Genomic DNA, 230,686 nt, shown 5'->3' on the forward strand with positions numbered 1-230,686 from the left:
CGTACAGGTGGGGCACCGGGTTCGCGGGGAGCCTCCGACGGAGGTCGGGGGTGGTCAGGAGCAGGCGCGGGCGGGAGTCTTCGAGCATGTAGGAGAGGCGGTCGGCCGGGTAGTCGGGGTCGAGCGGTACGTACGCCGCCCCCGCCTTGAGGACGCCGAGGAGGCCGACGAGGAGGTCGTGGGTGCGGGGCAGTGCGACCGCCACCCGGTCCTCGGGGCCGATGCCGAGGGCGGTGAGCCGGTGGGCGAGGGCGTCGGCGCGGGCGTCGAGGGCGGCGTACGTGAGGGTGGTACGGGCGTCACGGACGGCGGGCGCGTCCGGGGTGCGCCGGGCCCACTCCTCGTAGAGCGCGGGGACGGTGGAGCCGGGCAGGTCGTCCGCGGGGCCGGTGCCCCAGGCGGTGAGGCGGGTGCGCTCCGGGGCGGTGAGCAACTCGTACGTGCTCATCGGGCGGTCCGGGTCGGCGGTGACGGCGTCGAGCAGCAGGACGAGCCGTCCGGTGAGGCCGCGCACGGTCGCCGCGTCGAAGAGTTCCGTCGCGTAGTCGACGGTGGCCCGCATGCCGTCGGGTGTCCCGTCGGCGTCGTGGGTCTCGGTGAAGGTGAAGGAGAGGTCGAACTTGCTCACGGCCGTGTCGACGGCCATGGGGGTGACGGTGAGGCCGGGCAGGTCGACAGGGGCGGCGGGGGTGTGGTTCTGGAGGACGAGCATGGTCTGGAAGAGGGGGTGGTGGTTCTGCGAGCGGGCGGGGTTGAGGAGTTCGACCAGACGCTCGAAGGGGACGTCCTGGTGCGCGTAGGCGGAGAGGTCGAACTCCTTGACCCTGTGGAGGAGTTCGAGGAACGTCGGGTCGCCGGAGAGGTCCGTGCGCAGTACGAGGGTGTTGACGAAGAAGCCGACCAGGTCGGTGGCCGCCTCGTCGGTGCGGCCGGCGACGGCCGTACCGAGCGGTACGTCGTCCCCGGCGCCGTGACGGGACAGCGCGAGCGAGAGAGCCGCCTGGAGCACCATGAAGGCGGTGCTGCCGGTGGCGCGGGCGAGTTCGGTGACCCGCCGGGCGGTGGCGGGGGCGAGGGCGAAGGCGTGGGTGGCGCCGGAGTGCCGGGCGACGGCGGGGCGCGGACGGTCCCAGGGCAGCTCGACGACCTCCGGAAGACCCTTCAACGCCTGTTCCCAGTGCTTGAGCTGACGGCCCAGCACATTTTCGGCGCCGCCACTTCCGTCGCCGCCGCTCTCGTCGCCGTTGCCGCTCCCGCACCCGTCGCTCTCGTCGCCGAGCAGGCGGCGCTGCCAGAGGGCGTGGTCCGCGTAGTCCACGCGGAGCTCCGTCCAGGCGGGGGCCTCGGCGCGCAGGCGTGCCCGGTAGGCGGCTGAGAGGTCGCGGGCGAAGGGCGCCAGGGAGGAACCGTCGGCCGCGATGTGGTGGATCACCAGGGCCAGGACGTGGGCTTCGTCGGCGATTCGCAGCAGGGTGGCCCGGATAGGGAGACGGTGTTCGATGTCGATCGGTTCGGTCGCGCACGCGCGGACGCGGTCGGCGAGCTTCTCCTCGTCGACGGCCTCCACGACGAGCGGGAGCCGCAGGTCACCGGGGTCGGTGATGTGCTGGCAGGGGCCGCCGTCACGTTCCGGGAAGACGGTGCGCAGGGAGGCGTGCCGGGTGACGACGTCGCGCAGCGCGTGGCGCAGGGCTTCGGTGTCGAGCGGCCCGTCGAGGCGTACGGCGAAGGGGATGTTGTACGTGGCGGACGGGCCTTCGAGCCGGTGGAGGAACCACAGGCGCTGCTGGGCGTAGGAGAGGGGGAGCGTCGCGGGACGCTCCTGCGGGACGAGGGCCGGGCGCGCGGGGCGGGCGGCGTGCTCCAGGGCGGTGGCGAGCGTGGCGACGGTGGGGTTCTCGAAGAGGGTGCGGATGTCCGCCTCGGTCTCCAGCGCGGTGCGGACCCGGCCGACGAGCCGGGTGGCGAGCAGCGAATGGCCGCCCAGCGAGAAGAAGTTGTCGTCGGCGGCGACGCGGTCCACGCCCAGCACGTCGGCGAAGAGCCCGGCGAGGATCTCCTCGTGGGCGCCGTGCGGCGGCCGTCCGGCCGGTGCGGTGGGCCGGGCGGGCGCGGGCAGGGCCTGCCGGTCGAGTTTGCCGTTGGGGGTGAGCGGAAGCGCGTCGAGGGCCTGGATGGCGGCCGGCACCATGAAGGCGGGCAGCCGGCGGCCGACGTGCGCGGCCAGCAGGCCGGGGTCCGGGGTGCGGCCGGGGGCGGGAACGACGTAGGCGGTGAGGGTGCGGTCGCCGGGCAGGTCCTCGCGGACCAGGACGCAGGCGGCGCGTACGGACGGATCGGCGCGGAGCACCGCCTCGATCTCGCCGGGTTCGATGCGGTGGCCGCGCAGCTTGATCTGCTGGTCCGCCCGCGCCAGGTGGTGCACGGCACCGTACTGGTCGCGGCGTACGAGGTCGCCGGTGCGGTACATACGGGCTCCGTCCCCGGCGAAGGGGTCGGCGACGAACCGGGTGGCGGTGAGGCCGGGGCGGCCGAGGTAGCCGCGTGCAACGCCTGGTCCCGAGAGGTACAACTCCCCTTCGGCGCCCAGCGGTACGGGGCGAAGGGCCGGGTCCAGGACGTGGGCGCGCATACCGTCGAGCGGCCGGCCGATGGGGGGCGCCCCGTCGGGTGCGTCGCCGGGCCGGACGTGGTGCCGGGTGGCGAAGGTGGTGGTCTCGGTCGGCCCGTAGATGTTGAGCACGGTGGTGCCGGGGTGGGCGGCGGCCAGCCGCTGGAAGACGCCGGGTGCGGCGGCCTCGCCGCCGGCGGCGACCAGCCGCAGCAGGCCGAGGGCACCGGGGTCGGTCTCTGCGACGACGTTGAACAGCGCGGTCGTCAGGAACGCCGCCGTCACGCCGTGGCGGGCCACCAGGTCACGGATCACGGCGGGCTGGAGGGCTCCGTCGGGGGCGAGGACGACGCGGCCCCCGGTGAGGAGGGGCACCCAGATCTCGAACGTGGAGGCGTCGAAGGCGTATGCCGAGTGCATGAGGACGGCGTCGGTGGCGCCGTCGCGCCAGGTCCCATCGGCGGCGAGGGCGGTGATGTCGGCGTGCGTGACACCGACGGCCTTGGGCAGTCCGGTGGAGCCGGAGGTGAACATCACGTAGGCGAGGCGGGCTCCGCCGCCGCGGGAGAGGAGCGCGTCGGAGGGGAGCGTGCCGGGGGCGTCCGGGCCCCCGCGCACCGTCCGCCCGGCCGGGTCCACGGTCACCATCGCCGTGCCGGGAGGGAGCCCGCGTACCCAGGGGTGCGTGCGGGTGGTCCTGTCGACGACGAGGACGCCGAGGCCGGCCACCTCCGCGACGCGGGCGAGGCGTTCGGCGGGCCAGCGCGGGTCGAGGGGTACGTAGGCGGCGCCCGCGCGCAGGGTCGCGAGGGAGGCGGTGACCTGGGCGGTCGAGCGGCCCACGAGGATGCCGACGCCCCTCTCCCTGCCGGCTCCGAGTCCGGTGAGCGCCCCGGCCAGTCCGTCGGACAGGCGGAGGAGTTCGCCGTACGTGAGCTCCTCGCCGGCGCCGGTGACGGCGACCTTGTCCGGCTGCCGGGCGGCGACGCGCGCCACGGCCTCCGGGACGCTCGTCCCCGTCGCGCCGGGCGGGAGTCCGGCGCCCCGCCCCTGCGCCAGCAGGGTCTCCCGCTCGCCGTCCAGGAGGACGGGCACGGCGTCGGCGCGCAGGTCGAGCCCGTGGGCCATCACGGTCAGCAGCCGGCGCATGCGGGCGGCGGTGCGGGCCACCTCGTCGTGACCGAGGACGGCGGCGCGGTGGCCGAAGGTGATGCGCAGGGTGTCGCCCGGGGCGATGGTGAGGGTGAGCGGGTAGTGGGCGGCGTCCGTGCCGCTGAAGCCGGTCACGGCGAGGCCGGACAGCCCCCGCTGGGCGGTGCGCAGGGCATCCGCGTCCAGCGGATAGTTCTCGAACACCGTGAGGGTGTCGAAGAGTTCGTCCAGGCCGGTGATCTCGCGGATCTCGGTAAGCCCCACGAACTGGGCCCCGAGGAGCCGCCCTTGGTCCTCCTGGAGGCGGGTCAGGAGGGTGGCCAGGGTGTCGTCGGCCGCCGGCCGCAGCCGTACCGGCACGGTGTTGATGAACAGTCCGACCATCGACTCCACGCCGGGGATCTCCGGCGGACGGCCCGAGACGGTGGTGCCGAACACGATGTCGGCGCGGCCGGTGAGCCGGGTGAGCAGCAGCCCCCAGGCGCCCTGGACCAGGGTGTTGAGGGTGAGCCGGTGGGCGCGGGCCGTCTCGCGCAGCCGGGTGGTGGTGGCCTCGTCCAGGTCGAGGACGAGCGTTTCGGGCAGTTCGGCGGAGGACGGCTCGTCGGAGAGCTGGTCGGCGGAGGGCTGCTCGGCGGAGGACTGGTCGGCGGAGGACTGGTCGGCGGTGGCGGGTCCGCCGCGACCGCCGGGACGGCCGCGTCCGGCGAGCAGGGTCGGCGCCTCGATCCCGGCCAGCGCGGTGCGCCAGGCGTCGAGGGCCTCGGCGCGGTCCTGCTGGGCCAGCCATGCGAGGTAGGTGCGGTACGGGGCGACCCGGGGCAGCGCGGAGTCGTCGCCCCCGGTCGCGTACAGCTCGAACAACTCCCTTACCAGCAGCGGCATCGACCAGCCGTCGAGCAGGATGTGATGAGCCGTCATGACGAGCCGGTGGCGGCTCGGGGCGGTGCGCAGCAGGGTGAAGCGCATCAGGGGCGGGGTGGCGAGGTCGAAGCGCCGGGTTCGGTCGGCGGCGAGGAACGCGGTGAGGCGCGCCTCGGTCGCCGCCGGGCCGTCGGGTCCGGTCAGGTCCACCTCCTCCAGTGGTACCGGCACCCGGGCGGCGACGGCCTGCACGGGCTCGGGCAGGTCCTCGTGGAGGAAGCCGACCCGGAGATTGGCGTGCCGCCGCAGCAGGCCGCCGACGGCGGCGCGCAGCGCGGAGGTGTCGGGGGTGCCTTCGAGGTCGAAGACGAACTGCGCGGTGTAGACGTCCACGGCGTGGGAGTCGTACAGCGCGTGGAAGAGCATGCCTGCCTGCAACGGCGTCAGCGGCAGTACGTCCTCCAGCTGGAACCCGTTCACTTGCGTCCACCCCACTTGTTCTGCAGTCGGTCGATCTGGGCCTGGTCCAGGGAGACCAGGGGAAGGTCGGAAGGTGTCCAGCCGCCCGCGTCGGGCCGCTCGGCGTGTTCGGCGAGCGCGCCGAGGGCGCGGGTGAACGCGTCGGACAGGGCATCCACGCCGTCCTCGGTGAGGAGGTCGGCGGGCCAGGTCCAGCGGGTCACCAGGGTCGGGCCGTCCGGGCCGTCCTCGGTGTGCGCGTTGATGTCGAGCACGTGGTGGACGGGCATCGCGGGGTCCTGGGCCCGGGGCCCGCCCCCGTCGAGCAGCACCTCCCAGTCGGCGGCTCCGGCCGGGCCGGGCGAAACCGCGTACCTGCCCAGGTAGTTGAAGCCGATCTGGGGATCGGGCGCGGCGGCGAGCCGGGGGCCGGTGGTCGCGTTGAGCCGGCGGAGCATGCCGTAGCCGACTCCGTGGTCGGGGACGGTGCGCAACTGCTCCTTGACGCGTTTGAGGGCGCGTTCGGCGAGGGCGGCGTCGAAGCGCCCGGGGGCGCGCGGGTCGAGGGGGCCCGGATCGAGGCGGACCGGGTAGAGGCTGGTGAACCAGCCGACGGTACGGGACAGGTCGAGGCGCTCGTCGATCTGCTCCCGGCCGTGGCCCTCCAGGTCGACCAGGACGCCCGTTCCTTCCGGGCCGGCAGCGCCGGAGGCGCGTTCGGCGCGCCATGCGTTCACGGCGAGGGCCAGTCCGGTGAGCAGCACGTCGTCCACTCCGGCGTGGAAGGCGGCGGGGACGGCGGTGAGGAGCGGCTCGGTGCGGGCGGCGGGCAGCCGGGTGACGAGGGTGCGCGTGCGGCCCGCGGTGTCCCGGGCGGGGTCGAGCGGGCGGTGCCCCAGCTGCGGATCGGGGGTGCTCGACATGGCTTCCCAGAGCGCGAGTTCGGCCTCGCGTGCGGGGTCGTGCGCCTGGGCGGCGAGGAGGTGCGCCCAGTGCCGGTAGGAGGTGGTGGCGGGGAGCTCCGCCCCCGGCTCTCCGGAGCTGCCGGGGCCTCCGGGCCCTCCGGAGCTGCCGGGGCCTCCGGTGACGGCCCGCCAGGCGGTGGCCAGGTCGGCGGCGAGGATGCGCCAGGAGACGGCGTCGACGGCCAGGTGGTGGACGACGAGGAGCAGCCGTCCCCGCGCACCGGGTCCGGCGTCGCACCAGACGGCCTCCACGACGTTGCCGTCCGCGGGGCTGAGCCGTCCGCGGGCCTCCTCGCCCGCCTCGGTGACGGCGGATCGTACGGCGTCGGCGCCGAGGCCGGCGATGTCGATCCGGGTGAACCGGTCGCGGGCGGGGACGGAGCCCGCGGGGAGCGCTTCGAGGACGGGCTCTCCTCCGGCTGGGCGGCCGACCTGGAGGCGGAGCATGTCGTGGTGGTCGATGAGGAGTTGGAGGGCGGCGGTCAGCGTGTCGGTACCGGCTCCCCGCGGTGTGCGCAGGACCCCGGACTGGTTGTAGCCGTCCGTCGTTCCGGGGCGCTCCAGGAACCAGGCGACGATGGGGGTCGCCGGCATCGTGCCGGTCCCCCGCTCGGTGGGCGCGTGGGTGTCCCGGCCGGATGCGGCGCCCCGGTCGAGCGCGGTGGACGCCGCGGCGATGGCCTCGGGGGTGCGGTGGACGAAGACGTCCCGGGGGGTGACCCTCAGGCCGGCCTCGCGGACCCGGCTGACGAGCTGGATGGAGAGGATGCTGTCGCCGCCGAGGGCGAAGAAGTCGTCGTCGGTGCGCACGGCCGGTGCGTGCAGGACGGAGGCGAACACCTCGCAGAGCACCTGTTCCTCCGCGGTGCGCGGCCGGCCGCCCGGGCGTTCGGCCGCGGGCCGGGCGGGGGCGGGCAGGGCGCGCCGGTCGGTCTTGCCGTTGGGCAGCAGCGGCAGCGCGTCCAGGGGCACGAAGACGGCGGGCACCATGTACGGCGGCAGCGACTCGGCGAGGCGGGCGCGGAGTTCGCGCTCCGCCGGGGCCGGGGAGCCGCCGCGCGGGCCGGGGACGGTGTAGGCGACCAGCCGGCGCTCGCCGGGCCGGTCCTCGCGGACGAGGACGCAGGCGGTGGCGACGCCGTCGAGCGCGGTGAGGGCGGCCTCGATCTCTCCCGGTTCGATGCGGAATCCGTTGACCTTGACCTGGTCGTCGGCGCGCCCGACGTGGGTGAGCAGACCGTCGGCGTCCCGCCGGACGAGGTCGCCGGTGCGGTACATCCGGCTTCCGGCGGGGCCGTAGGGGTCGGCGACGAACCGTGCGGCGGTCAGGCCGGGGAGTCCCAGGTAGCCGCGGGCGAGTCCGTCGCCCGCGAGGTGGAGCTCCCCGGTGACGCCGGTGGGTACCGGTCGCAGACCGGCGTCGAGCACGTAGGCGCGGGTGTTGTCGACCGGGTGGCCGAGCGGCACGCTCCCCTCCCCCTCCGGTCCGTCCGCCCCGGCAGGCGTGTGGTGGTGGGCGGTGGCGTCGATGGTGGCCTCGGTGGGCCCGTACAGGTTGTGCACCTCCGCCCGCCACTCCCGCCCGACGCGTTCCGCCAGGGCCCGGGGCAGCGGTTCGCCGCCGCACAGGACGGCCCGCAGTGATTCGGGCGCCGCGTCCGGGCCGGTCTCGGCGAGGACGACGGAGAGGTGCGAGGGCACGAACTGGGCGAGGGTCACGCCCTCGTCACGCATCCGGGACAGCAGCCCGGCGGGGTCGTGGTTGAGGGCGGGCGGCACGGGGCAGGTGGAGCCGCCGTGCAGGAGCGGCAGCCAGGTCTCCCAGACCGAGGCGTCGAAGCTCGGCGAGGTGCGGGCGAGGACCCGGTCGTCGGCACCGAGACCGAGGTGGTCCGCCATCCACGCCATGTGGTTGGTGAGCGAGGCGTGGGTGACGACCACGCCCTTGGGGCGGCCGGTGGAGCCCGAGGTGTAGATGACGTACGCGGCGTCGCGCGGGTCGGGCCCGGCACCGGCCGGTGCGGGGCGCCCGGTGGACCAGGCGGCCCGGTCGTCGAGTGCGAGCCGGGGCAGGGTGGGGCCGGGGCGTCCGGCGCGGTCGCCGCGTCCCGCGCGGTCGCCACGGGTGTCTTCGGTGTCGTGCGATTCGTGGTCGTGCGATTCGTGGGTGAGAAGCAGCGCGGGGCGGGCGTCGTCCAGCATGTGGGCGATCCGCGCGTCGGGGTACTCCAGGTCGACGGGCAGATAGGCGGCCCCGGCCTTGGTGACCGCCAGCATCGCGAGGACCTGGTCGGCGGTGCCTTCCAGCGCCAGCGCGACCAGATCGCCGCGGCCGATGCCCCGGTCGCTCAGGTGGTGGGCCAAGTCGTCCGACAGCAGGTCGAGTTCGGCGAAGGTCATCCCTGCGCCGCCGTCGCGCACGGCGATCGCCCCGGGGGTGCGGGAGGCCTGCGCGCGGAACGCCTCGGGGGCGGTACGGGCGGCCGAGAGGCGGGTGGGGCCGTGGGCGACGCAGTCCAGGCTCCGCCGCTCGTCCGGGTCCAGCACCTCGACGGTGTGGACGCGCCGGCCGGGGTGGGCGGCGAGCGTGGCGAGGAGGCGGGTCAGGCGGGCGGCCAGGGTGTGGGCGGTGGCGGGGACGAAGAGTTCGGTGGAGAACTCCAGGACGCCCCGCAGGCCGGCGGGCCGGCCGGACGCGTCGTAGGTCTCGGTGAAGGTGAAGGTCAGGTCGAACTTGCTGATGCCGGTGTGCACGGGTTGTTCCGTCACCGTCAGGCCGGGCAGGTCGATCGCGGCGTCGCCCTGGTTCTGGAGGACGAGCATGGTCTGGAAGAGCGGGTGGTGGTTCTGGGCGCGGACGGGGCTGAGGGCGTCCACCAGCCTCTCGAAGGGCAGGTCCTGGTGGGCGTAGGCGGCCAGGTCGAAGTCGCGTACGCGGTCCACCACTTCACCGAAGGTCGGGTCGCCGCTCAGGTCGGCCCGCAGCACCAGGGTGTTGACGAAGAACCCGACCAGGTCGTCGAGTGCTTCATCGGTGCGGCCGGCGACCGCGGTGCCCAGCGGGATGTCCTCACCGGCGCCGTGGCGGGAGAGGAGGACCGACAGGGCGGCCTGGAGGACCATGAAGAGGCTGCTGCTCCGGGCCCGGGCGAGGTCGGCGAGCGCCCGGTGGGTACCGGGGCCGACGGTGAAGGGGTGCGCGTCGCCGCAGTGGGCGGGTACGGCGGGTCGCGGCCGGTCGCAGGGCAGTTCCAGCAGATCGGGGGCGCCGGCCAGGGCGGTTCGCCAGAAGGCGAGTTGGCGGGCGGCCTGGCTGGAGGGGTCGTCCTCCTCGCCGAGCAGGGCGCGCTGCCAGAGGGTGTAGTCGGCGTACTGGACGGCGAGTTCGCTCCAGCCAGGGTCTTCGCCCTCGACCCGCGCCCGGTACGCGTCGCCCAGGTCGCGGGCGAGCGGGGCGAGGGACCAGCCGTCGCCGGCGATGTGGTGCACCACCAGCACCAGCACGTGGGATTCGGCAGCGATCCTCATCAGCCTTGCCCGCACGGGTAGTTCGGCACTGACGTCGAACGGCCGCGTCACCTCGGCGGTGAGCACGTCGCCGAGGCGGGCGGGGTCGGTGTCACGGGGCGTCAGGTCGAGGTCGGCGCCGGTGGCGTCGAGCACCAGCTGCCGGGCGATGCCGTCGGTCTCGGGGAAGACGGTGCGCAGGCTCTCGTGGCGCTCGACCACGTCCGCGAGGGCGCGCTCCAGGGCTCCCGTGTCGAGCGGGCCGTCCAGGCGGAGCACCAGCGGCACGTTGTACGTGGCGCTGGGGCCCTCCAGCCGGCCGAGGAACCAGAGGCGCTGCTGCGCGAAGGAGAGCGGCAGCGGGTCGGGACGTTTCCCGGTTCTCTCCAGGGGTCTTCTGGCCTGCTCGGCGCCGTCCAGTGCGGCGGCGAGGGCGGCCGGGGTGGAGTGCTCGAAGAGCGCCTTGACGGGGACCTCCACGCCGAGCACGGTACGGATGCGGGCGGCGAGGCGGGTGGCGAGCAGGGAGTGGCCGCCGAGGTCGAAGAAGTCACCTTCGGCGTCGAGTCCGTCGAGTCCGAGCACGTCGGCGAAGAGTCCGCAGAGGATCTCCGCGCGGGCGCTGCGGGCCGTACCGCCGCCGGTCCTGCGGTGCCGCTCCCCGTGGACGGGCGCGGGCAGCGCGCGCCGGTCGACCTTGCCGTTGACGGTCAGTGGCAGCGCGTCGAGCAGTACGAACGCGGAGGGCACCGCGTACGCGGGCAGGGACCGGCCGAGCGCGCGGGCGAGATCGGCGGGCGCGGGGAGCGCCCGGGCGGTGGGTACCACATAGGCGACGAGGCGCCGGTCGCCCGGGGTGTCCTCACGGACGACGGCGAAGGAGTCGGCGACCCCCTCGCAGCGGGCCAGGACGGATTCGATCTCGCCGAGTTCGATGCGGTAGCCGCGCAGCTTCACCTGGCCGTCCGCGCGGTCGACGTAGGAGATGTGCCCGTCCCGGGTCCAGCGGACGAGGTCGCCGGTGCGGTACATCCGGCTTCCGGCGGGGCCGAAGGGGTCCGCGACGAAGCGGGCTGCGGTCAGGGCGGGCTGCCCGGTGTAGCCGCGGGACACTCCGCGCCCGGCGAGGTACAGCTCGCCCACGACGCCGGGGACGACCTGGCCGAGGGAGCCGTCGAGCACGTACAGCCGCATGCCGTCCAGCGGTCGGCCGATGGGCGGCGGTCCGGCCGGGTGGCCGGCGGTCACGTGGTGGCGGGTGGCGAAGGTGGTGGTCTCGGTCGGCCCGTAGACGTGGAGGACCCGCAGGCCCGGCGTGGCGTCCGCGACGCGCTGCATGGCGTCGGGAGAGGCGAGCTCGCCTCCGGCGCACAGGAGGCGGAGCCCCCGGAAGGCTGTCGGAGCGGTCTCGGCGATCACGTTGAAGAGCGCCGTCGTCAGGAAGACCGCGGTCACGCCGTGTTCGCGGACGGCGTCGCCGAGGGCGCGGGCCTCCAGGACGCCGTCCGGTGCGACGACGACCTTGCCGCCGTGCAGCAGCGGGGCCCAGATCTCGAAGGTGGAGGCGTCGAAGACGTACGCCGAGTGCATCAGCACCGCGTCGGCGGCGCCCTCGCGCCAGGCGGAGTCGTCGGTGAGCGCGGCCACGTCGGCGTGGGTGACGCCGACCCCCTTGGGCAGGCCGGTGGAGCCGGAGGTGAACATGGTGTACGCGAGGGCGTGCGGTCCCGGTACGGCGGCCGGTCGGCCCGGCCGTTCGGGGCCGCCGCGCAGGACCCGGCCGAGCCGGTCCACGACCAGGACCGGCAGCCGGCCTGCGGTGGCGGTCACCCAGGCGGAGGCGAGAGCGGCCTCGTCGACGACGAGGACCCGCAACGACGCGACCCCGGCGGCCTGTTCGAGCCGCTCCTCGGGCCAGCGCGCGTCCATGGGGACGTAGGCGGCCGCGGCGCGGACCGCGCCGAGGGAGGCGGTCACCACGGCGGGTGACCGGGTGAGCAGCACGCCGACACCGGACTCGGGTCCGGCGCCGAGTCCGGCGAGCGCGCCGGCGAGGTCTGCGGAGAGCGTGTCGAGCGCCGCGTAGCTGAGGGTGGTGGTGCCGTCGGTGACGGCGGTGGCGTCGGGAGTACGGAGCGCCTGGGCCGCGAAGAGGGCGGGCAGAGTGGTGTCCGGTGCGGGCTCGCCGAGCGGGTGGCCGGTGCCCCAGCGGGTGACCCGGGCGTGTTCGCCGGCCGTCAGCAGGTCGTAGTCGCGGAGCGAGCGTCCGGGGTCGGCGGTGACCTGCTCCAGCAGGCGGACGAGCCGGGCGGCGAGGGTTTCGACGGTGTCCCGGTCGAAGAGGGCGGTGGCGTACTCGATCCCGGCCGAGAGGCCGCCGCCGTCGCGCTCCTCGGTGAACGCGAAGGTGAGGTCGAACTTGCTCAGCCCGTTGTGGACGATCCGGTCCTCCACGGTGAGGCCGGGGAGTTCGGGACGGACGGTCTCCTGGTTCTGGAGGACCAGCATGGTCTGGAAGAGCGGGTGGTGGTCGCGGGCCCGGACGGGGTTGAGGCTCTCCACCAGCCGTTCGAAGGGAACGTCCTGATTTCCGTACGCGGCGAGGTCGAACTCCCGCACTCGGATCAGGAGTTCCCGGAAGCTCGGGCTGCCCGACAGGTCCGTGCGCAGGACCAGCGTGTTGACGAAGAACCCGACCAGCTCCTCCAGCGCCTCGTCGGTGCGTCCGGCGACGGGGGTGCCGAGCGAGATGTCGTCGCCCGCGCCGTGCCGGTGCAGCAGGGCGGCCACCGCCGCCTGGAGCACCATGAAGAGGCTGCTTCCCGACTCTCGGGCCAGGAGCACGAGTTGCGCGTGGAGCTCGGGTGGTACGTCGAAGGCGTGGACGTCCCCGCGCAGGTCGGCGGTGACCGGGCGGGGCCGGTCCAGCGGCAGGTCGATCAGGCCGGGCAGCTCCGAGAGGGCGGTGCGCCAGTGCTCCAGCTGCCGCCCGAGCGCGCTCCCGGGTGCGGTGTCGTCGCCCAGGGCGGCGTGCTGCCAGAGGGTGTAGTCGGCGTACTGGAGCACGGGGCCCGTCGCCCACGCGGGCTCCCGGCCGGCGAGCCGTTCCCGGTACGCCTCGCCCAGGTGGCGGGCGAGCGGGGCGAGGGACCAGCCGTCGCCCGCGATGTGGTGCACCACCAGCACCAGGACATGGCGGGTGGGGGCGGCGCGCAGCAGCAGGGCGCGCAGCGGCAGGTCGGCGGTGACGTCGAACGGCAGGCGTACGACGTCGAAGACGGCCTCCTCCAGGTCGGCGGCGGCCACGTCCACGACCGGCAGCGCGGGGGTGGCCTCCTGCGTTCCGACGATCAACTGGTGGGGTGTGCCCTGATGTTCGGGGAAGAGGGTGCGGAGCGACTCGTGCCGCGCGACGACGTCCCCGAGGGCGGCGCGGAGCGCGTCCGTGTGCGGGGTGCCGTGGAGTTCGAGGACGAGCGGGATGTTGTAGGTGGAGCTGGGTCCTTCGAGCCGGTTGAGGAACCACAGCCGCCGCTGGGCGAAGGAGAGCGGCAGCGGGTCGGGCCGCCGCTCGGCCGGTACCACGGGAGGCCGGGTCCGGGCCGCCGGATCGAGGGCGCGGGCCAGGCCCGCGACGGTCGGGTGCTCGAAGAGGGTGCGTACGGCGATCTCCGCGCCCAGCACCGCGCGGACGCGGCTCACCACGCGCATGGCGAGGAGCGAGTGTCCGCCGAGGTCGAAGAAGCCGCTGTGCGGGCCGACCCGGGGCCGGTCCAGCACGTCGGCGAAGATCCCGGCGAGCAGCTCCTCCCGGAGACCGAGCCGTCCCGGTTCGGCCGGGCCGCCGGCCTCCGGATCGGGTGCGGGCAGGGCGCGCCGGTCCACCTTGCCGTTGGGCAGCAGGGGCAGGGCGTCCAGTACCACGACGGCGGAGGGCACCATGTGGTGCGGGAGTGCCTCGGCGAGCCCGTCGCGCAGGGCGAGGGGGCGTACGGCGGGGTCGTCGGTCACCGCGTAGGCGACGAGGCGGCGCCGGCCGGGGGCGTCCTCGCGGATCACCGCGCAGGCTCCGGTGACGCCGGGGTTCGCCAGGAGCGCGGCTTCCACCTCACCCAACTCAATGCGGAATCCTCGGAGTTTGACCTGGTCGTCGGCGCGCGACTGGTAGTCGAGCAGCCCGTTTCCGTTCCACCGCACGAGGTCGCCGGTCCGGTACATGCGGGTTCCGTCGGCGGTGAACGGGTCGGCGACGAAGCGTTCGGCGGTCGGACCGGGGCGGTGCAGGTAGCCCCGGGCGAGGTTCGGCCCGGACAGGTACAACTCCCCCGTGACGCCCGGCGGTGCGGGGCGGAGCCGGCCGTCGAGGACGTACGCGCGCATGGTGTCCACGGGCCGGCCGATCGGGACGGTCTCGGCCGGGCAGGCGGTCCGGGTGCGGTCCTCGCGGTGCGCGGTCGCGTCGATGGTCGCCTCGGTGGGGCCGTACAGGTTGTGCGCTTCGGCACCCCAGCGGGTGGCGATCTCGTCGACGAGGGCGCGCGGCAGGGGTTCGCCGCCGCAGAGCACGGCGCGCAGCCGGGGCAGCGGTGCCCCGTGGGCCGCCTCGGCGAGGACGTGGGTCAGGTGCGAGGGCACGAACTGGGCGACGGTGACGCCGAACCGGCCCATCCAGTAGATGAGTTCGTCGGGTTCGCGGTTGGCCCGGGGTGGCAGCACGCAGACTTTGGCGCCGTTCATCAGCGGGAGCCACAGCTCCCACACGGAGGCGTCGAAGCTGGTGGAGGTGCGGGCGAGGACCCGGTCCTCGCCGGTGAGGTCCAGGTGGTCCGCCAGCCACGCCATGTGGTTGGCGAGCGCGCCGTGGGTCACGACCACCCCCTTGGGGCGGCCGGTGGAGCCGGAGGTGTGGATGACGTACGCCGGGTCGTCCGGGTGGGGTGTGTGCGGGGTGGGTGGGGCGGTCCGGTCCGCCGGGGCGTCGAGGGCGAGCCAGGGCAGGTCGACCGGGGGCAGCTCCGCACGGGTGCCGGCGGTGGTGAGCAGCAGGACGGGCCGGGCGTCGTCGAGCATGTGGCGGATGCGGGCCGCCGGGTACCCCGGGTCGACGGGTACGTAGGCGGCGCCGGCCCGCAGTACGGCCAGCATGGCGACGACGGTGTGGACGGAGGACGGGGCGGCGATGGCCACCCGGGTCTCACGGCCCGCGCCCCGCTCGCGCAGGGTGTGGGCGAGGGCGTCGGCGCGGGCGTCGAGCTCCGCGTAGGTGAGGCTGGTCAGCTCGTCGCGGACGGCGACGGCTCCTGGGGTGCGCGTGGCCTGCTCGCGGACCGCCTCAGGGGCGGTGAGGGCGGGCAACGGCCGCTGTGCGCCCCGGCCTTGGGCGAGCATCCGGTCGCGCTCGGCCGGCCCGAGCGGGTCGAGTTCCCCGACAGGGCGGTCGGGATCGGCGACGGCGAGGGTGAGCACGCGGGCGAACCGGGCGCTCAGGCCGTGGGCGGTGGCGGCGTCGAAGAGGTCGGTGGCGTACTCCAGATAGCCCCCGATTCCGGCGAACTCGCCCTCTGGACAGTCGAGTTCGGCGAGCGAGAACGTGAGGTCGAACTTGCTGATCCCGGTGTGCCGGGACCGGTCCAGGGTGGTGATGCCCGGCAGTTCGAGGTCCGTCCGCTCCTGGTTCTGGAGGACCAGCATGGTCTGGAAGAGCGGGTGGTGACCGCCGGAGCGCTCGGGGTTGACGGCCTCCACGATCCGTTCGAAGGGAAGGTCGCCGTGACCGAAGGCGGCGATGTCGAACTCCCGCACACGTTGCAGGAGTTCGCGGAAGCTCGGGTTGCCGGAGAGGTCGGTGCGCAGCACGACGGTGTTGACGAAGAACCCGACGAGGTCGCCGAGGGCCTCGTCGGAGCGGCCCGCGGCGGCCGTGCCCAGGGGGATGTCGGTGCCGGCGCCGTGGGCGTGCAGCGTCACCGCAAGCGCCGCTTGGAGCACCATGAAGGGGGTGCACCCCGCCGCGCGGGCGAGCCGGACGAGGGCGGCGTGCTCGGGTGCGGGCAACGCGAACGGGACGGCGTCGCCCCGGTGGCCGGGTACGGCGGGGCGCGGCCGGTCGAGGGGCAGGTCGAGCAGGTCGGGTGCGCCGCGCAGGGCTTCTCGCCAGTGGGCGAGCTGGATCGCGGCGAGGCTCTCCGGGTCGGTGTCGTCGCCGAGCAGCCGGCGCTGCCAGAGCGTGTAGTCGGCGTACTGCACCGGCAGCGCGGGCCAGTCGGGGGTGCCGGTGCCCTCGGTCCTGGCACGGTAGGCGGCGCCGAGGTCGCGGACGAGGGGGGCGAGGGACCAGCCGTCGGCGACGACGTGGTGGAGGACGAGGACCAGGAGGTGGTGATCCGGGGCATCCTGGAGCAGGTGGGCGCGGACGGCGAGGTCGCCGGTGAGGTCGAAGGGCTCGGCGATCAGGTGGCGGACCGTTTCCTCCGCCCAGGCTCCGGCCGCTCTGGAGGCTCCTGAGGCTCCGGCCGGTCCCGCATCGGGTCCCCCGGCCGGGGGCCGCCGGACGACGAGCGGGACCAGCTCCGCCGCGACGGCCGCGTCCAGGACTTCCTGACGGGGTACCCCGTCGTGCTCGGCGAAGACGGTGCGCAGGCTCTCGTGCCGGGCGACCACGTCGGTCAGCGCGCCCCGCAGGGCGCCCGTGTCGAGCGGGCCGTCGAGCTCCAGGACGAGCGGGACGGTGTACGTGTCGCCGGGGCCCTCCGCCCGGTTGAGGAACCAGAGGCGCTGCTGCGCGTAGGAGAGCGGTACCACCTCCGGCCGCCGTTGCGGCGTGAGGGCGGGCCGGGTGGAGCCGGCGGTGTCGAGGACGGCGGCGAGCGAGGCGACGGTCGGGTGGTCGAAGAGGGTACGCAGGCCGAGTTCGGTGCCCAGCGCGGCGCGCACCCTGCCGGTGAGGCGGGTGGCGAGGAGCGAGTGGCCGCCCAGGGAGAAGAAGTTGTCGTCGGCGCCGACGGCCGCGACGCCCAGCACGTCGGCGAACAGGCCGGCCAGCACCTCTTCGTACGCGGTGCGCGGGGCACGCCCCGCGGTGGCCGCGGCGGGAGGGGCGGGCAGGGCGCGGCGGTCGACCTTGCCGTTGGGGTTGAGCGGCAGCGCGTCGAGCGTCACGAACACGGAGGGCACCATGTACGCGGGCAGGGCGCGGCCCACCCGGCGGGCGAGCACGGTGTCGTCCAGGCGGGTGCCGGCGGCAGGCACGACGTACGCGACGAGCCTGCGGTCGCCGGGTATGTCCTCGCGGACCAGGACGCTGACAGCGACCACGCCGGGGTCGGCGAGCAGGGTGCCCTCGATCTCGGCGGGTTCGATGCGGTATCCGCGCAGCTTGACCTGCCCGTCCACGCGTCCGACGTACTCGATCTCGCCGCGCGCGGTCCAGCGGACGAGGTCCCCGGTGCGGTACATGCGGGCCCCGTGCGGACCGTGCGGGTCGGCGACGAACCGGCCCGCGGTCAGCGCGGGGCGGCCTCGGTAGCCGCGGGCGACGCCGCGCCCCGACACGTACAGTTCCCCCACCACACCGGGCGGCACCAGGGCGAGGTCCGCGTCGAGGACGTGCAGCCGCATCCCGTCGAGCGGACGGCCGATGGGCGGTACCCCGCCCGCGTCGGCGGCGACCCGGTGGCGGGCGGCGAAGGTGGTGGTCTCGGTGGGCCCGTACACGTGGAGGACCCGGGTGGAGGGCGCGGCGGCGGCCACCCGCTGCATGAGCTCCGGCGTGGCGGCCTCGCCGCCCGCGGCGACCAGCCGCAGCCCGGCGAAGGCCGCCGGATCCACCTCGGCCACCACGTTGAACAGGGCGGTGGTGAGGAAGAGCGCGGTGACCGCGTACCGGTCGACCAGGCCGGTGAGGACGGGTGCCTCCAGGACGCCCGGGGGTGCGACGACCACCCTGCCGCCGTGCAGGAGCGGGACCCAGATCTCGAAGGTGGAGGCGTCGAAGACGTACGCCGAGTGCAGCAGCACCGCGTCGCATGCCCCGTCCCGCCAGGCGGAGTCGGCGGTCAGCGCGAGCACGTCCGCGTGGGTGACGCCGACGCCCTTGGGCAGGCCGGTGGAGCCGGAGGTGAACATCACGTAGGCGAGCCGGTCGGCGTGCGTCACGTCCGGCAGCCGTCCGGGACGCGACGGGGCGCCGCGCAGTACCCGGCCGAGGGCGTCGACGACAACGACCGGCATGGCGGCCGCCGTCACCTTCACCCAGTTCTGTCCGGCGGCGGCCTCGTCGACCACCAGGGCGCGGACCCCGGCGACGCCCGCGACGCGCCCGAGGCGCTCCTCCGGCCAGGTGGCGTCCATCGGTACGTACGCGGCGCCCGCGCCGGCCACGCCGAGGGTGGCGGCCACCACCGCGGCGGAGCGGTCCACCAGGACACCGACCCCGTCCTCCGCGACGAGCCCCCAGCCCGCCAGCGCTCGGGAGATCTCCGCCGCGTGGTGCGCCAGCTCCCGGTAGGTCTGCGTGACGACACCGTCCACCACCGCGGTGGCGTCCGGGGTGCGGCGCACCTGCGCTTCGAACGCCCGCGGCAGGCTCGTGGCCGGTTCCATGACCTCCAGGCCCGCGCCCCGGCCGTGGGCCAGGAGCTCGGCGGCGGCCTCGGAGTCGGTCAACGGCAGCTCACGCAGGGGCGTTTCGGGATCCGCTCCGGCGAGTGCCGTGAGGAAGGAGATGACGGCCCGCTGGCTCAGCCGCACGTCCTCGGGTCGGTAGAGCTCCGGGTTGGCGTCGAATCCGATCAACGGCCCGGTTCCCTCGGAGCGTTCGGAGACGAAGAGCGACACGTCGTCGACCGGTCCGATGGAGAGGAGGCGGGAGGTGGCGGGGCTCCCGCCGAAGTCGAGGTCGTACGCGTAGCCCATGATGTTGACGACCACGTCCGTCAGGCGTGCCGCGTCGTCGGCCATGTTGAGTTCGCGGGCGAGCTGTTCGCGGGAGAAGCGCCGGTGGCGCAGGGCGCCGCGCATCTCGGCGGCGACGGTGCGGACGAGCGCTCCGACCGTCATGTCGGTGGTGATCTCCAGCCCCAGCGGCAGGATGTTGGCGGTCATGCCGACGATGTGCCGCAGTCCGCCGTGGCGGCCGTTGGAGGCGAGGCCCACGACGACGTCCCGGGTGCCGGTGACCCGGCCGACGTAGGCGGCGACCGCGCTCACCAGCACGGCGGACCAGGTGGTGCGGTTGGCGGCGGCGAGCCGGCGCAGGCCGTCGAGGACGGTGACGGGCAGGGTCTCCCCGGTGTGCAGGTTCACGCCGTCCCCGTCGGTGCCGGCGGCGGGCGCCGGGACGTCGGTACGGCGGCGGATGAGCGGCGTACCACCCCGCGCGCCGGCCCCGCCGTCGGAGCCCGCGGCGTCCGCCGCACGGTCGGCGAACCTGGCGGTCCAGTGGGCCCGGTCCGCTTCGTACCGGTCGGAGCCGAGGTAGGCCGCCTCGTCGGCGAGGAGATCGGCGAGCGGGGCCGGGGGCAGTTCGGCCTCGGCGATGTTCTCGCCGCGCAGGGCGCGTGCGTAGAGGTCGGCCACCATGCGGGCGAAGACGGCGCCGCCGAGTCCGTCGACGGCGATGTGATGGAAGCGGATGTACCAGTAGTGTCGGCGGGGCCCGAGGCGCAGCAGCGCCAGGGTGTGGCGCGGGGCGTCGATCCGGTCGACGGTGGCCATGTCGTCGGCCAGGTAGCTCTCGGCCGCGGCGGCGGGGTCGTCGGCGCCGGAGAGGTCGACCAGGCGGAGCCGGTCGGCGGTGGCCCGGGGCGGCGGCGCGACCCGCTGGCGTACGGCACCGTCGTGGACGACGAACTCGACGTTGAGGCTGTCGCAGAGGGCGACCGTGCGGGCGACGGCGGCGGCGAACGTCCCCGCGTCGAGATCGCCCCGGATCTCGAAGCACTCGGCGATGTTGAACTTCGGGCTCTCCGGTTCGACGAGTTGGCCGTACCACACGCCCTGTTGAGCAACAGTCAGTTCGAAAGACTCTGCGGGAATCGAACGAGACGGGATCGAGTCGTTTTCATGCATGCCGGTCGACACCTTTGGGGAGAGATTTCGGGGACGACGGAGAAGGCACGGAGGAACCCGCCGCACCGGTGCGCACGTCGTCGGCAAAGAGGACCGCCGAAGCGGAAAGAAGGTTCGGCGCACCCCGTGGAGAAAGGAATCACCGGGGTCTCGCGCCGGGTGCATCCGTCCGGCGCACACCCCGTGTCACCCCTCTTTCACCGAAAGGGACCACGACGAATCGCCGGAACCATCTGAATGACTCGGAGAATCCGCACGGCGGCACAGGAAGGATTTCAGCCGCGCACGGATCGAATACCGGCCACACCATGGCCGATTCTATTCGAACAGGCCTGTCGAGGCCCCTCTGATCCGTCACTATGAGTCGTCACTGCGACTTCTACGGACCTCGGCGGACCTCAACGGACTTCATTCGGTCCGAATAAGACAAGAATCGATCAGGATGACGGACCGGACCACGCGCCGGAGCTCCATCCACCCCGACGGGACGGGGGTGCGCTCCCGCGCATCCGCGACTGGACCGGGGAGTGCCCCGCGATCCCTTCCGCACCCGCCGGGGTGCGGAAGTACGGGACAGCCCTACTCGGCCGCCGCTTCCATCGCCCTCACCAGACCGGCGGGCCTCATGTCGGTCCAGGCGGCCTCGATCGCGTCCAGACACTCCTGACGCGATCCCTCCGGGCCGACGGCACGCCAGCCGCCCGGGATCTCGATCTGCGCGGGCCACAGCGAGTACTGACCCTCGTCGTTGACCAGCGCCACGAACCGTCCCGACTCGTCATCGAAAGGATTGGTCACGGCCGTCCCCCACCTGTTCTCGCGCTTTCTGCGACATGTTCATCAGACATTCCCGGGCACCTCGCGTCGGACCATTCCCGCCGCGACACCGCCGGCCCCCGACCCTTTGCCCCGGGCTCCGGCCCCGCAGAGATCGGCGACGTATCGCACTCTCTTTCGATGGACCTTCGCTACCGGGGCTGGGCCACACCCCGACTTCACCCGTTCATGCCAATCACATTAGAGGATGCGCGGCCGCCAAAGCCCCTATTCGCTTCATTGCCCCGCGCACCCTGAATCCGACGCGGCGACACATCTCGCCCTGGACATATGCCAAGTGATCACCAGTGAAACTGTTCGGTCGCCCCATGTCCCTCTTGCGCGGGTATCACTGAATTTGATCCCCGACGTTTTCCGGAAGCGCCCGCGCGCGCCCGCAGACGCCGTAGCACCGAATGATCCGATCGAGCTACCGTGCGCCGGGCACGCGCCCCGTCCGCCGCGCGATTGCCCGTGCCCCGGCATCCGAAAAGCGTCCCCTTGGGCCATGTCCGACGGCGAGCCCGGAGACGGAGACGACCTCGCCTTGCCGGTTGGGGAGATCCCCGGGTCGCTGAGTCTGCCGGCCGGAAGGGGACCAGCCCTCACCGGACGACGAGGCGTGGGGTTCCTCCGCGGCCTCGTTCCTGTCGGACATATCGCTCCTCGCCCACTGATGCCGATCTGCGGGACCGGGCGGTCCGACGGCCGGGGAAGGGCGACTGCCTGGACGTGGGGTGCAGGGGCTGGGGCTGGGGTGCCAAGTGCCGGGTGCCAGGTGCCGGATGCCGGGTGCCAGGTGCCGGGTGCTGGGCAGCGCGAGGACACTCGTTCTCCGCACCCGGGCCGGGACCGGACGCACGTAGGATCCCGGTGTGGCGATTACGTACGAGTGGCGGGGCGACTTCGGCAACGCGGTCCTCGACGCACTGCACGCGGAAGGGTTCGGCGGTCCGGCCACCGGGACCGACTGGCGGGCACGCCTGGAACGCCACAGCCTTGGCTGGGTCTGCGCGCGGGAGGGCGGCGCACTGATCGGGTTCGTCAACGTCCTCTGGGACGGCGGTGCCCACGCCTTCCTGCTGGACACGGTGGTGGCCCGCCACCACCGGTCACGCGGGGTCGGTGCGGCCCTGGTCGCCGCCGCGGCCGAGGAGGCCCGCGCGGCGGGGTGCACCTGGCTGCACGTCGACTTCGAGGAGCATCTGCGTACGTTCTACATCGACGTCTGCGGCTTCCGGACGACCCCGGCGGGGCTGATCGCTCTCTGACGCAGGGCAGGGTTCGCCCTCGGACTCGTCGCCGGATTCGTTGGCGGCTTCGGCGGCCGTCCGCGACTCCGAGTCCTGATCGCTCCTCATGGCGCGAGTGCTCGTTGGTCCGCGCGCGACGGGTCGGGTTGCGCGTTGATGCCGGATGAGTTGGGGGTGTCGTTCCGGCGGGTGGTGCCACCCACAGGGGTGGGCCGTCCGCGGGGTGGGGGTCGGCGCGGGGCCGGCGATCGTGCCGTCCTGGCCGCGATCGTCTTCGTCGGCACAGCGGCAACCCCCTTCTGCCACCGACGCCTGGTAGGTCATCAGGCAGGTCAGCGGCAAACCGCTGCAAGCAAGGCAGGAATGAGGGAGACCGCGGCAGCGGCCGCTGAGAGATCGGCGGCCAACGACCGGATGAGGCGCCGTTGAAGGCCGGAAGACGCCTCAGCCTGCACGCTCGTCGCCGCGGCCCGCGTATGACACCGTATGGCATCAGCGCATACGGCGGAGAAGTCATGCAGCGAGTCCCGGAAAGATGTGTCGAACCAGAGGAAGTCGGCCTCCTCCCCGGCGTGAGTCCGCAGGACCAGGCCACCCCGCCACGAGTTGCGGCGGACATCCTTCACATCAGAACAAGGCACCCCCACACGCCGCCACACGCCATGACGAGCAATCGCTCCTGGCCGGAGTACCACTCTGATCAGCGAGCAACGCCGCAGCGACGCCAAAGCCGGCACCGGGGCGCACACCAGGGCGCGCTCCACTCCGTCGGCCCACGGATCCACCGCGATCACGATGCCGGCACTGAGCGCGGCACAGCACCGCCCCCTCAGGGGCCCTGCACGCCACCAGCGTGCCGACGTGATCCGGCCTCGCCGGTCCGGCCGGTAACCCGCACCCGCCGCACTACCCGGGTGCCGGGCCCGTACCGGTCATCCTGCCCTGATTGCCACAGCCCCCTCGCCATGAGCGTGTCTCTGTCGCCACCGGAGGAGACGGCTTCCGAGTGGCGACAGCGAATGGACGGCGTCGGAGGCGCCCACGGGCTGGGAAGGCAGCCCGGTCGGGCCGGTCCGAACCAACGGCCCTCGGCCGACCGAACGGCATGACAGCCGGCCCGCCGACCGGTCGGCCGTCAAGCGCGTCGGCCGGTCAGCCGGTCGAGCGGACGGCGCGCAGGATCAGGTCGGTCACGGGTCCGGGGTCGCTCACGGAGACCGCGTGCGGTGCGCTGACCCCGACCGTGTGGGCGCCGGCGCGCTCGGCCATCCATTCCTCGGCGGCCGGCGGGATGTTGCGGTCCTCGGTGGCCACGAGGTACCAGCTGGGTATCTCCTTCCACGCAGCCGCGGTGGCCTTGCCCTGGAGCGCGGCAAGGGCGATCGGGCGCTGGCCCACGGCCATCACCCGGGCGGTCCCGGCGGGCACTCCTGCCGCGAACTGCCCCTCGAAGAGGTGCTGTTCGATGATCAGCTCCTCGCCCTGCCCGCCTCCGGGAAGCGGGTAGTGCTGGGTGGTGGTCGCCTCGCCCAGGGTGCTGCCGGGGAACTTCCCGGTGAGTTCCAGCGCGCTCTCGCCGATGTCCGGCACGAAGGCCGCGATGTAGACGAGGGCCTTCACCTGCGGGGCGCCGGAGGCGGCGATGCTGATGACCGAGCCGCCGTACGAGTGGCCCACGAGTACGACGGGTCCCTGGACGCTGTCCAGCACGCTGCGGATGTAGGCGGCGTCGCTCTCCAGTCCGCGCAGCGGCAGTGCGGGCGCCAGGACGGAAAGGCCCTCCTGCTGGAGGCGCTCGATCACCGAACTCCAGCTGGAGGCGTCGGCGAAGGCGCCGTGGATCAGGACGACGGTGGGGCCGGTCGAGGGGGACATGGGGCAACTCCTGGTGAACCGTGGTGAGGACAGGGGTGACCGGCCGGCCGTGGTACGGCCGGGCGTTCGCAAAGGGGGAAGCGGCGGGGCTCCGGCGAAGGCCTCGTCCAAGAGGCCGCTCGACGGGGCAGCGTCAGGCGCGGACCAGCGGGGTGTCGACCAGATGCTCCGCCAGGAACCACGCCTGCAGTTCCCCGGTCCGGACGACCTGCGAGACCAGCAGGTCGTTGGTGCCGTCGTCGCCGAGTTCGATGGTCCGGGCCGCCGCGTCGTGGGCGTCCACGAGGATCGACTCGTGCGCCTCCAGCAGCCGGGAGAGCATCGCCGGCACCTCCTCGACCCCGTCCGGAGGCCGCGGGATCGAGGTGATCTCGGCTACGTGCCGGGGGTCGCCCACGGCGACCCCGCCCAGGGACTGGACGCGTTCGGCGATGGTGTCGACGAGTTCGAGCTGCTCACCCGCGTGCTTGTCGAGTACCAGGTGCAGTTGGTAGAAGGTCGCGCCGCGCATCAGCCAGTGATGCTTCTTGTAGAGGCCGTAGAGGATCTGCGTGTCGGCCAGCACCTTGTTGAGTCGCTGGCAGGAGTACATCCGCGCCTCGTAGGTGAGGCCGATCGGGAACTGCTTGACCGTGCCGAACTCCTGGATCACTTCGCCCTTCTGGTGCAGCCACGGCTGGCTGCCGCTCGCGGACGGGGACGGGTGGGTCATGGGTTCCTCCTGCGGTGCCGTGCTGTGCGTCGTGGGGTGCGTGCGGTGCTGTGCCGCGCCCGCACTCCGGCGACGTTAGGTGCCCGAGCCGGCAGCACGAGTCCCGCAGTGCATGCGGTGATGCCCGTCAGCGCACAGGGCGTGACCGGCACGAAAGCGGTGCACTCTCGGAACGCATCGGGTGCGCTGCCGGAACACGCGTACGCACCGAATTCTCCTAATCTCCTGACGGAGCGATCGGGGGCCACCTGTTCCACGAACGCCGCTGACACGGCGAAGAGTTGTCCTCTTCCTCTTTCCCTCTCCCTCTCCCTCTCCGTCGCCGTCGTCCCGAACGCATGCGACAGGCAAGCCGGGCCGGGCCGAATTCGTGACCGGCCGTCGAGCGCACGCCGGTACGGACACCGGCACGCACGGAAAACAACACATTTCCCACTGCAGGAGGTTGTCCAAAGGTGTCCACGATGCCGGTCGGAGGGCTGGTCCCCAGCGCCACCGAAAACGCTGCGGACCTCATCGTCCGCAATGCGAAGATCCACACCGGCGACCCGGGTCGCCCGCAGGCCGGGGCCCTCGCGATCCGCGACGGCGTCATCACGGTCGTCGGAGACGACAACGACGTGGCGCCTTTCGTCGGCCCGGCCACACGGGTGGTCGACGCACTCGGCCGCCGGATGATCCCCGGCCTCAACGACTCCCACCTGCACGTGATCCGGGGCGGGCTCAACTACGTGCTGGAACTCCGCTGGGACGGCGTCCGTACCCTGCGCGAGGGCCTGGCGATGCTCCGGGAGCAGGCGGCCCGGACCCCGAAGGGCCAGTGGGTGCGGGTGGTCGGCGGCTGGTCGGCCGAGCAGTTCGCCGAACGACGGCTGCCGACCGTCGCGGAGCTGAACGCCGCCGCACCGGACACCCCGGTGTTCGTGCTGCACCTGTACCAGTCGGCGGTGCTCAACCGGGCGGCGCTCAAAGCGGCCGGGCACACCAGGGACACCCCCGATCCGAAGGGCGGGCAGATCGTCCGGGGCCGGAACGGCGAGCCCACGGGCATGCTGCTGGCCGCGCCGAGCGCGCTGATCCTCTACTCGACGCTGGCCAAGGCGCCGGTGCTGGAGGGTGAGGACAAGAAGATCTCCACCCTTCACTTCCTGCGGGAGCTGAACAGGTTCGGCCTGACGTCGGCGATCGATGCCGCGGGCGGTTTCCAGAATTTCCCCGAGAACTACAGCACCGTCGCCGAACTGGCCGAGGAAGGCCGGTTGTCGCTGCGGATCGCCTACCACCTCTTCCCGCAGACCGCGGGCCAGGAAATCGACGACCTCACGCGCTGGATCGAGATGACGCGCGCCGAGGACGGGGACGAATGGCTGCGTCTCAACGGCGCGGGCGAGAATCTCACCTGGGCGGCGGCGGATTTCGAGAACTTCGCCCAGCCGCGTCCGGAACATTCCCCGGACTACGAGGTCGAGTTCGAGAAGGCCGTGCGTCTCCTCATGGAGAACGGCTGGGGCTTCCGGCTGCACGCCACGTACGACGAGACGATCCGCCGGGACCTCGCGGTGTTCGAGAAGCTGGCCGCCGAGGGCCTCTTCCCTGCCGGGAACCGGTGGCTCTTCGACCACGCGGAGACCGTCTCGACGGACAGCCTCGACCGGGTCGCCGCGCTGGGCGGCGCCATGTCCGTACAGAACCGCCTGTCGTTCCAGGGCGAGGCGTTCCTGCGCCGTTACGGACCCGGCGTCGCCGCGGACGCCCCTCCGGTACGGGCCATGCTGGAGCGCGGGCTGACCGTCGGTGGCGGCACGGACGCCACCCGGGTCTCCACGTACAACCCGTGGATCGCCCTGCACTGGCTGGTCACCGGGCGCACCGTCGGCGACGTGGTGCTGCGTCCGCCGCTGAACCGCGTCGACCGGGCGACGGCGCTGGCCATGTTCACCCGGGCGGGTGCGGAGCTGACGGGCGAGCAGGACGTCAAGGGCGTGCTGCGGCCGGGCTGCTTCGGTGACCTCGCGGTCCTCTCCGAGGACTACTTCGACGTCCCCGACCAGGACATCGCGCACATCGAGTCGCTGCTGACCGTCGTCGGCGGCCGGATCGTCTGGGCCACCGGCGAGTACGAGGGTCTGGACGAGGAGTTGCCGCCGGTCAGCCCGGTGTGGAGCCCGGTCACCCGTTTCGGCGGCTACCAGGCCGCCCCGCGCACGGGCCCGTCGGGCGCCCGCCAGGCCGAGCTGCTCGGTCAGGCCGTCGCCGAGTCCGAGCAGCACCGCCAGTGGCGCGCCCGGCGCGGCCTGGCTCCGGAGACGGACAGCCCGGTCTTCGACCCCTGCTTCTCCCTCTGACCTCCCCTTGTTCTCCCGGGAGGGGACCGGTCACGAGCCGCCCCTCCCGGGGCACCACCGCACCACCTCGTCCCCGCGCCGGGCGGCCGTCCGCGCGCGTCCCACTCCTGGAAAGGTTCTCCCATGGCCGACATCTCCGAGGTCACCGCAGTCCCGAGCGACGCCCTGCTGACCCCCGACAACTGCGCGGTCCTCTTCGTGGACCACCAGCCGCAGATGTTCTTCGGTACGGGCAGCGGCGACCGCACCGCGATCATCAACGCGACGGTGGGCCTGGCGAAGGCCGCCAAGGTCTTCGACGTCCCGGTGGTGCTGAGTACGGTGGCCGCCGAGTCCTTCTCCGGCCCGCTCATGCCGCAGCTGGCCGACGTCTTCCCGGAGCAGAAGATCATCGACCGCTCCACGATGAACGCATGGGAGGACGTCGCGTTCGTGGAGGCCGTCAAGGCCACCGGCCGCAAGAAGATCGTGATCGCCGGTCTGTGGACCGAGGTCTGCGTCGTCCTGCCCACGCTGTCCGCGCTCGCGCAGGGGTACGAGGTCTACGTCGTCGCCGACGCGTCCGGCGGCGTGACCCCCCAGGCCCACGAGCACGCCGTCCAGCGGATGGTCCAGGCCGGCGCCGTCCCGGTCACCTGGGTGCAGGTGCTGCTCGAGCTCCAGCGCGACTGGGCGCGTACGGAGACGTACCTGCCGGTCATGGACGTGGTGAAGGAGCACGGCGGCACCTACGGTCTCGGGGTCGTCTACGCGCAGGCCGTCATCGGCGAGCACGCGGCCGGCTGATCCGCTCCACCCGGACATCGACGAAACGTCAGGAACAGGCATGAACGCAATGGACACCGGGCTCCTGGTCCTCCGTCTGGTGGTGGGACTCCTCATCGCCGGACACGGGGTGCAGAAGGTCAGCTTCCGGCTGGGCGGCAACGGGTTCGCGGGCGGGACCGAGGAATTCCGCCACGACGGCTTCCGCGGCGGCCGTCTCACCGCGCTCGCCGCGGGCGGCAGCCAGATCGGCGCCGGCCTGTTCCTGGCGGCCGGTGCGCTCACTCCTCTGGCGGCGATGGCCGCCATGGGTGTGATGACGGTCGCCGGGACCGTCAAATGGCACAAGGGGCTGTGGGTCCAGAACGACGGATACGAGTACCCGATGGTCCTCGTCGTCGCCTCGGGTGCGCTCGCGCTCACCGGGCCGGGCCGCTGGTCGGCCGACCGTCTGCTCGGACTGGCCCCCTGGCCGCTGTGGGTCGTGGTCGCGGCCCTCGTGGCCGGCCCGGCGAGCGGCCTGCTCACCCGGGCGGTGCTGCACCGCCCCTCCGTACCTCACCCCGCCGCCCCGGAAGGAGCGACTCCTCATGCGCACCCTGCTCGTTGACGCGGCTCGCACACTGGTTCCCCCGAAAGGGGACCGGCACGGCCCGCTGCCGCCCCTCATGCTGACGCTGACGGTCGTCACCGGCCTGATCGACGCCGTGAGCTATCTGTCGCTCGGGCACGTCTTCGTCGCCAACATGACCGGCAACGTGGTGTTCCTGGGGTTCGCCCTGGCCGGTGCCGACGGTCTGTCCGTGCTCGCCTCCCTGGTGTCGATGGCCGCGTTCCTCACCGGCGCGCTGGCCGGAGGCCGGTTCGGCTCGCGGTTCGCGGCGCACCGGGGGCGGCTGCTGGCCTTCACCACGGCGCTCCAGGCGGTGCTCGTCCTCGGAGCACTCGTCGCGGTCACGGTCTCCGACGGCGAGGTCACCACCTGGGCCCGCTACACCCTGATCGTCCTGCTCGGTCTGGCCATGGGCATGCAGAACGCGGTCGCCCGCCGCCTCGGCGTCCCCGACCTGACGACGACCGTGCTGACCCTGACGCTGACGGGGCTGGCCGCGGACTCCGGCCCGGCCGGTGGCGCCGCGCCCCGGCCGGGACGGCGCGTCCTGTCCGTACTGGCCATGTTCCTCGGCGCTCTCGTCGGCGCCGCGCTGCGCACCGAGCTCCCCGTCACTCTGGGCCTGGCTCTGGTGTTCCTCGTGGTGACGTCGGTGGTCACCCGCCGCCTCTCGGCCCCGGACGCGGCCTGGGCCAAGCCGGCATGACAGAGGCGCGGGCCCGGACACCGCTGAGGTGTCCGGGCCCGCGCCCGAGCCGGGTACGCGCTCCGCTCCCGAGGGCGGGGGCCAGGAGCCGCCGGCACGCTACGCGGAGAGGCCCCGCTGCTCTCCTGCCGGCCGGCTCCGGTTCCCGGCGGGGGGCCCGGTCCGGCCGGAAAGGGCCCGGTCCGCGAAGGACCGGCCGGGAAGCGCCTGCTCCGAAGCCGCCGAGGACTGCCACTCACTGGGCGACATGCCGTAGGCATCCCGGAAGGCCCGGCTGAAGTGCGACGGGCTGACGAAGCCCCAGCGTTGTGCCACGGCGGCCACGGTGAGCCTGCGGTGCGGCGACCTGCCGAGTTCGCGCCGGCACGCCTCCAGTCTGCGGCGGCGGATCAGCCGGCTCACCGTGGTGCCCTCCTCCTGGAAGAGCTTGTGCAGATAGCGGACGGAGATGTGATGGGCGCGGGCGATCGAGCCGGGCGACAGATCGGGTTCGGCCAGGTGCAGTTCGATGTGGTCCTGGATGCGGGCCGCCAGCCGTGTGCCGGGGTCCGAGGGAGCCGGGTGCTCCTTCGCGGCGCGTTCCGCGACGAGCGCGGCGAGGAACTCCACCGCGTTGGCGACGAGGAGGTCACCCCTCGGGGACCGGTGGGCCACCCCCTCCTCGACCAGCGCCGACAAGAGGTGCGACACCAGCGCCCCCACCCCCTCCGTGCAGCGCAGCGGCGTCCCGAGGATCCGGCGCAGATCGGGTTCGGTGATCGCCAGCAGGTGCCGCGGCACGTGGAAGACCGTCATGCGGTACGCGTCGCCGGGATGCGGGAAGGCCCGGGTGCCGGGCCCGCAGAACACGATGTCGCCCGGTTCCAGGGGTACCTCGGTCCCGTTGTGGGGGACCGCTGTCGCACCGTGGACGTGCTGGGCCACGTACACCGTCTCCCCGTTTCCGGAGTCCGACAGCCACGGCGGGACGGAGACCTGTCCGAGGCCGGGGTGGACGGAGTCCCCCGGACACTGGGAGTCGGCGGGATCGTGGGAGTCGTACGAGCCGCCGGACTCCAGGACCGAGATCCGCAGGCGCTCGATCACGGCACCGGACGCGCGTCGGCCCAGCAGCGTCAGGTGCGGGCGTCCCTGGGAGGAGACCGATGGGCCCGGGAGGGAGGGGGCCACGACGTGGGCCGGCGTTCCGGCCGGTCCGTCCCCGGCCACGGAACGGCAGCACCGGTCGGCCGGTCTGTCCGCTCCCGCCCTCCCTCCCCCTCTCCCGGTGCCGCGGCCTGCCTCGGCCTCGGCGTTCGGCTGGGTGTGCACTGCGTTCCTCACGCTTGATCTCTCCGTCTTCACTGTGATCGTCGACACCTCCGCAGAGCGACCCGGGGCGCCCGCACGGCCTCCGGAGGCGGGCGGCGCGCAGGGGCGACGCGCATCCGTGCGTTCGTCCGTCGGGCGTCTCGGGGCCACGCGCGGGGCGTCGTGTCCGGGTACTTCGGATGCTGTCAGGGGGACGGGGCGCGGCGCTTCTGTCATGTGACCAGTCATGTGCCGGCAAGCTGCCGCGACGGGACTCCGCCGGTCGCTCCACGCCGCCGGCCTGGCAGGATGCCTCCAAGCGGCCTGTACGTGCGTCGCTCCGCGCCCCTCGGGGCGGGTGGTCCGCGGAGAAGGGAAGAGCACCATGGATCTCGGTACCGAGACGGTCGCCGAGCCGGAGATCCTGAGCAGGGAACACGAGCTGTCCCGGATCTTCGAGCTGGTCGACACCGCGGACGGCACCGGTTCGAAGGTGCTGGTACTGACCGGCGAGCCCGGAGCGGGCAAGAGCACCCTGGTGGACCGGGCTGCTTCCTACGCCGCCTCCCGTGGCCGGCTGGTGCTCCGGGTACGGGGCGCCGAGGGTGAGCGGGAGCTCGGCTTCGCGGGGATCCATCAGCTGCTCCGCCCCCTCCTCGGGGCCGTCGGACGGCTGCCCGCCCCTCAGGCCGAGGCGCTGCGCCTCGCGTTCGGGACGGCGGAAGCGGAACCCTCGCAGCGGCTCGACCCGATGCTGACCCGGCTCGGCGTCCTGAACCTGCTCTCGGACGCGGCCGCGGAGCGGCCACTGCTGCTCGTCGTCGACGATGCCCAGTGGCTGGATCTCGGCTCCCTGGAGGTACTCGCCTTCGTGGCCCGGCGGCTGGAGGGCGAACCCGCCGCCCTGCTGCTCGCCGCCCGGGACGAGGCGGTTCCGGAGCGGTTCGACCGTGTCTTCCCCCACCTGACGGCCGGTCCGCTGGACCGGGCCGCCTCCGTGCTGCTGCTGAACGCCCAGCCGCACCCGCCCCGGGGCCGGGCCCGGTCCCAGATCCTCCAGCAGGCGTCCGGGAACCCGCTGGCCCTCATCGAGCTCGCCCGCGCCTTCGCGAAGGACCCGAGCCGCCGTGACCGGGGGGCGATCGACTCACTCCCCCTCACCGCCCGGCTGGAGCGGATATTCGCCGCCGAACTCCCCACCCTCCCCGAGCCGACCAGGCGGGCCCTGCTCCTCGCCGCGGCGTCCGGCACCGCTCAGCTCTCGGACGTCCTGCACACGGTTCCCGGCATGGACGGCCCCGAGGTGTGGCTGCCCGCCGAACGGACGGGACTGATACGCGTCGAGAGCGGCGAGGTGCGGCTGCGCCATCCGCTCGTACGCTCCGCGATCTACCAGGCCGCCACCTTCACCGAGCGCCGCGAGGCCCATCTGGTGCTCGCCTCCGCCCTCACCGACGAACCCGACCGCCGCGCCTGGCACCTCGCTGCGGCAGCGCTCGGCCCGGACGCGGAGGTCGCGGACGCCCTGGCCGAAAGCGCGGAGCGCTCCCGCCACCGGGGCGGCTACGCGGCCGCGGCGGCCGCGCTGGAACGCGCCGCGGAACTCTCCCCGGACCGGGAGCAGCGTGCCCGCCGCCTGCTCGCGGCGGCCCTCTCGGCCACGCACGGGGGACATCCGCAGTGGGTGAACGAGATCACCTCCCGGGTGGCCACGCTCACCGACGACGTGCGGCTCCTCGCCGAGGCGTCCATCCTCGCGGGCTGGTCCCTGGCCGTGACGCTCCGGTACGACGACTCCATCGCCTACCTGCTGCCGGTGGCCGAGTCCATGGCCATCGAGTCCCCCGCCCTCGCCCTGGACGCCGCCGGAACGGCCGCGACCCCCGCGTACCGGTCGGGCAATCCCTTCCACCGGACCGAACTCCTGCGGATCACGGATCTCGTCGTGGGGGAACCGTACAAGGTCGACCGCGTCTGGGTGCTGGCCTCGTGCGCTCCCTTCACCGCCCGTGACCAGGCCATGGAGCTCTTCGGCCACGTGCTGGAGGCGCTGCCGGAGGGCGGGCTGAACGACACCATCGTGCTCGGCGGCGCGGCCTGGGCCCTGGACGAGACGGATCAGGCCGTACGCCTGCTCGGGCGGGCCATGGACCATCTGCGCCGGGCCGCGACGGCCGGTGCCAACGCGACCGTCGCCTTCTCGCTCGCCAGCTCCCTGTTCGAGAGCGGCGCGTGGACCGCGGCCCAGTCCACCGCCGAGGAGGCGTTCTGGATGGCGACGGAGGCGGGCGCGGACTACATGACCGTGGGTTCGCCTCTCCTCCAGGCCACGCTGCGCGCGGCACGCGGGGACCACGCGGGTGCCCGCGCCCGGGCCGACCGGGCCGTACGCACCGTCGACCTGCGCAAGTCGCCGGGCCTGTACGTGCTCCATCGGCGTGCGCTCGCCATGGCGGCCCTCGCCGAGGGCGACCACGGGACGGCGTACGCGCAGTTCCGGCGCACCTTCACCCGGGACTTCCACCCGGTGCCGCTGCATTACCACGCGTCCCTGTACTCCGTCGCGGATCTCGCCGCCGCGGCCGTCCGTGCCGGACAGGCCGACGACGCGCGTGCCGTGCTCCGGGCAGCCGAAGGAACTCTGCGCGGGTCACGCTCCGTCCGGCTGGACGCGATCCTGCACCGGGCCAGGGCCCTGCTCGCCGAATCCGGCGACGCTGAGGTCCATTTCCGGGCGGCGCTCGCCGACCCGTCCGCCGCTCAGTGGCCCTTCGAACACGCCCTGACGCACCTGGACTTCGGCGAGTGGCTGCGGCGCCACCGGCGGAGCGCCGAGGCGCGCCCGCTGCTCGGCATCGCCCTGGAAATTTTCGAGCGCCTCGATGCGCGCCCCTGGATCGAACGCGCCTCCGCCGAACTCCGCGCGGCGGGCGTGGCCGTGACGGCCATGGCCGCTCCGGACGCGGCGGCCGACCTGACGCCCCAGGAACTGCAGATCGCCCAACTGGCCGCGGAGGGGCTCACCAACCGGGACATCGGCGCCCGGCTCTACCTGTCGCCCCGCACCATCGGCTTCCACCTGCACAAGATCTTCCCGAAGCTCGGGGTGACCGCGCGCGGTCAGCTCCGCGACGTGCTGGGACGTGACTGACCGCTCTCTCAGGGGTCACACGGGCAGGCGCGGCACGCTGTCGATGAGACGGCGGGTGTACGGGTGCGCCGGAGCGCCGAGCACCTGGGCGGTGGCGCCCTGCTCGACGATCTGCCCGCGCTCCAGCACGGCGGTGCGCTCGCAGAGGGTGGCCACCACGGACAGGTCGTGGGAGACCATCACCATCGTGAGCCCCCGCTCCTCCTTCAGCTCGGCCAGCAGGTCGACGACCTTCACCCGGGTGGTGACGTCCAGCGCGCTGACCGGCTCGTCGGCGAGCAGGACGCGCGGGTCGCAGACGGTGGCGCGGGCGATGGCGATGCGCTGGCGCTGGCCGCCGGAGAACTCGTGCGGGTAGCGGTCGACGGCGTCCGCCTGGAGGCCGACCCGCTCCAGCGCCGCGGCGACCTTGGGCGCGGCGGTCGTACGGCTGTCGAGGCCGAGGGAGCGCAGCGGTTCCGCGACGATCGCGCCGACCTGCCGGCTGGGGTCGAGCGAGGAGTAGGGGTCCTGGAAGACGCACTGCACACTGCGCCGGAAGCGGCGCATCTGTGCGCGGTCGCGCGGGTTCAGGTCGGCCCCGTCGAAGCGGACGGCGCCGGCCGTGGGCCGTGCGAGGCCCAGCAGCAGGCGGAGCAGGGTCGTCTTGCCGGCGCCGGACTCGCCCACCAGCGCGAGGCTCTCGCCCGCGTCGACGGCGAGGGAGACGTCCCGCACCACGTCGGCGGCGGACCCCCGATAGCGTACGGCGGCGTCCTTCAGCTCGAGTACGGGCGTCATCGCGCGCTCCTCAGGTCCAGGGCGGATTCCAGCTTCCGGGCGCTGGCGACCAGGGTGCGGGTGTACTCCTCGCGCGGTGCGTGCACGACATCGTGGACCGCGCCCTGCTCGACGGCCCGGCCGTCCTTCATGACGAGGACCCGGTCGGTGACCTTGGCGACGACGGCGAGGTCGTGGCTGACGAAGAGCACGGCCATCTCCCGTTCCCGCACCAGGCCGTCGATCAGTTCCAGCATCTCCGCCTGGACGGAGACGTCCAGCGCGGTGGTGGGTTCGTCGGCGATGAGCAGTTTGGGTTCGCAGGCGAGCGCCATCGCGAGGGCGACGCGCTGGCGCTGTCCGCCGGAGATCTCGTGCGCGAAGGCGCGTGAGATCCGCTCGGGTTCGGGCAGCCGGACCTGTTCCAGGGCCTCGATCACGGCGGCGCGCAGGGGCTTGCCCTTGAGGCCGGTGCGCCGGGCGAGCGGTTCGGCGATCTGGCGGCCCAGCCGCATCAGCGGGTCGAGCGCGGTCAGCGGCTCCTGGAAGACGATGGCCGCGTCGCGTCCCCGCACTTCGGTGAGGCGCTTCTCGGGGGCGCCCACCGTCTGGGTGCCGGCGAGCACGACGCTGCCGGCCGGGGTCATGCCCTCGGGGAGCAGTCCGAGCACCGCGAGGGTGGTCAGGGATTTTCCGGAGCCGGACTCGCCGATGAGGCCGAGCCGTTCACCGCCGGCCACCGTGAAGGACAGGTCGTCGACGAGGGTCCGGCCGTCGTCGGTCCGGACGGTCAGTCCCGTCACGTCGAGGAGAGTCACGCGCGCCTCCGCCGGGTGGCCGGGTCGAGGGTGTCCCGCAGGCCGTCGGCGATGAGGTTGACGCCGATGACGAGGAGGACGAGGAGGATGCCGGGCACCAGCGCGCCGACGGGTGCCGTGGTGAAGGTGGCCTGGGCCTCCTGGAGCATGCGGCCCCACGAGGCGTTGGGCGGCGGTGCCCCGAGGCCGAGGTAGGACAGTCCTGCCTCGGCGAGGACCGCGAGCCCGAACTGGAGGGCCAGGTTGACCACCAGGGTGGGCCAGATGTTGGGCAGCACGTGGGAGAGGACCGTGCGCGGCCAGGAGGTGCCGGAGGTGCGGGCGGCGGTGATGTAGTCGCGTGCCAGGACCCGCTTGACGAGGACGCGTACCAGGCGTGCCACGACCGCGCTCTGCGCCAGACCGATCGCGAGGACCGCCGAGCCGAGCGTCGCCGAGCGCGCGGCGACGATGAGCATCGCCAGCAGCAGCGTCGGGAAGGCGATGAGGATGTCCAGCAGCGCCGAGAACGTGTCGTCGAGCCAGCCCTGCGCGAACGCGGCGAGCACCCCCAGGGTGATGCCGATGAGCGCGGCGATGGCCACCGAGCCGAGTCCGGCCTCGACGGCGATGCGGGAGCCGGTCATCACCTGGGTGAAGAGGTCGCGGCCGAGCTTGTCGGTGCCGAGCAGGTGGCCGCCGCCGGGTCCGTCGAGCCGTCCGCCGGAGGTGTCCTGGGAGTCGAACGGCAGCCAGAAGAGCGACACGACGGCCAGCACCACGATCAGTCCGGCGAGTACGCAGCCGACGATCAGGTTGGCGGAGCGGCGGGAGCGCCGCTTGACCGGGGTGGCCGCGACGGCCGCCCGGGTGGTCAGGTCGGTCCCGGTCATCGGGTGCCTCCCGAGAGTCGGCCGCGCAGCCGCGGGTCGATGATCCGCTGGACCAGGTCGGCCACGAAGCCGATCAGGAGCACCGCGAGGGTGGAGACGAACAGCACGCCCTGGATGACCGGGTAGTCGTGCTGGGAGATGCCGTTGGCGAGCTGAGAGCCGAGGCCCGGCAGCGCGTACACCGACTCCACGACGACGGCGCCGAGCAGCGTCGAGGCGAGTTCGATGCCGAGGATGGAGATCACCGGGACCGAGGCGTTGCGCAGGCCGTGCCGCCACATGGCGCGGCCGAAGGACGAGCCGAGCGCCCGCGAGGTGCGCAGGTAGTCGCTGCCGAGCACGTCGAGGGTGGCGGAGCGTACGTAGCGGATCAGGGAGGCGCTCATCACCAGGGCGATGGTCACGACCGGCAGGACGAGGGCGCGGACCGCCTCGGCGGGGTCGGCCCAGCCGTCCGGCGGGAAGCCGCCGGACGGCAGCCAGCCCGCGTTCAGCGCGAACACCGCGATGAGGATCATGCCGAGCCAGAACACGGGGACCGCGATGCCCAGCTGGGACACGCCGCTGAGCAGCGCTCCGTACCAGGTGCGCCGCTTGTACGCGGCGACGAACCCGGCCGGTACGGCGACCAGGACGGCGAGGACGAACGCGGCCAGCGTGAGCGGGACGGTGACATTGAGCCGGGCACTGATCTCGGGGCCCACCGGCAGCGAGCTGACGAACGAGGTGCCGAGGTCGCCGCTCGCCATCTGCGCGATCCAGTGGGTGAACTGCTCGGGCAGCGGGCGGTCGGAGCCGATGGAGTGGCGGGCCGCGGCGATCTGCTCGGGGCTGGCGCCGACCGAGGTGAGCGCGTTGGCCGGGTCGCCGGGGAGCAGGCGCAGCAGCGCGAAGAGCACCACGCTCGCCAGGGCCAGCGACACCAGGAGGAAGGCGAACCGGCGCAGGAGGTAGCGCGCCATCAGCCCGTCTTCTTGATGTCGTAGGCGAAGAACTGGGAGTTCAGACCGTTGAGCGGGTAGCCGGAGAGCTTGGTGCTCGCGACGACGATCTGCGGGTAGAGGTAGAGCCAGTCGCTGGCGGCGTCCTTGGCGGTCTGCTCGTTGACCTTCTTCAGCAGTGCGGTCTGCGCGGCCGTGTCGGGCGCCTCTTCGGCTTCCTTGACCCACTGGGTGACCTGCGGGTTGTCGTAGCCCCAGTAGAAGTCGGGGTTGCCGTACCAGACCAGGTCGCGGTCGTTGACGTGCTCCTGGAGGGTGGCCGAGAAGTCGTGGTTCTTGTAGACCTTCGTGTACCACTCGTCGGGGGTGATCGTGTTGATCTTGACGGTGACGCCGACCTTGGCGAGCTGCGACTTGATGAAGGTCGCGGCGGTCGGGTGCGGGTCGTAGTTGGGGGTGTCGAGGGTGAAGCTGAAGCCCTTGGCGTAGCCGGCCTCGGCGAGCAGCTTCTTGGCCTTCGTCACGTCGTAGGCGTTGACGGAAGTGAGGTCCTCGTACCAGGGGTCGGTGGGCGGGACCATCGAGCCGATCTGCTTGCCGTAGCCGCCCCAGACGGACTCCAGGAGCTTCTTGTCGTCGATGGCCGCGGACACGGCCTGGCGCACCTTGACGTCGGTGAAGGGCTTGGCCTTGTCGTTGAACGCCAGCAGCAGCTTGGTGGTGGAGTTCCCGTCGTTGACCTTGTAGGAGCCGTTGCTCTTGAACTGCTCCAGGGCGTCGGGCGACTGCTCGCTGGTGACCACGTCGACCGCGTTGGTCAGCAGCGCGTTGTTCAGCGCGGTGGCGTCCTTGTAGTAGTGGAAGACCACCTGCTTGTTGGCGGCGGCGTCGCCCCAGTAGCCGGCGAAGCGGTTCAGGCTCAGCGCGGAACCGCGGGTCCACTTGTTCAGGGTGTACGGCCCGGTACCGTCCTCGGTCGTCTTCAGGTTCTTCGCCTGGGCGTTGATGATCCAGACGTAGGAGAGGTTGTAGACGAAGGAGACCGACTTCTGGGACAGCGTGATCTTCACGGTCCGCGCGTCGGGGGTGGCGATGTCCTTGACGACTTCCAGGTTGCTCTTGCGGGCGGACTGGGAGTCGTCCGCGAGCACCTTCTCCAGGCTGTACTTGACGTCCGCGCTGGTGAGGGCTGTGCCGCTGTGGAACTTCACGCCGTCGCGCAGGGTGAAGGTGTAGGTGAGGCCGTCGGCGCTGGTCGTGTAGTCCTCGGCGAGGAGCTTGTCGACCTTGCCGTCGTCGGTGAGCCGGAAGAGGCCCTCGTAGACGTTGCCGTTGAGCACCTCGGTGACGCCCTGGCCGCCGCCGGCGGTGTTGTCGAGGTTCTGCGGCTCGTAGAGGGAGCCGATGTTGACGACCGCGTCCTTGTTCCAGGTGCCGCCGCCGGAGGCGCTGGTGCCGCCGTTGCCGCCGCAGGCGGTCAGGGCCACGGCGAGGGCGGCGACGGTCGCGGTGGAGAACACGACGTTCTTCTTGGTGCTCATGGGGTGGGGGCTCTTTCGGTGCGTGGAGCTGCGGGGTGGTGGGTACCGGCGATCAGTGCTGCGCGTCGAAGCCGTCGCGGAAGACGGGGAGCTTCTCGCCGGCCTCGATGGGCAGGTGGAAGCGGTTCTGCCGCGGCGGCATCGGACAGTTGTACTGATCGGAGAACCCGCAGGGCGGCACGAAGGCCTGGTTGAAGTCGAGGACGACCCGGCTCTCGTCCTCCGTGCGCCGCACGAAGAGGAAGCGTCCGGCGCCGTAGGTGGAGTCGCCGTTGGTCGGGTCGCCGAAGACGAGCAGCAGGGTGCCGTCGTCGTCGAAGGCGCTCAGCGTGTAGTCGCGGCCGTCGAAGGTGAGCGCGATGTCGCCCGGGACGACCAGGTCGCGGCTGCCGCCGTTGTCCCGGATGTGCTCGAAGGCGACGCGCCGGGCGCCGGGGACGGGCGTGTACGTGGCCTCCAGCACCAGGGCGGGGTCGTACGCGAAGGTGTCGACCCGGTCGAAGTCGCGGATGGCGGGCGCGTCGGCGTCCCAGAACCGCAGGCCCCGCTCGGGCTCGCCGCTGACCAGGTCGGAGCGCTGGACCTCGGTGACGGTCACGGTGTCCGGCGCCTCCGCGCGTGCGGCCTCCGCGTCCGGGGTCTCCCCCGTCGGCGCCCAGCGGGTCTCGACCAGGGCGAGGTTGCCCATCGGGGAGGTGAGCGCGCGGTGACGCTCGGCGCGCCAGGCGTCCCACTCCTCCGCCGGGTCGACGGTGGCGCGGGCGGGGGTGGAGTCGGACACGGCAGTACTCATTCGTCTAGGCGGGGCAGCCCTCACCGTCCACTACTACAGAAGGTGAATGCATGGCCAAAGCATCACCTTTATTGGTCATAAGTCCCCCTAATGTCAAACCTCGGCGCCACATAGTGAGACGACATCTCATCCCGCTCAGAGGTCGACCGACGACAGTACGGCCGACCGTGCCCCCAAGTCGCGGTGTGGAAAGGGCACTTACGGGAACCCGTGCTTCAGGCCGGTCCGTCCCCGGACCGACACTCAGGGTGATCGTCCCAAGGAGCGAGAGATGACGACGCAGTACGACAACCAGCCGACCGGTCAGCACTCCGGCGCGCCGGAACGTACCGGGACGGGCAACGTGCTGAGCATCATCGCGATGGTGCTGGGCGTGATCGCACTCCTCTTCTTCCCGATCGTCTTCGGGGTGATCGCGGTGGTCCTCGCGATCATCGCCAAGACCGTCCGCCACGAGCGGCTCGCCGGGATCGCCATCGCGGTCAGCGCGGTCGGCCTGGTGGGCGGAATGATCCTGGGCGCCGTCGTCGCGAACGCCTGATCACACCCCGGGGAGACCGCGCACCGCGACCGGGCCGCCCAGCGATTCGCGGCGAACCGGTGACGGGCGGGAGACGAGATGACCGTCTCCCACCCGTCACCGGTTGCGGGACGGACCGAACCAGTGCCCCCACCGCGCGCAAGACCCGGGGCGACCGCGGACGTCACGCCCGGGGGCCGCTTCTTCCACATCTCCGCTGACGCACCGGCAGCCCCGGCGTAAGCTGCGCTCGGCATGAACACGGCGGGGGTGCGGAGCACATGACGGCTGGATCGACGCAGAGCTGGGAATCGACCCTCGACTCGGTCGTGGTGTACGCGCAGGGCGCGGTCTGCCGTCGCCTGACGCGGGGCCGGATACCGCCCGACGGCCGGGTACGGGTGACCGGGCTGCCCCGCACGATCGACCCTGGTTCGCTGAGGGCGCGGGTGCTGGGCGCTTCCGGACCGCGCGTCACCGAGGCCAGGGTGGAGACCGGGGCCGGACGGCTCGGCCCGGACGCACCCCGGGGCCTGCGGGACGAGGTCGAGCGGCTCAAGGACGCGTGCGAGGCGGCGCGGGGGCGCCGGGACCGCATGGCGAGCCGGATCGCGGAGGTCGCGGCACTGCGCCCCGTACCGCCCCCGCGCAAGCGCGACGACCCGCAGCACCGCCGTACCCCGGTCGACGCGTGGCTGGAGCTGGCCGGCTTCGTCGACGAACGCCTGACGGGGCTCCACCACCGCCTGGCCGGACTGGAGGAAGCCCTGAGCGTGGCGGAGCACGAGGTGGAAATCGCCTTCGACCGGCTCCACCGCGCTTCCACCGACGCGCCCTCGGCGCACGTCGAGACCACGGTCAGCGCGGTCCTGACCCTCGACGGCACCGGCGAGGCGGAGCTGGAGCTGGAGTACGGCGTGCCCGGCGCCGTCTGGGTGCCGGCCTACCGTCTCGCGTACCGGCAGGGCGACGGCAGCGGCCGTCTGGTGCTGCGCGCCTCGGTCGCCCAGCGGACCGGCGAGGACTGGACCGGCGTCCGGATCGCCCTGGCCACCGCCGATCTCCGGCGCCGGACCGACCTTCCGAAGCTCCGCTCGATCCGGATCGGGCGCAGTCAGCCCGCCCCCGCGCCGGCCGGGTGGCGTGAGCCTCCGGCCGGACTCGCCGGCCTCTTCTCGGGGTACGACGCGGCGGGCCCCCGCCCGGCCGCGGCCTCGCCGATGGCCGGCGGCGCCCCGGCCGAGTCCCTCTCCGCCCCGCCGCCGCCCCCGCCGTCCGCGCCGACGCGGTCCCGGGCGAAGCACGGCGGTCCCCCGGCCCCGGGAAGCATGTCCTACGGGGCGGCGCCCGCCGCTCCGGCCGCCGCCGCTCCCGGTGGACCTGCCCACATGGCCCGCGGCGCCCAGGCTCCGGCCGCGGCACCTCCCCCGCCCCCGTCACCGCCCGCAGGTCCCCCCAAGCCGAGCAGCGCCGAGCTCGACTACGAGAGCCTCGTCCTCTCCGGGCCCGAGGAGCAGGGCGGTCGCCGGGGCCGGCTCTTCGCCGACGCGCCGTTCGACCCGGTGGTGGCCGAACACCGCCGCCGCGCCGAGGCGGTGGCCTCGCTGCCCCTGCCCGGACAGGCCGTACGGCCCCGGGAGTCGGCGGGCTCCTTCGACCACCGCTTCGACGCCGCCGCCCGGGCCGACGTCCCGTCCGACGGCACCTGGCACACCGTCACCGTCGGCGAGATCCCGGTCGGTCTGCGCGCCGAGTACCTCTGTGTGCCGTCCGTGGAGCAGACGGTCTACGCGACGCTGGTGGTTTCCAACGCAACCGGGCAAGCGCTGCTGGCCGGACCGGTGGAGGTCACCGTCGACGACGAGTTCCTGCTGACCGCCGCGCTGCCCACGCTCGCCCCCGGTGGTGTCCGCCGGGTGGGACTCGGCCCGGCCGAGGGCGTCCGTGTCACCCGTCGTACGAACCTGCACGAGTCGACCTCCGGCCTGCGCGGCAACACCACCGTGCTCAACCACGGTGTCCGCGTGGAACTGGTCAACGGGCTCGCGCGCCCCGTCCGCGTGGAGGTCCACGAGCGGGTACCCGTCACCTCCGATCCGGACGTCCGGATCGAGGAGCGGGCCGGCTGGACGGTGCCGGCGGAAAGCGCGGGGCCCGACCCGTACGCGCCGGGCACCCGTATCTGGCGACTGGACCTGCCCGCAGGGGCCACCACCGCCCTCGACGGCGGCTACGAGATCCGCATCCCGACCGGCAAGGCCCTGGTCGGCGGCAACCGCAGGAGCTGACACCCGCCATGTCCACGGCCCCGAAGCCTTTTCCCCTCCCTGTCACCGCCGTCACGTGCCTCGAAGACCGGGCCCACGTCGAGCGCACCGCCGCCCTCGACCTGCGAGCCGGGGTCCAGCGGCTCCGTCTCGGCCCGGTCGGCGCACTGGCCGTCGACCGGAGCCTGCACGCCGAACTGACCGCCCCGCACCCCGCGCACGTCCTCGACGTGCGGATCGTCCGTACGTGGACACCCCGGGGGCCGCAGCCGCTCACCGGGGAGGACTCCCCCCTTCGCCACCGGGTGCGCGCCCTCGAAGAGGAGCGGCCGGTCCTGGAGCGGCGGCGCGACCGTCTGGTCACCCGGCTCGACCTCCTCGGCCGTCTCGCCGCCGATCTGCTGCGGGAGATCGGCGAGGGCGCAGGCCACGGCGAGACCGAACACTCCCGCTGGGCCCGAGAACTGGACCGGGTGGACGAGGAACGCGACACGCACGAGGAGCAACTCCGCTCCGTCCGGGCCGAACTGGCCGCACTCGACGAGGAACTCCGCGAAGCCGAGCGGGTCATGGCCCTCGCCGAGGAGGAACCCGCCGAGCTCGTCGGCCACATCGAGCTGACCGTGGAGGCCGCGGCGGCAGGACCTGCCCGGCTGCGCCTGACCCACCTCACCCCGTGTGCACTGTGGCGGCCCGCCTACCGGGCCGTGCTCGACGGGGGCTCCCTGACCCTGGAGACGGACGCGGTGGTCTGGCAGCGGACCGGCGAGGACTGGTCGGACGTACCGCTTACCCTGTCGACGGCCCGTTCGGCGTCGGCGGGCGTGCCGCCCCGGCTGGCCGAGGACCGGCTGACACTGAGGGACCGCCCGGCGGCGGAACGCCGTACGGTCGAGGTCGACTTCCGCGAGGAGGAGATCGCCGCGCTCGGCCCGGTCCCGGTGCTCGGCCTCCCGGGCGTGGACGACGGCGGCGAGGCGCGGGTACTGAAGGCGCCGGCGCCGGTCTCCGTACGAGGTGACGGCCGCGCCCACCGCGTACCGCTCTCCGCTTTCACCGCCGCCGCGCGCGACGAGTACGCCTGCGCACCGGAGTTGTCCCCGCTCGTCACCCAGGTGGTGCGGTTCGACAACCGCTCCGGCCACGCGCTGCTCGCCGGCCCCGTGGACCTGGTCCGCGGGAGCGGGTTCAGCGGCCGCGGCACGCTGGACTTCACCGCCCCCGGCGGCCCGGTGGAGCTGGCCTTCGGCAGCCGCGACGACTTCCACGTGGTCCGCGAGGTTGAGGAGTCCCGCGACACCACCGGCCTCGCCCAGCGAACCGTGGTCACCCGCACGGTACGGCTGCATCTGTCGCGGTTCTCCGCCCCCGGGGACAGCGACGAGCGGGTGGTCGCCCTCCGGGAGCGCGTCCCGGTCTCCGAGGTCTCCGCCGTCGAGGTGCACCTGCGCAAGGACGCGTGCTCCCCCGCCCCGGACGTAATCGACGCCGAGGGCATCGCTCGCTGGGACCTCTCCCTCCCGCCCGGCGGCCGGCGCACAGTGACCCTGGTCTACGAGGTGTCGGCGAGCGCCAAGGTCACCGGGGTCTGAACGGGGGGGACGCGGGGCATGGGCTGTGCGTGAGCGGCGCGGAAGCCGGGTGGAAGCAGAACGGAACCGAGCCGTCCGCGGGTTGACGGGACCATGCCCGAGCAGCAAAGATCATCGGGCTCGACTCTGACAACGTTGTCGTACGAGAGGAATGCGATGAAAGCGCTGAAAAAGCGCGTGTTCGGCGTCCTGTTGATCGCCACCACGATGGTCGCGGCTTCCGCCACCTCCGGTGTCGCGAACTCCCGGCCCCAGGAGCCGAAGTTCGCCGCCGATCCCACCACGCTGGTCGACACGTCGATCGGCAACAACGGCGACGGGACCACCTTCCCCGGGGCCTCCGCACCGTTCGGCATGGTGCAGCTGAGCCCCGACACGCAGCTGAACAAGTACGCCTCGTACGACTACGCCCAGGACACCATCCTCGGTTTCAGCCACACGCACCTCTCGGGCGTGGGTTGTCAGACGATGGGCAACTTCCGGTTCATGCCGACCACCGGCGCGGTCACCTCGTCCGACCCGGCGCAGTACGGTGCCAAGTTCAGCCACGACAACGAGACCCGCTCGCCGGGCTACTACGGCGTGAAGCTCGACAACGGCATCGAGGCCGAACTCACCGCGACCGAGCGGACCGGCCAGCACCGCTACACGTTCCCGGCCGGGTCGGACTCGGAGAACGTGCTGATCGAGACCGGCCAGAGCAACGGCAGCACCTACGCCGGTGACATCGAGGTGGTCGGCGACGACACCGTCGAGGGCTGGCTCCAGGGCGGCAACTTCTGCGGCGAGACCGGCAAGGAGCGCTACCGGATCTTCTTCAGCGCCAAGTTCGACCGCAAGTTCTCGACGTTCGGCACCTGGACCGACGACGCCCTCACCCCGGGCGCCCGCGAAGCGACGCGCGGCACCAGGCGCGCCGGAGCCTGGCTCTCCTTCGACCCGTCCAAGGGTGACCAGGTCGGCACGTCGGTGGGCCTCTCCTACACCTCGGTCGACGGTGCCCGCCTCAACCGCGGGGCCGAGCAGCCGAAGTCGTTCGACAAGGCCCGGGCCGGCGTGCACGACGCCTGGAAGGACGAGCTGAACCGGATGCGCGTGGCCGGTGGCACCACCGCCGACCAGCGCACGTACTACAGCGCGCTCTACCACTCGCTGCTGCACCCGTCGATCGGTTCCGACGTCGACAACCGCTACCGCGGCTTCGACGACCAGGTGCACCGCGCGGACTCGACGTACTACCAGATGTTCTCGCTCTGGGACACCTACCGTTCGCAGAACCAGCTGGTGGCCCTGGTGAACCCGGAGAAGGCCACCGACATGGCCAAGTCCGTGCTGCACATCTACCAGGACGGCGGCTGGCTGCCGCGCTGGGGTCTCGGCGGCGGCGAGACCAACGTGATGAGCGGCGACCCCATCACCCCCTGGGTCGTCGACCTCTACAACCGCGGTCTGCTCGACAAGGACACCTCGCGCCGGCTCTTCGACGCGCTCTGGAAGAACGCCAACGAGGTCCCCGCGGACCAGTCGCTCTTCCGCGGCCGCGACGGCAACCCGACCTACGTCCAGAACGGCTGGGTCGCCTACCAGAACCTGCCCGGCTACACGTACGGCGACAGCCGCCAGGCCGGTTCCGCCACGCTGGAGTACGCGCTCGCCGACTGCGCGCTGTCCACCATGGCCAAGGGCCTCGGCTACCGGGACAAGGCCACGGTCCTCGCCTCGCGCTGCGACAACTTCACCACCCTCTGGGACACCGACGTGACCTCGCAGGGGTTCACCGGCTTCCCGGTCACCCGCAACGCGGACGGCACCGTCGCCGGCGACCCCGACCCCACCCAGTCCGGCGCCTTCCACGAGGGCACCGCCTGGCAGTACCAGTGGCTCGCCCAGCAGGACCCGCAGACCCTGTACGGCCTGATGGGCGGCGAGGACAAGGCCGAACAGCGGCTCGACACCTTCTTCGACCTGCCGGCCGTGCTCGCCGACCCGGCGAAGGCAGCCAAGGAGAGCTGGGTGACGGGGGCGTACGACTACCACAACAACTTCGCCTTCAACCCCAACAACGAGCCCGACTTCCACACCCCGTGGATGTACACGTGGACCGACTCGCCGTGGAAGACCTCGTCCGTGCTGCGCGCGATGCGGACCCTCTTCACCGATGACGCGTACGGCATGCCCGGCAACGACGACCTCGGCGCCACCTCGTCGCTGCTCGTCTTCGCCATGGCCGGCATCTTCGAGGCGCAGCCCGGCTCCGCCGATTACATCGTCACCGCGCCGATGTTCGAGAAGGTCGAGATCCGGCCGGAGCACGGCCGCACGATCAGCATCGAAGCCCCCGGCGCGAGCGCGTCGAAGCTCCAGTACGTGTCCTCCGTGACCACCGGCAAGGGCAAGCTGCGCCAGAGCTGGCTCTCCCACGAGGACCTGCTCCACGCCGGCACGATCCGGATCAGCCTCTCCGGCAAGCCCACCACCTGGGGCGTCAACGCCGCCCCGCCCGCCATGGGCACAACGGCCGCCAAGCACTGACGGCCCGGGGTGCGGTTCCTCCCGGGAAGCCCGGGAGGAACCGCACCCCACACCCCGTTACCGGACCGGCCGCGAAGCAGACCCGGCGTCGGCGTGTGCGCGGGCGCGTTCGATGTCCGGGACGTGGCTCTCGGCCCATTCCCGGACGGCGCGCAGAGGTGTCAGCAGTGACCGGCCGAGGTCGGTGAGAGCGTATTCGACATGCGGCGGATGTGCGGGAATCTCCGTGCGGGAGATCAGACCGTCGTACTCCATCGCGCGAAGCGTCTCGGTGAGCGCCTTCGGTGTGATCCCCCGGATGTGCGCTTTGAGCCCGGTGAAGCGCATCGGCCCGTCGTCCAGCGCGTTGACGACGAACACCGTCCAGCGTGCCCCGATCCGGTGCAGAACGGTGCGACTGGGACAGGTCGCGGCCATGACGTTGTAGGCCTTGCCCATGCACGACTCCCGGTAGCGTTGTGTATACCGGTATAGAATCTATACCTTCCGCGTTGTGGCCCATCCCGATTGCACAATCCAGCCCCCGACGGCTCGACACCGCCGTTTCGTCGCGGCGATCGTCATCGACTCGCTCGGCACAGGTGTGTTCATCCCCGTTTCGATGCTGTACTTCCTGGCCACGACGTCGCTGACGCTGGTGCAGGTGGGCGCGGCACTGACGACGGCCGGGCTACTGGCGCTCCCGGCGGGTCCTCTGGCCGGAGGACTGGTCGACCGGTACGGCGCCAAGCCGGTGGTGCAGGCGGCGAACCTGGTCCAGGCGCTCGGCTTCGCCGGCTATCTCTTCGTGGGCCAGACATGGCAGATCGCCCTCTGCGCCTGGTTGAACAGTGCCGGGCGGGCGGTGTTCTCCAGCTGCTACGGCGTGACCGTCACGGCACTGGCCGCGCCCGGCCGGCGCGAGCGGTGGTTCGGCTTTCTGGGGTCGGTACGCAACCTCGGCTACGCACTCGGCGGGCTCCTCTCCGCTGTCGCCGTCGGCATCGGAACCCAGGGTGCCTACGCCACGATCGTGGTCGTCGACGCCCTGTCCTACGTCGCCGCCTTCGTGCTGATGCGAGCCGTGCCGAACGTCCGCCCCGCAGCGGGCCAGGACGCCGCCGGAGGCTGGGGGCACGTGCTCCGGGACCGCCGGTACCTGTCACTGGTCGCGCACCAACTGTGCTTCGCGATCTCCTTGTTCGCCCTCAACGTCGCGATACCGGTCTACGCCGTGGACGTGCTGGGACTGCCCGGCTGGACCGCCGGCGCGGTCTTCACGCTCAACACCCTGATGGTCGGCTTCGGCCAGGGCATCGTCGTCGGCCGGCTCGGCGGGCGGATCCGCAGTCGCGTCCTCGTCGCCGGACACGCCTGCTTCGCGGCGGGCTACCTCCTGTTCCTCGCCGCGGACCACGTGGCCGCGCTCGCCCTGGCGGTCGGCGTCGTACTGCTCGGTGCGGGCAGCTACACCCTCGGTGAAATCCTCGGCGGCCCCATCACCTCGACCGTCGCCGCGGAGAGCGCCCCGGACGCCCTCCGCGGCAGGTACCTGGCCCTCAACCAGCTCGCCGTGACGGTCGCGGGAGCGGTCGCTCCGGCCGCACTCTCCGGCCTGCTGGCCACCGGGGCAGCCTCGATCTGGCTGACCCTGGTGGGCGTCAGCGCCCTCGGGGCCACGCTCGCCGCCACGATCGGCACAGTGGTGCCGGCCGCGCGGAGCCGTATCGGAGGGGTCCAACCGGCTGACTCCCCTGCGTAGTTCGCGTCCGCGGCAGACCTCTCGCCCCATGGGACGACGGGTCCCGCCCCCGCAGAGGCTCCGGCATGCTCGACGGCGACTCACGCCCCGGCCAGCTCCAAGCGGTCCAGCAGCCCGGCCGCCGTGAAGGCGTCGACCAGGTGGGGGCGGCCCTCGGTGAAGTGACCCCAGCTGTCGAAGTGGACCGGGACCACACGGCGGGCCGCGAGGATGGTGGCGGCTTCGGCGGCCTGGGCACTGTCGAGAGTCAGCAGCGCGCCGTCGAACAGAGCGGTACGAGCGGCGCCGGCGAAGAGGACAGCGGTGTCCACGGGGGCGAAGCGGTCGGCGACCCGCCGGACCAGGTCCAGTGAGGCGTTGTCGCCGCTGACATAGACGGTGGGCAGGTCGGGGGCGGTCAGGACGAACCCGATCACCTCGCCGGTGACCGGTTCGCAGCCCTCGGGCCCGTGCTGGGCGGGGGCGGCGGTCACGGTCAGGGTGCCGCCGTCAGGGCGGGGCAGTTCGACGGTGTCCCACGGGGCCAGGCCACGTGCGGTGCCGCCGAGGCGGTCCGCGCCGCCGCGCGTGGTCAGGACCAGCGGGATGCCGGCCAGCAGGGCACGGCCGGAGTGGTCGAGGTTGTCGGGGTGCTCGTCGTGAGAGAGCAGGACCACGTCGACCGGGGCGAGTTCGACGGGGTCGACGGCGGCGGGTGCGGTCTTGGTGAGGACGTGGCCGTTGCCCCGAGGGTACTCACCGGGGGCGTCGAAGGCGGGGTCGGTGAGGAACCGCAGCCCGCCGTACTCGATGAGGGCGGTCGGACCGCCGAAGACGCTGACGGGGGTCGGTTCGGCATGCTTACTGGTCATCATATCCTCACGGATAGAAGAAAGATTTACCGTGAAGTGAAGCTAGTCGAGCCTCACGGAGAAACGCAAGACTTAACATGAGAACCATGAAGGAGACCGCAACCAGCGAGCCCGCCCACTCCGCTCCGCCGCCCGCACCGGGCGCGGAGCGGTACCCCGCGCTCGACTTCGCCAACACCACGCTCGCCCTGCCGGGCGGTCAGTTCCTGGAGCTGCTCGGCTCGCCCGAGGCAGCGACGCGGTGGCTGGTGGAACGTGACCTCGCGCCGACCGGCACCACGCTGTACGAGGTGTGCGCGGCCCGGCTGCGTGCCCTGCGGGACCAGGTGCGCGCACTGCTTGCGTCCCGGATCGACGCGCTCCCCGCGCCGGACGGGGCCCTGCATGCCGTCAACGACGCACTGACCCGCGCTCCCGCGGCCGCGCTCCTGCGCTGGGACCCCGCGCAGGGCCTGCACCGGGTCCAGGCCCATCCCACCGACCGGATCGTCGACCACGCCCTGGCCGTTCTGGCAGCCGACGCCGCCGACCTGCTCACCGGTCCGGACGCGGAACGGCTCGCCGCCTGCGACTCGGCTCCCTGCCGCCGCTACCTGCTGCGCACCCACGCCCGCCGCCACTGGTGCTCGGTGCGCTGCGGGGACCGCGCCCGTGCGGCCCGCGCCTACGCACGCCGCACACAGTCCGGCAGGTGAGGAAGCGCGTACCCGTCGACAACCGACCAGCGCCCGCCCATCAGCACCCCTGCTCAGGTTGCGGAGCGCCGCCGGCAGAGCTCATGAAGCCTCAGCGGGTCCTCCAGCCGCAGATCCTCATGTGCCCTGGCCCCGGGGGAGGGCCCGGCGATGCGCGAGCCGAAGCGGCAGCAGGCCGACGACGCCCCGGCGCTCCCGGCGCTCCGCCCCACCACCACGATCCGCCGAACTGCCCCACTCCCATCCGTACTTCGCGGGAGTTGGACGAAACTATTGCGCGCCTCGCCCCCTCGGTTTAGCGTCTGTGCCACCCAAGCGACCTCTCCCCCCACTCGACGTCACGTCAGAATTGTTAGCGCTAACAATTTCTCTCGCTGGCCTGACCTGCAATAACGCAAGGATCCACTTCCTCCCGCCGCTCGATTTCCTCGTGCGGCGCGGCCACCTCGTCGTACCCGCGCACCCCCGCACCGCCGGACGGCCCAGCCCTGTCCGGCGGCCGACCCCGCACGCTCCCGGCCCGGATCCGCGCCTCGGCAAACCCCCCACCCGTCACACACAGGGCCTGCTGCCGGCCTCCCCGCGCACCGCCCCTCCCCGCACCCCCGCAGAACGCCGCGCCACGGCGCGTCCCCGCATGCCCTCACCTCCGCATGCGTGTCTCCCGAAGCCCACCACCGAATCGAGGACAGCGATGAAAGGAACGAAAGGAATGAAAGGACTCCGCTCCGCACTCCGACGCCGCGCCGCCGCGCTGACGGGGGCCTTGGCCGCCGTGCTCGTCGCGGGGGCCCTGACGGGCACCACTGCCTCCCAGGCCGCGACGTCACAGCCCTGCGACCTGTACGCCGCCGGCGGCACGCCGTGCGTCGCCGCGCACAGCACCACCCGCGCCCTGTACGGCTCCTACAACGGGGCGCTGTACCAGGTGCGCCGCGCCTCGGACAACACCACGCGTGACATCGGGGTCCTCAGCGCCGGCGGGTACGCCAACGCCGCCGCGCAGGACTCGTTCTGCGCCGGGACCAGCTGCGTCATCACGGTCATCTACGACCAGACGGGCCGCAACAACCGCCTCACCCAGGCCCCTCCGGGCGGGTTCAGCGGCCCGGCGTCGGGCGGCTACGACAAGCTCGCGAACGCCACGATGGCGCCGGTCAACCTCAACGGCAACCGCGCCTACGGGGTCTTCGTCTCGCCGGGAACCGGCTACCGCAACAACGCGACGAACGGGATCGCGACCGGCGACAAGCCCGAGGGCATGTACGCGATCCTCGACGGCACGCACTACAACGACGGCTGCTGCTTCGACTACGGCAACGCGGAGACCAACAGCCTCGACAACGGCAACGGCACCATGGAGGCCATCTACTTCGGCAACAGCCGGGGCTGGGGCTCGGGTGCGGGCAATGGTCCCTGGGTGATGGCGGACCTGGAGAACGGGCTGTTCTCCGGCGTGAACACCGGCAACAACGCGGGCGACCCGACGGTGAACCACCGCTTCCTCACCGCGATCGTCAAGGGCGAGCCGAACCACTGGTCCATCCGCGCGGGCAACGCCCAGTCCGGCTCGCTCTCCACCTACTACAACGGGGTCCGGCCGAACGCCTCCGGCTACAACCCGATGAAGAAGGAGGGCGCGATCATCCTCGGCATCGGCGGCGACAACAGCGTCAGCGCCGCCGGCACCTTCTACGAGGGCGTCATGACCTCCGGCTATCCCACCGACGCGACCGAGAACGCCGTCCAGGCCAACATCGTCGCGGCCGGGTACACGCAGGGTTCGAGTGGCGGGACCGCCCTCAACTCCGGCTCGTCCGTCTCGCTCCGGGCGACCACGTCCTGCTGCACCACCAGCTACCTCAGCCACTCCGGCGCGAACGTCAACACCGCGGTGGTCTCCTCCGCCAGCTCCGCGACCGACAAGGCGAACGCCTCCTGGGTCGTGCGGCCGGGCCTGGCCAACAGCTCCTGCCGCTCCTTCGAGTCGAAGAACACGCCGGGCAGCTATCTGCGGCACCAGAACTACCAGCTCTATCTGCACGCCAACGACTCCACCGCGCTGTTCGCCAACGACGCCACCTTCTGCTCGCAGGCCGGCGTGAACGGCCAGGGCAACTCGCTGGTCTCGTACAACTTCGCCGACCGCTACGTCCGCCACTTCTCCAACGTCGGATACGTCGCCTCCAACGGCGGCTCCAACACCTTCGACGCGACGGCGCTCTGGCCCGACGACGTCAGCTGGGCGGTCGTCACCGCCTGGACTCCCTGATCCCGGGAAGTGCGCGGGCGGCCACCCCCGAGGGCGGCCGCCCGCGCTCCTCCGTGTCTCACTCGAAGAACTTGAGGCTCCAGCCGGTGTCCGAGGTCGCTCCGGGAACGTTCGCGCGGCTGTAGGTCGTACCGCCCCACCAGCAGAAGGTCCCGGTGTACCAGTACCGGTTGCCCCACGAGTAGGCCGTCCCCTTCGGCACCGCGTGGAACATCAGCGGGAACCGCGGTCCCGCCGGCGGGCTGGTGTTGATGTCACCGTCCAGCAGTACGAAGCTGTGGTGCCCGGGCCCGTTCACCTGCTGGGTGGGATCCCATCCGGCCATCATCGTCGCGCCGGCGGATCCGAACAGGCACCCGTTCGACTTGTACCAGTCCCATACGTACGTCGGGTCGCCACCGGCCCGCAGCCGCAGTTCGCCCAGGCAGTACTGGTCGCTCCAGCTGCCGTTGGCGGAGTAGACGATGTGCAGCTGACCGTTCGGGTCCTTGATCGCCTCGGGTGCCTCGTTGATGAACGGGTTGCCGACGACCCGCTCCCAGCTCTCCCGGGGCTGCGAGATGACGTAGCGCGCGCCGGTCGGCGTGGTGGGGCCGCTCATCCTGGCGATGTAGAGGTTCTGCTCGACGTTGGTGTCGCCGGCCCAGCCGGACCAGACGAACCAGCGCTGCCCGTTGAAGGTGAACATGGTGCCGTCGATGGCCCATTTGTTGTCGGGCAGCGCGAGTTGGGTCTCGGCGGTGTACCCGCTGTCGGGGGCCGCCGAGCTGATCACGTACATCCGGTGCGCGGCGCCGGTTCCGGCCGTGAAGTAGATGTAGTACCGGCCGCCGTCCCGTACGAGCTCCGGGGCCCAGACCTCACCGAGGCCCCGGGTGTCGGACCAGACCTGCCGTGCGGGTGCGGACGCCAGGGCGGCCGTCGACGACGCCTGGCGCACGGCGACGCCACCGCCGGTCGACTGCACGGAGACATAGGTGGAGTCGACCCGGATCACACTCGGGTCGGCGGCCCGCATGGTCGTCTGGGAAGCCCGGGCGGGCTGTGCCGACGACACGGACATCACGGCCGTGAGCACCCCTGCGAGAACAAGGGCGGCAAGGCCGTACATTCGGCGGATTGGATTCATGGTCCCGTTCCACGGTTCGCCTCCGTTTCGACACCGCCGGGGACCGGCCGGGGAACGCCGGACCGCGCGCGGCATCCGGCCGGGACCGCTTCGGAGGACGCCGCAGGGGCGGTACCGGCCGTCGAACTCCCCCACCACCGAGCTCCCCCACTCACCGGTCCCCGGCTGAGAGCGCTCTCACAGCATCAAGAATGGTTCTGCACATGTCAATAAGTACGACCGGGGGCTCGGCCGCTTGGTCCCACGGGCCATCAGCTGTCGGGTCGTCGGACACCGGTCGCAGGCACGTCGCCCGCCCGTTCAACCACCGGGACCCGGCACCGGCCCCTCTTAGCCCGTTCGCCGTCCGGGGGCAGCCGCCTCGCTCGCCCTTCCTGGGAAGAGGATGACCTGCGCAAACGGACACGCCGAGCCGGAATGCCGGGCCTGACCGGGTGACAGGCGGGGCCGATCTCCGTGTTGCGGGCGTGACGGAGTGTCGGTTGCCTCGGACGCGGAGCACAGCGGAGGAGCCGCGCAGTCCGGCCGGGCCACGCTGTCGATGGAGGAACCTCATGCGCAACACACGCACCGGCGCGGGTATCTGTCTGGCCGTAGGCCTGCTGGCCCTCGCTTCCCCCGCCGCCGTGGCCGCGGACCCCGCCGGTGAGCAGACCATTCGTATCAGCCCGCGGAGCGCCTCCCCCGGTTCGCTGGTCACCGTCTCCACCCGGGCCTGCGGCAAGGAGACCTACGGCAAGGGGACCTCGGAGGCCGCGGGCGCGTTCCACCTCTTCGAGGGCGAGCGCAAGGGGGTGCTCGTCGGCGAGTTCGAGGTGCCGGACGACGCCAGGCCGGGTACCGACACGGTCACCGTGAAGTGCCCCCCGCGCATCCAGATGACGGACACGTACCGGATCGCCGACCGTACGCCCAGCGGCGGGGTGGCCGCCGGATTCAGCGTCCCGGTGAACCACGGCGCGCAGCTCGCCGCGGGTTCCCTGCTGCTCGCCGGAGCGGCGGCCGGGGCCGTGTACAGGATGCGCCGCCGGGCGGCGTCGGCCCGCGGCTGACCGTACGCCGCTCGTCCGCGCGCCCCGTATCCCGCCGTGCTCCGGGGCGCGCGGCCGTACCACCCCACCCGCCGCGAGCAAAGGACACGCGATGGAAACCGGGCGCAGTACCAGTACGTCGCCCCAGTCGTTCCCGGCGTCCAAACACCTGGTCTGGGCCGTGGTGGCGGGTACCGTACTGGTGGTCAGCGGACTGCGGGACGACCGGCCGCCGCAGCCGCCCGACCCGCCGGCCGTGGCCGCACCCCCGCTGCCCTCCGCGGCCCGGTCCGCCGTCCCGTCCTCCGCCCCGCCGCCCGCCGCCGCGCCCCCGGTCTCCGCCCCCGCGGGCCCGGTGTACATGGCCTCGCGGTATCCGGTGCGCCTGCCGCCCTCCCTCGTACGCCGCCCCTCCGCGCCGCCGGTGCTCCTCCCCCGGCCGCCGGTCCGGCCGGCGCCCCTGCGGCCCCCGCCGGCGAGTCCCGCCCCGGCCCGTGCGGCGGGGCCCGCCCCCGCTTCCGGACGTCCGCTGCCCGGCCTCACGCCCCCGGCGGCCCCCGCCGTACCGCCGCTCTCTCCGTCCCCGCCGGTACGCCTGCGGATTCCCGTGCTCAAGGTGGACTCGCCCATGATGAAACTGGGCCTCGACGCGTCAGGCGCTCTGACACCGCCGCCCGACAACAACCCGGTGCTCAGCGGCTGGTACGCCGACGGGACGGTGCCGGGCTCGGTGGGCACCGCCATCACGACCGGGCATGTGGACACCAGGCTCGGGCCCGGCGTCTTCTTCCTGCTGGGGTCCTTGCGCAAGGGCGCCACCGTCGAGATCGTCCGGGCCGACCGGAGCACCGCCGTGTTCACGGTGTACGCCGTGGAGGCCTACAGCAAGAAGGACTTCCCGGACGAGAAGGTCTACGGCCCCTCGGACCGGCCCGAGCTGCGGGTGATCACCTGCGGCGGCGAGTACGACAAGGGGTCCGGCTACCAGGAGAACGTCGTGGTCTTCGCCGCGCTGACCGGTTCGCGCTGACGGCCGCGCAGGAAGAAGACATGGGGCGGCAACGCACTGATCCCCGGCGGCCCGAGGGCCCGCCGGGGATCGTTGTTCGGTGTGTGCGGTGTTCGTGGATCAGGTCCGGTGGAGCAGAGCCGTCATGACCCCGTGCAGCGCCGTCTCCGGGTCCGGCGCCGCGTTCGGTGTGCGCCAGGCGACGAATCCGTCGGGGCGTACCAGTACGGCGCCTTCGGCGGACGTGCCGTGGACGGCTGCCCAGTCGGCACCGTCCTCGGACCGCAGATCCGCCTCCGTGCCGGACCCGACGGTGAAGGCGTCCAGCCGGATGCCCAGTCGCTTCGCCACGTGGCGGGCCGCGCCGCGCCACTCCGGGCTGTTCTCGTCGCAGAGCAGGACGAACGCCTGCTCGTAGAGGTCCAGCGTCGACACCCGCTCACCGTCGCGGCCGAGCCACATGTGCGGGGCGCGGGTGCCGGGCTCGCCCGTCAGACCGACGCCCTCGGGCACGACCGGGAGGTCCGGGTCGGCCCCCAGGACCGCTCCGCGCACGTAGCGGTAGCCGAGGGCGACGGAGAGCATCCCGCCCTGCCGGCCACCACCGGGGCCGCCCTGGCCACCGGGACCGCCCTGCCCGCCGGGGCCACCGGGTCGGCCGGCACCCCCGGGTCCCCCCGGACCGCCCTGGCCCGCGGGCGGCCCGGCGTACCCCGGGTGGCTGTGCTCGCCCGAGCGGGCCGAGGCGCGCGCGCTGGTGGCCCTGGCCACCGGGAGCCGCTCCGCCTCGTACGTGTCCAGGAGTTCCGGGCCCGCCGCTCCGCCGACCACGGCGGCGAGCTTCCACGCCAGGTTGTGGGCGTCCTGGATGCCGGTGTTCGAGCCGAACGCCCCGGTGGGGGACATCTCGTGGGCGGAGTCGCCGGCCAGGAAGACCCGGCCGGAGGCGTACCGTTCGGCGACCCGCTCGGCCGCGTGCCAGGGGGCCTTGCCGGTGATCTCGACGTCGAGTTCCGGGTCCCCGACCGCCCGGCGGATGTGCTCGGCGCACCGTTCGTCGGTGAAGTCCTCCAGCGTTTCGCCCCGGTCGGGCTGCCACGGCGCGTGGAAGACCCACCGCTCCTCGTTGTCGACCGGCAGCAACGCCCCGTCCGCCGCCGGGTCGGTGAGGTAGCAGACGATGAAGCGCCGGTCCCCCACCACGGAGGCGAGGCGGCGGGAGCGGAAGGTGATGCTGACGTTGTGGAAGAGGTCTCCCGGGCCCGTCTGGCCGATGCCCAGCTGCTCGCGGATCGGGCTGCGGGGGCCGTCGGCGGCGACCAGGTAGTCGGCGCGCACCGTGGCGTGCTCCCCGGTCTCCCGGTCCTTCACGACGGCGGTGACCCCGTCCGCGTCCTGCTCGAAGGTGAGCAGTTCGGTGGAGAACCGCAGTTCGCTGCCCTGGTCGCGGGCGTGGTCGACGAGGACGGGTTCCAGGTCGTTCTGGCTGCACAGACACCAGCCGCTCGGGCTGAACCGGGCGAGGCCATTGCCCGGGTCGATCTCCTTGAAGAGCCATTCCTGGTCGTCACCGGTGAGTGAACCGGCCTGCAGGATGCCGTGGTTGTCGGCGAGGACGGAGGCCGCGTCGCGGATCAGCTGCTCGGCGCCGGCGGCGCGGAACACCTCCATCGTGCGGACGTTGTTGCCCCGGCCGCGGGGGTGGGTCGAGGTGCTGCGGTGTTTCTCCACCAAGAGGTGGTCGACGCCGAGCCGGCTCAGGAAGAGAGAGGTGGACAACCCCACCAGGGAGCCGCCCACGATGAGGACCGGCACGCGGTGGTCGACGCTTTCGTTCATTCGATCGCTCCAGCTCGGACGCAGGGGGACGCACTGTCCATGCCCTGGTCGGAGGGGTTGGGCGGGGCTTGTGCCGCCGCCTCACCTGAACGGTTCATAAATCTGGCGCCGCCCGTACCAGCGTTCCACGATCGGTCGCGGGGAGCAGTGCGCGCGCCGCACGGGGCGGCACGCCACCCACCGGCAGGCAGGGACCTGCGCGACTTCACCGAAACCGGCCCACGACGGGCGGGAACGGGACAGGAGAACAGAAGCGATGACAATCCTCTCGGAACGGGTATCCCAGTCCGCCTTCGACGGTTCGAGGCTCCGGGTCATACTGCTCCTTGACCTGCACGACGGCGCCCAGAACCAGTTCCTGGAGGCGTACGAGCACATGCGCAACCAGGTCGCCTCGATCCCGGGACACATCAGCGACCAGCTGTGCCAGTCCATCGAGAACCCCTCCCAGTGGCTCATCACCAGTGAGTGGGAGAGCGCGCCCCCCTTCCTCGCCTGGGTGAACAGCGAGGAGCACGTGGCGACGGTGCAGCCGCTGCACAGCTGCGTGCGCGACACCCGTTCGCTGCGCTTCAGCGTGCTGCGGGAGACCGGGGCCGCGTTCGAGTCCACCCCCGAGCCGCTCCGGGGCCGCCTCCAGGCCGCGCCGCGCCTGGGCGACGGCGTCGTGCGCCACGCGCTCACCTTCACGGTGAAGCCGGGCACCGAGGAGATGGTCGCGAAGATCCTCGCCGACTACGACTCGCCGCAGGCCCGCGTCAACGAGAACACCCGGCTGCGCCGTACCTCGCTCTTCATGCACGGGAACCGCGTCGTGCGGGCCGTCGAGATCGAGGGCGACCTGATGGCGGCCCTGCGTCACGTCTCCCGCCAGCCCGAGGTCAGGGCCGTCGAGGAGGCCATCAACCCGTACCTGGAGCAGGACCGGGACCTGAGCGACCCCGACTCCGCCCGGATGTTCTTCACCCGGGCGGCGCTGCCGACCGTCCACCACGTGACGGCGGGCCGCCACAGTGCCGCGGACGTCCAGCGGCACGCGCTGTTCTACCAGGCCAAGGAGGGCTGCGGGATGGCGCTGGCCCGGCTGCTCGCCGGCCAGGACGAGGAGAACGCGGACGACGTCGCGAGCCCCATCGAGAGCAGCACGATCTTCCAGCGCGACGACGTCGTGGTGCGGCTCGTCGAAGTGATCGGCCCGCTCGACGCGCAGCCCACGCAGGCGCTGGGCATCGGTGGCGACCGCAAGGCGGCCGTGCTCGACCGGCTGCTCGACGGCGGTGTGCAGACAGTGCCGACGAACGACCAGGAGGCCGTGCGCTTCCTCGCCCAGGCCGAGATGAGCCTGATCACCGACCGCCGGTCCGCCGAGTCCTGACGCGTCACCGGCAACGGGGGCCGGCCCCGGCCTGCCGTCACACCTCCCAACGTGCCTGGAGAAAAGCAGCCATGACCATCCACCGGCATCGCATCGTGGATCTCAGCGAGACCCAGCCCAACCGCCGGCGCGGCGGTGACCTGCGCGCCCTGCTCACCCCGACCGCGGTCGGCGCCACCAGCGGCTTCATGGGGCTGGCCCTCGTCGAACCGGGTGACCGGATCGGCGAGCACTACCACCCCTACTCCGAGGAGTTCGTGTACGTCGTGGCGGGACACCTCGAGGTGGACCTGGACGGCGAGACGTATCCCATGCGGCCCGACCAGGGCCTGCTGATCCCGCCGCACGTCCGCCACCGCTTCCGCAACGTGGGGGACGTGGAGGCGCGCATGGTCTTCCACCTGGGGCCGCTCGCCCCACGTCCGGAACTCGGCCACGTGGACACCGAGGTCACCGAGGCCGCCGCCGCCCCGGAGACGGCCGAGCGCGGAGCGCCGCCAGAACGAACGGGGGCGGCCTCATGACCCGCCGCGTGGCCGTCACCGGGGTCGGTGTCGTCGCACCCGGTGGGATCGGCGCCCCGGCGTTCTGGGACCTGCTCGCCAACGGGCGTACGGCGACGCGCGGCATCACCCTGTTCGACCCGTCGCAGTTCCGTTCGCGGATCGCCGCCGAATGCGACTTCGACCCCGTCGCCCACGGCCTGGACGCGGAGCTGATCGCCCGTTCCGACCGGTACGTCCAGTTCGCGCTGGTGGCCGCCAGGGAGGCGCTGGGCGACGCCGGGCTCGACCTGGAGAAGGAGGATCCCTGGCGTATCGGGGTCTCCCTCGGGACGGCGGTCGGCGGCACCACGCGCCTGGAGCACGACTACGTCGCGGTCAGCGAGAGCGGCGCGCGGTGGGACGTCGACCACCGGTCGGCGGGCGCCCACCTGGAACGGGCGTTCGCGCCGAGCACCCTGGCCTCCGCGGTCGCGGAGGAAGTCGGTGCGCACGGGCCCGTACAGACCGTCTCCACCGGCTGCACCTCCGGCCTCGACGCGATCGGCTACGCCTTCCACTCCGTGGAGGAGGGCCGGGTGGACGTCTGCATCGCGGGGGCGTCCGACACCCCGATCACCCCCATCACGGTGGCCTGCTTCGACGCGATCAAGGCGACCTCGGCGAACAACGACGATCCGGAGCACGCCTCCAGGCCGTTCGACGCGCGCCGGGACGGGTTCGTGATGGGCGAGGGCGGTGCCGTCCTCGTCCTGGAGGAGCTGGAACACGCACGGGCCCGCGGGGCGACCGTCTACTGCGAGATCTCGGGGTACGCCACCTTCGGCAACGCGTACCACATGACCGGGCTGACCACCGAGGGGCTGGAGATGGCCGAGGCCATCAACAGCGCCCTGGCGCACGCCCGGATCGACGGATCGCAGGTCGACTACGTCAACGCGCACGGGTCGGGCACCAAGCAGAACGACCGGCACGAGACGGCCGCGGTGAAGCGGGCCCTGGGCTCGCACGCGTACAAGGTGCCGATGAGTTCGATCAAGTCCATGGTCGGCCACTCGCTCGGCGCCATCGGAGCCATCGAGATCGCCGCGTGCGTCCTGGCCCTCAAGCACCAGACGGTGCCGCCGACGGCCAACTACGAGACCGCGGACCCCGAGTGCGATCTCGACTACGTACCGCGTACCGCACGCTCCCTGAAACTGCGCAGCGTGCTCTCGGTCGGCAGCGGATTCGGGGGATTCCAGTCCGCCGTCGCCATGACCCGCTCGGGTGGGAGGACCACATGAGCACTCGGGCAGCCGACGCGCGTCGCACCTCCGTCATCACGGGTATCGGGGTCGTCGCCCCCAACGGGACCGGCGCCAACGCCTTCTGGAAGCAGACCCAGGAAGGCGTCAGCGTCCTCGACCTGGTCTCCCGCGAGGGCTGCGAGAACCTTCCGCTCAAGGTCGCCGGCGAGGTCAGGGACTTCGACCCGGTCGCGTTCATCGAGGAGCGCTTCCTCGTCCAGACCGACCGCTTCACGCATTACGCCATGGCCGCCGCCGATCTCGCCCTGAGCGACGCGCGGCTCGGGCGCGCCGACTACGAGGGCGCGCCGTTCAAGGTGGGCGTGGTCACCGCCGCCGGTTCGGGAGGCGGTGAGTTCGGCCAGCGCGAGCTCCAGCGGCTGTGGGGGCAGGGCTCGCGCTACGTCGGGCCGTACCAGTCCATCGCCTGGTTCTACGCGGCCAGTACCGGTCAGATCTCGATCCGCGGCGGCTTCAAGGGGCCGTGCGCCGTCGTGGCGAGCGACGAGGCCGGCGGCCTGGACGCGCTGATGCACGCGGCGCGTTCCATCCGGCGCGGCACGGACGCCGTGGTGGTCGGTGCGGCCGAGGCTCCGCTCGCGCCGTACTCGGTCGTCTGCCAGCTCGGCTACGACGACCTCAGCCTCAGCGACGAACCCACCCGCGCCTACCGGCCGTTCACCGCGGACGCCTGCGGATTCGTCCCGGCCGAGGGCGGCGGCATGCTGGTCGTCGAGGAGGAGGCGGTGGCCCTCGAACGCGGTGCCAGGGTGCGGGCCGAACTGGCCGGTCACGCCGCCACCTTCACCGGCGCGTCGCGGTGGGAGGAGTCCCGTGCGGGGCTGGCCCGCGCGATCGAAGGGGCGCTGCGGGAGGCCGGCTGCGCGCCGGAGGAGATCGACGTGGTCTTCGCGGACGCGCTCGGTGTGCCCTCGGCGGACCGGGCCGAGGCGCTGGCGATCGCCGACGCGCTCGGCGCGCACGGACGCCGGGTGCCGGTGACGGCGCCCAAGACCGGGATCGGGCGCGCCTACTGCGGTGCGCCGGTGCTGGACACGGCGGCCGCCGTGCTCGCCATGGAACACGGTCTGATCCCGCCGACGCCCAACGTCTTCGACGTGTGCCACGACCTGGACGTGGTCACCGGGCGCGCGCGCCCCGCCGAACTGCGCACGGCGCTCGTGCTGAGCCGTGGCCTGATGGGGTCGAACTCGGCCCTGGTGCTGCGCCGCCCCACCGACACCCCGCTGTGAGAAGGAGTAGTCCCCGATGACCGCATCGCTGACGTACGAAGAACTGTCCGCCCTGATGAAGAGCGGCGCAGGCCTGACCGCCGACCCGTCGGAGATGGCGAGCCGCCCCGACTCCGCCTTCGAGGAGTACGGCCTGGACTCGCTCGGTCTGCTCGGCATCGTGGCCGTGCTGGAGAACCGCTACGGCCACGCGCTGCCGGCCGACGCCGACCAGTGCAAGACGCCCGCCGAGTTCCTCGACCTGGTCAACAACACCCTCGTGACAGGAGCCTGACGTGTCCGGACACACCGAGAACGAGATCATCATCGCCGCTCCGCTGGACCTGGTCTGGGAGACGACGAACGATCTGGAGAACTGGCCGCAGCTGTTCAGCGAGTACGCGGCGGTCGAGGTGATCGAGCGGGAGGGGCAGAAGACGACGTTCCGCCTCACCATGCACCCCGACGACAACGGCAAGATCTGGAGCTGGGTCTCGGAGCGCACCACCGACCGCCCGGGGCGCAACGTTCAGGCCCGGCGGGTCGAGCCCGGCCCGTTCCAGCACATGGACATCCGGTGGGAGTACACGGAGGTCCAGGGCGGTACGCGGATGCTGTGGCGGCAGGACTTCGCGATGCGCCCGGACGCCCCGGTCGACGACGCGTGGATGACGGACAACATCAACCGCAACTCCCGCGTCCAGATGGAGCTCATCCGCGACAAGATCGAGCAGCGTGACCGCGAGCGCCGCTCCGCCTCGGTACCCGCCAGCTAGCCACTCGGCCGGGAGAGTTCGCCGCGATCCGGTGAGCCTTCCCGGCCGCGGTGCTGTCACCGCCTCGGCCGCTCACCTCCCTGAAGCACCTCACACCCCGCCCCGAAAGGCAGCCAGATGCACCACGCTCTGATCGTCGCCCGGATGGCTCCGGGTTCGGCTCCGGACATCGCGAAGCTGTTCGAGGCCTCGGACGGCACGGACCTCCCCCACCTCGTCGGAGTGCACCGCCGCACGCTGTTCCAGTTCGGCGACGTGTACCTGCACCTGATCGAGTCCGACCGCCCGCCGGGCCCGGAGATCGCCAAGGTGACGGAGCACCCGGAGTTCAAGGCCATCAGCGACCGGCTCACCGCGTTCGTGAGCCCGTACGACCCGCAGACCTGGCGCGGTCCGAAGGACGCGATGGCCCAGCCGTTCTACACGTGGCAGCGGTAGGGTTCCGGCGCCGCACGGCGAATCGCCCCGGGTCCGGCACTTCGGTGCCGGACCCGGGGCGATTCGCGCTGGTACCCCCGGCCTACGGCACGGTGCACTCGAAGGCGTGGAGGTAGGCGTTGACCGGGTGGACCTCGCCCACCTGGAGGCCGGCCTCGGCCATGCGCCCGAGCAGGCTCTCCCGGGTGTGCTTCGCTCCCCCGACGTTGAGCAGGAGCAGCAGGTCCATGGCGGTGGTGAACCGCATGGACGGGGTGTCGTCGACGAGGTTCTCGATGATCACCACGCGGGCGCCCGGGCGGGCCGCGGCGACCACGTTGCGCAGGGTCCTGCGGGTGCTCTCGTCGTCCCATTCGAGGATGTTCTTGATGATGTAGAGATCCACCTCGAAGGGGATGTCCTCGCGGCAGTCGCCGGGCACGATCCGGACGCGTCCGGCCAGCGGGCCGCCGTCGCGCAGCCGCTCGTCCGCACGGGCCACGACGCCCGGCAGGTCCATGAGGGTTCCCTGGACCGAGGGGTGCTTCTCCAGCAGGCTGGCGAGCACGTGGCCCTGGCCGCCGCCGATGTCGGCGACCGAGGAGACGCCCGTCAGGTCGAGGAGTTCGGCGACGTCGCGTGCGGACTGCACGCTGGACGTGGTCATCGCACGGTTGAACACGTGGGCGGACTCGCCGGCGTCCTGGTGGAGGTAGTCGAAGAAGCCCTTGCCGAACGTCTCGGGGAAGACGCTGGTACCGGAGCGCACCGCGTCGTCGAGGCGCGGCCAGACGTCCCAGGTCCAGGGCTCCGTGCACCACAGGGAGATGTAGCGCAGGCTGTGCGGGTCGTCCTCGCGCAGCAGTCGGGACGTGTCCGTGTGGACGAACCTGCCGTCCTCCGTCTCGGCGAAGACGCCGTAGCAGGTCAGCGCCCGCAGCAGGCGCTGGAGCGGTACGGGCTCCGCGTCGACCACGAGGGCGAGCTCCGCGGCGGAGGCCGGGGTCTCGCCGAGGGCGTCGGCGACGCCCAGCCGGGCCGCCGCTCGTACGGCCGCGGCGCAGGCCGCTCCGAAGGCGAGCTCGCGCAGACGCATGGAGGGCGGCGTGGCCGGGGCGCCGGCGTGGGTCTGGGGCCCGGCGAGGGTGGCGGTGAGGGTGGCCTTCTCGGGGCTGGTCTCGGGGGTGGGGCTCACGGTGGTCATGCCGTCTCGTTCCTCCTGGTGCGGCGGTGGGTGGTCATTCGGCGCACATCCCGGCCGGCTCGGAGGTGGCGCAGGTGTTGCCGGTGAAGGTGTTGCCGGTGCCCGAGGTGTCACGGTTGGCGAGGTCGGCGGGGCTGTTGCCGCTGACGAGGTTGTCCTGGACGGTGTTGTCGGTGTTGAGCGCGCCCACGAAGCTCTTGAACAGCAGGATGCCGCCGGAGAAGTCGGTGGTGCCGACGTTGTCCTGAATGAGGTTGGAGCGCACGACGGTGCTCTCGCTGCCGGTCAGGACGATGCCGGACCCCTGGATGGCGGAGAGGCGCGGGGTGGCCGCGCAGAGCTTGTTGTTCTTCACGATCCGGTTGCCGCTGATCGTCATCGCGCCGGCCGCGGGCTTGGACTCGTCGCCCACGACGAAGATCCCGCTGCAGTTGCCTGTGACGGTGTTGTCGTCGATCCGGAGGTTGCGGACCCGGCGCACGGTGACGCCGATGCGGTTTCCGCTCACGGAGTTGTCCGCGATGGCCGTCCCGTCCGTGTCGGTCGCCCCGCCCTCCTCGCTGACCGAGTTCGCGACGAAGATGCCCGCGTCGCCGTTGCCGGTGGCGGTGTTGTGCCGGAGGTCGGCGCGGGTCGAGCGCTCCTGGGCGATGCCCCAGGTCCCGTTGTCACGCGCGGTCACCCGGCGGACGGAGAGCCCGTCGGTCCAGGACGCCCAGACGCCGGTCTTCGTGAAGCCGGAGACGGTCAGCGCGCGGATCCTGACGCCGTCGACCGGGTTCGCCTCGGTGCCCACGACGCAGATGCCGTTGCCGCCCGCGGCGCAGGCGTTGACCGCCCTCGGCCCCTTGGCGGCGGCGGGGCCCGCGGCGGTCTTGGCGGGCTTCGTCCCGGCCGCCTCCGTCGTCCCTGTCGTCCCGGCCGTCTCCGCCGCCTGCGGGGCGATGACCGTGCGCTCGCCCGTACCGCGCAGCGTCAGGCCCGGCGTGGTGATCAGCACACTCTCGCGGTAGGTGCCGGGCAGGACGACGACGGTGTCGCCGGGGTGTGCGGCGTCCACCGCCTCCTGGATCGATTCTCCTGGGTGCACCACGTGTTCGTGGTGTCCGGACGCTGCCGTGGGGCCGGCCGAGAACCCCAGAACGGTGGCCGTGACAGCGGTGACGCCCGCCAGGCATTTCATGTGTTTTGTTCTCATGAGCCGAAGCTATGGGCGATCAACCACCGCCGCCACGCAGGGTGAGCGAGTGGATACAACGCGCCCCTGAATGGCTTACGCGGGCGTCCACTCCTCCCGGCCGGGCCGCCCCGCGGCACGCGATCCGCCCCGCGCACGTCTCCCGCCGTGGACGATCAGTGGGCGTCTCCCGTCGTGGACGAGGTGATGATGTCTCCGTGCGCGAAGTCCCCCGGCGGAATCCCCGGGTGGTGGCTCTCGGGGCGCGGACGGGGGGCGGAGCTCCCGAGGGACAGCCGGGAGACGATGCGGTAGCGGTCGCCCCGGTAGAGGGAGTGGACGTACTCGACGGGCCGGCCCGCCGTGTCGGTGGTGAGGCGCTCGATCAGCAGGGCGGGCGAGAGGACGGGGATGTCCAGGACCGCCGCCTCGGCCTCGTTGATGACGGTCGGCTCGATCGACTGGACCGCCTGGTCGACGTGGACGTGGTGGTGCTCGCGCAGATGGTCGTAGAGGTCCCCCGCCTCCAGTTCCTGCGGGGTGAGGGAGGGGACGAGCTCCGCCGGGATGTGCAGGTGCTCGATCGCCATCGGTGAGCCGTCGACCAGACGCAGCCGGGCGATGTAGACCACCTCGGCCGCGGGCGAGACCCGCAGCTTGCGGCCGATGCGCGCGCCCGCACGGATCGTGTCGAGCCGCAGGAGCCTGCTGGACCAGGTGCCGGCCGCCTGCGGCACCACGAAGGCCGCGTCGTCCGGGGCCAGCTCCTGGGTGATCTTGGCCGGGGCCACGAACATCCCTCGTCCGTGTTCGCGTACGAGCTGCCCGGTGGCGACGAGTTCGTCCACCGCCGCGCGCAGGGTGGGCCGGGAGACGCCGAGTTCGGCGCTGAGCGTGCGCTCCGAGGGGATCGCGTCGCCGGGCCGGCGCACCTCGATCAGGCCGAGGAGGTGCTCGCGGACCCGCTCGCGTTTGAGTACGCCGCCCGAGCCCGAGGAGCTGTTCTGCATGGATCCGGCCTCTCCGCCTCTTCATCGGCAACTGGTTCGGTGGTAAACGATGGTTGGGGCTCCCGGAAGTGTACAACGCACTCAACTGGCCTTATTAAATCGAGGGTTGACGCCATCACTGGTCTATGCCACCTTCTACCCACGCCGTTGTCCAGTTGACCAATTGGTCAACTCCTTTTCGAGGTGAATCCAGTGAAGATCCGCTTCATCCCGGCCGCGGTGGCCCTGGCGGCCATCTGTGCGCTCACCGCGTGCGACAACTCCTCATCCGGGTCCGGCCAGTCGGACGGGCCCACCGATCTCACCGTGTGGATCATGAAGGACAGCGTCTCCGACGCCTATCTCCAGCGGTTCGAGAAGGACTTCGAGGCCCAGCACGGCAAGATCCGGCTGGACATCCAGATACAGGAGTGGGACGGGATCGGCGAGAAGATCACCGCCGCACTCGCCAGCAAGGACGCCCCGGACGTGATCGAGGTGGGAAACACCCAGGTCGCGCAGTACGCGCAGAGCGGCGGGGTGCTCGATCTCAGCGACAAGGTGACGGAGTTGCGGGGGGCGGACTGGCTGCCCGGCCTCGCGGAGCCGGGGAAGGTCGACGGGAAGCAGTACGGCGTGCCCTGGTACGCGGCGAACCGCGTGGTGATCTACAACAAGGACCTCTTCGCGAAGGCAGGCATCACCGCGCCGCCCACGACCCGGGAGGAGTGGCTGGAGATCACCGGGAAGCTCGACAAGGGCGGGACACAGGGCATCTACCTCCCCGGGCAGAACTGGTACACCCTGGCCGGCTTCGTCTGGGAGGAGGGCGGCGAACTCGCCGTGAAGGACGGCGGCACGTGGCGGGGCGCGCTCGACAGCCCCGAGGCGCTGCGGGGCATGGAGTTCTACCGCCGGCTCCAGGCCCTGGGCCAGGGCCCCAAGGACTCCGACGAGGCCAAACCGCCCCAGGCGGACGTCTTCGCCAAGGGCGACGTCGCCCAGATCATCGCCGTACCCGGCGGCGCCAGGATAGTGGAGCAGGCCAACCCCGCCCTCGCGGGCAAGCTCGGCTTCTTCCCGATCCCCGGCAAGGAGGCGGGCAAACCGGGAGCGACCTTCACCGGCGGCTCCGACCTCATCGTCCCGGTCGCCTCGGCCCATCAGGAAGCGGCTTACGAGGTGGTCGCGGCGCTCGCCGGCGAGAAGGAGGAGACCGAGCTGGCCCGGACCATGAGCTACGTCCCCAACCGGACCTCGCTCGCCGGTGTGCTGGGGGGCGACGAGGGCAACGCGGCGATGGCCGCCGCCGCGGCGCAGGGGCGCGCCACGCCCAACTCCCCCGAGTGGGCCGCCGTCGAGGCGACCAACCCGATCAAGGAGTACATGACGGCCGTGCTCACCGGGTCCGACCCGGCGAAGGCGGCGAAGGCCGCGTCCGACGCCATCAGCAAGACCCTCAACCCGTGAGCCCGGCGACGCCCGAGGGAGGCCGCGCGTGACCCGGACCGCGGACCGGCCCGGCCCGGCGGCGGCCGGAACGGCCGCCCCGGCCGCCGCCCCGGAGGCCGCTCCCCCGGCCCGGGGGCCGGGCAGACCCCGCCGTACCGTGCCGGGCACCCTCTGGCCGTATCTGCTGATCGCCCCCACCGTGATCGGGTTCGCCTTCCTGCTGGCCTACCCCCTCGCCCGTAACCTGCTGATCTCCTTCCAGCACTACGGCATGGCGGAACTGATCCGCGGAAAAGCGGACTTCGCGGGTCCGGAGAACTACTCCGCGATCCTGCGGGACGGCGAGTTCTGGCAGGTGGTCCGGCGCACCCTCTGGTGGACCGCGGTCAACGTCACGCTCATCATGGTGATCGGCACCGGCGTCGCGCTGATGCTGCAACGGCTCGGCAAGCGGATGCGGACCCTGGTCCTCGTGGGGCTGGTGCTCGCCTGGGCCAGTCCGGTGATCGCCACCACCACGGTCTTCCAGTGGCTCTTCGCCTCCCGGCTCGGGGTGGTCAACTGGCTTCTGGTCCGGCTGGGGTTCGACTCCTTCGAGAACTACTCCTGGTTCGCGCACGGCCCGGCCGCCTTTACCGTGCTGGTGCTGCTGGTGGTGTGGCAGTCGGTGCCGTTCGTCGCCGTCACCCTGCACTCCGCGCTGACCACGGTCCCGGCCGAGCTCTTCGAGTCCGCCCGGATCGACGGGGCCGGCGGCTGGCGGATCTTCCGCTCCGTCACACTGCCGATCCTGCGGCCGATCTTCGGGCTGGTACTGAGCCTCGAAGTCATCTGGGTCTTCCGGTGCTTCGCCCAGATCTGGGCCGTCACCAAGGGCGGGCCCGGCGGAGCGACCACCACCCTGCCCGTCTACTCCTACCAGGTCGCCCAGTCGCTGCACCGCTACGACCTCGGGGCGGCGGCGGCCACCCTCACGGTGCTCGTCCTGGTCGGCGCGCTGATCCTCTACTTCCGCCAGATGTTCCGACAGGAGGCCGAGCTGTGAGCGCCCGACCCGCCCGCGTGGCCCTGCGCGGACTGCCCCTGAACGCCGGGGCGCTGACCGTCTTCGCGCTCAGTGTCTTCCCCGTCTACTGGATGATCCTCACCGCCTTCAAGCCGACCCCGGACATCCAGGCGGAGACTCCGGTGTTCCTGCCCACCTCGCTGACGCTGGAGCACTTCTCCGACGCGGTGTCGGCCGACGGATTCTGGTCGTTCTGGCGCAACAGCCTCCTCGTCACGGGCGGCTGTGTGCTGCTGGCTCTCGTCGTCGCCCTCGGTGCGGCGTTCGCCGTGGCCCGGATGCGATGGAAGGGCCGGCGGGGGTTCGTCCTCATGGTGTTCGTCGCACAGGTCGCGCCGTGGGAGGCGCTGCTGATCCCGATGTACGTCATCGCCCGGGACACCGACATGCTCGACAGGCTCGCGACCCTGACCCTCGTCTACTTCATGATCACGCTGCCGTTCACCATCGTGACCCTGAGGAGCTTCCTGTCCGCCATCCCCGCCGAACTGGAGGAGGCGGCCCAGGTCGACGGCTGTACCCGCGCCGCCGCCTTCCGCCGGGTCACCTTCCCGCTGCTGGCACCGGGGCTGCTCGCCACCTCCCTGTTCGGTTTCATCACCGCCTGGAACGAGTTCGCCTTCGCCAACATGCTGATCATCAAGAACCAGGACGACCGGACGCTGCCCGTCTGGCTCTCCTCGTTCTCGAACGTCTTCGGCACCGACTGGGGCGCCACCATGGCCGCCTCCACCCTCTTCGCGCTGCCCGTCCTCGTACTCTTCCTCGTTCTCCAGCGACGGGTCGCCACCGGTATGACCGGTGGCGCGGTCAAGGGATAGGAGAAACCGTGTCCATGCCCCCCACCGGTCTCGGCCTCGTACCGGGCCCCTTACGGCTCCACCTGCGACGGGGCCGGTTCACCTTCGACACCGCCACGGCGATCCGTGCGACCGCGGGCACCGAGCCCGCCGCCCTGCTGCTGCGCACCCTGCTCGCCCCGGCGACCGGACTGCCGCTGCCCCTCGCGGACGACGGCCGGGTGGTCCTCGCTCTCGATCGCGGTCTCACCGGCCTCGGGGACCAGGGGTACGGGCTCACCGTCGGCGAGGACACCGTCCTGCTGCGGGCGGCCCGGCCGGAGGGTCTGCTGCACGGCGTCCAGACCCTCCGTCAGCTCCTGCCGCCCGTCGCGCTCTCCGCCGAACCGGTGCACGGCACAGCGTGGTCGATCCCCTGCCTGGAGACGACGGACGTGCCGCGCTACGCCTGGCGCGGGGCGATGCTCGACGTGGCCCGTCACTTCCAGCCCGTCTCGTTCCTGCGGCGCTTCACGGACCTGCTGGCCCTGCACAAGCTGAACGTGCTGCACCTGCACCTCACCGACGACCAGGGCTGGCGGATGCCGGTCGGCGCCTACCCCCGGCTCACCGAGGTGGGCGGGGTGCCGCACGGGGGCGCGTACACCCGCCAGGAGCTGACCGACCTGGTCGCGTACGCCGCCGACCGGGGGGTCACCGTCGTCCCCGAGATCGAGATGCCCGGCCACGTCCGCGCCGCCCTCGCCGCCTACCCGCACCTCGGCAACTTCCCCGACCGGCGGCTGGAGGTCTGGGACCGCCAAGGCGTGTGCGACACCGTCCTCGGGGTCCACGACGAGGCGCTCGACTTCTGCCGGACCGTGCTCGACGAGGTCATGGAGGTCTTCCCCTCGCCGTACATCCACGTCGGCGGCGACGAGTGCCCGACCGACGAGTGGCACGCCTCGCCCTCCGCGCTGGCGCGCGTCGCTGACGAGGGGCTGAGCAGCCCGAAAGCGCTCCGCGGCTGGCTGATGGGGCAGGTCGGGGCGTTCCTCACCGAGCACGGCCGACGCCCGCTGGGGTGGACCGAATCCGGGGACGACCTGCCGGGCTCGTTCACCGTACTGGCCTGGCTGGACCAGGAGCACGGCCTCGCGGCGGCGCGCAACGGCCATCCGGTCATCATGACCCCGCACCGCTCCACCTACCTCGACTACCCGCAGTCCACGCGCCCCGAGGAGCCGCCCGGCCAGCCCGGTTTCTCGGTGGACCTGCCGACCGTCTACGCCACCGACCCCGCACCCGCCCACTGGGACGCGGCGGACGCCGCCCACGTGCTGGGCACGCAGGCGCAGTTGTGGACCGAGTACGTGCCCACCGCGGCGCACGCCGAGTACCTCGTCTTCCCCCGGCTGTGCGCCCTGGCCGACACCGCCTGGTCCGGCGGCCACGACTGGGACGGATTCCGGACCCGGCTGGACCACCACAGAACCCGGCTCGACGCCCTCGGAGTGCCGAGCCGTCCCTCCACGCTCCACCATCCCGAGAGGACCCCCAGGTGATGAGCACCAGCACGAACAAGAGAGAGCGCACCCCCCGACCCGGCGTCTCCCGCGTCCGCGTCGCCCTGGCCGCCGCCGCACTGGCCGGACTCGGCTGCGCCACCCTGGCGGCCGTACCCGCCACCGCGGCCGGCGAGGCGCTGACGGTCCAGTACCGGCAGAGCTCCACCGGCTCCGACCAGGCGGAACCCTGGTTCAAGGCCGTCAACACCGGCAGCACGTCCGTCTCGCTCGCCCAGGTCAAGATCCGCTACTACTTCAAGGCGGACTCCGGAGCCTCGTACACCTACGCCTGTTCCTGGGCGGTCAAGGGGTGCGCCAACATCACGGGCACCTTCGGCACCCTCGCCAGCCCCACCGCGACGGCCGACCGCTACCTGGAGATCGGCTTCACCGCCGGGGCCGGTTCGCTCGCCCCCGGCTCGGACACGGGGGACATGCAGCTGCGGTTCTACCGCTCGAACTGGCAGCCGCTGAACCAGGCGGACGACTATTCCTTCGGTTCCGGGCAGACCTCGTACGCCAACTGGTCCAAGGTCACCGCGACCGTGGCCGGGACCCAGGTGTGGGGCACCGCGCCCACCGGCAACAACCCGACCGACCCCACCGGCCCGACGAACCCTCCGACCGACCCGCCCGCCGGCGGCACCAGGCTCTTCGACGACTTCAACTACACCTCGTACAGCGACCCGTCCATCGGCGCGCACGGCTGGAACGTGCGCTCCAACTCGGGCGGTCCCGGGGTGCCGGGCGCGAGCTGGCCGGCCGAGAACGTCACCTTCGCCAAGGAGGGGACCAACTCGATCATGAACCTGGAGACCTCCACCGCAGGGACACCGGAGAGCACCAAGCAGGCCGAAGTCCTCACCAAGGCGACGAAGTTCCGCAACGGCACCTACGCGGCCCGGGTGCGGTTCGCCGACGCGCCGAAGTACGGCCCCGACGGGGACCACCTCGTGTCCACGTTCTTCACCATCAACGACCTCAAGGCCCCGATGGCCGACGACTACGCCGAGTACGACTTCGAGTACCTGCCCAACGGCGGCTGGGGCGAGCCCTCGAACATCCTCTACACCACGTCCTGGGAGACCTACCGCCCCGATCCGTGGGAGGCGGTCAACCAGCACTCCGAATCGCGTATCAGCTATGCGGGCTGGCACGACCTCGTCCTCACCATCGACGACACTTCCATCGTGTACTACATCGACGGCGTCGAGTTCGGGCGCCACGACTCCCGCTACCTGCCGGAACGCCCCATGTCCATCAACTTCAACCAGTGGCTGATCGACCTCGCGGGCCAGACCAGCACCACCCCGCGCGCCTACGACCAGAAGGTCGACTGGGTGCTGCACGCCAAGGACCAGGTGCTGACCCCGGCCCAGGTCACCGCTGCGGTAGCCGCCTACCGGGCGGCGGGCAAGGCATTCGAGGACACCGTGCCGGCCTCCTGACCGCTCCGCCCTCCCGGACCGGGGGACGGACGCCGCTCGCGCGGGCGCCCGTCCCCCGGTTCGCGGTCAGACCGTACGGGACAGTGCCAGGCGGACCAGGGCGTCGTTGTCCGCCACGGCGCCGCCGTCCGGGTCCACGAGGGTGTCCTCCAGACCGATACGGGTCTCCAGCCCCAGAGCGAGGGCCCTGTCGAGGACCGGCCAGGTGGAAACACCCTCCCCGTGCAGCAGGACCGGCGTCGTGCAATCCGCCCGCCGCAGCAGGTCCATGATCCGGTCGGCACGGATCAGCGCCTGCTCGGGCGGCAGGTCGATCAGCTCCACGAGCACCCGCGTGCAGGAGTCGGCGCGGGTGCCGCCCAGCAGCGCGAGAGCGTCGCGCTCCGACCAGACCCCCGCCTCGACGCCCACGCCCATCTCCGCCAGGATCTCGGCCAGTTCCTCGAACCCTGCCTCGCTGAGGTTGACGGAGGCGAAGTCCGGACGGTCCTCCGCCGCAGCCCATTTCAGCACCGTGTCCCTGCGGACCGCGGCGTCGCCGCCGCACATCCACAGGCCGGTCGACACCCCGACCGGCAGTCCGGGACAGACGCGGCGCACCGCCCGGACCGCCGGCTCCACCCAGAGGACGTCCAGGCTCTCCTCGCCCTCCCCGTCCCGGGGATGCATGTGCACGCTGCCCGCTCCGGCCGCCATCGCGGAGCGTGCGGCGGTGGCCAGCTGATCCGGCGTGAGCGGCACCGCACGGTGGTCCGTAGCGTCGCGCCGGCCGTTCAGACAGGCCTGGATGGGTTCACGGTGGTGCCGCATCGGGTGTTCCGCCTCAGGAGGTGTGGACGTTGTCGGACGCCGGAGGAGCAGCCGGTTCGTGCCCGGCGGGCCGCTGCGCGATCCAGCCCTGGGCGACGGCTTCGACCCCGGCCTGGAAGCGGCTGTTGGCGCCCAGACGCCGCGTCAGGCTGCTGATGATGCGCCGGGTGGTACGGACCGAAAGGCCGACCTGCCGGGATATGGCCTCGTCCAGCTGACCGGCGGCCATCATACGGAGAATGGCCTGCTCGGTACTGCTGAGCTGATGCTCGTGTCGCGGGGCGTCCGGGACGGTCTGCCCCCAGTAGAGGTCGAAGAGGTGGGCGAGGAGGGCGACCAGGGGAGGGTCGTGGACGACGACGGCCCCCCGCGCGGTGTCGCGCGCGTCCAGCGGGATGACGGCGGTCCTCCGGTCGTAGAGCACCAGGCGGGTGGGCAGCAGACAGGTCGTGCGGACCTCCGCCCCGGCCTCGCGCAGTTCGTTCAGATACCGCTGAGTACCGGGGTGCGAACGCGCCGAGTCGAGGAACAGGCACCGCAGGGCGATGCCCCGGTCCAGCTGGGCCCTGTCCAGCGGAAGAGCCGCCTGGACGGCCCGGTCGCTCTGCGCACCGCCGGGGACCATGGAGTCCACCGAGGTGGTGCACAGGGCGGCGAGCTCGGTCAGAGCGGCTCGTACCGTCTCCAGGCCGTGCAGGGTCTCGACGTGGGCGGCGCTGGAGCGCAGGCTCCGGGCCTCCAGGTACTCCGCCGTCAGCGCCGTGAGGTCCTCCCTGCGCCGCGCGAGCTTCATCCGCCGCTCTTCGAGCTCCCTCTCCTCGTCGCCGAGTAAGGCGTCGGCCGCCGCGTGCGGGCTGACGGCCACCCAGGTGTCCTCGTCCACCCGTCTCAACAGCCGCAGATCCGCGAGGTGTTGTCTCCGGCGTCTCACCTCGGCGGGGTCCAGCCCCAGCCCGCGTGCCAGTTCCTCGTCGGTGTACCGGGGTTTCTGCAGTTCAGCCCGGTAGAGCTCGACGTCCAGCGGGTCATAGTCCGCACTCACGCGTTCACTCTCCCCTGTCCAGTAGTGGTCCGGCCACTTGCTGTCACACAGGGGTGCGCATGCCCTTGGCACACCCGGATAACCGTCGGTTGGTCAGACGCCGATCATCTGGAGGAAGTTGATGGAACGCATACGGACGACGGGTGGCGCCACAGTGGCCGCGGCGGCCCTGCCGGCCACCGCCGTGTTCGACGGTGTACCTGCGGCGGCGAAGGCTCACGCCGAGGACGAGGGCAACATCTGGGACCTCGTCCCGCGGGACGAGGGCTGAGACGTGCGCACCGACATCGTCGTCCAGAACGTCGCCTCGTTCCGCATCGATCCCGCGGTGCTGGTGCGTCCGCACCGGCGCACCTGGCTGATCGCCAGTCCCGCACAGCACCAGAAGCTGGTCAAGCGCCATCGCGAGGACGCCTTCTCCCGCATCGCGGTGCTGGAGGAGTTCACCGCCGACGCGCTCACCGCGTGCGTCGAGTCCCTGCGGGAGACCCTGCCCGCCGCCGACCGGGACGACGTGGCTCTGCTCTGCCACGACGAGTACTCCCTGGGAGCGGTCGCCGAGGTGCGCAGGCGACTGGGGCTGGCAGGTGACCTGCCGGGCCAGTTGGCGCCGTTCATCGACAAGATCGCCATGAAGCGGGCCCTGGAGGGGGCCGGTGTCCGCCTGCCGCGCCACCAGGAATGGGACGCCGGCGCCTACGCCGCCGACGCCGGCCGCTACGTGGCCGGGCTGGAGGACGCGCTGGGCTGGCCGATGTTCGTCAAGCCGCTGGACGAGTCCGGCAGCGTCGGGGCCAGGCAGCTGGCAGACGCGGGCGAACTCCGCGACTGGGCGGCGACGGCCGGCGACCGCAGGTACGAGGTGGACGAGTTCCTCCGGGGCACCCTCTACCACGTGGACACCGCCGTCAGCGGCGGAGCGGTCGTGCACGTGGAGGCCAACGCCTACCTCCACCCCTGCTACGACTACGTCCACGGGAAGGTGTGCGCGAGCCACACCCTCCCCGAGGACCATCCCGTCCGCGCGTCGCTCCTCGCGTTCAACCACCGTGTTCTGGAGGCCCTCCCGGACAAGCCGTCCCACGGCGTCTACCACCACGAGATCTACCGGCGCCCCGACGGCGAACTGGTGTTCCTGGAGATCGCAGCCCGGGCGCCGGCCGCCCTCGTGCCCTCCACGAGCCGCATCCGCCGGGGGCTCGACATCGAGGAGGCGCACTTCCGCCTCCAGCGCGGCGAGGAACTGCCCGGCAGCGAGGGCGTCGGTCCGCACGCCGCCTGGGTCTACTTCCCCAAGGTCGAAGGGCGGATACGCGAACTGCACCGGGCCACGCTGCTCAGCGACCACCACTGGCAGTGGAACGTGGAGACCGGGCAGACCACCGAGGCTCCCGAGGACATCCGCGACTTCGCCGCCAGTGTGCTGCTGTGGAACGAGGACTTCGACGTCCTCCTCCAGGATCTGTCGGCCCTGGATTCCCATACGGCCGTCGTGACCGACTGAGCCTCCCGGCGCCGCTCCCGGCGACGCCGTCCCATGCCGTCGGCTCCCCCGGCCGTGCCGGGGGCGTCCGACCGCTCCCGTGGCACCCCGTCCGGCGTGCCACCCCTCCTGTTCCGCCCGTGCCACGGCACCGGCATGCCCCGATGGAAGGACGTTCCATGCGACAGATCGACTACGACTTCGTCTTCACCGACGCCGAGCGCGACGCCCTGCGCGAGGTCCTCCTGGAGATCGCCACCAACCCCTACAGCGACTTCGAGAGCTACATGGCCGACATGTCCCGGCTCCGGGGCGACCAGCGGCTCGGCTCGCGCTTCACCGACTTCTGCGAGATGTCGATGCTCCGCGACTTCTCGAAGGCGCCGCTGGTGGTCATCGGCAACGCGCCCATCGACCTCGACCTGCCCCGGTTCGGCTCGGCGGACCCGGTGCACGAGAAGTACCGCCTGAAGAAGACCTTCGTCGCCGAGGGCTTCCTCGCGGCCTACGGAGTCCTGACCGGCACGGAGATCATCGGGCACCTCAGCGTCAACGAGGGCGACTTCTTCCACGACATCTATCCCAAGGAGTCGATGTTCGACTCCCAGTCGCAGAAGACGCTGGGGACCCTCAAGTTCCACCGGGACTTCGCCAACCACTTCGTCAGCCCCGACTTCGTCAACACGCTGACCTTGCGGGACACGCCCACGAACGAGGTGTACTCGACCTTCACCGTGACCGTCCACGCGCTGGACGAACTCAGCGACGGCGACCGCGAGATCCTGTCCCAGCCCCGGTTCCACACCCCCTTCGACGACGTCTCCACCCGGCAGGGCGACGTCCTGGGCAACCGCCGCGCCCAGAACCACGCCGTCATCAACCAGGACGAGGGTGCCCGCGTCTTCGAGGACCGCACCCGCGGCCTGGACGAGGAGGCGCAAGCGGTCCTGGACCGTTTCGTGGCCGCCCTGCACAGCCGCAAGCAGATGCGGGTGTCCAGGCCCGGCGACTCGGTCACCTTCTCCAACCGGGACGTCGTCCACGGCCGGGAGGTGAACGCCATCCACGACATCGAGGGCCTCAAGCAGCGCTGGCTCATGAAGACGCACAACGTCTACACCCGCAAGGCGTTCGAGGAGTTCTTCCTCGGCGACCGCTACGGCGTGGTCAACGGCTGATTCCCATGATCATCATTACGGGTGCCGGCCAGGGCATCGGGGCCGCGATCGCCCGTCGGGCCGCGGCGCTGGACCGGCCGGTGTGCGTCAACTACCGGTCCAGCGCCGCGGGCGCCGAAGAGGTCGTCCGCGACCTCAGGGAGGCGGGCGTCGAAGCGCTGGCCGTGGAAGCCGACGTCACCGAGGAGGACGAGGTCGAACGCCTCTTCGCCACCGCGGTGGAGAAGCTCGGCCCGCTCACCGCCGTCGTCAACAACGCGGGCGTCACCGGTGGTCTGGGCCGGGTCGTCGACCTGGACATCCGGCAGCTGGACATCGCCTACCGGGCCGTCCTGCGCAGCGTCGTGCTGTGCACCCGTCAGGGCCTGCGGCACATGTCCCGCAGCCGCGGCGGCTCGGGAGGCTGCGTCCTCAACATCTCGTCCACCGGTGCCCGCACCGGGGGCGGCCACGAGTGGGTGCACTACGCCGCTCTCAAAGCCGCCGTCAACACCCACACCTGGGGCGCCGCCCAGGAGGTGGCCGCCGAGGGCGTCCGTGTCAACGCGGTGGCCCCCGGTCTGATCCAGACCGGCCTCCACCTGGCCAACGGAGTCCCCGGCCGCCCCGAGCGCCTCAGGGCGTCCGTACCCATGGGCCGTATCGGCACCCCCGAGGAGGTCGCCGAGGCCGCCGTCTTCCTGCTCTCCCCGAGCGCCTCGTACATCACCGGTTCCGTCCTGGAGGTGGGCGGCGGCCGCTGAGCCCCGCCCCCTCGCCCCGCCCCTTCGCCCCGTCCACGGAAGAAGTCCCCTTCATGCCTGAAGCGATCTCGCACATGCTCGAACCGCACAGCGCCCTCTACCTCGACACCCGGCCGCACGTGATCACCGAGGGATCCGGCATCGAGGTACGCGACGAGGACGGGCAGTCGTTCATCGACGGCGTGGCCGGCCTGTGGAGCGTCACCCTCGGCTACAGCGAGCCGCGCCTGGTCGAGGCGGCCACCCGGCAGATGAACAAACTCCCCTTCTACGGTTCGTTCAACCACCGCACCAACGACGTCGCGCTCGCGCTGGCCTCCGACATCGTGGACATCGCGCCCATCCCCATGGGCAAGGTGTTCTTCGGCAACTCCGGCTCGGACGCCAACGACAGCGCGATGAAGTTCGCCCGCTACTACCACTGGTCCCAGGGCCGGCCGGAACGCCGCAGGATCATCTCGCACAACTGCGGCTACCACGGCACCACCCTCGCCGCCGGTTCGGCCACCGGACTCCCGCACATCCACCACGGCTTCGGCCTGGACACGGGCGACTTCCTCTCGGCCCACTGCCCCAACCCCCTGCACCCGTCCTCGCGGGGCCTCACCGACGCCGAGCAGGTCGACTGGCTGATGGAGGACCTCGAGAACCTCATCGAGGAGGCCGGACCGGAGACGGTGGCGGCCTTCATCTCCGAACCCATTCTGGGAGCGGGCGGCCTGATCATCCCGCCGGCGGGGTACTTCGCCCGCCTCCAGGAGGTCCTGGACCGGCACGGCATCCTGTTCATCGCCGACGAGGTCATCACCGGCTACGGCCGCACCGGATCGATGTTCGCCACCACGGAGTTCGGCCTGACCCCGGACATCATCACCACCGCCAAGGGGCTGTCCTCCTCCTACCTGCCGATCTCCGCCACGCTCGTCGGTGAGCGCGTCAGCGCCGCCCTCGCCAAGGGAAGCAAGCAGATCGGCACCTTCGGCCACGGCTTCACCTACTCCGGCCATCCCGTCCCGGCCGCCGTCGCCCGCGAAACCCTCGCCATCGTGCGCGAGCGCGACATCCCGGGCCACGTGCGGGAGGTCGCTCCCCGCCTCGCCCGCGGGCTGGAGAAGTTCCGCGGCGACGAGGCGGTCCGCGACGTGCGGGGCCACGGACTGCTGGGCGGCATCGAGTTCGACCCGGCGGCCGCCGGACTGGAGCCCGGGCAGTTCGGACAGGCCGTTCTGCGGGCGGCGAAGGAGCGCGGGCTCCTCCTGCGCGCCATGGGGGACACCGTGGTCTTCGCACCCCCGCTGATCATCACCGGTGAGCAGATCGACGACCTGATGGAGCGCTTCACCGCCGCGTACCACGACGTAGTCGACTCGCCCCGCCTCCAGCAGGCGGCCTGACTCCAAGGAGCGCCCGATGGCCATCGGAATCGTCGCCACCGGCTCGTACCTGCCCGACCACATCGTCACCAACGAAGACCTCGCCCGGACCGTGGAGACCTCGGACGCCTGGATCACCTCCAGGACGGGCATCCGCGAGCGCCGCAGAGCGCACGAGGACCAGAGCACCTCGGACCTCGGCCGTCTGGCCGCCCTGGCCGCACTGCGGGACCACGACATCGCGGCGGAGCAGTTGGACGCCCTGGTCGTGGCCACCAGCTCGCCGGACCGCATCCAGCCCTCCACCGCCTGCAACCTGCACGCCGGAATGGGCCTGCACCAGATACCCGCGTTCGATGTCGGAGCCGTGTGCAGCGGCTTCGTCTACGCCACCGCCGCGGCGGCGGGACTGATGAACACCTTTTCCCAGTACAGCCACGTGATGGTCGTCGGGTGCGAGGCGTACAGCCGCATACTCGACTACGAGGACCGCGGCACCTGCGTCTTCTTCGGAGACGGGGCCGGAGCCGCCGTCCTCGGCGAGGTCCCCGAGGGTTACGGCATCCTCGGCTGCGAGCTGATGGCCGACAGCACCCAGCTCGACGTGGTCGGCATCCCGGCCGGCGGCACCCTCGAACCGGCCGACGAGCGCACCGTCGCGGAACGCCGCCACTACTTCCGCATGGACGGCCGCCGGGTGTGGGACTTCGCCACCCAGGCCGTCCCGCAGGTGGTCAAGGGGGCCCTCGCCGCCGCCCGGCTGGACGTCGACGACGTCGACCTCCTCATCACCCACCAGGCCAACGCCCGCCTCATCGAGGAGTGCGCCGACCGCTGCGGTGTGCCGATGGACCGGGTCCCGATGACGGTGGACCGCTACGGCAACACCGCCGCCGCCTCCGTGCCCATCACCCTGGACGAGGCCGCCGCGGCCGGGAGACTGCACCGCGGCGACGTCGTCGTCCTGGCCGCCGTCGGCGGCGGGATGACCGCGGGCGCCCTCGTCATGCGCTGGTACTGACCCACCCACCCCCTCACTCTGGAGACCACCTCACATGACCGCCCCCGCCATGGCCCACGCAGGCCTGGTCACCCCGCAGCACGACGGCGCACCCGCGGCGCTCCCGCACGACGACTCGTTCGCGGAATTCGCCCGGACCCATGTCGCCCGCAGGGCCGACGCCGCCTACGAGGCCGAGATCCTGGACCGCCTGTCCTGGCAGCGCCTCGCCGACCTCGGCCTGTGGCGCATAGGCGTCCCCGAACGGCTGGGCGGCATCGGAGGGACCTGGGCCGACCTGGCCGAACACGTCGCCGACATCGCCCGCACGGGCGGGGACCTGGGCTTCGTGCTCTCCCTCATCGCTCACGCCGGCCTCGTACGGGCCCTGGTGGAGCACGGCAACGACTTCCACCACCGTTCGGTACTCCCCCAGCTGATGAAGGGGGCCGTCGGAGCGACCGCCCTGACCGAACCCCACGGCGGTTCCGACGTCGCCCGTACCCGCACCGTCGCGACCCGCACCGCCGACGGCTGGACGCTGAACGGCACGAAGGACCACATCACCAACGCCCCCGTCGCCGACCGGGCCCTCATCCTCGGCCGCGTCCCCGACCTCGGGCGGCGCGACATCACCCTGTTCCTGGTCAACCTCCACAGCCCCGGGGTCCGGCGCGGCCCCGCCGAGGAACTCCTCGGCCTGCGGTCCAGCCCCACCGGCGCCATCGAACTCCACGACGTCGCCCTGCCCGAGCCCGCGGTACTCGGCGTACCCGGCGAAGGCCTGCGGACCCTCTACGACATCATCGGCTTCGACCGCGCCCTCTACGGCCTGGTCATCGCGGCCTTCCTCGAACCCCAGCTCGACGAGGCCGTCGACTTCACCCGACGGCGCGAGGCGTTCGGCACGCCGATCCTCGACCACCAGTACGTCCAGGGACGCATCACCGACATCCGGATCACCATCGAGATCGCCAGGGCCACCGCCCGGGCCGGCATCGACGCTCTGGTGGCCGGCGACCCCCAGGCCTCCCTGCGGTGCTCCGTCGCCAAGCTCGTGGGATCGGAGGGGCTGGTCGAGGCGGCCCAGAACCTGATGCGTCTGCAAGGGCACGCGGGGTACATGCGTGGCGCCCGGACACGCGTGGTCCAGGACGCGCTCGGCACCCTCATCGCCGGGGGCACCAGCGAGATGCAGCGCAAGAACATCCTCAACCAGATGCTGGCCAACCACCCGGGATGACCCGGCGGTCCGCTCCCCGCGGACGTTTCTCCGAGTGAGGAAGACATGACCGCAACCCCGACGGCACCCGCCGTTCCGTCCTCGCCCCGGCTCGGGCGGCCCTTCCTCTGGTTGTGGAACGCCTGCGCGGGATCGAACCTGGCGGACGGCATCTACCAGGTGGCGCTGCCGGTCACCGCCGTCCATCTGGGCGGCGGTGCCGGCGGCGTGGCCGTGGTGGCCGTGATGGCGCGCCTCCCCTGGCTGCTGTTCGCCCTCTTCTCCGGGGTCCTCGTCGACCGCTTCGACGAACGGCGGCTGATGCGGATCGTCAACTCCGCGCGTGTCGTCGTTCTCGGCGCCACCGCGCTGACGCTGATGCTGGACCGGGCGGACATCGCGCTGCTCGCGGCGGCGGCCTTCCTCCTCGGCATCGGCGAGACCGTCTTCGACACCGCTTTCCACACCACCACCCCCACCCTCGTGCCGCCCGCCCTGCTGGAACGCGCCAACTCCCGCCTCCAGGCCGCGGAGATCACCACCAACCAGATGGCAGGCCCCTCCGTCGGCGGGCTCCTGCTGGGACTGTCGGCGAGCCTCGCCTTCGGCACCACGGCCGCCCTCTACCTCGCCACCGTCCTGCTCCTCATGGCCCTGCCGGCCGTGCCGGGCCATGAGGAGCAGGACGGGCCGGACGCCGCCGCACCCGTGGAGAAGGGCAGCGTCCTGTCCGACATCCGGACCGGGCTGCGGTTCCTCTTCGGCGACACCACCCTGACCGTCTACGCCGTCGGCGTGGGCGCGCTGAACATCGCGTGGGCCGCCGTCTACGCCGCGCTCCCCCTGCTGGCACTGCGGCCGGGCCCGCTGGGACTCGGCAGCACCGCCTACGGGGCCCTCCTGATGGTGGCCGGCGTCAGCGGTCTCGTCGTGGGGCTGCTGGCTCCCCTCGCCACCTCCCGGCTCGGAAACCCCGTCTGCATGGCTCTGGGACTGACGGGGATGAGTATCGGCTTCGCCCTGCCGGGCATCCGCCCCACCCCGCTCGTCCTCGGCGTCGGCCTCGGCTGCACGGGTCTGCTCATCCTCATCAACGTGATCACGGTGTCCTACCGGCAGCGTGCCGTCCCCCACGAACTCCTCGGCCGGGTCACCTCCGCGTACCGGCTGATCGCCTTCGGCTGCCTCCCCCTGGGTTCCGCACTCGCCGGCGTGGTCGGTTCCCACTACGGGCCCCGGGCCGTCCTCGTCCTCGCCGGCGGCATCGTGCTCGCGGCCGCCGTCCCCATGACCCTGTCCGCACGCTCCTTCGCACCCCCTGCTCCGGAGACCACGTGACCCTCACCGAAGAACCCGCCGTCCTCACCGGCACCCGCATCACCCCGCGGCCGACGGCCCGCACCCTCGACCACCCGCTGGTGCGCGAGTGCCCCCACCTGTACGGCAGCCCACCGTGGCTCCTGGTGGAGGACCAGGCCCACCCCGGTCCGTCCTTCCACACCTGGGTCCACGGCGAGGACCTGGCAGCGTACGCCCCCTCCTACGGTTTCGACGCCACGAGCAACCCCTGGCCCTTCGCCCGGCCCGACCTGTTCCTGGCGGACGGCGCGGAGGGGGAGCACCCCGGCCCGCTGCTGCCCGCGTTCACCATCGGCGGCCGACGCCCCGGACACAGCAGGTTCCACACGGCCGGCGCCACCTGGACGCGCCCGCAGGCCCTGACCCGGCTCCTGGGCGCCGCGGCGGAACACGCGGCGGAGCGGGGCGCCTCCTGCCTCGCCGCCCTCTACTGCTCGCCCGAGGACGCCGACCTCAGAGCGGCGTTCCTGGCCCACGGCGGTGTCCGGTTCCCTTCCCACGGAACGAACGTGCTCGGACTGCCCGGTGCCGGTTTCGAGGACTGGATGGCGTCGCTGCCCCGCAAGCAGCGGGCGAAGGAGAAGGCGGACCTGCGCAAACTGCGGGAATCCGGGGTGGAGTTCGAGGTATCCCCCCTCCGCGAGGACGACCTCGAATGGATCGTCCCCCTGGAACTGGGCCTGTACAGCAAGCACGGCCACGCATACGCCGTCGAGGAGGCCACCGGCCTGCACCGTGCCTACCTCGACCACCTCGGCGACGACGCCCTGCTCGTACGGGCCCGTCGCGACGGCGCGTACGTCGGCTTCACCTCCCTGGTGCGCCGCGGCACGCACGCGTACGTCCGCCAGGCAGGTTTCGACCCCGAAGGCTGTGCCGACGCCCCGGTGTACTTCGGCGCCGCCCTGCACGAGCCCATCCGGTGGGCCTACGCGCACGGCGTACGCCGTCTCGACCTCTCGATCACCGCGGACGCCACCAAACAGCGGCGCGGTGCACGGACCCAGCCGCGCGAGGCCTGGTTCGTCCCTCTCGACGACGCCGCCCGACAGCACCTGCACGACCTCCGGGAACGACGTGACCGGAACCCGTCCACCCCTTCGCACACCTGAGGACCCCACATGACCGCGCCTTCCGCACCCGAACCCCTCCTCTCCGGCATCGACGCCCTCGTGGGCACGAGCGCGCAGCTCGTCCACCGGGTCACCGTCCGGGACGCCGCCACCAACTGGGGCAACGACCTGCCGGTGCTCGCCACCCCGGTCCTGCTCTGGCTCAGCGAGATCGCCGCGATGAAGGTCGTCGAAAACGCTGTCCCGGAAGGGGACATGACGGTCGGGCTGGCCCACGATTCGGCGCACCTCGCGCCGACGACCGTCGGTGACGACGTCACCGTCCGCGCCACCCTGACCCGGGCCGACGGCCGCAAGCTCACCTTCGACGTGGAGGCCCACGACTCCCACGGATCCGTCCTGCGCGGGCACCACACCCGGGCCTTGATCGACAGGGCACGGTTCACCGACAAACTCGGCCGGCGCACGGCCTGAACGACCGCCCCGAGCCCCTCCCGAGCCCGCCGTCCGGCGTCGGGAGGGGCTCCGGCGTCAGCGGACGGCGACCAGGACGCTGTCGTCGCCGCACTGCCAGACGGTGGCCGCGGTGGAGAACCCGGCGTCGCGCAGGAGGCCGATGTGGTCGGCGGCCGTCAGACCGTGGGGTTCGTTGAAGGTGCGGTGGGCGATCGGGGAACGGGCCCGGGCTTCGGCGAGGGGGGCGAGTTCGGGGGCGGCCAGGAAGATCTTCCACCAGTCCGCCCACTCCTCGCTGCCCCGACGGCCGGTCCGCTGCCCCCGGCGGGCGCGGATGTGGTGGCCGAGTTCGACCATGAACGGGTCGGCGGCGGGGGGACGGATGTCCGCGTCGACGAAGACCCCGCCGGGGCGCAGCCGTTCGGCCAGGGTGCGGTAGAGCGTGACGAGTTCGTCCGGGGCGAGCCAGTGGAGGGCGGTGGAGGAAACGGCTGCATGCCAGGAACCGGCCGGGCCGATCTCGTCGGCCCAGCCTGGCACGGTGAGGTCGCGCTCCAGGAGGCGTACCGGTGTACCGCTGACGGCCTCCTCGCCGAGGCCGAGGAGGAGCGGGTCGCCGTCGACCCCGGCCGTGTCGGCGCCGGGAAAGGCATCCGCCAGGCGGATGGCGAGTGAGCCGGTGCCGCACCCCAGGTCGACCAGGCGGGGCCGGGAGGCGGTCCCGGCCCGTTCGAGGGACAGGGCGACGATGTCGATGACGACCTGAAAGCGTTCTTCCCGGTCCGGGCTGTAGCGCTCCTGCTGCTCGTCCCATCGTCGCAGCCAGGTACGGGCGGTCTCGCCGAGCATGTTCGCCTCTTCCGGTCGGTGGGGCGGGGCTGTGGTACGGGTGCGGTGGGGCCGTGGCGCGGTCGCGGGGTCAGCCGCGTCCGACGAAGGGCATCGTGGTGGGCAGCACGGTGAGGGACTGCACGTTGGTGGTGACGGGCAGGGAGGCCATCAGCAGGAGCGCGTCGGTGAAGTGGGAGACCGGCAGGGTCGCCTCCACCGCCGTGCTGCCGTCCGCCTGACGTGCCGCCGGCTGGGGGGCGCCGTCGGTGGGGGCCACGTTGCCGACGTCGATCTGCCCGACGGCGATGTTGTGGGCGCGGCCGTCGAGGGAGAGCGCGCGGGTCAGGCCGAGCACCGCGTGCTTGGCCGCGGTGTAGGCGACGGAGTGGGGGCGGGGCGCGTGCGCGGAGGGGGCGCCGTTGTTGATGATCCTGCCGCCCCCGGGGTCCTGCTCGGACATGACGCGGAAGGCTTCGCGCGAGCAGAGGAACGTGCCGGTGACGATCGTGCCGATGACCCGGTTCCAGTCGTCGAACTCCACTTCGGTGACGGGGACACGGGGCGCGGGTGCGCCGGCGTTGTTGAAGAGGAGGTCCACCCTGCCGTACCGGTCGGTCGTGGCGCGGAACAGGGCCGCCACCTCGTCGGGGCGGGTGATGTCGGTGGGCACGGCGAGGGTGCGGCCGGGGCCGGCCGGTGACAGCGCGGCGGTTCCTTCCAGCGCGTCGGGGCGCCGGCCCGCCAGGACGACGGTCCAGCCGTCGCCGAGCAGCGCCAGGGAAGCTGCGCGGCCGAGCCCGCTTCCGGCACCGGTGACGACGGCGACGCCGCTCACGCCGTCTCCTCGTCGAGCCACAGGCGGAGCACCCGCCGGTGCAGGGGTTCGGGGGCGTCGGTGAACGGTGAACGCCCGTGCATGACCCGGCTGTTGCGGATGATCAGCAGGTCTCCGGAGGCCAGCATGACCGGATGTGCCGTCTCCGGGCGGTTGAGGACCTCGTCGAGGACGTCCAGCGCCTCGACGCGGGCGGCGTCGAGCGGCGGCCGCCCGCCGTGTCCGGCGGAGGCCCTGACCGTACGGGACTGGTAGTAGCAGGTGACCGGTCCGTCCGGTGCGGTGGCGAGGATCGGGGTGTGGATGAGTGGGTTGCCCGCGCGGCCGGTCCGGTCGAAGTACCACTTCTCGCCGAGGAGGGCGAGCACGTCGGGGCGTTCGGCGGCGAGCGCGTCGTGGATGTGCTGAGCGCCCGCCACGCGGGTGGCGCCTCCCTCGGCGGCGGGACGCAGGCAGAGCAGCACGAGGTAGTCGCAGGTGTCGCAGTGGAAGCCGATCTCGTCCGGGTCCCCCGGGCGGCGCCGGAGCACCTGGGTGAGGTCGCCGTCGCCGTTCTGCGGCACGACCGCGCCGAAGTCGCGGACGAGACGCGCGGCCCGCTCGGTGACCTCCTTCTCCTGGACGAGGTCCGCGGCGGGTTCGGCGGGGAAGAACCGGCGTACGTGGGCGAAGCCGAAGGCGTCGAGGCCGGTACGCACCCGGGAGCGCAGGCCCTCCCAGACCGGATCGGGCTCTTCGCCCGGTCGTCCGGCGGCCGCCCAGAGGCGGTCGCGGTCCTGGTCGCCCGGGGTGAGGCACCACAGGTCACGTCCGGCCCGGAGACGGTCCGTGTCCCAGGAGAGCGAGGACGGAAGCGGGAGCGGGGGCGAGTCGTCGCGCGGGGCGGTGTCCATCGGGGTCCCTTCTCATTGCTGTACGGAGTACGAGCCGGTCGTGCCCGTGTACCGGTGCGGCTGCCGGTCGTGCCCGCCAACCGGTGCGGCTGCCGGTCGCGCCCGCCAACCGGTGCGGCTGCCGGTCGCGCCCGCGTACCGATGCGGCTCGTACCGGTACGGGCGGCGGGCGGGCTCAGTCGTGCACGGCGGTGGCGACGGCCTTCGACCAGAGGGTGAGGGCCTCGTCGATCTGGTCGGCGGTGACGGTGAGGGCGGGGATCATGCGGACCGTGTTGCCCCAGACCCCGCAGGTCAGCAGTAGCAGGCCGAGTTCGGCGGCGGTCTGCTGGGCGAGGCGTGCGGTGTCGGGGTCGGGCGAGCCGTCGGGGCGGCGGAACTCGCTGCCCAGCATCAGCCCGCGCCCCCGGACGTCGGCGACGGCTGAGTTCTGAGCAGCGACCTCGCGCAGGCCTTCGGCGAGCCTGAGGCCCTGCTCGGCGGCGTTGGCGACCAGCCCCTCGTCACGGATCACGTCGAGGGTCGCCAGAGCGGCGGCGCAGGCCACGGCGTTCCCGCCGTAGGTGCCGCCCTGTGAGCCGGGTCGGGCGCGGCCCATCACCTCGGCCCGCGCGGCGATCGCCGAGAGGGGGAAGCCGCTGGCCAGGCCTTTGGCCGTCACCAGGATGTCGGGGGTCGCGGCCCCGGTCTCGTACTCGTGCGCCCAGAACCGGCCGGTCCGGCCGAATCCGCTCTGCACCTCGTCGAGGACGAAGAGGATGCCGTGCCGGTCGGCGCGTTCGCGCAGCCCGGCGAGGAAGCCGTCGGGCGCGGGGACGTAACCGCCCTCGCCCAGCACCGGTTCCACGACGAAGGCGGCGGTCTCCTCCGGGGCGCTGGTCGTGGCCAGTACCCGGTCGAGGCCGCGCAGGGCGTACTCCACCGCGGCCGGCTCGTCCATGCCGAGTTCGAAGGCGTGCGGGAAGGGCGCGACCGCGACGCCCGGGATCAGCGGGCCGGAACAGGCCCGGAAGCGGCTGCCGGCCGTGGTCAGCGCGGCGGCGCCCATGGTGCGGCCGTGGAAGCCCCCGTCGAAGACGACGGCGTTGGGGCGGCCGGTGGCCTGGCGTGCGAGGCGCAGCGCCGCTTCGACGGCCTCGCTGCCGGAGTTGACGTAGAAGAGGCTGTCCAGCCCCTCGGGCAGAACCTCGCCCAGGCGTTCGGTGAGGGTGAGCAGCGGTTCGTGCAGGACGGTCGTGTACTGACCGTGGATCAGACGTCCGGCCTGTTCACGGACGGCCTCGACGACGCGCGGGTGGCAGTGGCCGGTGCTGGTGACGCCGACGCCCGCGGTGAAGTCGAGATGGCGGCGCCCCTCCGCGTCGAAGAGGTACAGCCCTTCTCCTCGGACTGCGGTGACGGGGGTGGCCTGCTTCAGTACGGGCGACAGCAGGGACATGGTTCACCTCGTGGGTTCGGGGGTGGCGGTGGGCCGGGCCTTGAGGGGGTGGTGGTCCGTGACGGGCGGGTGCCGATGGTCAGCGGACGGAGGGCGGCGGGCAGGTCTGCTCGGCCGGCCGGAGCAGGCCGGCCGGGGTCGCCCGGTCCGAGGGCGCGCCCCCGCGGTCCGTGGTCCCTTCGACGGGCACGGGCCGTGCGACCCCGGACGTGGTGAGGGCCGTCACGCGGCCTCTCCCGCGCCGCGGGGCGCGGCGCCGTCACGCGACCGGCCGGGGAAGCCGGCGAGGAAGACCTCCACGGACGCCTCGCGGGTCAGTCTCCCCGCCACCTCCCACCCGAGCATGCGGTGCAGACCGTCGAGATGGATCAGCCCCTCCCGGATACGGAGACCGGCATAGTCCACATGGTCGACCGGCCGGGTACTCAGATAGACGGGCGTCATGGGCGTGCGGGCGAACCGGTCGAGTTTCGCGGCGCATACGGGATTGGCTCTGGCATATGCATCCGGATCGGCACGGATGATTCCCGCGGCCTGACCGACCGTCAAACCCGTGCGGGGCACGAGTTCCCGTTGTCCCGATTCACCGAGGTGCCATGGAAGGACGACGTCGAGAATATCGGCGCGGCCGAGTTCGACCCGGTACCAGGAACCGAGCAGGGTGTGGGCCCGGTGCAGGTTCTTCTCGCCGTCCTCATTGGTGTTGGACGGGTGCGACCGGTCGGCGGGATGGTCCTTCCCGTACACGTCCAACACCTCGGAGAACGCGACTGATTCCAGAGTGCGCACGAGAGAACTCCTTTCCGCCGTCATCGTCCCACCGCCTCCTGGAATTCGGTGAAATGCCGCTCGGAGAAAAGCTCGGGCCACTGCCCGCGGCCGAGGCCGAGCTCTTCGGCCCGGGCGAGCATGTACCGCCAGTACGGCTTCACGGGCCGCCACCGGGCGCCGGTCCGGCAGTAGGAGGCGTCGACGAAGTACCGGTCCTGTCCGGCCACGGGGGACGGGGCGGGGCGCCGGGCGTGGAAGACGGCCGAGTTGATCAGGACCGTGGACCCGCGCGGCAGGCGGTCGATCACCTCCTCCCCCGGCAGCTCGGCCGTGCCGAGTGCGGCACGGAAGTCCTTGGCCGCGTCCTCGTGGTGCGATCCGGGCAGCACCGCGAGACTGCCCATCGTCTCGTTCAGTCCGCCCAGGTAGTGCAGTGCGTGGACCATCACCAGCGACCTGTCGCCGAGGTCGTTGGGCTCTTTGTCGTGGTGCCACGGCTTGCCGGTGTCGCCGGCCCCCTGCCGCTGGCTGTGCATGTGGTGGTGGACGAACGGGCCGCCCAGGACGTCGGCCAGCAGGCTCATCAGCGGCGGGTGGACGAGCAGTTCGCCGTGGGCGGGCAGTTCCAGTTCCAGCACGGGCGGGTGGGCGCCCGGCGCCGCACCCGTGCTGCAGGCGATGGACCGGGCGCGCAGCCCCTCGTCCATCCACCGGTCCGTCTCGGGCACCAGGCGGTCCACGAGAGCGGGGGGCAGGAAGCCGGGAAGCACGAGGTAGCCGAGCTCCTCGAAGGTCTTCCGCGCCACGATGACCTCGCCGTATTCCACCGATTCGGGGTTCACCTCCCCGGCGGATTCCGCTTCGTCGATCCCGGAGGATGATCGCAAGATGTACCGTCCCCTCACTCCAGAGGTTGAGTGCATTTCTCTTCGATTTCTCACTGTGGATCACTCGAAATGGCACCGGATCACGGGCCGGACGACACCTTCCTCCACCGGCAGAACAGCATCCTTCCGAGCATGGGCGACCGAGTTCGAACTCCCACCGGATCATCGGCGGGCGGAACGAAACGGGAGGCTATCTTGAGGCCATCGGGGCCGCAAGGAACGTCTTTCGGCCACGGAGCACCCGTCCGGGCCGCCGGTCGGCCGCATCGGCGGACAGCGGTGAAAGCGGTCGGAATTCACCGCCCGCGGAAGCGGAAATGATCCCTGCTCGTGCCAGGGGAATATCCGGAAACCGAAAAGGACGAGCAGCGCGTGACGGACGGGACCCCTGCGACGGTGGGGCTGGGGCGTGCCCTACGGACTGTCCCTCAGTCCCGGCGGTGGCGCTCCTGCTCCAGCAGCGCGTCGAGATCGGTGAGCCGGTCCAGCCCCCGCACCGCGCGGCTCATCCGCGCGTTGTGCTCGAACCGGTCGCGGTGGCGGTGCAGCAGGTTCCAGTACCCGGCGGTGAAGGGGCAGGCGTCCTCGCCGACCCTTACGGAGGGTTTGTAGCGGCAGGTCCCGCAGAGGTCGCTCATGCGGTCGATGTAGGCGCCCCCGGAGGTGTACGGCTTGGTGGTCATGCGGCCCCCGTCGGCGTACTGCGACATGCCCACCACGTTCGGGACCATGACCCAGTCGTAGCCGTCCACGAAGCTGCGGTGGAACCAGTCCGTGACGGCCCGGGGGTCCCAGCCGCGTTGCAGGGCGAGGCTGCCCAGGATCATCAATCGCGGAATGTGGTGGGTCCAGCCGGTCTCCCTGACCTGGTCGAGGACGTGGCCGACGCAGTTCGCGCCGGTCCCCTCCGAGGACAACTCGGTGAACCACCCGGGCAGTGGGCCGCGGTGGTGCAGGGCGTTGCTCTCCCGGTAGCCCGGGCCGAAGTACCAGTAGACGTGCCAGACGAACTCGCGCCATCCGGCGATCTGCCGGACGAAGCCCTCGGCGCTGTTGAGCGGCACGTCGCCCGACCGCCACCGCGCCTCGGCCCGTTCGACGCACTCCGCGGGGTCCAGCAGGCCGAGATTGAGCGACGAGGAGAGCAGACTGTGGCTCATCGCCGCGTCACCGGCGAGGATCGCGTCCTCGTACGCGCCGAACGTGGCGAGCCGGTGCTCGACGAAGCGGCGGAGGGCCGCGAGGGCTTCGCGGCGGGTGGCCGGAAACCTGCGGGGCGCGTCCTCGCCGACGAACGCGACGTCCCCGTCGCGCGCCCAGCGGTCGAGGTCGGAGCGCACCTCGGCGTCGATGTCGCTCTCCCGGGGCCGGTAGGGCGCCGGAACGCCCAGTCCGCTCGCGCCGCGCGGTGGGGGCTGCCGGTTGTCGTGGTCCAGGTTCCACCGGCCGCCGGCCGGCCCGTCACCCTCCATCAGCAGCTCGTGCGTACGGCGGACCCACCGGTAGAAGTCCTCCTGGCGCAGACGCTCCGTCCCCCGGCCGACCGCCCACTTCCTGAACTCGTCGTGCCCCACGAGGAATCCGCGCGCCGGCAGCACGCGGACGGAGGGCAGCCCGTCCACGAAGGCGCGGGCGGTGTGGGAGGTGGGGTGGTGCACGGTCACCGGGCCGTCCCCCACGGCCTCGCGCAAGCCCTGGCGATAGGTGTCCGCCTTGACGTACCGCACCCGGTCCCCGAGCTCGGCGGCCCGGTGGCGCATCGCCGAGAGGATCAGATGGGCCTTGGCGCGATGGAAACGTCTGCGACGGAAGACGCTCCGGGCCTCGATCATCACCAGCGGCACGCCCCGGTCCGGTCCGCCCCGCGCCGGGTCGGCGAAGTGGGGGCCGAGCTGATCGCCGAACAGCCAGTGGGCGGCGGTGGGTTCTTCCTCAGTCATGCCGGGCGCTCCATCGACGATTCCCGTCCTGCCTCGTCGAGACTGCCCCGCAGCCTCTGATCCACCGATCAAAGCGCACCACGGCCCGGGAGGTGTCCCGCACACGCCGAGCGCACCCCCGGGGAGAGAACGGGTGCCGATGTGCGGGCGGGGAGGCGGCGAAGGTTCAGGCGGGGCGCCCCGCCCGGTGGTGCGCCTGTTCACCTCGCCGGTCCGACCCGCTCCACGCGGGCGGGCGAGGGGCCGCCGCTCGCCGCCCGGCGCGGCGACGCTCATCCTTCCAACCGCGCCCGGGCGAAGCGGTGGTGCTCACGGATCAGGCCCGTACCGTCGCGGAGCGGGAAGTCCACGCTCTCGGCTCCCCGGTCGTCGCGCCATCGGCAGCGGGGGCGTCGTGCTGCGCGGAGGCGTTCCCGCCAGGAGGCCGCGCGTCGCCGTCGCCGAGCGCTGCGGCGATGGCGTCCGGGCCTTCGTGCACGCCGTCGCCGTCGACGAGTCGGGCGCCGGGCAGGTAGAGCCCGGCCACGTCCTCCTCCCGGCGACCGGATGCGGCGGCGGTCACCGTCAGGTGGCGCCCGGCCTGCCCGACGAGGGCGGTCGCGCCACGGCCCCTCGCGGACGAAACGGCTCTGCGCCCGCGCAAACATCCTGCGGCCCGCGATCATCGTATCGAGTTAATGTCGGCGCCTTCCCTTGGTCCGGAAGAGGGAGCGGCCGTTAGTGTCCTCGGCGTCTGGACGGGTTTCCGTTCACCTACCCCTTTTCCCTCCTGTTGCCCGGTGACGTCCGTATGCCCGCGTCACCGCCCTGACCACGGAGAGCGTGCACGATGACTGTTGACTCGAGCCCGGACGAGCAACTGGAGCTGCCCCGGCAGTCCAGCCTGGGCACGGCGGCCGCCCGCAACCTCGCCCACACGACCAAGTCCGCCCCGCAGATGCAGGAGATCACCTCCCGCTGGCTGCTGCGCATGCTCCCCTGGGTGGAGACCCAGGGCGGGGCGTACCGGGTGAACCGCCGTCTGTCCTACACCGTCGGCGACGGGACCATCGAGTTCGTCCAGGACGGCGCCGTCGTCCGGGTGATTCCCCGGGAACTCGGTGAACTCGCCCTGCTGCGCGGCTTCGACGACGTGGAAGTGCTGACCGCCCTCGCCGACCGCTGCGTGCAGCGCGACTTCCGCGCCGGCGAGACGCTGGTCGAGCGCGGGGCGCCGGCGGACCGGATCCATCTGATCGCCCACGGCCGCGTCAGCCAGACGTCCGTGGGCAGTTACGGCGACGAGGTGGATCTGGACGTCCTCGCCGACGGCGACCGGTTCGGCGAGGACGCCCTGCTGGACGAGGACGCCCGGTGGGAGCAGACGGCCACCGCCGAGACCTCGGGCACGCTGCTCACCCTGTCGCGCGCCGACTTCGCGACCGTGGCCTCGGGGGCGCCGGGCCTCCGCGCCCACGTCGAGGCGTTCTCGTCGCTCTCGGGCAGGCAGCAGAACCATCGTGGCGAGGCGGAGATCGCGATGTCCGCCGGTCACGTCGGCGAGCAGGAGCTGCCCGGCGCCTTCGTGGACTACGAGTTGAAACCGCGCGAGTACGAACTCTCGGTCGCCCAGACCATTCTGCGGGTCCACACGAGGGTGGCCGACCTCTACAACGGCCCGATGAACCAGACCAAGGAGCAACTCCGGCTCACCATCGAGGCACTGAGGGAGCGACAGGAGCACGAGCTGGTCAACAACCGGGAGTTCGGCCTGCTCCACAACGCCGACTTCAAGCAGCGCCTCCAGCCGCACGCAGGCCCGCCGACCCCGGACGACCTGGACGAGCTGCTCTGCCGGCGCCGCGGTTCCAAGTTCTTCCTCGCGCATCCCCGGACGATCGCGGCGATCGGGCGCGGGTTCAACGCGCGGGGGATCTATCCGGACCACGTCGATCTCGGCGGCCAGCAGGTGCCGGCTTGGCGCGGAGTCCCGATCCTGCCCTGCAACAAGATCCCGGTCACCCCGGAGAAGACCAGCTCGATCCTCTGCATGCGTACCGGCGAGGCGAACCAGGGCGTCATCGGCCTGCACCAGACCGGCCTGCCGGACGAGTACGAACCGGGTCTGTCGGTCCGCTTCATGGGTCTCGACGAGAAGGCGATCACCTCCTACCTCGTCAGTACGTACTACTCCGCCGCGATCCTCGTGCCGGACGCGGTCGGCGTGCTGGAGAACGTGCAGATCGCCCACTGGCCCAGGTAGGGGCTGTCCCGTGGCGGGCCCTGCCCGAAGAACAGGGGGCGGCCCGGCACGGCACGCCCTGTGACCCTCCAGGGCTCTCCGCGTGCCCCGGAGGGCTTCCGGAGAGCCCGCCCATCCCACCAAGGAGCCATGGATGCCAGCGCCCGAGCTGCCACCACCACGGTCGAGCCTGCCAGAGGCCGCCGCCCGTTTCGGGGCGCACGTACTCGCCGCCGCCGCGGCCCGCGCCCACGACATCACGGCCGCCACCGGCGGCCGGTCCGACGCGGTTCCCGTACCCGAACCGCCTGCGGTCCCCGTACCCGCCCCGGCTGTGGTTCCCGCACCTGCCCCGGCTGCCGCCCCCGGCACCCTGGCGGCCGGAGCGCCCGCACCGGACGCGGGGCTGGAGCGCCTCCTGCGCGGCCCCAGCGGTCTGGGCACGGCCGGCCTCCGCCTGGTCCTGCGGAAAGCACCGCCAACGCCTCCGCCACTCTCCTCGTCCTGGCCGGCGTCCCCGCATTCTCCTCTGCCCTCATCTGCAGAAACGTTGGCGGAGGCGCCCGTGGACACCGCGGAGGGCACGCCCGTACCGGGGCTCTACTACCACCCCGTGCCCGAGCCCGATCCGGTACGGGTGGAGGAGGTCAGCCGACGGATCAAGGACTGGGCGGTCGACGAGGTCAGCCTGTTCCCCGACGACTGGGAGGAGGAGTTCGACGGCTTCTCCGTGGGCCGCTACATGGTCGCCTGCCATCCGGACGCGCCCACCGTCGACCATCTGATGCTCGCCACCCGTCTGATGGTGGCCGAGAACGCCGTGGACGACTGCTACTGCGAGGACCACGGGGGCTCGCCGATCGGCCTCGGTGAACGCCTCCTGCTGGCGCACACCGCCCTCGATCCCCTGTACACCACGGCGGAGTACCAGCCGCGGTGGGCCGAGTCGCTCGATGCGGACGCGCCCCGGCGCGCGTACCGCTCCGCCATGGAGTACTTCGTACGGGCGGCCGGCGCCTCCCAGGCGGACCGGCTCCGGCACGACATGGCCCGGCTGCACCTGGGGTACCTCGCCGAAGCGGCCTGGTCGCAGGAGGGCCGCGTACCGGAGGTGTGGGAGTACCTGGCGATGCGCCAGTTCAACAACTTCCGCCCCTGCCCGACGATCACCGACACCGTCGGCGGCTACGAACTGCCGGCGGACCTGCACGCCCGGGCCGACATGCAGAAGGTCATCGCGCTCGCCGGGAACGCGACGACCATCGTGAACGACCTGTACTCCTACCTGAAGGAACTCGACTCCCCCGGACAGCACTTGAACCTGCCGGTGGTGATCGCCGAACGCGAGGGCCTCTCCGAGCGGGACGCCTATCTGAAGGCGGTCGAGGTCCACAACGACCTCATGCACGACTTCGAGGCGGAAGCCGCGGCCCTGGTCGAGGCGTGTCCCGCTCCCCAAGTGCAGCGCTTCCTGCGCGGCGTGGCCGCGTGGGTCGACGGCAACCACTACTGGCACCGGTCCAACACCTTCCGCTACCGCCTGCCCGATTTCTGGTAAAGAACGGATTCATCTGTGACCCACACCGAACTCACCGCCGCCCCCGCCTCCGTGCGCATCCCCCGGCCGGCGACGGCCGGTCCGGCGACGCCCTACCAGGGGGACATCGCCCGCTACTGGGACGGGGAAGCCAGGCCCGTGAACCTGCGCCTCGGCGATGTCGACGGCCTGTACCACCACCACTACGGCATCGGCGACGTGGACCACGCGGCCCTCGGCACCCCCGAGGACAGCGAGAGCGAGAAGAAGCTCGTCACCGAACTCCACCGCCTGGAGTCGGCGCAGGCCGAGTACCTCCTGGGGCACCTCGGCGACATCGGACGGGACGACACCCTGGTGGACGCGGGCTGTGGGCGGGGCGGCTCGATGGTGATGGCACACCAGCGTTTCGGCTGTACGGTCGAGGGCGTCACGCTCTCGGCGAAACAGGCGGAGTTCGCCAACGGCCGGGCCGGTGAACTCGGTATCCAGGACCATGTCCGCGCCCGTGTCTGCAACATGCTCGCCACCCCCTTCGAAACCGGGTCCGCCGCCGGCTCGTGGAACAACGAGTCGAGCATGTACGTCGACCTCGGGGACCTCTTCGCCGAGCACTCACGCGTCCTCAGGGTCGGCGGTCGTTACGTGACCATCACCGGCTGCTGGAACCCGCGGTACGGCCAGCCCTCGAAGTGGGTCTCGCAGATCAACGCGCACTTCGAGTGCAACATCCACTCGCGCCGGGAGTACCTGCGCGCCATGGCCGACAACCGCCTCGTGCCCACGGCCGTCGTCGATCTCACCCCCGACACGCTGCCCTACTGGGAGCTGCGGGCCACCTCCTCGCTGGTCACGGGTATCGAGGACGCGTTCATCAACTCGTACAAGGACGGTTCGTTCCAGTATCTGCTGATCGCCGCGGACCGCGTCTGACCGCCTTCAACCGCGCGACCGGGAGGGCCCGTTCCGAGGAACGGGCCCTCCCTCACCGGTGCCGATCGGCGCGTTGCGCCCGGCCGCTGTCGCGGTTCGCCCGGTACCGGTGCCGCAGCGGGCCCACGCCCAGCCAGACGACGGTCACGAGGGCGAACTGCGCGACCAGGTTCCACAGTCCCGATGCCCGGGCGCCGGGGGCCGCGACGACCGACATCAGCAGAGTGAGCGCGGCGGCCACCGTGCACGCCGAGACGCAGCGCAGCCACAACCGCCATTCGTACTGGACCCGTTCGGGCCCGGACGCCGGCGGCCTGGCGGGGGCCGGGGCACCGGTGACCCGGTGGGCCGACCAGGCGTCCGCACGGCGCACGATCTCGGGGCCGAAGCCGGCCGAGACCCCGAGGTAGACGGCGGCCAGCCCATGCGTGGCGCCGGCGGTACCGCCGGCGCGCAGGTCCGCGACGGAGAAGGCGACGAGCGCGAGGTCGGTGAGCGGTACGCACAGCAGCAGCACCGCGCCGAGCCGGCGGGCCCGCAGGGCGTACCGGGCGAGGAGGCCCAGCACCAGGAAGGCCCAGAAGGCGATCTCGCAGACGACGATCGCGCCGATCACCACCCCGTCGCCGGCCAGGGTCTCGTAGGGGACGGAACGGGCGGCAGCGCTCATGCGGGTGCTCCGGCCGTCGGGAGCGGCAGCACCGTGGTGCTCCGCCGGGAGGGGAAGAACGCGCGAACGGTCATCGTCCGGCTCCGTGGGAAGACCCCGGTGACCTGCACCGGCTCCCCTTCGACCAGGCCCATGCTCTTTCCCCCTCGAATATGCGGCGCGTCTTGAGGGTGTCCATGTCCGGCCACTGTCGCGAAGAAGGCGCCCCGGGAACCCCGGAACGCCGTTACGCTGCACGCGAGAACACTAGTTCAGCGGCTGCCGCACGGGGAAGAGGAACGGAATCGATGCTGTGGATCCTTGATATCGGCGGTGCGCTCATGCTTCTCCAGGGGATCGCCCCGATCGTCCAGAGGATGAACGGCACGGACCCGGAGGAGAGTTTCTTCATCGTGAACGCGTTTCCGGAGAATCAGGGCCTGGCCAGCACGGTTCTCATCCTCGGTGGCGTCATTCTGCTCGGCGCGGCCGTCCGCGTCCGGCGCGGCCGCAGGGGCTGAACCGGGGGCCGGGTCCAGGCGAAACGACCGGACCCGGGACTTCGTACCGGCGCCTTCGAAGCGATTCGCCGCACCCTTTCGCATTCCCGGTCGTTCCCGACCGGGCAGCGCTCCTCTTCCCTTCGGATTCCTTTCGCGTCGCGGCGCAACACGGCTCTCCCCGAGGACCTACTCGCCCGGCGGAACCCGCACGAAGCCCTCGGCCCAATCGTCCTTGTCGAGCTCGCAGGGGTCGAAGGAGAAGCACTCCGGTTCATCACGGAAGCCCGGTAGCAGTCGAGCCCGACGCACGCGCTCCTCGACCCGTTCAAGGGACGAGTAGATGCCGAGCAGCTTCAGGTCGTCGCCGTCCGACTCGTCGCAGAACACGCCGCCTCCGTCGACATGCACGGTCGAGCCGTCAACACCGGCTTCGTTCTGGTGGCCGACATGCCACAGCGGATATACGATCACGGGCGCAAAGCTACAGGCCGCCCGCAATTCCTGGCAGGGCAGCCTTTGCCGGCACTCGAGTCCGTGGACGTCCGGCGCCCCTCACCTTCTGGGCCCCCGCGCTCACCACCCGGGCATCGCACGGGTTCGCCGAGGCCCTGGCCGAGTGACGACGGTTCGCACCGGATCGGGGTCCGTGACCCGTGTGATCCGGTCCGGCGCGCTCAGCCGATGAGGCCACCTGCGTGTCCGACCAGGGCACATGACGATCCACGGCACGAGTACTGACGGGCAGCGCACACGTCCTCACAGACTCGGCTCCGCAAGCCGTCCCGCCCGGGTCACCCCGCGACGTCGACGCCATAACCCCGGGCCAGATCGGCCAGGCCGTGGTCGTACCCCTGCCCGACGGCCCGTAGTCGCCAGCCCTCGCCCCGTCGGTACAACTCAACCAGAATCATGGTGCGTTCGGTGGTGGCGGCGTCGAGAGTGGCCCGGGCGGCCGGGGCTGCGCCGACCGCGCGGGTAGCGGTGATCTCGATGGCCCCGACCTCGGAGAACGTCGCGGTGCCGTCGATCGCGGCGGCCACGACGACTCGGTGGACCTCCAGCGGCAGACGCTCCAGTTCGACCGAGACGGCCTGTCCCGTCGGGCCGTCCGTGGCCAGTCTCACCGTCCCGTCCGGGTGCTCGGGTGCACCGTGGAAAACGAAGTCCTCGTCCCCCATCGCCTTTTCGTGTGCGTCGAGCGCGAAGGCGACGACGTCGACGTCACACGCGGTGTGCTGCCCCCAGGTCGCTGTCACCGTCCAGGCGGCGCCGGTGTCCGGTACGTCGATGACAGCACCTCGGACCAGGACCTCCGCACCGTCCCGCGCGTTCTGGCCATCGCTCCGCGGCGGCGCGGCCGACGGGACGGACTCGGCGGCGAGGAGCCAGTCGGCGTCGTGAACGGGCAGGCCGAGGAGGGCGACACGGCTCCGTCGCTTGTCGGCCTCACCCCCGGGAAGAGCCACGACGTCGGTCACACTGGCCGAGAGGTTCACCGCTGCGGAGGCCCCGCGAGCGACAGCGCGGACGCGGATGTCGGCGGCTTCCGCATGAGTGCCGCCCAGCACCAGGACTCTGCGGCCGGCCAGGGGGCGGTTCCCCGTGGCCGTGGGGGAGGCAGAGGGTGCCGGGGGTCCCGTCGACACGGGGACGCGCGGTGCCGGAACGCTCGATGCGGGAAGGGCCGGTACGAGCGTCGGCGGTGCCGTCCCCGTGCTCTCGGACTCCTTGAGTGAGCGGGGCTGTCGGGCGGCGCCCTTGGCCCGGCCGGGCCGCACGTCCTCCAGCAGCCGCTGATACGTCGGCTCGTCCACGAGGAGGACGCCCTCGTCCGTGGCACGGCGGAGCTTCTCCGACGCGGCACCCGTGTCATTGGTGACGAGAACACTGGTCTGACCGCTGACCGAGGCCATCATGTTCAGTCCGGCTGCCACCGATCGGGACACGAGTTCCTCCCGGGGGACCCGAGTGTCTCCGCTGATGGCGACCTTCATGCCCTGGACCAGCGGCATTCCGCGCTCCAGACGGCCCGGATTCCGGTAGGCGCAGGAGACCTTGGGAGCACGAGGCCCGAAATCCTGGCGGGGCGGGCAGTTCAGGAGCGGCAGGGAGAGACCCAGTCGTTCGGCGGCGTCCAGCGAGCCGCGCAGGATTCCGGAGAGTACCCGTACGTCGTCCTGGGCGTCGTGCGCCCGTTCCTGACGCACCCCGTAGTGCGCGGCGAGCGTGCCCAGCTTGAGGTCGGCCGTCGGGGGCCCGACCAGACGGTTGAGGGCCAGTGTGCACAGGCGTCTGCTGACGGGGAGCGCGGAACCGGAACGGGCGAACTCGTGAAACAGGAAGTTGTAGTCGAACTGCGCGTTGTGGGCGACCATGACACGGCCGTCGAGGAAGTCGCTCACCTTCGGTGCGACGTCGTCGAAGGTGGGAGCACCCGCGAGACGGGCGCGGGTGAGGCCGTGGATGTGCACCGGGCCGGGGTCGCAGCCCGGGTCGAGAAGGGTGAAGAACTCCCCCGTCGGCCGGCCCTGTGCGTCCAGGGTGAGGATCGCCAGGGACAGAACGCGGTCCCGGCCGGGCCTCAGCCCGGACGTCTCCACGTCCACCAGCGCCCACTCGTGGACGTAGTCGGGCGCTGTGGGCCACTTCGGGCCCGACGACAGCAGGGCCATGCGAGGCTCCCTCCCCCGGGTGCGGCAGGCGGTACGCCCTCGCCGCGGTGATCCATCGAACTGAGGGGATTTTCGCACGTACGCACCGCCGTTCCCGATGCGGCGCCTCCCACCCGGATCCGCTGCCGCCCGACCACCCCGGCACGGAGGGGAGTTGACGGGCCTCAGCGCTCCCCGCTATTGGTTCCGTTGACGGCACGGCCGTGTTGCGTCGAAGGGGGGAACACGTGAGCGTCCTGTGGTGGGTGGTCGCGCCGGTGGCTCTGGTCGTGGGCTGGACGGCTTGGCGGCTCGTTCGGTACCCGGGCCGGTGGGTGCACGCGTTTCACGAGGCGTACCGGAAGGACCGGCGGGCTCTGGACGACGCCCGCGGCGCCGTACGGAAGTTGCGGAACGCCGCTCGTCGTGAGACGTGGCGGGCGTGGGGCAAGGTGAAGCGTGCGGAGTCCGCCCATCGGCGCCAGGTGCGTCAGGCCGAGGCCGAACTGGAACGGCGGCGCGCGCCGGACCGGGGCGACCGGATCCATCAGCTGGGTGCGATCACGCTGTACGAGCACGCTGTCGTCGTCTCCGAGGACGAGTTGCCGCTGGCCGGCCTGCATGTCCGGTTCGAGCTCGCGCGCGCCGAGCACGTGTCCTACGTCTACCTCACCCACCCGGACGGGCAGGAGCGCATGCAGAGCTACGAGGGCGAGGAGTTCCCGGAGGACACGGTGCGCAAGTTCAGCGTGCAGCTCCACAACGCCGCCGTGGCGGCGCACCGTTCACGGGAGGCTCGCGAGGGCGACATCGCCGCGCTCGAAGCCGCGCTGCGCGAGGCCCAGGAGGCGACCGCTCCGGTGGAGGCGGCGCGGGAGCGGCTGACGGAGACGCGGGCCCGCCACAGCGCCGATCCCAGGCTCCCGCGCGCACGGGCGGCGCTCGACGACGCCCGCACGCAGTGGCAGGACCTCACCGGCCGACGCCCGTTGTGAGCGCTGCCCGGACCGCTCCTGTCCGTCGAGCCGCTCGTGCCGCCACTCAGGACGCGGGGCCAGGCTGGTCGCGTGACCGCCGTGCCGGGGGCCGAGCCCGGTGATCTTCGCTGTTGCGACCGGCCAACTTCGCCGCGTCGCGCGTACCGATCCGCGGGACGGGCGGGCACGGCCATCCCACCGTGGGGTGTCGCACCGCGTCCAGCCCTGACGAGCCGGGGCGAAGGCTCCATGTCGGCACCCTTCTCAAGGTCAGCCACCCGGTCGGAGCCGGCGTCGGGGCGCGCGGGGAGGGCCGGCCGCGCGGCTCCCGCCGCGTCGAACGGGCCACCCCTTTCGGGCCGCATCCCACCGCCTTCGCGACCGCGAACAAGGCCACTCCCTCTCACCGTCGGCTCCCGGTGCCCCTGGTGCCCGCGAGCCCCGTGATGCGGTGACGGCCTTTTCTCCGACCCATCCCAGCTTTTGGTGAATCTGCAGAAAGTTCAGCAGATTCGTACCGAACCTCTGGACAGTCTTCCGCGCCGCGTCCTAGTCTCTCGGCCCATCGAACAGGTTTCGTCCCTGTAACGCCGCAGCCAGTCGGCGTCTCCGCGAAGCCGGTCATCCCACTCATGAGCCGTTCCACGTCTCTCTCCCCATGGCCGGGCCACCGCCCGCACGAGGCACCGCGCCGCGCGACCACTGCCCCGGCAGTCGTTCACGCACCGTTTCAGCACACCGTCGAAGCACGGCACACCGGCCGGGTCACCGACTCTGCCGTGAACGCAGCGGAAGGGAAGCGACATGAAGATTCGTACGTTCATCGCCACGGCCTCTCTGGTGGCATCCGGGAGCCTGGTGGCTTTCGCCGGCTCCGCCCAGGCGGCGCTCTACACCACGTGTGTCGGTGACGGCGGGGCCGTGACCGTCACCAACGACCTGGTCGTTCCGGCCGGAAAGTCCTGCACCCTCACCGGCACGAAGGTCAGGGGGACCGTGACGGTCGAGGCCGGGGCCGACCTCGTGGCCGCAGGCGCCACCTTCAACAGCACGGTCACCGTGGGGGAGAACGCGTATCTCGACCTCACGAACACCACTGTCAAGGGTGCGCTGACCACCAGCTCCGCCTTCGGCACGCACCTGGAGAACGCCAACGTCAAAGCGGTGACCGCCACTGGGGGATTCGTGTACGCGGTGGACTCCGCCCTCGGCGGAAACGTCTCCACCAGCGCCGGCGAGCTGTACGTGTCCGGCAGCACCCTGTCCGCCGCGCTGTCCGGTGACGGCAACCAGTACACCGATGTGTACGACTCCACCGTCAAGGGCGCGCTCACCGTGGACGGGAACACCCTCGGTGGCGTGTTCTGCGCGAGCGAGGTGTACGGCGCCGCGAAGTACACGGGCAACGCCGACTCCCTTCAGCTCGGGGGTGAGGGGCTCCTCGGATCGTGCGCCGGAGCCTCGTACTTCGGCGGCGACCTGGCGGTCACCGACAACACCGCGACCACGGTCCTCGACAACGCGATCGTGCGCGGCAGCCTCACCGCGACGGGCAACAGCCCGGTCCTCGCCGTGGGCGGGCTGGCGCGCGTCCGCGGCACTGTCACCGGAGAGACCGCAGCCGCGGCCCCGTCCTTCTCCCGCTCGGCCAGGGAGGCCGCACCCGACGACCGGGCCGCCTCTCTCTCCGAGAAGGCCGCCGCCCGTGCCGCGGCCGCGCGGGCGGACGCCCACGAAGCGGGCAAGTCCTCCCTCTGACGCCCACGAAGCGGGCAGATCCTCCCTCTGACGCCGAGGAACACCGCCGACGGCTCGCCCACCGACGCCCCGCCATGACGGCGGACCCGTCCCCGCCGCCGAATTCCCCCTCACGCGGCGGCTCCCGCCGTGTACGGCGGTCCCCTCCGGAGCGCGTCCCGCCGGTTCCGGAGTCCGCGGACCAGCCGTCGTGGTGCGCGCCGCCACCCTGCTGCCCGGCCGTGCACCCCGATCCGTCTTCTCCTCTCCTCTTCCACAGGAGTGACCGTGAGTCATCTTCACAAGTCCTTCGACCGCAGGGACTTCCTGCGCGCCACCGTCGGCACCACCGTGGCCCTCGCCGCCGCCTCCGTCACCGGGGCCGCCACCACCGCCTCCGCCGCCGCCGCGGCGAGCACGCTGCCCATCCCCAAGGACCGCATCGGGGTCCAGCTCTACAGCGTCCGCGACAAGGTGAACTCACTCGGCTTCGCCGTCGTCCTCGCCGAGCTGGCCCGGATCGGCTACAAGGAGATCGAGTTCGCCGGGTACACCCAGTCCACCTCCATCCTGGGCAGACAGATCACCCTCCCGGAGATCCGGACCATCCTCGACGACCACGGACTGCGCGCCGTCGGCAGCCATGTCGGCATCGGCAACCTGCGCTCCAGCCTCCAGGCGGAGCTGGACGCCGCGGAGATCCTCGGCATGCCGCACGTGGGCACCGCCAACGCGCCCTCGAACACCAACACCGTCGCGGCCTACCGCGCGGCCGCCGACGAGTTCAACGTCTGGGGTGCCGCGGCGACCGCGCGGGGCCTGAAGCTGTACCAGCACAACCACTCGGGCGAGTTCGCGTTCGCCACCGACCAGCCGTCGGTCCGGCTGTACGACGTGTTCCTGAAGAACACCGACCCGCGCCACGTCTATCTGGAGCTGGACATCTACTGGGCGTACGTCGGCCAGTACCGCTGGCCCGGCTTCGACCCCGCCGCCTACGTGCGCGACCAGCCCTACCGCTACCCGCTGTTCCACATGAAGGACGGCGACGCGAACGCGTCGAGCGCCAACGGCTACGACATCGTCGAGTTCGGCGCCGGTGACCTCCCGTACCAGAAGTTCGTCCGCGCCATCGGGGCGCGCACCACGCACCTCGGTATCTGGGAGCAGGACACCGCCCCCAACACCGTTCCCGCGACGCCGGGTTCGTTCGGTGCGGCGGAGCGCAGCTTCTCGGCGCTCAGGACGCTCCTCGGCTGACAGGCGCCACACGAAGGAGGCGCTCCGCGCGCGGGGCGCCTCCTTGCCCGCTCCTTACCGCCAGCGATCAAGGAGACATCACCGTGCACCGCACCCTGAGGCGCCTGATCACGGGGGCCCTGCTCGTCGCCATGCCCGCGCTGGGCACTGTGGCTCTGGCCCCCGCCGCCGAGGCCCACCCGGACCACGAACACGCCCTGGACTGGTCGAACTACGAGAAGGCCACCCTGACCAAGGAGGTCGGCGAGCCGATCGACCTCGCCGTGCTCCCCGACAGCCGCGTCCTGCACACCGCCCGCAACGGCGACCTGCGGCTCACCGACCCCGGCACCGGTGTCACGAAGGTCGTCAACCACGTCGACGTGTACCAGAACTCCGAGATGGGGTTGCAGACGGTCACCCTCGACCCGGACTTCGCCACCAACAAGTGGGTGTACCTGTACTACTCGCCGCCGCTGAACACTCCGGCCGGCTCCGCTCCGCTCCAACTGGCCGCCGGGCAGGACGACTCGTACTGGAATCAGTGGGAGGGGTACGACACCCTGACCCGCTTCAAGTGGACCGGCGGCAGTCTCGACCTCTCCACCGCTCAGGAGATCATCCGGGTCGGCACCAACCGCGGCCAGTGCTGCCACGTCGCCGGTGACGTGGACTTCGACGGCGACGGGAACCTCTACCTCTCGACCGGCGGCAACACTCCGGCGTCGGGCCCGAACGTCAACGGCTACAACCCGATCAACGACGCCGCAGGCGCGAACCCAGGACTCGACGAGCGCCGCGGCTCGGGCAACACCGACGACCTGCGGGGCAAGATTCTGCGCATCCACGTCCAGGAGGACGGGAGTTACACCGTTCCGGAGGGGAACCTGTTCCCGCCGGGCACGGCGAAGACCCGTCCCGAGATCTTCGTGATGGGCCTGCGCAACCCCTACCGCCTGGCGGTGGACCCCGAGACGAACGCCGTGATGTGGGGCGACTACGGCCCCGACGCCGGAACCGCCGACCCGAACCGCGGGCCGATGGGCTACGTCGAGTGGCAGACCACGACCAAGGCGATGAACAGCGGCTGGCCGTACTGCACGGGTGACAACACCAAGCCGTACCGGGACTTCGACTACGCCACCCTCACGCCCGGTGCCGCCTTCGACTGCTCGGCGCCGGTCAACGACTCCCGCTGGAACACCGGTCTGACCACGCTGCCCGCCGCCACCCCGGCCACGCTCTGGTACGGCGACAAGGACACCGACCAGCCGTGGCCCGAGCTGACCGCCTTCCGCGGTCCCGGCGGTCCCGGCGGGCAGGCCCCGATGGGCGGTCCGGTCTACCACTACGACGCGGACAATCCCGCGCCGGGCAAGTTCCCCGAGTACTGGGACGGCAAGGCGTTCTTCGGCGAGTTCTCCCAGGACTACGTCGCCGCCCTCACGCTCGACGGACCGGACGGCCCCGTGAGCGCTCTGGAGAACGTCCTGCCCAACAGCGAGCGCGCGCAGAACGGCATCCCGCCGTGGGACAACCCGATGGACCTGGAGTTCGGCCCGGACGGCGCCCTCTACGTCCTCGACTACGGCGACGGCTTCTTCCGGCAGAATCCGGACGCGGGCCTCTACCGGATCGACTACGCCGAGGGCAACAAGGCGCCCACCGCGGTCATCGAGGCAGACAGGACGTCCGGTCAGGCGCCGCTGGCGGTCACCTTCGACGCCACCGGCTCCACCGACCCGGAGAACGGCGGGCTCACCTACCAGTGGGACCTCGACGGCGACGGCACCTTCGACGCCACCGGGCCCACCGCGACCCGCACCTATTCCGGCAACGGGCAGTTCGAGGCCCGGCTGAGGGTCACCGACCCGCAAGGCAAAACTGGCCTGACGAGCCGTCAGATCACTGTGGGCAACACGGCTCCGACCCTGCGGATCACCTCCCCGGCCAACGGCGGGTTCTTCAACTGGGGCGACTCCGTGCCGTACGGCATCGCCGTAGAGGACCCGGAGGACGGGTCCACGCCGGACTGCGCCCGGGTCGCGTGGACCTTCGGTCTCGGGCACAACCAGCACGGCCACCCGGTCAACAGCGGCACCGGCTGCTCGGGCGGTGTCGTGACCCCGACCGACGCGGGGCACGGTGACACCGAGAACGTGTTCGGCGTCCTCGGGATCACCTACACCGACAGGGGCGCGGGCGGCGTTCCGGCTGCCACGACCGACGCCCAGGTGGTGCTCAACCCGGCCCTCATGCAGGCCGAGCACTACGACTCGGCGGAGGGCGTCACGGTCACGGACGACACCACGGCGTCCGGGCAGCGCAAGCTGACCTCCTTCGACGCGGGTGACTGGATCGCCTACGACCCGGTGTCGTTCGCCGGAATCACCGGGGTGCAGACCCGTACCAGTGGCGCCGGCACCCTTGCGCTGCGCTGGGGAGCGCCCGGCGCCGAACCGTTCGCCACCGTCTCCGTACCGGCGGGACAGGGCTGGCAGACCGTCACCACCGCGCTCAGCCAAGCACCTTCGGGGTCCGGCGAGGTCTTCGTCACCAGCTCCGGCGGCATCGAACTGGACGCGCTGACCTTCCAGGGCTCCGGTGTCGCGGACAAGACCGCCCCCGCGGTCACCGCCGCGCTCAACCCGCCCCGCCCCAACGGTGACGACGGCTGGTACACCGGCAACGTGTCGCTGACGGTCTCGGCGACCGACAACGGAACGGTCGCGAGCCGCCAGTACTCGATCGACGGCGGAACGACGTGGGCGGCGGCGAACTCGGCCGTCACCCTGTCCACCGAGGGCGTCACCACCGTCCGCTACCGGGCGACCGACAACGGCGGCAACGTGTCGGCGGTGGGCTCGCTCACCGTACGGATCGACCGCACCGGACCGACAGTGGTGGTGACCGGTGTCAACGCCAACCGCACCTACGGGGACTCCGGTCGCCCGGCACCGGCCTTCTCGGCAACGGACACGGTGTCCGGCGGGGCGACCACGACGGCAACCCTGGACGGTGCGCCCGTCGCCTCCGGGCAGGCCCTGGACCTGTGGCGGCTGCCGCTCGGCAGCCACGACCTGACGGTCAGGGGCCGCGACCGGGCCGGCAACACCACCACGAGGACGGTGTCGTTCACGACGCGCACCTCCTACGCGGACGTCCGCTCGCTCATCACCCGGCTGCGGGCCGACGGTCTGATCACGGCGCGGGGTGAGCAGCGGCTGTCCGTACGGCTCACCCAGGCCGAGGCACACGCCGGCGCGGGCCGCACCGCACAGGCCGCGGCCGTGCTGGATTCGTTCGCGGACACCGCGTCGGACACCTCCCTGGTGCCGGACGGCGCCGCGGGCGCGGCCCTGGCGCGGGACGCCCGGGCGCTGAAGGCAGGCGCCACCGGCTGAGGCCGGACTTGAGGACCGGAGCTGCCCCGCCGCTGTGCTGCCGGCGGGGCAGTTCCGTTTCTTCGTACGGGAGTTGAACCGGAGGGACGCTGCCGAGGGCCGGCCGTGGCGGGGTTCCGCATCCGGCCCGGCACCGTGCCCGTTCCGTCGCGGAGGTTCCGTCGTGGAGGTTCCTTCATGGAGATCCCGCCCCAGAAGTTCCGTCAACACTGCGACAACTTTCGGCTCTCTGTGAAAAAGTTGCCGGAAGCCGACTGTGCCCCTGGGCTCCGCACACGGGAGTCCCGCCGGGCGATACGGTGTCCGGCCCGTGAGTCCCCCGCGGCAACTCCCCGAGCTGTCCAGGGCGTCCAGAGGAAGTGAATCCGTGACCATCCAGTACCGCGTGCTGAGTCTCCTGCGTGACAACGGCCCGCTGTCCCGCGCCCAACTCGCGGACCGGCTGGAGGTTCCCCGCCCGCGGCTGCTCGGCGAACTCGACCGCATGGTCGCCGCCGGGCGGGTCCGCGAGGCGGGCCCGGCCGCGTCGCGCGGCGGGCGCCGCTCCACCCTCGTCCAGCTCGACCCCGGCGTACGGTTCGCCGCCGTCGACCTCGGCGCCAGCTCCATCGACATCGAGATCACCGACGGCGCGCTCGCCCCGGTGGCCTCCTGCTCGGAGCCGGCGGACATCCGGTCGGGACCGGAGAACGTGCTCGGGCGTGTCAGCGAACTCCTGTACGCGCTGGCCGACCAGGGGCACTGCACCCGGCTCGACGCCATCGGCATCGGCCTGCCGGGACCGGTCAGTTTCCGCGAGGGGGTACCCGTCTCGCCACCGATCATGGTGGGCTGGAACCGCTTTCCGGTGCGCGACACCCTCGCCCGTGCGCACTCCTGCCCCGTCGTCGTCGACAACGACGTGAACGTGATGTCCCTCGGGGAGCAGCACAGCGGGGTCGCGAGGACCGTCGAGCATCTGCTCTTCGTGAAGATCGGCAGCGGTATCGGCTCGGGGATGCATCACCACGGCCGGATCTACCGGGGCGCGGAGGGGTGCGCCGGCGACATCGGACACGTCCAGCTCGAAGCGGACGGGCCTCTCTGCTCCTGCGGCAACACCGGTTGCCTGGAGGCGTACTTCGGTGGCGTGGCGCTGAGCAGGGACGCCACCGACGCCGCGAAGTCCGGCAGGTCGCCCGCCCTCGCCGAACGCCTCGCCGAACGCGGCGTCCTGACCCCGGTGGACGTCGGGGAGTGCGCGAACGGCGGGGACGGTACGAGCGTCGCCCTGATCCGGGCCGGCGGCCACCGCGTCGGGCAGGTACTCGCCACCCTGGTCAGCTTCATGAACCCGTCGATGATCGTGATCGGCGGCGGTCTGGCCGGCCTCGGCTATCCCCTGCTCGCCGAGATCCGCAGCGTCGTGTACAAACGCTCGCTTCCCCTCGCCACGGGCAATCTGCCGATCGTCATGTCCGGACTCGGCCCCCGCGCGGGCGTCGTGGGTGCGGCGCTGCTGGCGAGCGAACTCGCCTACGGTGAGGCGTCGGTGACCGGGGATACGGAGTCGCCGGTCCGGTAGCGGCCCGGGGATGCGGAGTCGCCGGTCCGGTAGCGGCCCGGGGATGCGGAGTCGCCGGTCCGGTAGCGGCCCGGGGTCGTTCCGACGACTCCGGTGAACGCGGCGATGAAACTGCTCGGGTTCGCCCACCCGCAGGCGTGGGCGGTCCGGACGGTGTCGTGGCCCTCGGCGAGGAGCACGAGCGCGTGCTGGATGCGGAGTTGTGTGCGCCACTCGTAGAAGGTCATGCCGAGTTCGCCGCGGAAGAGCCGGCTGAGGGTACGGCTGCCGGCGCCGACCGTCCTCCCGAGTTCGGCCAGCGTGGCGTTGCTCGCCGGCGACTCGTACAGCAACCGGGCGACGGCTCGCAGCCGGTCGTCCTGCGGCTCCGGCAGGTGGAGGGGCTGTTCGCGCGCTTCGCGGAGATCGTCCAGGAGGACGCGGAGGAGGTGGGAGCGCACGGAAGGGCTGTGGTCGGGCGCGGCATGGTCGTGGGAGTCGTCGTGGTCGCGGGGGCCGGTCAGGGCGAGGAGGACCTCCCGGGCGAGGCGGGTGACCAGGAACACGGCGGGACCGTCCGGCAGGCCCCGGGCGAGGGACGGTGCGAGGAAGACGATCCGCATGTCGGTGTCGCCGTGGGCGCGGTGGTGGTGCGTGAATCCTGCGGGGGTCCAGGCGACCCGGTTGGCGGGCACGATCGAGGTGCCGCGCCCGGTGTGGACCGACAGGACGCCGCCGGCCGCGTACACCAGATGTCCTCGCGCGTGTGCCCGCGCCGCGCTCGTCGCGCCGGACGGCCAGAAGTGACGCCCGCCGGACGGCCACACATGTGACGTGGCACCGGCGGCTGTCCGGGGTTGGCGGCGAAGGGGCATCGGTTGGCATCGTAGCGGTGGCACGCCATGCCGTGCCCCGGTGAGACTTTCCGGTACGGAGCCCGGCCTGCCCTGCGGGGAGAGCCCGGTCGCACCACCTGGCGTCGGGACGGCGTACCTCGGCGCGGCGGCCCGAAGGGCCGGATGGACCGGAAGAAGGAGAAGAGCATGGCGACGTTCGTCCTGGTGCCCGGTGGCTGGCACGGCTCCTGGTCGTTCGAGGCGGTGGTTCCGCTGCTGGAGCGTGCCGGTCACACCGTTCACGCCCTGACCCTGACCGGGCTGCGCCCGGACGACGGTTTGGCGACGGTCGCTGCCGCCAACCTCGACACGCACGCCGAGGACGTGCTGGGGCTCCTCGACCGGACCCACGCACGCGAAGCGACGCTGGTCGGCCACAGCTACGGCGGGATGGTGATCGCCGCCGCCGCGGACCGCGCCGGCGGCCGGGTCTCGCGTCTCGTGCATCTCGACGCCTACGTACCGCGCGCGGGAGACTCATGCTGGTCCGCGACGACCGGGCGCTACCGGGAGGCGTTCGCCGCAGGCGCCGCGACCACCGGGTACGCCGTCCGGCCGCCGGACGGGGGTGATCCCCGCCGCCGCCCCCACCCCCTGGCCTCCTTCCTGCAGGCGTTCCGGCCCCTCGCCGGGCCGCCGGCCCGGGTGCCACGGCGGGAGTTCGTCTACTGCTCGGGATGGGAGGACCGGACGCCGTTCGCCGGACTCCGCGCCCGGCTCCTGGCCGATCCCGAGTGGCGGGTCCACACCCTCGCGACCGGCCACGACGCGATGCACGAGGCCCCGGAGGCAGTCGCCGCGCTGCTGCTCGACGACCGTGCCGACGACCGCACCGGCGTACTGCACGGTCGCCCGCGGGGCGGACGGGGGGAAGGGTGAGGCGGTGAAGGGTGAGGCGGTGAAGGGTGAGGCGGTGAAGGGTGAGGCGGTGAACGGTGAGGGAGTGAGCCGCGGACACCGGACCGGGGCTGCGGTGCGGACGCGGTCCGCTGTCCGCGTCGACCGTGGGCGCCCGGCGTGACCCGCCCCCGGATCAGCCCACCAGATCCGGCGCGCGGAGCATCTCGGACGGGATTCCCCAGGCGTCGACGAGGTCGGCCGCGAGGGGGCGGACCCTGCGGCACAGTTCGTTCACCTCGCGGCTGATCGCCTTGGAGCGCTGGACCGTCAGCCGGCCGTGCTCCATGAACCAGGCGCGGTCCGCCTCGATGGTGGACAGGGCGAACAGGTCGCACAGGAGCCCCAGCGCGGCCTTGTTGCCGCTCTCGGGCAGCGTGCGCACCCGGTCGACGAACGCCTCCAGCACGAGGCGTTCGACATGGGCGCGGGCGAGTGCGATCACGTGGTCCTGCACCCGCGAGAAGACGGCGCCGGGGTTGCCTTCCTGGTCGATGCCGCGCTTGAGCCGGCGCGCCACACCGGCGAGCATGTGCTCCTCGCGGTAGCGGAGCATGGCGAGTTGGTACTCCGGGTCGAGGAGGCCGGCCTCCTGGTCCCACTCGTCCCCACCGGGCAGCAGGTCGCGTACGCGTTCGAGCAGCTTGTGGGCGGACGTCTTCTCCAGCACCGTCTCGACGGCGAGACCGGTCACGTGGCGGACCATGCCGAGCTGGTCCAGGTCCTCGAACTCGCTGGCGTAATGGGTGAGCAGGCCCTTGGCCACGAGCTGGAGCAGGACGTGGTTGTCGCCCTCGAACGTGGTGAAGACGTCGCTGTCGCTCTTGAGTGCGGCGAACCGGTTGACGGCGAGGTACCCGGCGCCGCCGCACGCCTCGCGGCACTCCTGGATGACCCGGGTGGCGTGCCAGGTGCCGAGTGCCTTGGTCCCGGCGGCGCGGGATTCGAGCAGGCGCCGTGCGTGGGGGTCGCCCTCGATGCCGGAGAACACCTCGTGCAGCTGTGTCCGTACGACGTCCTGCGCGAAGTGCAGCGCGTACGTGCGCGCGAGGAGCGGCAGCAGGCGGCGCTGGTGCAGTCCGTAGTCGAGGAGGAGCTGCTCCTCCCCCGGGCCGGCCTCCGGAGCCGTGTCCGAGGACGCCTCGAACTGCCGTCGCCGCTCGGCGTACTTGACGGCGATCGCGAGGGCGACCTTGGCGGCGTTGACGCCGGCGCCGCCGACGCAGACGCGGCCCTGCACCAGGGTGCCGAGCATGGTGAAGAAGCGCCGGCCTGGGCTCTCGATCGCGCTCTCGTAGACGCCGTCGGCGGTGACGTCGGCGAACCGGTTGAGCAGCGCCTCGCGCGGTACCCGTACACCGTCGAACCGGATGCGGCCGTTGTCGACGCCGTTGAGGCCCATCTTGCGGCCGTCGTCCTCGATCCGGACGCCGGGCGCGACTTCGCCGCCGCGCCGGATCGGTACGACGAACGCGTGCACACCCTCGGACTCTCCATCCACCTCCAGCTGGGCGAAGACGACGGCCAGTTCGGCATGGCGGGCAGCGTTGCCGATGTAGTCCTTGCGCGCCCCGTCGCCCTGAGTGGTGATGACGAACTCCTGACCGGCGGGGTCGTACCTCGCGAGGGTGCCGAGCGCCTGGACGTTGGAGCCGTGGCCGCTCTCGGTCATCGCGAAGCAGCCCATCAGCCGACCGGTGATGAGGTCGGGGAGATACGCGTCGTGGTGGCGCGCGGTGCCCAGTTGCAGGATCGCGCCTCCGAAGAGCCCGAACTGCACGCCGACCTTCACCAGCACCGACAGGTCGCCGTAGGCGAGCGTCTCGAACGCGGCGATCGAGGCTCCGATGTCGCCGCCCCCGCCGTACTCGCTCGGGAAGCCCATGCCGGTCTGGCCGGTCGAGGCCATGTCGACGACGCGTTCACGCACCCGCTCGCGGAACGCGTCGATGCCGAGCTCCTCGGCCTCGTCGAGGACGGAGGCGTGGGTCACCAGATTGGCCCTGACGAGGTCGCGGATCTCGTGGTACTCGCCGTCGAGCAGCCCCTTCAGCGCCTGGATGTCGATCTCGGGCCTCGTGTGACCGGTGGCGGGGGTGGATGCGTTGTCGGTGGTCATGGCATTTCGCTACCCCGGCTTCGGACGATCAAGCGGTCGCTCCCGGCAGAACGACGGCACTTCGACGACGCCCTGTGACCAGCGGCTCCCACCACGTGCGGGCGGGTTGACGCGGTGCGGCACCTCCCACCGGGTCAGCCGACGGCGATCAGGTCCCCCGCCGCGGCCCGGACCGCCGTGTACGCCTGCTCCAGCACCTCGGGCGAGGTGGTCACCCGGGGAACGTCGTCCGGGGTGTGGAACTGGCGGAAATTCCCGGCGAGGGAGAGCAGCGGGACCGTGGGGCCGAGGAGCCGGTTCCAGACCGCGCCCTCACCGGGGAACGCGGCGAGGCGGCCGAACCGTGCGGCGGCGAGATCGGTGGCGAGGCCGGGAACCGTGTCGAATCCGGGGTTGGCCGCCGCGCCCCGGGGCGTGAGTACGAGGCGCCCGTCGGCACCGGGAGCGGCAGCCGCGAGGGCGGAGCCCAGGTGGAAGACCGCTCGGGGCCGGAGGTCGAACTCGCCTGTCAGGTAGGCGCGTACACCGTAGTTGCTCAGCTCGTGGCCGGTGTTGCCGAGGAAGAGGACCGGGTGCTCGCGCGAGAGCTCGACGGCGAGGGCCACGGCGAGCGCGAGGCCGGTGCCGCGCTCGGCGGCGCAGGTGAACCATCCGCTGAGGGGCGTGGTGACGACGATCGGGTCGGCTACCGGCTTCCGGGTGCCGAACCAGCCGGTCAGGCAGTACGTACGACCCGCGGCGGTCCGGGCCCGGAAGTCGACGTCGGCTCCGTACCGCTGGATCCGGTCGGCGAACCGTCCGGGGACGAGGAGCGTCGGGACGCCCGTCTTCGGGGCGTCGGGGTCGCTGTTGTAGGCCACCAGCCCGTCGTACGCCGGGTAGTTGGCCGTGGTGCTGGTCGTGGGCAGGACCGCCACCGAGGCTCCGGCCGCGGCAGCGGCGGCCACCGCAGCGAGCACGGCGGGGTCGTTGCCGTCCTTGCTGGTGGTCACGGGCCGTACGAAGTCGGCGCGGCCCTTCCGCCGGCCGACGCCCTCGTAATACAGCGGAACGGTGGGGACGTTGACGCCTCCGGACCGGACCTGCGCCTTCCACTCGTAGTGCGGGTAGTCGTAGTACCAGCGGCCGGTGGCCGCGCCCAGATCCCGCAGCCGGCCCTCCAGCCACCGGAGGGCGGCGGCCTCGTCGCTGCTTCCGGTGCGGTGCTGCCACCTGCTGTAGGCCTCGACCAGGGAGTAGAGCGAGGCGCCCGATCCGAGGGCGTGACGGCCGGCTCCGGCCGTTGCGCGGGCGGACTGGGCGTGGGCGGACTGGGCGTGGGCGGGGGCCGCGCCGAAAGCGGCGAGACCGGCCGCGACGGCGCCGGCGGCTCCGGTGGAGAGCACGGCGCGGCGGGACGGGCCGCCAGGGAAGTTCGGTCGGGCGACGGTCATTTCGGCTCCAGGGAGGGATGCGAGGTCGCGCACCCCGTCCGGGACGGAGGGGGCACGGAGCGGAGAAGAGCTGCCCGGTACGCGGGAGATCGCGGCCGGATACCGGCCCGGGCGGCCCGCACCGGGGGCCGTCGGACCTGTCATCGCCGCGGCGGCACGGCCGGACGGACGCGTCCGGCGTGTCACGGACGCGCGCGGCGGAGATTCCGGGGAGGGAGACGGAGGGTACCCGCGTTCCCCGGGGCCGTGCCCGACTCAGGTCACTGGCAGCGGGCCACGCCGCAACGGCCCGCACGGCACGCGCGCAGGGGCCGGGACGGGACGAGTGACGGGAGGCGGCCGGGGTGCGCGATCAGCATGTTCGTCATTCGATCATGCAAGTGACACACGTTCCATGGAACGGAGACACGTGAAACGTGACTGACACACTGCCGCGATCACCGCTGATCACCGCTGATCACCGCTGATCACCGTTCGGCCAGGGCCGGCCTGGGGACGGCCCACCAGGCGCGCCGAGGGACGAGCGGGCACGCCCGACGCGGGAAGGCACCGGCCGATACGGGAAGGCACCGGGTCCGGGCCGCCGGGGACGGCGGGGTCAGCAGAACCAGCCGTTCTGGACCCAGCCCCGGCGGTTGATGTCGCCGTAGGCGAAGCCGTGGACCCACGTTCCGCCGGCTTCCTCCACGAGGAAGGTCTGCCCTCGGTACAGGGTGCCCATCCAGGCCCCGTTGGGGGCCGTGACCCGGACGAAGAGGTCGTCGGCGCAGACGGTTTCGCGCTGCCCGGCGGTGCCGTTGGCGGCTGCGGCGGGGCCTGCGGCCAGTGCCGCCACGGTGGCGGCGACGGCCAGGACGAGGGCGGTGCGCCTGCTGGTACGGGTCATGGGTCGCCCTCCTGGGGTAGTACTGGGCATGTCGTCGAACCGCCTTCTGCCGGGCGACGCCCGGCGCGCCCTGGTTGCGTCCGTCACCATGATCCGTAACCGCCCAGGCACTCCTGCCTGACGAAGCCCCAGTCGTTCGGACCGAAGTCGAAGGTGGCCGCCCAGCCGTTGTAGACGGGGTGGGCGCCGCGCGTGTGTCCGACCTTGTCGCCCCGCGCGAGCACCCGCTTCAGTCCGGCCGGTCCGGAGGAGCTGTCGTAGTTGGCGTAGAAGCTGGCGCTGTCGCAGACGATGACGGCGTGGTCCGGAACCGTCGGCTCGGCCTGCGCCGATCCGGCGGTGATCAGGGCGAGGGCGGCGGCCAGGGGCAGCACGCAACCCTGCAATCGTGTCGAGGCCATGACAAGCATCATGGGCCGCCACCACCTCCCCTGTCGAGAGGGCCCCGCCCCGCGGCCGGGTCGCGCGGCGGCAGGCACCCTGGGACCGGGCGCCCCGGAACGCACAGTTCACCCGGTCTTCATGACTCGAGCGGCTCGGAGTGCCCCGGATGATTCTTGGCGTGAGCATGCTCGGGCCTGCACCGACCCCGTATCACTCCCGACTCCCCCACCGGAGGCCCCCGTGCTCGGCAGATCCGTGTTCCGCCGCAGTCGCACCGCCCTCACCTGTGCCTTTGCCCTCACCGCCGTGGCCGCGGCCGGTCTGTGGACCGGCATCGGCGGCTCCTCGTCCGCGCAGGCCGCGGCCAGTGTGCCCACCCCCGACCACGTGATCGTGGTCGTCTTCGAGAACCACGGCTACAGCCAGGTCATCGGCTCGTCGAGCGCCCCCTACATCAACTCGCTGAAGACCGGCGGCGCCAACCTCACCGCCTCGTACGCCGAGACGCACCCCAGCCAGCCCAACTACTTCGCCCTGTTCTCCGGTTCCACCCAGGGCATCACGGACGACAGCTGCTACACCCCCGGTTTCTCCGGCAACGCCAACCTCGCGTCCGAGCTGATCGCGGCCGGGAAGACCTGGGCGAGCTACAACGAGACGCTGCCGAGCCAGGGTTCGACCACGTGCAGCAGCGGCAACTACGCCCGCAAGCACAACCCGTGGTTCGGGTTCAGCAACGTCCCCACCTCGTCCGCGTACACCTTCCAGCAGTTCCCCACCGACTACACGAAGCTGCCTCAGGTCTCCTTCGTCGTCCCGAACCTGTGCAGCGACATGCACGACTGCTCGGTGTCCAGCGGTGACACCTGGCTGAAGAACAACCTCGGCGCCTACGCGACCTGGGCCAAGACCCACAACAGCCTGCTCGTCGTCACCTTCGACGAGGACAACCGGCTCAGCGGCAACCGCATCCCGACGGTGCTCTACGGGCAGCAGGTGACCGCGGGCGCCACCTCCGCCACCACCTACAACCATTACGACCTCCTGCGCACGCTGGAGGACATGCACGGCCTCGGGCACGCGGGGAACGCCGCGACCGCCAAGGACATCACCGGGATCTGGACGTCCTGACATGTATGTAGCGGACAGCCGCGCCACCCGTGCGGGGTCCGCCGAACGCGCCGCCGGGCCGGGCGAGGAGCCGGCCCGGCGGCGCGTGGCGGTCGCCCCCACCGTGCTGGCGCTGGGCACGGTCAGTCTGATCACCGACGTGTCCTCCGAGATGGTGACGGCGGTGCTGCCGCTCTACCTGGTGGCGGGACTCGGCCTCAGCCCTCTCGGGTTCGGGCTCCTCGACGGCGTCTACAACGGGTTCTCCGCCCTCGTACGGCTGGTCGGCGGCCACTTCGCCGACCGGGGAGGCGGGCGCCACAAGCTCGTCGCCGTCTTCGGTTACGGCATCTCGGCGCTCTGCAAACCACTCCTGCTCATGGTCCACACCCTCACGCCCATCGGCCTCGTACTGGCGGCCGACCGCACCGGCAAGGGTCTGCGCACCGCACCCCGGGACGCGATGATCTCCCTGTCGTCACCGCCGGAGGCCCGCGGCCGCGCCTTCGGGGTGCACCGCGCGATGGACACCGCGGGCGCCCTGCTCGGGCCGTTCGCCGCGTTCCTGATCCTGCGTGCGACGGTCGACGGCTACGACGCGGTGTTCACCGTGAGCTTCTGCGTCGCGGTGGCGGGCGTACTGGTGCTGGTGCTGTTCGTACCCTCCAGAACCCTGCCGCCTTCCGGGCCCCTTGGCCCTTCCGGGGCCCCCGCCCCGCGCGCCACGAGGACGGCCGAGCCGCCCCGCCCCACCCTGCGCGCGGCGCTCGCGCTGCTGCGGCATCGCAGAATCCGGCGCATCGGCGTCTGCGCGCTGCTGCTGGGGCTCGCGACCGTGAGCGACTCGTTCGTCTACCTGCTGCTCCAGCACCGCATCGGGGTACCCGACCGCTGGTTCGCCCTGATGCCGGTCGGGACCGCCGCCGCTTTCCTGCTGCTCGCCCTGCCCCTGGGGCGGCTCGCGGACCGGGTCGGCGCGTGGCAGGTGTTCCTCGCGGGGCACGTCGCGCTGCTCGGGGCGTACGGGCTGCTGCTCTCGTCGTGGCACGGGGCGGCGCTCCCGTACGTGGTGCTCGTCCTCCACGGCACCTTCTACGCGGCCACGGACGGGGTCCTGATGGCGGCGGCCTCGCAGAGCGTGCCCGAGGAGCTGCGCTCCTCCGGACTCGCCCTGATCCAGACCGGACAGGCCTTCGCCCGGTTCGCCTGCTCGCTGGCCTTCGGCGCGGCCTGGACCGCGTGGGGCGACCGGACCGCGCTGCTCGCGGCGGCCGTCGCGCTCGCCGTGTGCGCCGCGTTCTCCCTCCGCATCGGCCCGACCGTGAAGGTTCCCGCATGACGCGCCTGCGCACCCGACTCCTCGTCCTCGTCTGCGCGGTCACCGTGCTCGCGGTGGTCGCCGCCGCCTCCGTGCTGCACGCCGCCGCCCGGTCGGACCGGCTCGACGTGGCCGAGCCCGGCGGACCGGCCGTCGCGGCGGGCAGGATCACTCTCACCGACCGGCACCGGATCGTCTTCCGGAACATGGCGTGGGGGCCGCACCGCGACGAACTGACGACCATCCCGGTCGCGGCGCCCACCGGGACTCGTACCGCCTCGGGCGTCAAGTGCCTCCGCTTCTACGCCGCTTCGGGCACCGGAGTCTGTCTCCAGGCGGTGCACGGGGCGCTCCAGGACACCTACCGGGCCACGATCCTCGACCGGAACCTGAAGGAGAAGGCGCGCTACCCGGTCCCCGGCATCCCGTCCCGCGCCCGCGTCTCCCCCAGCGGACGGCTGGCCACCTGGACGGTCTTCGTGGGCGGCGACAGCTACGCGGGGACAGACTTCTCCACCCGCGCGGCGATCCTCGACACCCGCACCGGCGAACTCGTCCCGAGCCTGGAGGAGTTCGCGATCCGCAAGGACGGCCGGCCCTACCGCGCCGCGGACGTCAACTTCTGGGGCGTCACCTTCGACGCGGACGACCGGCACTTCTACGCGACGCTCGCGACGAAGGGGCGCACGTACCTGGTCCGGGGCGACCTTCGGGAACGTACCCTCACGACCCTCCGGACGAACGTGGAGTGCCCCTCGCTCTCCCCCGACGGCACCCGCATCGCCTACAAGAGCAGGGACGAGGGGCTGCCCGCCGACGCCCCCTGGCGCCTGCACGTCCTCGACCTGAGCACGCTCGACGACCACCCGCTCGCCGAGACCCGCAGCGTGGACGACCAGGCCGTCTGGAAGGACGGCACCACCGTCACCTACGCGCTGCCCGGCGACTTCGGCGCCGATCTCTACGAGGTGCCGGCCGACGGATCGGGCCGCCCGCACCCCGTACTGACCGCGGCGGTGTCCCCGGCCTACCTCTGACATGAGCCGTCGCGCCGGTGCGGCGCGGCGGGCGGGGGCTTCGAAGCGCCACCGGCCCGCCGCGCCGGCCGAGGAAGGCTCCGCTCAGTGGGAGCGCCCCGGTGTCAGCCGGAACGACCCCTCGGCCGAGGGAAGTTGCACCGTGTACTGGCGCAGGTAGGTGTCGAGGAACGGCGAACGGGCGCCGGCCGTCGCGATGTCGTCCGCCGGGTCGTCCAAGGCCAGGGCGAGCCGGGCGTCCTTCACCTTGATCGTCTCGCCGGAGGGGGTGTCCCGCCACGAGCCGGTCTGGATGGAGCCGATCTCCACGGCCAGCACGTGTCCGGCCGCCAGCGTCCAGTCGGTGGCCTTGAGGTCGACGGTCAGCCGGCCCGTGTCCACCAGGGACACCTGCTCGTCGAACATGACGGCCTTGCCGTCCGGGGCGACGTCGTAGAGCTTCACCATGACGTTGCCCCCGCCCTTCGCGGTCAGCGAGAGCTTCGGGGTGGAGGTGAGGCGTACGGGCTTCGCGACCGGCTCGGAGCGGACGAAGAAGCTGGAGGTCACCTCGCCGGCGGCCTGGAGTCCGGCCGCTCCGGCGGCCAGTGTCTTCGGCGCCGCCGGGTCCAGGGAGGGGGCGTTCTCCAGGTCCCACCGGCCGGACGGCTGTGCGGCGGACCGCAGTGCCGGGCCACCGTCCAGGGCAGTCGCCCCGCGTGCCGACGCGCCGCCGTCGTCCACGTACGCGCCGCCGCCGAGCGCGATGTTCACCGTCCTGGACTCACCGGGCCAGGTGCGCTGGGCGCGCCAGGCGCCCGTGGAGTCCTCCACGGAGTAGGCGGGGTACGAGACCTTGGGCCGCTTGCCCTTGAGGTACTGGTCGTAGAAGGAGAGGGTCTCGTCGTACCACCCTTCGCGTCCCATGGAGAGGCGGCCGTCGGTGGTGTGGTCGCCGCCGCGGACGTGTTCCCACTGGCCGAGCCAGCCCCGCTCGGGGCCCTTGTGGTTGTCGAGGTACTCCTCGATCTCCTCGGGCTTGGTGTTGTTCTCGATGAATCCCTGGGTGACGAAGAGCGGGGTGTCGGTGCCCTTGGCCTTCTTCGCCAAGTCGCGGGCGGACCAGTAGCCGCCGAACTGATCGGTCGTCCGGTAGCCGGCGGAGTTCTGGGTGAGGCACTCCGGATGGGCCTGCTCGTAGGCCGCGTTGGCCCGGTAGTGGGCGTCGTCGTCCGCCAACGCGTCGAGCGTGGCTATGGAGTTGTAGGCGTCGGCGGTGCCGGTGACGTTGGGGCGCGGCACTCCGTTGGAGTAGATGTACTGGTACATGTCCCAGACCGGTTCCTGCGCGACGACCGCCTTCAGCGCGCGCTGGTCGAGGTCGTTGCCGATGAGGCCGGTGGACGCGTCGTAGGACTTCCCGTACATGCCCACGGAGCCGGTGGACCACGGCTGGCCGGCCGCCCAGTCGACGGCCGCGCGGACGTCGGCCTGTTCACCGGGGCCCGCCCAGTCGAGGCAGCCGGTGGAGCCGCCGAAGCCGCGCAGGTCCACCATGACGAAGGCGTAGCCGTGGGCGAACAGGTCGGCGCCTTCGACGAAGTCCTGGAAACGGGAGGAGGGGCCGGTGTGGCTCCAGCCCTCGGGGCCGGTCTGTCCGGAGTGCCCGAAGTAGGGGCCGACGGACAGGATGACGGGCACGTGCGCGCCCTTCGGCAGCCCCTCGGGCAGCAGGACGTCGGCGTGGAGTTCGGTGCCGGAGTGGTCCGACGAGGGGAAGTACCGCTGGGTCCAGACAGCGCCCTCGGGGACGCGGTCGTTCTCCTCGTGGGTGACGCCGTCGGATGCGGCGGCCGGGGCGGTGGCGGTGGTGGGGGCGGTGGCCGCCGCGGTCGGCGCGGCCGCTGCGGCGAGTGCGACGGGGCCGGCGAACGCGCCGGTCAGGGCGAGGGTGGTGGCGAGGACCGAGGCTGCCAGGACTGACGCTCGACGTGCTCTCACATGCTCCTCCGGTGGGGTGGTGAGCCATGCTGCAGGTGGTGCAGGTCGCTGCCGGCTCCGTCCCTCCGCCCGGGGCGCGCCGCGGCGCGCGGCACACACCCCAGACAGTCGCGAACATGTCAAAGAGCCGACGGCGAACGAGCCTATGATCATCACCGGCGGGGATCAACGCCCTGGTGTGTACATCTTGTTACCGATGCGCGGGCGGACGGCTCCCCCGCGCGTACCGAGGGGCGCTCCCGCGGACGCGGGTGGTGCGGCGGTCCGTACCGGCCGCCGCGCCACCGCCCCGCCCCGTCCGCTCGCGGCCGGCGCGGCCCCCACCGGGCCCCGCCGTCGCCGCGTACCGGCCGTCAGACGTCCGCGACCCCGTTGGAGTACGCCTTCATGAAGTACGTGCCGAAGCCGTTCTGGACCGGGTCGCCGGCCTTGTCGATGCAGTGCAGGATGCCACCGCCGGCCGCGTCGTTGAGGCAGACCGTCATCAGGTCGGTGAAGACGACGCCGGGGGTGTTCGGGACCTCGTAGGCGGCGTCGGTGTAGATGTTCGCGCCGAGGTTGAAGAAGCAGTAGCTCCCCAGGCCCCAGGCGTGGTGCTCGCGCACGTCGTCGCCGACCTTGTAGGCGGCGTAGCCGAGGGTGGAGCCGTGCCGCCAGGCCGACTGGGTGGGCACGTCGTACGGGTGCTCGTTCTGGAAGAAGTAGGTGCGGCCGTGGTCGCCCTGCCACAGCACCTCGTACTTCTGGTAGTGCTCGACGAAGAGTCCGTACGCGGTGACGTGGTCGCCGTTCACCACGATGCCGGTGTCGGCGGGGTTGACCGTCCAGCCGACGGTTCCGTCGAGGCCGTGGTCGGCGCGCCAGAGCCAGAGGTGGTCGCAGATCACGTCGTTGCTGTCGATCTGGACGCTGATCCCCGCACCGCCGGCCACCGCGCCGCCGATCCGGGCGACGGTGTCGAACAGCACCGTCGGGTCGTAGGTGTGCCGCCGCCGGCTCCGGCCGCGGCCGACGCGCAGCAGCACCGGGGTGTGCTCGGAGGCCGCCTCGAACAGCAGCCCGGCGAGGGTGACTCCGGCGACGTCCGCGACCTCGATCAGGGTGTTGCCGCGGGTGGAGCGCAGGGTGGCCAGGCCGAGGCCGAGGACCACGGTTCCGGGGCGGTTCACGCGCAGCGGGGCGGAGATGCCGTAGATGCCCGGCGTGAACAGGAGGTGCTTGCCGCGGGCGAGGGCCTGGTTGATCTCGGTGGCCGAGTCGCCCGGCCGGGCCACGTGGAACTGCGACAGCGGTATGTTCCGCCCCCGCGCCTGGCCGTGCTCCCAGGTCGTGCCGGTGCTGTTGGTACGCAGCGCGGGCACGAAGACCTGGTAGGCGCCGTGGCGGTCCACGGTGAGGAACGGCTTCTCGCGGACGACGGGGGTGCGGTCGACGGTGGTCATGGGCGGGGCCGGGAAGGACTGCACGGGGGCGCCCGCGGTGCCGACGAACACCATGTTCCAGTTGGAGCCGGTCCAGCTGCCGAAGGTGTCGTTGCGCGACAGCCACTGCTGCTGGGAGCCGGAGTCGACCTGTCCGTCCACCACGCTGTCGGCGAGGAAGCCGCCGCTGGACCACTGGTTGCCGGGCGGGCTCGGCATCAGGGTCATGTTCCCCTTGATGTGGACGCGGCGCATCGGAGCGGCCTGGGAGACGGCCCAGCGTTCCAGTCCGTCCGGCGGCACGATGGTGAGGTTCTCCGCGGCCCGCCAGAAGTTCTGGGTGCCGTTTCCGTCGAACCACTGGGCGTCGACGGTGACATGACCGTTGATCACCACGTCGGAGGGGCTCGCACCGAGGCCCAGTACGTGCGTGTAGAAGCCGACGTTGATGTCGACGTCGTAGGTGCCCGGCTTGAAGGCCAGGGCGAAGCGCTCGTCGCCGAACTGGTTGGACTCCTGGACGGCGAACACGGCGTCGACCTTGGCCTGGATCGCCGCGTCGCCCATGGACGGATCGAAGACCAGGACGTTCGGGCCGAGCGCGGAGGAGGCGTGGCCGGTCCCGTGCTTGCCGGAGTCATGGCCGGTCCCGTGCTTGCCGGATGCGGCGCCCGACGCGAACGCCGGTCCTGAACAGACTCCGCCGATCAGCGGCACCGAGGCAGCGGCTGCCCCGCGCAGCACACTACGACGAGAGGGAATCATGGTCACGGCTCTCCCTGCATGGGGTGAAATGGCGTGAATGAGTGGGGCCGCCTGCCGGCCCCCGAGCACCCTGAGAGCGCTCTCTCAGCCACGAAGTGAATCACCGCGGATGTGGAGCGTCAATGCACGTGCAGCGCCGGGGACTTACCGACTCGTCGACGACCGGGCGAGGCTGTGAGGAGCACATGACTCCGCTCACGGCCCTTCGCATCGGGTTGGCCCTCCTCCGGGCGCTGCCCTGCCACGTCCGGGAGCGGCAGGGACCTCCGTACTTGGCCGGTACGGGCCGTTCCTGACCGTGTGCGAACCGCGACGGCTTCACCGGAAGCCTCGGTGACGCCCGTGCGTCGGGGATGCCCGGCATGAGCTCCCCCGGTTCACTCCGGCAGTCGGGGCCGGAGCAGAATCGGGGCACCGACGCCGCGGAAGGTGCTCGGCGGGCGGATCATGCAGGGGGGCCTCGCGGGGGCGGCTGGTACGAGATCGACCGTGCCGTGGCCACCACCACCCGGCTCCGCCTCGGCGCGATCCGCCGGACAGAACCTCAGGAGGGGAAGCATGACCGAAACGAGCGACACCCGGTCCACCGCGGGTGCCGGTGGAGCACAGGCGCCGCCGCGGAGCCGGGTGCAGCGTCTGATGCGTTTCGTTCCGCTGACCGCCCCCGTCCTGCTGTGGGCCGTGCCGTGCTGGGTTCTCCTGTACACCGGCCAGCACTGGCCGCTCCCCGTCACGCCGGCCGGCACCGCGCTGTTCGCCCTCGGCCTGCTCGTCATGCCGCTCGCGATGGTGCGCGGCCACGGGCGGCGCCAGCAGGACGGGGCGGCGATCGTCGGTGACTCGCTGCTGGGCGGCGTCTGGATCCTGTTCACCTGGTCCGTGCTGCTCGGGGTCCTGCTGCGGCTCGCGCTGGTCCTGACCGGCGTCGGGGACGGGCAGGACCGGGCGCGCATCGTCACCTGGGCCGTCCTCGGAACGACGGCCGTACTGCTCGCCTGGGGGTACGTCGAAGCCCGGCGTGTTCCACGCGTACGCCGGCTCGACGTACGACTCCCGCGCCTGGGAGCCGGGTTGGACGGGACCCGGGTAGCCCTGATCACCGACACCCATTACGGTCCCCTCGACCGCGCCCGCTGGTCGGCACGGGTCTGCGAGACGGTGAACTCCCTGGAGGCCGACCTGGTCTGCCACACCGGCGACATCGCGGACGGCACCGCCGAACGCCGTCGCGCCCAGGCCGCCCCGCTGGGCACCGTGCGGGCGGATCTGGCCCGCGTCTACGTCACCGGCAACCACGAGTACCACAGCGAGGCCCAGGGGTGGGTCGACCTGATGGACGAGCTGGGCTGGGAGCCGCTGCGCAACCGCCATCTGCTGCTCGAACGCGGCGGCGACACCCTCGTGGTCGCCGGCGTCGACGACGTCACCGCGGAGTCGTCCGGACTGGCGGGCCACCGCGCCCACCTCGCCGGGGCCCTGGACGGCGCCGACCCCGGCCTCCCTGTCCTCCTCCTCGCCCACCAGCCGAAGTTCATCGACCGCGCGGCAGCCCACGGCGTCGACCTCCAGCTCTCCGGCCACACCCACGGCGGCCAGATCTGGCCCTTCCACTACCTGGTCCGCCTCGACCAGCCGTCCCGCGCCGGCCTCAGCCGCCACGGCGCCCGCACCCTCCTCTACACCAGCCGCGGCACCGGCTTCTGGGGCCCGCCCTTCCGCGTCTTCGCCCCGAGCGAGATCACTCTGCTCGTGCTCCGCTCTCCCCGGCAGTCCGCCTCTTCGTAGGAGCGCGTGGGCCCGGCCTGCGCCGGTGCGCGGCCAGGTTCCGCCGCGGTCAGGCGCAGTCCGGGCAAAGGCCGCGGTAGGTGATCTCCACCGAGCCGACGGCGAACCCGAACCGCTCGGCCTCGGGCAGGTCGCCGAGGGCGTTGCCGGCGGGGTGGACGTCGCGGACCGTGCCGCAGCCGGAGCACACCAGGTGCTGATGGGGGCGGCGCGCGTTCGGGTCGTAGCGCTTGGCCCGGCCCACGGTGGAGACCTCCAGCACCTCGCCGAACGCGACGAGTTCCCCCAGCGTGTTGTAGACGGTCGCGCGGGAGATCTCGGGCAGTCGCTCGGCCGCCCGCAGATGCACCTCGTCCGCCGTCAGGTGTACGTGGTCGCCGTCGAGGACCTCCGCGACGACGCGCCGCTGCGAGGTCAGCCGCCATCCACGGTCCCGCAGCCGTTGGAGGAGGTCGCTCATCCCGTCTCACCTGCTCCGCTTCGCGGGGGACGCGCGGGCTCCGGACGGAGCCGGCGACGCCACGCCCCGGCCATTGTGGTTTTAGCGCACTTCTTGACTTGGACGAAGTCCATCGTAGGATCGATCCCGGCGACATCCAAGAGACAGGAAGACTCCGGTACGGCAGCAGAGACACGTGGCTGGACACCTCCGCCGGCCGAGCGCGCAGCGCCGGCCGAGCGCCGTCCCCGTCGCACCGTCCGGGACCCTCGGGTCCGGTGGTCCGTGAGACGTCCGGGCGGAGCGCGGCGAGACCCTGGCACACAGCGTTCCCCTTCTGCACGGCCCGAATCCTCCTCCCCGTTCAGCGCCCCCACGACCCGCCGGGTCCGGAAGGATTGCCATGACCGAGAATCACGAGTCGCATGTCTTCGATCCCGTCACCCCGGATTCGCCCGAGACGGCCATCCCCGAGGTGCCCGAGGCGCAGGCGAGCGGCTGCCCGGTGGCCCACGGCCGCGCGCCGCACCCCACCCAGGGCGGCGGCAACCGCCAGTGGTGGCCGGACCGCCTCAACCTGAAGATCCTGGCCAAGAACCCCGCCGTGGCGAACCCGCTCGGCGCGGACTTCGATTACGCGGCCGCGTTCCAGGCGCTCGACCTGCCCACGGTGAAGCGGGACATCGCCGAGGTGCTCACCGACTCGCAGGACTGGTGGCCGGCCGACTTCGGCAACTACGGACCGCTGATGATCCGGATGGCCTGGCACAGCGCCGGCACGTACCGCATCAGCGACGGCCGCGGTGGCGCGGGCGCAGGTCAGCAGCGCTTCGCCCCGCTGAACAGCTGGCCGGACAACGGCAACCTGGACAAGGCCCGCCGCCTGCTGTGGCCGGTCAAGAAGAAGTACGGCCAGGCGCTGTCCTGGGCCGACCTGTTGATCCTCACCGGCAACGTCGCCCTGGAGACCATGGGCTTCAAGACCTTCGGCTTCGCCGGTGGCCGCGAGGACGTCTGGGAGTCGGAGGAGGACGTCTACTGGGGCCCGGAGACCACCTGGCTCGACGACGAGCGCTACACCGGCGACCGTGAGCTGGAGAGCCCGCTCGGCGCGGTCCAGATGGGCCTGATCTACGTCAACCCCGAGGGCCCCAACGGCAACCCGGACCCGATCGCGGCCGCCCGCGACATCCGTGAGACCTTCCGCCGGATGGCGATGAACGACGAGGAGACCGTCGCCCTCATCGCCGGCGGCCACACCTTCGGCAAGACGCACGGCGCGGGCCCGGCCGAGAACGTCGGCGCGGACCCCGAGGGCGCCCCGCTGGAGGAGCAGGGCCTCGGCTGGCGCAGCACGTACAAGACGGGCAAGGGCGGCGACGCCATCACCAGCGGCCTGGAGGTGACCTGGACCAGCACCCCGACGCAGTGGGGCAACGAGTTCTTCCACAACCTCTTCGCGTACGAGTACGAGCTGACCAAGTCCCCGGCCGGTGCGCACCAGTGGGTCGCCAAGGACGCCGAGGCGACCATCCCGTACGCGCACGACGCGTCGAAGAAGCACAAGCCGCAGATGCTCACCACCGACCTGTCGCTGCGCTTCGACCCGGCCTACGAGCAGATCTCGCGCCGCTTCCACGAGAACCCGGAGGAGTTCGCGGACGCCTTCGCGCGCGCTTGGTACAAGCTGACACACCGTGACATGGGCCCGATCCAGCGCTACTTGGGCCCGGAGGTTCCCTCCGAGGTGCTGCTGTGGCAGGACCCGCTGCCCGCGCGCACCGGTGAGCCGCTGGACGCCGCGGACGTCGCCTCGCTCAAGGAGCAGGTGCTCGCCACGGATCTGACGGTGGCCCAGCTGGTATCGGCCGCCTGGGCCTCGGCAGCGTCCTTCCGCGGCAGCGACAAGCGCGGCGGCGCCAACGGTGCCCGGATCCGTCTGGAGCCGCAGCGCGGCTGGGAGGCGAACGACCCGGACGAGCTGGCCCAGGTCCTGCGCGTCCTGGAGGGCGTCCAGGCGTCCTTCAACGCCAAGGGCGGCAAGCAGGTCTCGCTGGCCGACCTGATCGTCCTCGCGGGCGGCGCGGCCGTCGAGCAGGCGGCCAAGGACGCCGGCGCCGAGGTGGAGGTGCCGTTCACCGCGGGCCGGGTCGACGCCACGCAGGACCAGACGGACATCGAGTCGTTCGCCGCTCTGGAGCCCGCGTACGACGGCTTCCGCAACTACGCCGGCAAGGGCAGCCGCCTGCCCGCCGAGTACCTGCTCCTCGACCGGGCCAACCTGCTGACGCTGAGCGCCCCGGAGACCACCGTCCTGGTCGGCGGTCTGCGTGTGCTGGGCGCCAACACCGGCGGCTCGAAGCACGGCGTCCTCACCGACCGCCCGGGCACGCTGACCAACGACTTCTTCGTGAACCTGCTCGACCTGGGCACCACCTGGAAGTCGACGTCGTCGGCGCAGGACGAGTTCGAGGCCCGCGACGCGAGCGGCCAGGTCAAGTGGACCGGCACCCGCGCCGACCTGGTCTTCGGCTCCAACTCCGAACTCCGTGCCCTCGCCGAGGTCTACGCGAGCGACGACGCGCAGCAGAAGTTCGTCACGGACTTCGTCGCCGCCTGGACCAAGGTCATGAACCTCGACCGGTTCGACCTGGTCTGACCCGGTAGCCGGCACACTCCGGCGCTGTGACCGTGGGGCCGGTGCGTACGCGCACCGGCCCCACGGCACGTCGTGCTCCGGCCCCACGGCACGTCGCGCTCCGCCGGGAGGCGGCCGGGGTCCCTCCCGTGGCTCGGCGCGGCCCTGCCGGGACCACGGCGGGGCGGGCCTGGGAGAGAAGCTGAGCCGGGGTGCGGTCCGCCCGCCTCGGATCGTCGCGGAGTCCACCTCCGGCGGAAGCGGCGGGGCCGCGTACTCCCGCAGCCACGTACTCCCGGAGCCACGCACTACCGCGGGAATCCCGCGACCGGAGCGGTACTGGGCGGGCTCAGCCCTTCGTCGCCTCCAGCGCCGAGGCGACGAAGTCCGCGACCAGGCGCCGCCGGTCCTCCAGCCCCCAGGCGAGGACCAGCTCACTGCGCGGTGCGTCGGCCACCGGAACATGAACGAGCTCCGGATGCAGCGGCCGGGCCAGCGAACGCGGCAGCACCGCAACCGCTCGCCCCAGCAGGATCATGTGCGTCAGCTCAGCGCCGTCGGCGACCTCCGGGCCTGGCCCGGCGACACGATCGATCCCGGGCACCTTATGACCCGGCACTCCATTGCCGCGTACACCCTTCCAGCGCGGCAGCGTCTCGTGGGCCAGGTCTGCGAGGGCCACCTCGCCGCGGCCGGCGAGCCGGTGGTCCGGCGGCAGGACCACCACCCTGTCCTCGACCATCAAGGTCTCGTGGTCCAGCCCGGTCAGGTCGTCGAACGGCGTGTACAGCAGCGCCACGTCCGCCCGGCCGTCGCGCACGTGATCGGCACGGTCGGTGGATCCGCCGAAGATGATGTCCACCTGGCGGGCGCCGGGCCGCTGGGAGTAGGCGGCCAGGATGCCGGACAGCAGATCGGCGTCTCCGCCGGGCTTGATCACCAGGCGCAGCCGGGTCCCCTGCTCGCCCGCCCGACGGGTCTTCTCGACCGCCGCCCCGACGGCGAGCAACGCGTGCCGGCCGTGGAACCGCAGCACCTCGCCCGCGGAGGTGAGGGCGACGTGCCGGCTGGAGCGCTCCACCAGCACCACCCCGAGCCGGTCCTCCAGCTTCCGTACCGCCTTGGACAGGGCGGGTTGTGCGATCCCCAGCCGCTGCGCCGCCCGGCCGAAATGCAGCTCCTCGGCGAGGGCGGCGAAGTACTCCAGCTCACGGGTCTCCAGCTCGGCCATGCCGCCAGAATACCGCCCCGGCCATTCCTCGAAGGAATGAATTCATGCCCCGTCGGCCTTGGACTTCACGGAGAACCACCAGTTCAATCGAAGCATGATTCACCACACGATGATCGTTGCCTTCGACGAACCGATTCCTTCCGACGAACTCGACGCCTACCTGCAAGGGCTTGAGAAGCTGACCGCGAGCACCGGCACCTTCCACTCCTTCGCCGCCCGCCCCCACCTGCCCACCCCCAGCGACGGCCATGCCCCGGTGGCCGTCGCTTCCGCCGTCGTCCAGTTCGCCCTGGCCGACCTCGACGCACTCGACGCGGCTTTCGCCCTGCCGGGCATCGGTGAGTTCATCGACGGCTGGCAGGCCCGCCGTCCCTACAAGGCGATCTGGGTCAACCACGAGCCCCTCGCCTGAGCCGTCACCCGGGCGGTGCCTCGTTACCGACGGCCCCTCAGGCGTGCGGTGCTTTGCCGGCGGCCCTCAGGTGCGCCCGGCCGCGCCGAAGGGGGCCGCCGGGACCCCGGTACGCGGGGGGACGGCAGGCAGGCTAGTTTGCTCGGATGAGTCTTCTTGATGATGTGGCCGAGCGCGACGGCTGGCGATGCTGGGTGTGCGACGAGGCGGTCGACCCCGACGAGTCGGTGAACGACCCGCGGGGTCCCAGCGTCGACAGCAGGACCGCCGACCGGAAGGCCAAGGTCGCCGAGCGGCTGGCGCACCGCGGATGCAACACCCGCAAGGGCGCGGTGAAGGTGGTCATCGCCTGGCCGGACCACTTGTACGTGGTCGAACCCGCACCGCTGATCACCGTCGCCGGGAGGCTGGAGCGCAAGGGGGGCCGCGAGATGGTGGGCCGCTGTCCGACCAGGAAGGACGCCCAGGAGGCGGCGGACTGGCTGGTGGACCGGTTCTCCCGGTTGGTACCGGGGCTGCCGGTGACCGCCGGCATCGAGCCGGGCGGCGGCCAGTTCCTCGTCACCCTGTCCACCGGCCGCCGCTGACCGGAGATCACCCTGCGGGTACCGGAGTCCGCCGACATCGCCGCCCCTGCCCGCCGGATTCTCGGACAAGCCGCCCGTCTTCTTTGAGTGAGGACCCCGCGCGTTCCGACGCCCGGACGCAGGACATCCTCCTGCGGACCGGGCGCTGAAACGCCTCCTGTCCGTAACCGGCTTCGCGCCGGTCGTCAGCAGCCGACCGGCGCGGAGCCGGCGACCACGTCGTCGAACCACAGGGTGTCGTCACCGGTGCCGTAGCTCTCCCAGCCCAGCCGCAGGGCGGTGGGGCGCGGCGCGGTGGTCCGGGAGAGCCACTGCGCGTCGACGTCCTGCGTCGGTACGCCGTCGGCGTGCAGCCCCGGCACCAGCTCGTCGCCGAGCCAGGTGTCGAGTCCGGTTGCCGAGGTGTTGACCGCGAACCGCAGGCACTGCCAGCTCCCCGTCGGCAGAGGCCTGCTCATCCCCACCCCGACCGGGCTCTGCGCCGGGAGCGTGGCGTCGTCGATTTCGCGGTTCCACTGCAGGGCGCCGTTCTGTCCGCCGATCCGCAGCGCCTTGCCGCCCTGCGAGCTGTCCGGCATCGACACGAAGGCGACGTGCGCGGCCGGGAGCGCGGTGGTGTGCCGTACCCACATGCGGACGTACAGCACCGGGCCGACCGACGAAAGGTCCGCGGTCGCGGCCACGAAGGCGTGGTTGCAGTAGCCGGCCCGCCCGTCCACCCGCAGCGACCGCGTACCGCTGTGTGCGACCACCGTGTCGACGGCGGCCGTGCCCGTGCCCTGGCAGTCGGGCGCGGTGAAGCGCCAGTTCCCGGCGGGGGCCGGTCCGGCCTGGCCCTCGAAGTCGTCGCAGACGGCGGCATTACCGCACTCCGCGGAGGGCGGGGTCGTGGTGGGAGGTGGCGTCGTGGTCGGAGACGGCGTCGTGGTCGGAGACGGCGTCGTCGGTGGCGAGGTGCCGTCACCGCCGCAGGACACGCCGTTGAGGGTGAAGTCCGTAGGCGCAGGGTCGGCCGACTGCCAGGTCCCCTGGAGTCCGAAGTCGACGGTACCGCCGTCGGCCAGCCCTCCGTTCCAGGCCGTGTTGGTGGCGGTCACGGAGTGGCCGGTCTGCGTGACGGTCGCGTTCCAGGCGGAGGTGACGTGCTGGTCGCCGCCGTAGGTCCACGCCAGCTGCCAACCGCTGAGTGCGGAACCGGTACGGGTGATACGCACCTGGGCGGTATAGCCGCCGGTCCACTCGTTGACGGTGTAGTCGACCCGGCATCCGGACGCCATGGCCGAGCCGCTGGCCGGCGCCACGACGAAGAAGGACAGGGCCATCGCGAGAGCGGATCCGGCCGCTGTCCAGGGTCGGCGCAGTAATCGCGCGGAAAGCATCGGCATGTGCGTCTCCTCGGTGGGGGGAACCATGGGGAAGTTCATGAGTGGGAGCGCTCCCACTCATCACACCGACATGACGGCACACTGTCAATATGGGCGGACCGACCGGATCGCGGCCGTCGGAAGCCGGCTCCATGGACCGGCTCGGCCGGAACCAGTGACAGTCGGGCGATCGGGTGTTCCCCGCATGGGAACACCAGTCAACTCAGCTCGCCGCGAACGGCATTGCCCCCGCCTCTGTGCCGGAACGGTGCGATGGTCTTCCGGACCGCCGCGGCGGCGCCCCATTCGTCGTCATCGTGGGCGACGGCGCTGAGGAGTTCCCGGAGATGGAGCAGCGGCATCCGCCCCTCCCAGCCGTCGTCCAGCCCGGTGACCTCCTGGTACACGTCGAAGAACCGATCCGTGGCAGGCGCGCGCGGTGAGCACCACAGCATGCTGAGGTCGACTTCCGGCCAGTTGAAGGACACGGCGGGATCGATGAGCACGGGGGCACCGCTGCCGGTGGCGACGACGTTCTCCTGCCACAGATCACCGTGGGTCAGGCACGGAGGCCGGGGCGGAACCAACTCCGGCAGGGCGTCGCAGAGCCGTTCAAGGGCTCGGCGCTCCTCGCGGTCGAACTCCGCTTCGAGCGACGGTTCCGCCAGCCAGCGCAGGATGCGCCGTTCCGCGAAGAAGACGTGCCCGTCCGTCTCCCAGGTGTTGTCCTGACGCAGTCGCCCCAGCCAGCCGTCGCGGTGCCAGCCGAACCGGTCGGTGGTGGTGGACGTGTGCAGGGCGGCAACCATGTGGGCAAGCTCTTCCCAGAAGTTCTCGTCGTCCCGGCGCGGTTGCATTCTTTCGAGTACGAGCAGGCGCGAAGAGGCGTGCAGAACGTCAGGCGTGTTCACTCCGCCGGGACTCCGTAGTTCGGAGAGACCGGCGGATTCGACGGTGAATACGTCAAGATCGGGCCCGAGCAGAGTCTTCGCGAATACCCGGGAGCCGTCCTGGAGGGTGACCAGACCCGCAAGGGCAACCGCTCCCCCGGTGGCCTTTTCCACCTCCTGAGCGGCATACCCCGCCTCGCGGAGCCGCTCGGCGAGTATCTCCCCATGCAGCACCGGAGAATCAAAACACGTCCCTCCCTCGCATGCCAGAGGCCCGGTCGCGCTGCCCCTGGCCGGTCAGAGGTGGTGACGCGGCAGAACTCCTCGTCCGTGCGGTGATCTCCAGCACGATCCATTCCGGAACGATATTGGCCCAGGCCGCGGTCCGCTCGCCCGGCCGGGATCTGCCCAGCAGGGCCGAGCGGCCTGTTCCGCCTCTCCGTACAGCTCCGCGTACCGCCCCCGGGTGCCGGCCCTCTCCGGAGAGGACCTCTGACTGAGACCGATCGTTCTCCCTTGCTGTTCGCTAACCTGTCCACATGGTTCGGAGAACGAAAGAAAACGTCACGTCGGAAGCGCGCGCGCGGCTGCTCTCCACGGCGACCAGGATCTTCTACGCGGAGGGCATCCACTCCGTCGGTATCGACCGGATCGTGGCGGAGGCCCAGGTCACCCGCGCCACGCTGTACCGGCACTTCAAGGGCAAGGATGACCTCATCCTCGCGTACCTCGGCGAGGCCGACAAGCAGCTCCGGGGGCAGGCCGAGGCAGCCCAGGCGGGCGAGGAGCCGGCGGCCGAGAAGGTCCGGGCCGTCTGCCGGACCATCGCCGCGGGTATCCGGCATTCGGGTTTCCGGGGCTGCGCGTTCCTCAACGCGGCGGCGGAGTACCCCGATCCTGAACACCCGGTGCACCGGGCCGTGCTGGCCCACCGGCAGTGGTTCCTGGAGACCGTCACGGGGCTGCTGGCCCAGGTCGGCGAAGCGCCGGCCGAGGACGCCGGCCGGCATCTCGTCATGCTCCGGGACGGCGCCATGGCCTCCGGCTGCCTCTCCGATCCCAAGCTGGTCTCGGAGACCTTCCTGCAGGCCGTCGAAGGAATCCTGCGGGCCCGCTCCGCCTGACCGGCCGCCGTCAGCGCGGTGGCTCTCGGTCGGGCTGCCAGAGCGGGTGCTCCCGCTCGGCCCACTCCCGTGCGACCGAGCCGGTACGCATGCCCCGGCGGGCCTCCGCATCGCCCATGGCCTTGCCGATGTGGCCCCCGACGACGACGGCAAGGGTGAGGGCCAGCCAGTCGTGCACGAAGGTGGCCCCGGTGCGCCAGACCAGCGGGGTGAGGTGGGTGAACCACATCAGCAGCCCGGTACCGAGCATGACGAGCGTGGCACCCGCGACCCAGGCCGCGTAGACCTTCTGCCCGGCGTTGAACTTGTCCGCCGGACGGGAGTCCGGCCGCCTGTCCCGGCGCAGGGCCGCGCGCAGCCACCGGCGGTCGTGCGGGCCGAAGCGGTTCAGCCGGCTCAGGTCCGCGCGCAGAGCCCGGGAGGCGAGCGCGATCAGGACCGGGACGGGAAGAGCGATTCCCGACCACTGGTGCACGGTGACCACAAGGGCGCGGCGGCCGACGAGTTCGGCGAGCGCGGGCAGGTACAGGAAGGCCGCGGTCGTCCCGCACACGCCCATCAGCACGGCCGTCGCGCGGTGGGCCCAGCGCTCGGCCGGGCTGAATCGTCGCAGGCGCGGGGCGGGTCCCGGCTGCTTCGCCGCCGGTCGGAGGTCAGGTTGTCGGCTCATCGTCCCGCCCGTTCGATCGGCCCACCCAGGCATCGATGTCGTAACCGCGCCCCTCCCAGAAGCCCGGTTCCACGTCCTCTGTGACCGTGATGCCGGAGAGCCACTTGGCCGACTTGTAGAAGTACATGGGCGCCACGTAGAGACGGACCGGACCGCCGTGGGAGTGGCCGATGCCCTTGTCCTGCATGCGCAGGGCGACCAGGACGTCCGCGCGGCGCGCCTGTTCCAGGGTGAGGCTCTCCGTGTAGGCGCCGTCGAAGCAGGTGAAGTGCACCGCGCCGGCCGAGGAGCGCACCCCCGCGGCGTCCAGCAGGTGCGACAGGCGCACCCCTTCGAAGGGGGTGCTCGGGACACGCCACCCGGTGACGCACTGGATGTCGCGCACCGTACGGGTCTGGGGCAGCGCCCGAAGACCGGCCAGGGTGTAGGAGGCCGGGCGGTCGACCAGACCGTCGACGGTGAGCCGGTAGGTCTCGGCGTCCTTGTGCGGGACCGACGAAGTGACCGAGTAGTAGCGGAAGCCCCCGCCGTTCGGAAGGATCCCTGTCAGCCCGGTGGGATCCAGTCCGGCCAGTGCTTCCGTGCCGCGCTGCAGCGCGGGGGCGGCGACGACGCCGAGCGCGCCCAGCCCGAGCGTGCCGAGGAGGACGCGCCGCCCGACAGGAGCGCCCCGGCCCTCCGGTGATGCAGAGTTCACGTGTTCGTCCTCCCGTGGGTTCCCCGGTCCGACCGTGGCTGATCCGGGGGCAGGTTGGAAGTATCCGGCGTCACCCTGTCACGCACGGGAACCACTTGGCACACCGGATGCGCCGGTACCGCACACCGAACGGGTGGCCGTCCGCAGCGCCTGGCGGTGCAGCGTGTCCAGCCGCTCCCGCACGGCCCCCGACCCGTCCGCGAGTGCGAGCTGCACCGTGCAGGCGATGAAGCTGTCGCGCAACTCCTGGGTTCTCTTGAGCTCTTGAAGCAGGTCCGTGGTCAGCTGGTCGAGCCGTTCGCGGATCGGACCGAGGTCGGGGCGCGTCGTGGGCGCTTCCTCCGGGTGGGCGGTCCAGCGCGCGAACAAGCCCTTCTGCACGGTCTTGCTCGCGGTGATCTGATTCCGGAAGAACACCGCCGCCTCGTCCGGGTCCACCCCGATGACAACGGCCTGCTCCCGGACCCCTTGCAGGACCTGTTCCTCACGCACCGGGTCCTCGATGGGCGACTCCGTACCGTACTTGGACGCCGCCACGTCATCACTGATGCGGATGCGCTCGATGACAAGGCCCGCCAGAGGGCCGAGCCTGCCGGTCGGCCCTGCCGTCCCGGCCTCGCCGCCCGCGCGCTCGGCGGCCGCATGCGTACGCGGGGTGGCCACGGCCTGAGGAACGGCCAGCACCGTTACTGGCACCAGGAGTGCGGTGACGGTGACGCGGTGAGTCATGTTCTTGCGCAAGTTCACTTTCCTGCCTCCGATTTCGACATCGACGAAAGCTGTCTCCGCGCGGCTTCGTCAGGTGGCCGCACGGAGGACGTCCCGTGATCCGTGGCGGATCAGTGCGGCGTCGGATGCGGTGCACCGCAGGACGGAGGCACGTCCGCATACCGATCGCATGCGGACGTACCGGCAGCACGGGCGACACGGCGGCACGTGGGCCACCGAGCCGGCCGGTCCGGTGGGCCGCCCACGTGCCGGGCGGGGGCATCCGGTCCTGCCATCGAAGCGCCTCGCACGCATCAAGCCAAGGCAGAACATTCTATCTCTTCAGTTACCGGCCCGACTGCCCGACTCCACGTCGGCAGACGGTCACCACTGGTTCCAGTGGCCGAATCTCCCGTTGTCGGGCCGGACCCCCACGGACAGCTCCGGCTCGCCCCGGCTCACCGGCCACCGGTTCGCCGACCGGACCCGGACCAACCACGCGGCCGTCCACGCGCCGCTCGCCGCTGGACACGGCCGCCGCGCGGTCCGACGCCAATCGGCCGAGCCGGATTGCCGCTCCCCCGAGAGCGAATCCCGCTCTGTCTTCTCCGGGTTCCGCACCGTACGGTCCGCGGGGGGCTGCTGATACGCCCGGCCCGCCCGGCCTGCCCGGAGTCCCAAGGCGCGTGGTCGCCATGACGGAGCCCGCCCCCGGGAAGCAGGCATCGCGAGCCGGCTCATAGGCTGATCCCATGCAACTCACGGGAGAGATCACCAGTACCCGTCCCTTGCTCGTTCTGGCGGTCAAGGAAGAGGCCCAGTACCTCGACACCTCCTTGCCCGTCCTGCTGACCGGAATGGGCAAGGTCAACGCCGCGACCGCGCTCGCCGCGGTACTCGGCAGCGGCCCGAGGCCGTCGCACGTCGTCAACCTCGGCACCGCGGGAGCCCTGCGCCCGGGCTGGACCGGTACCCACGTCATCGGCACGGTCATGCAGCACGACCTGGACGGCGACACCTTGCTCACCCTGACCGGGGAGACCTACGGCGCCCCCCTGACAGTGGGCGACCCGGACGGCCCCACCCTGGCCACCGGGGATTCCTTCATCGACGACGAGGCCGCTCGCGCCCGCCTGGCGGCGCACGCATCCCTGGTGGACATGGAGGGCTACGCCCTGGCGACTGCCGCGCACCTGGCCGGTGTGTCTCTGCGTATCGTCAAGCACGTCAGTGACGATGCCGGCGAGGGAGCCGCCAAGTCCTGGCGGGAGTCGGTCGCGGAGTGCGCCCGTGTCCTCGCGGACTGGGCGGCCCGCAACGTCCCCGACTGCGCCTGACCCCCTCCGTCCCGCCGACCGGGCGGGCGGGTCCGACGTCCGTACCGTTGCCGGGCATGGACGGCCATGGACGGTGTACAGCGACGACTGCCGCGGGACCCGCGTCCCCGCGCCCCGCGGTCAGGGTTTCGGCTGGGCCCGTGGGCCGACCAGCCCTTCGTAGAGGGCTCGCCGCTCCTTGGAACCGTCCTCGGTCGCGGCCAGCAGGGCGTCCCACTCCCCCTTGATCCCGTCGAGGAAAGCGCGCCAGTCCCCGCCACCCATCTCCCCCAGCTCGACCAGGCGTTCGTTCTTGCTCAGCCCGCCCGAGCCGACCTTGTCGCGCTTGTGGCCGTGCAGAACCGACTCCGGGTTGGCAGTGGCCTCGGTGGAGCGGAAGTCGTGCTGATAGCCCACCGGGCTGGCGGCGTGCGGTGCGAGGGTCTCGATGCCGATCTGAAGCGAACCGTCCTTCTTCGTGGTCGGCCGGTGATGGACGAGAAGCATGTGGCCGTGGGATCCGTTCGGCAGCACCACGTCGCCGTTCCAGTCCTTGGAGCCGAAGCCGCCACCGGAGATGTCCTGTCCCCACATGTCCGGACGGTCGGCGCCGACGGACAGGATGTTGGTGAGCGACGCCGCGAGTCCGCCCTTTTCCTTGAACGCGCCTGGCTTGCCCCCCTTGTTGGGGCCGATGGCGGTGCGGTGGGTGGCGAACGCGCGTTCGCCTACGCCCGGCGCGGGAGTGTTCGTACGGTCGTCCTGGGTCACACCCAGGAAGTGAGGCAGCGAGTAGGCCGGTTCGTCGGGCGAACTCAGCGAGGGAATACGGATGTTGACCCGCCCGCCGTGGGCGAGGGCACGGATGACGTCCTTCTCGTAGTCGGCCACATGGGCTCCGGCGTCCGGGTCGTACAGCTTCAGCCCGTTCTGCAGAATGAGAAGCACCTTGGTGAGGATCTCGCGGGCCTGCGCATCACGCACCGCGGCATCGGGTGCGCCGGTGCCCTTTCCCTTCTCCTTGCCCTTGGTCGGGCCCGCCCCGGAAACGCCGTCCGGGTGCAGACGCTCGGGAGCCATCCCGGCCGGGTGCAGCGTGTCGATGGCTGTGTCCCGGATCTGCTGGTCACGCTCCTGCTCCAGGGCCTTCTTCTCCTCGGGCGAGGTTCCGGGCGCCTGGGTGAGCATGAACCGGCCGAGTGTGTAGGCGGGCGAGATCGGCGTGTCCGGGCCTGCTCCGGGAACGCCGGGATGGTTGGCGCGCACGGCCAGGGTGGCCACCAGCACGCGCTTGCCCGAGGGGAGCCTGAGCCAGTCGTCGAAGCGGCCCTTGGCGTAGCTCTCGGCCTGCTCGTAGGTGCCGATGCCCACCTCGTCGAGCCACTCCGGATTGATCTCGGAGAGGTTCCTGATGTCGGCCAGGTCCTGGCTGTTGAAGGCCTCACCCCGCATGACACGCCGGTCGAGGGTCTTCCTGAGCCGGGCCGGGCCGGCGACCATCCAGTGCTCGGGCCACCAGGTCCCCGGCGCGAAGGCGTTCTTCTTCGTTTTGTCCTGGATCGCGTGCTGTTCGATCGAACCGCTCAGGCGGGCGATGACTTCCGTCCCCTTGGGGGGCTGCTCGGCCTGTCGGGAAGCGGGCTCCTCGGGCTCCGCACCCTGGCGCACTCGCTGGACCGGCGCCGATCCGGTGTGCGGGTGCGGGTGCGCGCGGCCGTGGTCCGCGTGGCCGGGTGTGTGCGCGGCTTCGGCGGACAGACCCTGGACGGGCGCGAGGGCGCTCATGACCCGGTCGGCCGCGGCCTTGGCCCGGCGCTCACCCGCATCGCCCTGGGCCGAGACGCGCAGGCCGGCACCGTTGTCGGTGCCGGGTACGGGTCCCGCCGCATGGTCGAGGGTGTGCGCCTGCTCGTGTGCCCAGTCCTTCCTGGACAGCCCGCCGCCGTCGAACCGCTGTTGCCTCTCACCGCGCAGGGCTGGGTCAAGGGGGCGCGACGCCGGGCGCGGACTCTCGTCCGCAGCGGTCCGTTGCACCCGGGCCCGGTCGACGGCCTCGCTCTGCGGGCCCGCTCCGGGGCGCGACGAGGTCGCACCGCCCGCTGCCACACGCTGCAGATGGCGCACCCACGCACTGTTCAGAGTTGCCGGCGGCCGTGCCTGGCGCGTCGTGCCCGATGTCCGTTCATCGGCCTTCCGGTGATCCCGATCGGCGGAGCGCACAGGTGGACCTCCTTGCCGACTCGACGGGTGTGCCTACTGGTTGTAGGCGAAACACCCGTACCGCAGCAATGGTCTAAGGGGCAGAATCGGTTGCCCCCACGGCCTCGCCCTCGACCATGACCTGCTCACCCAGCAGGCGTACGACGGCACCGTTCCCCACCACGCCTTGGAGATGGGCGAGGCGGGCGACCACGGAGACCTCCGGAGCGGACTGGGCGATCGCCGCACGAACCGGGGGCGCCCCCGCACGCTCCGCTCCGGCCCCGGCCCCGGCCCCGGCCGACGAACCCTCCATCGCGCTCCCCCTTCAGCAAGCACCACCCCACCACGGCCACAGTGCCACCGGCGACTGCGGGCTGTCGCCTCGGGCGGGGCGATCACCGCACCGGGCCCGCCGGCCTGGCGACGGCCTCCAACCTGGCTCCCGCCCCGGTGCACTTGCTGGTCGCCGGCCGGTGATCCGCTTCCGGATGCCCTCACCCGCCGGTGCGGTGTCGATGGTGCGGGTGCCGTCGATGACGTGGTGGCCGTGGTGCTGGGCGGCGGCGCAGGCGTGGTCGGGCAGGATGCGCAGGCGGGTGCCGACGGCCGAGCCCGTTCCACGACCGGCCGGCTGTCGCCGGGCGCACCCGGCCACGCACCGCACGACCGCCACCGGCGCGCGGAGCTGAGGCCCCGTGGCCGACGGCACGGATGGCGATTCGGCGGCGATGGACGGCAGATCCGTCCGCTCCGACGCGACTACGCTGAGGGGGTATCACATTTGAACGAAGGACACACATGACCCGCCCGTACCGCCCCGGACCGAAACAGTTCGTCTTCGCCGTCGGTGACGGCAACGACCAGCACGTCTCCGTGAGCGACCCTCAGGAAGCGTACGTAGCGTTCTCCGCGTTCTTCCGTGGGCGGGATTCCGGCACCTGCACCGTCGAAGACGTACGGGCGGGCCAGAGATTGGTGCTCATGCCCGGCCAAGGCGTGATCGCCCGGTTCGAAGCAGCGGACCAGCGAACCCGGTCCGAATACCTCAGGGTCGACAGGGCCAATCGCTACATGCCGAGCGCGATGCTGTTCTTCGAGAACGGTTACGCCGGCCTCGACCACTTCGGCCAGTGGTTCGCAAACCTCGCGGACGTCGACGCGTCACCGGAGACCCGGGGTGCCACCCGCGCCGCCGCGATCACCACCGAAGCCGCCGCAATCGTGGAAATCGCGAGGATCTGGGCCGATTCGGGCATCGTGGACCCGGGCGACCAGTACTACGTCTTCTTCGACTCGCACGATGCCGGCGACGACCGGGCCGAACGAGCCGAACTGCTCGGGCTGATCGAGTTCCTCGGCCTCGAACGGGTCGACGCCCCGGCCGAGGCCGCCGACGGTGAGGTCTGGGTGCGCACCGACACACGCCTCGACGCCGAGTTCGAGCGATGGTCATGAACGGATGACTCGGGATCGGGGCTGCGGCTCCGCCGTGAAGCTCGCCGTGGGCCCGCGGCCGACCCGGCCGGTGCTCGCTTCCGGGGCTGGCGCCACAGCCAGTGGTCGGCGGGCACACCCGGCGGGAAGGGGTGGTCCGGCCACGGATCGAGAACCGTACCGGCCGTCTGGGCCGTCCGCGTGACAGCCGACGGGAAGCGCATGCCGGTGCGAACCGGGCCGATACCTCCTGCGTACGGTCCGTTCCGGTGGCCGCGCACGGCCCACCTCCGATGCGCGGCCCGCCCGCACCCGGGGCGCCCAGGACCCCAGGTGGACGGGGTCCTCCGGCGGGGCCCGCGCGCGGCTCCGTCGAAGTCGGCAGGAGGTCGTCATGGATGTGTCGCCCGGTACGCGGGAGGGCCCGGGGCCGGAACTGGACCGGGCCGTCCTCTGGGCGCTCTTCACCGAGTCTCCCAGCGGTCTCCTCGTGCTCGATCCGGAACTGCGGCTCCTGCGGTTCAACAGCGCCGCCCGGCACGCGGACGCCGTCCCCCTGAGCAGTGCGCGGGGCCGACGCCTCTCCGACTGGGCGGGTGACTTCTACGGCGACGACGTGGAGGCCATGCTGCGCCAGGTACTGGACAGCGGCGTGCCGGCCCTCGACGTCGGGGTGACCGGCCACCTGACTTCCGGGGCGGCCGAGACGGCCCTGTCGGTCTCGTGCTTCCGGCTCACCGGTCCGGACGGCGGCATCCTCGGGGTCGCGGTAGCGATCGTGGACGTCACCGACCGCCAACGGGCCCGTAAGCGGCTGGAGCTGCTCAGACGGGCGGGCGGACGCATCGGCACCACGCTGGACATCTTCCGCACGGCGCAGGAACTCGCGGACGAGCTTTCACCGGCCCTCGCCGACGTGGTGGTCGTCGAGGTCCTGGACGCGGTGCTGCGCGGTGAGGCCGCGCCCCCCGGTCCGGTCCCGGAGAGCGGACCGCTGCGCTGCGCCGGACGGCGTACCGTACCGGAACTCGAAACGGAGGGGATCTCCGAGATCGGCGAGGTGATCGGACTCTCCTTCGCGACCCCGTTCGTGCAGAGCATGACCGACCTGCGGACGCGGCTCGTCAACCGCCTCGACCCGCGGACCGCCTGGCTGGAACGGGAGCCGCGGCGGGGCCACCACCTGGTCGGGCTCGGCGCCCACTCGCTGATGGTGCTCCCGCTGACCGCCCGTGGCGTCGTCCTCGGTCTGGCCCACTGCTACCGGCTGGGCCGAGCCCCCGCCTTCGACGAGGAGGACCTCGCCGTGGCCGCCGAGCTCGCCGACCGGGCGGCCCTGTGCCTGGACAACGCCCGCCTGTACAACCGCGAGCGGTCGGCCGCGCGGATCCTCCAGCTCACCCTGCGGCCCGCCCGGGTGTCCGACCACCCCGCCGTGGAAACCGCGTTCAGTTACCGGCCGTTCGGGGCCGGGGGCGACTGGTTCGACGTCGTCCCCCTGTCCGGGGCCCGGGTGGCGCTCGTCGCCGGCGACACGGCGGGCCGGGGCATCCAGGCCGCCGCCACGATGGGCGAGATCAGGTCCGCGATCGGCGTACTGGCGGTGCTCGATCTCCCGCCGGACGAGGTACTGGAACGTTTGCACGCCCTGGTGACCCGCCTGGAGGGTGAGCAGCGGCGGAGCGACGACGGGGGCGAAGGCGCTCGGGAGAGGACGTGCCTGTACATGGTGTACGACCCCGTGTCGCGGCGCTGCACGATGGCGAGCGCAGGACATCCGGCGCCCGTACTCGCCCACCCGGACGGCACGGTGGAGTACGCCGATGTGCCCTCCGGACCGCCCTTGGGCCGCGGGATGCCGGACTACCGCGCGAATGAGGTGGAGCTGCCCGAGGGCTGCGTCGTGACACTGGCCAACGCGGCGCTGCTCCGCGCGGCTTCGGGCACCCGCGAGGAGCGGCTGGCCTACCTGCACGACGCGCTGCTGCCTCCCTCCCGGCCCCTGCAGGAGATCTGCGACACCCTGCTCTACACGCTGGCTCCCGAGCGGGCGGACAACGACGCCGTCCTCCTGCTGGCGCGCACCCGGGTCCTGGGACCCGACCGGGTCGGGACGTGGACGCTGCCCAACGATCCCGCCGCGGTGGCGGGGGCGAGAGCGTCGGTGGAGAGCAGACTGGCCGCCTGGGGGCTCGAAGCCCACGCGTTCACCGCGGCGTTGGTCGTCAGTGAGCTCGTCACCAACGCCGTCCGGTACTCCCACGGCGACATCGGCCTCCGCCTCGTCCTCGACGGGACGACCTTGGTGTGCGAGGTGACCGACGACAGCAGCACAGCCCCGCACCTCCGGCATGCCGAAGCGGGCGACGAGGGCGGCCGCGGCCTCTCCATCACGTCGCAGATCAGCACCCGCTGGGGCACCCGGCCGGAGGCACGGGGCAAGACCATCTGGGCCGAGGTGCCGCTGTCCGACGAGGTCTGAGCGACACGGTGTCCGAACCCGCGTCCCACGGGCCCGTGTCCGGGCGCACGCGGGTCGAGGTGGTGGTCGGCGTCCGCATCCTGCCGGGCAGCTCCGGAGTGCGGCCACGTCGCCGTGGTGACGGCGGATGACCAGTACCGCGTCAAGCACGCTCGGCGGTACCGTCCGCACCGTCGATCCCCTAGGCGTGCTGCGCGGTGCACACGGACAACGCGAAAGGCGCGGAGAGTGCCACGCGGGTCACCAGCATGACCTGGTTGTCCTCAGCATGCCGAGGCCCGCCTGTGATGAACCTTGGCCTTTCAAGGATCTTGACCTACTCGGCCACTGCGTCTGCCATCCGGGCACGCGAGGACTCGATTCCCGGCGTCCAGTCGGCGCGATGACTAGTCATGACAGGTTCATGACGGCATTCTCGGGTCGACCTCATGAACCCCACGAGGTGCACGCTCGCCCGGACTCCCCCTCACCCAGAGGAGATTGCCATGCGTCGCCAGGTCGCCATGCTGCTCGGCTCCGTCACCCTCTCGCTCCCGCTCGCCCTGCTGCCCTCCGTATCCGCCTCGGCGGCGCCTGCGGACAAGCCCCAGGTACTCAGCTCATGGACCCAGACGAGCGCCTCCAGCTACAACAGCTGGAACGCCGCCCGCAACAACCAGGGCGCGTGGGCCGCCTACGGTTTCGACTGGTCGACCGACTACTGCAGCACCTCGCCCGACAACCCGTTCGGCTTCCCGTTCCAGACCGCCTGTGCCCGCCATGACTTCGGCTACCGCAACTACAAGGCCGCCGGTACGTTCTCCGCCAACAAGGCGCGCCTCGACTCCGCCCTCTACGCCGACCTCAAGCGCGTCTGCGCCGCCTACTCCGGCGCGAAACTGACCTCGTGCAACGCCACGGCCTGGACGTATTACCACGCGGTGGACATCTTCGGAACCGCACCGGCCAGGACGAGCACCGCCGGACTGCCCCAGTCCGCCTGACCGGTCCTCCCTCCGGAGGCTCGGGCCATGTCGTGGCCCGAGCCTCCCCGGTCCGGAGTGGGGTTCAGGCGCGGGCGCCGTCCCCGCGCCCCAGCAGCCCGGGCAGATCGGCCAGCAGCGGGGAGGACCCGCACGCGGCGGCAGTGATCAGTTCCTCCAGCGCCTCCAGGTGCGCCCGGATCGCCGCCGGCGGCAGGTACGCGGTGTCGGCGGTCAACATGACGGCGAGCGTGCCCTGTTCCTCGGTCACATGGACGCAGTAGCGGCAGCCCAGCCGTTCCTGGGTGGCGGGGAAGGAGAACCGCGTACGCGTCCGCGCCTTCCTCAGCTCGTCGGCTCCCGGCGGGGGGCCACCCGCCGGCGGGCGCGCGAAGAACCGCTGGTCGTTGTAGCAGCAGTACGGATGCACGGGCGTGCCGCGTTCCCTGCCGATCCGCTCACGGAGCGCCTCCCACGCGACGGGGTCGTACGCGGCGGCCCGGTACCCGGCCATCGCCGCACGCCACGCCACCGGCAGCAGGTCCGTGAACCGTTCGGCTCCGGTGGTGTCGAGGAGGAACGGGGCGTCCTGCGACAGCATCGCCACCAGATCCCGGTGGTCGGCGGCGGTGCGGTTGGCGACGATGGGCATCATCGCAGCCGTGCCGTGGCCGCCGTCGGCCGCGACGAGGGCCGCCAGGCCGGTCATCAGTACCGTCGACCCGCTGACGTGGTGTGCGGCGGCCAGCGCGTCGGTGGCCATGGCGAGGGCTTCCGACACCAGCCGGCCGCTCCAGAACCGGGGGGTCCGGGGTGCCGCGGCCTGCTGGGGAAACATCGTCGGAGGGATGCCGCGGTAGAAGGACTCCCAGTGGGCCAGCGCCCGTTCGCTGCGGCGCACCCCCACCGGTCCGTGCTGTTCCACGGCGAGATCCCTCGGGGTGGCGCGCGGCTTCCGGCCGGCGGAGCCGCGTACCACCAACAGCCGCAGGTCGCGTACCACCTGTTCGGCGGCGTGTCCGTCGCAGGCGAGATGGCACAGCACCAGCACCGCGTGCGTCACCCTGCCCTCGCTGCGCACCGCGCCGACCCGCAGCGGCCACTCCCGTTCGTAGTCGAACCGGGTGGCACTCAGCCGGTCGAGCAGATGCTGCGCGGCCGCGGCCGCGTGCTCCGGCCGTGGTTCGTCGACCACGGTCAGCGGCAGCCGGCCCGAGTCCGACAGCGACTGGTCCGGGGTCCGATCCGTCCCCCGCAGCCTGGTCCGCAGCGCCTCGTGGCGTTCCATCAACGCCGCCACCGCGGCGGTCAGCTGCTCCAGCCCGGTCGTCCGGCCGCGCTCCCCCAGGGGGAGGAGCCGGCCGATGTTGAAGTAGATGTCGTTCGGGGCGGTCCGCAGGATCGCGTTCCAGATCGCCTGCTGCCCCCAGGTCAGCGGCGCCGTACCCGAGCGGTCCCCGGTGAAGGGGACCTCGATCACCTCCTCCGCGAGGTCCGCCGCGGGCACCTCCGGCTCACTCACGGGGCTGTCCGGCGTCCGCGGCGTCGACCCGGGCGGCCAGCGTGTCCACGGTTTCCCGGTAGAACGACGGGTCGGCGAGGTCGACCTCGACACCGAACTCCTCCTCCAGGGCGTCGGCCAGCCTCAGCAGGCCCAGCGAGGTGACTCCCACCTCGGTCAGTGTCGCCCGGGACGCGAGGAGTTCGGCGGTGCCGATCTGCCCGTCCATGGCCTCGCGGATCAGCGCGGCGAGCCGGGCACGCGTCCCGGTGGCGGGGGCGGCGGCGCTCACAGCTGTTCCTGCTCCGCCAGCCGGCGGCGCAGGCTCAGCGGCCTGATGTCGGGCCAGACCTCGTCGACGTGGACGACGCACTCGTCCTCCGTGCCGCTGAATCCGTCGGGCTGCCAGCCCTGCGGCGGTTGCGAATCGGCCGGCCACAGGGCGTGCTGCTCCTCCTCGTTGACCACCACCTGGTAGCGGATGCTCGCGTTCATCTGTTCTCCTCCATGAGGTCGGTGACGCAGGCTGCGACACCGTGGACGGTGGGGCTGTCGAAGAAGACGTCGAAGGGGACCGACACGCCGAACTCCTTGCGGATGCGGCCCGCGATGGAGGTGATCGTCAGTGAGTGGCCGCCCAGGTCGAACAGGTCCTCGTCGGGTCCGAGGTCGTCCAGGTCGAGCACGTGCCGCCAGATCGCCAGCAAGGCGGCGACCACTCCCTGCTCCCCGCCACCGGTTACCTCCTCGTCCGTCGTGTCGCGGCTCCGCGGCGGCTCGGGCAGACGGGCCCGGTCGAGTTTCCCGTTGGGAGTGAGCGGAAGGGCGTCGAGCATCACGTACACGGCGGGCAGCGCGGCGGCCGGCAGACTCCGGGCCAGGTGGGCGCGCAGGGCGTCGGGGGACGGCACCGGGCCGGCCGGTGCGGGCACGACGTAGGCCACGAGCCGGTCCTGTTCGCCGTCCGCACCGTCGCGGAGCACGGCCGAGGCCTGGGCCACCTCCGGATGTCCGCAGAGCGCGTTCTCGACCTCGCCGAGTTCGATCCGGTGTCCGCGGATCTTGACCTGGGTGTCGGACCGGCCCGCGAACTCCAGCCTCCCGTCGGTCCGGAGCCGGACCAGGTCCCCGGTGCGGTAGAGACGGGAGCCGGGCGGGCCGAAGGGGTCGGGCACGAACCGGCTCGCCGTGAGTCCGGCCCGCCCGCGGTACCCGTGCGCGACCCCGCTGCCTCCGATGTACAGCTCGCCGGTCGTCGCGTACGGCAGCGGGCGCAGGCGCTCGTCCAGAACGTACGTACGGGTGTTGGCCAGCGGGCCGCCGATGGTGACGGGGCCGTCCGCCTCGATGCCGGCGGAGGTGGACCAGACCGTGGTCTCCGTCGGACCGTAGACGTTGACCAGCCGCCCCACGGCGCGGCGCAGCGTGGCCGCGAGGGGCGCGGTCAGCGCTTCCCCGCCGGTGAGCGCGACGAGGCCGGGGGCGTGCAGTCCGGCGGCGAGCATCAGCCGCCAGCCGCTCGGCGTGGCCTGCACATGGGTGAGCGCGTGACGTTCGACGAGGCCGGTCAGCGCGTCGCCGTCGCGGTGCCGCCCCTCCGGTACGAGGACGACGCGACCGCCCGTGACGAGGGGGACGAAGAGCTCGACGGTGGAGATGTCGAAGGAGAGTGAGGTGAGGCCCAGCCAGCGGTCCCCGGGCCGCGCTCCGACTGTTTCGCCCATCGCGGCCAGCAGGTTCGCCAGCGCCCCGTGCGGCACCTCGACTCCCTTGGGCGTGCCGGTGGAGCCCGAGGTGTACAGCACGTACGCGGGGTCTTCGAGGGCCGGCGGGGCCGGGGCGGGCGGCGGGGTACCGGTCTCGCCGAGGGGTTCCGGGGCGAGGACGCCGGGCCCGGGATCCTCGGAGACCTGGAGGGTGAGACCGGAGTCGGCGCGGATGAACGCCAGCCGCTCCTCGGGGTGGTCGGGGTCGAGCGGCAGATAGGCCGCGCCGGCGGTGAGCACCCCGAGCACGGCGACGAGCTGGGCGGCGGACCGGGGCAGCGCGATGCCGATCAGGCTGCCGGGGCCGGCGCCCCGTTCGCGCAGTCGGCGCGCGAAGCGGCGTACCGCCGCGTCGAGCCGGGCGTAGCTGATCTCGTCGTCACCGTCGACGACGGCGACGGCGTCCGGGGTGGCCGCGGCCTGGGCCGCGAACAGGGCGGGCAGGCTGGTGTCGGCGTTGCCGGGCACGGACGTGGTGTCGGTGAGCAGGAGCGCGAGCTCCTGCGGGGGGAGCAACGGCAGGGCGGCGATGGGGGTGTCGGGCGCGTCCAGCACGCCGTCCAGCAGGGTGAGGAAGTGGGTGAGGATACGTGCGGGGGCTTCGGGGGCGAAGGCGGCCGTGCGGTACTGCAGGCTGCCTTCGAGCGCGTCCGGTGAGTCGACGAGCTGGAGGTGGGCGAGGTTGCGGGCGGTACGGGCGAAGCCGATCCATTCGGTACGGACGTCCAGCGCGTCACCGAAGCCGGCCTGCGCCGAGGTGGTGCGGCGCCGGTAGCTGAGGGAGAGCGGGCACAGTGCCGTGCGCGGGGTCAGCCCACGGACGGCACGGCTCAGCGGTACCGGTCGGTGGGCGTACAGGGCGCGCAGTTCCTCCCGGACCTCGTGGGCGAACTCCTGGAACGGGGCGTGCGATCGGGGGTGCGTGAAGAGCGGCAGCTCGTTGACGTGGAGCCCGGCCCGTCCGGGTGCGGCCGGGGCGCGGGTCGAGAGCTCGACGGCGGTGGCGGGCTCGGTGTTGCCGTAGCGCAGCAGGAGCGCGTGCCAGGCAGCGGTCAGCAGTTCGAACCGGGTGAGGCCGAGCGCGTGCGCGGTGGCGGTCAGGCGGGCGTGCCGCCGGCCGCAGAGCCGGAAGTCGGCGGCGTTCCCGGGAGCGGGTGCGACCGGGTCCGCCAGGGAGTGTGCGGTCTGTCCCGGAAGGGCCGGAGCGGAGCTCTCCTGCCAGCGGCCGGCCCAGAACCGGGCCGCGGCGTCGACGGCCTGCCCGGTGGGGGCGGGCGCGGACGAAGGGGGTGTGTGCCGGTCCGGGGGCGCGGTGGCGGGGGCGGGGTCCTGGATCGCGGCCCGGTAGTGACGCGCCAGCCCGGACACGTACACGTCCTTGGACTCGCCGTCGAAGACGATGTGGTGGGCGACCAGCAGCAAGGTGTGGCGGCCGGGTCCGGTGGTGAAGAGGGTCGGGCGGACCAGGGCACCGTCCGGGGCGAATGCGGCGGCGGTCTCCTCCTCCTGGAGCTTCTCCAGGTCCGCGGGAGTGCAGGTGAGGTGTCGCACGGAGGGAACCGGCCCGGGGACCAGACACGGTCCGGCGGGGTCGACGCGGGCGGCGAGCACCGGGTTGTCGTGTACGAACCAGGTCCACGCGGTGTGCAGGGCGGCGAGGTCGAGCGGCCCCCGGAAGTGGAGCGCGACGCTGAGGTGATAGGCCGAACCGGTCCGCATCGCCTGTTCGGTGACCCAGACACCGTGCTGGGCCGGGTCCAGCGGGGCCGGATCGAACAGGACGGGTTCGGGCGCGGGCGCGGCCCGGCCGAGCGGGGCCGTGGCCGCGGAGGGTGTGGGCAGGGTCATGAGATCGCCTCGTCGTCCAGAAGCCGGTGCAGTTCACGTTTGAGGACCTTGCCGCCCTCGTTGCGGGGCAGGGTGTCGCGGAAGAGGAACCGGGCCGGGAGCTCGTGCGCCGCCAGCCGGTCCAGCAGGAAGGACCGCAGCCCGGGGACGTCGGGCTCGCCGTGCCGGGGTACGACCACGGCCGCCACCACACTGCCGAGCACCGGGTGCGGGATCCCGAAGGCCGCGGCGTCGGCGATCCCGGGATGGGCGTGCAGCGCGTTCTCCACCTGGATCGTGGAGACCTTGTACGCCCCGGACTTCACCACGTCGCGTTCCCGGTCCAGCAGGTGGAGGTAGCCGTCGCCGTCCAGCATCCCGAGGTCGCCCATCCGCACCCACCGTCCCTGGAAGACGTCCGTGCCGCTTCCCTCCGGTCCGAGGTAGGAGCGGGGCGACGCGGGAGAGCGCAGCCAGATCTCACCGGCCTCGCCGGCGGGAACGGGGCGGCCGTCAGAGTCGGTGATACGCAGCTGGTCGAGCGCGGCCGGCAGACCGGGCGAGTCCGGACGGCCGGGATCGAAGAGAAGGGTGATCTGTGCGGGCGCGGCCTCGGTGGAGGTGTAGTAGTTGACGATCTGCGCACCGTCGAAAACCTGCGACAGGCGCAGTGCGACGGGCTGCGGCAGCGCCGCGGCGGTGGAGCCGACCAGCAGGACCGAGCTCAGGTCGCAGCGCGACAGGGCCGGGGAGGCCAGCAGCTCGATGGCGGTCGCCGGCACCAGGAACACGCTGCCGACCGTGTGCTCCTCGATCAGCCGGGCGAACCGCAAGGGGGTGAACTGCGGGGCCGCGACACCGGCGGCCGCCGCGTTCAGGCAGTTGACGAGCATCGTCTGGCCGGCGTTCGTACCTATGGGAAAGCTGTGGAGGAAGGTACGGGAGTGCCGCAGCGGCCTGCGCCGCTCGTCGAGGGTGCACCCGTGGGCCAGGTTGGCGTGGGTCGCGCGGACGCCCTTGGGCAGGCCGGTGGTGCCGGAGGTGTAGAGGTACTGCGCGGGCGCGCCGGGAGCGGGCAGCGCGAGGTCCGGCGTCTCCTCGCCGGCCTCGGCCTCGATCAGGTCGCCCGGCGCCGCCCACACCCCTTCGGGCAGCCGTGGCGGCGGTCCGTCCGGTGCGTGCAGGACGGCGACCGCCCGGCAGTCGCTCAGGACGTGCGCGGCGGCGGCCGGTGCCATGCGGTCGCTGAGCGGTACGGCGACCCCGCCGGCCCGCAGGACCGCGCAGTAGGCGACGGCGTACTCCGTCCAGCGGGTACTGCCGTACCACAGCCCCACCGGCTCCCCCGGGCCCAGCCCGCGCGCGAGGAGGCCTGCGGCGAGGGCGGCGGAGCGGCGCTGCCAGCTGCCGAAGTCGAGGCTGCTCCCGCCGTTGCGCAGCGCGGTGCGGCCGGGGTGGAGTGCGGCGCGGTGGGCCAGCACCTCCAGCAGGGACCCGGGAGGCGGCGCGGCGGCCGCGCGCCGGGGCGCGGTCACCGCTGCGCCCCGGCCGGCACCGGAGCGGTGTCGGCCTCCGGGGACGCTTCGCGCTTCTTCTTCGCCGCCGCCAGGGCCTGGGCACGCTCCCTGAGCCCGATGAGGTCGTCCGGCTCGGCGTCCGGCACGTCCCGGTCGAAGCGGGCGAGCACCGGCCAGCGCAGGGCGAAGGCCACCAGGACCAGCATGACGAGGCAGAACAGCAGGTACATCAGGCCGATTCCGCGTCCCGGGCCGGTCCCGAGCACCCGGCCCACGCTGCCCGCCAGCACCCCGTCCTCGGCCAGCAGCGGGTCGAACAGCTTGACGCCGAGGGGGGCGATGAGGCCGTGGCCTATCGGCAGGGTGGACCAGGCCACCAGCGTGTTCAGCGCGAAGACCCTGCCGTGGAACCGTTGCGGCACCTTCACCTGCACGATCGTCGAGTACACCCCGTTGACCATCGAGATGGCGCAGGCCATCCCGAAGGCTCCGGCGCCGATCACCCAGAGGTCGGCGCGCAGTCCGGTCACCGCGCTCGCCAGGGCGAACACGGCGGCCAGTGCCAGCATGCCGCGCACCCGGTGTCTGCGGGGTCCGCCCCACACCCCCATGAGCAGTCCGCCCACGATGGCTCCGGCGCCGCTCGCCATCGCCACCCCGGCCGCGTCGTCCAGGGTGCCGAAGGACAGCACCAGCGGTGTCACCAGCAGGAAGAGGGGCGAGAGGAAGAGGTTGAGAACGGCGAACCACAGCAGCATCGAGCGGAATCCACGGTTCTGCCAGGTGTACGTGAACCCGTGTTTGATCTCCTCGACAACCGGTTCCCGGCGGCTCCACGGCAGCGTCCGGGGGAATCTGACGCACAGCAGCACGCCCACGGCGACGACGTAGCTGAGGATGTCGAGGACGAGCACGCCGCGCAGCCCGATGCCCGCCATGAGTGCGACCGCCACCAGCGGTACGACGAACTGCGCCGCGCCGAAGGCGAGTTGCACGGCTCCGTTGGCGTGTCCGAGGTACTGCTTGGGGACCAGTTGAGGAACGGCCGAACTGTAGGCGAGGCGCTGGAAGGTCAGCGCCACCGACAGCACGGCGAGCAGTACGTACAGGTACCAGGTGTCCAGTCGCCCGGCCAGCAGAAGGGCGAGCATGGCGACTTGACTGAGTCCGGCGGTGAGGTCACCGGCCAGCATGACCTTGCGGCGGTCGAAGCGGTCGACCACGGCTCCGGCCAGCGGACCGATGAGAATGCCCGGCAGCATCGCGACGACGGAGTAGAGCGCGAACCGGGTCATCGAACCGGTCTCCAGCAGAATCCAGATGGGCAGGGCGAATTCGGTCAGCGCGGACCCCATGATGGAGGCGAGCTGGCCGAGCACGACCGTGAGGAAGCGGGCCATGCCCGGTTCCGGCCCGTCCGCCGCCCCCGGAGAGGCGGACGGGCTGCCGCCTGCGCGTGGCCGGCGCGGGCCGGGGTCGCCGTCCGGTTCCTGGCCGGCGGTCTGCTTCGGGGCCGCGCCGTCCGGCCCGTCCGTGTCCCGCGCCGGGGCGCCGGTCCGGCCGGACGGATCGGCGGCCGGCTCCGGAGGACCCGTCTCCCCGTGGAACCACCACGCCGCGTCCGGGGTCCGCTCCGGCAGCGACGCGGTGGCCCCCTCACGCAGGGCGCGGTGCACCGTGGTGACCGCCTCGGCGACCTCCGTGGCCCGGTACTTGACGAAGAAGTGGCCGCCCTGGTCGATCACCGCGACCGCCGAGCGCTCGGCCAGCAGCAGCCACTCCCGGTAGCGCTCGGAATAGAAGTCGGCAGCCGGATCGCGGTCACCCACCAGCGACACCAGGGGTGCGCGCAGCCGTGGTGCTCCTGCCTCCACATCGGCGATCGCGCCGGTGAAGTACTCCTCCGCGGCCTGCGAGTCTCGGCGCATGTTGCCCACGATGAACGCGGTCTGTTCGCGGTCGAGCTGGGAGGTGTCGACCCCCATCCCGGTGAGCCAGTTGACGTAGACCCGGTTTCCGAGCAGGGCCTCCAGGGAGGCGATCCGGCTCAGTGTGCCGAGCACGCGGCCGCGCGGTCGTGCGAAGGGGAACTGCGCTCCGGCGTAGACCGCTTCGAGTTCCCGGCCCGATGCCTCCAGCAGGCGTGCCGTCGCCACCGCCAGTGCGGTGCCGACGCCGCAGTGCCCGTACACGATCAGGGGGCCCTCTACACGTTCCTCGATCTCGGCGGCGAGCTTCCCGGCCAGTTCTCCGAACGGCAGGTGCTCCTCGGTGACGCCGACGTCGTGACCGGGTATCGCGACGGACCAGAGCTCGTGGTCGTCGGGAAGCAGGTCGGCGACGGGCTGGTAGACGACCGCGCTGCCGCCTCCGTACGGAACACAGACCACGGTGGCGCGCCGGCGCCCGGCAGGGACCTGGGGGGTCAGCCGGTGCAGCAGTCTGCGGGGGCCCCGGGCGTCCTCGGGCAGTTCCGCCAGCGCCGCGAGGTCTCTGACGGTCCGGCAGTTGAAGAGGTCCATCACGCTGACCGGGCGGCCCCCGGCCTCCGGCAGCAGGGTCCGTGCCCGGGCCACGACCTGGGTGGCGAGCAGCGAGTGCCCGCCCAGGTCGAAGAAGTCCTCGTCCGCCCCGACCTCGTCCAGTCCGAGCACCTCGGCCCAGATCGCGGCGAGCACCCGCTCGGCAGGGCTCTCGGGTGCGAGGGAGGCTCCTGGGGCCCGGTGCGGCTCGGGCTTCGGCAGCGCCCGGCGGTCCAGCTTCCCGTTGGGGGTGAGCGGCAGGGCGGGCAGGGCGGTGAAGGAGACGGGCACCATGTAGTCGGGGAGCACGAGCTTGAGCCGTGTCCGCAGCGCCTGTGCATCGAGGTCGTCCGGTCCGTCCTCGGTGACGAGGTAGGCCGCCAGCCTCTTGTCCCCCGGACTGTCCTCGCGTACGACGACGGCCGCCTCGGTCACGGCCGGCAGCGCGCGCAGGGCGGACTCGATCTCACCTGGCTCGATCCTGAGTCCGCGCAGCTTGACCTGATGGTCGATCCGGCCGAGGTGTTCCAGCGTCCCGTCGGGGCGGCGCCTGCCCAGGTCGCCGGTCCGGTAGAGCCGTGAGCCGGGCGGGCCGTAGGGGTCGGGGACGAAGCGGCTCGCGGTCAGGCCGGGCCGGCGGTGGTAGCCGAGGGCTACACCGGTCCCCCCTATGTGGATCTCGCCCGGGGCGCCGGGCGGTACCGGCCGCAGCGCTCCGTCCAGGACGTACAGCCGGATGTTGTCGATCGGCCGCCCGATCGGCACCGTGTCCAGGACCCCCTCGCACTCCCACGAGGAGACGTCGACGGCCGCCTCGGTCGGGCCGTAGAGGTTCGCCAGCGCGCAGTCCGGCAGCAGGGCCCGGAAGGCACGTGCGGTGTCCGGCGGCAGCGCCTCGCCACTGCATACGACCCTCCGCAGCCCGGTGCACCGGCCGGCTCCCTCCTCCGCGAGGAAGAGCGGCAGCATCGAGGGGACGAAGTGGGCGACGGTGACGGGGACCGAGCGGATCAGTTCCTGGAGGTAGGCGGCGTCCTTCTGCCCGCCGGGCCGGGCCAGGACGAGACGCGCCCCGGTCATCAGGGGCCAGAAGAACTCCCAGACCGACACGTCGAACCCGGCCGGAGTCTTCTGCAGTACCCGGTCGTCGGGGCCGATCGGGTAGCTCCGCTGCATCCAGAGCAGCCGGTTCACCAGGGCGCGGTGGGTGTTCGGCACTCCCTTCGGGCGGCCGGTGGAGCCGGAGGTGTAGATCAGGTACGCCGGATCGTCAGGCTGCGGCCCCGCGCCCCGGCTCATGACGGGAGCGCTCCCACGATGCGCGTCGTCGTCCAGGTACAGCACCGCCGCATCGCAGGCCCCGGGTACGGGCAGACCGCGCTGGGTGAGGAGGACGCGCGCTCCGCTGTCGGCGAGCATGAACTGCAGCCGCTCCGACGGGTACTCGGTGTCCAGCGGGGTGTAGCAGGCGCCGGTACGCATCACGCCGAGCAGCGCCGTGACCAGGGCGTGCGAGCGTTCGGCGCTGACGGCGACCACGTCGCCGCGGGTGACTCCGGCCGCGACGAGCCGGCCGGCGATCCGGTCGGCGGCCTCGTCGAGTGCCGCGTAGGTGAGCGTGCCCTCGTCGCCGGTCACCGCCACCGCTTCGGGGGTACGCGCGATCTGCTCGCCGATCAGGGACACCAGGGTGGCGCCGGCCGGGAGCGTGACGTCGGTGGCGTTGAACTCCTCCAGCTCCAGCTCGCGTTCGGCGCCCGACAGGCCGTCCAGTTCCGACAGGGGCACGTCGGGGTGCTCGGTCACCGCGCGCAGCAGCCGGTCCAGGTGTCCCGCCATGCGGGCGACGTCCGCCTCGTCGAAGAGGTCGGTGTTGTAGTTGAAGGCTCCCCGCAGCCCGTCCGGCCACTCCATCAGGAACAGCTCGATGTCGAACCGCGTGCCGGCGGCCCGCAGGCCGTAGGCCTCCGCGTCCAGTGCCCCCTTCGCGTCCCTCTGCTGTGCGGTCGCATAGTTCTGTACGGCGAGCACGGCCTGGAACACCGGCGGCCTGGAGACGTCACGCTCGACACCCAGTTCGGTCACCAGCTGGGCGAACGGCAGTTCCTGGTGGGCGTAGGCCTCCAGGCAGGTCTCCCGCGTCCGCTCCAGCAGCGCGGCGAAGCCGGGATCCCCGTCGAGCCGGGCCCGCAGGGGCAGCACGTTGACGAACATGCCGACGAGGCCTTCGAGTTCGGGCTCCGGACGGCCGGCCACCGGTGAGCCCACCGCGAAGTCGCGCTGCCCGCTGAACCGGGCGAGGAGCACCTGGAAGGCGGCGAGCATCACCATGTGGACGGTGGCACCGTGGGCCTTGCCGAGAGCGGTGACCCGGTCGAGCAGCTCTCGGCCCACCTGGAAGCCGAATCCGGCCCCGTCGAACGTCTGCCGGGCGGACCGCGGCCGGGCGGTGGGCAGCACGAGGGGCTCCACACCGGCCAGTTCCCGAGCCCAGTAGGCCACCTCTGCGGCCATCGCGTCCCCGCTCAGCCGGTCGCGTTGCCACAGCGCGAAGTCTCCGTACGTGACCGGGAGTTCGGGGAGCGGATCCGGGCCGCCCGCGACCTGGGCCGTGTAGCAGCGCAGGATCTCGGATATCAGGATCTCGCTGGACCAGCCGTCGCTGACGCTGTGGTGCACCACGAGGAGCAGAATGTGCTCGTCGGGTGCGCACCGCACCAGAAGGGTCCGCAGCAGGGGGCCCGCGACGAGGTCGAAGGGCCGGGCTCCCGCCTCGTCCACCAGCCGTGCCGCGTGCGCCTCGTCGACCGCGTCGGCAACGGGCAGCGGAGCGGGCGCGGGCTCGGCGATCTCCAGGACGGGCCTGCCGTCGTCGGTCGCCGGGTACCGGGAGCGCAGGGTCTCGTGCCTGGCCACCACCCTGTCCAGGGCGCGCTCCAGCGCCGCATGGTCCAGTGGGCCACGCAGCCGCCGGGCCAACGGGATGTTGTAGGCGGCGGTGCCCGGTGCGAACTGCTCCATGAACCAGAGGCGTTCCTGGGCGAAGGAGAGCGGGGGCACCTCCCCGTCGTTCCGCCGGGGGACGACGGGCCGGGGCGCGGTGGTGAGGCCGGTCCGCAGCCGGCGGCTCAGCAGGGCGCGCTTGGCCTCGGAGAGGCCTGCGGAGGATGTGGTGGTTTCGCTCATGACGGCGAACCGCTTTCTTCCAGGGAGTCGTCACCGGCGGACAGGAGACTCGCGGCCTCTTCGTCCGAGAGGGCATCGATTTCGGCCACCAGGGCGGCTTCCACCGCCTCGGCGAAGGCTGCGGCCGTCCGGTGCGTGAACAGGGTGCGCAGGGGGACGGTGAGTTCGACGGTCGCCCGGATCCGGGCGATCACCCTGGTGGCGAGCAAAGAGTGCCCGCCGAGGTCGAAGAAGTCGTCCATCGCCCCGACCCGGTCGATGCCGAGAACCTCGCGCCAGACGTCCGCGACGAGTTCCTCCGCCTCGGTGCGCGGGGCCACGTACGCCTCGCGCAGCGCGGGGCGCTGGTCGGGGGCGGGCAGGGCGGCGCGGTCGAGCTTCCCGTTGGGCGTGAGCGGCAGCCGCTCCAGGACGAGTACGGCGTTGGGTACCAGGTGTGCGGGGAGCGATGCGGCGAGCGCGGCCCGCAGGGCGGAAGGGTCGAGGACCTCACTGCCGGGAGCGGTGCCGGGGGCGGGGGCGCTGTCCGCCACGACGGCGGGGGCGCCCTGAGCGGTGCCCCCGTATGGCCCTGCGGAACGGGCGGGCCCCGCGGAACCGGCGAACCCCGCGGAACCGGCCGGCCGGGTGTCCGCCCGGGGACGGAGGCCGGCACCGGGAGCCTGCGGGCCCCCGGCGGGAGCTGCCGGGACCACGTATCCCACCAGGGCGTCCCCACGGGCGACGACCACCGCCTCCCCGACCCCCGGCTGGCGCACCAGCGCGTTCTCGACCTCGCCCGGCTCCACCCGGTAGCCGCGCACCTTGACCTGGCCGTCCAGACGGCCGAGGAACTCCAGCGCGCCGTCGTGCCGGTGCCGGACGAGGTCACCGGTCCGGTAGCGGCGGGACCCGGGCGGCCCTTCGGGATCGGGGACGAAGACACGTGCGGTGGCGCCGGGTCTGCCGGTGTATCCGTGGCTCACCCCCGCGCCGCCGATCAGCAGCTCCCCAGGGGTGCCGGGCGGGACAGGGCCGCCCCGCGCGTCGCAGACCGTCACATGGACCCCGCCGATCGGTGCGCCGATCGGCGGTCGGGTACGGCTGTCGGCCGCCGCGAGGTCGGCGGTCGTCGCGATGATCGTGGTCTCGGTGGGACCGTAGGAGTTGACGAGCCGGACCCGGTCCCCGAACCGGGCCCGCCAGGCGCCGACCGCGGTGGACCTCACCTGGTCGGCGCCCAGGATCATCAGCCGCAGCGAGTCGGGCCATGCCACCGCGTCCAGGTCGCCGACCAGTTGGTGCCAGTACGGGGTGGGCAGGTCCATGACCGTCACGTCGGCGGTGAAGGCCTGGCCGAGCTGGTCCGGCAGGGCGGCACCGGCTTCGGCGACGACCAGGGTGGCGCCGGCGGCCAGCGCCGGGAAGAGTTCCTCGGCGCTGGTGTCGAAGCTGAGCGAGGCGCAGTGCAGGACGCGGTCGGTGTGCGTGATGCCGTAGCCCTCACGCATCCACCGGACCCGTTCGGCGAGTGCGCGGTGCGGCACGAGGACGCCCTTGGGGGTGCCGGTCGAACCCGAGGTGTAGATGACGTAGGCAGGGTCGTCGGGACGGGTGACGGGAAGAACGGCGTCGGGGGAACTGCCGGACCCGCCCGGAGCACCGGTCCGTCCGCCACCGCGGGCCGTGTCCGTGCTCACAGGATCACCGAAGGCATCCTGCCCGTCGGCGCTCAGCGTCCGCACGCCTTCCGGAACCTCGCGCGATCCTGCCCGGCCGGATGTGAGGACGACCTGGGTTCCGCTGTCCTCGATCATGAAGGCGATCCGGGCCGGCGGGTAGTCGGGGTCGAGCGGCACGTACGCCGCACCGGCCCGCCAGGCGGCGAGCATCGCCACCACCGCGCGCGGGCCGCGCGGCAGGAGAACGCCGACGGTGTCCCCCTGCCGAATCCCGTGGGCCGCCAGCCGCAGGGCCAGCCGGCCGGCCTGCGACCACAGGGTGGCGTAGTCGAGTGACTCGTCGCGCCCCCGCAACGCGGTCCTGTCGGGTCCGTTGCGCACTGCCTCCTCGACGGCGGCGAGCACGGTCGGCGGTCCTGCGGCCAGGACCGGTCCCCTGCCCCGTTCCCGGAGGGCCGCGAGCTCCGACGCGTCCGGCATCGGCAGCCGGCGGACCGGGGTGTCCGGGTCGGCCACCGCCGCGCGCAGCAGCGTCTCGAACCACCGTCCGAGCCGAGCCGCCCATGCGGCGTCGATGAGGTCCGTCCGGTACCCGAAGACGGCGACGACGTCCTCGCCGTCCCGCCGCACGTCCAGGGTGAGGTCGAACTTGCAGGCCTCCATGCCCGGGTCGAGCTCGGTGCAGGAGAGGTCGGCGAACGGTGTCGCTCGCAGCAGACCTGCGTCCTGGGTGTGAACGGTCAACAGGGTCTGGAACAGTGGCGTCCGCCCCGGATCACGGTCCAGGCGCAGGGATTCGACCAGACGCTCGAAGGGGATCCGTTCGTGGGTGAAGGCCCCGAGGACGGTGCTGCGGGCCCGGCGCAGCAGATCGGCGAACCCGGGGTCGCCGGAGAGGTCGGAGCGCAGCACCAGCGTGCGCGAGAAGTAGCCGATGACCTGCTCGGCCTCCGGGTCGGCGCGGCCTGCGGTGGGGACGCCTATGCAGAAGTCCTCCTGCCCGGTGCAGCGGTGGAGGACCGCCTGGTAGGCGGCGAGCAGGACCATGAACGGAGTACAGCGCCGGGCACGGGCCAGCGCGTCCACCACGGGCCCGGCGCCGGTGATCACCTGCGTGTGGAAAGCGCCGTGCGTGGAGGGCTGTTCGGGTCGCGGCCGTTCGAGGGGGAGATCGAGGGCAGGGGCGTCGGCGAGGCGTTCCTGCCAGTAGGCGAGTGCTTCGCGCGCCTGCGGACCGTCCGCCTCCCGTGCCTCCGCCGCGGCCTGCGCGCGGTAGGGGGGTGGCAGGGGCAGACCGGTGGCACAACCCTGCCGGTGGGCGGTGTAGTGCGCCGCCAGTTCGTCGCGGAGGATGTTGAGCGACCAGCCGTCGGCGACGATGTGGTGCAGGACCACGCACAGGACGTGTTCGCTGTCGCCCGTCCGGAAGAGGGACACCCGCAGCAGAGGCCCTTGCCCCAGGTCGAAGCCTCGATTGGTGCGTTCGGCCAGCAACGCGTCCAGCCGGTGGTTCCCGGCCCTCAGGTCGAGGTACTCGATGGCCACCGGAGCGGGCGGGCCGACCACCACGGCGGGGGCGCCGTCCTCGTCCGGAAAGCGCATGCGCAGCGACTCGTGCCGGGTCACCACCTGGTCGAACGCGGCCCCGAGGGCCGACTGCGCCAGATCGCCGGTCAGCCGCAGCACGAGGGGAATGTTGTACGAGGGGTCGTCCGGATCCAGTTGGTGCAGAAACCACAGCCGCCTCTGCCCATGGGTCATGTCCGGACACAGAACTGGAACACTCATCGGGCTCCCTCGGGCGCGCACGCCGCGGGGCGTGATGAGCGGATGCTTGAGATCGAGCAGAACGAACGATGAGCGGGATCCAGGCGGTACGAAGGCACTGGGCCGTGTCGTCGAACTGCCGTCGCCCGGCCTCCGGCCGAACGACGGCAGTTTGACGGCAGGCCCTAGATCCGGCGACGTTGAAGCCGACGAGATCAAGCCAAACTTGGCTTCAGATGTTTCGATGTTATGAACAGCACACGTCCGAGTCAATACAACTTCCTTATTCATGAACGGAATTGAGCACTCCGACCCTTTGCTCGCATCCGGACGCGAGAGGTCCGGATCAACGCGTCCGCAGTCTGTGACGGGATCGAACGCGCAGGCGAGGGCCCGCGCCCTCCGCACCGAGGCGGAGCTCTGCCGCACCGTCCGGGCCCGACGATGCCGCGGAAGTCGCATCCGTACGGGTGCTCGAAAGGCTCGCCCCTGCGCAGGCAGCAGTCGCGTGGCGTGCGGCACGCTGCGCCCGGAGCGGGAACCGGCGTTCCAGGACGAAGAGGTCAACGTCCGCACTGCTATGCGGGAGCTGTCCGGTGCCGCAGTCGTCGATGCAGGTGCAGTCGCCATTCGGCCATGGCTTGATCCGAACGACCCGATACCTGCTGGCACGTGGTGCCGGGGTGGTGGTCAAATCGGCACCGGAGTCGCCCCCTCGCACATGTCGCCCCCTCGCACATACGCGTACTCCCTGGGGCCGGGTGCCCTCACTCGAGGCGACTGGGCGGGAGCGCGTCCGCGGAACACGGTGCCTTCGCTTCGTCGAGTGGCGGAACCAGCAAGCAGCACGCAGCTTGCTGCAACAAGGGGGATGAACAGCCGAATGAAGAGACCCACGGGTATCGTCCGCGCCGCTGTCGTGTGCGCCCTGCTCGGTCTGCAGGCGGGTGGCGGCAGCGCGAGCGCCCAGGTGCGCGGCGAGCCGGTGGCGGTCGCTCCGGCCGGGAGCGTCGCTGACCGAGTCACCGAACTTCCTCAGGTCGGCGGCGGGTCTCCCGAGAACGCCGACGCGGCAGACGGCGGGGCACGCGTGGCCGCCGTACGGGCAGTTGCCGGAAGGGGCCCCCGTCACGACTACAACCGTGACGGCCGGAGCGACATGGTGGCCTGGTACGACTACGCGGACGGCAGCGACGCCATGCACACCTTCGCAGCCGGTCCCGACGGCAGCCTGTCCGCACCCCTCAAGGGGTGGGAGGCGACAGAGGGCAACTACTGGGCCGAGCACATGAAGTACGTCACCGGTGACTTCAACGGTGACGGGACGGGGGACGTCGCCGCCTTCTACCGCTACGACGACGGAAAGGTCTCCCTGTTCACCTGGCTCGGCAGGGGCGACGGGCAATTCGGCACCCGCCTCACCTCCTGGACCGTGGCCCCCGGCAACTGGACCTTCGACGCCGTCACCGCCGAGGCCGGGGACTTCGACGGTGACGGCCGCGACGACATCGCCGCCTGGTACGACTACCGCAACGGCGACGACAAGCTGTTCACGTTCCTCGCCCGGAGCGACGGCGGTTTCGCCAGCCCCTTCTCGTCCTTCGCGCGCACCGCAGCCGACGGGTGGGACGTCGGGCGCATGAAGTTCGCCACCGGCGACTACGACGGCGACGGGCGCGACGACCTGGGTGTGCTGTACGGCTACGCCTCCGGCACCGTGACGCTGATGTCCTTCGCGGGCGAGCCCGGTGGCGGATTCGCCGAGCCGGTCCGCGGCTGGGAGTCCACCACCGGCTGGACGTTCAGCCGGGCGACCGTGCACTCCGGCGACTTCGACGGTGATGGTCGTGACTCCATCGCCGCCTGGTACGACTACGCCGACGGGCACGACGCTCTGATCGGCTTCGACCTCGGCACCGAAGGCGAGTTCGGCAATCGCCGCGAAATCCTGAACAGGCCGGCGGGCTGGTACGAACGGTCCCGTATGAAGATCGTCACCGGCGACTACAACGGTGACGGCCGCGACGACCTCGCCACGGTCTACGGCTACACGGACCTCCGGCTGGGCACGGTGAAGACCATCACCTTCACCGCCCAGGCGGACGGAACCCTCACCGGTGACCTGCACGGCTGGGAAACCGGGACGGGCTGGACCTTCGACAGGATGCGTCCTGTCGAGCGCCACTCGGAAGGACTGCCGGTCTGCCCGACGGTCTTCGGGCACGGCGGCTATCCGACGGAGGCGAATGGGTGGGAGCGGGACCAGATTCGCCAGCCGAACCACCCCACAGGGCTTGCCCAGCAGAAGAGCTGGGGAGCGGCGGGTGTGGAGGCCGACCTCCAGCTCACCAAGGACGGCACCAAGGGGGTGATGTGGCACAACAAGTCCACCAGAGGTCTGACGGGGCCGAATGCCGACGCGAACGCGATCTGGTGGGCCACCGGAGCCGACCGGCTCAAGGGCCGCACCATCGACCGAGGCCCGTACAAGGGCGAGACCGTGTATACCTTCCGGGAATGGCTCGACAGCGCCAAGAGCCAGAACATGGCCGCCCTCGTCGAACTCAAGGGAGAGGCAGAGCAGTCACTCCTCAACAATGACACCTCCATCCGCGAGACGGCGTGGAACGAGGTCATCGCCCCCATCAGGGAACGGATCGCCTCACAGCAGATCATGATCTACACGGGGAGCGACAACGTCGACCTGAAGGCCGAACTCGAGAAGCGAATCGAGGCGGCGGGCCTGGGTGCCGCGCTCAGGAACCACCCGCGCTGGGTCGACGGGATCGGCTGGGAGGAGCCCGCCCCGGCGGCCTCCGGCAACTATGCGACCTGGCTGAACAGGCTGAGCCGATACGGCCTGCCGACCACCTCGGTACCGATGGCCACCACCTGGCCGAAGGAGCTGAAATCCTGGCTGAGCGGCAGGTGCGTCTGACGCTCGGACCGAGCCCGAGGGTGAAGCCCGCTCCGCGTGCCCGGTCCGTCCCCTCGCGAGGGCTGACAGGCCTCACGGGCGGGGCAGTTCACGATGAGGGTGCCGCCACGGCGTCCGAGGTGTCCTCGGGCACCGCGGACGCCGGCACCTCTCGTCCTGCCCCCGTCACGTCGCGCCGACAGCCCGTTCGCGGCGTCGACCACGGCGTCCACGACCTGCGGTACCGCGTCCGGAGGCATCCGGACGGCAGGGACCCGGACGGTGACGGCGGCGACGACGTCGCCCTGGCGATCGTGCACCGAGGTGGCGAAGACCCGAATCCTGGGAAGCCGATCCCGGAGGCCAGGTGCGACAACTCGCGAACCCACCCCCTCGCGGCCGAACTTGGATGCGACTTGGCGCGCAGTAGGCGTTCAATACTTGAAGCTTGTGCATCTTCTTGACGGTTCACCGTTGTCACTCAACACTTCCTTGACAGATCCAGCACCTCGCTCATCCGTAGATTGAGAGCGTTTTCAAGAGGTTGATTCAAAGGTCTGCAGAGTTGTCAAGGCGATGCACCGCACAGTGCCGAGACCGTCTGCACCCCGTCTTCCGCGTTGATCGGTGTTCACTTCACGAAACCAGGTGAAAGGACTCCCCCCATGCGCACTACCGTCCCGCCCGGCCGCATGAGATGCCTGCCAGGTCCGAAGCACCGCGTCATCGCTCTGCTGAGTGCGCTCCTACTCGCGCTCGTCGGACTCCTCGGCCTCGATCAGAGCGCCACCCCCGCCTCGGCAGCCGCGCCTGACTACACCCAGAGCGTCACTCAACTGAGCTCCACACAAGCACAGATCTCGTTCACACCGACCACGTCCGCGGTCTACGTCGATGTGCACTACCTGGTCAACAGCGCCAACCAACAGAACGTCCGTATGACCAACAACGCGGGCACGTGGACGCAGACCGTCGGCTCGCTCGCCAACGGAACGGTCCTGGAGTACTGGTTCACCTACGAGAAGAGCGGACCGCAGTACGACACACCCCACTTCACGTACACCCAGGGGGGTGGTGGAACCGGCACCGTTGCCACACCCACCTTCACTCCCGCAGCGGGCAGCTACGCTTCGGCCCAGAGCGTGACGCTCGCCGACGCGACCGCGGGCGCGAGCATCCGCTACACGCGTGACGGCTCCACCCCCACCGCGGCGTCCACTCTGTACAGCGCGCCGATCAGCGTCACGGCCACCACCACCATCAAGGCCATCGCCATCAAGTCCGGACTCGCCGACTCGGCCGTCGCCAGTGCGACTTACACGATCGGCGCAGCGGCGAGCTGCCCCACCCAGTCGGACACACCGGACTTCGGCCCGAACGTCCACATCTACGACCCGAGCATGTCCAGTGCCACCATTCAGGCGCAGCTCGACGCGCAGTTCGCCCAGATGAAGGACACCGCCTCCGCGCAGTTCAGCGAGAACCGGGTGGCACAGCTCTTCAAGCCGGGTACGTACGCCGTCGACGACAATGTCGGCTACTACACCTCGGTGGCGGGTCTCGGACAGAATCCGGGCGACGTGACCATCAACGGGCACGTCACCGTGGACGCCTTCAACGCCTCGGACGCGGGCAACGCGACGCAGAACTTCTGGCGCTCGGCCGAGAATCTGGCCATCAATCCGGTGGGCGGGAACCGTTGGGCCGTGGCCCAGGCGGCCCCGTTCCGCCGGATCGACGTCCGCGGCGACCTGCAGCTCTACCCGGCCAGTTACGGCTGGGCGAGCGGCGGCTACATCGCCGACACCAAGGTCAGCGGCCAGGCGGCGTCCATCTCGCAGCAGCAGTGGTACACCCGGGACAGTAACGTGGGCAGCTGGGCCGGCGGCGTGTGGAACATGGTCTTCTCCGGCACCGCGGGCGCTCCCGCGAACACCTTCCCCAACCCGCCCGAAACCACCTTGGCCACCACCCCGGTCTCCCGTGACGTGCCGTATCTGTACATCGACGGCGCCGGAAAGTACCGGGTGTTCCTTCCGTCGCTGCGCACCAACGCGTCGGGGGCGAGCTGGGCGAACGGCAGCACTCCCGGCACCTCCCAGCCGATGAGCCAGTTCTACGTGGTCAAGGCCGGCGACACCGCCGCGACCATCAACAACGCCCTTTCTCAGGGCTGCAACCTGTTCGTCACGCCGGGCGTCTACCACCTGAACCAGACGCTGAACGTCACCCGGGCCAACACGGTCGTCCTCGGCATCGGCTACCCGACCTTCGTCCCGGACAACGGCGTCAACGCGATCCAGGTCGCCGACGTGGACGGAGTCCGGCTCAAGGGCCTGCTGATCGACGCCGGAACCACCAACTCGGCGGCGCTGCTGACCGTCGGCCCGTCCGGATCGTCCGCGAGCCACGCGAGCAACCCGACGACCATCCAGGACGTGTTCTTCCGGATCGGTGGCCAGATCGCCGGCAAGGCGACGACCAGCCTGATCGTCAACAGCAACAACGTGATCATCGACCACATCTGGGCCTGGCGTGCCGACCACGGCAAGGCGGGATCCTTCGGCTGGACGACCAACACGGCGGACACCGGCCTGATCGTCAACGGCAGCAGCGTTCTGGCGACCGGTCTCTTCGTCGAGCACTACCAGAAACACGAAGTCGTCTGGAACGGCCAGAACGGCAAGACGATCTTCTTCCAGAACGAGATGCCGTACGACGTGCCCAATCAGGCCGCGTGGATGAGCGCGGCAGGGGTCAACGGATATGCCGCCTACAAGGTGGGCGCGGGCGTCACCACCCACGAGGCGTGGGGACTCGGCAGCTACTGCTACTTCAACGTCAACCCCGCGGTGAACAGCTACCACGCCTTCGAGGTGCCCAACACTCCCGGCGTGAAGTTCCACAGCGCTCTGACGGTCTCACTCGGCGGCGTGGGCACCATCACCCACGTCATCAACGACACGGGGGCGGTGACCGCCTCGGACACCACTCCCAGCAATGTGGTCGCCTACCCGTGAGGCAATGACCTGACGTGAAAAGTGGCACACCGGGGCTCCTCGCGGTTGCGAGGAGCCCCGGTGTGTGGTGTGCGGCGCCACCCGAGGGCCAGGTGCTGGTTGTCATCGTGGACGGCACGGTGCTGCGCGGACCCCGGCCGGTTGTGGCGCGGGTTGAGTGAGCGCTTTCAGCGTCGCTTCTCCAGGGTGGTGATGGCCTCGGCGATTGGCGTCATGCGGTTCGTGCTGCATCACGGTCTTCTGAAGGTCCGCCAGGACTTGAGCCGGGCGATACCTCGTTCGACTCATGGGGGGCGACCCGGTGTCGCACGCGAGAACCACAGTGGTGTGCCGTCGGGCGGGCTATGACCTGCACGTTCATCCCGTGCCTGCGGTGCCTCATCGAGTAGTACGGCTCGTCCGCGGCAACCCGGTCGATGGGGATCAAGGTGCCGTCAACGGTGACGTGGGCGCCCTCGCCAAGGCCGGTGAGCGCTCCATGGAGACCGGGTGCCCGGCCGACCAGGACGTCCGGGGTCGATCAAATGGGGCGAAAATCGGTGATTCGCGGGCCGATGAACGGACTCTGCACCTCACTCGGTTGGTACGGCCGAACTTCCTCACTAGTGCTCTGACCGCAAAGGTTCACCTGGTCTCCCGCACTCCTGGCGGGGCTGCTTTTTGCGCCGGCTCTCGATCTCGGCGGACAGCACGACCATGATGTGCAGATGCGTGTAGTACATGGCCGCGTACTCGTCGTCGATCGCCGGAAGGACCTTCCCGAACGACGACGTCAGCCGCCGCGTCAGGCGTACGAAGGCCTGTTCGCTGAGCATGCCTTCCTGGCGCGGGCGGCGTAGGCATAGGCGCCCGAGTCAAGCATCACCATGTCCCGGCCTTCGACGTCCAGGCCGCGGAAGCCGGGTGGGAACGGCCTGGTCATGTGCTCTGCCATCATCTGTGCAAGCGCGTCGAGCTTCTCATCCCGCACGGGGCGATCCTGCCAGGTAACCCGGTGAACCCTTGCGGTCACAGCACTAGCGTCCCGCCGAAGGACGCTCTATCCGAGGAAGCTCAGCCGCACCTGACGGTGGTGATTCGAGACGTTCGTGTCGACCAGGCACACCGACTGCCAGGTCCCCAGCTCCAGGCGCCCCGCGATCACCGGCAGGGTCGCGTGGGGCGGTACGAGGGCGGGGAGGACGTGGTCGCGGCCGTGGCCGGGGGTTCCGTGGCGGTGCTGCCAGCGGTCGTCGGCGGGGAGCAGGGTGTGCAGGGTCGCGAGCAGGTCGTCGTCACTGCCGGCTCCGGTCTCCAGGACGGCGATCCCGGCCGTCGCGTGGGGGACGAAGATGTTGAGCAGGCCGTCCCGGCCCGCGGCGGCGCGGGACAGGAACTGCTCGCAGTCGCCGGTCAGGTCGGTGACCGTCTCCGTCCTTCCGGTAGTGAGGTGCAGGACATGCGTGGTGAAGGAATCAGGCATGCCGCCATCTTCCCGCCCCCGGCCGCAGGATGCCCGACCGCATCAGCGGACACGGCGGTCAGTCGGCCGCTCGGCAGGGAAGAGGTGCCGCACTTCCGGAGTTGGTAGAAGCGTGAACGATTCTGAGGCAGCGCGGGACACGGACGTGGTGGTGATCGGTGCGGGGCAGGCCGGGCTGGCCGCCGCGCACCACTTGGCGCGGGTCGGCCTGGAGCCGGACCGGGACTTCGTCGTTCTCGACCACGCACCGCGTCCGGGTGGCGCCTGGCAGTTCCGCTGGCCCTCTCTGACGTACGGCAAGGTCCACGGGATGCACTCGCTGCCGGGCATGGAGCTGACCGACGCCGACCCGGATCTGCCCTCCTCCGAGGTGATCGGTGGGTACTTCGACGCGTACGAGCGCCGTTTCGGGCTCCGGGTGCACCGGCCGGTGGATGTCAGGGCGGTCAGGGAAGCGGCCGGAGCGAGGAGCGGGGGAAAGCTGCTGGTCGAGACGTCCGAGGGGGCGTACGCCACGCGAGCCGTGATCAACGCGACCGGCACCTGGGACCGGCCGTTCTGGCCGCGCTATCCCGGGCAGGAGACGTTCCTCGGGCGGCAGCTCCACACGGCCGGCTATCCGGGGCCGGAGGAGTTCGCCGGGCTGCGGGTGGTGGTGGTCGGCGGTGGCGCTTCCGGTACGCAGCACCTGATGGAGATCGCCGACGTCGCGGCGGCCACGTACTGGGTGACCCGGCGCGAGCCCGTCTTCCGCGAGGGTCCGTTCGGGGCCGAACAGGGGCGCGCCGCGGTCGCGTTGGTGGAGGAACGGGTACGCCGGGGTCTTGCGCCCCGGAGTGTGGTGAGCGTGACCGGTCTGCCCCTCAACGAAGCCGTCCGCGACGCGCGGGCGCGCGGGATCCTCGACCGGCTGCCGATGTTCGACCGCATCACCCCGACGGGGGTGGCCTGGGACGACGGCCGGATCGCCGGCATCGACGCCGACGTGATCCTCTGGGCGACCGGATTCCGGCCCGTCATCGACCACCTGGCCCCGCTGAGACTGCGGGAGCCCGGCGGCGGCATCCGGGTGGAGAACACGCGGGCGGTACGGGACGGGCGCGTCCACCTGGTCGGCTACGGCCCGTCCGCCAGCACCATAGGCGCCAACCGCGCCGGGCGTACCGCGGTGCGTTCGGTCATGCGGCTGCTGGCCGAGGCCTCCGCAGCGCCGGTGGGCGTACGCATGCCTGCGTAATCCCTGGTCCGGAGCCGTTCGCATCGTCCGGACCGTTCGAACCGTCCGGGCCGCTCGGACCGCGCGGACCGTCCGGACCGCTCGGACCGTCCGGGCGGCCCGCGTCCCGTCGTCATCCGGGAGCCGCGGCCGCGTTCTCCCGGCTCCGGTTGAACTCGGCGACGTTCCGCCGGTGCGCCTCGTAGTTCTCGGTGAAGCGGGTGTCCCCCGGCCCGACCGTCACGAAGTACAGCCACGGGCCCGCCGTGGGGCCGATGGCGGCCCGCATCGCCTGTTCGCCGGGGTTGCCGATCGGGGTGGGAGGGAGACCCTTGCGGCGGTAGGTGTTGTAGGGGCTGTCGATCCGGGTGTCCTCGGTGGTGGTGTCCAGCGTGGAGCGCCTGAGGGCGTAGTTGAGCGTCGAGTCCATCTGCAGCGGCATGTCCTGGTGCAGGCGGTTGTAGACGACCCGGCCCACCTTCCCCATGTCGGAGGCGGTGTCCGCCTCCGCCTGGATGACGCTGGCGAGCGTCACCGTCTGGTAGGCGGAGATGTGGTGGTGCAGCGCCCCGTCGGTGATCCGGTCGTCCCCGAACCTCTGGGCCGCCGTGTCCACCATGTAGCGAAGCAGACTCCGGGGGGTCGTTCCGGGGCGGATGGGGTAGGTCGCCGGGAAGAGGTACCCCTCCGGATTGCCGTGTGCGGCCTCGGGCAGCGGCAGGTGCGCCCCGGGCACGGCGTTCTCGGTGGTGCCCTGCGGAACCCCCAGCGCCCGGTCGACGGCCGCATAGATCTGCCCCGCCCGCCACCCTTCGGGGATCACCAGGGACGCGGTCTCCTCGGCCCCCGCCTCGGGAGCGCCCCGCGGAACCAGCAAGGGGGCCGCGACCGTGACGGCGGCCACGAACGCGCCCCCGAGGAGCAGCATCGCCTTGCCCCGCCGCGTGGGGCGCAGCCTCCTGCGGTATCGGAGGGCATCGGGCTCGTTCACCATGCGGGCACGCACCATGCGGGCACGATAACCGTACAAATGCCTCGGATCTACGGGAACGACGCTCGACACCCAGGAACTCAACACCCCGGAACCCTGCGGCCGGGTGACGAGCGGGCAGATCCCGGGGAGGAATCCCGGAGCGGTCAGGGCCCGAGGCAGCCAGGTGTGCCGGCGGTCACCCCGCCGCAGGCTCCAGGCGGGTGTCCCGGCGGATGAGGGCGGCGTAGCGGCCGTCCTGCGCGAGGAGTTCCTCGTGCGTGCCCCGCTCGACCGTCCGGCCGCCCTCCAGTACGACGATCTGGTCCGCGTCACGGATGGTGGAGAGGCGATGCGCGATGGTGAGCGTGGTGCGGCCGGCCGAGAGGGCGTCGATCGCCTCCTGGACGGCGTGTTCCGTACGGGTGTCGAGGGCGCTGGTCGCCTCGTCGAGCACCAGGATCGGGGGGTCGCGCAGGATCGTACGGGCGATGGCGAGGCGTTGTTTCTCTCCGCCGGAGAAGCGGTAGCCGCGCTCGCCGACGAGGGTGTCGTAGCCGTCGGGCAGCGACGCGATGTGGTCGTGGATCTGCGCGGCGCGCGCCGCCGCCTCGATCTCCTGGTCGGTGGCGTCGGGCTTGGCGAACCGGAGGTTCTCGGCGACCGAGGCGTGGAAGAGGTAGGTCTCCTGCGAGACCACTCCGACCGCCCTCGCGAGGGAGTCGAAGTCGAGGTCCCGCACGTCGACCCCGTCGATCGTCACACGGCCGGACGTGACGTCGTACAGCCTGGGCACGAGGTAGCTCAGGGTGGACTTGCCGGATCCGGTGGGGCCGACCACCGCCAGGCTGCTGCCCGCGGGTACCTTCACGTCGATGTCGTCGAGGGTGGGCCCGCTCTTCTCGTCGTAGCCGAAGCCGACGTGTTCGAAGGCGATCTCTCCGCGGATGCGGTCCAGCCGGACGGGGCTCTCGGGCTCCGTGATGTCGACCTTGAGATCCAGGTACTCGAAGATGCGCTGAAAGAGCGCGAGGGAGGTCTGCATCTGGACGCCCGTCGCGAGCAGGCTCACCGCGGGCCGGAAGAGCCCCTGCTGGAGCGAGACGAAGGCGACGAGCGTGCCGATGGAGACGGCGGTGCTGCCGGAGCTCAGGGTCAGGCCTGCGGCCCAGTAGATGACGGCGGGCATGGCGGCCATGACGATGCCGATCGTCGACATCCGCCAGCGTCCTGCCATGTTGGAGCGGACTTCGAGGTCCACCAGCTGCTCCGACTCCTCGGCGAAGCCCTTGATCAACGAGTCCGAGCGTCCCATCGTGCGGCCGAGCAGGATGCCGCTGACGGAGAGGGACTCGGTGACGGTCGCCGCCATCGCGGCCATCTGCCGCTGCCGCTGGGTGGTGATCTTCTTCCGCTCCCGTCCTACGCGGCGGCTGATCCAGACGAAGACGGGCAGCAGGAGCAGCGAGACGAGGGTGAGCCGCCAGTCGAGCGCGACCATCGCGACGACGGTGGCGACGACGGCGGTGAGGTTCGAGACCAGGGAGGTGGCGGTGGAGGTGACGGTCGCCTGCATCCCGCCGATGTCGTTGGCGATGCGGGACTGCACCTCACCGGTACGGGTCCTGGTGAAGAAGGCCAGCGGCATCCGCTGGAGCTGGGTGTAGACGCCGGTGCGCAGATCGTGCATGACGCGCTGGCCGACCGTGGTGGAGATCAGGGTCTGGAGCACGCCGAAGACGCTGTTCATCACGGCGGTGGCGATCATGCCGAGCGCGAGCAGCGTGAGCAGGCCGGTACGTCCCTGCGGTATCGCGGTGTCGAGGATCTCGCGGAGCAGGAAGGGGGAGGCGACCGACACCAGGGAGGAGGCGCCGACCAGCAGCCCGACCAGCGCGAGACGGCCGCGGTAGGGGCGGAAGAGGCGGAGGATGCGGCGCACCTCGGGCGGCGGCTGCGTGCCGTCCTTGGGCGGGGGCGTCCAGGTGGGTCCGTCGGGTTTCATGTGCTCCTTCATGGGGGCTGTGGAAGTGCGGAAGGCCGGAAGGCCCTGCGGGTCCGGCTCGCGCGGCGTCCCGGCGGGCCGGATCCGCAGGGGCCGTGCGCGCCCGTACGCGCCGGGTCGGCGGTCCGACCCCGCCCGTCACCCCGGAGGGGTCGGGCGATCCGGACCGTGAAGAGCGTACCTCACTGTTACCTATACTCACAATGAACCTGGTCCTGATATTGTTCCGGCATGGACTCCCCCGATTCCGACGGCCACCTCGCCGAACAGCTCCTGCGGCTCACCCGCCGGCTCCACCGCATCCAGAGCCGCCAGCTGGAGCCGATCGGCATCACGCCCGCGCAGTTCCGTCTGCTGCGCGCGGTCGCCCAGTACGACTCCCCGCCCCGGATGGCCGATCTCGCGCAGCGGCTGGACGTCGTCCCGCGCGCGGTGACCAGCCTGGTGGACGGCCTGGAGGCGGGCGAGCGGGTGCGCAGGGCCCCGGATCCGGTGAACCGGCGCGTGGTGCGCATCGAGATCACCGACAAGGGCCGGGCCACGCTCGGAGAGCTGCGCGACGCGCGCCGAGCCGCCGCGGAGGAGATCCTGGCTCCGTTGACCGCCGAGCAGCGCGAGGTGCTCGGCGGGCTGCTGGCCGCCCTGGTCGACGGACTGCCGGGGCGCCGCTGCTGAGCCGTCGCACCCGGACGCGGGAGGACCGCGTCCGGCCGCCCGAGGGGATGCCGAGATGCCGGAGTTGCCGGAGACGCGACCGTTGCCCACGTTGCCGCTGCTGGAGCCGAAGCCGGAGGCCCTCCGTCCGGGCCGGGCGCGCGGGGCGGCCCCCGACCGCGTGTCCGACCGGAGCGCGGCGGGCACCCCGGAGCCCCTGCGCTCGGAGCTGGTCGCCCTGCTGGGCGCGGGGAAGGTGCTCTGGAAGGTCTCCGACCTGGTGAAGTATGCCTCCGACGCCAGTCCGTACCGCTTCCTGCCCCGGGTCGTGGTGGTCGCGGAGGACATCGACGACGTCTCGGCGGTGCTGTCGTACGCGCACGGCAAGGGGCGGAAGGTCGTCTTCCGGGCGGCCGGCACCAGCCTGAACGGCCAGGCCCAGGGCGAGGACATCCTCATCGACGTGCGCCGCCACTGGAGCGGGGTGACGGTGCTGGACGGCGGTGCGCGGGCGAGGATCCGCCCCGGCACCACGATCGCCCGGGCCAACGCCGCCCTCGCCCGGTACGGCAGGGTGCTCGGTCCGGACCCGGCCAGTGCGATCGCCTGCACGGTCGGCGGAGTGGTCGCCAACAATGCCTCCGGGATGACCGCCGGCACCACCCGGAACTCCTACCGGACGGTCTCCTCTCTCTCCTTCGTCCTGCCGGGCGGCACGATGGTCGACACCGCCGACCCGGCCGCCGACGAACTCCTCGCGCACGCGGAGCCCCACCTCTGCGAGGGCCTGATGGCGCTGAAGGCGGAGATCGAGGCGGACGAGGCGCTGACCGCCCGCATCCGCGCCAAGTACGAGATCAAGAACACCAACGGCTACCGTCTCGACGCGTTCCTGGACGGCTCGACGCCGGTGGAGATCCTGCGCGGGCTGATGGTCGGCTCCGAGGGCACCTTCGGTTTCCTCTCGGAGGTCGTCTTCGACACGCTGCCGCTCGACCGGCGGATCTCCACGGCGCTCCTCTTCTTTCCCTCGCTGAGCGCCGCTGCCGCCGCCGTGCCGTTGTTCAACGCTGCCGGTGCCCTCGCCGTGGAACTGATGGACGGCAACACCCTGCGCGCCTCGGTCAGCGTGCGGGGCGTACCGGCGGACTGGGCGGCCCTCCCCCGGGAGACGGCGGCCCTGCTCGTCGAGTTCCGGGCCCCGGACGAGGCGGGGCAGGAGGCGTACGAGCGGGCGGCGGCCGAGGTGGTGGCGGGGCTCTCCCTCGTGGCTCCGGCCGCGTCGGTCACCAACGAGTTCACCCGGGACGCGGGGACGGTCAACGGGTACTGGAAGGCCCGCAAGGCGTTCGTCACCGCCGTCGGCGGCTCGCGCCCCTCGGGCACGACGCTGATCACGGAGGACTTCGCGGTCCCGCCGTCCCGGCTGGCGGAGGCCTGCGAGGCCCTGCTGGAACTCCAGGCGCACCACGGCTTCGACGCGGCGGTAGCGGGTCACGCGGCCCACGGCAACCTCCACTTCCTCCTGGCGTTCGACGCGGGCGTCCCCGCCGACGTCGAGCGGTACGCCGCGTTCATGGACGCGTTCTGCACGCTGGTGGTGGACCGGTTCGACGGTTCGCTGAAGGCCGAGCACGCCACCGGCCGCAACATCGCCCCCTTCCTGGAGCGGGAGTGGGGGCCGCGGGCGACCGGGCTGATGTGGCGCACCAAGCGGCTGATCGATCCGGACGGGGTACTCGCCCCCCGCGTGGTACTCGACCGCGATCCCCGGGCGCACCTGCGCGGCCTCAAGACGATCCCCTCCGTGGAGGCGGTCGCGGACCCGTGCATCGAGTGCGGTTTCTGCGAACCCACCTGCCCCAGCCAGGACCTCACCACCACGCCGCGCCAGCGGATCGTGCTGCGGCGGGAGATGCTGCGCCAGCCGGACGGCTCCCCCGTCGAGGACGCGCTGCTCGACGCGTACGGCTACGACGCGGTCGACACCTGCGCGGGCGACTCCACCTGCATGCTGGCGTGCCCCGTCGGCATCGACACCGGCGCGATGATGAAGGGCTTCCGCTCGCTGAGGCATTCGCCCCGCGAGGAACGGATCGCGGTGCTCACCGCGCGGCACTTCCGGGTGGTGGAGTCGGCCGCCCGGCTCGCCGTGGCCGCGGCGGACCGGCTCGGCGACCGGGTGCGGGATCCGCTGCTGACGGCGGTGACCCGGCTCGCCCGCAAGGCGGTCCGCCCCGACCTGGTGCCCGAGTGGCTGCCGGAGATCCCCCCGGCGGCCTCCCGCAGGCTCCCGCCCACCGAGCGGGCCGGGGCGCACGCGGTCTACTTCCCCGCGTGCGTGAACCGCATCTTCGCCGGCCCCGAGGGCGACCGGGAGCCGTCACTGGCGTACTCCGTCGTCGCCCTCTCCGCCCGCGCGGGCAGGCCGGTGTGGATCCCGGACGACACCGCCGGTACCTGCTGCGCGACGATCTGGCACTCCAAGGGGTACGACGCGGCCAACGCCGTGATGGCCAACCGGATCGTGGAGGCGGCGTGGGGCTGGACCGGCGGCGGCGCTCTGCCGCTGGTGGTCGACGCCACCTCCTGCACCCTCGGCATCGCGCGGGAGGTCGTCCCGTACCTCACCGGGGACAACCGCGCCCTGCACCGGGAACTGACGGTGGTGGACTCCCTCGTGTGGGCGGCCGACGAGCTGCTCCCCCGCCTCACGGTGGAGCGCGGGGTCACGTCGGCCGTCGTGCACCCGACGTGCTCGATGGAGCACCTGGAGCTGGTGGACCGGCTGCGTACGCTCGCCGGGGCGTGCGCCCAGGAGGTGTTCCTGCCGGACGACGCGAAGTGCTGCGGGTTCGCCGGCGACCGCGGGATGCTGCACAAGGAGCTGACCGATGCGGCGACGGCCAAGGAGGCCGCCGAGGTCGGCTCCCGTGACCACGACGCCCATCTCTCGGCCAACCGGATGTGCGAGATCGGCATGACCCGGGCCACCGGGCATCCCTACCGTTCCGTCCTGACCGAGTTGGAACGGGCGACGCGTCCGTCCGACTGACGCCCCGGTCCGGGCTGTTGGGCTTCCGAGCCCTTCGGCTTTCAGGCGAAAACGGCCCCGATCCACGGAAAATCATTTGCCCGGAACGGAACGGGAGGCAAGCCTTGCTGTTTGCCCTTCACCACTTCGGCCAAGGCTGTCCCGCTCTTCCTGGCCGGACAGCCGGTGGCGCGTCGCCGGTGGACTCCGTCCTTCCGATTCTTGGGACCTCATGCAGATTCGTGATCTTCCGTACCGGGACCCCGGCGATCCTGATGTCCGGTCCGGGCCGCGCTTCCTCCTCTGGCTCGGCCGCAACCAGCTCAAGGGACAGCTCAAGGCGCTCTCCTGGGGGCTGTTCCACCAACTGGCCCTCGCCGGTCTGCCGCTGGCGACCGGACTCGCGGTCCAGGCCGTCATCGACGGGTCGGGCGACAGGCTCGTGCTCTCCGGGGCGATGATCCTGCTCCTCGGCATCGGCATCGCGCTCGGCGACACCATGCTCCACCGCACCGCCGTCACCAACTGGATCACCGCGGCGGCCCGGGTGCAGCAGCTCCTCGCCCGGCGTACCGCCGAGCTCGGCTCGGCGCTGACCCGGCGGGTGGCGGCGGGTGAGGTGGTCTCCGTGTCGACGAGCGACGTCGAGAAGATCGGGTGGTTCGTCGAGGCGCTCTCCCGCTTCGCCGCCGCGGCCGCGGCCCTCGTGCTGATCTGCGTCGGGCTGGTGGTGTACCTGCCGTCGCTGGGCGTCCTGGTGGCGCTCTCCGTACCGGTACTCGCCCTGGCGGTCATACCTTTGCTGCCCCGGGCGACCCGGCGGGCCGATCTCCAGCGGGAGAAGGCCGGCAAGGCCACCGAGCTGGCCTCGGACACCGTCGCGGGGCTGCGGGTGCTGCGCGGCATCGGCGGCGAGGACCTCTTCCTCGACCGCTACCGCCGCGCCTCCCAGGAAGTCCGCCGCGCGGCCGTGCACAACGCCCGCATGTGGTCGCTGATCTCGGCGGTCCAGGTGCTGCTGCCCGGCGCGCTGCTGATCGCACTGGTCGGGTACGGGGCCGGGCTCGCCCGGGACGGCGAGATCCGGGTGGGGCAGCTGGTGACGGTGTTCAACTCGGCGGTGCTGCTGCTGTACCCGATGCGCCAGTTCACCGAGATCGCCATGGCCTACTCCTTCTCCCGTCCCTCCGCACGACGCGCGGTCCGGGTGCTGGCGTTGCGCCGGGACACGCGTCCTCCCGCCGTGGACGCCGGGGAGGCGATCCCCGCCGGCGATCTGTACGACCCGGTCACCGGGCTGCTGGCCCCCGAGGGCCTCCTCACCGCGGTGGTCTGCGGCGACCCCGACGAAGCCGGACGGCTGGCCGAGCGCCTCGGCGGCCACGCCGCGGCCGACGCGGCACCGGACGGGAAGCCGGACAAGAACGTGGCGCCGTCCGTGCTGCTGGGCGGTGTCGCACTGGACGAGCTGCCGCTGGACCGGGCGCGTACCGCCGTCCTGGTCCAGGACAAGGAACCGGTACTGCTCTCCGGCACGCTCCGGGAGTTGCTCGACGTGCCCGCGTCGGGGGCCGTGCGTGCCGAGGACGCACTGGCGGCGGCCCAGTGCGCCGACGTACTGGCCGCGCTCGCCCAGGCGTCCGCCGACGCGGACGGCGACCCGATGGGGACCCACATCACCGAGCGCGGCCGTTCGCTCTCCGGCGGACAGCGGCAACGTCTCGCACTGGCACGTTCCCTGGTCACCGACCCCGACGTGCTCGTCCTGGACGAGCCGACCTCGGCCGTGGACTCCCACACGGAGGCCCGCGTCGGTGCCGGCGTCAAGGAACTCCGCCGGGGCCGGACGACCGTGACGTTCTCTTCGTCCCCACTGCTGCTGGACCTCGCCGACCGGGTCGTACTGGTCCACGGCGGGACGGTCGTCGCGGCCGGAGGACACCGCGAGCTCCTGCTCACCGAACCGCTCTACCGCTCGGTCGTCACCCGGGAGACCGAGGCGGAGACGGCGGCGGCCGCACGGACCCGCACCGCGCACGACTCCGGAGCGGTCGGCACAGTCGACGAGCCGCACAGCATCCGGGAAGCCGGAGAGATCGAGGAGAGGGCATGATCGGCCTCGCACCACCGACGTACGACCCGGCCGCACCGACGACGTCCACCACCCTGCCGGTGGGTTCGGCCGCCACCGTGCGGGCCTACGTCCGGGACCTGCTGCGGCGTCACCGCGGCGCGTTCGCCGTGCTCGTCGCCGCCAACGCGGTCGCGGTGATCGCCTCCGTCGTCGGGCCCTACCTGCTCGGCGGGCTGGTGGAGGATCTCGCGGACGGGGTCACCGACCTGCACCTGGAGCGCACGGTGGCGATCTTCGTGGTCGCCCTGGTGATCCAGACGCTCTTCACCCGGACGATGGGGCTGCGCAGCGCGATGCTCGGCGAGGAGATGCTCGCCGACCTGCGCGAGGACTTCCTCGTACGGGCGGTGGGGCTGCCCCCGGGCGTTCTGGAGCGGGCGGGCACGGGTGATCTGCTCTCCCGGATCACCACGGACATCGACCGGCTGGGCAACGCCATGCGGGAGGCCGTACCGCAGCTCGCCATCGGTGTGGTCTGGTCCGGACTGCTGGTCGGCGCGCTCACGGTGACGGCGCCGCCGCTGGCGCTCGCGGTGCTGGTGGCGCTGCCGCTGCTGCTCGCCGGCTGCCGCTGGTACTTCCGGCGCGCCCCTTCCGCGTACCGCTCGGAGTCCGCCGGGTACGCCGCGGTGGCGGCGATGCTCGCGGAGACCGTGGACGCGGGGCGGACCGTGGAGGCGCACCGGCTCGGCGCGCGCCGGGTGGCTCTGTCGGAGCTGCGCGTGACGCAGTGGACCCGGTGGGAGCGGTACACGCTCTTCCTCCGTTCGGTGCTGTTCCCGGTCATCAACCTGACGTACGTGACGGTCCTCGGCAGCGTGCTGATGCTGGGCGGCTGGTTCGTGCTGGAGGGATGGCTCACCGTCGGGCAGATGACGACGGGCGCGCTGCTGGCGCAGATGCTGGTCGATCCCCTGGGACTGATCCTGCGCTGGTACGACGAGTTGCAGGTGGCCCAGGTCTCGCTGGCGCGACTGGTGGGCGTACGCGACATCGAGCCGGAAGCCGGCGACGAATCGGTCCGGCCCGAGGGCCGGGAGGTCCGGGCGGACGAGGTGAACTTCGGCTACCGCTCCGGGGTGGACGTGCTGCACGAGGTGTCGCTGAGCGTGGCCCCGGGCACCCGGCTGGCACTGGTCGGCCCGTCGGGGGCGGGCAAGTCCACGCTGGGCCGGTTGCTGGCGGGCATCTACGCGCCGAGGACGGGTGAGCTGACACTGGGCGGCGCGGAGCTGTCCCGGATGCCGGCGGAGCGGGTGCGCGAGCATGTCGCGCTCGTCAACCAGGAGCACCACGTGTTCGTCGGTTCGCTCCGCGACAACCTCCTGCTGGCGCGGAACGGTGCCGAGGACGCCGAGCTGTGGGCGTCGCTGGCGGCGGTGGACGCGGACGGCTGGGCGAGGGCGATGGCGGACGGTCTGGACACCGAGGTGGGTTCGGGCGGCCTGGCGCTGACTCCGGCGCAGGCCCAGCAGATCGCGCTGGCACGGCTGGTGCTGGCCGATCCGCACACCCTGGTGCTCGACGAGGCGACCTCGCTGCTGGACCCGCGTGCGGCCCGGCATCTGGAGCGCTCGCTCGCGCGGGTGCTCGAAGGCCGGACGGTCGTGGCCATCGCGCACCGGCTGCACACCGCGCACGACGCGGACGTGATCGCGGTCGTGGAGGAGGGCCGGATCAGCGAACTCGGCAGCCATGACGAGCTGGTCGCGGCCGGCGGCGCGTACGCGGCGCTCTGGCGGTCCTGGCACGGGTGAGCGAAAGGGGCGCGCCGGAGGCCGTGCCTCCGGCGCGCCCCGCCGCCCGCCCCGCCCGCCTCACACCTCTCTCCCCGGGCGTGTGCGCGGGGAGTAACCGCCCGTGCCTCCAGCGCGTCACCGTCCGGAAATTCGGCCTTCCTACGGTGCTGTTCTCGGGATCAGCGCCTTGGGTCAGCCCCAAGGCGGAGGGTCCCGCCCGGTAAGGCACGCACCGCGGGGTGGGGGTTCGGTGGCATCTGGCTCGGACGACGGCAGCGTCCGTACGGTCTGTTCGTACTGCGGCGTCGGCTGCGGGATCGTGCTCGACCTGGTACGGGACCCGGCCGACGGCCGGCGCCGGGTGGCCAGGGCGTCCGGCGACAAGGCACACCCGGCCAACGCGGGCCGCCTCTGCACCAAGGGGGCGACCAGCGCCGACCTGATGGCGGCGCCCGGCCGGGTGGGCCGGGCGCTGGTACGGGCCGAGCGGGGCGCCGAGCCGGTCGGGACGGACGTGGACGAGGCCGTCGCCTCGGTGGCGGGGCGGCTGCGGGCGATCCTGGACGAGCACGGCCCTGACGCGCTCTCCTTCTACGTCTCCGGGCAGATGTCCCTGGAGGCGCAGTACCTGGCGAACAAGCTGGCCAAGGGGTTCGTGCGCACCAACCGGATCGAGTCCAACTCCCGGCTCTGCATGGCCTCCGCGGGCACCGGCTACAAGCTGTCGCTCGGCGCCGACGGGCCGCCCGGCTCGTACCAGGACTTCGACCGCGCGGACGCGTTCTTCGTCATCGGCTCCAACATGGCCGACTGCCACCCCATTCTCTTCCTGCGCATGATGGACCGGGTGAAGGCGTCCGGCGCCAGGCTGATCGTCGTGGACCCGCGCCGCAACGCCACCGCGGACAAGGCCGACCTCTTCCTGCGGATCAGGCCCGGCACCGATCTCGCCCTGCTGAACGGCCTGTTGCACCTGCTGGTCGCGGACGGCCACACCGACGAGGAGTTCATCGCCGGGTTCACCGAGGGCTGGGAGGAGATGCCCGCCTTCCTCGCGGACTGGCCGCCGGACAGGGTCGCGGAGATCACGGGCATCCCGGAGGACGACATCCGGCTGGCCGCGCGGTGGATCGGCGAGGCCGGCGAGTGGATGAGCTGCTGGACCATGGGGCTGAACCAGTCGACGCACGGGACGTGGAACACCAACGCGCTGATCAACCTGCACCTCGCCACCGGCGCGATCTGCCGCCCCGGCTCAGGCCCCTTCTCGCTGACCGGGCAGCCCAACGCCATGGGCGGGCGTGAGATGGGGTACATGGGCCCCGGACTGCCCGGCCAGCGGTCGGTGCTGGTCGACGCCGAGCGCGCCTTCGTCGAGGAGTTGTGGCGGATCCCCGGGGGTTCACTCCGTACCGAAGTCGGGCACGGCACGGTGGAGCTGTTCGAGCAGCTGGCCGCCGGTGAGATCAAGGCGTGCTGGATCATCTGCACCAACCCCGTCGCCTCGGTGTCCAACCGCAAGACCGTCATCGCAGGTCTGGAGGCGGCCGAACTGGTCATCACCCAGGACGTGTTCGCCGAGACCGAGACCAACGCCTACGCGGACGTGGTGCTGCCCGCGACACTGTGGGCGGAGTCCGACGGGGTCATGGTCAACTCGGAGCGGAACCTCACGCTTGTCCAAGGCGTCGTCGACCCGCCCGGACAGGCGCTGCCCGACTGGCAGTTGATCGCCCGGGTGGCCTGCGCGATGGGCTTCGCCGAGGGATTCACCTACGCGTCGGCCGAGGAGGTCTTCGAGGAGCTGAAGCAGGCGTGGAATCCGGCGACGGGCTGGGACCTGCGCGGGGTGAGTTACGAACGGCTGCGCGCCACTCCCGTCCAGTGGCCGGCGCCCGACGCGGCCGGGCCGGACCGCAATCCGGTGCGTTACCTCAACGACGGTGTCAGCCAGGCACTGTTGGTGAGGGAGGACGGCTCCCGCCCCCGTCTGGCCTTCCCCACCGCGAGCGGACGCGCCCGTTTCTTCGCCCGCCCGCATCTGCCGGCGGCCGAACTCCCCGACGACGAATTCCCGTTCCTCTTGAACACGGGCCGGTTGCAGCACCAGTGGCACACGCTGACCAAGACCGGCAAGGTCGCCAGACTGACGAAGCTGAACCCCGGGCCGTTCGTGGAGGTCCACCCCGAGGACGCGCGGTCGCTCGGCGTGGCGAAAGGTGACCGTCTGGAGGTCACCTCCCGTCGCGGGCGCGCCGTCCTGCCCGTGGTGGTCACCGACCGGGTCGGGCCGGGCACCGTGTTCGCACCGTTCCACTGGAACGACCTGTTCGGCGAGTACCTCAGCGTCAACGCGGTCACCAACGACGCCGTCGATCCGCTTTCCTTCCAGCCCGAGTTCAAGGTCTGCGCCGTCACCCTCGCCCGGACGGCGGCCCCCGTCCCGGCGGGCCGCCCGAGCACCGAAACGGAGACCGCACCCGTGACCACGCTCCCCGCCCCCGTACCGGTCGCCGCCGCGGCCGTCCCGGCCCACTCCCCCGTCCAGGCGCTCGCCGCCCTGCTCGGGCTGCCCGACCTCGTTCCACCCCCGCTGGCCGAGCCGGAGCGCCGCTATCTCTCCGGTTACCTCTCCGGTCTCGCCGCCGCCCCGCCCGCCGCCGGCGTTCCGGTGCTGCCGCCGGACGCGCCGTTCGACACCGGCCACGCCCTCTGGGTCGACGGTGTCCTCGCGGGGATGTTCTCCCGCACCACCGCGCCGGCCCGCACCGCTGCCCCCGCCCGCACCGGCGCAGCAGCCGGCACCGCGGACCCGGCACGCACCACCAATCCGGCCGGAATGCCGGACCGGACCGGGGCGCCCGTCGCCGGCACCGCCGTACCGGCCCGCCGCCTGGTCCTTCTGTGGGCCTCCCAGACCGGCAACGCCGAGGAGTTCGCCCAGGGCGCCGCCGCACGCCTCGCCCTGGCGGGCCGTACCGCCGAGCTCCTCCCCATGGCGGAGGCGACATCGGCGCACCTCTCCGCCGGGACCGACGTCCTCCTCGTCACCAGTACCTTCGGCGACGGCGAAGCACCGGACAACGGAGCCGATTTCTGGCAGGACCTGGCCATGGAGAAGGCCGGCCGGCTGGAGGGGGTCCGGTACGCGGTCCTCGCCCTGGGCGACTCCTCCTACGACGACTTCTGCGGCCACGGCCGCCGGCTGGACGAGCGGTTCGCCGCCCTCGGAGCCACCCGCCTCGTGCCCCGCGCCGACTGCGAACCCGACGCCGGGGAGCGGGCCGAGGAGTGGCTCGGCCAGGTACTCACCGCCCTGGCCGCATCCACGTCGGGCGGGTCCGTCGCCGCGCACCCCGCCACCGCCGCTCGCCCCCTCGCGTCCGCCGCTGCGACGCCCGTACCGGCCGGCTACACCAGGACGTCCCCGTTCGCCACCCTGCTCGTCGGCAACAGGCTGCTGAGCCTGCCCGGTTCCGGCAAGGAGGTACGGCAGTTCGCCTTCGACACCCGCGACGGGGAACTCGCCTACGACGCCGGGGACGCCCTCGGCGTCTGGCCGGCCAACAGCGCGGGTCTCGCGGCCGAATGGCTGGCCCTCACCGGCCTGGGTCCCGATGAGCCGGTCGACCTCGGCGACGGCGGGCCGCTCGCGCTGGAGGAGGCGCTGCGCACCCGGCTGGACATCTCCCGTGTCAGCACCGGGCTGTTGAGGTTCCTGATGGAACGCACCGACAGCCACGAACTGAAGCGGCTGCTGCGTCCCGACAACAAGGACGCCCTCGCCAAGTGGAGTTGGGGCCGCCAGGCGGCCGACGTCGCCGCCGAGTTCCCGGTCCGCGCGTCGGCGGCGGACTGGGCCGGGGCGCTCAAGCGCCTCCAGCCCCGCCTGTACTCCATCTCCTCCAGCCCGCTGGCCCACCCCGGGGAGGTCCGTCTCACCGTCTCCGTGGTCCGCTGGGCCAACCGTCTCGGCCGCGACCGCAAGGGAGTCTGCTCCACCTATCTCGCCGACCACGCCGACGACGGCCCGGTCCAGGTGTTCGTGCAGCGCTCCCCGCATTTCCGTCCGCCCGCGGACCCGTCCACCCCCATGATCATGGTCGGCCCGGGCACCGGAGTGGCGCCCTTCATCGGCTTCCTCGAGGAACGGCGGGCGCGCGGCCACTCCGGCCCCAACTGGCTCTTCTTCGGCGAGCAGCGCCGGGCCACCGACTTCTACCACCGCCAGGACCTGGAGGCGCACCTGGCGTCCGGCCACCTCGACCGCCTGGACCTGGCCTTCTCCCGCGACCAGCGCAACAAGGTCTACGTCCAGGACCGGATGCGCGAGCACGGCCCCCGCCTGTGGCAGTGGCTCCGGGACGGTGCGCACTTCTACGTGTGCGGGGATGCCGGACGCATGGCCAAGGACGTCGACCGGGCGCTCCGGGACATCGTCGCCGCACACGGCTCCATGGACACCGACGAGGCCGCCGCCTGGGTCAGGCGCCTCGCGGCGGAGAAGCGGTACGTGCGCGACGTCTACTGACGGCGCCGGGACGGGTCGTTGACCCGTTCGGGTAGGGCCCGGTTCCGGTGGCCGTCGGGCCCCTGGGCCCGGTCCCCCGGGCCGGGAGGCGCGTTCAGGGGTCTGCGGTGAGGATGTGAGGTGACCCGCCCGGACTTCGGGGCAGGTGAGACACGACCGCGTAAGCCTGAGAAGGGACGCACACCGTGGCACCACCCAGGATTCTCGTCGTCGGCGCCGGCTTCGCCGGGGTCGAGTGCGTGCGCCGTCTGGAGCGTCGGCTCTCGCCGGGAGAAGCGCAGATCACGCTCGTCACGCCGTTCTCGTACCAGCTGTACCTGCCGCTTCTGCCGCAGGTCGCCTCCGGCGTGCTCACCCCCCAGTCGGTGGCCGTCTCACTGCGGCGCAGCAGCCGTCATCGCACTCGGATCGTGCCGGGCGGGGCGATCGGCGTGGACACCAAGGCGAAGATCTGCGTGATCCGCAAGATCACGGACGAGATCGTGAACGAGCCGTACGACTACATCGTGCTCGCCGCCGGAAGTGTGACCCGGACGTTCGACATCCCCGGTCTGCTGGACCACGCCCGGGGCATGAAGACGCTCGCCGAGGCCGCGTACGTACGGGACCACGTCATCGAGCAGCTCGATGTCGCGGACGCCAGCCAGGACGAGGCGGAGCGTGCGTCGCGGCTCCAGTTCGTCGTGGTGGGCGGCGGTTACGCCGGGACCGAGACGGCGGCCTGTCTCCAGCGGCTGACGACCAACGCCGTGAAGCACTACCCGCGGCTGGACCCGAAGCTGATCAAGTGGCATCTGATCGACATCGCCCCGAAGCTCATGCCGGAGCTGGGCGACAAGCTCGGGGTCAGCGCCATGAAGATCCTGCGCAAGCGCGGCATCGAGGTGTCGCTGGGGGTGTCGATCGCGAAGGCGGACCGGGAGGAAGTCACCTTCACGGACGGCCGGGTGCTGCCGTGCCGCACCCTGATCTGGACGGCCGGGGTGGCCGCGAGCCCGCTGATCGCCACGCTGGGCGCGGAGACCGTACGCGGCCGGCTGGCGGTGAATCCGGAAATGGCGCTGCCGGGCGCCGACGGGGTGTTCGCGCTGGGCGACGCGGCGGCCGTGCCCGACCTCGCGAAGGGCGACGGCGCGGTCTGCCCGCCGACCGCGCAGCACGCGATGCGCCAGGGCCGGGTCGTGGCGGACAACGTCCTCGCGTCCCTGCGGGGCGGCACGCTCCAGCCGTACGAGCACAAGGACCTGGGGCTGGTCGTGGACCTCGGTGGCCGGGACGCGGTCTCCAAGCCGCTCGGGATCGAACTGCAGGGCATCCCCGCGCAGGCCGTGGCACGCGGCTACCACTGGTCGGCGCTGCGCACGAACGTCGCGAAGACCCGGGTGCTCACCAACTGGCTGCTGAACGCGGTCGCCGGTGACGACTTCGTCCGTACCGGTTTCCAGTCGCGCAAGTCTGCGACGCTGCGGGACTTCGAGTACACGGACGCCTATCTGAGCCCCGAGGAACTCGTGGCGCGCACGGAGTCCGCCGCGAAACGGAAGTGACGGTTTCGGCGCTGTGGGAGGGCGCCGCCCGGGAGGTCTCCGGGCGGCGCCCTCCGCGTGTGCGGGGTCAGCTCTGCCGGGAGAGCACCGTGGCCACGGTGTCCGCCTCCTGCGGGAGCTTGTCCTCGCGGTAGCGCAGAACCCGGGCGAACCGCAGGGTGACGCCCGCCGGGTAGCGGGTGGAGCGCTGGAGACCGTCGTAGGCGATCTCCACGACGAGTTCCGGGCGTACGGTCACGACATGCCCGTCGTCGCCGGTGGAGAGCGCGAGCAGGCGTTCGGTCTGCCAGGTGAGGAGCTGGTCGGTGAGCCCCTTGAAGGTCTTGCCGAGCATCACGGGGGTGCCGTCCGGTCCCAGCGCGGCGAGGTGCAGGTTGGAGAGCTTCCCGGTGCGCCGGCCGCTGCCCCACTCGACGGCCGTCACCAGGAGGTCGAGGGTGTGGACGGGCTTGACCTTCAGCCAGGACGCGCCCCGGCGGCCCGCGCTGTAGGGGGCGGCGAGGTCCTTGACGACCACGCCTTCGTGACCGCGCTCCAGGGTCGCGGCGAAGAAGGCGTCGGCGGCGTCCCGGGCCCCGGTGTCCGACGCGGTCCCGGCCGGGCCGGTCACCAGGGTGCGGCGTACCCGCATGTGTTCGGGGACCAGCCGGGCGAGGGCCGCGTGCCGTTCGGTGAGGGGCCGGTCCAGGAGGTCCTCGTCGTCCACGAGCAGGACGTCGAAGAAGACCGGGACCACCGGCAGTTCCGCGGCGGCCCGTGCCACGTCGCGCCGGGAGCCCACCCGGGCGGCGATCTCCTGGAACGGGCGCGGCCGGCCGTCCGGGCCGAGCGCGATCACCTCGCCGTCGAGGACGAAGCGCTCGCCGGGGAAGCCGGCGACGGCGGTCACCAGGTCGGGGAGCCGGTCGGTGATGTCGTCCAGGGTGCGGGTGAAGGCGCGTACGCCGGTGTGGTCCCGGTGCACCTGTACGCGGATGCCGTCGAGCTTCTCCTCCACCGCGCAGCTCCCGAGCTTGTCGATCGCCTCGCCGACCGTGCCGGCGGAGTGCGCGAGCATCGGGTGGACCGGCCGGCCCACGGTGAGCCGGAAGCGGGCGAGCGCTCCGGGTCCGTCCGCGAGCAGGGCGACCGCCACGTCCTGGAGTGAGCCGGCGAGCATGACGGCCCGGCGTACCTCGGCGCCCGCCGCGCCGGACGCGCGGGCCAGCGCGTCCACGGCGATGGCGTCCAGGGCGCCCTGGCGCAGCTCACCCAGGAGCAGGGCGCGGAGGAACTGCTGTTCTTCGGCGGTGGCCGCGCCCAGGAGCGCGCGCAGCCGCTCCGCGCGGGCGGCCCGGGAACCGGGGCCGGTCAGCGCTCCGATCGCGGTCAGCTCGGCGTCCGTGTGCGCGACGGTGAGGGTGGGCTCGGTGGCGGGTTCCGCCGGGTCGCCGAGGGTGGACCAGCCGATGCCGAGCCGCCCCTGCGGCAGTCGCCCGGCGAGGTACGGAATGGCGACGGGGACGTCCTCGGGGGCCGCGTCCCGGAAGAGGCCGGCCAGGAGCTCGACCTTGCGGTTCCTGGCGGGGGCCCCGGCGACCTGGAGCGAGACCTGGGCGAGCCGGATGAGCAGCATGGGCCCATGGTCCTACGGGGAGGCGCGCGCCGCCCGGAGAGAATTTCCGGGCCCCGGGCGGACGCGGTCCACGGATCGGTCCAGGTGACGGTCAGATGATGTTGAGGGCGCCCGCGGCGCCGAGTCCCCCGAGCACCATGAACACCGGCATCAGCACCTTCAGCTCCACCCAGCTGCCGGCCCGGAACCGCATCGCCTTCGGCGGGCCCAGCGCGTACCAGCGCTTGCGGCCGAGGGGGATGGGCCAGAGGATCGGGCAGCCCGAGACGGTCAGCGCGTCGCCGATGTCGTGGACCAGGGCGCCGAGGACAATGGGCAGCCCGAGCCACATGTACTCCTGGCCGGGTGCGTCGAAGAACCAGTTCGAGCCGTGACCGGGCTGGTCCAGCACGCCCGCGAGGATCCAGGCGCTGGTCGCCCCGAGCATCCAGACGAGTACGTCGCTGGAGACCCGGGCGGCCCGCCAGAGCAGGCCTTCGACGGCGAGCACCAGGTGGACGAAGAGGATCGCGAGGACCGCCCAGCGTCCGCCGAGGATCGCGGCCCCGGATGCCACGGCACCGGTGAGGACGGCCCACAGCCAGGTGTGGGTCAGGGTCCGGTGTCCGCCGTTGCGCCGGGGGTCACCGGGGCCCCGGGTCGCCTTGTAGACGGCGTGGGAGATCTTGTCGACGACCTCGCACACCCCCTTGGACACCGGGCCGAAGGCGCGCGAGATGGTGGCCGACTTGTGGTCGAGGTCGGGGGCGAGTGCGGCACCCGCCGTGATCAGCGCGCCGACGACCAGGACGGGCCAGGGCATGGTGTGCCCCGCGGCGGCCGCGGCCGCGCCCACCCCGAGCCAGGCCGCCGCCCCGGACAGTGAGTGTGCCGGTCCCATCATGGTGTTTTCCGCCCCCAGAACGTGGTGCGGCCGACGCCGTTGCGGCGCGGCCGAGTTGAGTGGGAAGCCTACCGCCCGTGATCTTCGTACGGCCGTCCGGTTCCCTCTTCCGGACGGAAGGCAGGCAAGATGGGGGGCGTGACCCTTATCGATCAGCTGCCCACGACCGCGGACCCGGACGCTCTCTTCGAGGCTTTCTCCTCGTGGACCGAGAGTCAGGGAATCGACCTCTACCCCGCTCAGGAGGAGGCGCTGATCGAGGTGGTCTCCGGGGCGAACGTCATCCTGTCCACGCCGACCGGCTCGGGCAAGAGCCTGGTCGCGGCGGGTGCCCACTTCACGGCGCTGGCGCAGGACAAGGTCACCTTCTACACGGCTCCGATCAAGGCGCTGGTCTCGGAGAAGTTCTTCGACCTGTGCAAGCTCTTCGGCACGGAGAACGTCGGGATGCTGACGGGCGACGCCTCGGTCAACGCCGACGCGCCCGTCATCTGCTGCACGGCGGAGGTGCTGGCCTCGATCGCGCTGCGCGACGGCAAGTACGCCGACATCGGCCAGGTCGTGATGGACGAGTTCCACTTCTACGCGGAGCCCGACCGCGGCTGGGCGTGGCAGATCCCGTTGCTGGAGCTGCCGCAGGCCCAGTTCGTCCTGATGTCGGCGACCCTCGGCGACGTCGCGATGTTCGAGAAGGACCTCACCCGGCGTACCGGCAGGCCGACGTCCGTGGTGCGTTCGGCGACCCGTCCGGTGCCGCTCAGCTACGAGTACCGCCTCACGCCGATCACCGAGACGCTGACCGAGCTGCTGGACACCCGGCAGTCCCCCGTCTACATCGTGCACTTCACGCAGGCCGCCGCCGTGGAGCGGGCGCAGTCGCTGATGAGCATCAACATGTGCAGCAAGGAGGAGAAGGAGAAGATCGCCGACCTGATCGGCAACTTCCGCTTCACCACCAAGTTCGGCCAGAACCTCTCCCGGTACGTACGCCACGGCATCGGGGTCCACCACGCCGGCATGCTGCCCAAGTACCGCCGCCTGGTGGAGAAGCTCGCGCAGGCGGGTCTGCTGAAGGTGATCTGCGGTACGGACACCCTCGGCGTCGGGGTCAACGTCCCGATCCGCACGGTGCTGTTCACGGCGCTCACCAAGTACGACGGCACCCGGGTGCGGACGCTGCGGGCGCGTGAGTTCCACCAGATCGCGGGGCGGGCCGGGCGGGCCGGTTTCGACACGGCCGGGTTCGTCGTGGCGCAGGCCCCCGAGCACGTCATCGAGAACGAGAAGGCCGTCAAGAAGGCGGGCGACGACCCGAAGAAGAAGCGCAAGGTCGTCCGCAAGAAGGCCCCCGAGGGCTTCGTCGCCTGGTCGGAGACGACCTTCGACAAGCTGATCCAGTCCGATCCCGAGCCGCTCACCTCGCGCTTCCGGGTCACCCACACCATGCTGCTCTCGGTCATCGCCCGTCCCGGCAACGCCTTCAAGGCCATGCGCCATCTGCTGGAGGACAACCACGAGCCGCGCAGGGCCCAGTTGCGGCACATCCGGCGGGCCATCGCCATCTACCGCTCGCTGCTCGACGGCGGTGTGGTGGAGCAGCTCGCGGAGCCGGACGCCGAGGGCCGGATCGTGCGGCTGACCGTGGACCTCCAGCAGGACTTCGCGCTGAACCAGCCGCTCTCCACCTTCGCGCTCGCCGCGTTCGACCTGCTGGACGCCGAATCCCCGTCGTACGCGCTGGACATGGTCTCCGTCGTCGAGTCGACGCTGGACGACCCGCGCCAGATCCTCGCCGCCCAGCAGAACAAGGCGCGCGGCGAGGCGGTCGGGCAGATGAAGGCGGACGGCGTCGAGTACGAGGAGCGGATGGAGCGGCTCCAGGAGGTCACGTACCCGAAGCCGCTGGGCGAGCTGCTGTGGCACGCCTACGACGTGTACCGCAAGAGCCACCCGTGGGTCGGGGACCACCCGGTGTCGCCGAAGTCGGTGATCCGGGACATGTACGAACGTGCCATGACCTTCACGGAGTTCACCTCCAACTACGAGCTGGCCCGGACCGAGGGCATCGTGCTGCGCTACCTCGCGAGCGCGTACAAGGCGCTGGAGCACACGATCCCGGACGACCTCAAGTCCGAGGACCTCCAGGACCTGATCGCCTGGCTCGGCGAGATGGTGCGCCAGGTGGACTCCAGCCTGCTGGACGAGTGGGAGCAGCTCGCCAACCCGGAGGTGGAGACCGCCGAGCAGGCGCAGGAGAAGGCCGACGAGGTCAAGCCGGTCACCGCGAACGCCCGTGCCTTCCGGGTGCTGGTGCGCAACGCGATGTTCCGCCGGGTCGAGCTGGCCGCCCTGGACCGGGTCCGCGACCTCGGCGAGCTGGACGCGGACGCCGGCTGGGACGAGGACCGCTGGGGCGAGGCGATGGACGCCTACTGGGACGAGTTCGAGGAGCTGGGCACGGGCCCCGACGCGCGCGGCCCCAAGCTGCTGAAGATCGAGGAGGACCCGGCGCACGGGGTATGGCGGGTGTGGCAGGCTTTCGCCGACCCGAATGGTGACCACGACTGGGGCATCCGCGCAGAGGTGGATCTCGCGGCTTCCGACGAAGAAGGCCGCGCGGTCGTGCGCGTCACCGACGTGGGTCAGCTGTGAGCCCGGCCGCGACGGTGACGGCGGGGCGGCGAGAGTGGAGAAGAAGCCCATGACGAACCCCGCCGAGCTCCTGGTCGACCTGCTCGACCTGGAGCGGATCGAGGTCAACATCTTCCGTGGCCGGAGCCCCGAGGAGTCCCTCCAGCGGGTCTTCGGCGGCCAGGTCGCGGGCCAGGCGCTCGTCGCGGCCGGCCGGACCACCGACGGTGACCGGCCGGTGCACTCGCTGCACGCCTACTTCCTGCGCCCGGGGCGGCCGGGCGTGCCGATCGTGTACCAGGTGGAGCGGGTGCGCGACGGCCGCTCCTTCACGACGCGGCGGGTCACGGCGGTGCAGGAGGGCCGGACGATCTTCAACCTGACGGCCTCCTTCCACCGGCCCGAGGAGGCCGCCTTCGAGCACCAGCTGCCGCCCGCCCGTATCGTCCCGGACCCCGAGGAGCTGCCCACGGTCGCCGACGAGGTGCGCGAGCACCTGGGCGGGCTGCCCGAGGCGCTGGAGCGGATGGCCCGTCGCCAGCCGTTCGACATCCGGTACGTGGACCGGCTGCGCTGGACGCCGGACGAGGTCGCCGAGGCGGAGCCGCGCAGCGCGGTGTGGATGCGCGCGGTCGGCCCGCTGGGCGACGACCCGCTGGTGCACACCTGCGCGCTGACGTACGCGAGCGACATGACGCTGCTGGACGCCGTCCGCCTCCCGGTGGAGCCGCTGTGGGGCCCGCGCGGTTTCGACATGGCCAGCCTCGATCACGCCATGTGGTTCCACCGCCCCTTCCGGGCCGACGAGTGGTTCCTGTACGACCAGGAATCGCCGATCGCCACGGGCGGCCGGGGTCTGGCCCGCGGCCGGATCTACGACCGGGAGGGCAACCTGCTGGTCTCGGTGGTGCAGGAGGGGCTGTTCCGGCGGCTGGGGGCGTAGGGCGGAAGACGGCGTAGGCCGCCCGCCGCCGCGGCGGGGCGTAGGTGTGGCCCCTGCCGGTGGAGCCGGCGACCCGCCACGCGTGCTCGTCGCGGGCGGCGAAGTCACGGGTGGCGTCTCTCAGGGGTGTGGCCGAGGCCGGACGAGCCGTCGGCCGCACCGGTCGGCCCGGCGCCCCGGGAGCGCTTCGGAAAGAGCCTCCGGAGTCCCGGGTCTCGCAACCTCACAGCCCCGGCAGGGTGTCCTGCTCGGCCTCCCGGCGCCGGGCCCGGGTGTCAGGGCCCGCGGGGTGGAGTTTCGCGTCGCAGGTGGGGCCGAGACCGCTCCGGCGGGAGCCCCTGCCGGTGAGCGGGCGTCCGCAGAGGCGACAGCGGACGAGGGGGCGTTCCGGACCGCCGTCCCGTACGGCGTCCTGGCCGGCGGCGGCCGGTGAAGGACCGGGGAAAAGCTCGGGTGACTCCATGGAGCGCGATTCTTCCAGGAGCCGGTGACAGCCGGACCGGCCGCGCGGTGCCGCTCCCCCGCCCACGCCCGGGGTCGTACTGCCCCGCCGGCGGCATCCCCCGGCGGCCGGATTGCCGACGAAGGCGCGTACGGCCTTACTGGAGAGGTCCCGCGCGGAGAACGGCGCGGGCCCGGCCGCGCGGGACGAACCCCGCGGGCCACGGAGTGAGAGGTACGCGATGGACCTGATCCACGTCCGCGCGGTGAGCCCGCCCGGCCTGACCGACCGGGTCGTCGCGCTGCTGGCCGACGATCCGTGCGTCCTCAATCTGATCGTGCAGCCGGGGGCGGCCCGGAACCCGGACGGCGACGCGATCGCCTGCGACGTGCTGACCGGGGGCGCCAACGAGGTGCTGCGGGAGCTGCGGGAGATCCGTCTGGACCAGCTCGGCTCCATCGTCGTCGAACCGGTGGACATGGCGTTCTCGGGGCGGGCCGAGGCGGGTGGGCGCGAGGAGCTGGGCCCGCTCGCGCGGGCCCCGGTCTGGGAGCAGGTGGAGGCGCGCATCCGCGCGGAGGCCCGTTATCCGCCGAGCTTCTATCTGTACATGGTCGTCGCCGGTCTGATCGGCTCGGTGGGCATCGTCACCAACTCGCAGATCCTGATCGTGGGAGCGATGGTCGTCGGCCCCGAGTACGGCGCGATCGTCAGCATCGCCCTGGGCATCGACCGGGGCGACCGGGTCACGGTGCGAAGAGGGCTGAAGGCGCTCGGCGCGGGGCTGCTGCTGACCGTGGTGGTCACCTTCCTCTTCAGCCTGGTGATCCGGGGCTTCGGCTTCCAGTCGAAGGCCTTCGAGGCGGGGCTGCGTCCGGTGTCCGACCTGATCAACACTCCCAACTTCTTCTCGGTGGCGGTGGCGACGCTGGCGGGCGTCGTCGGCATCGTGTCGCTCACCGAGGCCCGGACGAGCGCGCTGCTCGGGGTGTTCATCTCGGTCACGACCATTCCGGCCGCTGCCGCCATCGCCGTCTCCGTCGCCTTCACCAGCTGGCAGGAGGCGTGGGGGTCGCTGGTCCAGCTCCTGGTGAACATCGTGGTCCTGGTCCTCGTCGGTACGGGCACCCTGCGGTGCCAGCGGGCGATCTGGAGGCGGGTCGCCCGGAGGCGCGAGGGCCCCGTCGGGGAGGCGGGGCACGGCTGACCGCCCGCGTCCCCTGTGAGACCCGCGCGCCTCGGGCGTGCCGGACCACACGCTGCCGGGGATCATCGAAGGGACTCGGCGAAGGGACTCGCGAAGGCATTCGTCGAAGTCGAGGGGGGCGCGTCACCACCTCACACCTCGGGGAGAGTCAGGAGAGCCTTCATGCCCCAGGACCGCCGCCCAGCGCCGCGCACCAGACCTCGTGCCACCCCCGCCGAGCGGGCCGCCTCGGGCAAGGCCGTGCGCCGCAGGGTCCCCCGGTCGGCCCACGCGGCCTTCGAGCCCTCCGCACGCCGGTTCGATCCGTTGACGGTCCTGGAGACCCAGTCGGCGGCGCGTGTGCCGGAGCTGGTCCCCCTCCGGTACGGGCGGATGACCGAGTCGCCGTTCCGCTTCTACCGGGGCGCCGCCGCGATCATGGCGGCGGACCTGGCCGGTACGCCGGACTCCGGGATCACGGCGCAGCTGTGCGGTGACGCGCATCTGCTGAACTTCCGGCTGCTGGCCTCGCCGGAGCGCGATCTCGTCTTCGACATCAACGACTTCGACGAGACGCTGCCCGGCCCGTGGGAGTGGGACGTGAAGCGGCTCGCGGCCAGTCTCGTCATCGCCGCGCGGGCGAACGGGTTCTCGGACCGTGAGCGCGCGCACCTCGTACGGGCGTCCGTGCGGTCGTACCGGGAGTCGATGGTCCGGTTCGCCACGATGCGCAATCTGGAGGTCTGGTACGCGAAGATCGACGAGGCGCGGTTGCGGGCCGTCGCGACGACGCAGCTGGCCGAGCGCGGGCGCAAGAACCTCGACCGCGCCCTGCTGAAGGCCCGTACCCGGGACAGCCGGCAGGTCCTCGCGAAGCTCACCGAGTGGTCCGGGGGCCGGCGTCGGATCCTGTCGGACCCGCCTCTGGTCGTACCGCTCACGGAGCTGGTGCCGGAGGCGGAGGCCGTGGAGACCGAGGAGCAGTTCCGGATCCTCCTGCGGCGGTACGGCCGCAGCCTGCCGTCCGACCGCCGGGCACTGCTCTCCGGTTTCCGGCTGGCGGACGTGGCGCGCAAGGTGGTCGGTGTGGGAAGCGTCGGTACGCGCTGCTGGATCCTGCTCCTGCTGGGCCGGGACGACGACGATCCGCTCTTCCTCCAGGCCAAGGAGGCCGACACCTCGGTGCTCGCCGACCACGTCGGGACGAGCCGCTACCGCAACCAGGGCGAACGTGTCGTGGCGGGGCAGCGGCTGATGCAGGCGACGAGCGACATCTTCCTCGGCTGGGAGCGGGCGGAGGGGTTCGACGGCCGGCGCCGGGACTTCTACATCCGTCAGCTGCGCGACTGGAAGGGGATCGCGGAGCCGGAACGGATGGTGCCCAAGGGGATGACGCTGTTCGGCGAGGTCTGCGGGGCGACCCTGGCCCGTGCCCACGCCAGGTCGGGCGACCGGATCGCCATCGCGGGGTACCTCGGGCGGAGCGACGCCTTCGACCGGGCCCTCGGCGAGTTCGCCGAGACGTACGCGGACCGCAACGAGCGGGACCACGCGGCACTCGTCGCGGCGGTGCGCGCCGGGCGGCTGCCCGCCGCGGACCCCTCGGACACCCGGTGAAACGCGGGGGTGCGCCCCGGCGGCCCTGACCGGCCGCCGGGGCGCACCCACGGGCTCCTCAGGGGGTTCGCTCGGTACGGGCGCACAGAGCCCAGATGACGAAGATGTTGATGGCGATGAGGATGATCGACCAGAACGGGTAGTACGGCAGCCAGAGGAAGTTGGCGAGCGCACCCAGGCCTGCCAGCACCACACCGATGAGCCGGGCCCACAGCGCGCCGGTGAACAGGGCGCATCCGGCCAGGACGATGACGATGCCCAGGATGAGGTGGATCCAGCCCCAGCCCGTGAGGTCCCACTGGAAGATGTAGTTGCGGGTGGTGACGAACACGTCGTCCTTGGCGATGGCGGCGATGCCTTCGAAGATCGCCATCGCTCCGCCGAAGATCATCAGAACGCCCGCGAACGCGGTCCATCCGGACTGGAACGCGGTGGTCTTCCCGGTGGTTCTGGCCATGGTCGGCCTCCTTGCGGTACCCGAAGCCCCTGAGCGGCCCGAGCGGCGGACCGGCGACGGTGCCCTCCTGTAAGCCTGGCACGCCGTCACCCGATCGGCATACGGACGACATAAGGGGCACGAGGACGTGTCTTGTGCTCTCATTTCCGGGATAAGATCCCTGATATGAGAGACGATGGCGAGGCGGAGTCCGTGGACCGCCGACTGGCCGCACGGCTCACCTCCCTCCGGGCCGAGCACGGCTGGTCCCTGGACGAGCTGTCCGGCCTGACCGGCCTGAGCAGGTCCACCCTGTCGCGGGTGGAGCGCGGCGAGCTGAGCCCGACCGCGGCGTCGCTGGGCCGGCTGTGCGCCGCGTACGGGTGGACGATGTCGCGCCTGCTGATGGAGGTCGAGGCGGAGCCGCCCCTCCTCGTGCCTTCCGGGTCCCAGCAGGTCTGGTACGACGCGTCCGTCGGCTTCACCCGCCGGTCGGTGTCGCCACCGCACCCGGGGCTGCGCGGCGAGATCGTCGAGGGCACCCTCGATCCGGGCGCGACGATCTCCTACGAGACCCCTCCGGTCCCCGGCATGGAACATCACCTGTGGGTACGGGAAGGGGTGGCCGGGATCACCGTCGACGGGACCACGCACACCCTGGGCACCGGCGACTGCCTGCGGTTCCGGCTGCGCGGCCCCTCCCGATTCCACTGCCCGGGGCCGGAACGGACCCGTTATGTCCTGATGATCGTGATGCCGTGAAAGGAACTCTTCCCATGACCGAGATCGTCCCCGTATCCAGCCCCGAACTCGTCACGTACGCGGACGAGTTGGCAGCCCTCCTGGTGGACACCGTGGACGGCGGCGCGTCGGTCGGCTTCCTCGTCCCGCTCGACCGCGGCGACGCGGCCGACTGGTGGCGGGAGCGCGCGCGGGCCGTGGAGGAGGGCCGGCTGCGGGTCTGGATCGCCCGGGACGGCGAACGGGTGGCGGGCACCGTCAGCCTCGTGCCCGCCACGCTGCCGAACGCCCGCCACCGCGCCGAGGTCGCCAAGCTGATGGTCCGCCCGTCCGGCCGGGGGCGCGGGCTGGGCCGGGCGCTGCTGACCGCCGTGGACGAGTGGGCCGCCTCGGCGGGTCTTTCGCTGCTGGTGCTGGACACCGAGACCGGGAGCGCGGCCGAGCGGCTCTACCGGGCGGCGGGCTGGACGGAGTGCGGCTCGGTGCCGGGGTACGCGCAGGACGCGGCCGGGACGCTCAAGGCCACGACCTATTACTACAAGGTCCCCGGGAAGCCCGAGGCGGGCGCGGGCCCTGACGGGGCCGGGGCCACAATGGGCGGCGACGCCTCCTGACCGGGCGGCACACTGACGCGAGGAGATACCGATGACGCTGCACGACATCCCCCTGCACACCCTGACCGGCGAGCCGACGACCCTGGGCGCCTGGAGCGGCAAGGCGGTGCTGCTGGTGAACGTCGCGTCCAAGTGCGGCCTCACGCCGCAGTACGAGGGCCTGGAGCGCCTCCAGAACACCTACGGCGAGCGGGGCTTCACCGTCCTGGGTGTGCCGTGCAACCAGTTCGCCGGGCAGGAACCGGGCACCGCCGAGGAGATCCAGACCTTCTGCTCGACGAACTACGGGGTCAGCTTCCCGCTGCTGGCGAAGACCGACGTCAACGGCGACGGTCGGCACCCGCTCTACGCGGAGCTGACGAAGCTGGCGGACGCCGACGGCGAGGCCGGCGACGTCCAGTGGAACTTCGAGAAGTTCCTGATCTCCCCCGCCGGCGAGCCGGTCGCCCGCATCCGTCCGCGCACCGAGCCGGAGGCGCCGGAGGTCGTGGCCGCCATCGAGGCGCAGCTGCCCGCCTGACGGCCGCTGCCCGCTTACGCGGCCGGGGCGCCCGGGGGCAGGTACCCCGGGCGCCCCGGCCGTTCGGTGTGTCAGCGGATCGGCATGCCGGAGAGGGTGCGGGCGATCACCAGGCGCTGGATCTCGCTGGTGCCCTCGAAGATGGTGTAGATCGCCGCGTCCCGGTGCATCCGCTCCACCGGGTACTCGCGGGTGAAGCCGTTGCCGCCGAGGATCTGTACGGCCTGGGCGGTGACCTGCTTCGCGGTCTCGCTGGCGTAGAGCTTCGACATCGAGCCCTCGGCGGAGGTGAAGGGCTTGTTGGTGGTGGCCATCCAGGAGGCGCGCCAGACCAGCAGCCGGGCCGCGTCGATCCGGGTACGCATGTCGGCGAGCTGGAAGGCGATGCCCTGGTTGTCGATGATCGGGCGGCCGAACTGGGTGCGCGTCCTGGCGTAGTCGAGGGCGACCTCGTAGGCGGCGCGGGCGGTGCCGACCGCCATGGCTCCGACGGCCGGGCGGGAGGCCTCGAAGGTGGCCATCGCGGCGTTCTTCACCCGCTCGCCGCCGGACTTCGCCCGCTCGCGGGCGCGGGCGAGACGCTCGTCGAGCTTCTCCTTGCCGCCGAGGAGGCAGTGCCCGGGGATGCGGACGTCCTCCAGGACCACCTCGGCGGTGTGGGAGGCCCGGATGCCGTGCTTCTTGAACTTCTGCCCCTGGGAGAGACCCGGGGTGTTCGGCGGCACGATGAAGGAGGCGTGGCCCTTCGAGCCGAGTTCGGCGTCGACGACGGCCACCACGACGTGGACGTTGGCGATGCCGCCGTTGGTCGCCCAGGTCTTGGTGCCGTTGAGCACCCACTCGTCCTTGGCCGCGTCGTAGACGGCCCGGGTGCGCATCGAGGCGACGTCGGAGCCTGCGTCGGGTTCGGACGAGCAGAAGGCGGCGAGCTTGACGTCGTCGGCGTCGCCGTACATCTGCGGGATCCAGGTGCCGATCTGCTCCTCGGTGCCGTTGGCGAGCACGCCCACGGCCGCCAGGCCCGTACCGACGATCGACAGGGCGATGCCCGCGTCGCCCCAGAAGAGCTCCTCCATCGCCACCGGGATGCCGAGGCCGGTGGGATCGAAGAACTGCTGGGCGTAGAAGTCGAGCGAGTAGATGCCGACCTTGGCGGCCTCCTGGATGACGGGCCAGGGGGTCTCCTCACGCTCGTCCCACTCCGACGCCGCCGGCCGGATCACATCGGCGGCGAAACCGTGGAGCCAGTCGCGTACCTGCTTCTGGTCGTCGTTGAGCTCAAGCGTGAACTCTGCCATGTTCCCCTCCATGTACTGCCCGACATTGCGTTACTTACGGTAACAGCAGTCTGTTACCGGCAAGTAGCCGCTGTCAACCGCCCCCGGACCGATCGACGCCCTGTCGGAGCGGGGTGTTACGTTTCCCGGGCGCGCTCAAAGCGCCAGGCCAGAGGTGTCAGGGGTGGGGAAAGGGCGACAGATGGAGACCGCACGACAGGCCGATCGGCAGCGGACGGCGGCCGAGCAGCGGCGCCGGGAACTGCTGGAGGCAGCCGACCGGGTGGTACTCAGGGACGGCCCCAGGGCCTCCATGAACGCCATCGCCGCCGAGGCGGGCATCACCAAGCCGATCCTCTACCGCCACTTCGGCGACAAGGGCGGCCTCTACCGCGCCCTCGCACAGCGCCACACCGACGCCCTGCTCAGCAACCTGCGCGCGGCGCTCGACGCCCCTGCCGAACGCCGCCGGCGGGTGGAGAACACCCTCGACACCTACCTCGCGGCCATCGAGACCCGTCCGCAGGTCTACCGCTTCCTCATGCACCCGTCGGACGACACCCCCGCACCCGAGCAGGGGTTCGACACGGGCCGGCACTCCGTGCCCCTGCTGCGGCGCCTGGGCGAGGAGCTCGGCCGGGTCATCGCGGAACGGGTGGACCTCGGCGCCGACGGCGAGGAGACGGCCCGGATCTGGGGACACGGCATCGTCGGGATGATGCACGCGGCGGGCGACTGGTGGCTCGGCGACCGGCCCGTCCCGCGCGAACGGCTGGTGCGCAGCCTCGCCGACCTGCTCTGGGGCCGGCTGGCCGAGGTCGGCGACCGGCCGGGCGCACCCGGCTTCTGAGGGCCACGCGGCGGCCGCGGTCACCTCGGCGCCGTGGACTCAGCCCCGGGCCGCCCAGGGGGCCCGGCGTGCCTTGCGCAGCGCCCGCGCCCGGCGCAGTCCGGTCAGCCGGTCGGTGTAGACGGTGCCGTCCAGGTGGTCGCATTCGTGCTGGAGACAGCGTGCGAACCAACCCGTACCGGTGATCTCCACCTCGTCGCCGGTGACGTCGCGCCCGCGCACCACCGCCTGGTCGAAGCGCGGGGTGCCGGCCTCGATGCCCGGCAGCGACAGGCACCCCTCCGGGCCGCGTACGGTGATGCCGTCCGCCTCCACCAGCCGGGGGTTGACCACGTGGCCGAGGTGGCGGACGTCGTCGTCGTCCGGGCAGTCGTATACGAACACCCGGAGCGGCACACCGATCTGGTTGGCGGCGAGGCCGACCCCGCGGGCCGCGTACATGGTGGCGAACATGTCCTCCACCAGCCGGGCGAGGGAAGGGCCGAAATCGGTGACGTCCTCGCAGGCGCGGTGGAGGACGGGATCGCCGAGAGTGCTCACGGTACGAATGATTCCGGAACTGCCGGGGATCGGGCGGTTTCGCATGGCCGTAAGGGTACGGTCCGCCTTGACCGCCCCGTTCCGTGGTGCCGCGGTGCGGCCGTCGCTCCGGACATCGATAGGCTGGGCATGGACCGATGCAAGGAGGATCTAGGACGATGGCAGGCAACACGGAGCCGTTGTCGCCGCGGGCCAAGCTGGCCGTGACGGCGGGCAAGGCCGCGGCGGCGGTGTCACGCGCGGCGGGGCGTGGCAGCGGATCGGTGATCGGCGGCCGGGTGGCGCTCAAGCTCGACCCCGACCTGCTGGGGCGGCTGGCGCAGCACCTGGACGTGATCCTCGTGTCGGCGACGAACGGCAAGACGACCACCACCCGGCTGATCGCCGAGGCGCTGCGGGCCGCCGGGCCCGTGGTCTCGAACGCGCTCGGCGCGAACATGCCCGCGGGCATCACCTCGGCGCTGGCCGGCGGATCGGACGCCCGGTTCGGCGTGATCGAGGTCGACGAGAAGTACCTCGCCGGAGTGGCGCGCGACACGACGCCCAAGGCGATCGCGCTGCTCAACCTCTCCCGCGACCAGCTCGACCGCGCCGCGGAGACCCGCATGCTGGCGGAGCACTGGCGCGAGGGGCTGGCGGGCTCGAAGGCCGTCATCATCGCCAACGCGGACGACCCGCTGATCGTCTGGGCGGCCTCGTCCTCCCAGAACGTCGTATGGGTGGCGGCCGGCCAGGCATGGAAGGACGACGCCTGGTCCTGCCCCTCCTGCGGCGGCGTGATGCAGCGCCCCGGGGACGACTGGTTCTGCGGCCAGTGCGGCTTCCGCCGTCCGGCGCCGAGCTGGGCGCTCAACGGCGACTACGTGCTCGACCCGCACGGCTCCGCGTGGCCGATCCACCTCCAGCTGCCCGGTCGCGCGAACAAGGCGAACGCGACCTCGTCGGCCGCCGTGGCGGCCGTCTTCGGCGTGCCCCCGCAGGTGGCCCTCGAGCGGATGTACCAGGTGCAGGCCGTGGCGGGCCGCTACGACGTGGTCTCGTTCCACAACCGCGACCTGCGGCTGCTGCTGGCGAAGAACCCGGCCGGCTGGCTGGAGACGTTCTCGCTCATCGACCCGCCGCCGACGCCGGTGATCCTCTCCGTGAACGCGCGCGGCGCGGACGGCACGGACACCTCGTGGCTGTGGGACGTCGACTACACGCAGCTGTCCGGTCACCCGATCTTCGTGCTCGGGGACCGCAAGATGGACCTCGCCGTCCGGCTCGAAGTGGCCGGTCTGGACTTCCGTGTCTGCGAGACCCTGGACGAGGCCGTCCAGCTGGCTCCGCCCGGCCGCATCGAGGTCATCGCCAACTACACCGCCTTCCAGGATCTGCGCCGTCGTGTCGGCAACTGATCCCCGCCAGGGCCTCCGGAGAGGACGAAGCATGAGCAACAACGGTCTGCGTCTGGTCTGGGTCTATCCCGACCTCCTCAGCACCTACGGCGACCAGGGCAACGCCCTCGTCGTCGAGCGGCGGGCACGGCAGCGCGGTCTCGACGTCCAGCGGGTCGACGTACGCAGCGACCAGCCGATCCCCACGTCCGGTGACATCTACCTCATCGGCGGCGGCGAGGACCGGCCGCAGCGGCTGGCGGCGGAGCGGCTGCGCCGCGACGGCGGGCTGAGCCGGGCCGCGTCGAACGGCGCGATCATCTTCTCGGTCTGCGCGGGTTACCAGATCCTGGGCCACGAGTTCATCAACGACCTCGGGGAGCGGGAGCCCGGGCTCGGGCTGCTCGACGTGGTGACGACCCGCGGCGAGGGCGCGCGGTGCGTCGGTGACGTCCTGGGCGACATCGACCCGAACCTCGGTCTGCCGCCGCTCACCGGTTTCGAGAACCACCAGGGCGTCACCCATCTCGGTCCTACGGCGCGTCCGTTCGCCCGGGTCCGGGTGGGCCGCGGCAACGGCACCGGGGACGGTACCGAAGGCGCGTACAGCGACACCGTGTTCGGGACGTACATGCACGGTCCGGTGCTGGCGCGCAATCCGCTGATCGCCGATCTGCTGCTGAAGCTGGCCCTCGACGTCAACGCGCTGCCGCCGGTGAACGACCACTGGTACGAGGCGCTGAGGTCGGAGCGGATCGCCGCGACGACTCAGCCGGTCTGATGTATCCGCCTTGTTTCACCTGAGGTGTGCGCCGCGTTTCGCCTGAGGCGATTCCGGCTCAACTGAGCGGAGTCCAGCAGGCGGACAGTGGGTTCGGTCCCGCCACCCTGCGCCGGTAGGGTGGCGGGTATTCAGCCGGACGACGCGGTCCGGTCGTCGGCCCACGTTGCAAAGGTTCCTCGGGCAATGCGCATTGGTGTCCTCACGTCCGGCGGCGACTGCCCCGGCCTCAACGCAGTCATCCGCTCCGTCGTGCACCGGGCGGTTGTCGACCACGGCGACGAGGTCATCGGCTTCCACGACGGCTGGCGCGGTCTGCTGGAGTGCGACTACCGCAAGCTCGACCTGGACGCGGTCGGCGGCATCCTGGCCCTCGGCGGCACGATCCTCGGGTCGTCCCGGGTCCAGCCCGCGCACCTGCGCGGTGGCGTGGAGCGCGCCAAGGGGCACGTCGCCGACCTGGGTCTGGACGCGATCATCCCGATCGGCGGCGAGGGCACGCTGAAGGCGGCCAACCTCCTCTCCGAGGCGGGGCTGCCGATCGTCGGCGTACCGAAGACCATCGACAACGACATCGCCTCCACCGACGTCACCTTCGGCTTCGACACCGCGGTGGGTGTGGCCACCGACGCGCTGGACCGGCTGAAGACGACCGCCGAATCGCACCAGCGGGTGCTGATCGTCGAGGTCATGGGCCGTCACACCGGCTGGATCGCCCTGCACTCGGGCATGGCGGCCGGGGCGCACGCCATCGTGGTGCCGGAACGCCCGTTCCACATCGACGAGCTGACCAGAGTCGTCGGGGAGCGCTTCTCGGCCGGCAAGAAGTTCGCCATCGTGGTGGTCGCCGAGGGCGCCAAGCCGCAGGACGGCACGATGGACTTCGCCACCGGTTCCCAGGACATCTACGGGCACGAGCGTTTCGCGGGGATAGCGTCCCAGCTCTCGGTCGAACTGGAGCAGCGCCTCGGCAAGGAGGCCCGCCCGGTCATTCTCGGCCACGTGCAGCGCGGTGGTACCCCGACGGCGTACGACCGTGTGCTGGCCACCCGGTTCGGCTGGCACGCGGTGGAGGCCGCGCACCGCGGCGAGTTCGGCATGATGACGGCGCTGCAGGGCACGGACATCAGGATGGTGCCGCTGACCTCGGCGGTGGAGACCCTCAAGACCGTTCCGGCGGAGCGGTACGCCGAGGTGGAGTGCGTCCTCTGACGTCCCCCTGACCCCGCTCACGCCTTCCGCGAGGAGCGGCCACGACACCCCCGGGACTGCCCCCGGCCGCGAGTGCGGTCGGGGGCAGTCCTAGTCTGGACCGGACAACCGGCACGAATCGGGGACGTCCCCCAGCAGGAGTGAACAGATGGATCACGGCGGGCACGGCATGAACATGGATCTGCCGCCGTTCACACTGGGCCGCGGGCTCGGGTTCTCGGCGGACCCGTTCTTCCTGGTCGGATGCCTCGCGGCCTTGGCCCTGTACGGCTGGGCCGTGGTGCGGCTGCGGCGGCGCGGGGACGAGTGGCCGGTCAACCGGATCGTCTTCTTCGTCGTGGGGGTGCTCAGCATCGCCCTCGTGATGTGCACCCGGCTGAACGACTACGGCATGGTCATGTTCAGCGTGCACATGATCCAGCACATGGTGATCAGCATGCTCTCGCCGATCCTGTTGCTGCTCGGCGCGCCGGTGACCCTCGCACTGCGGGCGCTGCCGGTGGCGCGGCGGCGGGGCGGCAAGGGCCCGCGCGAGCTGCTGCTGATGCTGTTGCACAGCCGCTACATGAAGATCATCACGCATCCGGTCTTCACCATTCCGCTGTTCATCGCGAGCCTCTACGCCCTGTACTTCACTCCGCTCTTCGACTTCCTCATGGGATCGAAGCCGGGGCATCTGGCGATGATGGTGCACTTCCTCGCGGTCGGGCTCGTCTTCTTCTGGCCGATCATGGGGATCGACCCCGGGCCGCACCGGCCCGGGTACGTCATGCGGATGCTGGAGCTGTTCGCGGGGATGCCGTTCCACGCGTTCTTCGGTATCGCGCTGATGATGGCGTCCCAGCCGATGGTGGAGTCGTACAAGCACCCTCCGGCCTCGCTGGGCGTCGACGCGCTGAGCGACCAGAGCTGGGCGGGCGGTATCGCCTGGGCGTTCAGCGAGGTGCCGTCCGTGCTGGTGCTGATCGCGCTGGTCTTCCAGTGGTACCGCTCAGACCAGCGGCTCGCGAAGCGTGAGGACCGGGCGGCGGACCGGGACGGCGACCAGGAGCTGGCGGCGTACAACGCGTATCTCGCCTCTTTGCAGACGCGCGGACGGTAGCGCGGCACCCGCTCGCGGGGCGACCATGGAGTCAACGGCCGCGCGGCCGACGAGGAGTGCGCGCATGTCCGGATCGACGAAGTCCATGGGAGTCATCACCGTCGCGGCCCTGGTGGCGGTGACGGCGTACACGGTGGCGCTGGGGAGCAGCGGCTGGCTCTGGTTCGGCTGGGTGGTGCTGGGGCTGTGCACGCTCGGCATGCTCGCCGTCAAGGACGCCTGACGGAGGCGGGCGGAGCGACCGTGTTCGCGGGTCCGGCCGGCCCCGGGTGTCCCGCCCGCGCACCCGGGGCTCACGGCGTCGCACGGCTTACACTGACGGGCCCGTACCCCCTGGCGGGTGTCCGGTACGAAGCAGCCCGAGGCCGATCCGGCAGAACGAGGTTCACCCTCCGTGTTCTACTACGTACTGAAGTACGCCGTGCTCGGCCCGCTGCTGCGGCTGCTCTTCCGGCCCCGCATCGAGGGTCTCGACCACATCCCCGCAGAGGGGGCCGCGATCGTCGCGGGCAATCACCTGTCCTTCTCGGACCACTTTCTGATGCCGGCCATGCTGAAGCGCCGCATCACCTTCCTGGCGAAGGCCGAGTACTTCACCGGCCCCGGGATCAAGGGGAAGCTGACGGCGGCCTTCTTCCACAGCATCGGCCAGATCCCGGTGGACCGGTCGGGCAAGGAGGCGGGTGCGGCTGCCATCCGTGAGGGGCTCGGGGTCCTCGCCAAGGGGGAGCTGCTCGGCATCTACCCGGAGGGCACCCGCTCGCACGACGGGCGTCTCTACAAGGGCAAGGTCGGGGTCGCGGTGATGGCGATCAGAGCGGGGGTTCCGGTGATCCCCTGCGCGATGGTCGGTACCTTCGAGATCCAGCCGCCCGGGCAGAAGGTGCCCAGCATCCGGCGGGTCACGATCCGTTTCGGTGAGCCGCTGGACTTCTCCCGGTACGCCGGGATGGACGGCCAGAAGGCCGCGATCCGGGCGGTCACGGACGAGATCATGTACGCGATCCTGAGTCTGTCCGGGCAGGAGTACGTGGACGAGTACGCGGCGAAGGTGAAGGCCGCCGGTGCCGCCCCGACGCGGAAGAAGCCGCCTCGCGCGGAGTCCTGACCGTCTGAACGCCGGTGGCGAAATCGGCCACCGGCGAAACGCACTGCCGGACCGCGGCCGCACCTTCTAACGTCCCTTCCGTGAACACGCACAGGCATGCATGGGTCCTCGGGGCGACCGGTCAGATCGGACGGGCCGCCGTGACAGCGCTGCTCGGAGACGGCTGGCGGGTGACCGCGGTCTCGCTCCGCGGCGGCCGCGACGCGGCGTGGCCCGACGACGTCCGCACGGTGGCACTCGACCGCGACGTCGATGGCGCGCTGGCCGCTGTCCTCGGGGACGACTGCGACGTCCTGGTCGACATGGTGGGTTTCGGCGGTGCGCACGCCCGCCAGCTCACCGCGCTGACCGGCCGCATCGGGTCGGCGGTGGTCGTCTCCAGCGGCGCGGTCTACACGGACGGGAAGGGACGCGGCTTCGACACGGCGGGCGAGCCCGGTGGGGACCCCCGCTACCCGGTGCCGATACCCGAAGCCTGGACCACGGTCCAGCCGGGCGACTCGACGTACGCGACGCGCAAGATCCTGCTGGAGCGCGAGGTGCTGTCGGCGGGCGAGGCGCTTCCGGTGACGGTGCTGCGGGCCGGCGCCGTCCATGGCCCCGGCTGCCGGACACCGCGCGAGCTGTACTTCGTCAAGCGGCTTCTGGACGGCCGGCGCCGACGGGTGCTCGCGTACGGAGGCAGCAGCGTCTTCCATCCCGCGCACACCTCCAACGTGGCGGAACTGATCCGGCTCGCCGCTCTGCGGCCGGGGTCGAGGGTGCTCAACGCGGCGGACCCCGAGGCTCCGACGGTGGCGGAGATCGGCGAGCTGATCGACGCGGTGCTGGGCCTGGAGACGGAGACACTACTGCTCCCGGGGCCGCCCGGCGGGGATCACGTCGGGGACACCCCGTGGACGATCCGGCACCCGGTGGTCTACGACATGACGGCGGCGGAGCGGGAGCTCGGCTACCGGCCGGTCACCACCTACGCCGACGCGCTGCCGGGGAGTGTCGAGTGGCTGTCCTCGCGGCTGTCCGGGCGGGAGTGGACGGATGCCTTCCCGAAGATGCTCCGGAGTTACGGCCCCGCTCTCTTCGACTACGCGGCGGAGGACGCCCTGCTGGAACGTCACGACGCGCGATGAGATGACCGGAGCGGCCCGCCGGGGGGGGGTGCGGGCGACCGGAATCGCGTCCGGCCCCCGCACCCTGTTCTGCCGGTGGCCGGTTACGGCACGGGCGTGGCGTGCGGGCCGCACGTCACGTCGTGCCGGTCGGTGCGGCCGGTGAGCAGGTAGGTGTCCACCCGCTGGTTGATGCAGGTGTTCAGGAGGCCGGTGACCCCGTGCGATCCGGCGTCCTTCTCGGTGATCAGCCGGGAGCCCTTGAACCGCTGGTGCAGCTCGACCGCTCCCTCGTACGGGGTGGCGGCGTCACGCGTGGACTGCACGATGAGGACGGGCGGGAGGCCCTTGCCCGTCTTCACCTCCAGCGGGGTCTGCCGCTTGGTCGGCCAGGTGGCGCAGGGAAGGTTCATCCATGCGTTGGCCCAGGTCAGGAACGGGTAGTCACGGTGCAGCCGGGTGTTGTCCCGGTCCCAGGTGCGCCAGCTGGTCGGCCACTGCGCGTCCGCGCACTCGACCGCCGTGTAGACGGCGTTGCTGTTCTCGGTGGCGATGTTGCCCGCGGTGTCGCTCAGGTCGGGGGCGATGGCGTCGACGAGCGCCTGGGTGTCGCCGGCCAGGTAGTCGCTCCAGGTCTGTGCCACGGGTGCCCAGGAGGAGTCGTAGTACGGCGCGCTCTGGAAGAAGCCGATGAGTTCGGCGGGGCCGACGACGCCGCCGATGGGGTTCTTCTTGGCGGCGGCGCGCAGGGTGAGCCAGGCCTGCTCGACCTTCTGCGGGGTGTCGCCGATGTGGTAGACGTCGTCGTGGCGGGCGACCCAGGCCTGCCAGTCCTCCCAGCGGTTCTCGAAGGCGACGTCCTGGTTGAGGTTGGCCTCGTACCAGATGTTGCTCTGCTCCGGGTCGACGACGCTGTCCACGATCATGCGGCGCAGGTGTCCCGGGAAGAGCGTGCCGTAGATCGCTCCCAGGTAGGTGCCGTAGGAGACGCCCAGGTAGTTCAGCTTCTTCTCGCCGAGTGCCGCCCGGATCACGTCCAGGTCGCGCGCGGTGTTGAGGGTGGTCATCTGCGGCAGCAGGTCGCCGCTGCGCTCGGCGCAGCCGGCGGCGTACTCGGCGGCGATCTTGCGCTGGGCCAGCTTGTCGGCCTCGGTGTCGGGGACCGGGTCGGCCTTGGGGACCTTGACGTACTCCTGCGGGTCGGCGCAGGAGATGGGGGCGGAGTGGCCCACACCGCGCGGTTCGAATCCGACGAAGTCGTACGCGGCGGCGACCTTGGTCCAGATCGGGTTCTTGTTGGTGATCCGGGTCGGGAAGCGCAGGCCGGAGCCGCCGGGGCCGCCGGGGTTGTAGACGAGGGCGCCCTGGCGCTCGGCGGCCGTCCCGGTGCTCACGTGGCGGTCGACGGCGAGCTTGATCTGCTTGCCGTACGGCTTCGTGTAGTCGAGTGGGACGGTCACCCAGCCGCACTGGATGGGCTTGGGGAGCGCGTAGTCGGCGGGACAGTCCGCCCAGTCGATGCCCGTGCGCGCGGCGCGGTCCGCGGCGATCGCGGCACCACGCGCCTCGGCCGCGCCGGCGTGCCGGTTGTCCGCTCCGGCGGCCGGTGCGGCCGTCATGCCCGCTATGAGCGTCCCCGCGATCAGAGTGCCGGCCGCGCCGAGCACTGCAGTGCGTCTCAAGTGGAACCTCCCCCATGGGTGTCGCGCCGCGTGGAGCGGCGCGGATCTACGGTTTCCCGTGGATCATTTCCCCTGTGAGGTTCCTGAGAACAGGGCGGAGCGCCCTTTCTTTGCCGAACCGATAACCGGTAACTGCTGTACTGCTCAGCGAACTTGGCTCGTTTTGCCGTTGAATCAGCTCATTGCGGGGGCTGTTGAGTCGTCGGTTACGAGCACCAGGGCCCTGTCCAGGACCGCGCGCAGCAGGCGCGCGTCGGCGGCGACTGCCGTGACCAGTGCGGCGGGACCGGCCAGCGGGGTCAGGACGGCGGTGGGGCCGAGAAGGCGGGGCTCCACCGGCTTCTCCTCGAACTCCGGTCTCACGATGAGGAGTTGTCCGACGGCCCGGTGGCCGCCCAGAACGGCGGGCCCGTCCCACCCCCCGGCGGCGCCGGGGCCGTAGGAGAGCTCCTGGTCGAGCAGCGGGCGCCCGCCGCGCCGCACGGTGAGGCGGGTGGCCAGGGCGCCGGCTGGTTCGCCGTGGCGGCCGAGGACCTGCTCCTCCCGGAGTACCAGCCTGGCGGTGGGGGCGAGGTGGACGGTGGTGGCCATCCGCAGGTCGCTGCCCCGGGCGGAGATCAGCTGCTCCGGGAGCCAGTGCAGCTCGGCCTCCTCGCCCACGGTCAGCCGGACGTCGTAGTGGGCGGGGCCCGGGCCGGGGAGCGCGACGGTGGCGGCGGCGGAGCCGACGGTGAGCCGGACCCCGTCCCCGGCCTCCACCTCGACGGCGAGGCGGTCGCCGCCGAGGGGCGCGCTCATGGCGCCGACGACCGTGACCCCCGCGTACGGGGCGGGGGCCCGGGTCCGGCGGAGCGCGAGGGGGCCGTCACTCTCCAGCACCGGCAGCACGGTGGCCCCCCGCCCGTCCGCGACGGCGCGGACGCGGGCGGTGGCGGTGACGCTCACGAGGACCAGGCGGCGAGCTGCGACCGCACCCAGCCGGCCACCGGGGCGACTCCGTCGGCGGAGGTCAGCGAGGTGAAGACGACGGGCAGTTCACCGCGCCGCTCGGCGGCGTCCTCGGCCATCCGGTCCAGGTCGGAACCGACGTACGGGGCGAGGTCGGTCTTGTTGACGACGAGCAGGTCGGCGGTGGTCACGCCGGGGCCGCCCTTGCGCGGGATGTCGTCGCCGCCGGCCACGTCGATGACGAACACCTGGGCGTCGACGAGCCCCTTGGAGAAGGTGGCGGTGAGGTTGTCGCCGCCCGACTCGACCAGGATGAGGTCGAGCGGGCCGACGCTGTCCTCCAGGTCCTCGACCGCTTCGAGGTTGGCGGAGATGTCGTCGCGGATGGCGGTGTGCGGGCAGGCGCCGGTTTCGACGGCCTGGATGCGCTCGGGCGGGAGGACCGCGTTGCGGAGCAGGAACTCCGCGTCCTCGCGGGTGTAGATGTCGTTGGTGACCACGGCGATGGAGAACTGGTCGCGCAGGGTCCGGCAGAGGGCGGCGACGGTGGCGGTCTTGCCGGAACCGACCGGTCCGCCCAGTCCGATGCGCAGGGCGCGGCGCGTGCCGTCAGGCCGTGCGGCGTCCGCGCCGACAGCGGCGGGTCCGTCGTGCGAGTGGTCGAGATGCATGGTGCGGCTCCTTGGAGGACGTGGGTTGCGGGCGCGTGGGTTGCCGGTGCGTCACGAGGCGAAGAGGCGGACCGGCCACGTGGCGTGGGTCTCGGCGGCGATGTCGAGCAGCGGGGCCGAGGCGGCGGGCAGGGCGTCGATGCCCTGCCGGGCGGCCGCGGTGGCCTGTTCGGCGACGCGGTCGAGTTCGGGGGCGAGCCGGGCGAGGACGGCGGTGGCCTCGAAGGGGTCGAGCGAGAGGAGCCGGACGACGGCGGTGGCGGACCCGCCGACCGCTTCGTACGCGGCGCAGTGCGCGGCGTCCTCGGGCGTCAGCCCGGCCGAGGCCGCGGTGAGTCCGAGGACGACGGGCTGGTGGGCGCCGCGCGGCCGGGCGGCCGCGAGCGCGTCCAGCTCGGGGCTCGGCCAGGTGGACCTGGCCGCCCTCATCAACTGGCGCCCGAGCTTGCGGGCGGTGGCCCGCAGGGCGGGCGAGGGTGTACGGGCGTCCGCCGCCTCGTCGAGCGCGAGCGGGTCGTGGCCCAGGGCCGCCGCCGCGGCGAGCGCGGCGGCGGTGAGCCCGGTGGTGTGCAGACGGCCCCGGCAGAAGGCGGCGAGGTCGCCCGCGTCGCGGACGCGTCCCGCCGTGACGGCCGGTTCGGCCCCGCCGGAGTGGGCGTGGCCTCCGGCGGGGAACCGGCCGTCGGCGAGGACGAGCAGGGCTGCGCGTGACATGGGTGCCGCCCGATCAGAAGAGGAAGTAGCGCTGGGCCATGGGCAGTTCCCTGGCCGGTGCGGGTTCGACGAGGTCCCCGTCGATCGTCACGGCGAAGCTGTCCGGGTCGACCTGGACGCGGGGCAGCGCGTCGTTCTCCCGCATGTCGGCCTTGGTGACGCCGCGGGTGCTGGTGATCGGCACGAACCGCTTGCCGAGGCCGAGGCGTTCGGGCAGCCTGTCCTCGATCGCCGCCGCCGAGACGAAGTTGAAGGAGTTCGAGGCGGGCGCCCGGCCGAGTGCGCCGAACATCGGCCTCGGCAGGACCGGCTGGGGTGTCGGGATGGACGCGTTCGCGTCGCCCATCTGCGCGTACGCGATCTGGCCGCCCTTGATGACCAGTTGGGGCTTCACCCCGAAGAACGCCGGGTCCCAGAGGACGAGGTCGGCGAGTTTGCCGGTCTCGACCGAGCCGATCTCACGGTCGAGCCCTTGCGCCACCGCCGGGTTGATCGTGTATTTGGCGACATAGCGACGCACCCGGTGGTTGTCGGCCGCGCCGTCGCCGGGAAGTGCGCCCCGGCGCGCCTTCATGACGTGGGCGGTCTGCCAGGTGCGCAGGACGACCTCGCCGATCCGCCCCATGGCCTGGGAGTCGGAGGAGATGATCGAGATGGCCCCGAGGTCGTGCAGGATGTCCTCGGCGGCGATGGTGGAGGGCCGGATACGGGACTCGGCGAACGCGAGGTCCTCGGGGACCGCCGGGTTGAGGTGGTGGCAGACCATCAGCATGTCGAGGTGTTCCTCGATGGTGTTGACGGTGTGCGGGCGGGTCGGGTTGGTGGAGCTCGGCAGGACGTACGGCTCGGAGACGACGGTGATGATGTCGGGCGCGTGCCCGCCGCCGGCCCCTTCGGTGTGGTACGCGTGGATCGTACGGCCCGCGATGGCTGCGAGAGTGTCCGCCACGAAACCGGCCTCGTTGAGGGTGTCCGTGTGGATGGCGAGCTGGGCGCCGCTCTCCTCGCAGACCCGCAGGCAGGCGTCGATGACGGCGGGCGTCGCCCCCCAGTCCTCGTGGATCTTGAACCCGAGGGCACCGCCGCGCAGTTGGGCCCGCATGGCCTCGTGGGACATGGTGTTGCCCTTGCCGAGGAGCCCGATGTTGACGGGGTACCCCTCCAGCGCCTCGAACATCCGGGCGAGGTGCCAGGAGCCGGGGGTGACGGTGGTCGCCTTGGTGCCCTCGGCCGGTCCGGTTCCGCCGCCGACGAGGGTGGTGATCCCGGAGGACAGCGCCTGGTCGACGAGGGTCGGCGAGATGAAGTGGACGTGCGCGTCGATGGCGCCCGCCGTAAGGATCTTGCCGTTCCCCGCGATGATCTCGGTCTCGGGCCCGATGACGAGGTCGGGGTGGACCCCGTCCATGGTGTCGGGGTTTCCGGCCTTGCCGATGCCGGTGATGCGCCCGTCGCGGATGCCGACGTCCGCCTTGACGATCCCCCAGTGGTCGATGACGACCACACCGGTGATGACCGTGTCGGGGGCGCCCTCGGCGCGGGTGGTGCGGGCCTGTCCCATGGACTCCCGGATCACCTTGCCGCCGCCGAACACCGCCTCGTCGCCGGCCCGCCCGGGGCCGCCCGAACGGTCCTCCTCGATCTCCACGAGCAGGGAGGTGTCGGCGAGCCGGATGCGGTCGCCGGTGGTGGGGCCGAACAGGTCGGCGTAGACGGCACGGTCGAGTTCAGCCATCGAGGGCACCTCCGGTTTCGCCGCGCAGGCCGGGGACGACGCGGGCGCCCGCGAGCGGGACGAGTTCGACGTCCATGGGAATGCCGGGCTCGAAGCGCACGGCCGTCCCGGCGGCGATGTTCAGCCGCAGGCCGTGGGCGGCCCCCCGGTCGAAGTCGAGGCCGGGATTGGCCTCGGCGAAGTGATAGTGGGAGCCGACCTGGACGGGCCGGTCGGCCGCGTTGAGGACGGTGATACGGGTGACGGGGCGGCCCTCGTTGATCGGTACGGGCCCGTCCGCGTACAGGATCTCTCCGGGAATCACGGAGCCCCCTCAGACGATCGGTTCGTGGACGGTGACGAGCTTGGTGCCGTCCGGGAAGGTGGCCTCGACCTGGACGTCGTGGATCATCTCCGGGATGCCGTCCATGACGTCGGCGCGGGTGAGCACCTTCCGTCCGGACGCCATGAGTTCGGCGACGGTCCGCCCGTCGCGCGCGCCCTCCAGGATGTGTGACGTGATCAGCGCGACCGCCTCCGGGTGGTTCAGCCGGAGCCCGCGGGCCCGGCGCCTCTCGGCGACGTCGGCGGCCACATGGATGAGCAGGCGTTCCTGCTCGTGCGGGGTGAGTTGCACGCTTCCACCTCATCGTCTCGCCCAATACCTGCTCCGGACGGAGTGGAACCCTGATCGACGACGACGGTTCGTCGATCGCCGGGACGGGCGCACAGGCCGGACACCGCACGTTAGGACGGAAGTTTTTCCATCGCGTTAACTGGGCCTGTCACATGCCGACACCGTCCGGTACGGCGGTACGGCTCCGGCGGGCACGCCCGCCCCCGGAAAGGTACCGCCGAGCCGCCCTCATGCCCCTCGCCTCGTATACGGCGCGCACCGCCACCGGGCGCGCCCCGGGCGCACCTGGGCGCCCACATGGTCCGACAAGCACACGGGTAGTAATCCAGCAGCCCGCCCTTCCCGGACCGGTGCGGAGGGCTGCCGCCGGAAGCCGGACCGCGTCGCCGCTGACGTCGGCCGTGACCTCGTCCTCGACGCCGGAGCCGCGCGCGCTCACCGCCCGTCCGACCACGTGCACCGCACCACGTACCCGCCCGCCGCGCCCCACGAGGTGAAGCCGTCATGCCGCCCCCGGAGTTGCCACCACTGCCCGCCCTGACCCGCGCGGAGGCGGAGTTCATCGACCGCTATCTGGCCGTCCTCGACCAGGTGGGCCGGATCAACCCCGCCCGGGGCAGCGACACCTACGCGGCGCTGCGGGCGGCCCAGGCGCTGGCCTCGCACGCGGCGGCGCTGCGGGACGCCGTTGCGCTGATGCACGAGCGCGGCGAGGACCGGATCCACGCGGCCACGCTGGCCCGGGCGCTGCGGGCCCTGGACGGGGAGCGGCGGGCGCGGCGGGTCGTCGTACCGCCCGAGAACGGGAGTTGACGGCATCGCGCCGCATCGGGACGACGGGGCACCACGGGCGCCGCTCGCCCCGCCCCTGCCCACCGCGGTCCCGGCCCGCTCGTGTCCCTAGGGTTCTGAACATGAATCGCTCCTCCGTGCCCCTCCAGCCCGTCACCCGGCTCGTCGGCGGGGACATCTGCGCCTACGACCTGGCTGCCGCCACCCGGGGTGCTCTGTCGCCCGCGGTGGTCTTCCGGCCGTCCGCCGGGGACGACGTCGTCGACCACACCGCACCCGCCGCCCTCGACCGCGTCTACTACACGACGCTGAACGCGGCCGTCTGCGTGACGGCCGGCGGGGTCGAGGTGTGGCGCTCGGAGTTCGCGCCGGAGTCGGACACGCGCTACGGGCACCAGCCGGGCTGTGCGCTCTCGTCCGACGGACTCACGGTCTGGGTCTACCGGCCCGATGCCATGGCAGGCCGCGACCGCTCGGACCAGTGGGTCGCCCTCGACGCCGCAACCGGAGCGGTCCTCGCGCAGGCGGATCTGGACACGGTCGGACACGGCGGGATCCAGCTCGTGCACCGGGCGGGCGACGAGATCCTCCTCGATGTGGGCGAGGGGCAGGACGGCTCGGTCGTCTACCGCGCGTCCAGGTCCGGTGAGCGGATGCACCTCTTCCGCTACCCCTGGGACGACAGGGTGCTCGTCGACCTGTCGCCGGACGGACGGCACTTCATGACGGTCGATCACGGTCAGGGCGACATGGCGGTCCACACGTACCCGGACGGCGAGGTGACGTTCACCCTCTCCGTCGACGTTTTCGGGCATGATCCGGACAAGTTCTACATGGAATGGAGCGGCGGCTACCTGGACCCGGACACCGTCGTAGTCACCGTCGTCGGTGAGACCGAGGACATGGAGGAATGGTTCCGCCACACCCGCGTCGACGCGCGGTCCGGCGAGGTCCGAGGCGTATTCGACACCCACGGCGCGAACCCTTACGACATCCAGCCCCTCGGTGACGGGTCATGGCTCACCGCCGGCCCGGAAGGCCACCCGATCCGCTGGGGCAACTCGTAAAAACACACCCCGGGTACGGTCCGACGCGCCCGGCGCGCCCGGGGTGCGGGCCGGGCCGACCGCACGGGCTCGAAGGGGCGGGCCGGAACCGTTCTCCGTTTCCGGCGACACGCCCGTGATGAATGTCTTATTTTCCGCCCGTTCGGCGCAGGGTTTCGGCCCGCCGCACCTCCCTCCCGATGTGCGCTCCCCGGCGTTCTCCCCATTCCCCAAGTGCCGCACCCCGCAGCCTCGGTGAAGCCTCCCTGAGTGCACGCCCCCGGCCGCGCGGGACGCTCCCCCACTCTCCCGGCGCAACGTCGGCCGACCGTAGTCACTTCCTCTGCCACCTGGAAAATCCCGCGCGGCCTGGGTCAAGATCCGTGGGACGACAAGCCCCCGCCACCCTGACGGGGCGGTCCGCGCGGACGCCGAGTCCTGCCGCCGCGCGGATGACGGGTCGACAGGAGTGGATCGGCAGGAGTGGAGGACCCGAGCACAACGGGTCGACCGGGCAACCGGCCGTCCCTCGGGGTGAAGCCGCGACGCGCGGCCGGGCGACTTCGCCAGCCCGAACCCGACAGGTCATCTTTCACAGGCGGCTGACGAAGGGTTGCGCATGACTGCGCAGGTTCATGTCCCGTCTCTGCTCACCCGGGCCGGTACGGCCTCGGTCCTCACTCTGGCCCTCAGCTCGACCATGCTGGCCCCCGGCCTGGTGTCCGACGCCGAGGCCGCCGCCCAGTCGACGAAGGCGCTCCGGGTCGCCGCGTCCAAGAAGGGCGCCCCCTACCAGTGGGGCGCCACCGGCCCCCGGCGGTTCGACTGCTCCGGGCTGACGCTCTACTCGTTCAAGCGGGTCGGCAAGAAGCTGCCCCGTACGGCGCAGCAGCAGTACAACAAAACGCGCCACATCGCTTCCTCGCAGCGCAGGAGGGGCGACCTGGTCTTCTTCCACAGCGGTCGCAGCGTCTACCACGTGGGCATCTACGCCGGAAACGGCAAGATCTGGCACTCCCCGAAGACCGGCGCCGTGGTAAGGCTGGAGCGGATCTGGACGAAGCGGGTCTGGTACGGACGAGTGCGCTGACGCCCCGGGCCCGTACCGCAGGCGTACGGCGCCCGGCCCGGACGCGACGACACGCGACGGCCCCGCCGGGTCGCACGGTCGCCCCGCCCGGGCCGGGCGCGACGTCAGCTCCGCACCGGTACGGACCAGGGCAGGACGACCCACACGGTCTTGCCGCCGTCCTCGGTCGGGGTGACGCCGAACCGTCCGCCGCACTCCCCGGCGAGGATCCGGATGATCGCCAGGCCCCGCCCGTTGTCCCGCTGCACGGCCGGGGGGAGCCTTCTGGGCCAGCGGGGGTGGCTGTCCGTCACCTCCAGCCGCAGTTCCTCGTCACGGTCGAGCACCAGCCGCACCGTGAACGCAGGCGACTGGCCCAGTGTGTGCAGGACCGCGTTGGTCGCGAGCTCCGAGACGATCAGCAGGATCGTCCCGGCGTCCTCCGTGTCGTCGTGCATGCCCCACTCCGCGAGTACGCGGGCCACGTGTCTGCGGGCCGCGGACACCGACACCGGATCGCTCGGCAGGGTGACATGTGCTTCCTGATGATCCGCCATGGCGACGCCGTCCCTTTCCGCCCGGCCGACCCCTATCGGCCCGGATTGTGCCTGGCGCCAGAGTGCCACCGCAGGGCCCTGCAGAGACACGATCTGCCGAGATATGCATATATCTATCGCTCAATGCGGTGAACTCCGGCTCACCGCAGCTCGAACATTCGGCACACTTGCTTCCAGGTCGGCCGACGGAGCGGTCGGCCGTGCCGCCCGGCGGAAGGAGACCGGAATGGGCAACGGCCCCGTCGTGCGCCGTCGCAAACTCGGGGAAGAGCTGCGGAGTCTGCGCCACTCTTCTGGACTCACCAGCCAACAGGCGGCATCGCTGCTCGGCTGGCACCAGTCGAAGGTGAGCAGGATCGAGACGGGCGCGAGCGGCGTGTCCCCGGCCGATGTCGGCCGCCTGCTCGACGCGTACGCCGTCGTCGATCCCGAACTGCGTACCCTGCTCTCGGCGCTGGCCGGGTCGGCGGACGGCCGCGACACGGGCTGGTGGCACGCGTACCGGGGCATCATCCCGCCGCAGTACCGCGACTTCATCGCCCTGGAGGCGCAGGCCGAGACCGCGAGGACGCTGGAGACCTCGGTGGTCCCCGGGTTGCTCCAGACCGCCGACTACGCGCGGTCGGTCACCGAGTCCGCGCTGGACGGCATACCTGGGGGTCATCTGGACGCCTTGGTCGAGGTGCGGCTCGCCCGGCAGTCGGTGCTGCGGTGCGAGGCCCCGCTGCGGCTCACCGCCGTTCTCGACGAGGCGGTGCTGCGGCGCGAGGTGGGCGGGCGGCGCGTGATGCGCGACCAGCTCGACCATCTCGCGCACATGTCGGAACTCCCGCACGTGGACATCCAGTTGGTCCCGTTCAGCGTCGGAGGGTACGTCGGACTGACCGGCCCGTTCGTCATCTTCTCTTTTCCGACGACTTCGGCCCTGGATGTGGTCGTTCTCGACCACTTGACGCGTAGTCACTATCTGGAGCGGAAAGAGGATCTGGAGGCGTACGGTTCCGCTTTCCGCACCATGCGGGAACGCGCGCTCTCGCCCGAGCGGTCCAGGGATCTCATCACGGCGATCGGCCGCGAAAGGCGGCCGTGACGAGAACCCCGGGCCCGCCGGACCGCCGGACGGGCCCGGAAGCGTCCACCGATCCGAAGGAGCACCATGCCCGACCGCCCGGCACCGCCCGCCTCCCCGTGGCGCCGCAGCAGCCGCAGTACCGGTATGAACAACTGTGTGGAGACGGCGGCGCATGGGCCGGCCCTGCTCTCCGTACGCGACTCCAAGGACGTGGACCGGGCCCATCTGTCCTTCTCCGCGCCTGCCTGGAGGGCGTTCGTGTGCGGCCTCCAGGAACCCGGTGCGGGCGGGATCCCGGGCTGAGCTCACCGGTGACCGGGAGCCCGGAGCGAGCGCGCGGGCCCGGGGGCGTACCGGCTGCGGTGACCTGGGCGGGCCTCCGCTCTCCGGTCAGGCGTTGCCCCTCGGAGCCGTACGGACGATCGCGTCCAGGGCGGTGTCGACCCGGTCGTCCGTCAGGTCGGCCCTGGCGGTGAGCCGCAGGCGCGAGACGCCGTCCGGGACCGACGGCGGGCGGAAGCACCCCACCGCGATGCCGGCCTCCCGGCAGTCCGCCGCCCAGCGGACCGCCGACTCGGGAGAGGGTGCCCGCACGGAGACCACCGCGGCGTCCGGGCGGGCCGCGCTCAGCCCCGCCGCGGTCAGCCGTTCGTACATCCGGGTGGCGACCTCGCGCGCCCGGGCGGCGCGGTCCGGCTCCCTCCGGAGTACCGCGAGGCTCGCGAGCGCGGCGCCGGCGGAGGCGGGTGCGAGCCCCGTGTCGAAGATGAACGTGCGCGCCGTGTTGACGAGATGACGGATCACCGGTGCGGGTCCGAGGATCGCGCCTCCCTGGCTGCCCAGGGACTTGGAGAGGGTGAGCGTGGCCACCAGCCCCTCGTCCCCCGCCAGCCCGCAGGCGGCCGGGGCGCCGCGGCCGCCCGCTCCGAGCACCCCGAGACCGTGCGCGTCGTCGACGACCAGCCCGGCGCCCGCGCTCCGGCAGACGGCGGCGAGGTCGGTGAGCGGGGCGGCGTCGCCGTCGACGGAGAAGACCGAGTCGGAGACCACGAGGGCCGGCCCGGAGTGGGACTCCAGGGCCTTGCGGACCGCCTCGGCGTCGGCGTGCGCCACCACCTCGGTCCTCGCGCGTGCCAATCGGCAACCGTCCACGATCGAGGCATGGTTGGCCGCGTCCGACACGATGAGGCCGTCGGCCCGGGAGAGGGCGGTGAGCGCGGCGAGGTTCGCCGCGTAGCCGGAGGAGAACACCAGGGCGGCCTCGAAGCCGCAGAAGTCGGCGAGTTCGCGTTCGAGTTCCGCGTGGAGGGCGGTGGAGCCGGTGACCAGGCGTGAACCCGTGGCGCCCGCACCCCACTTCCGCGCCGCTCCGGCCGCCGCCCCGGTCACCTCGGGGTGCCGGGTGAGCCCGAGGTAGTCGTTGCTCGCGAGGTCCAGTACGTCGGTTTCGGCAGGTCGCGGGCGCAGCGTGCGGACGAGTCCGGCGGCGGCGCGGCGGCCGGACTCCTCCTCGGTCCAGTCGAACGGGGCGAAGGCCATCGAGGGGTCCCTTTTGTAGGCAGCTCACAGAGGGTAGCCGGGGGCGCAGCCGGTCAGGGTGTGGCACTACACACACATGCTCCCTCTCTCTCCTGTCGGGTTCCTCCTTGGCCGATGGCCGTGGTGTGCGTCAGGATCGACGCCATGGACCTGTTGAGCACGCTGGTGGACAAGGGGTTGCGGCGCGAACTGCCGACCCGTGAAGAGGCGCTCGCCGTACTGGCGACCTCCGACGAGGAACTGCTCGACGTGGTGGCCGCCGCGGGCAGAGTGCGCCGTCAGTGGTTCGGGCGCCGGGTGAAACTCAACTACCTGGTCAACCTCAAGTCGGGCCTGTGCCCGGAGGACTGCTCGTACTGCTCGCAGCGGCTCGGCTCCGAGGCGGGCATCCTCAAGTACTCCTGGCTGAAGCCCGACGAGGCGTCCCGGGCTGCGGCTGCCGGAGTGGCCGGGGGCGCCAAGCGGGTCTGCCTGGTGGCGAGCGGCCGGGGCCCGACCGACCGGGACGTGGAGCGGGTCTCCCGGACCATCGAGGCGATCAAGGACGAGAACGAGGGCGTCGAGGTGTGCGCCTGTCTCGGCCTCCTCTCCGACGGACAGGCCGAGAAGCTGCGTTCGGCGGGTGCGGACGCGTACAACCACAACCTCAACACCTCCGAGGCCACCTACGGCGACATCACCACCACCCACACCTATGCCGACCGGGTGGAGACCGTGCGGCACGCCCAGGGGGCGGGCCTTTCCGCCTGCTCCGGGCTGATCGCGGGCATGGGCGAGAGCGACGAGGACCTGATCGACGTGGTCTTCGCCCTCCGCCGGCTCGACCCTGATTCCGTGCCGGTGAACTTCCTGATCCCGTTCGAGGGCACGCCGCTCGCCAAGGAGTGGAACCTGACGCCCCAGCGGTGTCTGCGGATTCTCGCGATGGTGCGGTTCGTCTGCCCCGACGTGGAGGTGCGGCTCGCCGGTGGCCGTGAGGTGCACCTGCGGTCGATGCAGCCGCTCGCGCTGCATCTGGTCAACTCGATCTTCCTGGGTGACTATCTGACCAGTGAGGGGCAGGCGGGCCAGGCGGATCTCGACATGATCGCCGACGCGGGGTTCGAGGTGGAGGGCGCTGACACCACGACGCTGCCCGGCCACCGGGCCACGGCCGGCGTGGGCTGCGGGGGACACGCGGACTCCGACGGCTGCGGCGGCGGAGCGGCTGCGGGCGGCGGTTGCGCCCCGTGCGGCGGGCCGGCCGCGACCGGGGAGGCGCCCTCGGACGCCCCCGCGGAGGCGTCGGGTACACGTTCCGTCTCCGCCGCCGCGGCGCGTACGGACCTGGTGGCCGTGCGCCGGCGGGGTGCGGGGACGGATCTCGCCCCCAATGCCTGAGGCGTACGTCACGGGGCCGGCCCGCTCCTCCGGGCCGGTCCCCGGCGGCCGGTCCGCTTCCGCCGCCGTCCCGTCCCCGGTGCGGGCGTCGCTGCCCGCCCCCGCCCTGACGCCCGGCCGGCTGCGGTCGCTCGACCGGGCCCACGTCTGGCATCCGTACGGGCCCATGCCCGGCCGGCAGGAGCCGTTGATCGTGGAGTCGGCTTCCGGTGTCCGGCTGCGGCTGGCTGAACCGGTCGACGGGCAGCGGGAGCTGGTGGACGGAATGTCCTCCTGGTGGTCGGCGGTGCACGGCTACAGCCACCCGGTCCTCAACGAGGCGGCGCGGGGACAACTGGAGCGGATGAGCCATGTGATGTTCGGCGGTCTCACCCATGAACCCGCCGTCCGGCTGGCCGCCCGGCTGGTGGAGATCACCCCGGCCCCCCTCCAGCACGTCTTCCTCGCCGACTCGGGCTCGGTCTCCGTCGAAGTGGCGGTGAAGATGTGCCTCCAGTACTGGCGTTCGGCGGGCCGGCCCGCCAAGCAGCGGCTTCTGACCTGGCGCGGCGGTTATCACGGGGACACCTGGCAGCCGATGTCGGTGTGCGATCCCGAGGGCGGGATGCACGAGCTCTGGTCGGGTGTGCTCCCCCGGCAGATCTTCGCGGACGCCCCGCCGGACGGCTTCGACGCGGAGGTGGACGTGGACTACGCGCAGCATCTGCGCGAGCTGATCGCCCGCCACGCCCATGAGCTGGCCGCGGTGATCGTGGAGCCCGTCGTCCAGGGGGCCGGGGGGATGCGGTTCCACTCCCCCGGCTATCTGCGCGTGCTCAGAGAGGCTTGCGACGCGCACGACGTGCTGCTCGTCCTCGACGAGATCGCGACCGGATTCGGCCGCACGGGCCGGCTGTTCGCCGCGGAGCACGCCGGGATCTCCCCGGACGTGATGTGCGTCGGCAAGGCGCTGACCGGTGGCTACCTCACGATGGCGGCGACCCTCTGCACGACCGGGGTGGCCGAGGGCATTTCGCGCGGCGAGGTTCCCGTACTGGCGCACGGCCCGACCTTCATGGGCAACCCGCTCGCCGCGGCGGTCGCCTGCGCCTCCGTGGACCTGCTGCTCGGCCAGGACTGGCAGGGCGAGGTCGCCCGGATCGGCGCGGGGCTGCGGACCGGTCTGGCCGGGGCCGCCGGGCTGCCGGGGGTCGCGGACGTGCGGGTGCTGGGCGCGATCGGTGTCGTACAGCTCGATCACGAGGTGGACATGGAGGCCGCGACCCGCGCGGCGGTGCGTGAGGGCGTATGGCTGCGGCCGTTCCGGGACCTCGTGTACACGATGCCGCCGTACGTGACGGACGACGAGGACGTGGCGCGGATCTGCCGCGCCGTGTGCGCTGCGGCGCGGGAAGGGTGACCATGACCATTCTGGTGGTGTCCGGTACGGGCACCGAGATCGGCAAGACGATCGTGACTGCGGCCGTGGCGGCGGTTTCGGCCGGCCGTGTCGCGGTGCTCAAACCCGCGCAGACGGGGGTCGCCCCGGGGGAGCACGGTGACGCGGCCGAGGTGGCGAGGCTGGCCGGTGGCGAGGTGACGGTGGTCGAACTGGCCCGCTATCCCGAGCCGTTGGCTCCCGCGACCGCCGCCCGCCGCTGCGGAATCGCCCCCGTACGCCCGCACGAAATCGCCGACGCCGCGCAGAAGCTCGCGACGGAGCACGATCTGGTTCTGGTCGAGGGGGCGGGCGGGCTGCTCGTACGGTACGACGACGCGGGGGCCACGCTGGCGGACGCGGCCCGGCTGCTGGAAGCACCGGTGCTGCTGGTGGCGGCGGCCGGGCTCGGCACGCTCAACTCCACCGCGCTGACGGCGGAGGCACTGCGGGCCCGGGGCCTCACCTGCCCGGGTGTGGTGATCGGCAGCATGCCCACCGAACCGGATCTGGCCACCCGGTGCAACGTGGAGGACCTCCCGGTCGCGGCGGGCGCCCCGCTCCTGGGTGTGCTGCCGGCCGGCGCGGGTTCCCTGCCTCCCGCCGACTTCCGTGCCCGGGCGGCGAGTTGGCTCGCGCCGGAGCTGGGCGGGGTGCGCGGGGCGAGGTGAGTCCGGGCCCGGTGCGCGGGGGCCGCCCGGTGGGGGTGTCCGGTGGGGGCGCCCGGTGGGGCGCCCGGCAGGGTGTTCGGTGGAGGCGGGGCGGCTGCGGCCACCGGCCGCCCCGGAGGCCCGGCATGGCGGCTCACCCGCACCACTCGTGCAGCTCCTCGGCGATGTCGCGTACCCCGGCCTTGCCCTCCTTCACCAGCCGGGCCAGGTCGCGCACGCGGTCGGGGGACGTCTGGACGCGGAGCCCGGAGGCGACCAGGTAGCCGTAGGCCACGGCCGAGGCGAACATCGCGTTGGAATGCTCCAACGCCGGTACATGCAGAAGAAGTTGGAGTAGGGATGCCGCCCGGGCGTGGGGGCTGGCGTAGACCGGGCTGCCGAAGATCTCCGCCTCGTGCCGGCTGACGGCGGCGACGAGGGCGCCCCAGTCGGCGACGTGCGGATCGCCCGGCGTCCGGTGCTCGGCCACCATGAGCAGCCAGGAGAGGTCGATGCGCAGGCTCTCGGGGCCGGGTGGCGGTGATTCGGGTGACTCGTCGTGTTCCATGCAGAAAGACCGTCTCGGGAAGGGGGAGGCGCTCGGTCCGCGCGCGGGGAACCCGTCGGTTCCGGAGCCAGTATTCCTCAGCCCCGGGCACGGAGCGAACCCCCCGCAAGTGGTTGCCTCTGGCCGCCTCTCCGGCTTCCCCTCCGTCCGCGAACTCGGGTCAGGACGGCCGGCGCAACCCCGCGACGAGAAGGGCGACCAGCCGGCGCGCGTCGTAGCGGGGGTCACTGTCGGAGCCGATGCAGAGGTTCCCGATGCCGCGCATGAGGTGGTACGCGTCGAGGTCGGCGCGAATCTCTCCGGATGCGACTGCGGCGTCGAGGAGTTCGGTGCAGACCGGCAGGAGTCGCTCCAGGAAGTAGCCGTGCAGTGACTCGTGACCGGCCCTGTCCCCCTGCATCGCGGCTGCCAGGCCGTGCTTGGTGACCAGGAAGTCCACGAAGAGGTCGACCCACAGCCCCAGGGCCGCGCGGGGCGTCGGGCCGGCCGCCAGCAGCTCCGGCCCGGCTTCGGCGCAGGCGTCGACCTGGTGACGGTAGACGGCGATGACCAGGTCTGCCCGGGTGGGGAAGTGGCGGTAGACCGTACCCACCCCGACACCGGCCCTGGCCGCGATGTCCCGTACCGGCGCGTCCACGCCCGCCTCGACGAAGGCCGCCGCCGCCGCGTCCAGCAGGGCCTGCTGGTTGCGCCGGACATCCTTGCGCTTGGATCCGGTCACGGTCCCCGTGTCCCGACTGCCGTCGCCCACCGCGACACTCCTTCCGCGACCGCCCGCGAATCGGAACGGCGTTCCATGTCATCGCGGAGCGAGGTTCCGTTTTGCCCATGATGGCAGACCGGAATGTGGCCGACCAGGCCGCCCTCGCGCTGTCGCCTGTCGCCTCCTGCCCGCCTCCCGCTCGGGCGTCTTGGGCCTCTTCGAACGCCTTCGAACGCCTTCGGACGGAGCGCACGCAACGATCGGCGCCCGATGCGGTGCCACATCGGCGAGGAACACCCGTCACGTCTCCGGCCTCGGCCCGCGGCGCCGGTGCCCGGCGGCCAGATGCCACCGACATCGACATCGGCAACCAGGGGAAGTGGCTCCGGGCGGCCTCCCCACGGGAAGCGGCATACAGCAGCCGGTGCTCGGCATCGGCCGTCCGAAGGAGGACACCCATCATCGGCCCGGGTACGACACCGGGCCGACCACCGCCGACTGCAGCGCCTGGCGCCCCGCACGGGCGGGCAGGAGCCGACGGCGCGCGGATCTCGCCCGGGGCAGGGGACGGCGCCGCAGGAGCGAAGGGCGGACTGGGCGGACTGGGCGGACTGGAGGCTACGGGTCGCACCCGGTGCGCGACATGCTCAGCGCGCGACGTGCTCGGTGCCGAACTCCTCGGCGAAGACCGACTCGTACCGCTGCATGAAGTCGGCGGCTGCTTCGACGAAGGCACGGCCCGCGTCCTGCGTGTCGGATTCCGTGCGCTCGTCCAGGGAACGGGTCATCGTCGCCCTCCTCCGCCGGGCGGCCTCGGCTGCGACGGCGGCCTGGTTCGCTCGGACGTTCAGCTGCGTTCTGGGCATCTACTCAAGCTAGCGTCGCCCGGACCGCCCGGGCAAGGGGACCGGTCGGGCGCCCGCCCCGGGGCCGGGCCCGAGGGCGGAGCGTTGAAATCCGCTCGACTCCCGCTGCTCCCGGTGGTGGGATGCGGGCGTGAGCGATCTTCCGATGAGCGACCTTTCGATACGCACCGCCGACCCCGACGATCTGGACGAGATCCTCGCCTTCTGGAAGGAGGCGGCCGAGGGGACGAGCATCAGCGACGACCGGGACGGGATCGAGCGACTCGTGGCGCGGGACCCCGAGTGCCTCGTCCTGGCGGAACGGGACGGCCGGCTCGTGGGGACGGTGATCGCCGGGTTCGACGGATGGCGGTGCCACCTCTACCGGCTCGCCGTCCACCCGGACCAGCGTCGACGCGGGGTGGCCACCGCCCTGCTGTCAGCCGCGGAGGAGCGGTTCGTACGCCTCGGCGGGCGGCGCGGGGACGCGATGGTCCTCGACGCCAACGAGCGCGCCCACCACGCCTGGCGCGCGGCGGGGTATGAGCGCGAGTCCCGTTGGAGCCGGTGGGTGAAGCAGCTGTCCCGCTGACGGTCCGGCCCTGGCCCGCCGCGCGCCCCCGCCCACGGCCGATCCGGGGACAGGGCAGCACGGGCAGGCAGCGCGGGCGGGCAGGCAGGGGGCGGGGGATGCAGGCGCGTCGGCGAGCGCGCGGGGTCGGGGCGGATGCAGGCGCATCGGCGGGCCGGGCCGATCACTTTGCCGATCCTTTACGATGTATCTCTGTCCGACGGGCACATTGACCAGTACGGAGACCGGCGCAGAGCCCCATACCAGCGCCGGTATTTCCGTACGGTGATCAGTACGCCGATCGGTACATCCTGCCCCTGCCGAGAAAGGTGTGAGCGTCCGCCCATGGGCGAGCCTCCCAGTAGCCGAACCCGCCGGATTCGCGGACATCGCGCGATCCTCCACCCACTGCCCGATCATGGGACGGAGGTGAACCGATGACCGAAGTGCTTCTGCTGCTCGTGGCCGTGCTGCTCTCGATCGCATGCGGCGCCTTCGTCGCCGCCGAGTTCTCCCTGACCACCGTGGAGCGCGGCGACCTCGAACGAGCCGTCGAGCGGGGCGAGCGAGGCGCGGCCGGCGCTCTCAAGGCCGTCCGCAGCCTCACCTTCCAGCTCTCCGGGGCGCAGCTCGGCATCACCGTCACCAACCTGGTGGTCGGCATGCTCTCCGAGTCGTCCATCGCCAAACTCATCCGGGGGCCGCTGGTCGCCATCGGGCTCTCCCCCAGCCTGTCGCGCTCGGTGGCACTGGTCATCGGTACCGCGCTGTCCACGGTGGTCCTGATGGTGGTGGGTGAGCTCGTCCCGAAGAACTGGGCGATCTCCTCGCCACTGAAGGTCGCCAAGGCCGTCGCCACGCCGCAACGGGTCTTCACCGCCGTCTTCCGCCCCTTCATCAGCCATCTGAACAACACCGCCAACCGCATCCTGCGCCGCTTCGGCCTGGAACCGGCCGAGGAGCTGGCCTCCGCCCGGAGCCCGCAGGAACTGGCGGCCCTGGCACGACACTCCGCGAAGGAGGGGGCGCTGGAGGCGGACACCGCCGAACTGTTCGTCCGCACCCTCAGCCTGGCCGAGCTCACCGCGGAGAACGTCATGACGCCCCGGGTCCAGGTCACCGCGCTGGACATGCAGGCGACCGCCGAGGACGTCGCGAACGCGACCCGGGCGACCGGGCTGTCCCGTTTCCCCGTCTACCGCGGCAGCCTGGACAGCGTGGTGGGCGTCGCGCACATCAAGGACGTCCTCGCGGTGCCGGCGGACCAGCGGCCCCGCAAGAGCGTCTCCGACCTGCTGCGGGAGCCCCTTCTCGTACCCGAGACCCTCAGCGTCGACAAGCTGCTCGACCGGCTCTCCGGCCGCAAGCTCGCCATGGCTGTCGTGATCGACGAGTACGGCGGCACGGCCGGTGTGGTGACCCTGGAGGACATCGTCGAGGAGGTCGTCGGCGAGGTGCGCGACGAACACGACCCGCACGAGACACCCGATCTGGCGCCCGCCGGGGAGGACGCCGACGGGCGCACCCTCTGGTCGGCCGACGGCGCCGCGCGTACCGACCAGCTCCGCACCATCGGTCTGCGCGCTCCGGACGGCCCGTACGAAACCCTCGCCGGGCTCGTCGCCAACGAGGTCGGGCGCATCCCCCGGGAAGGGGACAGCGTGGAACTGGCCGGGTGGCGGATCGACGTGGTGGACGCCTCCGGGCGCCGCGCGGCACGCGCCCTGCTGCACGCACCGCTCCCCGGTGAGGACCCCCTGACGGAGGATGCCCGATGACCGTTCTCCAGCTCTTCATCGGCCTGCTGACGCTGGTCGTGAACGCGTTCTTCGTGGGGGCGGAGTTCGCGCTCATCTCGGTGCGCCGGAGCCAGATCGAACCGGCGGCCGAAGCAGGCGACCGGAAGGCCCGCAGCGTGCTGTGGGGCCTGGAGCACGTCTCGGCGCTGCTGGCGGCGGCCCAGCTCGGCATCACCCTCTGCACCCTGGTGCTGGGCATCGTCGCCGAACCGGCCATCGCCCACCTGCTGGAGCCCGTGTTCGACGCGGTCGGGGTACCGCACGGCCTGGTGCATCCGCTGTCGTTCGTCATCGCGCTGACCGTGGCGACCTACCTCCACATGCTGCTCGGCGAGATGGTCCCCAAGAACGTCGCGCTGGCCGACCCGGCAAAGGGAGCGCTGCTGCTCGGGCCGCCGCTGGTGGCGCTGGCCAGGGGGCTGCGCCCGGTGATCTTCGCGATCAACGCCTTCGCCAACCTGTTGCTGAAGCTGCTGCGGGTGGAGACGCGGAGCGAGGTCTCCGCGACCTTCTCGGACGACCAGCTGGCGTTGCTGGTGAGGGACTCCGGGGACGCGGGGCTGGTGGACGACCGGTCGGCCGAGCGGCTGCGGCACGCCCTGGAGCTGGGCAGCCGTCCCGTGCGGGACGTGGCCATGCCGATCGCACAGATGGTCTGCACGCGGGTGGGCACGACGCCCGAGGAGCTGGAGCGGCTCTCGGCCGAATCCGGATACTCGCGCTTCCCCGTGATGAACGGCGAGCAGCGGATACTCGGCTACCTCCACGTCAAGGACGCCCTCGACGCCACCCCGCGCGACGTGCCGTTCCCGGTCTCGGCGATGCGTCCCATCGCCCGGGTGCGGGCGGCCGCCCCGCTCGACGACGTACTGACCGCGCTGCGGCGCAGCCGTACGCACCTGGCGGCGGTGCTGGACGAGGACGATCGGCTGGTCGGCACGGTCACGATGGAGGACGTGCTGCGGGAGCTCGTCGGACGGCCGCGGTCCGGCTGACGGGAGGCGTCGGACGCGTCGGCGGAAGCGCGGCGGGGGCTGCGGGACTGCGGCCGTGGGACCGGCGGAAGGCGCCCGAGCCGCGTGGAGGCGGCGGGGCGGCGGGAACGGCGGGGGCTGCGGACGCGGGGGCCGTCGAGTCCGGAGGCTGCGGAGGCCGGGGCTGTCGCGGCGATGGGGACAGCGGGGAGAGCCGGGGAGAGCCGCTCTGTCCGGCCCGTCTCCGCGATACGATCTCGGCGCCATGAATATGAATGCCTCGTACACCAGTTTCGTCGCGATCGGTGACTCGTTCACCGAGGGCATGTCGGACCTTCTGCCGGACGGCACTTACCGGGGCTGGGCCGATGTCCTCGCCTCCCGGCTGGCGGCTCGCTCCCCCGGGTTCCGGTACGCGAACCTGGCCGTCCGGGGCAAGCTCATCGGCCAGATCGTCGACGAGCAGGTGGACCCGGCCGCCGCACTGCAGGCGGACGTGGTGACCCTCGTCGGCGGCCTCAACGACACCCTCCGCCCCAAGTGCGACATGGGCATGGTGCGGGGACGCCTCGAAGAGGCGGTGGAGCGCCTCGCACCGTCGTGCAAGACGCTCGTGCTGATGCGGAGCCCGGGACGGAACGGTCCGGTGATGGACCGCTTCCGCCCGCGCATGGAGGAGTTGTTCGCGCTGGTGGACGATCTGGCCCGCCGGCACGGCGCGGTGGTCGCCGACCTGTACGGGGCTCCGTCGCTGGGCGACCCCCGGCTGTGGGACATCGACCGGCTCCACCTGACCGCCGAGGGGCACCGGAGGGTCGCCGAGGCGGTCTGGCAGACGCTGGGGCTGCCCGCCGAGAGTGACTGGCGGACCCCCATGGACGCGGCGGTGCCCGTTCGCTGGGGCACCCGCCGGATCGAGGACGTCCGATTCGCCAAACAGCATCTGGCCCCGTGGATCGGGCGCCGGCTCACCGGCCGGTCCTCGGGCGACGGCCGCCACGGCGCCCAGCTCGACGCGGCCTCGGGGCAGGCCTTCTGGATCACCCCGGCGAATCCCGCCGATCCGGGTCCGGTGACCTCCTGGCTCCGGGACGACGAACCGAGGGACGCATAGGCATGATCTCGCGTGGGCCGGCCCCGGGACCCGGCGCGGGGCCGCGGCTCCGGCCCCGCGTGGCACCGTCCGGAGGACGGGCACCCACCCGCGCTCACGGACACGGATGGTGACCCCGGTCTCGTAGCAAGCCACAAAGCGGTCCCGGGCGCTGGCCTGCACAAACCGCCAGTACAATCTCTTTACGTGACTGCTGTGTCTGCGAAGCCTCGCATCCCCAATGTCCTTGCCGGCCGCTACGCCTCCACGGAGCTGGCCGTTCTCTGGTCCCCCGAGCAGAAGGTGAAGCTGGAGCGTCAGCTGTGGCTGGCGGTGCTGCGTGCTCAGAAGGACCTCGGGATCGAGGTACCCGACGCGGCGCTCGCCGACTACGAGCGTGTTCTCGATCAGGTCGACCTCGCCTCCATCGCCGAGCGGGAGAAGGTCACCCGCCACGACGTGAAGGCCCGCATCGAGGAGTTCAACGCCCTCGCCGGGCACGAGCAGGTTCACAAGGGCATGACCTCCCGTGACCTCACCGAGAACGTGGAGCAGCTCCAGATCCGCCTCTCGCTGGAACTCATGCGCGACCGCACCGTGGCGGTGCTGGCGCGGCTCGGCAAGCTCGCCGGTGAGTACCGCGAGCTCGTCATGGCGGGCCGGTCCCACAACGTGGCCGCCCAGGCCACCACGCTCGGCAAGCGCTTCGCGACCGGCGCCGACGAACTGCTCGTCGCCTACGGGCGCCTGGAGGAGCTGCTCGCTCGCTACCCGCTCCGCGGCATCAAGGGCCCGGTCGGTACCGCGCAGGACATGCTGGACCTTCTGGGCGGCGACACCGCCAAGCTCGCCGACCTGGAACAGCGCATCGCGGGCCACCTGGGCTTCGCCAACGCCTTCACCTCGGTCGGCCAGGTCTACCCGCGCTCGCTCGACTACGACGTGGTGACCGCCCTCGTCCAGCTGGCCGCCGCTCCTTCCTCCGTCTCCAAGACGATCCGCCTCATGGCCGGGCACGAGCTGGTGACGGAGGGCTTCAAGCCCGGCCAGGTCGGCTCCTCCGCGATGCCGCACAAGATGAACACCCGGTCCTGCGAGCGGGTCAACGGCCTCATGGTCATCCTGCGCGGCTATGCGTCGATGACCGGTGAGCTGGCCGGCGACCAGTGGAACGAAGGCGACGTCTCCTGCTCGGTGGTGCGCCGCGTGGCACTGCCGGACGCCTTCTTCGCCTTCGACGGTCTGCTCGAGACCTTCCTGACGGTCCTGGACGAGTTCGGTGCCTTCCCTGCCGTCGTGGCGCGTGAACTCGACCGTTACCTGCCGTTCCTGGCGACCACGAAGGTCCTGATGGGTGCGGTGCGGGCCGGCGTCGGCCGCGAGGTCGCGCACGAGGCGATCAAGGAGAACGCGGTGGCCTCGGCCCTCGCGATGCGGGAGCAGGGCGCGGAGCGCAACGAGCTCCTGGACAAGCTCGCCGCGGACGAGCGCATCCCGCTGGACCGCGGGCAGCTGGATGCCCTGATGGCGGACAAGCTGTCGTTCACGGGGGCCGCCGGTGATCAGGTCACCACCGTGGTCAACCGGATCGAGGCCATCGTCAAGGAGCACCCCGTAGCCGCCGGGTACGCCCCCGGGTCGATTCTCTGACCGGCTGATCCTCTCTTCTCCCGTGACGCCCGAAGAGCTGGCCGCCGCCCGAGGCCGCATCGTCCCCGATGTGGTCGCGGGCGGTTTGCGTGTGCTGTTCTGCGGCATCAATCCCAGCCTCATGACCGCGGCGACCGGCCACCACTTCGCGCACCCCGGCAACCGCTTCTGGCCGGTGCTCCATCTCTCCGGCTTCACTCCCCGCAGGTTGGCTCCGGCGGAACAGGCGAAGCTCCCTTCCTACGGCCTCGGCATCACCAATGTCGTCGCGCGGGCCACCGCACGGGCTGACGAGCTGACCGCCGAGGAATACCGCGCGGGTGGACGGATCCTGGAGGATAAAGTCGGCCGCCTGCGGCCCCAGTGGCTGGCGGTCGTCGGAGTGACGGCCTATCGCACGGCCTTCGGGGAGCGCCGAGCCCAAATCGGCCCGCAGGAACGGACCATCGGTGGTGCCCGCGTCTGGGCTCTCCCCAACCCCAGTGGGCTCAACGCCCATTGGACCGCCGGCTCGATGGCCGAGGAGTACGCCCGTCTCCGCGCGTCCGTGGAAAAAGCTGCCGCGGAAGAAAGTGCCGTGGGAGAAGGTGCTGTGGGAGAAGGTGCCGTGCGGAGCGGCGACTGAGGCCTCGCCGTCACGCATGGCTGCCGTCCACACCAGGGAGCTTCGCGACGGATCGGGTGGGCACGCCGCCCGAGGACTCGGCAGCCCGGATCGGGTCAGACGTCCCGGGTGCGTATCGCCCACCAGCCGGCGAGCAGCGCGGCGGCGGTCCAGGCGGCGGTCACCGCCAGCCCGCTCCAGGGGCCGAGGCTGCCCGTCGGGGTCTCGTGCAGGATCGCCTGGCCCGCCCGGTCCGGAAGGAAGTCCGCCACTCCGGCGGAGACGTCCCCCACGACGAACGAGACGATCAGGATGAACGGTATGAGGATGCTCATCACGGCGACAGCGCTTCGGAGCAGCGCCGTGAGGCCTGCCGCGAAGAGGGCCATGAGCGCGAGGTAGACGCCACTGCCCAGCACGGCTCGCAGCGCACCGGGATCCCCCAGGCCGATGGCGGACTCCCCCATGAACAGCTGCCCCAGCAGAAA

Annotated in this window: 175 protein-coding genes and 2 pseudogenes (2 of these 177 only partly in view); 98 read left to right on the plus strand and 79 right to left on the minus strand. The window is 71.9% G+C overall.

The features are described from left to right. From ACWCSV_RS04080 to ACWCSV_RS04090, 3 genes are all read right to left on the minus strand, one after another. Positions 1 to 5,107 carry the 5' portion of an amino acid adenylation domain-containing protein gene (locus ACWCSV_RS04080; RefSeq protein WP_451138277.1) on the minus strand. Its footprint begins 2,630 nt before the window's first position, so the window shows 5,107 of its 7,737 coding nt (coding positions 1-5,107); the start codon lies at positions 5,105 to 5,107; its stop codon lies off the left edge, out of view. Next, positions 5,104 to 19,626, minus strand: coding sequence for an amino acid adenylation domain-containing protein (locus ACWCSV_RS04085; protein ID WP_451138278.1), 14,523 nt, complete (start codon positions 19,624 to 19,626; stop codon positions 5,104 to 5,106). Before ACWCSV_RS04085 ends, ACWCSV_RS04080 begins: the two co-directional genes overlap by 4 nt. A gap of 579 nt (positions 19,627 to 20,205) precedes the next feature. Next, entirely contained in the window at positions 20,206 to 20,424 is a 219-nt protein-coding gene (locus ACWCSV_RS04090) for an MbtH family protein (protein ID WP_451138279.1), read from the minus strand. A gap of 893 nt (positions 20,425 to 21,317) precedes the next feature. Between ACWCSV_RS04090 and ACWCSV_RS04095 the strand changes: the two genes are divergently transcribed. After that, on the plus strand, positions 21,318 to 21,713 hold the full coding sequence (locus ACWCSV_RS04095; protein WP_451138280.1) for a GNAT family N-acetyltransferase: 396 nt from the start codon (positions 21,318 to 21,320) through the stop codon (positions 21,711 to 21,713). A gap of 1,134 nt (positions 21,714 to 22,847) precedes the next feature. Here the strand turns inward: ACWCSV_RS04095 and ACWCSV_RS04100 are convergent. Continuing rightward, positions 22,848 to 23,570 (minus strand): alpha/beta fold hydrolase, encoded by a 723-nt coding sequence (locus tag ACWCSV_RS04100; RefSeq protein WP_451138281.1) that lies wholly within the window; start codon positions 23,568 to 23,570, stop codon positions 22,848 to 22,850. 133 nt (positions 23,571 to 23,703) lie between these two features. After that, on the minus strand, positions 23,704 to 24,282 hold the full coding sequence (locus ACWCSV_RS04105) for a Dps family protein (protein ID WP_451138282.1): 579 nt from the start codon (positions 24,280 to 24,282) through the stop codon (positions 23,704 to 23,706). A 464-nt stretch (positions 24,283 to 24,746) separates the two neighbouring features. Here ACWCSV_RS04105 and ACWCSV_RS04110 point away from each other — a divergent pair, with 464 nt between their 5' ends. The 4 genes from ACWCSV_RS04110 to ACWCSV_RS04125 all read left to right on the plus strand — a co-directional run bounded on the left by ACWCSV_RS04110 (position 24,747) and on the right by ACWCSV_RS04125 (position 28,711). Beyond that, positions 24,747 to 26,627, plus strand: a complete 1,881-nt coding sequence (locus ACWCSV_RS04110; protein ID WP_451138645.1) for an amidohydrolase — start codon at positions 24,747 to 24,749, stop codon at positions 26,625 to 26,627. 123 nt (positions 26,628 to 26,750) lie between these two features. Next, entirely contained in the window at positions 26,751 to 27,413 is a 663-nt protein-coding gene (locus tag ACWCSV_RS04115) for a hydrolase (protein ID WP_451138283.1), read from the plus strand. A gap of 49 nt (positions 27,414 to 27,462) precedes the next feature. Further along, the gene (locus ACWCSV_RS04120; protein ID WP_451138647.1) at positions 27,463 to 28,002 is read left to right on the plus strand and encodes a DoxX family protein; all 540 of its coding nucleotides are present in this window, start codon (positions 27,463 to 27,465) and stop codon (positions 28,000 to 28,002) included. Next, positions 27,983 to 28,711 (plus strand): YoaK family protein, encoded by a 729-nt coding sequence (locus ACWCSV_RS04125; protein WP_451138284.1) that lies wholly within the window; start codon positions 27,983 to 27,985, stop codon positions 28,709 to 28,711. Before ACWCSV_RS04120 ends, ACWCSV_RS04125 begins: the two co-directional genes overlap by 20 nt. A 99-nt stretch (positions 28,712 to 28,810) precedes the next feature. Here the strand turns inward: ACWCSV_RS04125 and ACWCSV_RS04130 are convergent, their stop codons facing one another. Continuing rightward, the gene (locus ACWCSV_RS04130) at positions 28,811 to 29,881 is read right to left on the minus strand and encodes a helix-turn-helix domain-containing protein (RefSeq protein ID WP_451138285.1); all 1,071 of its coding nucleotides are present in this window, start codon (positions 29,879 to 29,881) and stop codon (positions 28,811 to 28,813) included. A gap of 505 nt (positions 29,882 to 30,386) precedes the next feature. Between ACWCSV_RS04130 and ACWCSV_RS04135 the strand changes: the two genes are divergently transcribed. Beyond that, positions 30,387 to 33,152 carry a helix-turn-helix transcriptional regulator gene (locus ACWCSV_RS04135; RefSeq protein WP_451138286.1) on the plus strand — a complete coding sequence of 922 codons (2,766 nt, stop codon included), beginning with the start codon at positions 30,387 to 30,389 and terminating at the stop codon, positions 33,150 to 33,152. A 15-nt stretch (positions 33,153 to 33,167) separates the two neighbouring features. On the opposite strand, the gene ACWCSV_RS04140 is transcribed toward ACWCSV_RS04135, so the two are convergent. The 6 genes from ACWCSV_RS04140 to ACWCSV_RS04165 are packed head-to-tail and all read right to left on the minus strand — an operon-like array spanning position 33,168 to position 38,876. Beyond that, complete coding sequence (locus ACWCSV_RS04140) at positions 33,168 to 33,932, minus strand: ABC transporter ATP-binding protein (protein ID WP_451138287.1); 765 nt, start codon at positions 33,930 to 33,932, stop codon at positions 33,168 to 33,170. Further along, positions 33,929 to 34,729, minus strand: a complete 801-nt coding sequence (locus ACWCSV_RS04145; RefSeq protein ID WP_451138288.1) for an ATP-binding cassette domain-containing protein — start codon at positions 34,727 to 34,729, stop codon at positions 33,929 to 33,931. Before ACWCSV_RS04145 ends, ACWCSV_RS04140 begins: the two co-directional genes overlap by 4 nt. Then, entirely contained in the window at positions 34,726 to 35,601 is an 876-nt protein-coding gene (locus tag ACWCSV_RS04150; RefSeq protein ID WP_451138289.1) for an ABC transporter permease, read from the minus strand. The genes ACWCSV_RS04145 and ACWCSV_RS04150 overlap by 4 nt, the downstream gene beginning before the upstream one ends. Next, on the minus strand, positions 35,598 to 36,563 hold the full coding sequence (locus ACWCSV_RS04155) for an ABC transporter permease (RefSeq protein ID WP_451138290.1): 966 nt from the start codon (positions 36,561 to 36,563) through the stop codon (positions 35,598 to 35,600). The genes ACWCSV_RS04150 and ACWCSV_RS04155 overlap by 4 nt, the downstream gene beginning before the upstream one ends. Then, positions 36,563 to 38,083, minus strand: coding sequence for an ABC transporter substrate-binding protein (locus ACWCSV_RS04160; RefSeq protein WP_451138291.1), 1,521 nt, complete (start codon positions 38,081 to 38,083; stop codon positions 36,563 to 36,565). The genes ACWCSV_RS04155 and ACWCSV_RS04160 overlap by 1 nt, the downstream gene beginning before the upstream one ends. Before the next feature lie 52 nt (positions 38,084 to 38,135). Next, complete coding sequence (locus ACWCSV_RS04165) at positions 38,136 to 38,876, minus strand: DUF1684 domain-containing protein (RefSeq protein WP_451138292.1); 741 nt, start codon at positions 38,874 to 38,876, stop codon at positions 38,136 to 38,138. Positions 38,877 to 39,147: 271 nt separating this feature from the next. Here ACWCSV_RS04165 and ACWCSV_RS04170 point away from each other — a divergent pair, with 271 nt between their 5' ends. The 4 genes from ACWCSV_RS04170 to ACWCSV_RS04185 all read left to right on the plus strand — a co-directional run bounded on the left by ACWCSV_RS04170 (position 39,148) and on the right by ACWCSV_RS04185 (position 45,787). Continuing rightward, entirely contained in the window at positions 39,148 to 39,417 is a 270-nt protein-coding gene (locus ACWCSV_RS04170; RefSeq protein ID WP_451138293.1) for a hypothetical protein, read from the plus strand. Positions 39,418 to 39,677: 260 nt separating this feature from the next. Then, entirely contained in the window at positions 39,678 to 41,684 is a 2,007-nt protein-coding gene (locus tag ACWCSV_RS04175) for a DUF4139 domain-containing protein (protein ID WP_451138294.1), read from the plus strand. A gap of 8 nt (positions 41,685 to 41,692) precedes the next feature. Continuing rightward, positions 41,693 to 43,255 (plus strand): mucoidy inhibitor MuiA family protein, encoded by a 1,563-nt coding sequence (locus ACWCSV_RS04180; protein ID WP_451138295.1) that lies wholly within the window; start codon positions 41,693 to 41,695, stop codon positions 43,253 to 43,255. A gap of 156 nt (positions 43,256 to 43,411) precedes the next feature. Further along, complete coding sequence (locus ACWCSV_RS04185; RefSeq protein ID WP_451138296.1) at positions 43,412 to 45,787, plus strand: GH92 family glycosyl hydrolase; 2,376 nt, start codon at positions 43,412 to 43,414, stop codon at positions 45,785 to 45,787. A gap of 57 nt (positions 45,788 to 45,844) precedes the next feature. Here the strand turns inward: ACWCSV_RS04185 and ACWCSV_RS04190 are convergent, their stop codons facing one another. Beyond that, positions 45,845 to 46,225: a winged helix-turn-helix transcriptional regulator gene (locus tag ACWCSV_RS04190; RefSeq protein WP_451138297.1), complete on the minus strand. Its 381-nt coding sequence runs from the start codon at positions 46,223 to 46,225 to the stop codon at positions 45,845 to 45,847. Between the two features lie 55 nt (positions 46,226 to 46,280). Between ACWCSV_RS04190 and ACWCSV_RS04195 the strand changes: the two genes are divergently transcribed. Next, positions 46,281 to 47,528, plus strand: a complete 1,248-nt coding sequence (locus ACWCSV_RS04195) for an MFS transporter (RefSeq protein ID WP_451138298.1) — start codon at positions 46,281 to 46,283, stop codon at positions 47,526 to 47,528. An 80-nt stretch (positions 47,529 to 47,608) separates the two neighbouring features. On the opposite strand, the gene ACWCSV_RS04200 is transcribed toward ACWCSV_RS04195, so the two are convergent. Next, a complete protein-coding gene (locus ACWCSV_RS04200; protein WP_451138300.1) occupies positions 47,609 to 48,379 on the minus strand; it encodes an MBL fold metallo-hydrolase in 771 nt (256 codons plus the stop codon). A gap of 86 nt (positions 48,380 to 48,465) precedes the next feature. Here ACWCSV_RS04200 and ACWCSV_RS04205 point away from each other — a divergent pair, with 86 nt between their 5' ends. After that, the gene (locus ACWCSV_RS04205; protein ID WP_451138302.1) at positions 48,466 to 49,074 is read left to right on the plus strand and encodes an ABATE domain-containing protein; all 609 of its coding nucleotides are present in this window, start codon (positions 48,466 to 48,468) and stop codon (positions 49,072 to 49,074) included. Positions 49,075 to 49,786: 712 nt separating this feature from the next. Beyond that, a complete protein-coding gene (locus ACWCSV_RS04210; protein ID WP_451138304.1) occupies positions 49,787 to 51,346 on the plus strand; it encodes an alpha-L-arabinofuranosidase B in 1,560 nt (519 codons plus the stop codon). Positions 51,347 to 51,404: 58 nt separating this feature from the next. On the opposite strand, the gene ACWCSV_RS04215 is transcribed toward ACWCSV_RS04210, so the two are convergent. Beyond that, entirely contained in the window at positions 51,405 to 52,457 is a 1,053-nt protein-coding gene (locus ACWCSV_RS04215) for a glycoside hydrolase family 43 protein (RefSeq protein WP_451138306.1), read from the minus strand. Between the two features lie 572 nt (positions 52,458 to 53,029). Between ACWCSV_RS04215 and ACWCSV_RS04220 the strand changes: the two genes are divergently transcribed. Then, on the plus strand, positions 53,030 to 53,527 hold the full coding sequence (locus ACWCSV_RS04220) for a sortase (RefSeq protein ID WP_451138308.1): 498 nt from the start codon (positions 53,030 to 53,032) through the stop codon (positions 53,525 to 53,527). 91 nt (positions 53,528 to 53,618) lie between these two features. After that, a complete protein-coding gene (locus ACWCSV_RS04225; protein ID WP_451138310.1) occupies positions 53,619 to 54,536 on the plus strand; it encodes a class F sortase in 918 nt (305 codons plus the stop codon). A 99-nt stretch (positions 54,537 to 54,635) separates the two neighbouring features. On the opposite strand, the gene ACWCSV_RS04230 is transcribed toward ACWCSV_RS04225, so the two are convergent. Beyond that, the gene (locus ACWCSV_RS04230; RefSeq protein ID WP_451138312.1) at positions 54,636 to 56,354 is read right to left on the minus strand and encodes an FAD-dependent oxidoreductase; all 1,719 of its coding nucleotides are present in this window, start codon (positions 56,352 to 56,354) and stop codon (positions 54,636 to 54,638) included. A gap of 256 nt (positions 56,355 to 56,610) precedes the next feature. Here ACWCSV_RS04230 and ACWCSV_RS04235 point away from each other — a divergent pair, with 256 nt between their 5' ends. The 7 genes from ACWCSV_RS04235 (at position 56,611) to ACWCSV_RS04265 (ending at position 61,967) form a co-directional block, all read left to right on the plus strand. Further along, positions 56,611 to 57,729: a TcmI family type II polyketide cyclase gene (locus tag ACWCSV_RS04235; protein ID WP_451138314.1), complete on the plus strand. Its 1,119-nt coding sequence runs from the start codon at positions 56,611 to 56,613 to the stop codon at positions 57,727 to 57,729. A gap of 71 nt (positions 57,730 to 57,800) precedes the next feature. Then, positions 57,801 to 58,253 (plus strand): cupin domain-containing protein, encoded by a 453-nt coding sequence (locus tag ACWCSV_RS04240; protein ID WP_451138316.1) that lies wholly within the window; start codon positions 57,801 to 57,803, stop codon positions 58,251 to 58,253. Continuing rightward, positions 58,250 to 59,518 carry a beta-ketoacyl-[acyl-carrier-protein] synthase family protein gene (locus tag ACWCSV_RS04245; protein ID WP_451138318.1) on the plus strand — a complete coding sequence of 423 codons (1,269 nt, stop codon included), beginning with the start codon at positions 58,250 to 58,252 and terminating at the stop codon, positions 59,516 to 59,518. Before ACWCSV_RS04240 ends, ACWCSV_RS04245 begins: the two co-directional genes overlap by 4 nt. Further along, positions 59,515 to 60,774, plus strand: coding sequence for a ketosynthase chain-length factor (locus ACWCSV_RS04250; protein ID WP_451138320.1), 1,260 nt, complete (start codon positions 59,515 to 59,517; stop codon positions 60,772 to 60,774). The genes ACWCSV_RS04245 and ACWCSV_RS04250 overlap by 4 nt, the downstream gene beginning before the upstream one ends. 16 nt (positions 60,775 to 60,790) lie before the next feature. Continuing rightward, on the plus strand, positions 60,791 to 61,048 hold the full coding sequence (locus ACWCSV_RS04255; RefSeq protein ID WP_327174252.1) for an acyl carrier protein: 258 nt from the start codon (positions 60,791 to 60,793) through the stop codon (positions 61,046 to 61,048). A 1-nt stretch (position 61,049) separates the two neighbouring features. Then, positions 61,050 to 61,529, plus strand: coding sequence for an SRPBCC family protein (locus ACWCSV_RS04260; protein WP_451138322.1), 480 nt, complete (start codon positions 61,050 to 61,052; stop codon positions 61,527 to 61,529). Between the two features lie 117 nt (positions 61,530 to 61,646). After that, positions 61,647 to 61,967 carry a TcmI family type II polyketide cyclase gene (locus ACWCSV_RS04265; protein ID WP_451138324.1) on the plus strand — a complete coding sequence of 107 codons (321 nt, stop codon included), beginning with the start codon at positions 61,647 to 61,649 and terminating at the stop codon, positions 61,965 to 61,967. 82 nt (positions 61,968 to 62,049) lie between these two features. Here the strand turns inward: ACWCSV_RS04265 and ACWCSV_RS04270 are convergent, their stop codons facing one another. The 3 genes from ACWCSV_RS04270 to ACWCSV_RS04280 form a co-directional block, all read right to left on the minus strand. Further along, positions 62,050 to 63,150 (minus strand): methyltransferase, encoded by a 1,101-nt coding sequence (locus tag ACWCSV_RS04270; RefSeq protein ID WP_451138326.1) that lies wholly within the window; start codon positions 63,148 to 63,150, stop codon positions 62,050 to 62,052. Positions 63,151 to 63,184: 34 nt separating this feature from the next. Beyond that, complete coding sequence (locus ACWCSV_RS04275; RefSeq protein WP_451138328.1) at positions 63,185 to 64,348, minus strand: right-handed parallel beta-helix repeat-containing protein; 1,164 nt, start codon at positions 64,346 to 64,348, stop codon at positions 63,185 to 63,187. A 155-nt stretch (positions 64,349 to 64,503) separates the two neighbouring features. Continuing rightward, positions 64,504 to 65,337 carry a GntR family transcriptional regulator gene (locus ACWCSV_RS04280; RefSeq protein WP_451138330.1) on the minus strand — a complete coding sequence of 278 codons (834 nt, stop codon included), beginning with the start codon at positions 65,335 to 65,337 and terminating at the stop codon, positions 64,504 to 64,506. A gap of 192 nt (positions 65,338 to 65,529) precedes the next feature. Between ACWCSV_RS04280 and ACWCSV_RS04285 the strand changes: the two genes are divergently transcribed. The 5 genes from ACWCSV_RS04285 to ACWCSV_RS04305 all read left to right on the plus strand — a co-directional run bounded on the left by ACWCSV_RS04285 (position 65,530) and on the right by ACWCSV_RS04305 (position 71,629). Beyond that, positions 65,530 to 66,786: an extracellular solute-binding protein gene (locus ACWCSV_RS04285; protein ID WP_451138332.1), complete on the plus strand. Its 1,257-nt coding sequence runs from the start codon at positions 65,530 to 65,532 to the stop codon at positions 66,784 to 66,786. A gap of 139 nt (positions 66,787 to 66,925) precedes the next feature. Beyond that, positions 66,926 to 67,813, plus strand: a complete 888-nt coding sequence (locus ACWCSV_RS04290) for a carbohydrate ABC transporter permease (RefSeq protein ID WP_451138649.1) — start codon at positions 66,926 to 66,928, stop codon at positions 67,811 to 67,813. Continuing rightward, positions 67,810 to 68,655, plus strand: coding sequence for a carbohydrate ABC transporter permease (locus ACWCSV_RS04295; RefSeq protein ID WP_451138334.1), 846 nt, complete (start codon positions 67,810 to 67,812; stop codon positions 68,653 to 68,655). Before ACWCSV_RS04290 ends, ACWCSV_RS04295 begins: the two co-directional genes overlap by 4 nt. Before the next feature lie 14 nt (positions 68,656 to 68,669). After that, positions 68,670 to 70,178: a beta-N-acetylhexosaminidase gene (locus ACWCSV_RS04300; protein WP_451138651.1), complete on the plus strand. Its 1,509-nt coding sequence runs from the start codon at positions 68,670 to 68,672 to the stop codon at positions 70,176 to 70,178. Continuing rightward, positions 70,178 to 71,629 (plus strand): cellulose binding domain-containing protein, encoded by a 1,452-nt coding sequence (locus tag ACWCSV_RS04305; RefSeq protein WP_451138336.1) that lies wholly within the window; start codon positions 70,178 to 70,180, stop codon positions 71,627 to 71,629. The genes ACWCSV_RS04300 and ACWCSV_RS04305 overlap by 1 nt, the downstream gene beginning before the upstream one ends. Before the next feature lie 66 nt (positions 71,630 to 71,695). Here ACWCSV_RS04305 and ACWCSV_RS04310 read toward each other — a convergent pair whose 3' ends face one another. Both ACWCSV_RS04310 and ACWCSV_RS04315 read right to left on the minus strand, forming a co-directional pair. Further along, positions 71,696 to 72,439, minus strand: coding sequence for a 3-keto-5-aminohexanoate cleavage protein (locus ACWCSV_RS04310; protein WP_451138338.1), 744 nt, complete (start codon positions 72,437 to 72,439; stop codon positions 71,696 to 71,698). 13 nt (positions 72,440 to 72,452) lie between these two features. Further along, entirely contained in the window at positions 72,453 to 73,481 is a 1,029-nt protein-coding gene (locus ACWCSV_RS04315; RefSeq protein ID WP_451138340.1) for a LuxR C-terminal-related transcriptional regulator, read from the minus strand. Between the two features lie 121 nt (positions 73,482 to 73,602). Between ACWCSV_RS04315 and ACWCSV_RS04320 the strand changes: the two genes are divergently transcribed. The 10 genes from ACWCSV_RS04320 (at position 73,603) to ACWCSV_RS04365 (ending at position 83,386) form a co-directional block, all read left to right on the plus strand. After that, positions 73,603 to 73,752, plus strand: a complete 150-nt coding sequence (locus ACWCSV_RS04320; RefSeq protein WP_451138342.1) for a hypothetical protein — start codon at positions 73,603 to 73,605, stop codon at positions 73,750 to 73,752. 3 nt (positions 73,753 to 73,755) lie between these two features. After that, positions 73,756 to 74,985, plus strand: coding sequence for an ATP-grasp domain-containing protein (locus tag ACWCSV_RS04325; protein WP_451138344.1), 1,230 nt, complete (start codon positions 73,756 to 73,758; stop codon positions 74,983 to 74,985). Between the two features lie 158 nt (positions 74,986 to 75,143). Beyond that, positions 75,144 to 76,142 carry a hypothetical protein gene (locus tag ACWCSV_RS04330; RefSeq protein WP_451138346.1) on the plus strand — a complete coding sequence of 333 codons (999 nt, stop codon included), beginning with the start codon at positions 75,144 to 75,146 and terminating at the stop codon, positions 76,140 to 76,142. A 5-nt stretch (positions 76,143 to 76,147) separates the two neighbouring features. Beyond that, positions 76,148 to 76,885 (plus strand): SDR family oxidoreductase, encoded by a 738-nt coding sequence (locus ACWCSV_RS04335; protein WP_451138348.1) that lies wholly within the window; start codon positions 76,148 to 76,150, stop codon positions 76,883 to 76,885. Positions 76,886 to 76,938: 53 nt separating this feature from the next. Next, positions 76,939 to 78,279, plus strand: a complete 1,341-nt coding sequence (locus ACWCSV_RS04340) for an aminotransferase (RefSeq protein WP_451138350.1) — start codon at positions 76,939 to 76,941, stop codon at positions 78,277 to 78,279. A gap of 16 nt (positions 78,280 to 78,295) precedes the next feature. Next, entirely contained in the window at positions 78,296 to 79,279 is a 984-nt protein-coding gene (locus tag ACWCSV_RS04345) for a 3-oxoacyl-ACP synthase III family protein (protein ID WP_451138352.1), read from the plus strand. Positions 79,280 to 79,313: 34 nt separating this feature from the next. After that, positions 79,314 to 80,501 (plus strand): acyl-CoA dehydrogenase family protein, encoded by a 1,188-nt coding sequence (locus ACWCSV_RS04350; protein ID WP_451138354.1) that lies wholly within the window; start codon positions 79,314 to 79,316, stop codon positions 80,499 to 80,501. A gap of 45 nt (positions 80,502 to 80,546) precedes the next feature. Next, entirely contained in the window at positions 80,547 to 81,818 is a 1,272-nt protein-coding gene (locus tag ACWCSV_RS04355; protein ID WP_451138356.1) for an MFS transporter, read from the plus strand. After that, positions 81,815 to 82,951 carry a GNAT family N-acetyltransferase gene (locus tag ACWCSV_RS04360; RefSeq protein ID WP_451138358.1) on the plus strand — a complete coding sequence of 379 codons (1,137 nt, stop codon included), beginning with the start codon at positions 81,815 to 81,817 and terminating at the stop codon, positions 82,949 to 82,951. Before ACWCSV_RS04355 ends, ACWCSV_RS04360 begins: the two co-directional genes overlap by 4 nt. A 9-nt stretch (positions 82,952 to 82,960) precedes the next feature. Beyond that, complete coding sequence (locus ACWCSV_RS04365; RefSeq protein WP_451138360.1) at positions 82,961 to 83,386, plus strand: thioesterase family protein; 426 nt, start codon at positions 82,961 to 82,963, stop codon at positions 83,384 to 83,386. A gap of 57 nt (positions 83,387 to 83,443) precedes the next feature. Here the strand turns inward: ACWCSV_RS04365 and ACWCSV_RS04370 are convergent, their stop codons facing one another. From ACWCSV_RS04370 to ACWCSV_RS04405, 8 genes are all read right to left on the minus strand, one after another. Next, on the minus strand, positions 83,444 to 84,217 hold the full coding sequence (locus ACWCSV_RS04370; RefSeq protein WP_451138362.1) for a class I SAM-dependent methyltransferase: 774 nt from the start codon (positions 84,215 to 84,217) through the stop codon (positions 83,444 to 83,446). 70 nt (positions 84,218 to 84,287) lie between these two features. Further along, positions 84,288 to 85,034 (minus strand): SDR family oxidoreductase, encoded by a 747-nt coding sequence (locus tag ACWCSV_RS04375; protein ID WP_451138364.1) that lies wholly within the window; start codon positions 85,032 to 85,034, stop codon positions 84,288 to 84,290. Continuing rightward, positions 85,031 to 85,927, minus strand: a complete 897-nt coding sequence (locus ACWCSV_RS04380; RefSeq protein ID WP_451138366.1) for a TauD/TfdA family dioxygenase — start codon at positions 85,925 to 85,927, stop codon at positions 85,031 to 85,033. The genes ACWCSV_RS04375 and ACWCSV_RS04380 overlap by 4 nt, the downstream gene beginning before the upstream one ends. A gap of 175 nt (positions 85,928 to 86,102) precedes the next feature. Beyond that, on the minus strand, positions 86,103 to 87,365 hold the full coding sequence (locus ACWCSV_RS04385) for an aspartate aminotransferase family protein (RefSeq protein WP_451138368.1): 1,263 nt from the start codon (positions 87,363 to 87,365) through the stop codon (positions 86,103 to 86,105). A gap of 222 nt (positions 87,366 to 87,587) precedes the next feature. Further along, the gene (locus ACWCSV_RS04390; RefSeq protein ID WP_451138370.1) at positions 87,588 to 88,154 is read right to left on the minus strand and encodes a DUF6309 family protein; all 567 of its coding nucleotides are present in this window, start codon (positions 88,152 to 88,154) and stop codon (positions 87,588 to 87,590) included. A gap of 20 nt (positions 88,155 to 88,174) precedes the next feature. Next, on the minus strand, positions 88,175 to 89,023 hold the full coding sequence (locus tag ACWCSV_RS04395; RefSeq protein ID WP_451138372.1) for a phytanoyl-CoA dioxygenase family protein: 849 nt from the start codon (positions 89,021 to 89,023) through the stop codon (positions 88,175 to 88,177). 428 nt (positions 89,024 to 89,451) lie between these two features. After that, a complete protein-coding gene (locus ACWCSV_RS04400) occupies positions 89,452 to 90,963 on the minus strand; it encodes a cryptochrome/photolyase family protein (protein WP_451138374.1) in 1,512 nt (503 codons plus the stop codon). Positions 90,964 to 91,279: 316 nt separating this feature from the next. Beyond that, complete coding sequence (locus ACWCSV_RS04405) at positions 91,280 to 91,489, minus strand: hypothetical protein (protein ID WP_451138376.1); 210 nt, start codon at positions 91,487 to 91,489, stop codon at positions 91,280 to 91,282. A 303-nt stretch (positions 91,490 to 91,792) separates the two neighbouring features. Here ACWCSV_RS04405 and ACWCSV_RS04410 point away from each other — a divergent pair, with 303 nt between their 5' ends. The 3 genes from ACWCSV_RS04410 to ACWCSV_RS04420 all read left to right on the plus strand — a co-directional run bounded on the left by ACWCSV_RS04410 (position 91,793) and on the right by ACWCSV_RS04420 (position 95,654). Further along, a complete protein-coding gene (locus ACWCSV_RS04410) occupies positions 91,793 to 93,205 on the plus strand; it encodes a family 2B encapsulin nanocompartment shell protein (protein WP_451138378.1) in 1,413 nt (470 codons plus the stop codon). A gap of 133 nt (positions 93,206 to 93,338) precedes the next feature. After that, positions 93,339 to 94,742, plus strand: coding sequence for a family 2 encapsulin nanocompartment cargo protein terpene cyclase (locus tag ACWCSV_RS04415; RefSeq protein WP_451138380.1), 1,404 nt, complete (start codon positions 93,339 to 93,341; stop codon positions 94,740 to 94,742). 15 nt (positions 94,743 to 94,757) lie between these two features. Beyond that, the gene (locus tag ACWCSV_RS04420; protein WP_451138382.1) at positions 94,758 to 95,654 is read left to right on the plus strand and encodes a geranyl diphosphate 2-C-methyltransferase; all 897 of its coding nucleotides are present in this window, start codon (positions 94,758 to 94,760) and stop codon (positions 95,652 to 95,654) included. A 52-nt stretch (positions 95,655 to 95,706) separates the two neighbouring features. Here ACWCSV_RS04420 and ACWCSV_RS04425 read toward each other — a convergent pair whose 3' ends face one another. Continuing rightward, complete coding sequence (locus ACWCSV_RS04425; protein ID WP_451138384.1) at positions 95,707 to 96,324, minus strand: hypothetical protein; 618 nt, start codon at positions 96,322 to 96,324, stop codon at positions 95,707 to 95,709. A 287-nt stretch (positions 96,325 to 96,611) separates the two neighbouring features. Between ACWCSV_RS04425 and ACWCSV_RS04430 the strand changes: the two genes are divergently transcribed. Continuing rightward, complete coding sequence (locus ACWCSV_RS04430) at positions 96,612 to 96,824, plus strand: hypothetical protein (RefSeq protein WP_451138386.1); 213 nt, start codon at positions 96,612 to 96,614, stop codon at positions 96,822 to 96,824. A 168-nt stretch (positions 96,825 to 96,992) separates the two neighbouring features. Here ACWCSV_RS04430 and ACWCSV_RS04435 read toward each other — a convergent pair whose 3' ends face one another. Further along, entirely contained in the window at positions 96,993 to 97,277 is a 285-nt protein-coding gene (locus ACWCSV_RS04435) for a hypothetical protein (RefSeq protein WP_451138388.1), read from the minus strand. A gap of 320 nt (positions 97,278 to 97,597) precedes the next feature. Continuing rightward, a complete protein-coding gene (locus ACWCSV_RS04440; protein WP_451138390.1) occupies positions 97,598 to 99,478 on the minus strand; it encodes a TerD family protein in 1,881 nt (626 codons plus the stop codon). A 227-nt stretch (positions 99,479 to 99,705) separates the two neighbouring features. Between ACWCSV_RS04440 and ACWCSV_RS04445 the strand changes: the two genes are divergently transcribed. The 5 genes from ACWCSV_RS04445 (at position 99,706) to ACWCSV_RS04465 (ending at position 108,378) form a co-directional block, all read left to right on the plus strand. After that, entirely contained in the window at positions 99,706 to 100,452 is a 747-nt protein-coding gene (locus ACWCSV_RS04445; RefSeq protein WP_451138392.1) for a hypothetical protein, read from the plus strand. Positions 100,453 to 101,238: 786 nt separating this feature from the next. Then, on the plus strand, positions 101,239 to 102,192 hold the full coding sequence (locus ACWCSV_RS04450; protein ID WP_451138394.1) for a hypothetical protein: 954 nt from the start codon (positions 101,239 to 101,241) through the stop codon (positions 102,190 to 102,192). A gap of 267 nt (positions 102,193 to 102,459) precedes the next feature. Beyond that, positions 102,460 to 103,431 (plus strand): sugar phosphate isomerase/epimerase family protein, encoded by a 972-nt coding sequence (locus ACWCSV_RS04455; RefSeq protein ID WP_451138396.1) that lies wholly within the window; start codon positions 102,460 to 102,462, stop codon positions 103,429 to 103,431. 83 nt (positions 103,432 to 103,514) lie between these two features. Next, positions 103,515 to 106,814 carry a PQQ-dependent sugar dehydrogenase gene (locus ACWCSV_RS04460; RefSeq protein ID WP_451138398.1) on the plus strand — a complete coding sequence of 1,100 codons (3,300 nt, stop codon included), beginning with the start codon at positions 103,515 to 103,517 and terminating at the stop codon, positions 106,812 to 106,814. Positions 106,815 to 107,181: 367 nt separating this feature from the next. Beyond that, complete coding sequence (locus ACWCSV_RS04465; protein WP_451138400.1) at positions 107,182 to 108,378, plus strand: ROK family transcriptional regulator; 1,197 nt, start codon at positions 107,182 to 107,184, stop codon at positions 108,376 to 108,378. Here ACWCSV_RS04465 and ACWCSV_RS04470 read toward each other — a convergent pair. After that, positions 108,330 to 109,106 (minus strand): helix-turn-helix domain-containing protein, encoded by a 777-nt coding sequence (locus ACWCSV_RS04470; RefSeq protein WP_451138402.1) that lies wholly within the window; start codon positions 109,104 to 109,106, stop codon positions 108,330 to 108,332. The two genes, ACWCSV_RS04465 and ACWCSV_RS04470, sit on opposite strands and share 49 nt — an antisense overlap. Positions 109,107 to 109,400: 294 nt before the next feature. Between ACWCSV_RS04470 and ACWCSV_RS04475 the strand changes: the two genes are divergently transcribed. Beyond that, the gene (locus ACWCSV_RS04475) at positions 109,401 to 110,132 is read left to right on the plus strand and encodes an alpha/beta fold hydrolase (RefSeq protein WP_451138404.1); all 732 of its coding nucleotides are present in this window, start codon (positions 109,401 to 109,403) and stop codon (positions 110,130 to 110,132) included. Positions 110,133 to 110,286: 154 nt separating this feature from the next. Here ACWCSV_RS04475 and ACWCSV_RS04480 read toward each other — a convergent pair whose 3' ends face one another. From ACWCSV_RS04480 to ACWCSV_RS04495, 4 genes are all read right to left on the minus strand, one after another. Further along, the gene (locus ACWCSV_RS04480) at positions 110,287 to 112,269 is read right to left on the minus strand and encodes an acyl-CoA dehydrogenase family protein (RefSeq protein WP_451138406.1); all 1,983 of its coding nucleotides are present in this window, start codon (positions 112,267 to 112,269) and stop codon (positions 110,287 to 110,289) included. 134 nt (positions 112,270 to 112,403) lie between these two features. Continuing rightward, positions 112,404 to 113,702, minus strand: coding sequence for a hypothetical protein (locus ACWCSV_RS04485; protein WP_451138408.1), 1,299 nt, complete (start codon positions 113,700 to 113,702; stop codon positions 112,404 to 112,406). Positions 113,703 to 114,300: 598 nt separating this feature from the next. Continuing rightward, the gene (locus ACWCSV_RS04490) at positions 114,301 to 114,588 is read right to left on the minus strand and encodes a hypothetical protein (protein WP_451138410.1); all 288 of its coding nucleotides are present in this window, start codon (positions 114,586 to 114,588) and stop codon (positions 114,301 to 114,303) included. A gap of 83 nt (positions 114,589 to 114,671) precedes the next feature. Continuing rightward, positions 114,672 to 114,989 carry a hypothetical protein gene (locus ACWCSV_RS04495; protein WP_451138412.1) on the minus strand — a complete coding sequence of 106 codons (318 nt, stop codon included), beginning with the start codon at positions 114,987 to 114,989 and terminating at the stop codon, positions 114,672 to 114,674. A gap of 223 nt (positions 114,990 to 115,212) precedes the next feature. Between ACWCSV_RS04495 and ACWCSV_RS04500 the strand changes: the two genes are divergently transcribed. From ACWCSV_RS04500 to ACWCSV_RS04510, 3 genes are read left to right on the plus strand one after another with little or no spacing between them, the layout of a single operon-like run. Then, entirely contained in the window at positions 115,213 to 116,103 is an 891-nt protein-coding gene (locus tag ACWCSV_RS04500; protein WP_451138414.1) for an alkaline phosphatase family protein, read from the plus strand. A gap of 1 nt (position 116,104) precedes the next feature. Beyond that, complete coding sequence (locus tag ACWCSV_RS04505; RefSeq protein ID WP_451138416.1) at positions 116,105 to 117,421, plus strand: MFS transporter; 1,317 nt, start codon at positions 116,105 to 116,107, stop codon at positions 117,419 to 117,421. Next, positions 117,418 to 118,437, plus strand: a complete 1,020-nt coding sequence (locus ACWCSV_RS04510; RefSeq protein ID WP_451138418.1) for a TolB family protein — start codon at positions 117,418 to 117,420, stop codon at positions 118,435 to 118,437. The genes ACWCSV_RS04505 and ACWCSV_RS04510 overlap by 4 nt, the downstream gene beginning before the upstream one ends. 84 nt (positions 118,438 to 118,521) lie before the next feature. Here the strand turns inward: ACWCSV_RS04510 and ACWCSV_RS04515 are convergent, their stop codons facing one another. Together ACWCSV_RS04515 and ACWCSV_RS04520 are read right to left on the minus strand one after the other, a co-directional pair. Then, positions 118,522 to 120,417 (minus strand): CocE/NonD family hydrolase, encoded by a 1,896-nt coding sequence (locus ACWCSV_RS04515; RefSeq protein WP_451138420.1) that lies wholly within the window; start codon positions 120,415 to 120,417, stop codon positions 118,522 to 118,524. Positions 120,418 to 120,770: 353 nt separating this feature from the next. After that, a complete protein-coding gene (locus ACWCSV_RS04520) occupies positions 120,771 to 122,603 on the minus strand; it encodes an adenylyl cyclase (RefSeq protein WP_451138653.1) in 1,833 nt (610 codons plus the stop codon). 558 nt (positions 122,604 to 123,161) lie between these two features. Here ACWCSV_RS04520 and ACWCSV_RS04525 point away from each other — a divergent pair. Continuing rightward, entirely contained in the window at positions 123,162 to 124,388 is a 1,227-nt protein-coding gene (locus ACWCSV_RS04525; RefSeq protein ID WP_451138422.1) for a metallophosphoesterase, read from the plus strand. Between the two features lie 49 nt (positions 124,389 to 124,437). On the opposite strand, the gene ACWCSV_RS04530 is transcribed toward ACWCSV_RS04525, so the two are convergent. Continuing rightward, the gene (locus ACWCSV_RS04530; RefSeq protein ID WP_451138424.1) at positions 124,438 to 124,848 is read right to left on the minus strand and encodes a Fur family transcriptional regulator; all 411 of its coding nucleotides are present in this window, start codon (positions 124,846 to 124,848) and stop codon (positions 124,438 to 124,440) included. Positions 124,849 to 125,230: 382 nt separating this feature from the next. Here ACWCSV_RS04530 and katG point away from each other — a divergent pair, with 382 nt between their 5' ends. Further along, positions 125,231 to 127,486 (plus strand): catalase/peroxidase HPI, encoded by a 2,256-nt coding sequence (gene katG, locus ACWCSV_RS04535; RefSeq protein WP_451138426.1) that lies wholly within the window; start codon positions 125,231 to 125,233, stop codon positions 127,484 to 127,486. A gap of 328 nt (positions 127,487 to 127,814) precedes the next feature. Here the strand turns inward: katG and ACWCSV_RS04540 are convergent, their stop codons facing one another. Then, positions 127,815 to 128,696 carry a LysR family transcriptional regulator gene (locus ACWCSV_RS04540; RefSeq protein ID WP_451138428.1) on the minus strand — a complete coding sequence of 294 codons (882 nt, stop codon included), beginning with the start codon at positions 128,694 to 128,696 and terminating at the stop codon, positions 127,815 to 127,817. 94 nt (positions 128,697 to 128,790) lie between these two features. Between ACWCSV_RS04540 and ACWCSV_RS04545 the strand changes: the two genes are divergently transcribed. Beyond that, entirely contained in the window at positions 128,791 to 129,108 is a 318-nt protein-coding gene (locus ACWCSV_RS04545; protein WP_451138430.1) for a hypothetical protein, read from the plus strand. A 146-nt stretch (positions 129,109 to 129,254) separates the two neighbouring features. Next, positions 129,255 to 129,695: a hypothetical protein gene (locus tag ACWCSV_RS04550; protein WP_451138432.1), complete on the plus strand. Its 441-nt coding sequence runs from the start codon at positions 129,255 to 129,257 to the stop codon at positions 129,693 to 129,695. 185 nt (positions 129,696 to 129,880) lie between these two features. On the opposite strand, the gene ACWCSV_RS04555 is transcribed toward ACWCSV_RS04550, so the two are convergent. Next, positions 129,881 to 131,080 (minus strand): cellulose-binding domain-containing protein, encoded by a 1,200-nt coding sequence (locus ACWCSV_RS04555; protein ID WP_451138434.1) that lies wholly within the window; start codon positions 131,078 to 131,080, stop codon positions 129,881 to 129,883. A gap of 197 nt (positions 131,081 to 131,277) precedes the next feature. Continuing rightward, positions 131,278 to 132,183 carry a fructosamine kinase family protein gene (locus ACWCSV_RS04560; RefSeq protein ID WP_451138436.1) on the minus strand — a complete coding sequence of 302 codons (906 nt, stop codon included), beginning with the start codon at positions 132,181 to 132,183 and terminating at the stop codon, positions 131,278 to 131,280. Between the two features lie 305 nt (positions 132,184 to 132,488). On the opposite strand from ACWCSV_RS04560, the gene ACWCSV_RS04565 reads away from it, so the two are divergent. Continuing rightward, positions 132,489 to 133,073, plus strand: coding sequence for a TetR/AcrR family transcriptional regulator (locus ACWCSV_RS04565; protein ID WP_451138438.1), 585 nt, complete (start codon positions 132,489 to 132,491; stop codon positions 133,071 to 133,073). Positions 133,074 to 133,083: 10 nt separating this feature from the next. Here the strand turns inward: ACWCSV_RS04565 and ACWCSV_RS04570 are convergent, their stop codons facing one another. The 3 genes from ACWCSV_RS04570 to ACWCSV_RS04580 all read right to left on the minus strand — a co-directional run bounded on the left by ACWCSV_RS04570 (position 133,084) and on the right by ACWCSV_RS04580 (position 135,181). Further along, positions 133,084 to 133,743 (minus strand): cytochrome b/b6 domain-containing protein, encoded by a 660-nt coding sequence (locus tag ACWCSV_RS04570; RefSeq protein WP_451138440.1) that lies wholly within the window; start codon positions 133,741 to 133,743, stop codon positions 133,084 to 133,086. Beyond that, positions 133,727 to 134,440, minus strand: coding sequence for a molybdopterin-dependent oxidoreductase (locus tag ACWCSV_RS04575; protein WP_451138442.1), 714 nt, complete (start codon positions 134,438 to 134,440; stop codon positions 133,727 to 133,729). Before ACWCSV_RS04575 ends, ACWCSV_RS04570 begins: the two co-directional genes overlap by 17 nt. A gap of 78 nt (positions 134,441 to 134,518) precedes the next feature. After that, positions 134,519 to 135,181 carry a chorismate mutase gene (locus tag ACWCSV_RS04580; protein ID WP_451138444.1) on the minus strand — a complete coding sequence of 221 codons (663 nt, stop codon included), beginning with the start codon at positions 135,179 to 135,181 and terminating at the stop codon, positions 134,519 to 134,521. 719 nt (positions 135,182 to 135,900) lie between these two features. On the opposite strand from ACWCSV_RS04580, the gene ACWCSV_RS04585 reads away from it, so the two are divergent. Continuing rightward, on the plus strand, positions 135,901 to 136,485 hold the full coding sequence (locus ACWCSV_RS04585; protein ID WP_451138446.1) for a nucleosidase: 585 nt from the start codon (positions 135,901 to 135,903) through the stop codon (positions 136,483 to 136,485). Positions 136,486 to 136,605: 120 nt separating this feature from the next. Here the strand turns inward: ACWCSV_RS04585 and ACWCSV_RS04590 are convergent, their stop codons facing one another. After that, positions 136,606 to 138,588 carry a PE-PGRS family protein gene (locus tag ACWCSV_RS04590; protein ID WP_451138448.1) on the minus strand — a complete coding sequence of 661 codons (1,983 nt, stop codon included), beginning with the start codon at positions 138,586 to 138,588 and terminating at the stop codon, positions 136,606 to 136,608. 169 nt (positions 138,589 to 138,757) lie between these two features. Then, positions 138,758 to 138,979: a hypothetical protein gene (locus ACWCSV_RS04595; RefSeq protein WP_451138450.1), complete on the minus strand. Its 222-nt coding sequence runs from the start codon at positions 138,977 to 138,979 to the stop codon at positions 138,758 to 138,760. Between the two features lie 485 nt (positions 138,980 to 139,464). On the opposite strand from ACWCSV_RS04595, the gene ACWCSV_RS04600 reads away from it, so the two are divergent. The 3 genes from ACWCSV_RS04600 to ACWCSV_RS04610 all read left to right on the plus strand — a co-directional run bounded on the left by ACWCSV_RS04600 (position 139,465) and on the right by ACWCSV_RS04610 (position 143,565). After that, complete coding sequence (locus ACWCSV_RS04600; RefSeq protein WP_451138452.1) at positions 139,465 to 140,121, plus strand: hypothetical protein; 657 nt, start codon at positions 139,465 to 139,467, stop codon at positions 140,119 to 140,121. A gap of 373 nt (positions 140,122 to 140,494) precedes the next feature. After that, positions 140,495 to 142,582: a SpoIIE family protein phosphatase gene (locus ACWCSV_RS04605; RefSeq protein ID WP_451138454.1), complete on the plus strand. Its 2,088-nt coding sequence runs from the start codon at positions 140,495 to 140,497 to the stop codon at positions 142,580 to 142,582. 485 nt (positions 142,583 to 143,067) lie between these two features. Further along, entirely contained in the window at positions 143,068 to 143,565 is a 498-nt protein-coding gene (locus ACWCSV_RS04610; protein WP_451138456.1) for a phospholipase, read from the plus strand. 64 nt (positions 143,566 to 143,629) lie between these two features. Here ACWCSV_RS04610 and ACWCSV_RS04615 read toward each other — a convergent pair whose 3' ends face one another. From ACWCSV_RS04615 to ACWCSV_RS04645, 7 genes are read right to left on the minus strand one after another with little or no spacing between them, the layout of a single operon-like run. Then, positions 143,630 to 145,066 carry a condensation domain-containing protein gene (locus tag ACWCSV_RS04615; protein WP_451138458.1) on the minus strand — a complete coding sequence of 479 codons (1,437 nt, stop codon included), beginning with the start codon at positions 145,064 to 145,066 and terminating at the stop codon, positions 143,630 to 143,632. Then, complete coding sequence (locus tag ACWCSV_RS04620) at positions 145,059 to 145,337, minus strand: phosphopantetheine-binding protein (RefSeq protein WP_451138460.1); 279 nt, start codon at positions 145,335 to 145,337, stop codon at positions 145,059 to 145,061. The genes ACWCSV_RS04615 and ACWCSV_RS04620 overlap by 8 nt, the downstream gene beginning before the upstream one ends. Then, entirely contained in the window at positions 145,334 to 145,540 is a 207-nt protein-coding gene (locus ACWCSV_RS04625; RefSeq protein WP_451138462.1) for an MbtH family protein, read from the minus strand. Before ACWCSV_RS04625 ends, ACWCSV_RS04620 begins: the two co-directional genes overlap by 4 nt. After that, on the minus strand, positions 145,537 to 148,659 hold the full coding sequence (locus ACWCSV_RS04630; RefSeq protein ID WP_451138464.1) for a non-ribosomal peptide synthetase: 3,123 nt from the start codon (positions 148,657 to 148,659) through the stop codon (positions 145,537 to 145,539). The genes ACWCSV_RS04625 and ACWCSV_RS04630 overlap by 4 nt, the downstream gene beginning before the upstream one ends. After that, positions 148,656 to 150,173, minus strand: a complete 1,518-nt coding sequence (locus ACWCSV_RS04635) for a class I adenylate-forming enzyme family protein (RefSeq protein WP_451138466.1) — start codon at positions 150,171 to 150,173, stop codon at positions 148,656 to 148,658. The genes ACWCSV_RS04630 and ACWCSV_RS04635 overlap by 4 nt, the downstream gene beginning before the upstream one ends. Then, positions 150,170 to 155,863 (minus strand): non-ribosomal peptide synthetase/MFS transporter, encoded by a 5,694-nt coding sequence (locus ACWCSV_RS04640; protein WP_451138468.1) that lies wholly within the window; start codon positions 155,861 to 155,863, stop codon positions 150,170 to 150,172. The genes ACWCSV_RS04635 and ACWCSV_RS04640 overlap by 4 nt, the downstream gene beginning before the upstream one ends. Next, positions 155,860 to 159,285 (minus strand): amino acid adenylation domain-containing protein, encoded by a 3,426-nt coding sequence (locus ACWCSV_RS04645; RefSeq protein ID WP_451138470.1) that lies wholly within the window; start codon positions 159,283 to 159,285, stop codon positions 155,860 to 155,862. The genes ACWCSV_RS04640 and ACWCSV_RS04645 overlap by 4 nt, the downstream gene beginning before the upstream one ends. A gap of 889 nt (positions 159,286 to 160,174) precedes the next feature. Between ACWCSV_RS04645 and ACWCSV_RS04650 the strand changes: the two genes are divergently transcribed. From ACWCSV_RS04650 to ACWCSV_RS04660, 3 genes and pseudogenes are all read left to right on the plus strand, one after another. After that, positions 160,175 to 162,229 (plus strand): FG-GAP-like repeat-containing protein, encoded by a 2,055-nt coding sequence (locus ACWCSV_RS04650; protein WP_451138472.1) that lies wholly within the window; start codon positions 160,175 to 160,177, stop codon positions 162,227 to 162,229. Positions 162,230 to 162,900: 671 nt separating this feature from the next. Next, positions 162,901 to 163,242 (plus strand): annotated as a pseudogene (locus ACWCSV_RS04655) (hypothetical protein); the annotation flags it as partial. 108 nt (positions 163,243 to 163,350) lie between these two features. Continuing rightward, positions 163,351 to 165,228, plus strand: coding sequence for a chitobiase/beta-hexosaminidase C-terminal domain-containing protein (locus ACWCSV_RS04660; protein ID WP_451138655.1), 1,878 nt, complete (start codon positions 163,351 to 163,353; stop codon positions 165,226 to 165,228). Positions 165,229 to 165,521: 293 nt separating this feature from the next. On the opposite strand, the pseudogene ACWCSV_RS04665 reads toward ACWCSV_RS04660, so the two are convergent. The 3 genes and pseudogenes from ACWCSV_RS04665 to ACWCSV_RS04675 form a co-directional block, all read right to left on the minus strand. Next, positions 165,522 to 165,745 (minus strand): annotated as a pseudogene (locus tag ACWCSV_RS04665) (transposase family protein); the annotation flags it as partial. Between the two features lie 85 nt (positions 165,746 to 165,830). Next, on the minus strand, positions 165,831 to 166,043 hold the full coding sequence (locus ACWCSV_RS04670; protein ID WP_451138474.1) for a hypothetical protein: 213 nt from the start codon (positions 166,041 to 166,043) through the stop codon (positions 165,831 to 165,833). 224 nt (positions 166,044 to 166,267) lie between these two features. Further along, the gene (locus tag ACWCSV_RS04675) at positions 166,268 to 166,690 is read right to left on the minus strand and encodes a secondary thiamine-phosphate synthase enzyme YjbQ (protein ID WP_451138476.1); all 423 of its coding nucleotides are present in this window, start codon (positions 166,688 to 166,690) and stop codon (positions 166,268 to 166,270) included. 112 nt (positions 166,691 to 166,802) lie between these two features. Between ACWCSV_RS04675 and ACWCSV_RS04680 the strand changes: the two genes are divergently transcribed. Then, positions 166,803 to 167,927 (plus strand): NAD(P)-binding domain-containing protein, encoded by a 1,125-nt coding sequence (locus tag ACWCSV_RS04680; protein ID WP_451138478.1) that lies wholly within the window; start codon positions 166,803 to 166,805, stop codon positions 167,925 to 167,927. Positions 167,928 to 168,039: 112 nt separating this feature from the next. On the opposite strand, the gene mltG is transcribed toward ACWCSV_RS04680, so the two are convergent. Both mltG and ACWCSV_RS04690 read right to left on the minus strand, forming a co-directional pair. Further along, positions 168,040 to 168,900, minus strand: a complete 861-nt coding sequence (mltG, locus tag ACWCSV_RS04685) for an endolytic transglycosylase MltG (protein ID WP_451138657.1) — start codon at positions 168,898 to 168,900, stop codon at positions 168,040 to 168,042. A 175-nt stretch (positions 168,901 to 169,075) separates the two neighbouring features. Next, positions 169,076 to 170,881: an ABC transporter ATP-binding protein gene (locus tag ACWCSV_RS04690; protein WP_451138480.1), complete on the minus strand. Its 1,806-nt coding sequence runs from the start codon at positions 170,879 to 170,881 to the stop codon at positions 169,076 to 169,078. A gap of 231 nt (positions 170,882 to 171,112) precedes the next feature. On the opposite strand from ACWCSV_RS04690, the gene ACWCSV_RS04695 reads away from it, so the two are divergent. The 6 genes from ACWCSV_RS04695 (at position 171,113) to ACWCSV_RS04720 (ending at position 184,520) form a co-directional block, all read left to right on the plus strand. Then, a complete protein-coding gene (locus tag ACWCSV_RS04695) occupies positions 171,113 to 171,556 on the plus strand; it encodes a MarR family winged helix-turn-helix transcriptional regulator (RefSeq protein ID WP_451138482.1) in 444 nt (147 codons plus the stop codon). 91 nt (positions 171,557 to 171,647) lie between these two features. After that, positions 171,648 to 174,590 (plus strand): FAD-binding and (Fe-S)-binding domain-containing protein, encoded by a 2,943-nt coding sequence (locus tag ACWCSV_RS04700; RefSeq protein ID WP_451138659.1) that lies wholly within the window; start codon positions 171,648 to 171,650, stop codon positions 174,588 to 174,590. A 211-nt stretch (positions 174,591 to 174,801) separates the two neighbouring features. Continuing rightward, positions 174,802 to 176,682 (plus strand): ABC transporter transmembrane domain-containing protein, encoded by a 1,881-nt coding sequence (locus ACWCSV_RS04705; protein WP_451138484.1) that lies wholly within the window; start codon positions 174,802 to 174,804, stop codon positions 176,680 to 176,682. Further along, positions 176,679 to 178,460 carry an ABC transporter ATP-binding protein gene (locus ACWCSV_RS04710; RefSeq protein ID WP_451138486.1) on the plus strand — a complete coding sequence of 594 codons (1,782 nt, stop codon included), beginning with the start codon at positions 176,679 to 176,681 and terminating at the stop codon, positions 178,458 to 178,460. Before ACWCSV_RS04705 ends, ACWCSV_RS04710 begins: the two co-directional genes overlap by 4 nt. A 232-nt stretch (positions 178,461 to 178,692) precedes the next feature. Next, positions 178,693 to 182,973: a molybdopterin-dependent oxidoreductase gene (locus ACWCSV_RS04715; protein ID WP_451138488.1), complete on the plus strand. Its 4,281-nt coding sequence runs from the start codon at positions 178,693 to 178,695 to the stop codon at positions 182,971 to 182,973. A gap of 185 nt (positions 182,974 to 183,158) precedes the next feature. After that, entirely contained in the window at positions 183,159 to 184,520 is a 1,362-nt protein-coding gene (locus tag ACWCSV_RS04720; protein ID WP_451138490.1) for an NAD(P)/FAD-dependent oxidoreductase, read from the plus strand. Between the two features lie 67 nt (positions 184,521 to 184,587). Here the strand turns inward: ACWCSV_RS04720 and ACWCSV_RS04725 are convergent, their stop codons facing one another. Together ACWCSV_RS04725 and ACWCSV_RS04730 are read right to left on the minus strand one after the other, a co-directional pair. After that, positions 184,588 to 186,135 (minus strand): ATP-dependent DNA ligase, encoded by a 1,548-nt coding sequence (locus tag ACWCSV_RS04725; protein ID WP_451138492.1) that lies wholly within the window; start codon positions 186,133 to 186,135, stop codon positions 184,588 to 184,590. A 91-nt stretch (positions 186,136 to 186,226) separates the two neighbouring features. Then, positions 186,227 to 187,018, minus strand: a complete 792-nt coding sequence (locus ACWCSV_RS04730) for a metal-dependent hydrolase (RefSeq protein WP_451138494.1) — start codon at positions 187,016 to 187,018, stop codon at positions 186,227 to 186,229. Between the two features lie 138 nt (positions 187,019 to 187,156). On the opposite strand from ACWCSV_RS04730, the gene ACWCSV_RS04735 reads away from it, so the two are divergent. After that, complete coding sequence (locus ACWCSV_RS04735; protein ID WP_451138496.1) at positions 187,157 to 189,670, plus strand: DEAD/DEAH box helicase; 2,514 nt, start codon at positions 187,157 to 187,159, stop codon at positions 189,668 to 189,670. A 49-nt stretch (positions 189,671 to 189,719) separates the two neighbouring features. After that, positions 189,720 to 190,592, plus strand: coding sequence for an acyl-CoA thioesterase (locus tag ACWCSV_RS04740; RefSeq protein WP_451138498.1), 873 nt, complete (start codon positions 189,720 to 189,722; stop codon positions 190,590 to 190,592). A gap of 223 nt (positions 190,593 to 190,815) precedes the next feature. Here the strand turns inward: ACWCSV_RS04740 and ACWCSV_RS04745 are convergent, their stop codons facing one another. Then, a complete protein-coding gene (locus tag ACWCSV_RS04745; RefSeq protein ID WP_451138500.1) occupies positions 190,816 to 191,055 on the minus strand; it encodes a DUF6011 domain-containing protein in 240 nt (79 codons plus the stop codon). A 220-nt stretch (positions 191,056 to 191,275) separates the two neighbouring features. Between ACWCSV_RS04745 and ACWCSV_RS04750 the strand changes: the two genes are divergently transcribed. Continuing rightward, the gene (locus ACWCSV_RS04750) at positions 191,276 to 192,241 is read left to right on the plus strand and encodes a DUF389 domain-containing protein (RefSeq protein WP_451138502.1); all 966 of its coding nucleotides are present in this window, start codon (positions 191,276 to 191,278) and stop codon (positions 192,239 to 192,241) included. A 162-nt stretch (positions 192,242 to 192,403) separates the two neighbouring features. Continuing rightward, on the plus strand, positions 192,404 to 193,837 hold the full coding sequence (locus ACWCSV_RS04755) for a DUF2252 domain-containing protein (protein WP_451138504.1): 1,434 nt from the start codon (positions 192,404 to 192,406) through the stop codon (positions 193,835 to 193,837). A gap of 58 nt (positions 193,838 to 193,895) precedes the next feature. Here ACWCSV_RS04755 and ACWCSV_RS04760 read toward each other — a convergent pair whose 3' ends face one another. Next, positions 193,896 to 194,294, minus strand: a complete 399-nt coding sequence (locus ACWCSV_RS04760) for a DUF7144 family membrane protein (protein WP_451138506.1) — start codon at positions 194,292 to 194,294, stop codon at positions 193,896 to 193,898. 165 nt (positions 194,295 to 194,459) lie between these two features. Between ACWCSV_RS04760 and ACWCSV_RS04765 the strand changes: the two genes are divergently transcribed. Genes ACWCSV_RS04765 through ACWCSV_RS04775 form a run of 3 tightly spaced genes read left to right on the plus strand, consistent with a single transcriptional unit; the run spans position 194,460 to position 196,148 of the window. Continuing rightward, on the plus strand, positions 194,460 to 195,035 hold the full coding sequence (locus ACWCSV_RS04765) for a helix-turn-helix domain-containing protein (RefSeq protein WP_451138508.1): 576 nt from the start codon (positions 194,460 to 194,462) through the stop codon (positions 195,033 to 195,035). Positions 195,036 to 195,049: 14 nt separating this feature from the next. Further along, positions 195,050 to 195,628 carry an N-acetyltransferase family protein gene (locus tag ACWCSV_RS04770; protein ID WP_451138510.1) on the plus strand — a complete coding sequence of 193 codons (579 nt, stop codon included), beginning with the start codon at positions 195,050 to 195,052 and terminating at the stop codon, positions 195,626 to 195,628. Positions 195,629 to 195,659: 31 nt separating this feature from the next. After that, positions 195,660 to 196,148, plus strand: coding sequence for a glutathione peroxidase (locus tag ACWCSV_RS04775; protein ID WP_327174409.1), 489 nt, complete (start codon positions 195,660 to 195,662; stop codon positions 196,146 to 196,148). Between the two features lie 71 nt (positions 196,149 to 196,219). Here the strand turns inward: ACWCSV_RS04775 and ACWCSV_RS04780 are convergent, their stop codons facing one another. Continuing rightward, positions 196,220 to 197,446, minus strand: coding sequence for an acyl-CoA dehydrogenase family protein (locus ACWCSV_RS04780; RefSeq protein ID WP_390964688.1), 1,227 nt, complete (start codon positions 197,444 to 197,446; stop codon positions 196,220 to 196,222). 181 nt (positions 197,447 to 197,627) lie between these two features. Between ACWCSV_RS04780 and ACWCSV_RS04785 the strand changes: the two genes are divergently transcribed. Next, the gene (locus ACWCSV_RS04785) at positions 197,628 to 198,275 is read left to right on the plus strand and encodes a TetR family transcriptional regulator (RefSeq protein ID WP_451138512.1); all 648 of its coding nucleotides are present in this window, start codon (positions 197,628 to 197,630) and stop codon (positions 198,273 to 198,275) included. Positions 198,276 to 198,314: 39 nt separating this feature from the next. Here the strand turns inward: ACWCSV_RS04785 and def are convergent, their stop codons facing one another. Beyond that, positions 198,315 to 198,860, minus strand: a complete 546-nt coding sequence (gene def / locus ACWCSV_RS04790; protein WP_451138514.1) for a peptide deformylase — start codon at positions 198,858 to 198,860, stop codon at positions 198,315 to 198,317. A gap of 113 nt (positions 198,861 to 198,973) precedes the next feature. Between def and ACWCSV_RS04795 the strand changes: the two genes are divergently transcribed. The 7 genes from ACWCSV_RS04795 (at position 198,974) to ACWCSV_RS04825 (ending at position 205,524) form a co-directional block, all read left to right on the plus strand. Then, positions 198,974 to 200,212 carry a MurT ligase domain-containing protein gene (locus tag ACWCSV_RS04795; protein WP_327174413.1) on the plus strand — a complete coding sequence of 413 codons (1,239 nt, stop codon included), beginning with the start codon at positions 198,974 to 198,976 and terminating at the stop codon, positions 200,210 to 200,212. Between the two features lie 31 nt (positions 200,213 to 200,243). Next, positions 200,244 to 200,972, plus strand: a complete 729-nt coding sequence (locus tag ACWCSV_RS04800) for a type 1 glutamine amidotransferase (RefSeq protein ID WP_451138517.1) — start codon at positions 200,244 to 200,246, stop codon at positions 200,970 to 200,972. 186 nt (positions 200,973 to 201,158) lie between these two features. Further along, on the plus strand, positions 201,159 to 202,184 hold the full coding sequence (locus tag ACWCSV_RS04805) for a 6-phosphofructokinase (RefSeq protein ID WP_450775511.1): 1,026 nt from the start codon (positions 201,159 to 201,161) through the stop codon (positions 202,182 to 202,184). 148 nt (positions 202,185 to 202,332) lie between these two features. Next, complete coding sequence (locus ACWCSV_RS04810; protein WP_451138519.1) at positions 202,333 to 203,286, plus strand: cytochrome c oxidase assembly protein; 954 nt, start codon at positions 202,333 to 202,335, stop codon at positions 203,284 to 203,286. Positions 203,287 to 203,350: 64 nt separating this feature from the next. Next, on the plus strand, positions 203,351 to 203,509 hold the full coding sequence (locus ACWCSV_RS04815) for a hypothetical protein (protein WP_451138521.1): 159 nt from the start codon (positions 203,351 to 203,353) through the stop codon (positions 203,507 to 203,509). A 171-nt stretch (positions 203,510 to 203,680) separates the two neighbouring features. Further along, on the plus strand, positions 203,681 to 204,394 hold the full coding sequence (locus tag ACWCSV_RS04820) for a lysophospholipid acyltransferase family protein (RefSeq protein ID WP_451138523.1): 714 nt from the start codon (positions 203,681 to 203,683) through the stop codon (positions 204,392 to 204,394). Between the two features lie 80 nt (positions 204,395 to 204,474). Next, entirely contained in the window at positions 204,475 to 205,524 is a 1,050-nt protein-coding gene (locus tag ACWCSV_RS04825) for an NAD-dependent epimerase/dehydratase family protein (protein ID WP_451138525.1), read from the plus strand. 83 nt (positions 205,525 to 205,607) lie between these two features. On the opposite strand, the gene ACWCSV_RS04830 is transcribed toward ACWCSV_RS04825, so the two are convergent. From ACWCSV_RS04830 to ACWCSV_RS04860, 7 genes are all read right to left on the minus strand, one after another. After that, positions 205,608 to 207,185 (minus strand): alpha/beta hydrolase, encoded by a 1,578-nt coding sequence (locus tag ACWCSV_RS04830; RefSeq protein ID WP_451138527.1) that lies wholly within the window; start codon positions 207,183 to 207,185, stop codon positions 205,608 to 205,610. 174 nt (positions 207,186 to 207,359) lie between these two features. Continuing rightward, complete coding sequence (locus tag ACWCSV_RS04835) at positions 207,360 to 208,130, minus strand: urease accessory protein UreD (protein WP_451138529.1); 771 nt, start codon at positions 208,128 to 208,130, stop codon at positions 207,360 to 207,362. Further along, entirely contained in the window at positions 208,127 to 208,804 is a 678-nt protein-coding gene (ureG, locus tag ACWCSV_RS04840; protein WP_451138531.1) for an urease accessory protein UreG, read from the minus strand. Before ureG ends, ACWCSV_RS04835 begins: the two co-directional genes overlap by 4 nt. A 51-nt stretch (positions 208,805 to 208,855) precedes the next feature. Then, positions 208,856 to 209,518, minus strand: coding sequence for an urease accessory protein UreF (locus tag ACWCSV_RS04845; protein WP_451138533.1), 663 nt, complete (start codon positions 209,516 to 209,518; stop codon positions 208,856 to 208,858). Between the two features lie 13 nt (positions 209,519 to 209,531). After that, the gene (locus ACWCSV_RS04850; RefSeq protein ID WP_451138535.1) at positions 209,532 to 211,253 is read right to left on the minus strand and encodes an urease subunit alpha; all 1,722 of its coding nucleotides are present in this window, start codon (positions 211,251 to 211,253) and stop codon (positions 209,532 to 209,534) included. Beyond that, a complete protein-coding gene (locus tag ACWCSV_RS04855; RefSeq protein ID WP_327174424.1) occupies positions 211,246 to 211,557 on the minus strand; it encodes an urease subunit beta in 312 nt (103 codons plus the stop codon). The genes ACWCSV_RS04850 and ACWCSV_RS04855 overlap by 8 nt, the downstream gene beginning before the upstream one ends. Positions 211,558 to 211,566: 9 nt before the next feature. Further along, a complete protein-coding gene (locus tag ACWCSV_RS04860; protein WP_451138538.1) occupies positions 211,567 to 211,869 on the minus strand; it encodes an urease subunit gamma in 303 nt (100 codons plus the stop codon). Positions 211,870 to 212,373: 504 nt separating this feature from the next. On the opposite strand from ACWCSV_RS04860, the gene ACWCSV_RS04865 reads away from it, so the two are divergent. The 3 genes from ACWCSV_RS04865 to ACWCSV_RS04875 all read left to right on the plus strand — a co-directional run bounded on the left by ACWCSV_RS04865 (position 212,374) and on the right by ACWCSV_RS04875 (position 214,797). Continuing rightward, positions 212,374 to 212,682: a hypothetical protein gene (locus ACWCSV_RS04865; protein WP_451138540.1), complete on the plus strand. Its 309-nt coding sequence runs from the start codon at positions 212,374 to 212,376 to the stop codon at positions 212,680 to 212,682. Positions 212,683 to 212,783: 101 nt separating this feature from the next. Then, a complete protein-coding gene (locus ACWCSV_RS04870; RefSeq protein ID WP_451138542.1) occupies positions 212,784 to 213,728 on the plus strand; it encodes a hypothetical protein in 945 nt (314 codons plus the stop codon). Positions 213,729 to 214,326: 598 nt separating this feature from the next. Further along, complete coding sequence (locus ACWCSV_RS04875) at positions 214,327 to 214,797, plus strand: C40 family peptidase (protein ID WP_451138544.1); 471 nt, start codon at positions 214,327 to 214,329, stop codon at positions 214,795 to 214,797. A 104-nt stretch (positions 214,798 to 214,901) separates the two neighbouring features. Here the strand turns inward: ACWCSV_RS04875 and ACWCSV_RS04880 are convergent, their stop codons facing one another. After that, positions 214,902 to 215,333, minus strand: coding sequence for an ATP-binding protein (locus ACWCSV_RS04880; protein ID WP_451138546.1), 432 nt, complete (start codon positions 215,331 to 215,333; stop codon positions 214,902 to 214,904). A gap of 226 nt (positions 215,334 to 215,559) precedes the next feature. Here ACWCSV_RS04880 and ACWCSV_RS04885 point away from each other — a divergent pair, with 226 nt between their 5' ends. Then, positions 215,560 to 216,423 carry a helix-turn-helix domain-containing protein gene (locus tag ACWCSV_RS04885; RefSeq protein ID WP_451138548.1) on the plus strand — a complete coding sequence of 288 codons (864 nt, stop codon included), beginning with the start codon at positions 215,560 to 215,562 and terminating at the stop codon, positions 216,421 to 216,423. Positions 216,424 to 216,489: 66 nt separating this feature from the next. Then, the gene (locus ACWCSV_RS04890) at positions 216,490 to 216,708 is read left to right on the plus strand and encodes a DUF397 domain-containing protein (RefSeq protein WP_451138550.1); all 219 of its coding nucleotides are present in this window, start codon (positions 216,490 to 216,492) and stop codon (positions 216,706 to 216,708) included. Positions 216,709 to 216,795: 87 nt separating this feature from the next. Here ACWCSV_RS04890 and ACWCSV_RS04895 read toward each other — a convergent pair whose 3' ends face one another. Continuing rightward, complete coding sequence (locus ACWCSV_RS04895; RefSeq protein WP_451138552.1) at positions 216,796 to 217,944, minus strand: 8-amino-7-oxononanoate synthase; 1,149 nt, start codon at positions 217,942 to 217,944, stop codon at positions 216,796 to 216,798. A 144-nt stretch (positions 217,945 to 218,088) separates the two neighbouring features. Between ACWCSV_RS04895 and bioB the strand changes: the two genes are divergently transcribed. The 3 genes from bioB (at position 218,089) to bioD (ending at position 221,412) form a co-directional block, all read left to right on the plus strand. Beyond that, positions 218,089 to 219,324 (plus strand): biotin synthase BioB, encoded by a 1,236-nt coding sequence (gene bioB, locus ACWCSV_RS04900; protein WP_451138554.1) that lies wholly within the window; start codon positions 218,089 to 218,091, stop codon positions 219,322 to 219,324. 91 nt (positions 219,325 to 219,415) lie between these two features. Continuing rightward, the gene (locus tag ACWCSV_RS04905; protein WP_451138661.1) at positions 219,416 to 220,723 is read left to right on the plus strand and encodes an adenosylmethionine--8-amino-7-oxononanoate transaminase; all 1,308 of its coding nucleotides are present in this window, start codon (positions 219,416 to 219,418) and stop codon (positions 220,721 to 220,723) included. 2 nt (positions 220,724 to 220,725) lie between these two features. Beyond that, entirely contained in the window at positions 220,726 to 221,412 is a 687-nt protein-coding gene (gene bioD, locus ACWCSV_RS04910; protein WP_451138556.1) for a dethiobiotin synthase, read from the plus strand. 133 nt (positions 221,413 to 221,545) lie between these two features. Here the strand turns inward: bioD and ACWCSV_RS04915 are convergent, their stop codons facing one another. The 3 genes from ACWCSV_RS04915 to ACWCSV_RS04925 all read right to left on the minus strand — a co-directional run bounded on the left by ACWCSV_RS04915 (position 221,546) and on the right by ACWCSV_RS04925 (position 223,528). Then, positions 221,546 to 221,959: a fic family toxin-antitoxin system, toxin component gene (locus ACWCSV_RS04915; RefSeq protein ID WP_451138558.1), complete on the minus strand. Its 414-nt coding sequence runs from the start codon at positions 221,957 to 221,959 to the stop codon at positions 221,546 to 221,548. 160 nt (positions 221,960 to 222,119) lie between these two features. Further along, on the minus strand, positions 222,120 to 222,710 hold the full coding sequence (locus ACWCSV_RS04920) for a TetR/AcrR family transcriptional regulator (protein ID WP_451138560.1): 591 nt from the start codon (positions 222,708 to 222,710) through the stop codon (positions 222,120 to 222,122). A gap of 599 nt (positions 222,711 to 223,309) precedes the next feature. Further along, positions 223,310 to 223,528, minus strand: coding sequence for an antitoxin (locus ACWCSV_RS04925; RefSeq protein ID WP_451138562.1), 219 nt, complete (start codon positions 223,526 to 223,528; stop codon positions 223,310 to 223,312). Positions 223,529 to 223,673: 145 nt separating this feature from the next. On the opposite strand from ACWCSV_RS04925, the gene ACWCSV_RS04930 reads away from it, so the two are divergent. The 6 genes from ACWCSV_RS04930 to mug all read left to right on the plus strand — a co-directional run bounded on the left by ACWCSV_RS04930 (position 223,674) and on the right by mug (position 230,219). Then, the gene (locus tag ACWCSV_RS04930; protein ID WP_451138663.1) at positions 223,674 to 224,099 is read left to right on the plus strand and encodes a GNAT family N-acetyltransferase; all 426 of its coding nucleotides are present in this window, start codon (positions 223,674 to 223,676) and stop codon (positions 224,097 to 224,099) included. 416 nt (positions 224,100 to 224,515) lie between these two features. After that, a complete protein-coding gene (locus ACWCSV_RS04935; protein ID WP_451138564.1) occupies positions 224,516 to 225,856 on the plus strand; it encodes a hemolysin family protein in 1,341 nt (446 codons plus the stop codon). After that, positions 225,853 to 226,872 (plus strand): hemolysin family protein, encoded by a 1,020-nt coding sequence (locus tag ACWCSV_RS04940; protein ID WP_451138566.1) that lies wholly within the window; start codon positions 225,853 to 225,855, stop codon positions 226,870 to 226,872. The genes ACWCSV_RS04935 and ACWCSV_RS04940 overlap by 4 nt, the downstream gene beginning before the upstream one ends. A 244-nt stretch (positions 226,873 to 227,116) precedes the next feature. Then, a complete protein-coding gene (locus ACWCSV_RS04945; RefSeq protein WP_451138568.1) occupies positions 227,117 to 227,965 on the plus strand; it encodes an SGNH/GDSL hydrolase family protein in 849 nt (282 codons plus the stop codon). A 186-nt stretch (positions 227,966 to 228,151) separates the two neighbouring features. After that, complete coding sequence (purB, locus tag ACWCSV_RS04950) at positions 228,152 to 229,594, plus strand: adenylosuccinate lyase (protein WP_451138570.1); 1,443 nt, start codon at positions 228,152 to 228,154, stop codon at positions 229,592 to 229,594. 22 nt (positions 229,595 to 229,616) lie between these two features. Next, the gene (gene mug, locus ACWCSV_RS04955) at positions 229,617 to 230,219 is read left to right on the plus strand and encodes a G/U mismatch-specific DNA glycosylase (protein ID WP_451138572.1); all 603 of its coding nucleotides are present in this window, start codon (positions 229,617 to 229,619) and stop codon (positions 230,217 to 230,219) included. Between the two features lie 95 nt (positions 230,220 to 230,314). Here the strand turns inward: mug and ACWCSV_RS04960 are convergent, their stop codons facing one another. Continuing rightward, positions 230,315 to 230,686 carry the final stretch of an ABC transporter permease gene (locus ACWCSV_RS04960; protein WP_451138574.1) on the minus strand. Its footprint extends 372 nt past the window's final position, so only the last 372 of its 744 coding nucleotides appear in the window; the start codon falls outside the window, past its right edge — the gene reads right to left on this strand; its stop codon occupies positions 230,315 to 230,317.

This window comes from Streptomyces sp. NPDC001770 (assembly GCF_053596135.1).

Coding starts and splice junctions, on each gene's coding strand:
- ACWCSV_RS04180 (WP_451138295.1), top strand. CDS start 41,693: ATGTCCACGGCCCCGAAGCCTTTTCCCCTCCCTGTCACCGCCGTCACG.
- ACWCSV_RS04355 (WP_451138356.1), top strand. CDS start 80,547: ATGACCGCAACCCCGACGGCACCCGCCGTTCCGTCCTCGCCCCGGCTC.
- ACWCSV_RS04185 (WP_451138296.1), top strand. CDS start 43,412: ATGAAAGCGCTGAAAAAGCGCGTGTTCGGCGTCCTGTTGATCGCCACC.
- ACWCSV_RS04230 (WP_451138312.1), bottom strand. CDS start 56,354: ATGAACGAAAGCGTCGACCACCGCGTGCCGGTCCTCATCGTGGGCGGC.
- ACWCSV_RS04380 (WP_451138366.1), bottom strand. CDS start 85,927: ATGGACACCGCCCCGCGCGACGACTCGCCCCCGCTCCCGCTTCCGTCC.
- ACWCSV_RS04505 (WP_451138416.1), top strand. CDS start 116,105: ATGTATGTAGCGGACAGCCGCGCCACCCGTGCGGGGTCCGCCGAACGC.
- ACWCSV_RS04565 (WP_451138438.1), top strand. CDS start 132,489: ATGGTTCGGAGAACGAAAGAAAACGTCACGTCGGAAGCGCGCGCGCGG.
- ACWCSV_RS04885 (WP_451138548.1), top strand. CDS start 215,560: ATGGGCAACGGCCCCGTCGTGCGCCGTCGCAAACTCGGGGAAGAGCTG.
- ACWCSV_RS04875 (WP_451138544.1), top strand. CDS start 214,327: ATGACTGCGCAGGTTCATGTCCCGTCTCTGCTCACCCGGGCCGGTACG.
- ACWCSV_RS04525 (WP_451138422.1), top strand. CDS start 123,162: ATGACCGAAACGAGCGACACCCGGTCCACCGCGGGTGCCGGTGGAGCA.
- ACWCSV_RS04205 (WP_451138302.1), top strand. CDS start 48,466: ATGAAGGAGACCGCAACCAGCGAGCCCGCCCACTCCGCTCCGCCGCCC.
- katG (WP_451138426.1), top strand. CDS start 125,231: ATGACCGAGAATCACGAGTCGCATGTCTTCGATCCCGTCACCCCGGAT.
- ureG (WP_451138531.1), bottom strand. CDS start 208,804: ATGCATCTCGACCACTCGCACGACGGACCCGCCGCTGTCGGCGCGGAC.
- bioD (WP_451138556.1), top strand. CDS start 220,726: ATGACCATTCTGGTGGTGTCCGGTACGGGCACCGAGATCGGCAAGACG.
- ACWCSV_RS04240 (WP_451138316.1), top strand. CDS start 57,801: ATGACCATCCACCGGCATCGCATCGTGGATCTCAGCGAGACCCAGCCC.
- ACWCSV_RS04155 (WP_451138290.1), bottom strand. CDS start 36,563: ATGGCGCGCTACCTCCTGCGCCGGTTCGCCTTCCTCCTGGTGTCGCTG.
- ACWCSV_RS04895 (WP_451138552.1), bottom strand. CDS start 217,944: ATGGCCTTCGCCCCGTTCGACTGGACCGAGGAGGAGTCCGGCCGCCGC.
- ACWCSV_RS04490 (WP_451138410.1), bottom strand. CDS start 114,588: ATGACCCGTACCAGCAGGCGCACCGCCCTCGTCCTGGCCGTCGCCGCC.
- ACWCSV_RS04105 (WP_451138282.1), bottom strand. CDS start 24,282: ATGACCCACCCGTCCCCGTCCGCGAGCGGCAGCCAGCCGTGGCTGCAC.
- ACWCSV_RS04510 (WP_451138418.1), top strand. CDS start 117,418: ATGACGCGCCTGCGCACCCGACTCCTCGTCCTCGTCTGCGCGGTCACC.
- ACWCSV_RS04845 (WP_451138533.1), bottom strand. CDS start 209,518: ATGTCACGCGCAGCCCTGCTCGTCCTCGCCGACGGCCGGTTCCCCGCC.
- ACWCSV_RS04625 (WP_451138462.1), bottom strand. CDS start 145,540: ATGAACGCGAGCATCCGCTACCAGGTGGTGGTCAACGAGGAGGAGCAG.
- ACWCSV_RS04305 (WP_451138336.1), top strand. CDS start 70,178: ATGAGCACCAGCACGAACAAGAGAGAGCGCACCCCCCGACCCGGCGTC.
- ACWCSV_RS04710 (WP_451138486.1), top strand. CDS start 176,679: ATGATCGGCCTCGCACCACCGACGTACGACCCGGCCGCACCGACGACG.
- ACWCSV_RS04320 (WP_451138342.1), top strand. CDS start 73,603: ATGGAACGCATACGGACGACGGGTGGCGCCACAGTGGCCGCGGCGGCC.
- ACWCSV_RS04780 (WP_390964688.1), bottom strand. CDS start 197,446: ATGGCAGAGTTCACGCTTGAGCTCAACGACGACCAGAAGCAGGTACGC.
- ACWCSV_RS04140 (WP_451138287.1), bottom strand. CDS start 33,932: ATGACGCCCGTACTCGAGCTGAAGGACGCCGCCGTACGCTATCGGGGG.
- ACWCSV_RS04545 (WP_451138430.1), top strand. CDS start 128,791: ATGATTCACCACACGATGATCGTTGCCTTCGACGAACCGATTCCTTCC.
- ACWCSV_RS04675 (WP_451138476.1), bottom strand. CDS start 166,690: ATGCCTGATTCCTTCACCACGCATGTCCTGCACCTCACTACCGGAAGG.
- ACWCSV_RS04555 (WP_451138434.1), bottom strand. CDS start 131,080: ATGCCGATGCTTTCCGCGCGATTACTGCGCCGACCCTGGACAGCGGCC.
- ACWCSV_RS04940 (WP_451138566.1), top strand. CDS start 225,853: ATGACCGTTCTCCAGCTCTTCATCGGCCTGCTGACGCTGGTCGTGAAC.
- ACWCSV_RS04605 (WP_451138454.1), top strand. CDS start 140,495: ATGGATGTGTCGCCCGGTACGCGGGAGGGCCCGGGGCCGGAACTGGAC.
- ACWCSV_RS04480 (WP_451138406.1), bottom strand. CDS start 112,269: ATGACCACCGACAACGCATCCACCCCCGCCACCGGTCACACGAGGCCC.
- ACWCSV_RS04805 (WP_450775511.1), top strand. CDS start 201,159: ATGCGCATTGGTGTCCTCACGTCCGGCGGCGACTGCCCCGGCCTCAAC.
- ACWCSV_RS04425 (WP_451138384.1), bottom strand. CDS start 96,324: ATGAGCGCTGCCGCCCGTTCCGTCCCCTACGAGACCCTGGCCGGCGAC.
- ACWCSV_RS04815 (WP_451138521.1), top strand. CDS start 203,351: ATGTCCGGATCGACGAAGTCCATGGGAGTCATCACCGTCGCGGCCCTG.
- ACWCSV_RS04765 (WP_451138508.1), top strand. CDS start 194,460: ATGAGAGACGATGGCGAGGCGGAGTCCGTGGACCGCCGACTGGCCGCA.
- ACWCSV_RS04645 (WP_451138470.1), bottom strand. CDS start 159,285: ATGACCCATGGGCAGAGGCGGCTGTGGTTTCTGCACCAACTGGATCCG.
- ACWCSV_RS04945 (WP_451138568.1), top strand. CDS start 227,117: ATGAATATGAATGCCTCGTACACCAGTTTCGTCGCGATCGGTGACTCG.
- ACWCSV_RS04610 (WP_451138456.1), top strand. CDS start 143,068: ATGCGTCGCCAGGTCGCCATGCTGCTCGGCTCCGTCACCCTCTCGCTC.
- ACWCSV_RS04200 (WP_451138300.1), bottom strand. CDS start 48,379: ATGACCAGTAAGCATGCCGAACCGACCCCCGTCAGCGTCTTCGGCGGT.
- ACWCSV_RS04640 (WP_451138468.1), bottom strand. CDS start 155,863: ATGAGCGAAACCACCACATCCTCCGCAGGCCTCTCCGAGGCCAAGCGC.
- ACWCSV_RS04570 (WP_451138440.1), bottom strand. CDS start 133,743: ATGAGCCGACAACCTGACCTCCGACCGGCGGCGAAGCAGCCGGGACCC.
- ACWCSV_RS04275 (WP_451138328.1), bottom strand. CDS start 64,348: ATGAGAACAAAACACATGAAATGCCTGGCGGGCGTCACCGCTGTCACG.
- ACWCSV_RS04530 (WP_451138424.1), bottom strand. CDS start 124,848: ATGAGCGACCTCCTCCAACGGCTGCGGGACCGTGGATGGCGGCTGACC.
- ACWCSV_RS04925 (WP_451138562.1), bottom strand. CDS start 223,528: ATGCCCAGAACGCAGCTGAACGTCCGAGCGAACCAGGCCGCCGTCGCA.
- ACWCSV_RS04265 (WP_451138324.1), top strand. CDS start 61,647: ATGCACCACGCTCTGATCGTCGCCCGGATGGCTCCGGGTTCGGCTCCG.
- ACWCSV_RS04540 (WP_451138428.1), bottom strand. CDS start 128,696: ATGGCCGAGCTGGAGACCCGTGAGCTGGAGTACTTCGCCGCCCTCGCC.
- ACWCSV_RS04785 (WP_451138512.1), top strand. CDS start 197,628: ATGGAGACCGCACGACAGGCCGATCGGCAGCGGACGGCGGCCGAGCAG.
- ACWCSV_RS04890 (WP_451138550.1), top strand. CDS start 216,490: ATGCCCGACCGCCCGGCACCGCCCGCCTCCCCGTGGCGCCGCAGCAGC.
- ACWCSV_RS04135 (WP_451138286.1), top strand. CDS start 30,387: ATGGATCTCGGTACCGAGACGGTCGCCGAGCCGGAGATCCTGAGCAGG.
- ACWCSV_RS04370 (WP_451138362.1), bottom strand. CDS start 84,217: ATGCTCGGCGAGACCGCCCGTACCTGGCTGCGACGATGGGACGAGCAG.
- ACWCSV_RS04550 (WP_451138432.1), top strand. CDS start 129,255: ATGAGTCTTCTTGATGATGTGGCCGAGCGCGACGGCTGGCGATGCTGG.
- ACWCSV_RS04585 (WP_451138446.1), top strand. CDS start 135,901: ATGCAACTCACGGGAGAGATCACCAGTACCCGTCCCTTGCTCGTTCTG.
- ACWCSV_RS04350 (WP_451138354.1), top strand. CDS start 79,314: ATGACCGCCCCCGCCATGGCCCACGCAGGCCTGGTCACCCCGCAGCAC.
- ACWCSV_RS04165 (WP_451138292.1), bottom strand. CDS start 38,876: ATGAGTACTGCCGTGTCCGACTCCACCCCCGCCCGCGCCACCGTCGAC.
- ACWCSV_RS04170 (WP_451138293.1), top strand. CDS start 39,148: ATGACGACGCAGTACGACAACCAGCCGACCGGTCAGCACTCCGGCGCG.
- ACWCSV_RS04865 (WP_451138540.1), top strand. CDS start 212,374: ATGCCGCCCCCGGAGTTGCCACCACTGCCCGCCCTGACCCGCGCGGAG.
- ACWCSV_RS04800 (WP_451138517.1), top strand. CDS start 200,244: ATGAGCAACAACGGTCTGCGTCTGGTCTGGGTCTATCCCGACCTCCTC.
- ACWCSV_RS04775 (WP_327174409.1), top strand. CDS start 195,660: ATGACGCTGCACGACATCCCCCTGCACACCCTGACCGGCGAGCCGACG.
- ACWCSV_RS04770 (WP_451138510.1), top strand. CDS start 195,050: ATGACCGAGATCGTCCCCGTATCCAGCCCCGAACTCGTCACGTACGCG.
- ACWCSV_RS04175 (WP_451138294.1), top strand. CDS start 39,678: ATGACGGCTGGATCGACGCAGAGCTGGGAATCGACCCTCGACTCGGTC.
- ACWCSV_RS04160 (WP_451138291.1), bottom strand. CDS start 38,083: ATGAGCACCAAGAAGAACGTCGTGTTCTCCACCGCGACCGTCGCCGCC.
- ACWCSV_RS04695 (WP_451138482.1), top strand. CDS start 171,113: ATGGACTCCCCCGATTCCGACGGCCACCTCGCCGAACAGCTCCTGCGG.
- ACWCSV_RS04745 (WP_451138500.1), bottom strand. CDS start 191,055: ATGGAGTCACCCGAGCTTTTCCCCGGTCCTTCACCGGCCGCCGCCGGC.
- ACWCSV_RS04255 (WP_327174252.1), top strand. CDS start 60,791: ATGACCGCATCGCTGACGTACGAAGAACTGTCCGCCCTGATGAAGAGC.
- ACWCSV_RS04300 (WP_451138651.1), top strand. CDS start 68,670: ATGCCCCCCACCGGTCTCGGCCTCGTACCGGGCCCCTTACGGCTCCAC.
- ACWCSV_RS04250 (WP_451138320.1), top strand. CDS start 59,515: ATGAGCACTCGGGCAGCCGACGCGCGTCGCACCTCCGTCATCACGGGT.
- ACWCSV_RS04870 (WP_451138542.1), top strand. CDS start 212,784: ATGAATCGCTCCTCCGTGCCCCTCCAGCCCGTCACCCGGCTCGTCGGC.
- ACWCSV_RS04600 (WP_451138452.1), top strand. CDS start 139,465: ATGACCCGCCCGTACCGCCCCGGACCGAAACAGTTCGTCTTCGCCGTC.
- ACWCSV_RS04755 (WP_451138504.1), top strand. CDS start 192,404: ATGCCCCAGGACCGCCGCCCAGCGCCGCGCACCAGACCTCGTGCCACC.
- ACWCSV_RS04750 (WP_451138502.1), top strand. CDS start 191,276: ATGGACCTGATCCACGTCCGCGCGGTGAGCCCGCCCGGCCTGACCGAC.
- ACWCSV_RS04100 (WP_451138281.1), bottom strand. CDS start 23,570: ATGTCCCCCTCGACCGGCCCCACCGTCGTCCTGATCCACGGCGCCTTC.
- ACWCSV_RS04150 (WP_451138289.1), bottom strand. CDS start 35,601: ATGACCGGGACCGACCTGACCACCCGGGCGGCCGTCGCGGCCACCCCG.
- ACWCSV_RS04810 (WP_451138519.1), top strand. CDS start 202,333: ATGGATCACGGCGGGCACGGCATGAACATGGATCTGCCGCCGTTCACA.
- ACWCSV_RS04630 (WP_451138464.1), bottom strand. CDS start 148,659: ATGACCCTGCCCACACCCTCCGCGGCCACGGCCCCGCTCGGCCGGGCC.
- ACWCSV_RS04520 (WP_451138653.1), bottom strand. CDS start 122,603: ATGATTCCCTCTCGTCGTAGTGTGCTGCGCGGGGCAGCCGCTGCCTCG.
- ACWCSV_RS04595 (WP_451138450.1), bottom strand. CDS start 138,979: ATGGAGGGTTCGTCGGCCGGGGCCGGGGCCGGGGCCGGAGCGGAGCGT.
- ACWCSV_RS04475 (WP_451138404.1), top strand. CDS start 109,401: ATGGCGACGTTCGTCCTGGTGCCCGGTGGCTGGCACGGCTCCTGGTCG.
- ACWCSV_RS04450 (WP_451138394.1), top strand. CDS start 101,239: ATGAAGATTCGTACGTTCATCGCCACGGCCTCTCTGGTGGCATCCGGG.
- ACWCSV_RS04740 (WP_451138498.1), top strand. CDS start 189,720: ATGACGAACCCCGCCGAGCTCCTGGTCGACCTGCTCGACCTGGAGCGG.
- ACWCSV_RS04270 (WP_451138326.1), bottom strand. CDS start 63,150: ATGACCACCGTGAGCCCCACCCCCGAGACCAGCCCCGAGAAGGCCACC.
- ACWCSV_RS04850 (WP_451138535.1), bottom strand. CDS start 211,253: ATGGCTGAACTCGACCGTGCCGTCTACGCCGACCTGTTCGGCCCCACC.
- ACWCSV_RS04495 (WP_451138412.1), bottom strand. CDS start 114,989: ATGGCCTCGACACGATTGCAGGGTTGCGTGCTGCCCCTGGCCGCCGCC.
- ACWCSV_RS04190 (WP_451138297.1), bottom strand. CDS start 46,225: ATGGGCAAGGCCTACAACGTCATGGCCGCGACCTGTCCCAGTCGCACC.
- ACWCSV_RS04330 (WP_451138346.1), top strand. CDS start 75,144: ATGCGACAGATCGACTACGACTTCGTCTTCACCGACGCCGAGCGCGAC.
- ACWCSV_RS04225 (WP_451138310.1), top strand. CDS start 53,619: ATGGAAACCGGGCGCAGTACCAGTACGTCGCCCCAGTCGTTCCCGGCG.
- ACWCSV_RS04400 (WP_451138374.1), bottom strand. CDS start 90,963: ATGACTGAGGAAGAACCCACCGCCGCCCACTGGCTGTTCGGCGATCAG.
- ACWCSV_RS04365 (WP_451138360.1), top strand. CDS start 82,961: ATGACCGCGCCTTCCGCACCCGAACCCCTCCTCTCCGGCATCGACGCC.
- ACWCSV_RS04210 (WP_451138304.1), top strand. CDS start 49,787: ATGAAAGGACTCCGCTCCGCACTCCGACGCCGCGCCGCCGCGCTGACG.
- ACWCSV_RS04930 (WP_451138663.1), top strand. CDS start 223,674: ATGAGCGACCTTTCGATACGCACCGCCGACCCCGACGATCTGGACGAG.
- ACWCSV_RS04385 (WP_451138368.1), bottom strand. CDS start 87,365: ATGTCCCTGCTGTCGCCCGTACTGAAGCAGGCCACCCCCGTCACCGCA.
- ACWCSV_RS04110 (WP_451138645.1), top strand. CDS start 24,747: ATGCCGGTCGGAGGGCTGGTCCCCAGCGCCACCGAAAACGCTGCGGAC.
- bioB (WP_451138554.1), top strand. CDS start 218,089: ATGGACCTGTTGAGCACGCTGGTGGACAAGGGGTTGCGGCGCGAACTG.
- ACWCSV_RS04410 (WP_451138378.1), top strand. CDS start 91,793: ATGACTGTTGACTCGAGCCCGGACGAGCAACTGGAGCTGCCCCGGCAG.
- ACWCSV_RS04730 (WP_451138494.1), bottom strand. CDS start 187,018: ATGATGGGACCGGCACACTCACTGTCCGGGGCGGCGGCCTGGCTCGGG.
- ACWCSV_RS04220 (WP_451138308.1), top strand. CDS start 53,030: ATGCGCAACACACGCACCGGCGCGGGTATCTGTCTGGCCGTAGGCCTG.
- ACWCSV_RS04345 (WP_451138352.1), top strand. CDS start 78,296: ATGGCCATCGGAATCGTCGCCACCGGCTCGTACCTGCCCGACCACATC.
- ACWCSV_RS04670 (WP_451138474.1), bottom strand. CDS start 166,043: ATGCTCAGCGAACAGGCCTTCGTACGCCTGACGCGGCGGCTGACGTCG.
- ACWCSV_RS04125 (WP_451138284.1), top strand. CDS start 27,983: ATGCGCACCCTGCTCGTTGACGCGGCTCGCACACTGGTTCCCCCGAAA.
- ACWCSV_RS04280 (WP_451138330.1), bottom strand. CDS start 65,337: ATGCAGAACAGCTCCTCGGGCTCGGGCGGCGTACTCAAACGCGAGCGG.
- ACWCSV_RS04760 (WP_451138506.1), bottom strand. CDS start 194,294: ATGGCCAGAACCACCGGGAAGACCACCGCGTTCCAGTCCGGATGGACC.
- mltG (WP_451138657.1), bottom strand. CDS start 168,900: ATGGTGAACGAGCCCGATGCCCTCCGATACCGCAGGAGGCTGCGCCCC.
- ACWCSV_RS04690 (WP_451138480.1), bottom strand. CDS start 170,881: ATGAAACCCGACGGACCCACCTGGACGCCCCCGCCCAAGGACGGCACG.
- def (WP_451138514.1), bottom strand. CDS start 198,860: ATGCGAAACCGCCCGATCCCCGGCAGTTCCGGAATCATTCGTACCGTG.
- ACWCSV_RS04335 (WP_451138348.1), top strand. CDS start 76,148: ATGATCATCATTACGGGTGCCGGCCAGGGCATCGGGGCCGCGATCGCC.
- ACWCSV_RS04440 (WP_451138390.1), bottom strand. CDS start 99,478: ATGGCCCTGCTGTCGTCGGGCCCGAAGTGGCCCACAGCGCCCGACTAC.
- ACWCSV_RS04115 (WP_451138283.1), top strand. CDS start 26,751: ATGGCCGACATCTCCGAGGTCACCGCAGTCCCGAGCGACGCCCTGCTG.
- ACWCSV_RS04485 (WP_451138408.1), bottom strand. CDS start 113,702: ATGACCGTCGCCCGACCGAACTTCCCTGGCGGCCCGTCCCGCCGCGCC.
- ACWCSV_RS04650 (WP_451138472.1), top strand. CDS start 160,175: ATGAAGAGACCCACGGGTATCGTCCGCGCCGCTGTCGTGTGCGCCCTG.
- ACWCSV_RS04880 (WP_451138546.1), bottom strand. CDS start 215,333: ATGGCGGATCATCAGGAAGCACATGTCACCCTGCCGAGCGATCCGGTG.
- ACWCSV_RS04725 (WP_451138492.1), bottom strand. CDS start 186,135: ATGCTGCTCATCCGGCTCGCCCAGGTCTCGCTCCAGGTCGCCGGGGCC.
- ACWCSV_RS04215 (WP_451138306.1), bottom strand. CDS start 52,457: ATGTACGGCCTTGCCGCCCTTGTTCTCGCAGGGGTGCTCACGGCCGTG.
- ACWCSV_RS04120 (WP_451138647.1), top strand. CDS start 27,463: ATGGACACCGGGCTCCTGGTCCTCCGTCTGGTGGTGGGACTCCTCATC.
- ACWCSV_RS04705 (WP_451138484.1), top strand. CDS start 174,802: ATGCAGATTCGTGATCTTCCGTACCGGGACCCCGGCGATCCTGATGTC.
- ACWCSV_RS04245 (WP_451138318.1), top strand. CDS start 58,250: ATGACCCGCCGCGTGGCCGTCACCGGGGTCGGTGTCGTCGCACCCGGT.
- ACWCSV_RS04310 (WP_451138338.1), bottom strand. CDS start 72,439: ATGCGGCACCACCGTGAACCCATCCAGGCCTGTCTGAACGGCCGGCGC.
- ACWCSV_RS04415 (WP_451138380.1), top strand. CDS start 93,339: ATGCCAGCGCCCGAGCTGCCACCACCACGGTCGAGCCTGCCAGAGGCC.
- ACWCSV_RS04915 (WP_451138558.1), bottom strand. CDS start 221,959: ATGGAACACGACGAGTCACCCGAATCACCGCCACCCGGCCCCGAGAGC.
- ACWCSV_RS04430 (WP_451138386.1), top strand. CDS start 96,612: ATGCTGTGGATCCTTGATATCGGCGGTGCGCTCATGCTTCTCCAGGGG.
- ACWCSV_RS04795 (WP_327174413.1), top strand. CDS start 198,974: ATGGCAGGCAACACGGAGCCGTTGTCGCCGCGGGCCAAGCTGGCCGTG.
- ACWCSV_RS04085 (WP_451138278.1), bottom strand. CDS start 19,626: ATGCATGAAAACGACTCGATCCCGTCTCGTTCGATTCCCGCAGAGTCT.
- ACWCSV_RS04235 (WP_451138314.1), top strand. CDS start 56,611: ATGACAATCCTCTCGGAACGGGTATCCCAGTCCGCCTTCGACGGTTCG.
- ACWCSV_RS04340 (WP_451138350.1), top strand. CDS start 76,939: ATGCCTGAAGCGATCTCGCACATGCTCGAACCGCACAGCGCCCTCTAC.
- ACWCSV_RS04935 (WP_451138564.1), top strand. CDS start 224,516: ATGACCGAAGTGCTTCTGCTGCTCGTGGCCGTGCTGCTCTCGATCGCA.